This window comes from Asticcacaulis sp., assembly GCF_047605585.1.
In the GTDB taxonomy this organism is placed as follows: Bacteria; Pseudomonadota; Alphaproteobacteria; order Caulobacterales; family Caulobacteraceae; genus Asticcacaulis.
Genome location: NZ_JASGFK010000001.1, coordinates 627,478 through 856,056 on the forward strand (window position 1 = coordinate 627,478; position 228,579 = coordinate 856,056).

The following is a 228,579-nucleotide window of genomic DNA, read 5'->3' on the forward strand; positions in this document are numbered from 1 at the left end:
CACCACATATTTGAAGGTCGTCAGTTGCTCGACGCCCACCGGGCCACGGGCATGGAGGCGGTCGGTCGAGATGCCGATTTCCGCGCCGAAACCGAACTCGCCGCCATCGGCATACTGTGTCGAGGCGTTCCAGATGACGATGGCGGAATCGACCTCATTGAGGAAGATTTCGGCCGCCTGCGCGTCCTCGGTAATGATCGCCTCGGTATGACCGGAGCCGTAAGCTTTGATATGGGCGATGGCCTCGGCCTCGTCCTTCACCACCCTGACGGACAGGATGGGCAGCAGGTATTCGGTGCGCCAGTCGTCCTCGCTGGCGGGCATCATCGGCCAGATCGCCTGCGCCCGGTCATCGCCGCGCAGCTCGCAGCCCTGGCCTTCCAGCGCCTCGGCGATTTCCGGCAGCAGCTTTTCGGCCACGGCCTCATCTATCAGCAGGGTTTCGGTAGCGCCGCAGACCGAGACACGGCGCATCTTGGCGTTCAGCGTCACTTCCAGCGCCTTCTTCGGGTCGGCGGCGGCGTGGATATAGGTGTGGTTCAGGCCTTCGAGATGGGCCAGAACCGGTGCGCGCGCCTCGGCCTGGACCCGCGCCACCAATGACTTGCCGCCGCGCGGGATGATCAGGTTGATCGCCTTGTCGAGCCCGCCAAGAATGAGCCCCACGGCATCGCGATCCGAGGTCGGCACCAGTTGCACGCAAGTGTCCGGCAGGCCGGCGGCGCGCAGCCCATCCTCAAAGGCGGCATAGATGGCCAGGGCTGAATTGAGGGCTTCCGAGCCGGTGCGCAGGATAGCGGCATTCGAGGAGCGAATGCACAGGGCAGCGGCATCGGCCGTCACGTTCGGACGGCTCTCATAGATGATGGCAATGACGCCGATCGGCGTCGAAACGCGGGCGATATCGAGACCGTTCGGGCGAGTCCAGCGCGACAGCTCACGGCCAACCGGATCGGGCAGGTCCGCCACCTCTTCCAGCCCCCTGGCCATCGCTTCGACGCGCGCCGGATTGAGGATCAGGCGCTCGATCATGGCGTCGGTCAGCCCCTTGTCGCGAGCGAATTGCTGGTCCTGCTGGTTCGCGGCCAGGATCTGCGCTTCGCGCGCCCGGATCGATTTCGCGGCTTCAAGGATAGCTGTCGTGCGCGCCTCCGGTCCCGCCAGACGCAGAGCTTCCGCCCCGAGTCTGGCCTTGGCGGCCATATCGGTCATCAGGTCGGTCAGCGAGAGGCGGCTCTGGTCGTCCATCAGAAGGTTCCTTGTATTCAAGGGCTATATAGCGCAAACGCTGCGAATTACGACCGTTTCATGAGATATTATGTTGGTGGACGGTCTTGAGTGCTGCCTTAATCCAGCCGGTCGACAGCCGTCTGCGAATAGGCCATCAGCTGCGCCACCAGATGCGGCAGATCGAATGTTTTGGTGACCTCGAAGACCGCCAGGGGACCGTAAGACTCACGACGGGCGCAGAAGGTTTCGACCACAAAATATTCCGGGCGCACCATGTAGTCATCGAACAGAATGGTCGTGCCCGGTTCCGCACAGATCAGACTGTAAAGGAAACAGGCCACGCGGAAGCGTCCGTCGATCAATACCGTATCCGGCGCGACGGCCAGTTCCGCCGCACGCCGCCACGGCCGACTGATATAGTCATGATAACGGGCATGGCCGCTGATATCGATGGGGTTGCCCCAGGCGCCGACCGGCCCGACGTCGCAGAACTCAAGATGTAAACGCGTATCCATGCCGGAAGCGCCGAAATCCTTAAGGGCATCACGCACCTTCTCCACCCAGGCCGGGTCGGATTCGACGGAAATCAGGACATCGGCCTTCGTGTGGCTGGCCACATGGACGGTGCTGCCTCCCGAACCATATTCGAGATATACGCGTGATCGTGCGACAAAGCGTTCAAAAGCCGCCAGGTTTTCCCGTTCCATATGCGGACGCATGTCACCCCCTCCTGCGTTTCAGACGAGCGCCATATCGTCCCGATGGATCACTTCATCCCCCGATGTGTAGCCCAGAATGCTTTCGATGTCATGGCTGCCGCGGCCGCGAATGGCGCGGATGGCCTCGGCGGAATAGGTGACGATCCCGCGCGCCACCTCCTCGCCCGCCGGCGTGACGATGGAGACGCTGTCCCCCTTGTCGAACTGGCCCGTGACCTCGACAATCCCCGAAGGCAACAGGCTCTTGCCATTGCGCAGGGCACGCACCGCCCCGTCATCCAGCATCAGCTTGCCCGCCGGTACGACCGTCCCGGCGATCCAGGCCTTGTAGGCCGCACTGGCCGAGGCCTGCGGCTTGATCACCGTAAGCCGCGCCATGTTGGACAGCGGCCGGATCGTCTGGCCGGAGGTGATGATCGTGGCGCAGCCAGCCGATCCGGCGATGCGGGCGGCGGCGATCTTGGTGGCCATGCCGCCGGTGCCGACGCCCGCCTGCGCATTGGCCCCGCCGGCCATGGCCTCGATCGAGGCATCGAGCTTTTCGACCAGCGGAATGTGTTCGGCGGCGGCATTGCGACGCGGATCGTCCGTGTACAAACCATCTATATCCGACAGCAGGACCAGCGCCTCGGAACGCACCAGCTGCGCGGCCCGCGCCGCCAGACGGTCATTGTCGCCGTAACGGATTTCCTCGGTCACCACCGTGTCGTTTTCGTTGACGATCGGCACGCACCCCAGGTCGAACAGCGTGTCTATGGTGGCGCGGGCATTCAGCCAGCGGCGGCGTTTTTCAGTATCCTCTCGCGTCAGCAGGACCTGCGCGGTTTTCAGCCCGAAGGTCTGGAAGGCCTCTTCCCAGGCGCTCATCAGGCGCGGCTGCCCGGCGGCGGCGGCGGCCTGTTTCTCATCGAGCTTCAACTTCTTGCGATTAAGACCAAGATAGCGGCGGCCGAGCGCCCCGGCGCCGGATGAAACAAGCAGGACCGCCTTGCCGTCAGCCATCAGGGCGGCGATATCTTCCGCAAGGCCGCGCATCCAGGCCGCATCGGCCACGCCCGACTGGGCATCGACCACCAGGGCCGAACCGACCTTGATGGTGATGCGCTTCGCCGAAACCAGCACATCGGGCAGCGATTTAATGGCGTCGGAGGACATGAAGGTCTTTATCTCAGGCGTTTTAGATGTTAACTCGCGCGCTTCTTAACGGCAATGCGCGCGTTTGCGCAAGTCCTTACGTCTTTTGGCAAATTCGGTAACAAAATGAACTATATAGGCACTCGCGGATTTAACGCGCCCCGCACCTTCGCCGGCGCCCTGCTCGATGGCCTCGCTCCCGATGGCGGCCTCTATGTGCCGGAGACCTATCCAGCCGCCAATTTCGATCTCGCCACCGCCTCAGCCGGCGATTATGGCACACTCACCGAAAAGCTGTTGACCCTGTTCGGCGTCGACGTGCTGGGCACAGAGGCCGTGCAAAAGGCCGCCGCCCGCACCAGGGCCGCCTTCCTCAACGAGGCCGGCCAGACGCCGCTGGTCCAGGTCGAGGACAATCTGTGGATTCTCGAACTGTGGCATGGCCCGACGCTCGCCTTCAAGGACATGGCGATGCAGATGATCGCCCCCCTGACCGATGCCGCCCTGGCTCAAACCGGCGAGAAGCTGACCCTGGTCACTGCCACTTCGGGCGATACGGGGGCCGCCGCCGTGCGCGCTTTCGCGGGCTCGGAACATGTCAGGCTGGTGGTATTCCACCCGCTTGGCCGCGTTTCACCGGTACAGCGCCTGCAGATGACGACCGTGCAGGCCGATAACGTCCTCAATATCGGCGTCGAAGGCGATTTCGATGATTGCCAGCGCATGGTCAAGCGCCTGCTGGGCGAAGAAGAGCTGAAACAAAACGGCCTGATCTCGTCGGTCAATTCGATCAACTGGGGCCGTCTGCTGGGTCAGGTGCCCTATTATCTGGCCGCCGCCGCCGCTTCCGGTACAGAAAAGCCGGAATTCGTGGTGCCGACCGGCAATTTTGGCGATGCCTTCGCTGGCTGGGTCGGGCGCAAGATCGGCGGCAATGTCGGTCATATCCATGCCGCCGTGAATCGCAATGACGCCCTGGCGCAAGCCATCAACACCGGCCACTATGTCCGCCACCAGGCGGTCGAGACGGCTTCGGTCTCGATGGATGTGCAGGCGCCATCGAACTTCGAGCGGCTGGTGTTCGAAGCGTCGAACCGCTCGGCCGAAGGCACCAAGGGCGTGTTCGACAATTTCAGCGCCACCGGCAATGTCCATCTCTCAGGCGACCTGCAGGACGCCCTGCGCGCCCAGGTCACTGCGTCCACGATCAGCGAAGAAGAGACCGCGCAGACTATCAGATACGCCCACGAAAAATGGGGTAAGGTCATCTGCCCGCACACCGCTGTGGCGGTCGCCGCTGCACTCAAAAGAAATGACGGCCAGCCGATCATCGCGCTCTCAACCGCCCACGCCGCCAAGTTCCCGGACTTCGTGACGAAGGCGCTCGGCTTTGCGCCCGAAGTGCCGGAGGCCATTCAAAAGCTGCACGGCCAGACGGAAACCATCACGGCGATCCGCAATGACGAATTCGCGGCGCTGGAAGCGGTAAAGGCCTTCGCGCATAATTGATTGCGCTGCTGATATAATCGCTGCAAACTCTTGCCCCAGTCCCTTGCTAAGCGGACTCTTTCGTAACAGGGGCTTACCCGGGGGTTATACATGCGCACAACCTACCTTCTCACGACGGCCTTGGCTACGGCCCTGGGCCTCGTGCTGACCTCAGCCGCCTTTGCCCAGATGGGCGGCGGCATGGGCGGTGGCATGGGTGGTGGTGGTGGCATGGGCGGTGGTGGCGCTCCTCCCGGTGGCGGTAGCGGCGGATCGCCGACTGAAGAAAAGCCGGTGGATACCCGCCCGGCAGCCGCCATCGTGCCTGTTTCGATGCGTTTGAAAGGCATGGTCAATCTGGCCAGCGCCGCCAAGGCTCTGAGTAATGGCAAGGTAACCTCCGACCAAAACGATGTGTCGGGCATTTACCTGACACGCGGTTCTCAGATCACTATCGACAAGGTCGACATCTCGACGACCGGAGCCGCTGCACTGGTTTCAGACAGCCATGACTACGGCATCAACTCCGCCCTGCTGATCGACACGGGCACCCATGTGCAGATGACCGGCGGCCATATCACCAGCACCGGGCAGGGTGCCAATGGCGCCTATGTCAACAGCGACGGTTCATCCCTCAGCCTGGTCGATACCGTGCTGTCGACCTTCGGCACCGGCGCCTATGGGGTTGAAGTGCGTGCAGGGGCCGAGTTGAACGCGCGCAATGTGACGGTAAGCACGACCTCAGACCATGCCGCCGCCCTGTCGGCGGCTGCCCAGGCCCGTCCCGTACGGATCGAAGGCAGCAGCTTCACCACACAGGGGCCCCTCTCTCCAGCTATTTTCATGGCCACCGATCTGGAAGCTACGGGCATTACCGCTTCGGCTATCCGCTCCGATGGTTTGGCCGTGACCGGCATACATCGCATCTCCTTTACCGGCAGCACGCTTTCGGGCGGTAATTACGGGGTCATGCTCTACGAAGCCCCCGTTGTCGCCATGTCCCAGGCCCCCGGCGCCATGGGCGGTCCCCAAGGCGGACCTCCGGGCGGACGTGGCGGCCCTCCGGGCGGTTCTCCGGGCGGTTCTCCGGGCGGGGGCGCGCCTGACGGAGATGATCCGGACAAGCCCAAGGGCGCCGGCATGCGCCCGATTACCGACATGATGGGCCCATCGCCGGGCGGTCCGCCAGGAGGTCCAGGCGGCGCAGGTTTCTCCTGGACGGGTGGCAAGCTGTCCGGCCGCAAGGCGGTCTTCTACGTCACCAATATCCGCACCCGTATCCAGCTGGATTCGGTCGATATCAGCAGCGGCACAGGCGTGATCGCCAAGGCGGCGGCGGACCAGTGGGGCGATCTCGGCCGCAATGGCGGCGACGTCACGATCGACGCCCATCGCCAGACCCTGACCGGCGATTTCGTCACCGACGCCATCAGCCATATCGCCGTGAATTTGAGCGAAGGCTCGCACCTGACCGGCAAGGCGACGCGCAATACCGACGTCATGCTCGACCCGACCAGCACCTGGACCCTGACGGACGATTCCAGTGTCGGCAAGCTGATGGCTGATCCGTCACAAATCAACAGCCAGGGCCATACACTGAGCTACGACAAATTCCGCAACCCGTCGCTGAAAGAGCAGACCATCCCCCTGCCCGGCGGCGGCCAGCTGGTCCCGAGCGGCCTGTAACAAAAAATGCCCGCGAGCGCACTCGCGGGCATTCTCTTTCAGCCCTTCACGCAGACCACCTGCTTCAGGGTATGGACGATCTCGACGTGGTCGGCCTGGGCCTTCATCACCGCGTCGATATCCTTGTAGGCGGCCGGGGTTTCGTCAATCACCTCGGAGTCCTTCCGGCATTCCACGCCGGCCGTGGCCAGGGCGTGGTCTTCCAAAGTGAACCGCCGCTTTGCTTCCGCCCGCGACATGGCCCGTCCCGCGCCGTGCGAACACGAACACAGGGCCTCGGCCGCCGCCTGGCCATCGATCCCCCGCACGATGAACGATTTGGCGCCCATCGAGCCGGGGATGATGCCAAGCGTCTCCGGCGTGATCCGCACGGCGCCCTTCCGGGTCACCAGCACCTCCGAACCGAAATGCCGTTCATGCGCCACGTAGTTGTGGTGGCAGTTCACGGCCTCGCAGTCGCAGGTGAACCGCTTGGGCACCGATACAGACAGGGCTTCTAACGCCGCCGTCATCATCAGTTCCCGGTTGGCCCGCGCGAACCGCTGCGCCCACGACACCGCGCCCATATAATCGCCGAACAGGTCTGACCCTTCCGGCAGATAGGCCAGGTCTTCGTCGGGCAGGTTGATGTACCACCGCTTCATCTCGTGCTTGGCCCGTTCGATGAAGTATGAACCGATCCGGTTGCCGATCCCCCGCGAACCGGAGTGCAGCATGATCCAGACGGCATCGTTTTCATCGAGACAGACCTCGACAAAGTGGTTGCCCGTGCCGAGCGTACCCAGGTGATTGGCTGCCCGTGATGCCGATTGCGAAATCTTCGGGTGCTTGTCGACAATCTTCTGCAATTCGCCGGCAAGCCCCTTGAAGACGTCGGTCTGCGCCTCTGGCAATTCGCCCCAGGCGCCCCGGTCGTTGCGACCGCCATTATCGGTCCGGCCATGCGGAATCCGCTGCTCGATTGCGGTCCGCAGACCCGACAGATTGTCAGGCAGGTCGGCCGCCTTCAGCGTAGTCCGGATAGCCATCATGCCGCAGCCCAGGTCAACACCCACGGCCGCCGGAATGATGGCCCCCTTGGTCGGGATTACCGAACCGATGGTCGCACCCATGCCCCAGTGAACGTCCGGCATGATGGCAACGTGCTTGTGAATGAACGGCATGGCCGCGATGTTATCGAGCTGCTTGCGCGCGGCGTCTTCCACCGCCACGCCATCGATCCATGCCTTGATAAGCCCACCCCGGGCCCCTTCGAATACTTGCATATCTCACCTCCAGCCTCACCGGCCAGATTGCCGGTGAGGCTAATTCTTGTCTATTAAATCATCTATTTCGAACGGCTTTTCGCCGGTCAGTTCGTACAGTTTGAGCCAGGCCCGGACGGCCGCGGCCACCGGTCCGGGAACCGGCAGGCCAGCGAACCAGCGAGACACCGAAGAGCGGTCAACTCCCAAGGCCTCGGAGAGACGTGACTGCCAGCCACGCTCACCGAACAAAAGAATTGCCGATTGCCTCAGTGTCTCCGGGTCCATCGCCTACGCCTCGCTTTCGCGGATATAGGTCAGGACCGCTTCCGAGAAGCCGTCGATGTGGGTCCATTTGCCGTAGCCGACGCCATTGCGGGCGGAAGCGACGTTGATCATGTAGGCCTTTTCGGCCACAGGATCGGGAACCTTGTCGTGCGACTGCTCGTCGGTGATGACGATGAGACGATCGCATTTGATCGTATTCATCTTCGTCACCGCCTGACCGAGGTAAGTCCCGCCGTGAGGCTGGGACTTCACGACCGCATCGACACCGGCCATGCCGCGACGGGCGGGGACTTCCCTGACCTCTTGCGAGAAGGTGAAGACCCGCACATCGCCGGGGATGATCGCGGCCAGGGTTGCGGCCGCGTCCATCCGCGTCAGGTCGGATTTCGCCGAGAGACGCGCATCCATCGAGCCCGAGACGTCGACCAGCACAAGCGTGCGGCCGCTGAACACAGGCCCTTCCAGGATGGTTTCGCTCAGCGCCTGGTCGAGATGAGGCTCGAACCGGGGCGCTGCGCGCGCGGCCGCCACATAGCGGAAGGGCAGGACACGATCGGCGCCCCGGCGCGCGAGGATCGCCTCACGCACGAGGTCTTCATCGACGCCGGCCTGATCCATGTTGCGCAGGTTACGCAACAGGGCCAGGTAACCGAGCTTGCGTTCGGTCAGAAGGCGTTCGAACGTCTCGCGCTTGTCCGCTCCACCCGAAAGCGCCACTTCCCACGTATCGGGTGCGGACAGGGTGCCCTCGACAAGATGCTTCCAGTCGTCGGCCTGCGCCGCGTCCTTCGGCTTGGCGTGGCAGAGGAACAGCACGTCGCGCAGACGCACCGGTCCCGTTCGGTCGTACTTGGCCAGGGCATAGGCGTCGAACTTGACGAAAGCGCGGGCGAGGCCCAGCTTCATCTGCTTCGACAAGGGCTTGCGGCCATTGCGGAAATAGATCGCCACCAGCTCCGACAGTTCGTCGGCACGCTGAATGACGCGTTCGATGGTTGCGGAAACCAAAGGCCCGCCGGTCTTCGCCAGGGCGCAGATCAGCATCAGCGGCGCATGGCGCAGCTTGAACTTTTCACGCGCCTCGATAGCCAGGGCTGCCACCGTTTCGGGTGCAACATCGGCCGCCAGGGCAGCAATGCGGTCGGCGATCGACTGACCGTCCTCGTAAAATTCGTTTTCCCACAACAGGCACGACAGGACGGAACGGCGCAGCGCCTGTTCCGCCGAGATCGCTACGGCGGGAGCCCCTTGATGTGTCATCACAGGGCGCTTTGAAAAAATGTTCAGTCGCATGACTGGCACCTTCTTGTGTGATGTTGAACGCAAGTCAGCCGTCATCGCACACCCTGTGCGGAAGGCCTTGCATCGGGATACTGGGGTTGGGGCGACAAAGGTCGCGGTGTCAGTAGGTGGCTGGAGGGGCTAAAACGCTGCCCGACTGCGACCGGTGAAAAATCAAGGGAACCTGCGACGGCGTCAGCGCCTGAACCGAAATTCAGGCAACCGGGATTCGAACCCGAGGGCCGTTAAGCCCCTCAACCAGACGAGGAAAACGCCGTCTATCGCCACTTGATCCTGTCGCCGGATGGTTCCCTGTGCGGGCCTGCCCGGCGGCAATTCGGTTACTACAGCAACTTGTTGCGTAATGCAACAAACTTTTGCAATTTATTTTCCGCTCTCCGGGAATGGATGGCCCGGAATTGGCCCGTAAATAACGGTCGGGCCACCGTTCAAAGCGATGTATCCGAAGCCTGTCGCCACGAAGAACAGAAAACAGAATCCGGGGGAAGAAACGATATCGCGTGGACGTACCTGAAACGAAGTAAGCGATATCTGCGCCACCGGCAGACCTTTGGGGAACAAGCGACAACGAACGGTGCTCTACCAGACTGAGCTACGCGAAACCTATGTCTCACGGCCGGATTCGAACCGGCGACATCCTCGTTAACAGCGATGAAATCGTTGTCTACGCCACCAAAGCATCGTTGCAAAAGCAACGACAAGAGCCGAATACCGAATGTCGTTGCATGACGCAACAGGCACATTCAAAAAATGGAATTAAAGCCACATAAAGTGATAAATTAACCACAGCCATAGGCCGCATCTAGAAGTAGGTATGCCCGGTCTTGATGCCGCGATGGTAATCGAGCCGGCGGTAGAAGGCTTCGGGGTCTTTTGGCTTTACCACCCATGACGGGTCGTGGTTCAGCAGATCGTAAAGTCGCGTCAGGGTAAAACGCACCGCCGAACCGCGGGCGAACAGCGGCAGGGCATTGATCTCGGCTTCCGAAAGCGGGCGCGTTTCGTGGTAGGCCTTGATGAAGGTCGAGATCATCTGCGGCTGCGGCTGGCCGCCCGGCGTGAAGCCCCAGGCATTGAGCGATACCGCCAGATCGTAGGCATAAAAATCCGTGCAAGCGTAATAGTAGTCGATCACGCCGGTGACGATGCCGTCGTCATTCATCAGCACATTGTCGGTAAAATAGTCAGCATGGATCGCGCCCTTTGGCAGAACATTTTTTTGCCCTACCGCTTCGCTGCTTGAGGGCTGAGGCCACTGCGCCTGCAAAAAAGCCAGCTCCTCACGGAAATCGGCCAGCATCTCCTGTGCCCGCGGAGACGTAGCGGCGCGCGGTTCACAGCGGTCTATCAGGCCTGCCCAGTGGGCAATGCCCATGGTGTTTTCACGGACCTGCGGGAAATCACCGCCCATCAGATGCAGTTTCGCCAGATATTCGCCGGCCGAGGCGGCATGGCGAGTATCGGGATTGCGCGGCCAGCGGCCGGGCAGCCATTTGATCAAAGCGCACGGCTTGCCATTGATCCGCCCGAGCGATTGCCCGTCGCGCTTCAGGGCCGGTCCCGGCGCCGGATAGCCCTTGCGGTCTAGATAGAGCGTATAGTCCATGAACCACGGCAGGGAGTCCTCCGGCGTGGCGGCCTCGAAGAGCGTCAGGGCATAGAGGCCCGAGGTCGTTTCCACCTTGAAATTGGTGTTGGAAACCCCCTCCTCGATGCCTTCGAGATGGATCAGCTCGCCTATATCATAGGCGCTGAGATAGGCGCGGGCATCCTCCAGAGATACGGGGGTAAAAACGGCCATTCGCGCCCTGTCCTGATCCTCAAAACCTTGTGCCCAGCTGTTTGGCACTGGCGGCATATAGACATAAAGCCGTGATCGCCAAAAGCTTTTCCTTGTCGCCCTTGACCAGAATGTCTAAATCGCCGGCTTAGAATCCATCGCTTGGGTCGCAAGGCTGCATCTGGTAGCAAGCCGCATCCCGTAAAAGGACTCCATCCATGGCCAAGACCGTAAATTCCGTCGTCGATCTGATCGGCAACACGCCCCTGATCCGCCTCAAGGCCGCCTCTGAGGCGACCGGCTGCGACATCTACGGCAAGGCCGAGTTCCTCAATCCCGGCCAGTCGATCAAGGACCGCGCCGCCCTGTGGATCATCCGCGCCGCCGAAGCCGACGGCACGCTGAAGCCCGGCGGCACCATTGTCGAAGGCACGGCGGGCAATACCGGCATCGGCCTGGCCCTCGTCGCCAACGCCCTGGGTTACAAGACCAAGATCGTTATCCCGCGCACCCAGGCGCAGGAAAAGAAGGACGCCATCCGCGCTTTCGGCGCCGAACTGATCGAGGTCGACGCCCTGCCCTACGCCAATCCCGGCAACTATGTCCGCTATTCCGGTACGCTGGCGCAGGAACTGCGTGATGCCGGCGAAAGCGTCATCTGGGCCAACCAGTTCGATAACGTCGCCAACCGCCGCGCCCATATCGAAGGCACCGGCCCGGAAGTCTGGGACCAGACCGGCGGCAAGCTTGATGCCTTTATCTGCGCTGTCGGTTCCGGCGGTACGCTGGGTGGCATGAGCCTCTATCTGAAGGGACAGAATCCGGACATCCAGATCGGCCTGGCCGATCCGTTCGGCGCCGCCCTGCATAGTTATTACACCACCGGCGAGCTGAAATCCGAAGGCACCTCGATCTCCGAAGGCATCGGCCAGGGCCGCATTACCGCCAACCTGGAAGGCATTAAGGTTGACCGTTCCTATCAGGTGTCGGACGCCGAATGGCTGCCCGTGCTTTATGACCTGATCGAGAACGAAGGCCTGTGCCTCGGCACCTCTTCGGCGCTCAATATTGTTGGCGCCATGAAGATGGCGAAGGATCTGGGACCGGGCAAGACCATCGTCACCGTGCTGTGCGACTATGGCAACCGCTACGCCTCGAAGATCTTCAATCCGCCCTTCCTACGCGAAAAGGGCTTGCCCGTCCCGCCATGGATGGCGGCGGACTAGTGGCCTCGCCTTTAGATATCCATGGCCGCGAAAACCGGCGGTTCGGACTGCGGCTTCGGACCGCCTTCAACACGTTTGGCCTCGGCGCGCAACCAGTCCATGAAGCGCAGTTGCGCCGGGCTGGGTTCGCGGGTCTGCGGCCAGACCAGATAGTAACCGTATTCCAGCGGCTTATCCTTTTCATCGAACAGCACCATCAGACGCCCGGCCTGCAGGTCCGCCTCGGCAATCGTGCGCTTGGCCAGGGCCACGCCACGGCCGGCGACAGCCCCTTCGATGACCATGCTCGACTGGTTGAAACGCGGGCCGCGCGTGGCATCGACGCCCTCGACGCCGTGCGCCTTCAGCCACATGGCCCAGTCCGGGCAGGACGGATCGGTCTCGGCGCCGACATCGTGCAACAGGACGTGGTGGCTCAGATCGGCGGGCTTCCTGATCGGCGCAGCCTCGAACAGCAGGGGCGAGCACACCGGCACCACGGCCTCGGCCAGCAGGTGCTCGACATTCAGCCCGCTGTAGTGCCCGTTGCCATAGCGGACGGCCAGGTCGATATCCGTGACGGCGAAATCGACGGGCGCCATATCGGCGCTAACCCAGACATCGATATCTTCGTTAGCGGCGCTAAAGTCATAAAGGCGCGGCATCAGCCACTTGGCGGCGAAGCTGGGCGCGGCGGAAACCGTTACGCGGCCCTTCTGATTCCCCTGCTTCATCAGACGCGTGGCCTCGAACATCTTCTCGAAGGCTTCTTTCAGAATCTGCGCCGAGGCCTTGCCGGCATCGCTGAGCACGACGCGACGGCCATCGCGCACAAACAGTTCGACCCCGACATGTTCTTCCAGCAGCCGGATCTGTTGCGACACCGCACCGGGTGTCACGAACAGCTCTTCCGCGGCCTGCTTGAAACTCTCATGGCGGGCGGCGGCTTCAAACACTCGAAGCGCCGACAGCGGCGGCAGACGATCACGCGACATTCTACAAACCCCGACTTGGCTATATAGCCTCAGTTGCCCTTAACCGGACGCTTCTTTATAGCGTCTTTCAGTTTAAAAAAACTATTCCTGAAACGATCTGGAGAAAAAAATGACCGAAGCCAACCCGCTTCATCACATTGATGCGCTGGAAGCCGGCGGAACCTGGACCACGGACGTAGTCGTGATCGGCGCCGGGCCTGTCGGCCTGTTCAGCGTTTTCGAACTCGGTCTGCTCGATATCAAGTGCCACCTGATCGACATTCTCGACAAGGTCGGCGGCCAGTGCGCCGAACTCTATCCGGAAAAGCCGATCTATGACATTCCGGCGTGGCCGATCATTTCCGGCGATGACCTGACCAAGCGCCTGCTGGAACAGATCCATCCCTTCGGCGCCAAGTATCACCTCGGCGAAATGGCCGTGGGCGTGCGCAAGGTCGAGGAAGGCGAACACGAAGGCCTTTGGGAAGTGACTACCGACCAGAAGACCGTGGTTTACGCCAAGGCGATCGCGATTGCCGCCGGCGGCGGTTCGTTCCAGCCCAAGAAGCCGCCGATCCCCGGCATTGATGGTTTTGAAAATCTGGGCGCCGGCAAGGGTGTCCACTACGCCGTGCGCAAGATGGAAGCCTTCCGCGACAAGGAGATCGTCATTTCCGGCGGTGGCGATTCCGCGCTCGACTGGGTGTTGAATCTGCAGCCCATCGCCAAGCGCGTCACCCTGATCCACCGCCGCGACGACTTCCGCGCCGCGCCGCACTCGGTCGCCAAGATGCGCGAACTGGTGGCCGCCGGCGAAATGGACCTGGTGATCGCCCAGGCCACGGCACTCAAGGGCGAGACCGGCCACTTCCTGGAATCGGTCGCCATCGAGGACGCGGACGGCGTGGAATCGCACATCACGGCCGACGCTTTCCTGCCCTTCTTCGGCCTGACCATGAAGCTGGGCCCCGTGGCCGAATTCGGCCTGAACCTGCACGAGAATCTGATCCCGGTCGATACGGAGAAGTTCGAGACCTCGACCAAGGGCATATTCGCCATCGGCGACATCAACTACTATCCGGGCAAGCTGAAGCTGATCCTTTCGGGCTTCCACGAGGCGGCCCTGATGGCGCAGCAGGCTTTCCGCTATGTCTATCCGGACAAGAAGTTGCGCTTCCAGTACACGACCTCGTCGTCGGAACTGCAGAAGAAGATGGGCGTGAAATAATTGAGGCAGGCCCGAGTGGTCGGTCCTCAAATTTCCTAAAAACAATAAAGGCCTCGCCCTTTGGGGTGAGGCCTTTATTGCGTCAGGAGAGATCGCGTCAGATCAGGGCGCGCAAGCCACTCCAGCCCACATAGCAGGCGACCAGCAGTATAAGCGCTCCGGACAGATAGGGCGCCTGATTGGCCAGTCGACCGAATCCCTTGAAGCGCTTGGAGATATGGCGCACGCTGAGCGCCGCCAGCACGCCAGACGCCACCATGGTCAGAGCCAGCCCGATGCTGAAGCACAGCACAAGCGTGGCCCCCAGGGCGATCCGCTTCAGTTGCAGGCAGAGCAGCAGGACCGTAATCGATGCCGGACAAGGGATCAGTCCGCCCGTAAGGCCGAACAGGACGATCTGCGGCGTGGTGACCGTCTGGCCGGCAAAACGGCGCTCGATTTCCTCGGCATGTTCACGCTCATGCGCATCGGCATAGGGCTCGCTGCCGGCAAAACCCTCAGCCACCCCTGCTGGCTGATGGTGACCGTGGTCGTGGTTATGGGAATGGTCGTGGTCGTGATCATGATGGTGGTGGTGATCATGATCGTGATGATGCTGGTGTCCGTGATCGTGACCATGGTCATGAGGGTAGTGATCATGGCCGTGCTGTCCCTGCCAGGTGCGCCAGATCATCCAGAGCCCGACACCGATCATGATGATGGCCGACGCCACTTGCAGCCACGGTTCGGTCGCTTCCGCGTTCCAGCTTTGCCCCACCCACAGGCCGCCCAGGGCGATCAGCCAGACGATCAGGGTATGGGACAGCGTGGCCGAAAGCCCCAGCAGGACCGCCTGCCACACCGTGCCACGGATCGCCACGATGAAGGCCGCCATCATGGTCTTGGAATGGCCGGGTTCCAGCCCGTGCAGAGCGCCCAGCAGGATGGCGGAGGGAATGAACAGCCAGGCGCTGGCCGCGCCCTGTTGCAGCAGGTCGGTGAATTCGGTCATGAGTGGCTACTTTATATAGGTATGAATAACGTCGATGAGTGCCTGCCGGGCCTCCGGCTTCAGCACGTCCGGCCGGTCGTCCTCGGTCATGTGATACTGGATATGATGGGCGACGACCTCTCCCATCAGCCCGGAGACCGCGCCGCGCACCCCGGCAATCAGGTGCATGATTTTTTCGCTATCAGCCTCGGCCTCGACACTGCGCTCCAGCGCCTCAACCTGCCCACGGATGCGGCGCACCCGGGCCAACAGCTTGTCCTTGTCACGTTTCGTATGCATAGAATGCAGATAACATACCCCCCTACCCTATATCAAGGGGTAGAAATCATAGAAACCGCTTCGTTTATGCCGCGCAGCCGGTGGCCTTACTAACAACAGCGAATGCCGCGTCAGGTACTAATAAACTGCAATTTTATGAGAATGCGGACAGTACGGTGGTGGAGCTAAGCGGATTCGAACCGCTGGCCTCCTCATTGCGAACGAGGCGCTCTACCAACTGAGCTATAGCCCCGTGCCGTCCGGAGGTGTCTTATTAAGGCAAGTTCGCCGCCTGTCAAGCGGGCATTAACTTGTAACCGATAGGGAATGTCCTATATTCACAGACGTGATCATGTCAGGGGTTCTATATGCCAGTTGGTATTGCAGGTTTTCTTTACTTCGTCGTTGATGGCCTGTTCGGCATTATCATTCTGGCCCTTGTGCTTTCAGCGATCCTGAGCTGGCTGGTCGCCTTTAATATTATCAATACTCGCAATCGCGGCGTCTATATGATCCTCGATGTGCTGGATCGGATTACCACGCCGATTCTGGCACCTTTCCGCGCCTTTATCCCCCCAATGGGCGGGCTGGATATCAGCTTTATTGTCGCCTTCCTTGTCATCCAAGGCATCAAAATCTACCTGCTGCCGCCGGCCTTCATGACCCTGCAGCAGCTCATTGGTTAAGCTTTTCGTCCGCTTGACGCCGAAAGCCTCCGTCGAGCGCATCGACGGCTGGGACAAGGACGACAAGGGCCGGCGCTTCCTGAAAATCCGTGTCCGCGCCGCCCCCATCGAAGGGCGGGCCAACGAAGCCCTGGTCGCTTTTCTCGCCAAGAGCCTGAAACTGCCGAAATCACGGCTGTCGCTCGTGGCTGGCGATACGGCGCGCCTCAAGCAGGTCGAGATAGAGGGGCTGGATGAGGCCGGGCTGGCAGAGCTTATCCCATAAAAAAGACCCCGGAAGCGAACTTCACGGGGTCAGTTTCTACCTTTGCGAGGTATCTGAATTACGCGGCCACGGCAGCGGCAGCGCGAATCTGGTCATTGATGGCGGCCGAGACCTGGCTGCCCGAAGCGGTGCCGCCGAGATCCTTGGTCAGCACGCCCTTTTCAACGATGGTATCAATAGCCGCGTCGAGTGCGTCAGCTTCTGTCAGCAGGTTGAGCGAGAAGCGCAGCAGCATGGCGACCGACTTCAGGGTGCCGATCGGGTTGGCGAGGTCCTTGCCGGCGATATCCGGCGCCGAACCGTGGATCGGCTCGTAGAGGCCCTTGCCCGACGTGCCCAGCGAAGCCGAGCCCAGCAGGCCGATCGAGCCCGGCAGGACCGAGGCGAGGTCGGAGAGAATGTCGCCGAACATGTTCTCGGTCACCACCACGTCGAACGAGGTCGGGCGGGTGACGAGGTGCATGGCCATCGAGTCGACCAGGTTATGCTCCAGCTCGACGTCGGAATATTCGGCCTTGTGCAGCTTCATGACGGTTTCGCGCCACAGGCGGCTGGTCTCGATGACATTGGCCTTGTCGACGCTGGTCACCTTGTTGCGGCGCTTGCGGGCGGCTTCAAAGGCGACGCGGGCGACGCGTTCGACTTCTTCCACCGTGTAGACGCATTCGTCCGTGGCCGAGGTTTCGGTGCGGGTCTGCTTGCCGAAATAGAGGCCGCCCGTCAGTTCACGGACGATCAGCATATCGGCGCCTTCGACCACTTCGCGTTTCAGCGGCGAGCGGTGCACCTGCGAGGCCTTGACCTCCATCGGGCGGAGATTGGCGAACAGACCCATCGACTTGCGCACGGCCAGCAGGCCCTGCTCCGGGCGCATCTTGCCGAGGTCCCACTTCGGGCCGCCAACGGCGCCGAGCAAGACAGCATCGGCCGCCAGACAGGCCTTGTCGGTCTCTTCCGGATACGGATTGTTGTCGGTATCGATGGCGATGCCGCCGATACGCTTTTCATCGAAATTGAAGGTGTGGCCATAGACTTCGCCGATGACCTTCAGGGCCGATACGCCGGCGGCGGCGACTTCGGGACCGATGCCGTCACCCGGCAGGACTACGATATTGAAGGTACCCATCAGGCTGCGGCCTTTCCGTGCGATTGTTCGTAAGCTTCGATTTGCGGCAGGCGCTTTTGCAGCCAGCCCATGGCGTCCACGCCTTCCAGCAGGCACTGGCGGGCGAATTCCTCGACCTGGAAGGTGAAGACGGTGCCGTCTTCCAGGGTCAGGGCGCAGGATTCGAGATCGACCGTGACGCGCTGCTGCGGGTTCTTGAGCAGTTTGTCATAGGTCGGCTGATCGACCACGACCGGCAGCAGGCCGTTCTTGAGCGAGTTCGACTTGAAGATGTCGGCGATCTCGGTCGAGATGACGGCCTTGAAGCCGTAATCCATCAGCGCCCAGGGCGCGTGTTCGCGCGACGAGCCGCAGCCGAGGTTGTTGCCGGCCACCAGCACGCGGTGCTCGGTCGGGTCGATGGTGTTGAGGATGAAATCCTTGTTCGAGCCATCGGCATTGTAGCGCCAGTCATTGAAGGCCACCTTGCCGAGACCGGCCTTGGTGGTAGTCGTCAGGAAGCGGGCGGGAATGATCTGATCGGTATCGATATTGGCTTCCGGCAGAACGACGATGCGCGACGAGAAGCTGTTTACGGGTTCCTGGTTGGACATTATGCAGACTCCAGAGCCATGAATTGACGGGGATCGGCCACATGGCCGGCGATGGCGGAGGCGGCAGCGGTGGCCGGCGAGGCCAGCACGGTGCGCGAACCGGGGCCCTGACGGCCTTCGAAGTTACGGTTCGAGGTCGAGACGGCCAGCTGGCCCGGCAGGACGAAGTCACCGTTCATGGCGATGCACATCGAGCAGCCCGGCAGACGCCATTCGGCGCCGGCCTCGGTGAAGATCTTGTCCAAGCCTTCCTTTTCGGCCTCGACGCGAACCCATTCCGAACCCGGCACGACGAGGGCGCGCACGCCTTCGGCGACCTTGCGGCCCTTGAAGATTTCAGCCGCGGCGCGCAGGTCGGCCATGCGGCCGTTGGTGCAGGAGCCGATAAAGACGACATCGACCTTGGCGACATCACGGCTTTCACCGCCATGCAGGCCCATATATTTCAGAGCGCGTTCTTCATCTTCCGTGTGCGCGACCGGCACGCCCTTGACGATCGGGGCGCCCTGATCCGGGCTGGTGCCCCAGGTGGCCATCGGCTCGATGGCGGAGCCGTCGATGCGGATTTCCTTGTCGAAGGTGGCGCCGTCGTCGGACTTCAGCTTGAGCCACTCAGCGGCGGCGGCATCGTAGGCCTCGCCTTGCGGCACATACTGGCGGCCACGCAGCCACTCAACCGTCTTCTGGTCGGGGGCGATCATGCCGCAACGGGCGCCGGCTTCGATGGAGAGGTTGCAGACCGTCATGCGGCCTTCCATGTCCAGCGCCTCGATGACCGGGCCGGCATATTCCAGCGCGTAGCCAGTGCCGCCCGAAAAGCCGAGCGTGGCGATGACGGTCAGGGCGACGTCCTTGCCGGTGACGCCCGGCTGGAGCTTGCCGTCGATGGTGATGCGCATGGTCTTGGGCTTGCGCTGGGCCAGGCACTGGGTGGCCAGAACGTGGCCGACTTCCGAGGTGCCGATGCCGAAGGCGATACAGCCGAAGGCGCCGTGGGTCGAGGTGTGTGAGTCGCCGCAGACCACCGTGTAGCCCGGCTGGGTCAGGCCCATTTCTGGCCCAATGACGTGGACGACGCCGCGGTTTTCGGCGTCATAGCCAAAGAGACGCACGCCGTTCTTGGCGGCATTCTGTTCAAGCGTGTGAACCTGGATTTCCGCCTGCTTGGTGACGTAGGGGCGATTGCCCTGGGCGTCGGGGCGCAGGGTGGGAATCGAGTGGTCCAGGGTGGCGAAGGTGCGGTCCGGACGACGGACCTTCAGGCCGCGCGCTTCCAGTTCGGAAAACGCCTGCGGGCTTGTAACTTCGTGGACCAGGTGCAGGTCGATATAGAGCACGGCGGGGCTGTTGGCGCCCTCCGGCTCGACGACGTGCGCGTCCCATACTTTTTCAAACAGCGATTTAGCCATGGCTCTTATTCTCTTGCGGGTATGCCCCGAAAGACCGCAATCAGCCTTTCGGGGACTTAAGGTTTTACTCGGCCGGGACGGGCGCCTGGATCGGGTCCAGCCAGCCGAAGCGGTCTTCCGTGGTGCCGTTGAACAGGCCGTGGAAGAGCTGCATCAGCCGCTTTGTGACCTTGCCCGGACCGGCGGCACGGGTGGGGATATCGTCGACAGAGCGGATCGGGGTAATTTCCGCCGCCGTGCCGCACATGAAGATTTCGTCGGCCAGATACATCATCTCGCGCGGCAGGGCCTGTTCGATGACTTCGATGCCATCGGCCTTGGCCAGCTTGATGATCGAATCGCGCGTGATGCCGCCCAGGATGGAGGCCGCGACCGGCGGGGTGTGGATCTTGCCGTTCATGATCAGGAACAGGTTTTCACCCGCACCTTCCGACAGACGGCCATCGGTGCCCAAACCAATACCCTCAGCATAACCACGGCCGCGGGCTTCCTTGCCGATCAGGTAGGACGACAGGTAGTTGCCGCCCATCTTGGCTGCGGTCGGGATGGTGTTCGGCGCGGCGCGCTGCCACGACGAGATGCAGACATCCACGCCCTTTTGCAGGCCTTCTTCACCGAGATAGGCGCCCCACGGGAAGGCGGCGACGGCGAAATCGACCTTGATATTGTCGCCCTTCGGCGTGACGCCGAGGCCGTTTTCACCGAGGAAGGCGACCGGACGCCAGTAGGCGCTTTTCAGGCCGTTGGCGGTGAGCGTGTCCTTACAGGCGGCAATCATCTGATCGAGCGTGTAGGGAATCTTGATGCCATAGATGCGGGCGGAATCTTCCAGGCGGACCAGGTGGTCGCGCAGGCGAAAACCGACCGAGCCGTTCGGCGTGTCGTAGGCACGGATGCCTTCAAAGACGGAGGTGCCATAGTGCAGGGCGTGGGTCAGAACGTGGACCTTGGCGTCTTCCCAGGCAACCATTTGACCGTTCAGCCAGATTTTGTCAGCGAGTTTTGTCATGTTCAGCAATCTTGATATGTTCGTATTGGGGAGTTCTGTACGCCTTTTCACAGGCGCCAAAAAGATGGATTTTGCTTAAAACAACCCAAATACTTGGCCGGGGCCGCGACCACGGCCCCGATACCTCATCCCCTTGTGTCCTGCTGTCGCCTGAGTGTTCATGCGCTGACCTTGCTCTTCGCTGCCGGCGCCGAAGCCCCCCGCGGATCACTGGCCAGACGCTTGATGCCGTAGAGGCGATCGATCTGCAGGCCCAGAATATCCGTGTTGCGGGACGGATCACGCGGACGCACTGTCAGAGACAGGCCGCGCTTGTCCTCGCCGAGATCGTAGAGTTCAGCCCCATCGATGTTGAACCCACGCCGCTCGACGAGGCCCAGAATTCGCAGGAGGCTGCCTTCCAGGCGATCCAGCTCAATATGAATCAAGTGGCTCATCCCAACGCTCCTCCATCATTTCCGCATTCGAGGCGCCGGGGGGAACCAGGGGCCAGACGTTTTCGCGCGGATCAATTAACACATGTAACAGGGTCGGACCCTCGGCGGCCAGCAGCTTGTCCAGCGCACCTTCGACCTCATGGCGATGGGTGATGCGGAACGCCGACAGGCCAAAGGCGCGGGCGACCTCGACGAAGTCGGGATTGTCCGACAGGTCGATTTCACTGTAGTTTTCCTGATAGAACAGTTCCTGCCACTGGCGCACCAGGCCGAGCGAGGAATTGTCCAGAAGAACGATCTTCAGGGGGATATTGTAGCGATTGAGCGTCGCCATCTCCTGAATGTTCATCATGAAGCTGCCATCGCCGGAAATGGTGACGACGTGGTGATCGGGCTGGGCCAGCTTGGCGCCGACACCGGCCGGCAGGCCATAGCCCATGGCGCCGGAACCACCGGAGGTCAGGTGGCCGCGGTTGTGGGCGAACTCGCAGTGCTGCGCCACCCACATCTGGTGCTGACCAACGTCACAGGCGGCGATGAACTTGTCACCGGCCTTTTCCGACAGCGATTTCAGCAGGCCCGGCGCATAGATGCCCTTGCCCGGCGCATTGTACTTGAAGCGGTATTCCCACTTGTCGGCCTTGCACTTCTCGACCCACTTCTGAATCCCCTGAACCTTGGGGTTCAGGCTCTCGATGGTGGTCTTGAGGTTGCCGACAATGGCGACGTCCGCCTTGCGCAGCTTGTTGATCTCGGCCGGATCGATATCGGCGTGAATGATCTTGGCGTTCGGCGCGAAGGCGTTCAGCTTGCCGGTGGCGCGGTCATCGAAGCGCGCGCCCAGCACGATCAGCAGGTCCGAATCCTGGACGGCGATATTGGCGGCGCGGGTGCCGTGCATACCCAGCATACCGAGGAACAGATCGTCGGTGGTCGGGATCGTGCCCAGGCCTTTCAGCGTCGAAACCGCCGGGATGCCTGTGCGGGCGACCAGGGCGCGCAGCTCGGCCGAGGCGTGGGCCATTTCAACCCCGCCGCCGATATAGAACAGCGGGTGCTTGGCTTGCTCGATCAGCTTATCGGCGGCCTTGATGGCAGCGGCGTCCGGCTCCGGCGCGGTCCATTCCGGGAAGGTGGCGGCGCCGGAAACGGCGACAAAGCTGGAGGCAACGTCCTTGGGGATATCAACCAGGACCGGGCCCGGACGGCCTTCGGCGGCGATGGCGAAAGCTTCGGACAGGATGGCCGGGATATCGGCGGCGTTGCGGACCAGCCAGGAGTGTTTGACGATCGGCAGGGTCAGGCCAAGGATATCAACTTCCTGGAAGCCGTCCGTGCCCATCAGGTGGGTGGCGACCTGGCCGGTGATGCAGACCAGCGGGACGCTGTCCATATAGGCATTGGCGATGCCGGTGATCAGGTTGGTGGCGCCGGGACCGGAGGTGGCCATGCAGACGCCGGTCTTGCCGGTGGCGCGCGCATAGGCGTCAGCGGCAAACGCCGCGCCCTGCTCATGGCGCACCAGGATATGCTGCAGGCCGGAACCGGCCAGGGCATCATAGATGGGCATGATGGCGCCGCCCGGATAACCGAACACGGTCTCGACCCCCAGCGCCTTCAGCGTGGAGATGACCAGTTGTGCGCCTGTCGGTTGGTTGCTCATCGTATCAAACTCGAAAATCAGAAGGAGGTGGCGGCGGACCCGCCTAGGTCCGCCGCCGTAACTGGATTGAACCCGTCCAATCCAGGCAGGTAGTTGTCAGCGCTTACGCGTCGACATTGGCCTTGTTTTGCAGCCAGCTCATGCGGCCGCGCAGATCCTTGCCGACCTTTTCGATCGGGTGGTTCAGGTCGGTGTTCATCAGCGAGTTGTAACGCGGACGGCCGGCCTGGTTTTCCAGAATCCATTCACGGGCGAAGGTGGCGTCCTGAATGTCCTTCAGAACTTCACGCATGCGCTCGCGGGTTTCGCTGTTGATGATGCGCGGGCCGGAGACCAGGTCGCCGTACTTGCAGGTTTCCGAAACGAAGGAGTGCATCTTGGCGAAGCCGCCTTCATACAGCAGGTCGACGATCAGCTTCAGCTCGTGCAGCACTTCGAAATAAGCGATTTCCGGACGGTAGCCGGCCTCAACCAGGGTCTCGAAGCCCATCAGGACCAGCTCGGTGGTGCCGCCGCACAGAACGGCCTGTTCGCCGAACAGGTCGGTTTCGGTTTCTTCGCGGAAGGTCGTCTCGATGACGCCGCCGACGGTGCCGCCGATGCCGCGGGCATAACCCAGAGCCTTGCGGGCGGCATTGCCGGTCACGTCGCGGTCAACGGCGAACAGCGACGGCACGCCGCGGCCCCGCTGATATTCGCGACGAACGAGATCGCCCGGGCCCTTCGGGGCGACGAGGATGACGTCAAGGTCCGGACGGGCGACGACGCGGCCGTAGAGGACCGAGAAGCCGTGGGCGAACAGCAGGGCGGCGCCTTGCGGCGCATGCTTTTCGATGATGTTCGAATAGATCTCGGCGTGGCTCATGTCCGGCGTCAGGATGGCGATGATGGTCGCGTCCTTGACGGCGTCGGCGATCTCGGCGGTTTGCAGACCGTCATGGGTGGCCTTTTCGTAGCCGGAACCGCCCTTGCGGACACCGACGATGACGTCAGCGCCGGAATCGCGGAGGTTCTGGGCATGGGCGCGGCCCTGGCTGCCGTAACCGATGATGGCGATGCGCTCACCCTTCAGGCTGTCAGGCGAAACGTCGTCATTCGTATAGATCTTCACAGTAGTCTCCAAGGTATGGGTATTGAGGTTTAAAAGGAACCATCGCGGGTGACCGAAGTCACCATGCGGGCATATTTTTCCAGGGCGCCGGCGCCGAAGGTCTTTTGACCGGGCTTTTGCATCCTGGCGGCACGACGCATATCGATATCGGCGAGGATATCGATGCGGCGCGCCGCAATGTCGATGTGGATGATGTCGTCGTCATTGACATAGGCGATGGGGCCGCGCGCCGAGGCGGACGGCGCGACCTGGCCGATGATCGCACCCGAGCCGGCGCCGATATGACCGTCCGTGATGATGGTGACGCGCTCGATGCCCGCGCCTTCCAGAGCGGCATCGATATCGCCGAGATCGTCAGCGCGGTAGGCCATGTCACCTTCGTGGCGGATGATAACGATATCGCAATCGCGGATACGGCCGGCATGGACCGCCGCCAGGGCATCGCCGGCGGATTCGAAGACGCGGGCGCGGCCATCGTAAGCTTCGCTCGTGAACCCCTCAAGACGGATAACGCAGCCGGCAGGCGCCAACGAACCATGGAGAATGGCGAAGTCCTGCGAAGCGCGTACTACAGCGGCCGAACCCTTGAACGGGGTGGCTGTCTGCGTATTGATCTGGCTCTGCATGGTCACGATAAAATCTCTTCCGGTTCAGATAGTGAGATGTGCGAAAAAATCCCGCTCGGTTGGGGAGCGGGAGGATGTATCCTCTTTAGTGCGGGTGTTTAAACCTGCGCTACCACTCCGAAAGCATGGGGCGTACTACGCCCCCAATAAGCAGCGATACGAGGTCGAATACAATGACGGCCATGACGAACGAGGTCGCCAGAGCGCGAAGCTCTTGCGTCTTGTTCTTTGCAATGGCGATGGCCGAAGCCTTGGTCATAACTCAACTCCGCGCTACCCCGGATGGGTGCGTTATCCACATATAGCCAGAACTCTTTTCAAATTGCAAAGGAAAATTTGGAAAAATTTTTCGGCAATTCAAGTTATTACGGCGATGCAGCAAAACTATTTTTCTTAATTTGGCAAATTTCGGGTAAATATTTTCACAAATAATCGCCAAATCCCGAAAAACCGCAGTTCTGCGCGACAAAAAACGCAACAATCTCCCTCTGATGCACGCCGCGCCATTCCCCAGCGTCACCTGCCATATTGCCAATGGCCTGCCACGGCCTATCATACGCGCATAATAAAGGGGGAAATACCATGAAGATATTCGCGACCGCTGCGCTTACCCTGTGCCTCGCCCTGCCCGCCTGGGCGGAAGAACCGCGCACGCCTGGCGACTATCCTTTAAGCGCCGATTCTCAAATACAGACCGTGGCGCATGGTAAGCTGGTCGGGCCGCTGGAATTTCATTCGCAGATCTTCGCCAGCACGGTGCGGCGCTACTGGATCTATGTGCCGGCGGGTTATAATGCCGCCACACCACCGAATTTGCTTGTGTTCCAGGATGGCCAGCGCGCGCTCAATCCGGGCGGGCCATTGCGCATCAATACCGTGCTGGACAACTTGATCGCCAGGGGCGATATCCCGCCGACGCTGGGCGTCTTTGTCACGCCCGGCAATGTGAGCGAGCACTATCCCGATAATCTCGGCATGAACAATCCCGATCATCGCGCCGAGGAGTATGATGCGGTCAGCGATGACTACGGGAGGATGGTGATCGAGGAGCTGCTGCCGGAGGTGGCGAAGAGCTATGCGTTTACGAACGATCCGAAGAAGCGCGTGATCGGCGGTACGTCCTCAGGAGCGATTGCCGCCTTTACCGTCAGCTGGAACCATCCGGAGGCCTTTGGCAATGTCATCAGCATGATCGGCAGCTACACCTCGATCGGCATGCACCCGGCGACGGCGACCACGCCCTTTGTGCCCGGCGGTGACACCTATCCCGGCCTGATCCGCAAGTCGAAGATCCGGCCCTTGCGCATTTTCATGCAGGATGGTTCGAACGATCTCGATAACGAGCATGGCAACTGGTTCCTGGCCAACCAGCAGATGGTGAAATCGCTGGAATGGGCCAATGCCAATGCCGACACCTGGCACCTCGGCCCGGCGCGCTATGACCTGAAATACGTCTGGGGCGATGGCGGCCATTCCGACCAGCAAGGCGGCGCGTTACTGCCGGATATCCTGCGCTGGATCTGGCGGGATCAAGAAAGACACCCCACCACCACGCCCTAAGAAGGGCGCGCCCCCCTCCCCAGCAAGCTGGGGAGGTGCAGATTTCTTATACCTCCCCGACTTGTTCGGAGAGGGGGACCGCACAAACGCGAAGCGTGAGATGTGGTGGTGGGGTGTCTTACTTTCCTGCCCCAGATACAAAATCATTGCCTAAAATCGCATCAGGACTATATAGAGCCCATCCCGCAAAGCCTTGTTTCTCCTATATTTGCTTACACAGGTAACTATTATGCCCGCTTTACGTTCCCGCACCACCACCTTCGGCCGCAACATGGCGGGCGCGCGGGCGCTCTGGCGGGCCACCGGCATGAAGAACGAGGACTTCTCCAAGCCGATCATCGCGGTCGTCAATTCCTTCACCCAGTTCGTGCCCGGTCACGTCCACCTGAAGGATCTGGGCCAACTGGTGGCGCGCGAGATCGAGAAGGCCGGCGGCGTCGCCAAGGAATTCAACACCATCGCGGTCGATGACGGCATCGCCATGGGCCACGGCGGCATGCTCTATTCGCTGCCCTCGCGCGACATCATCGCCGACAGCGTGGAATACATGGTCAACGCCCACTGCGCCGACGCCATGGTCTGTATCTCGAACTGCGACAAGATCACGCCGGGCATGCTGAATGCCGCCCTGCGCATCAATATCCCCGTCATCTTCGTCTCCGGCGGCCCGATGGAAGCCGGCAAGGTGGTCTGGCCGGATGAGACCGGCAAGGCCAAGACCCACGCGCTCGACCTGGTCGACGCCATGATGCAGGCCGGCGACGACCGCATTTCCGATGCACAGGTCCAGGCCGTCGAAGAAGCCGCCTGCCCGACCTGCGGCTCGTGCTCGGGCATGTTCACCGCCAATTCGATGAACTGCCTGACCGAAGCGCTCGGCCTCTCCCTGCCCGGCAACGGCACGACCCTGGCCACCCACTCTGACCGCGAGCGCCTGTTCTGCGAAGCCGGCCGCACCATCGTCGATCTGTGCGACCGCTGGTACGGTCAGGACGACGCCTCGGTTCTGCCGCGCTCCATCGCCACCAAGGAAGCCTTCGAGAACGCCATGACGCTCGACGTCGCCATGGGCGGCTCGACCAATACGGTGCTGCACATCCTCGCCGCCGCTCAGGAAGCCGGCGTCGATTTCACCATGCAGGACATCGACCGGATTTCGCGCAAGACGCCGTGCATCTGCAAGGTGGCGCCGGCCTCTTCGGAGGTGCATATCGAGGATGTTCACCGCGCCGGCGGCATTGTCGGCATCCTCGGTGAACTGCACCGCGGCGGCCTGATCCATGGCGAACAGCCGACCGTCCACAGCCCGTCCATGGCCGCGGCCCTGGCCCACTGGGATATCAAATCCTCCAACGATTCTTCGGTGGCCGAATTCTTCAAGGCGGCGCCGGGCGGCGTGCGCACGACGCAGGCCTTCTCGCAATCGAAGCGCTGGGACGAGCTGGACAGCAATCGCCAGACCGGCGTGATCCGCTCGGTCGAGAACGCCTTTACCAAGGATGGCGGACTGGCTGTGCTTTACGGCAATATCGCCGAAAAGGGCTGCATCGTGAAAACCGCCGGGGTCGATGAATCGATCTGGAAGTTCACCGGCAAGGCGCGCGTGTTCGAAAGCCAGGACTCGGCGACGACCGCCATCCTCGGCAACCAGATCGTCGAGGGCGACGTGGTGGTCATCCGTTACGAAGGCCCCAAGGGCGGTCCGGGTATGCAGGAAATGCTGTACCCGACCACCTATCTGAAGTCGAAGGGCCTGGGCAAGGCCTGCGCCCTGCTGACCGATGGCCGCTTCTCCGGCGGCACCTCGGGCCTCTCTATCGGCCACGCCTCGCCGGAAGCGGCAGCCGGCGGCCTGATCGCCCTGGTGGAGGACGGCGACCTGATCGAGATTGATATCCCCAACCGCACCATCCATCTCGCCATCTCTGACCGCGAGATCGCCGAACGCCGCGCCGCCGAGGACCATCGTGGCACCGAGGCCTACACGCCGAAGAACCGCGAGCGCTATGTCTCCAAGGCGCTGCAAGCCTATGCCGCCCTGGTCACCTCCGCCGATACCGGCGCGGTGCGCGATCTGGGTCAGCTGAAGAAATAGGCCTACGGGCGATCCGGGCGCACGGAAACAGTGGTGCGCCCGAAGGCCGAAACCGGATAGGTCACGGACTCCGACCACGGCAGGACCGATGGTGAGTCTATGCCTTGCCCAATCCCTTGCCCAATCCCTTGATTGTCGTCAGGATCAGGGCGTGCGGTCAGGTCGACAGCGGCCGTATCCAGTATGCGCGCCGTTTCCACCCGGCGCGGCGTGACCCAGCGGCGCACCTGCTTCGCCAGCAAGTGGCCCAGCGGCAGGCCGATGACAAAGGCCACGAAAAGCAGGGCGAATCCTTGCAGAAACAAGCTAACCATGCGGCCTCCGCCGTCTCGGTCGCAGCCAGTGCTCCATGAAGCCGCAGATGACGCCCAACAGAAGCGCTGCCACCATGGGGCCGGCCATTTCGGTGACAAGGTAGATCATGGCGCCTCCGCGAAGGCGAGACCGCCAGGGGGCGCCGGGTCGCTTTCATAGGGAGCGGCCTCATAGACCGGCTCATGGCTGCGGCGCATTTCCATCTGCCGGGCCAGGCTGTCGACCGACCCTTCATCGACCGAAATATGCGTCACCGGCCCCCAGAGTCCGGCGTCTCCGGCCGGGCGCTTCATGCCACCGGTCAGCCGTTCGGCGATCTGTTGCGCCTCAGCCATGCGCGGCGCGAGCAGGGAGGCGTTATCGGTGTCGATGGTATCGATGGCATTGCGGGCATATCGCAGGGTCAGGGTCTGGCCGTCAAAATGACCTTCTATGCCAGCAAGGCCGCGATCGGTCAGGGCCAGGGACAGTTCCGACTGCAGACGATCTTCGATATGACGATCGGCGCGCGGCAGGGTCAGGGCGGCCAGAAACAGCAACCCGACGACGCCTGCAATATGGATCACGCCTTTCTGCATGACCGCACAATCCCCCAAAACTGGCCCTCAGGCGTTAATGGTTAATGTTTAATAACGAAAATCACAACAATTTCAGACGGAAAGCGCAATGAAAGGCCAAAACTGTTACACTTTTGCCGCGCTGCGAAGCAAATAAGTAACGCGACAGGGGAAAAATATGCTGTACTCTGCTCCCGCCAGAGGAGGGGATCAAATGGACAGACGGTTTTTACTGACGGGCGTGGTGAGCCTGGGCGCACTGGGCTTTTCACCGGCCGCACTGGCGAAACTGTCCGACCAGCAGGCTCAGGCCGGCCTGCGCGAAGCCCTGAAACAGAGCGCGGAAGCCTCGGTGACGCACCTCTCCCAGACCAACGCCTACTGGGGCGATCCGCAAATCCGCATTCCCCTGCCGCCTTCCCTGGCCAAAACGCAAAAGCTGCTCAAGCCGCTGGGCCAGTCCGGACTGCTCGATGACCTGCACCTGCGCATGAACCGGGCAGCGGAAAACGCCGCCCCCATGGCAAGAGGCCTGTTCATCAATGCCATCCAGACCCTGACCATTACCGACGCGGTCGGCATCATCCGGGGCGGTAATACCGCCGGCACACTCTATCTGCAAAAGAAGACCACCCCTGCCCTAACCTCCGCCTTTACCCCGCCGATGGAAAGCGCCATGCAGGCCAGCGGCGCCGTCGATTATTTCGACCGGGCGGTCAAGCGCAGCAATCTCAAAAACTATTTCCAGACCGACGCCAAGACCTATCTCGGCCAGTGGGCCACCGGCCTGGCCTTGCAAGGGCTGTTCATCTTCGTCGGACGCGAGGAAACCGCCATCCGCCGTGATCCGGCGAAGCGGACGGCACAGATACTGAAAACGGTCTTCGGCTGACTTTTAGACTCGCGGGGCTGGTCAGGCCACCAGAACCTCGACGTCGCCCTTCACCTTTTCGGAGGCTTCGGTCACGCTGGCGAAGGTGTGATTGATGCGGCCCAGGCTGTCATTGATCTGGCCTATGGCCGAGACGGCCGTCTGCATGTTGCCGCTGATCTCATTGGTCACGGCATCCTGCTGCTCCATGGCGCTGGCCACGGAAGCGACGTTTTCTAGGACAGTATCCATGGAACCCGAGATCAGGTCGAGCGCCTCGACCACCTCTCCGGTCACCGACTGGATATTGGTGATTTCCGCCGCGATAGTCTTGGTTGAATTGGCCGCCTGGTTGGCCAGATTCTTCACTTCCGAGGCGACGACGGCAAAACCCTTGCCCGCCTCGCCGGCGCGGGCGGATTCGATGGTGGCGTTCAGCGCCAGCAGGTTGATCTGCCCGGCGATATCCTGGATCAGGGTAACGATATTGGTCATGGCCGCCGCCGATTTGTTCAGACCGGTGGCGGAGACCGTGGCGCCCTCGGCGTGCTTGAACACGTTCTCGACATTGACGCGGGCGCTGCCCATGTTCTGCGCAATCTCGCGCACGCTCTGGCTCAGCTCTTCAGAGGCGGCGGCGACCGAATTGATGATCGCCCCCGTATCCGAAGACGCGGAAGTGGCGCTGGAGGTCATCTGCGTCGCTTCGACCATGCGCTGCATGACATCGCCCAGGTCGGTATTGATCGTCTGGCTCAGGTTTTCATTACGTATGCGGCGGCGCACGGCCTCGGTGGTATCGGTCGCGAACTTGACCACCTTCACCACAGCGCCGGTATCGTCGAAGATCGGATTGTAATTGGCCTGGATGTAGACTTCGCGCCCGCCCTTGCCGAGGCGCTTGTACTCCGCCACCTGAAATTTGCCCGCGCGCAGATCGTCCCAGAAGCGGCGGTAGGCGTCGGAGGCCGCATAGGCCGGTTCGCAGAACTGGCTGTGCGGTCTGCCGACGATTTCATCGAGACGATAACCGAGTACATCGAGGAAATTCTGGTTAGCAGTGATCACCTTGCCTTCCGGCGTGAATTCGATCACGGCCTGGGCGCGTGAAATGGCCTCGATCTTGCCCTTCTGGTCGACTTCGCTCATCTTGGCTTCGGTAATATCGGAGGCGAACTTGACGACCTTGGTCACCTTTCCGGAACCATCGCGGATGGGGTTATAGGTGGCCTGCAGCCAGACAATCCGACCGCCTTTGCCGAAGCGCTTGAAGACATTGGACTTGAATTCCCCATTGGCCAGGCTCTGCCAGAACTGGCGATAGGCATCACTGGAAACATAGGCCGGATCGCAGAAGAGGCTGTGATGCTTCCCGGCGATTTCGGACAGGCTGTAACCAACGGCATTGAGGAAATTACTGTTGGCTGTCAGAATTTCGCCCCTGGGAGTAAACTCGATCACCGCCTGTGAGGCGTTGAGCGCCGCTATTATGCCTCTTGTATCGCCGGATACCTGCTTGCCGAATAACATAGGATAAGCCTCAAAAGAGATCCTGAGATCCCTGCCACGTTGTTGTTCTTGTGTTTACATAACGCAGTTAGGCCTGAATCGAGGTTAACAGTGAATTACGATGAGAATGGCTCGCGTTATTTTGGATAAATATATTTTCCGAATTCAATTTAAAAGAGAGGATTGCCAATTTTCGCAACTTAGAATGGGGCCAATATATCGCATATATATACGTATATACGACCCAATATCAGGCCGTTTTTTCTTCCCGTTCTGATATATACGGCAGCACATCCGCTTCGGCCATAGGACGGGCAAAGTAATACCCCTGTACGGTTCTGCAGCCGATCTCGCGCAGGATCGTCAGTTGCGCCTCGGTTTCCACGCCTTCGACAATGCACTCCAGTCCCATATCGGCGCACAAAGCCGTCAGAGACTTGACGATCTTCAGGCTGACCGGATTGGTTTCGATATCGGTCACGAAACTGCGGTCGACCTTGATCTTGTCGAGTGGCAGACGGTGGACGTGGCTGAGGCTTGAGAAACCGGTCCCGAAATCATCCAGTGAGATGCGCACGCCCAGGGCCTTGAAGGTCTGAACGGCCATCTGCGCCTTCTGGAAGTCCTGCGCCACCGAGGTTTCGGTGATCTCGAAGATGATCCGCCTGGGATCGACGCGGCTGCGATTGATCTGGGCGATGATCTGCACCACGTTTTCGGAATCCGAAAGATCCTGGGCCGACAGGTTGAAGGATATCCGGACCTCGGCCGGCCATTGCGCGGCGGCTTCCAGGGCCTTTTTCAGCAAGGCGCGCGTGACGCCGCGGATCAGGCCGGCACGTTCTGCCACGGGGATGAAGCGATCGGGGCTGACCATGCCCAGGCTCGGGCTTTCCCAGCGCGCCAGGGCCTCGAAAGCCGTCGCCCGCCCGCTGCTCATATCGACGATCGGCTGGAAGACCATGGAGAGTTCAGCGTCAAGATCGGCATTCTGCAGGGCCTGCTCGATGACGCTATGGCTGCGGATCTGCGCTTCGTGTTCGCTGGAGAAGATGACCATCTGGCCACGCTGGTGGCGCTTGGCGTGATAGAGGGCATAGTCGGCGCGTTCGAACAGAGCTTCCGGATCGGTGGCCGATTGCGGATAGCCGGCCACGCCGATGGATGAACCCAGCAGGGCCTGCGAGCCGCCCACGATATAGGGCATACGGATGGTGTCGCTGATCGCCGTGCCCAGCCAGCGCAGTTCGTCGCGTGTCGGGTTGCCGGGAACGATGAAACCGAATTCGTCACCCCCCAATCGCGCCAGGATGATATCCTCACCGCACGCCGCCTTGAAACGCTGGGCGGCTTCGGTAAGCACGCGATCGCCGGTGGAATGGCCATAGGTATCATTGACCGGTTTGAAGCCGTCCAGGTCGACAATGCCGACGGCAAAGGCGCCACCATGCGTCTTGGCGCGCGTATACTGACGGCTCAGTTCGGCAAAGAACCAGCGGCGGTTAGCCAAGCCGGTCAGACTGTCGAGATTGGCGATACGAAAGTTTTCATCGCTCAGGTGACGCGTTTCGCTGCGCGATTCCACCAGCCGCGAGAAATCGCGCGAATAGGTCATCAGGACAATGATCATGGCGATGGAAACAAAGACCAGGTTGAGCGCCATCGCCTTCAGGCTGGTCTGCGGCTGCATCAGGAAAAAGATGATAAAAGGTATATTGACGATCAGCGTGACGATGATCGCGGCTGAGCGCAGGTGCATCAGGCAGAAGATGCAGCCGATGACTGTCAGGGCCATATAGAAGGCGACATGGCCATGAGCATAGGCATCGCCGTAGCCGTAAAGCAACAGCCCCCAGGCCGTGAAGGCAGCGGCAATGACACCGGCCAGCCGGTTGGTCTGACGCAATTGCCTGAGTACCATATCATCGGTCGGCTGCCGGCGCGAACGGTTTAGCCATTTGACGAGGCGCAGGGCGCACATGAGGCAAAGCAGGGTCGGCAGGGCCAGGGTCAGCAGCGCGGGCGCCAGCCGGGCATAGCTGATCGCCACAGCGACCGTATTGGTGGTAAGGAGAAGGTAAAGCAGGGGAATCTGCTTGGCGAAGGCATCATACTGGGCGCGGGAAAGTTCCGCATTTCCGGTCTGTACCCGGAAAATATCTGTCATACGCCTGACAACCGACAAATCGACCACTGACATCCTGCATTGTGCTGCAAGCGCTGTTTCACGCGCCCCACCGCTTGCTGCGGCAAGAACATCATAGCTGGCTTATGTATATAATCGGTTAGTGGCGCAGCCTATGCCGCCAGATTATCCATTTCGGCCTTCACACGCCCGGATTCCTCGGCGACCGTGGCGAAGGTCATGCTGATATTTTCAAGGCTTTCGTTGATTTCACCGACTGCCGTGACCGCTGCCTGCATGTTGGCGGTGATTTCACAGGTCGCGGCCGTCTGCTGTTCGAGCGTACCGGCCACCGAAGTGACATTGCCCAGAACTTCATTCATCGAATTGGAAATCAGACCCAGCGCACCGACCACTTCGCCGGTTACGGCCTGCATGTTTGCGATCTCGGCCGCAATGGTCTGGGTCGAGCGCGCCGCTTGATTGGCCAAGGACTTGACCTCCGAGGCGACAACCGCAAACCCCTTTCCGGCCTCGCCGGCACGGGCGGATTCAATGGTGGCGTTCAGCGCCAGCAGATTGATCTGGCCGGCAATATCCTGAATCAGGGTCACCACATTGGTCATCGAGGTGGCGGACTTGTTGAGCGATTCCGCCGAACTATTGGCCACCTCGGTGTGCTTGAACACGCCTTCGACGCTGCCGCGCGCATGGCCCATGCTGTTGGAAATATCGCGCACGCTTTGCGCCAGTTCCTCGGAGGCCGCGGCCACGCTGTGGATCATGGCGCCGGTTTCGGTCGAGGCGCTGGCAGCAATGCCGGCCTTTTCATGCGCCTCGGAAATACTGTCGACCACCTGCCCCAGTTCACCATTCAGTTCGGCGCCGCGCAGACGGCGGCGCACCATGTCGGTGATATCGGTCGCGAACTTTACCACCTTCACCACCGTGCCGGTATCATCGAAGATCGGATTATAGGTGGCCTGGATAAAGACCTCACGCCCGCCCTTGCCGATGCGGCGATATTCTGCTGCCTGGTATTCGCCGCGCCCCAGCTTCTCCCAGAACTGACGATAGGCCGGCGATTGTGCATATTCCGCATCGCAGAACATGGCATGGTGCTTGCCGGCGATGTCGCTCAGTTCATAACCGACCGTCGACAGGAAATTCGAATTGGCGGTCAGGATTGTGCCGCTGGGGCTAAATTCGATCACTGCCTGAGCGCGGTCAATGGCGTCGATCTTGCCGTTGACATCGATCTCATGGGCCTTGGCGGCGGTAATGTCGCTGGCGAACTTCACGACCTTAACGACCTTGCCGTTCTGGTCACGGATCGGATTATAGGTGGCCTGCAGCCAGATCACGCGGCCGCCCTTGCCGAAACGCTTGAAGACATTGGAGGCGAAGTGCCCCTGCCCCAGATCGCGCCAGAACTGCCGGTAGTCTTCGCTTTCGGCATAGACCGGATCACAGAATATCCGGTGATGCTGACCAACAATCTCGCTCAGGCTGTATCCGACGGTATTCAGAAAATTGCCGTTGGCGGCCAGGATTTCACCCGCAGGCGTAAATTCAATCACAGCTTGAGACGCGTTCAGGGCGTCTATGATCGCCTTGGTATCCGTCTGGTCGGTTTTCCTGAAAAACATCATACGCCTCACACCCCTGATACGGTTACCATTCCGGAATTCAGTGAGGGCAGTTTATTGCGCTTTGCGGTTAACGGAGAGTTTATGCGCCTACCTTTTCTCTCACAGTCAAGTTTTCGCAAATCGTATACAGATAAGTATATGCAGAAATTACTAAAGTTATTGAACGAATATAAAATTTAGCAGGTAGAATATTATCTCATGAATGTGGTTTTAATTTTCGAGAAAAAGGAAAAATCGCAGATAAATTAGTCCTGTACATAAATTTTCGGCTTGGGGTGAGCCCGCTTGAGCCAAAATTTATAACATCGTTACCCAAAACCACACAACAACCACCGGGTGCATACTGCGCAAGGCAGAATATTCTCGTATTGAGGCCTCATGCCTTGCGCGCAAAAGTTGATTATTTTATTCCCCGAACCGGCGCCAGCGCATTGCAGAGATCGACCGCACCGGCCGGTTTAACGAAAAAAGCGCCCGATCGATTGGCCCGCGCCTTCACCCAGGCGGCAAAGGTCGGGCTGTCGCTATCCAGAACCTGGAAGGAGGGGCGCGCCTCCGCCGGCAGGTCCGCAGCCATTTTCACCGAGACAATCTTTATGCGCTGTGTGTCGTCCTTATAGAAGCCCAGTTCTTCTGTGCCGCGCGGACGGTCGGTCAGGAATTCCATGCCATTGATGACGCGACCGACCACAGCCAGGTTACGGTCGAGATGACGAGGCGCATGACCGATCACTGTATAGAGCTGGGTGCCGGACCCCGTATCCGGCGCCACGTCGCGCGCCACGCCGATCATGCCATAACAATGGACCAGCCAGTCAGACTTGCCGTCACTGGCCACCGGCCAGGATTTGACGTGCCCTACCGCCTCAGCATAGGCATCGCGATACGGCAGGGCCTTGAAATCGGCCGGCGGGGCGAATTCATATTCGGCCGGCGGCGTCGGGTTGATCCCCTTCGCCTCGGTCTTGTCTTCATCAGCCCGTCCCCATTGCACCACATAAGCATCCTGTACGCGCAGGATCGAGGCGCCGTCGAAATAGCCGGAGCGCACCAGCTGGCGGATATTAGCGACGTGGGCCGGTGCGAAATCAGGCGCCAGCTGATATTCGACCACACTGCCGTCAGCGAGGGTCATGACGACCAGGTCTTCCGCGGGAATAGTCATCCAGGCGCTCGCCGGGGCGGCATCGAGCACTTCCTGAGGCGAAGGCTGAGTGGCGCTACCCTGCTGGGTAATGGGCGCGGCGCCCATTAGGAACAGGGCGGCGGAACCGGTCAGCAGCAGGCGTGTGAACATGGGTGTCTCCAGTAGATATCCGTCAGACGGCGAACTGACTTCATCGCATCCCGACAGCGTGCGACGGCACGCCACCGCTGATGCGGCGAGCCTGCGCGGCCTCTGAGCGCCTGAATGAGACTACCCGCCGGGCACGATCCTGCAAGTAAAATAAAATCTTAACCATGTCCCTTCACCGCGTTTTCGCACCTGCTCAGTAAGATGGCTCCATAAACCGATGGAGTCCTCCCTTTGCTGCCCCAAATGTCCCGTGCCCATAAGATGACCTGGCTTGTGCGCTCCGCCCTGGCGGTGCTGACCGTGACGATTGCCATCTTGGTTTTCGGCCCCTTTGGCGGTCTGGAGCAGAAGGTCGGTTTTACCGACAAGGAAGCGCATGTTCTGGCCTTTTATGCGCTGACAACCTTAAGCCTTCTGGCCCTGCCGAAAATCCGCAAATGGGATGTAGCCCTGATCTGCCTGGCCATTGGCGGTCTGATCGAGGTCGTGCAGGCCATGGTGGGCCGTGACGGCAATATCCCCGACTGGCTGGCGGATGCGTTTGGCATATCCCTGGTCATGGCGCCCCTGGTCATGCAGTCCATGCGCCGCTCCATGCAGGGCAATCGCCCGGCCCGCCGCCGTACTGATCGCGCCGGCGCCCATGCAGACGCCCTCACCCAGAAGTCCTGACATTTACGCCTCGCTAATAGCGGTCCGTCCAAGCCGGGTGACGAAATTTATTTCGGGTGTATTATGGTAGCGCACAGGAGGCTTCCCCATGGCACAACTGAATGCGTCGGCCCGTCAAGGTTCGGCTGGCGGACATCCCCCCTTCACCCCCTCTCTCTATATGCCCGAAGTGAAAAGCGACGCCCCAGGCATCTGGGACTGGTCACCGCAGCAAGAGGCCATTCTGGAAGCAGCGGCCGAGCGCAATGCGCCGCTGCAGGCCAAACGCCCGCTGGGCGGCTCGGAAGGCATACCGGACACACAACCCGATACGGACGATCTGCTGAACACGGCCCTGGCCGTCATTACCGGCATCGGCCTGGTGGTGATTATTTCCAGCCTGGTGCGCCGGATCACCGAGCGCTGACTTAAGCCCAGCCCTTAGTTCCAGTCCTTAGTTAGAATACTTAGGTCGGGTTTTGGGCCAGGGTCATGGCGACATTATAGAGAAAGTCGCTGTTCTCATGCATGCGCTTGTCGGCCAGGCGGAGGGCCTCGGCGATGCGTTCCGGCGGCGCCGGGTGGCGCTCATCCTTAAGCCAGCGTTCCACCGAGCTTTCCGAAACGCCGGTCGCTTCGGAAATCTGCCGCGCCAGCGATCCGCGCGGATCGGTCCGCCAGGCCAGATCGGCGATGCGGGCGAATTCCAGCGGGGTCAGCAGCGCCTTGCGCGTGGTCCGGGCGGGTGGTTTCGGGGATGTCGGCTCGGTCATGATACTCTGTACAGTGTCGGGAAAACGCATCCTTAAGGACTTTAACGCCCTTTAGGAAGACCGTTTATAACAGAATTTGATCAGAAATAGGTAGCCCGTGTTTCCGCATGCACCACTTTCGGCGGCGACAGGAAGAAGGGACCCGCCAGGGCACGCCATTGCTGGAAGTTGTCGCTCTCGCGGAAGGTGACCATATGGTGATCGACCGTCTCCCACAGGACCCGCAGATTATAGAGCCCAGGCGTCTCTATCACCGCTTCCAGTGCCATACCGTGGCAGCCTTCGGCGCTTTTGAAAAAAGGCGCCGCGCTGGCGACAGCGGCTTCGAAGTCCGCGGCCTTGGCGGGATCAATGGTCAGGGTGGCGATTTCGGTGATCATGAGGATTCCAGCGGCATTATTCAGGTGCAGCGTTTCTATGTCATGGCACGAGGGCGATCTCAAGCCGCCTTATCACAGCCTTACATCCCTCGCCTTTGATCGCCAGCGTCACTTTATTCGGCAGGGCCTAGACTGATCCCAAATCAGGAGGACATCATGGCCGTATCAGACATCAGGACAGAGTCACGCCACAGCCGTGACGGCACCCACCCCGCCGATGTGGCGCGCGGTAATGGCCAGAGCGATCCCTTTCCGCCGGAAGGCACTGACGAAAAGATCCTTTCCGATGTGAAAACCGGCGAAGACGCCATCAGTGAAGCGGATGGACTGAAGGCTACCAAAGCCGCCCTGCAATATGAGGCGGTGCACGACAGCCATCCGGCCTCAACGCTCGATATCCTCAGCACTTTCGTAACAAGCTTCCTGACCGGTTTCTTCCGCCGCACGCCCACGCGCACATGCCTGCGCGCCGACAGGACACTGCGCAATAATCTCGATGAAAGCCAGATCGATTCCATGATCGATGACAGCTTCCCCGCCAGCGATCCGCCCAGCAGCTACTGATGCCTGAACGCAAAACGGCCCCGCTGGGGGCCGTTTTTGTGCAGGATATTGCGCAATAAAAAACCAGAGAGGTGAACGAGTTGACATGTGTCAAGCACTTCGTCTCTCTGGCTTTTTTATTGTCATTGAGCTACCTCTTTGACAAATTTAGTATCTCAAAATCGTCGTAAGGAAAAAAGCAGAAGCCTGCGCCTTTCGATAAAAAAATCATAAAGGGACGCCCTGCGTCATTTCTTACAGCGGCTCTTTTCTTCCACGGCGCATTTTGATGGTGGCGCGGCCTAAGTTCGGATCACAGAATTAAGGTGACCGCCATGGATTATATTGACGCTCCTACCACCTACGCACCTGCCACGGAACCGGTGAAGGATACGCTGAGAATGAAGGCCGAACGCCTGCTCATCAATTACCGCAACCTGCCCAAGACCAGCCTAGCCCTGGCTGGATTGGCCAGTGTGGGTGTGCTGGCCATTATCGGCGGACTGTGGATAGGTAAGAACCGTCTGTTTCCACACCATGAGGCGGCTGAAATCGACGGCTAGACGAATTAGGACCGCGCAATCGAGGCTTCGGGTCCCGTACTGCTGATAATGTGCTGCGGCCCAATGATCTGGCTCATGACCTTGATGGCCGCCTCGTGCGCATCGGGGTTCTTGCCGCTGGCGCACAGATCTTCCAGCACCCACGGGCGGATGTTCAACTCGAACATATCAGCCACGCTCTTCAGCACGCCGGCTTCAGTGGCGATGCCGGCGATAAAAACCTCGCGCACACCCCAGGTTTTCAGTCTCACCAGCAGGGGCTCGGTGACGCAGCTGTAGATCGGCCGGCTGATCATCACGGCTTCCTCACGCGGCTGCAAGGCCAGTTCCGTTTCCGGGCTGCTGGGCGCCATGCCGTTATAGGCCAGCAGCTTGCGGAAGGGCGAAGGATCGGGATTATAGAATTTGGTGAAAATGACGTGGTCGAACTCGTACTGGAGATTTTCCAGCGGCGCGACCACATGCTGCGAATGCGGCGTGACGAATCCCTTCTGGACATCGATCACAATCAGCACCTGCGGCAATTCTTCCGACATCTTCCCTCCATAAGCGGAACCTATACTGCTGCCTTATAAGGATTCGATGTCAGAGTGGTTCAGTATTTTTAGTCTACTGTGATATTTTTACGGATTTTTCGGCGGTTTGTGACGGTTGCGGCAAACGTTTGCGGTTGACCAGGTTAAGCAAGGCCACTGTAGCGCGAGCATCGGCCAGGGCCCGGTGATGCGTCACCAGTTCGATATCGTATTCCCGGCACAGATTCGCCAGACCATAGGAGGCGTGTCCAGGATAATGGCGGCGCATGGCCGAAACGGTACATAATCTGGGATGACGGAAACGACGCTCCAGCCGGCGGAATTCGCTGGCGATGAAGCCGTGATCGAAGGCCGCATTGTGCGCAACAAAAATGGCGCCATCTATGAAGGCAGCAAAATCGTCGGCAATCTCCGCGAAGGTCGGTGCCTCGTGCACCATCTCATTGCTGATGCCAGTTAGCTGCGTGATGAAGTGCGGTATGCGCTTTTCCGGATTGATCAGGGATGACCATTCGCCGATGACTTCACCATGCTGCACCTTGACCGCGCCGATTTCAGTGACACGATCATTAGGCGGGCGGCCGCCAGTGGTCTCGACATCGACCACGACATAAACCTGATCTGGATCAATGCGATAGCTTACACGGCAGATGTCGGCGACAAAACCGATGCTGCGCAGCAAATTCAATCGCGCCAGCTGATGACGGCGCACGCAATCGCCCTCGCCCTTGACCTCGACAAAGCGCACCTCATCGCCACGGATCAGCACCAGATCGGGGAAGCCGTCGCGCAGGGCGTAAAAATCCTCGGTCATTTTTTGCAGCAAATCGGCGGTCGCCTGTGCAGGCGCCGTATCGATAAAGGCCAGGACCAGAGTTTCCAAACCATCGAACCAGTAAAACAGACCATTGGTTTCGCCGCGATGCGCCTCAATTATGCTGCGCAGCAATTCCACGCCCTCGCCGCACCGGACCCTCTCCAGTTTTGCGGCAATCGGGCCGGCAAAACGCGTGTAAAAGGTTTTGTCCTTCAGGCTTTGCGGCCGGTGATCGAATTCGGAGCCGAAACCAGCAGCACCGCCGAACAGTTCGTCCCAGAACAGCAGACCGAACAGCACCGGCCATAGCCCGTTCTCCGTATGCCAGGCCGTCCAGCCCTGCCGGGCATAGGCCTGCATGGCGGCATATTCGGCATCGCCGCGATAGAGCTCATCGACCTCTATCGTCTCGGCCGAGCGCAACAGATTAGTATAGAGCCCGATGCGCTGCTGGCCGAACTTGCGAGCATAGAAGTCGCTGGCGAAGATATATTCCTCGTCATGAGCCGGGCTTTGCAACATGGATTCCAGCCGTGCTTTCGCCTCTTCCGCCGCCCCCAGGCCATAAAGCAGACGCACGGTGCGCTCGTGGCTTTCAAAAGCCTCCGACCGAGCATATATGGCCAGAGCCCGCTCTATATCCTTCTGCTTTTCCAGGGCCTGCCCCACCTTGTGCAGCAAGCTGTCGCGCAGACCAAGCGCCGGTTCGGCCTGCGGCAGGGGCCAGTCATCGACCGTATCGGCCAGTGCAGCGGCGGCTGCGCCATCCTTCAGACTTCGCAGATGAAGCGTGTAGAAATAGCCGGCGCGCGCCTCTTCCAACGACTCGAACCGCGCCTCGTAGGTGTCACGCGCCCGAACCGACACCACGCCCAGATCGCGCAGGGCGAAACTGGTCATGTTATCGCTAAGCTTGCCGAAATAGAGATAGAGCAGAAAGCCCAGCGTCTCCTTGTGTTCCGGCACAAAATGATCGGAGCGCAGGAAACCAGAGGAAAAGCGGGCATAGGGCAAATGCCGGTGCAGGAAATCGACCAGTTTCGGCTTCGACCAGGCGCTTTTCACCTCAAGCTGGTAATCGCGCGCCAGATCGATCAGGTCCGGCTTCGCCCGGTCTTCCAGACAGGCCCGGTAATCGCGTTCATCGATCTCGCGGATAAAGCCATGGGCACGCAACTGATCGAGCCCGCCCCACAGATCGCCGATTTCCTGATAGGCCAGGTCGCGCGGCGAAAACACCGCCTTCTTGCGATTGCTCATGCGGATATAGAGGCACTGCGCCCACTCATCTAGCGCTTCGAACCGCGTGATAAAGGCCTGTTCTTCCGCCCCCAGAAGGCCACCATATACCGAGGTGATAAAGCAGATCATTTCCCTGAAATGATCGCGGTAATAGAGCGGCGGCAGGGTGATAAAGGGGCGGGCCATACATATTGTTCTATATATGTTCCAGACGCCAATCTCAAGCTAGAGCCGGTAATTCACGTGCAATGTGATCATGCGGCCGGTGTCGTAGCTGATGGTGCCGTCATTGCTATGCTGCACCGGGATATCGGCATCGAGCGCATTATCGACCCTGAAGCCCAGGCTGACCTGTGTGGTCAGCGGGTAATCGATGGCCAGGTTGAGCTTGTCATAGGCCTTCAGCGGCAGAGCATTGAGGTCGTCCTCGAAGCTTTGCCCCTCGAACAGCCAGTCGATCCGCCAGCCGACTTTCGCGGCATGGCCCTGGGCACCGACAGAGCCGGCATATTCGGGCGCCTGCGCCGGCCGCTTGCCGTTGACCGTATCATCCGCTTCGGCCACGCGGGCATGGGTGGCAGTCAGGGCGGCATTCAGTTTGAGCGCATCACTGATCCGGTAATGGCCCTGTGCTTCCAGACCGTAGGCACGGATCTGCCCGACATTCTGGCGCTGGCGATAGGTGCCGCCTTCCGGAATATAGCCGGCCACAGGGAAGGTGGCCGGTCCGATGCCGAGCGTCACATTGGTGATCGGGTCATTGACCACATTGGCGAAGACATCCGCATCCAGTTGCAGGCGCCCGGTCGTGCGCCGCCAGCCGATTTCGGCGCCGGTCAGGGTTTCCGGCTTGAGATTGGCATTGGCCTCGGTCACGTCATTGCCGACACGGAACGGCCGGTAGAGTTCATTCAGGCTCGGCGGACGGAAACCGCTGTAAACACTGGAGCGCCACTGCTGCACACCCGCCTGATAGGCCAGGCCCAGACGGCCGGACCCGATCACCTGATGGCGAGAGACCAGGTCGAGGCTGAGCACGGGCTCGCCGGTCGTCAAATCGCGCTCGAAACGGTGCGCGCCAAAGGTCCGCCACTCATCGATGCGCGCAGCGGCGGTCACTGTCCAGCCACCCAGGGTGCGTGTGCCCTGGGTATAGATCCCAGCCAGGCTGTTACCTCCGCCGGATGTGCGGTAGCGCGTGCTTTCGCCCGATACATAGCGATAATATTCCCGCGACTCGCCCTCGCCACGGCGGGCATCCAGGCCGATCTCCCATTCGCTGGCCTCGGTATGATGACGCAGGGCGGCGCTGATCCCGTCACCGCTGGCCGGAGTTTTGACCTGATCATTGGCCAGAGTCGTATCGCTACGGCCGGTCAGAACAGACATGGAGCGGTTGGCGAGGTTCGAGTCCTTGTGCCAGACCTGCAGGCTGTATCCCAGGGCCTCATCCATCGGCTGACGGGTCCAGGCCAGGCTTATCTGGTCACCCTGACTGCGCGCCGTGGCGCCTTTCAGCCCGGTGGCGCGTACGCTGTCATAACCGCCGGCCAGCAGGGAGACTTGCCCACCGCCCACAGTCCATTGGCCATTGATCAGCAGGCTGCGATCGCGCCCGGAGGTCGCCACATCGGCCGCGCCACGCTGATCGCCATGCACTGGCACATCACCTTCCAGGGTCTGATCGGTCAGGTGAACGGCGATGTGGTCCCCCATGGGGAAGCCAGCCTGAAGCCCGCCGCCGCCATGATCATCGATACTGGCGTCGACATAGGGATGCAGGGCCGCCGGCGGGATGAGCGACAGATCGACCACGCCGGTCAAGGCCCCACCGCCATAGGCGCCACCGCCAGCCCCACGCACCACATGGGTGCTGGACAGGCCTTCGATGGGAATACCGGCCCAGATCACCCATCCGCCGAAGGGGTCGTTCTGCGGAATGCCGTCCAACGTCACCAGGGCGCGTCCGGCGCCGGAGGGGGCGATGGCGCGCAGAGACAGGCCCTGCACGGTCGGATTGGCGGTCAGGCTGGAAGAGCGGCGGAACAGCGAGGCCTGCGCCGCCTGTTTCAATATCTGGTCCGGGGCAATGGCCCTGCCGATCTCATCGGCGCTCAGGTCGACGCGACTAAAGACGGCATCGCCGCTGTAGGCGGAAAAGCGCCGGCCATGGACGATAATTTCCTCTGAACCTTCGGCCGGCTTTTCGGCGGTTGTCTCCGCATGGGCGGATACCGCCGCAAGGGCCAACACACCGACCCCAATATATCGAATTGCCACCTGTCTCTCCGCAATGCTGCGGCCCTTATGGCGTCAGCAAAATAAAAAATCCAGCCGGATCAGGCCCGCTGCAGGACCGGCTTGCCGATCAGCTGGCCAAAGGCCTGCGCCGGCATGGCCTTGCCGAAGAGATAGCCCTGCATGGTATGGACACCCGCCGCCTTCAGGTGACTGTGCTGGCTGGTGGTCTCGATACCTTCCGCCGTCACCTGCATGCCAAAGGCGCGGCCGATGCCAGTCACCGCCTGGATAATGGCCAGGGCCTCCAGGGCGGCGCGCGGTTCGCCATCCAGCGCCATGACGAATTCGCGGTCGATCTTGATCTTGTCGAACGGGAAACGGTGCAGCGCGGTCAGGGACGAATAGCCGACGCCGAAATCATCGAGCGCCAGCCTGATGCCCTGGGCACGCAGGTCATTGAACAGCTGACGCACGCGGTCGGGCTCACCCAGGAAAGCCGTTTCGGTGACTTCCAGAACCAGGCGCGTCGGATCGAACCCCGTCTCGTCGAGCAGAGCGCGGACACCGGCCACGAAACCCGGCTTGTCCAGTTCGATCGGCGACACATTGATGGCCACCGGCATATCCCATCCGGCCGTCGTTTCCAGTACGCGCCGGCGCGCGAAGGTGCCCAACCGGGTGATCAGGCCGGAACGCTCGGCCACGGGAATGAAGACCGCCGGCCCTATAGGCGAACGATCACCGCGATGCCAGCGCATCAGGGCCTCGGCGCTGACGACAGTGGCGCCCGTGCGGTCATAGATCGGCTGATATTCCATCTCGAAGGCGCCGGCCTCGATATCGGCCTCGATCTCCTTGATCAGCGCCGCTTCCGGATCATCTTTCGCACGCGTTGGCAGGGGCGTGGACGGGGCTTTTCTCTTTCTGGATTTTGCCGGCACCGGCGCGGGTTCATCAGCGATCATGGCTTTCAGCGCGGCAACCGTGCGCTCGACCCAGGTGGCGGTCATGGCGACCTCATCGGCGGCAATGGCGCGGTGCTCGACACGAATGGCGCGCTCGATGCCGGCGGCGGCACCGGCCACGGTCTTGGCCCCGATATTCAGGCTCATCGATTTCAGCGCATGGGCGGCGCGCGCCAGACGGTCCTCGTCGCCCTCGGCATGGGCAGCCTGCATGCTGGCGGCCGCTTCCGGCGCGTGGCTGTGATAGAGGCCAACGACCCGGCGGACGAAATCACCGCGCCCGGTTTTCAAGCCTTCGACAAGCGGCGCGATCACCGCCTGATCGAACAGATCGCTGTCGCTTTCGGATACCGCCACCGGCGCCGGGGGGGTAATTTCGGCAATGCGAGGCAGGGCACCCGTGCGCATGGTATCGGGCAGGTGCGTATTCAGAACGCCAGCCAGGTCGCGCAGGGTGAAGGGCTTGTGCAGCACGCCATCCATCCCCGCCTCCTGCCACGCCAGTGCGGCCTGGCCTACGACATGGGCCGTCAGGGCGACGATCGGCAGGCGTACGTTATCTTCCTGCGCCCGCCATCTGCGCGTGGCCTCGAAGCCATCCATCATCGGCATGGAGCCATCCATCAGCACCAGATCGAAGGACTGCTCACGCAGCTTATCGAGCGCATCGACGCCATTGACCGCCACGCGCGCCGAAATACCGAAGCGCGCCAAGGCCTCCATGGCGACCTCGCGGTTGACCTCGCCGTCATCAACCACCAGCACCCGCGCCTGCGGCCAGGCGGCATCGACGCCTTCCGGATCGGTATCGGTATCGTACAGCACGAAATCGCCGCCATCGCGCAGGCGTTCGATCAGGGTATCGATGTCGCGATGACGCAGGGGGCGCGGCAGCACGCAGGCGGCGCGGCCTTCGCGTACCCACTGCTCGGCCGCCTGATCTTCCGGCCAGGCAAGCAGGACCAGATTTTCGGGGCTGACATCGCCAAGCTGGTCGCGACAGGATTCATCGGCCAGCACAAGACGTGGTTTGTCCGGTCCGAAGCGAATATTGGCGGCCTTCAGTCGCTCGACCAGCACCTCGTTCTCGAACGCACCACGGATAAAAACCTTGACCACGGGCCGCACCAGATCATGGATGACCGGCGGCGCGCACATGTTTACTTTTCCCTGGGGCGAATAGTCCAGCGCCGGCAGACGCACATGGAACTGCGAGCCCTGGTTTGGTTTTGGCCCCTGTTCGCTGGTGACGGCGATGGCGCCGCCCATGGCTTCGACCAGGCGCTTGGAAATACTCAGCCCCAGGCCGGTGCCGCCGAAGCGCCGTGTCGTCGTCTGGTCTTCCTGGGTGAAGGACGAGAAGATGGCGCCCAGCTTGTCGCGCGCAATACCGATACCAGTATCGCGCACCACCAGCCGCCAGAAACCGGACTTCCGGTCGGGCTCGATCGAAACCAGCACATGGCCCTTTTCGGTGAACTTCAGCGCGTTGGACACCAGGTTGGAAATCACTTGCCCCAGGCGCACCGGGTCGGCCGGCACCAGACGCGGCGCGTCCGGATGGGCTGAGGCCACCAGTTCGATACCCTTTTCACGCGCCTTGGCCTGGAACAGAGCCAAGGCATTATCGACGCACTCCAGGATATCGACCTCACAGATCTCGACCTCCAGCTTGCCGGCTTCGATCTTGGAAAAGTCGAGAATATCGTTGATCACCGCCAGCAGCGACCGGCCGGATTGCGCGATGGTGCGGGCATGGCGCTTGGCGCGCGCCGGCAGGCTCTCGGCCGCCAGCAGTTCGGCCATGACCATGACGCCATTCATCGGCGTGCGGATCTCGTGGCTCATGGTGGCGAGGAATTCCGACTTGGCCGCATTGGCCGACTGCGCCTCGTCGCGCGCCCGGACATAGTCGGCGGTGCGGTCGGCCACCTCCTGCTCGAGACCGAGCAGGTGCGCCTCCAGGCGCTTGTCGCGCAGGGCAATGGCATCGATCATGGTGTTGAAACCAGTGACCAGCGTGCCGACTTCATCGCGGCTTTTTGTCTCGACACGGCGGGAAAAATCGCCCTGCTGCGTAATGGCCTCGATCGCGCCGGTCAGCTCCGTAAGAGGCCGGATCATCGCCGTCTGCAGGCGGCGTACGATCCACAAGGCCACCCCAAGGACAACAGCGGCCAGGACGAAAATACCCGCCAAACCCTGCAGCAGGGTACGGATGAAATCCTCAGAGCGATGGACCACGACCACCTGACCGATCTGATGACCATCGGTCATGACCGGGGCATGGACCTGGATGGTGCGCGTAGTGGCCAGGGCCATGATATTGGGCTTGCGGTTACCAGCATCGATAGTGACGTCGCTTTTCAGGCGCGCGCCGGCGCCCATTTCAGCCAGGGGCGTGCCGTCATGCGCCTCGATACGGGCATAGGTCACGCCCGGCGTCTTCGTCACGGCGCGCAGGGCGGTATAGGCCTGATTGCGATCATGACTGGCGACAGCGTCTTCGGCGCTGGACGCCAGCACATCGGCGGCGGTCTTCATCACCGACCAGCGCGATTCCGCCTGGCGCGTGGTTTCATGCACGACAAACAAACCCGCCACCGGCAAGGTCGAAAACAGCACAGCCCCAACAACAAGCCAGGTTAAACGCCGCGAAATTGAATGCCCAGGTCGGGAGGTGGCATCTCTACTTGTCATCAGATTCGAAACCTGACTTCTATGTGCATAATAATACCGCTACCGTGTGTTATATTTAACGATACATTTACTTCAATACCGTCACAATCCTTCAAAGAGCCAATATAATAAGTAAATCTTAAAATCTCGCTGATAGCTTCGACCGACGGGAAGAGGCGATGGCTCAGCAGACAATCTCCGAAGTATGTAAAGCGTTCTGGCAAGGCAGGCACGGTAATGTCAGCCTGATTGCCGCCCTCGCCGCCGTGCCCGTCGCCCTGGCCATCACGGGCGTTGTTGAAATCACCGATACCGCCAATGCCCGCAACCGCCTGCAGGACGCCGCCGACGCCGGCGCCCTGGCCGGTGCCGGGCAACTGGCCATCGCCACGGTCGGTCAGACCCAGGTGGGGCAGACCGCCGTTACCGTGGCCGACCAGTCCATCAGCCAGAGCGGCAGCGGCGGCCAGACAACGGCGCCGGTCTTTACCGCCGCCGTTGACACCCACGCCGGCACCGTTACCGTCACCGGACAATCGACCCACAAGGCCCTGATCGGTTTCATGGGCTTTGGCGATATGACCCTCTCTGTCACCGCCACCGCTGAAAATGTCCAGCGTGTACCCCTGTGCATTCTACAGACTGACAAAAGCGGGGGGATCAAGGTCCAGGGTTCCGCGCGAATCCGCGCAACCGGCTGCGCCGTCCACGCCAATGCCGATATCAAGGTCGCCAGCGGTGCGCTGATCCAGGCCGAGGCGGCACAGGCGGTCGGCACCGTCTCCGGCCCGGTCGAACCGGCGGGGCGTTCCGGCGCCCTGCCGATAGATGACCCCTTTGCCAACATGGATCTGAGTAGCAAGAAGCTGTGTAATGTCGTGGAAACCAGCCTCCTGCCGATTCAGCTTGGCAGCGGAAACATGAGCCTGGCGCCCGGCCTGCACTGCCTGCCGATCACCGTCATCGGCACCGGTACGCTGTTCCTGCAGCCAGGCGATCACTATTTCCTCGCACCGCTGATCATGACCGACAACTCCACCCTGCGCGGTGACGATGTCTCGCTGATCTTCGGTATCGGCAATGTCTTCAACTTCTCTAAGAACGCCACGGTCCGCCTGACGGCGCGCAAGAGTGGCCCCAATGCCGGCTTCCTGATCGCCACCTCGCGCGACAATGTCGGCACCTTCAGCATCGCCTCCGGCAATGTCAGCCAGCTGCTCGGCACCATCTATATCCCAAGCGCCAACCTGGTGGTCGATACCCCAGGCAATGTGGCCCAGGATTCGGCCTGGAGCGTCATCGTCGCCAAGACCCTGACCCTGAAGCAGAATCCGGTCCTCACCATAAACACCAACTACAGCGGTTCGGGCGTGCCCGTTCCCGAAGGAGTGGGGCCGCTAAAATCGGCACCCAAATTATCGCATTGAGTCATTTTGTCGAATTTGAAGCCGCCCGCGTCCTGGTGGCCGATGACGATCCCATCCTGCGCGAATTCGCCATGGTGCATCTCGCCACGCCCACCGTTGAGGTCGAGGTGGCGGAAGACGGCGTGGCGGCTCTCGAGCGCCTGGCAGGTGGCCATACCGACATTGCCCTGATCGATCTCGACATGCCGCGCATGAACGGTTTCGAACTGATCGAACGTATCCGCTGGGACGAGCGTCTGAAGCACCTGCCCATCGTGGTGGTGACCGGCCGCGAGGACATGATCGCCGTTGACCGCGCCTTCGCTCTGGGCGCCAATTCCTTCGTGGTCAAGCCGCTGAACTGGCGGCTGCTGTCGCACCAGCTGGCCTATGTACTGCGCAATGCCCGCGCCGAGGACGAGGTGCGCCATCAGCTGGAAGCCCTGCAGAAGGTTAACGACCTGAAGGACCAACTCTTGCGCCTGTCGCGCCAGAAAATTACCGGCCCGCTGAATGACATCCTGGCCAGCGCGCAGGATATCGAAGCCTGTTCGGATACGCCGGAAGTCCATGCCGCCCTGCGCCGCATCGCCGAGGCGTCGGTGGCCCTGACCCGCATCCATGCCGATATGGGCGAGGCGGAAAAACTCACACCATCGCATTGATCCCGGATTATGTGGCCGCTAATCTGCAGCCATGCTCAATCCGAAATCGCCACTGGCCGACCTGCTGAACGCGCCCATGCGTCCGGGCGTGGTCGAATGGATCGGGCTCAGGCCACAGCGTCGCGCGCCGGTATCCGTGGTTGGGAGCTTCACGCTCGATGTGCAGGCCGGGGTGATCGGCGATCATTATAACAATCCGCAGCGCGGCACACGCCACGTCACCCTGATCGGCCGCGAGGACCTTCAGGCCATTGCCAGCTACCTCGACCAGGACGTGTCGCCCGAACAGCTGCGTCGCAATATCGTTGTGCGCGGCATTAACCTGCTGGCCCTCAAGGACAAGCGATTCCGCCTCGGCGAGGCTGTTCTTGAAATGACCGGCGAATGCCACCCGTGCTCACGCATGGAAGAAACCTTTGGCGCCGGCGGCTATAATGCCGTGCGCAGCCATGGCGGTATCACTGCACGGGTGCTGGAAGGCGGCACCGTGAAATTGGGTGATGCCCTCATCGCTTTGACCTTGACGTAAAGCCGTTACGCCCGCAATCATCCCGGCCAGACAGGGGAATACTATGAGCGTCAGCAGGAAGACCGGTTTTTGGGGCATTGCCCTCTATGGCGCGTCGATGAATTTCAGCATTCGCTGGCTGGCCACGGGCGCGGCCACCGGACCGGTCGCCCTGCCAATCTGGATCGCTGCCGCCATCCTCTTCCTCATCCCGCTGGTCAGCGCCACGCTCGAGCTTTCGGCGCGCTATCCCGAGGAAGGCGCCATCTATGCCTGGGTGCGCGAGACGCAGGGCCCCTTTGCCGGCTTCATGACCGGCTGGCTCTACTGGGCCTGCAACCTGCCCTATTTCGCCAGCCTGCTGTTCTTCATCGTCAACCTGCTCGCCCGCGCCTTTACCGGCATTCCCGGCTGCGAAGGCATAGGCGCCCTGATGGCCCAGCCCTTCGGCGCCTTCATAGCCGCCTCGCTCATCCTGTTCGGCGTGACGGCCATGCACGGGCTCGGCTTCGGCGTCGGCAAGTGGCTGCCCATCGCCTCGGCCGCCGTATCGGTGGCCCTGCTATTCTTCATCCTGTGGGCTAGCTTCTATCTCAGCGATCTCTATGGCCCGGCCACCCATTTCGTCACCGCCAACTATGCACCGCCCCTCAATGCCGATGGCGCCATTCTCTGGGCCACCATCGTCTTCGCCTTCGGCGGCATCGAGGGCGTGGCCCTGATGCGCAACGATGTGAAGGGCGGCGTGAAAACCATCGTCTCGGCCCTGATCCTGATCGGCCTCCTGCAGACGCTCGGCTATGCTGGCGGCACCGCCGCCATGCTGGCCATCGTACCTCAGGACGTGGCTTCGCGGCTGGGCGGCCTGCCCGATGCGCTGAACGTGGCGCTGAACCGTCTGCACGTCCAGGCCTGGGAGCCCTTCGTGCTGATCGCCGCCGCCCTGACCTTCCTTGGCGGCATGAGCGCCTGGTTCGGCGCGGCCGCCCGCCTGCCCTTCGCCATCGGGGTCGACCGCATGCTGCCAAAGGCGCTCGGCTATACCAATCCGGTAACCGGCGCGCCCACCGTCGCCATTCTCATCCAGGCCTCGCTGGTCATCGCCCTCATGGGCCTGAGCACCTTCGGCTCCACGCTTTCCGGCGCCTATGATTTCGTGGTCAGCATGGGCGTGCTGACCTTCGTCATCCCCTATCTGTGGATGTTCATCGCCTACTGGAAATCGCAGAGCCAATCCGAGCGAAAGCTCGACTGGCGGACACCCGGTGGTAAGGTGGGCGCGAAGATACTCGCCGGCCTGGGTTTCGTCGTCGCCTTCAGCGCCATCCTCGGCAGCATGGTGCCGGCGCCGACCGAAGCCGATCCGATGGGTGTTTTCCTCAAGCTGATCATCGCCTCGGCGGTCCTGATCGCCATCGGCGCCCTGATCTACGGCGTTAACCGACTGCGCACGAAAGGACAGACCTGATGGATACCAGCGACGCGCCCGCCAAGGCTTCCGCCCCAGTCACAGCACCGGCCATATGGTATGTCGATCCGCAGTACTGGCCGGCCGAGCGGCAATCGATCTTTGCCAATAACTGGCAGTTCCTGACCCACGAAAGCGCCGTGCCCAATCCGCGTGACTGGCGGGCCGATACCCTGGCCGGCTTTCCGGTCGTCATCGTGCGCGGTGATGACGGGGGGCTTCGCGCCTTCCACAATGTCTGCCGCCACCGCGCCGGACCTTTGACCCGTGAAGACTCCGGCACCTGTGATGGCTATCTGACCTGTCAGTATCATGGCTGGCGCTATATGCTGGATGGCCGCCTGCGCGCCGCCCGCGATTTCGGCGCGGCCTCGGATTTCGACCCGCGCGACTACGGCCTCTTTCCCATAAACCTGCAAATCTGGCGCGGACTGGTCTTTGCCGGTATCGGCGATAACCTGCCAGATCTCCCGGCCCAGATGGCGCCGCTCGATGACCGCCTGAAAGACGCCGACTGGTCGAACCTGAAGGTGGGTTTGCGCCGTACCCATCTGCTGGACTGCAACTGGAAGACCTATGTCGAAAACTATCTCGAAGGCTATCATGTGCCGGCCATGCACCCTTCGCTCGATGCCGAGATCATCTCGGAACAGTACAGGGTGACGGTGGATGGCCATGTGGTGCTGCACGACGCCCCGCCGAAATCGCCGGAGGCGGTCTATGACGGCCTGTGGGGCTGGGTGTGGCCCAATATCGGCATCAATGTCTATAATCGCGGCCTGATGATCGAGCGCATGTCGCCCGTGGGGCACAAACAGACCCAGCTCGATTACCTCTACCTGACTCCCGATGGCGAAGCCGTGCCGGACGCCACCATCGCCATGTCCGACCAGGTCACCGCCGAGGACAAGTGGATCGCCGAAAGGGTGCAGCAAAATCTCGATGCCGGCGTTTACGATACCGGCCGGCTGTCACCGAAACACGAAACCGCCGTCGCTGCTTTTCAGAAATGGGTGGCCGACAGCCTGAAGTAATCAGCTCTTCGCTTTAGCTATTTCCCCGAGCAACCCTTCCAGGGTTTCGAGATAGATCGGCTTGACCAGGTGATGGTCGAAACCAGCCTCGGCGGTCAGGCGGCGATGCTCGGCCTCACCCCAGCCGGTCTGGGCAATGAAGACGGCGTTCTTCAGTTCCGGCCGCGATTTCAGCTCGCGGCACAGGTCGTAGCCGCTCATGACCGGCAGGCCGATATCGATCATGAAGACATCGGGTTTGTAATCCGCATAGGCGGCGATAGCCTCGGGCCCGTTCGCCGCAAGCTTGTAGTCATAGCCTATCATCTCGATCAGCCAGCCCGTGGTCTGGGCCAGGGCCTCATTGTCTTCCACGATCATGACACGCATGGGTTCCGTCCTGATACCTGTTCCGTCAGCCATGTTGATGTTCTCCGGCTTTTGCGGCGGTGCGCCTGACATCTGCCAACAATTGTGTCAGCAAATCAAGGCTCACCGGCTTGGTGACATGATGATCGAAACCAGCCGCAAACGCCTTCTGGCGGTCGCTTTCCTGGCCCCATCCGGTCTGGGCGATCACGGTTTTGTTTTTCATTTCGGGCATCTGCCTCAGCTGACGGCAGACCTCGTAGCCATCCATGCCCGGCATGCCAATATCGAGCAGCACCACGTCGGGCTTCAGCTCATGAGCGATTTCCAGCGCCGTGGCCCCCTCATGCGCCACCGTGGCCCGGTGGCCCATCAGGTCAAGCATCCAGCGGCTGGTCTGGGCGGAATCGACATTGTCATCGACGATCAGCACGTTCATCGGCTCGGCCGTTTTCTTCGCATTCTGCAAAGGGGCGCCGATGGGCTCGCCCTGCGCATCGACCAACGGCAGGCTGATGGTGAAGGTGCTGCCCTGGCCGGGCCCGTCGCTTCTGGCGCTGCTGGCGCCGCCGTGCATCTCCACCAGCTTGCTGACCAGGGCCAGGCCGATCCCCAAACCGCCTTGCGAACGATCCAGATGCTGTTCGGCCTGTGTGAACAGGTCGAAGACGCGCGGCAGCATATCGGGCTCAATGCCCAGGCCATTGTCCGTCACCGCGATTTCGGCCTGCTCGCCCTCACGACGCAGGGTCAGGCGGATATCGCCGCCGGATGGGGTATATTTGGCGGCATTGTTGAGCAGGTTAGCCACGACCTGGGCCAGACGCGTCAGATCGCCATCCACCCAGAGCAGGTCTTCCGGCAGGTCGAGCGTGAGGCGGTGGTCATTGGCATCGATCAGGGGGCGCGAAGCTTCCAGTGCCGCATGGATGGCCTCCTGCAGGTTCATGCGCGTCTTGCGCAGGTCTATGCGACCGCGCGAGACGCGCGAGACATCGAGCAGATCATCGATCAGCCGCACCATATGGGTCAGCTGGCGATCCATCATGCCGCGTACCTCCTCGGCGCGCGGGCCATCGGGCGCCATGCGCAGGATCTGCAGACCATTGCGGATCGGCGCCAGCGGATTGCGCAGTTCGTGGGCCAGAGTGGCCAGGAACTCGTCCTTGCGAACATCGGCCTCCTTCAGCGCCTGAGCACGATCACGGCTTTCCTTCAGCAGGCGCAGGTTTTCCTCGGCGAAGGCCTTCAGATTATCGCGCTGGGCCGAGAGCTGCCGACGCTGAAGATAGAGTTCGGCGAAGATCGATACCTTCGAGCGCAGGATATCCGCCTCGATCGGCTTTTCGAGGAAATCGACGGCGCCGGCCTCATAGCCGCGGAACCGGCGTGTGCGATCGGTAACCCCCGCCGTCAGGAAGATGATCGGAATGCGCCGCGTGCGCTCCGAGCCGCGCATGGTCTCGGCCAGCTCGAAGCCATCCATTTCCGGCATCTGCACATCGAGCAGGGCCAGGGCGACCTCTTCCTTGAGCAGAATTTCCAGCGCCTCGGTGCCTGAGCGCGCCCTGAGGAACTGCAAACCGTCACGGCGCAGCACGGCTTCCAGCGATAGCAGGTTTTCCGGCAGGTCGTCGACGATCAGGATGGGAACGGGGCGCGACGGATTCATGCGGTCACCACTTCCCGCAGACGCTCGGCGATCTGCTCCAGGGTCAGGCTTTCGGCCTGGGGGCACAGGCTCAGCGCCGCCTCGGGCATGGCGCTGGCATAGGCCAGATCCGGCCGTTGGACGAGGGCCAGGCCGCCGGCGGTCATCACCGCCTTCAGGCCGGCGGCGCCATCGGGATTGGCGCCGGTCAGGATGACACCGATCAGGCCGGGACCATAGACATCGGCTGCCGTCTCGAACAGCACATCGACCGATGGTCGCGAGAACAGCACCGGCTCTTCCGATGACAGTGACAGGCGGTGATCGGGTTCTACCAGCAGATGATAATCGGGGGGGGCGAAATAGACATGGCCGGGCAGGATGTCTTCCTTGTCCTCCGCCTCCCGCACGATGAGGGCGCATTTTTCATCGAACAGCTCGGCCACCACGCTTTCGCGATCCGGCGGCAGGTGAATGACGATCATGATCGGCAGGGGATAGTTTGCCGGCAGGGCGGGCAGGATGGCCGACAGAGCCTTGAGCCCGCCCGCCGACACGCCGATAACCACGGCCTGCGGCCCCAGCGGCAGCTCGGCTTCCTGTACTGACGCATGAATCTGGGTGACGATACTCATGTCACATCCCGTTTCTGGTAGATGCGCTCGTTCGACGCAAAATCGGTGAAGGCGTCGACGCTGGAAGAGAAACGCAGGGTCTCCTTCGAGCCCAGCCCCAGGAAGCCCTTACGCGCCAGGGAACCCTTGAACAGGCTGATGGCGCGGTCCTGCAGCTCGCGGTCGAAATAGATCAGCACATTGCGGCAGGAGACCAGCTGGGTTTCGGCGAAGACGGCATCGGTCGCCAGGCTGTGATCGGAAAAGACGACATTCTTGCGCAGGGATTTATCGAACGAGGCAGCGCCATAGGCTGCCGTATAGTAGTCCGACAGCGAGCTTCGCCCGCCCGACAGGCGATGGTTTTCCGTGAACAGCTTGATGCGTTCCAGGCTGTAGACACCGGCTTCGGCCTTTTTCAGCGCATCGTGGTTGATGTCCGTGGCATAGAACAGTGTGCGGTCGAGCAGGCCCTCCTCTCGGAAGAGAATGGCGAAGGAATAGAGTTCCTCACCCGTGCTGCACCCGGCGATCCAGACCTTCAGCGACGGATAGGTCTTGAGGTGCGGCACCACCTTTTCGCGAATGGTCTTGAAATAAAGCGGATCGCGAAACAGCTCGGAGACCTGAACGGTCAGGTAAGGCAGCATGGCCATCATCATGCCGGCATCATGCAGGATCATATCCTGCAGGGCGGAAAAGGTCTGGCATTTGAAATGATCGCGCGCCTGGATCAGGCGGCGCTTGATCGAGGCCATGGCATAGCCGCGGAAGTCATAGTGATACTTCCGGAAAATCGCTTCCAGCAACAGCCGGATCTCGATGTCCTCCGTCTTCTGCGGCCCTGCTATGGTCAAGTCTGTTACCTCGGCATCCATACCCGCACCAGTGAGATCAGCTTTTCAACGTCCAGCGGCTTGGCCATGTAGTCATTGGCCCCGGCATCGAGACAGCGTTCCTGATCGTCCTTCATCGCCTTGGCCGTCAGCATGATCACCGGCAGCTTCGACCAGTCCTTGCGCTTGCGGATTTCCCGCGTCGCGGTCAGGCCATCCATCTCCGGCATCATGACATCCATCAGCACCAGGTCAACGGCGCTGTCGCTACCCTTTTCGCCATTGGTCTTTTCCAGCATGTCGAGCGCCTCGCGGCCATTGCGCGCGATGGAGACGATGGCCCCCAGCGGCTCGAAGATATTGGTGACGGCATAGACATTGCGCACATCGTCCTCGACCACCAGGATGCGGCGGCCTTCCAGCATGGCGTCGCGGCTCTTGGCCTTCTTCAGCAGGCTCTGCTGTTCCGGCGACAGCTCGGAGACGACCTGGTGCAGGAACAGGGTCACCTCGTCGAGCAAGCGTTCCGGCGACTTGGCACCCTTGATGATGATGGAGGACGAATAGCGCCGCAGCTTCTGTTCGTCATCGTAGGAGAGATCGCGGCCGGTATAGACGATGACTGGCGGGAAGGCGTAGGCGTCTTCGTGGCTCAGGGTTTCGAGCAGCGAATAGCCGGTGGCGTCGGGCAGGGTCAGGTCCAGCACCATGCAGTCGAAGGTCTGGCTCTTGAGCAGGTCCAGGCATTCCGCCGCCGTGCCGACCGCCACGGTCTCAGTATCGTTGGATTTCAGCAGGCGCGAGACGCTGTCGCGCTGCACCTCATCGTCCTCGACGATCAGGACGCGGCGCATCTGCTGGCTGAGGCGGTCTTCCAGCGACTTGAAGGCGTCGATCAGCTCATCGCGCTTGACCGGCTTCAGCATGTAGCCCACAGCGCCGAGCGACAGGGCGGTATGCTGGTAATCGCTGCCGGAAACGACGTGAACAGGGATATGGCGCGTGCGGGTATCGCGCTTCAGGCGGTCGAGCACCGACAGGCCGGAATGGTCCGGCAGGCCGATATCGAGCACCACGGCCGAGGGCGTATATTGCTGCACCATTTCCAGCGCCTCTTCGGCGGAGGTGGCGACCAGGCACTGGAACTCCTGGCCCTGGGCCAGTTCGTAGAGGATGCCGGCGAAGGAGACATCGTCCTCGACCACCAGTATGGTGCGGCGGTTGCCCTCGATGCGGTCACGGTCGTCCTGCACCCGGCCGGGGCGCAGGGCCTTGCGGGCCGGCTGCGTCTTCGCGGCAGGCGTTTCCTCTTCCGGATGGTGGGGCTCCGACGACAGGATCGGCGTGATCATGCCCGAGGTCACCAGACCCGGATCATAGGTGAGCGGCAGCACCAGCGAGAAAGTGGAGCCCTTGCCCAGCGTGCTCTTCAGTCCGATCGTGCCACCCAGCAGGCGGGTCAGTTCGCGCGAGATCGACAGGCCGAGGCCGGTACCGCCATATTTACGGCTGATCGTGCCATCGGCCTGGCGGAAGGCCTCGAAGATGGCGCTCTGCTGATCGCCAGAAATGCCGATACCGGTATCGGTGACGGCCAGGCTGATCTGGCCATCCTTCGTTTTGGACAGGGCCAGTTCGACGGTTCCGCTCTCGGTGAACTTGAAGGCATTGGAGAGCAGGTTTTTCAGAATCTGCTCCAGACGCTGGCGATCCGTGTCGATGACTTCCGGCAGCCCCTTGTCGATTTTGGTACGGAAAGTCAGGCCTTTCTGTGCCGCGATCGGCTCAAAGACGCGCTGCATGTCGCGGATCAGCCGCGTCAGGGACAGGCTTTCCGGCCGGATTTCCATCTGGCCCGCCTCGATCTTGCTGAGATCGAGAATGTCATTGATCAGGGCCAGCAGGTCATTGCCGGAAGACTGGATGGTCTGGGCGAACTTGACCTGTTCGTCGGTCAGGTTGCCTTCGGGATTGTCGCTCAAAAGCTTGGCCAGGATAAGCGAGGAATTGAGCGGCGTACGCAGTTCATGCGACATGTTGGCCAGGAAGTCGGACTTGTAGCGGCTGGCCTGCTCCAGTTCATGCGCCTTGCCCGCGATCTCTTCCGCGGAATGCGCCAGATCGTCCTTCTGGCGTTCCAGAGCCGCGGCTTGTTCCTCCAGCTGCGAATTGGTCTGTTCGAGTTCGGCCTGTTGCTGCTCAAGACGGAAGTGCGACTCCTTCAGCGCGCGGCCCTGCTCTTCCAGTTCCTCGTTATTGACGCGCAGCTCTTCCGCCTGGCTTTGCAATTCCTCTGACTGACGCTGGGTTTCTTCGAGCAGATTCTGCAAATTGGCGCGATAATTGGCCGACTGCACCGCCACGCTGATGGTTTCGGAAACCCGCTCCATCAAGTCGCTCGTCAGGTCGGAGATGGATTCGACGAAGCCCAGTTCGATGACCGCATCGACGCGACGCTCCGCCTTCGCCGGCGCAACCATCAGATGGCGCGGCCGCCACTGGCCCAGGGCGGCCCCCACCGACAGGTGATTATTCGGATCTTCCGCCGGCAGGTCACGCAACAATATAGCCTTGCCCTCGCTGCTCGCCTGACCGAGCAGGCCATCCTTGGCACCGAAGGTGGCCGGCACGGCATTCTGTTCCGGCACGCCGACCGTGGCGACACGCCGGTAAGTGCCGTCGATCAGGGCATAGAAGGCGCCGGCAGGGGCATGGGCATAGTCTGCCAGGAAGCCGAGGATGCTTTGTCCAAGCTGGTCGATTCTCTGCTCGCCCATCATGGCGTTGGAAAGGCCGACCTGCCCGGCCTGCAGCCATTCCTCGCGGCGACGGGCCGCCGAAGCACGGCTGATCATCACCGTTATACCGACCGACAGCAAAAGCCCGATCAGGGCGGTGATGGCGACACTGGCTACGGCCGTATCGTAGGCCGCATTCATCTCGTCGATACGCTGCTGGCGAAGCTTGGTTTCCGTGGTCTGCATGGCCGCGACCTGGGCGCGGATGGCGTCCATGTCCTCGCGGCCGGTATCGTCCATGACCTCGGCGAGAGCGGCCTCGAAGCCTTTGTTGCGACGCAGCTGGATAGTTTCATTCAATTCGTGCAGCTTGGCGGCGATATGCGATTTCAAGGGATCGATACGGCGCTGCTGTTCGGGATTGTCCTTGGTCAGGTCTTCGACCGTCAGCACGCGCTCCTCAATCTTGCCCAACGCATCATTGTAGGGCGTCAGATAGGTTTCGCGGCCGGTCAGCACAAAGCCGCGCTGCCCGGTTTCGGCGTCCTTCATCGAGGACAGAATCTGTGTCAGTCCCAGCAAGACTTCGTGGGTATGCGCCACCTGATCACTGTCGCGGTTCAGGGTCTGAATATTGATATAGGAAACGATGCCGCTGATGATGAAAAAGACCGCGACCAGCGACAGCCCGAGCGAGACGCTCAGATCCATGCGTAACTGTTTGCCCAGTCGTCCGGAATTGCCTCTGTTCATGCCCGTTCCGTGCCCCGCTTTATCAATGCCCCAGTGACCTTGCGACCATAATACATTTACGCATGGCCGAATTGCAGCCGGAATCCCTTCCGTCTGCCCAATCGAAAAACCCTATAGGTGCGACGCGTAAGCATCCAATAAGGAGCCGGACCCGCCTTATAAAGATTCCATAAGGATAATTAGATTTCAGAGGCTTACAGGGGAAATACCCCCCTTGCCAAGCCCCACCTTCACGCTAGACTGATTACAATGACACCAAAGCTCGTTCTTCTGGCCGGCGGCAAGGGATCCCGCATGGGCGGCAACAAGCCTTTCGCGCCCTGGGGCCGTTCGACCCTGATCGAAACCCTGATCGCGCGCCTGAAGCCGCAGGTCCGCGCCCTGGTCATCAATGCCGGCGCGAAGGACGCACCGCTTGTTCTGCCGCTGTCCTGCCTCAGCCTGCCCCTGATCTTCGATGACCCGGCCTTTGCCGGCATGGGACCACTGGCGGGCGTGCTCAGTGCGCTGGACATGGCGTGCGAAGCCGGCGACATCCAGGTCATTACCGTGCCATGCGATATGCCGAACGTGCCGGAAGACATGGTGGCGCAATTACTGGCGTCACCGCCCGCAGATATCGTCCATTTCAAGGGGGAGCGCGACTATCCGCTGTGCGCCCTGTGGCAGGTATCGGTGACCCCTGCCCTGCGCGTGGCCCTGCAGCAGGCAGACGGCGGGCTCGGCGTGATGCGCTTTCTCTCCACCCAGGCTGTGCGCACCATCGCGGTGAGCGATGACGCCGCCTTCGCCAATATCAACCAGCTGCCCCTACCCCCCGGTCAGGGACATGGTCCGAGCCGGTGAATGCGGCCGTACCGGCAGGGCCAGGCCGGCATTGCCGATAAAGAAGTCGTGCGCCTTCGGCTTCAGCGCCAGGGCCTGTTCGAGCGCCCGGCACAGGCCTTCATCGCCCGGCGCATTGCGTAAGGCGCTACGCAGATCGACATGATCGTCCTGCCCCAGGCACATGTAGAGCTGCCCGGTACAGGTGATGCGCACGCGATTGCAGGTGTCGCAGAAATTATCGCTGAGCGGCGTGATCAGTCCCAGTCTCGTTCCGTTTTGGCCGCCTGTTTCGGCCACGCGGTAATAACGCGCCGGACCGCCCGTAGCATCCGGCACACCCTCGACGTGCCAGAAGCTGCGCAGGTCCGCCAAAACATCCTTCAACGATACGAACTGCGCCTCGCGGCCGGAAATCTCATCCCCCAGCGGCATGGTCTCGATCAGGGAAACATCCATGCCACGGGCATTTGCAAAGGCAATGATCTCGGGCAGTTCGGCGCGATTGTCCTGCGCCAGCGCCACGACATTGAGCTTGATGCGGATGCCGGCGTCTTGCGCTGCTTCTATGCCCGCCAATACCTTGCCAAGATCGCCACCACGGGTAATGTGACGGTAGACCTCCGGTTTCAGGCTGTCGCACGACACATTGATGCGGCGGATACCGGCCTGCGCCAGGGCCGGCGCCGCGCCTGCCAGCAGAGTGCCGTTGGTCGTCAGGGTCAGCTCCTTCAGCCGCCCCTGGTGGACCTGTTCGCCGAGCCGGGCGATGAAACCGAGTATGCCCTTACGCACCAGGGGCTCACCGCCGGTGAGGCGCAGCCGCTCGACGCCGCTGTCGATCAGGAACAGGCTGAGCCGCTCCAGTTCGTCAAAACTGAGCAGGTCCTTGCGCGGCAGGAAGGTCTGGTGCTCGCTCATGCAGTAGGTGCAGCGCAGGTCGCAGCGATCCGTTACCGACAGCCGCACATAGCTGAGGCGGCGGCCAAATCCATCGATCAGTTGGAGACGCGGGGACATGCGTCCAGTCTAATCCCGCACCCGCGAGATAACAAGGATTTTACAAGGCTAAACTCAACTGCTCGGTGCCCGTCGTTTCGCGCTCCCCCAGCGATGACAGGGTCACGCCCAGAAGCCGTATGCCCTTGGCCACCGGAAAAACGCCTTCCAGCAGGGTGCGCACATGATCCGCCAGTTCGCTCCGGTTCATGACCGGCGCCAGGCCCGACCGGCTGCGGGTAATGAGGCGAAAATCCGAAAACTTGACCTTGAGCGTGACTGTCCGCCCCTTGATCTCATTGCTGTCGACATAGCGCCACACCTTGTCGATCAGCGGCTCCAGAAAGGCCCAGGCCGTATCGAAATCGCTGGTATCAGTAAAGAAAGTATTCTCGGCGCCGATCGACTTGCGCTCGCGGTCGGGCCGGACCTGGCGATGGTCGATGCCACGTGAAATGCCGTAATAATAGCGCCCCGACACACCGAAATGCTGCTCCAGGAAATCGAGCGTCTGGTTGCGGATATCCTGGCCGGTATAGAGCCCTAATCGGTTCATCTTCGCCGCCGTGGCCGGGCCGATGCCGTGGAATTTCTTGACCGGCAGCGAAGCGGCAAACACCGGCCCCATGGCCGGCTTGATGACGAACAGGCCATTGGGCTTGTTCTGGTCGGAGGCCAGCTTGGCGAGAAACTTGTTATAGGAAACCCCCGCCGAGGCCGTCAGTTGCGTCGCCTCCCATATGCGGGCGCGGATCTCCTCGGCGATCTGCGTGGCCGAGGCCATGCCCTTCCGGTTTTCGGTGACATCGAGATAGGCCTCATCGAGCGACAGGGGCTCGACCAGCGGCGTATAGTCCTCGAAGATGTCCCTGATCTGGCGCGACACCGACTTATAGACATCGAAGCGATGGCGCACAAAGATCAGGTCCGGACATTTTCGCTTCGCGGTGACTGACGGCATGGCCGAGTGAACGCCATATTTGCGCGCCTCGTAACTGGCCGCCGCCACGACCCCGCGTTCGGAACTGCCGCCTACCGCCACGGGCTTGCCGCGCAATTCGGGATGATCGCGCTGCTCCACCGACGCAAAAAAGGCATCCATATCGATATGGATGATCTTTCTCTGCCGTTCCTGTGGAAGTTCGCCGTCCATGGTTATTGACTCATGCCACATTGGGAACATAAAGTGAACATGTAAAATACTGCCAGAAACAGGTTGCGCGCTTACAGCATAGTTTGGCACCACATCGGGCGAGATTTGTCAGGAGGAAAACATGACCATCTATGTCGGCATCGGCGGCTGGACCTATGAGGACTGGCGCGGCCCCTTCTATCCCGAAGGTCTGGCGCAGAAACGCGAGCTGGAATATGCCGCGTCCAAACTGACCTCCATCGAGATCAACGGCACCTATTACGGCGCGCAGAAACCCGCCTCTTTCCAGAAATGGCGCGCCGAGACGCCGGACAATTTCGTCTTTTCGGTCAAGGGCACGCGCTACGCCACAAACCGCAAGAACCTGGCGGAATCGAAGGACTCGGTCGAGCGTTTCCTCAGCAGCGGCATCACCGAACTGAAGGAAAAGCTGGGGCCGATCAACTGGCAGTTCATGGCCACGAAAAAATTCGATCCGGCCGACATGGAAAACTTCTTCAAACTGCTGCCGCCGGAACAGGATGGCATCCGCCTGCGTCATGCCGTCGAGGTGCGCCATCCGACCTTCCAGTGCGCTGAATTTGTCGACCTGGCGCGGCACTACGGCGTGGCCATCATCACCGGCGCCGACAGCGACTTTCCGGTGATCCCCGACCTGACGGCCGATTTCGCCTATGTCCGCGTCATGGGTACGAGCGACCAACACGCCAAGGGCTACAGCGAACAGGCGCTCGATGAATGGGCCTATCGCGCCCGCACCCTCGCCGAAGGCCAGGTGCCCGGCGATCTGGCGACCTACGGGGGCAAACAGGCGCCCAAGCCGCATGATGTCTTCCTGTATGTGATCAGCGGGCACAAGGTGCTGAATCCCGCCGCCGCCATGGCCCTGATCGAAAGACTGAAATAGATGACCAAAACCATATGGGGCGTGCTGAGCACGGCAAAGATCGGCACGGGCAAGGTCATTCCGGCCTTGATGCGGAGCGACCTGATCCGCGTGAAGGGCCTGGCCTCGCGCCAGCTCGACGCCGCGAAAGACACGGTGGAAAAACTCGGCCTGGAAACCGCCTACGGGTCATATGAAGACCTGCTGGCCGATCCGGAAATCGAGGTCATCTATAATCCCCTGCCCAACCATCTGCATGTGCCAATGACGCTGGCCGCGGCCAAAGCCGGCAAGCATGTGCTGTGCGAAAAGCCGATGGCGCTCAATGCCGCCGAGATCGACCAGCTGGCGGAGGTCAGTCACAAGGTTCACATCATGGAAGCCTTCATGGTGCGGCATTCCCTGCAATGGCTGGAAGCGCGCCGGCTGATCCGCGAAGGCGCCATCGGCGCGCCGAAGATCATCCAGTCCTGGTTCAGCTACAACAACACCGATCCGCACAATATCCGCAACAAGGTCGAATGGGGCGGCGGCGGCCTGATGGATATCGGCTGCTATCCCATCGTGGCCGGGCGCTTCTTCTTTGACGCCGATCCGGTGCGCGTCATGGCCCTGGTCAGCCGCGATGCGACCTTCGGCACCGATACCATCACCTCCGGTCTGCTCGACTTCGGTGAGGGCCGCCAGCTGACCTTCGCCGTTTCGACCGCGCTTACCCCCGGCCAGGGCGTCATGATCATGGGCGAGGCCGCACGCCTCTCCCTTTCTATCCCGTTCAACCAACCGCCCGACGCACCGCAGTTGATCACGATCGACGACGGCAGGAGCTTCAATGGCGCCACGGCGGTCACCCACACCCTGCCGCCATCGAACCAGTATACTCTGATGGGCGAGGCCTTCACGCGCGCCGTGCGAGGCGAAGCTTCTTTACCCTACGGCATTGCCGATGCCCGCCTGAACATGCGGATCATCGACGCCCTGTTCCGTTCAGAAACCTCCGGGCAATGGGAGCGCGTCGGCACGTAAGCGGCTCAAAACCTTATCGTTTCTTTATGCCGGATATTTCACCACTGTTTCACTGAACGAACGGCATGACAAACCTATACAATTTACTCGCGCAATAGATGTTATTTATTTCAATTGCTGACATACAGACGCCCCTGACGGATGCTAAGTCGCAATTCCCGACGATTTTGGAAACAACGGCACAGACGGCATGTGGTATAAAAACAAACGGTTCCTGACCATAGCGGGCATTGTGGTCGCGCTTCTTGTGGTTCTAGCCATCTGGCTGGTATTCTTCAATAAACCTAAGCCGCCAGAGCTGGTCACCCAGGCCGCCGCCATCGGCAATGTCGAAAAGACCGTCCTGGCCACCGGCACGCTGGTGCCCTTCAAACAGGTCAGCGTCGGTGCCCAGGTTTCCGGTCAGTTGACCAAGCTGGCGGTCGCGCTTGGCGATACCGTCCATACTGGCGACCTGATCGCCGAGATCGATTCCAAGACCCAGACCAACAGCCTGCAGACCGCCGAAGCGGAGGTGGCCAATATCCAGGCCCAGCGCGCCTCGGCCCAGGCCACGCTGGCCGAGGCCAATAGCAATTTCGCCCGCCAGCAGACCCTCTACAAGGCCGACGCCGGTTCGAAGGCCGATTATGACACGGCCGTCGCTACCCTGAAAAGCGCCCAGGGCAGCCTGGCCGCCCTTGATGCACAGATCAAGTCGGCCCAGGTCTCGGTCAATACCGCCAATGTCAATCTGGGCTATACCCGTATCGTCGCCCCCATCGACGGCACGGTCATCGCCATCGTCACCAAGGAAGGCCAGACGGTCAACGCCAACCAGTCGGCCCCGACCATCGTCGGTCTCGGCCAGCTCGACAAGATGACCATCAAGGCGGAAGTCTCCGAAGCCGATGTCGCCAATATCAAGCCCGGCATGGAGGTCTATTTCACCACGCTCGGCGATCCGGACAAGAAGTACTACGCCACCCTGCGCTCGATCGAGCCGGCGCCCACCACCTTCGATCCGGACACCACCACGTCGAGTTCGGCCGCCGCCATCTATTACTACGCCCTGTTCGATATCGATAATCCGGACGGAATCCTGCGCACCAACATGACCGCCCAAGTCTATATCATCCTGCAGAGCGCGAAAAACGTGCTGACCATCCCTTCGGCCGCGCTCGGTCATCAGGATAAGGACGGCAATTACATCGTCATGGTGGCCAACCCGAAGGAAAAGAGCAGGCCGCCAGAGCCGCGCAAGGTCAAGATCGGCGTCAATGACGGCACCAATGTGCAGGTCCTGAGCGGCATCAAGTCGGGCGAACAGGTCGTCGTGGCCCAGGCGACTGCGGGCGATAGCGCATCATCCGCCTCCGCCGGTGGCCGGCGCGGCATGGGTGGTCCTGGCGGCCCTCCGGGCGGCCTGTAAGGGGCGGAATATGAGCACCCCTCCGGTTCTGCAAATCTCAAAGCTGCGGCGTGAATTTCCCGCGGGCGAAGGCACCATCACGGTGCTGCACGATCTCGACCTGACCATCCAGCCGGGCGAAATGCTGGCGATCGTCGGCCAGTCGGGCTCGGGCAAGTCGACCCTGATGAATATTCTCGGCTGCCTCGATCGCCCGACCTCCGGCGTCTATACGGTCGGTGGCCGCGCCACGGCCGATCTCGGCCCCAATGAACTGGCCGAGCTGCGCCGCGAACACTTCGGCTTCATCTTCCAGCGCTACCACCTGCTCGGCGATCTGACCGCGCTCGGCAATGTCGAGGTGCCGGCCATCTATGCCGGGGTCGCGCCCGAAGCCCGCAGGACCCGCGCCACCGAGCTGCTCGGCCGGCTGGGCCTCAGCGAACGCACCGGCCATCGCCCGGGCCAGCTTTCCGGTGGTCAGCAGCAACGCGTCTCCATCGCCCGCGCTCTGATGAACGGCGGCGAGATCGTGCTGGCGGACGAACCGACCGGCGCGCTCGATACGGCCTCCGGCGAAGAGGTCATGCGCATCCTCAAGGGGCTGCACAAGGAAGGCCATACGGTCATCATCGTCACCCATGACATGGAGGTGGCCGAGCACTGCGAACGCGTTATCGAGATTCGTGACGGCCGCATCATCAATGATCGCAAGGGCGAGGGCCGTGGCGAGGTCGAGGACAAGGGCCTGCCGCCGCGCGCCGCCGCGTCGCAGGGCGGTTTCCAGGCCCTGATGGACAGCTTCGTCGAAGCCTTCCGCATGGCGCTCCTCGCCATGAACGCCCACCGCATGCGCACCTTCCTGACCATGCTCGGCATCATTATCGGCATCGCCTCGGTGGTCTGCGTCGTGGCCCTGGGCGAAGGCTCACGGCAGAAGGTGCTGAAGCAGATCGCCTCGATCGGCACCAATACACTCGACATCATGCCGGGCACCGGTTTTGGCGATATGCGCTCAAATGCGGTACGCACCCTGACCGTGGCCGATGCCGATGCGCTGGAGAAGCAGAGTTACGCGGACAGCGTCACCCCCTCGGTATCGACCTCCGTAACGATCCGTCACAGCAATACCGCGGCCTCCTCCACGGTCAATGGCGTGGGCGAGCAGTATTTCCGCGCCAAGGGCCTCTCGCTCGATAACGGCCGCCTGTTCGAAGCCGATGAAGTGACGAAACTGGCCCAGGTAGCGGTCATCGACCAGAACGCCCTGACCACCTTCTTCAACGGCAATGCGCAGGAAGCCATGGGCCAGGTGCTGCTGCTCGGCGACGTGCCGGTGCGCGTGATTGGCGTGCTGAAGAAAAGCACCGGCTTTGGCCCAAACAGCAGCAGCGTGAACGTCTATATGCCCTATACGGCCGTCAATGCGCGCATGCTGGGCACGACCACGCTGAAAAGCATCACAGTACGCATCAAGGATACAACCGAAAGCGCCACGGCGGAGACCGCAGTGACCACCCTGCTGACCAAGCGGCACGGCACCAAGGACTTCTTCATCATCAATACCGACCAGATCCGCCAGACCATCACGGCGACAACCACGACCCTGACCATTCTGATCTCGGTCATTGCCATTATCTCGCTGATCGTCGGCGGCATCGGCGTGATGAACATCATGCTCGTGTCCGTCACCGAACGGACGAGCGAGATCGGCGTCCGCATGGCCGTTGGCGCACGCACGCGTGATATTATGCAACAGTTCCTGATCGAGGCCGTACTGGTCTGCCTGCTCGGCGGCATACTGGGCATCGCCGCGGCGCTCGGTTTCGGCGTCATCTTCAAGATGTTCTCGACCGATTTCACCCTGATCTATTCGCTGAGTTCGATCATCGCCGCCTTCCTGTGCTCCACCCTGATCGGTGTCGTCTTCGGCTACCTCCCGGCGCGCAATGCCGCCCGCCTCGACCCTGTCACCGCGCTTGCGAGAGACTGATGAGACATTTCAAAAAAACCGGAATATTGATGAGCGTGGCATTGGCGACCCTGCTAACTGCCTGCGCGTCTACACCCTACGAAACGCCCCAGGTGCCGATGTCAGCGCAATTCACCCACGCCGGTGAAGAGAGTGATGCCGCCAGCCAGAGCGCTGACTGGTGGACGGCCTTCAACGACCCTGCTCTGAATGCTCTGATCTCCGACGTTCTGGCGCGCAATAACGACCTGGCCGCCGCCGCGCTCAAGGTGCAGCAGGCCAAATTACAGGCTGGCCTGACGAAGCTCGACCAGTTCCCCTCGGCTTCCGGCTCGCTGGGCGTCAGCAGCTCTGACAGTACCAGCTATTCGTCCAGTCTCAGCGTCTCTTATGAGGCCGATCTCTATGGCAAGCTGGCGGCCGCCACCCGTTCCGCCAACTGGGAGGCCCAGGCTACCGAGGAAGACCGTCAAGCCTCGCGGCTTTCGCTCATCGGCACAGCCTGTGAACTCTACTGGCGCATCGGCTACACGCACCAGCAGATCACCTCCGGCCAGCAGGACCTGGATTATGCCCTGAAGGTGCAGAATCTGGTCAATATCCAGCATGACGCCGGCGCCGCCTCAGGCGTCGAGGTGGCCGAGGCCGACCAGACGGTCAATTCGCAGCGCGCCAGCCTGGCCGACCTGCAGCAGCAGTTGGTCGAATACCGCGCTTCGCTCACCGTTCTGCTCGGCGGCACGCCCCTGCCGGAAACCAGTGAACCACAGGCCCTGCCCGACATCGCCCTTCCGGACGTACGCGCCGGCCTCCCCTCCGAGTTGCTCAGCCGTCGGCCCGACCTGCGTGCCGCCGAACTGCGCCTGCGCGAAAACCTGGCCGATGTCGATATCGCCAAGAAGGCCTTCTATCCGGGCCTGACCCTGACCGCTTCCGGCGGTTCGTCCTCTTCCGAACTCAGCAACCTGTTCAAGAACCCGACAGGTGCGCTGGCGGCTTCGCTCAGCCTGCCCTTCCTCGATTTCCCGCGCCTCAGCCGCGATGTGAAGATTTCGCGCAAGACCTATGAGATCGCCGTTCTGGACTTCAAGACGACCCTGCTGAACGCCCTGGCCGATACCGATAACGCCCTGTCCAACCGCACGCAGCTGGCGGCGCAGGGCGAGGCGCAGAAGGCCAGTCTCGACGCGGCGCGCAAGGCGGAAGATCTCTACGCCATCCGTTACCGCACCGGTTCCGTGGCCCTGCGGACCTGGCTCGATGCGCAATCCTCGCGCCGGTCGACCCAGCTGACCTATGACAATATCCGCCTGTCGCAACTGATCAATCAGTCGACTCTTTACCAGGCGCTCGGCGGCGGCACCGACGCTGAACAATAAAAAAGCCGCCGGCCGCATGGGCCGGCGGCTTTATCATCCTTATGCCTGGATAAAGGCCAGCAGGTCGGCATTGATGACATCGGCGTGCGTGGTGCACATGCCGTGCGGCAGGCCGGGATAGGTCTTCAGCGTGCCATTCTTCACCAATTTGGCCGACAGCAGGGCCGAGTCGGCGATCGGCACAATCTGGTCGTCCTCGCCGTGCAGGATCAGGACCGGCATATCCAGCGCCTTCAGATCGTCGGTAAAATCGGTTTCCGAGAAGGCCTTGATGCAGTCGTAGTGCGCCTTGGCGCCGCCCATCATGCCCTGACGCCACCAGTTATTGATCACGCCCTGCGACACCTGCGCGCCGGGACGGTTGAAGCCATAGAACGGACCCGACGGCACATCGAGGAAGAACTGGGCGCGGTTGGCGGCCAGGGCGGCGCGGAAGCCATCGAACACCTCAATCGGCAGGCCGCCGGGGTTCTTGTCCGACTTCACCATGATCGGCGGCACGGCGCCGACCAGCACGGCCTTGGCGACCCGGCCCTTTTCGGCGCGGGCGGCATAGTGCGCCACCTCGCCGCCGCCCGTCGAGTGACCGATATGGACGACGTTCTTCAGGTCGAGCGCCTTGGCCAGCGCGATGACATCGGCGGCATAGGTGTCCATCTCGTTGCCGGTGTCGGTCTGGCTGGAGCGGCCGTGACCGCGGCGGTCATGGGCGATGACGCGAAAGCCCTTGCCCAGGAAGAACAGCATCTGGTTGTCCCAGTCATCGGCGGACAACGGCCAGCCGTGGTGGAAGACGATGGGCTGCGCGTCCTTCGGGCCCCAGTCCTTGTAGAAGATCTGAACGTCGTCAGGGGTAGTGATGTAGTTGCTGCCGCTCATGTGAAAAGCTCCTTTGGCGGGGTGATGGGAAAGGTGTTTGAGGGGTTTGGCGACGGCCGGCACGGCCACGGCAATACCCAGTGCGGCGCTGCCCAGCAGCAGGTCGCGGCGGTTCGTGTCAGAGGGTGTCTGCATGAAACAGCTCCAGAGGCCGGTGACGCGCGGACGCGCCTCCGTGAAAGTGCGGAAGGATGGGAAAGCGGGAACAGGTACGCTGACTGCAATAGCCCTGTGGCTGCCGTCTGGCTGCGGCGCGCGGACGGCCGGAAATCAAGTCCGGCCCACTCTATGCCGATCTGTCTAGGCGGGGAAGCCGATAAAGATATTGGACGATCTTGACCTGTTATTGCAGCGCGCCGCCGGAAAGGAACTGCCCAGGCGTGATACCCAGCCTCTGGCGAAACTGACGGCTGAAATGGCTCTGGTCGGCAAAGCCGCACATCACCGCCACCTCGGCCAGACGGATACCGGCGCGCATATATAGCCGGGCGCGATACAGCCGGTATCCCAGCAGGTAGTCATGCGGTGTTACGCCGACTTCGCCGCGGAACTGCCTCAGCAGGACATAAGGATTGATCTGCACCAGTTCGGCCAGTTCCGGCAGGCAGATCTTGCGGTCGAAGTGCGTGCGCAAATAGTCGATGACCATGCGGTTGCGCCGGCTGCAGGTCCGTCGCGGCAAGCGCATCCCGGCACCGGATGAGGCCGTGGCGATACCGGCAACCAGCTGAAACAGGGCCGTGCTGCTTGCCAGCTCGCAGCCTTCAGCCTCGAACAGGCTGTGGGTGTCGAAAAGCTGCGCCGCCAGATCGGGACGGTCAAGCATCGGCCTGTGAAAATCGAAGGGCGGCAGGCAGTCTTCGCCGGCTTGCCGCAGGGCCTGCAGGCGCGTCGGCGACAGGTGAATTTCGCGGCAGATGGCGCCGCCGGCCGCGATATGGTCGAGACGGGCCGAATAGACCTGGCCGGCATCGCGCAGGATCACGCACCCGGGCGTTTCATCGTAGGTGCGGCCGTTCTGTCCGGTACGCCAGACGGAATCCGTGAAGGCCAGCAGTATGATTTCATCGTGAAACACCTTGCTGAGTTCCAAAGCCTTGCCCGGCACCAGATCGAAGCGCAGGAAACCGCAGCCCTGCGCCTCCCATCCGGAAACCCTGTGATCGTTCGCCAACCGTTTCATCGCTGCAATAAAGACAGTGGCCAGTAGGCGCGTCAAGCATCCATATTGCGCCGCAATATATTCATTGTGCACAATGTGCCGCAAAACCATACCCGGCTTTTTTTGCGCGCATCGCCGGCGAATTCCAGCTAAGCTGAGCCATGTCTTTTGCCGATATCGCCCTTCATATCAACCCTGCAGCCCGTGTGAAATTTCGCCCATATGGCGAAGAAGGCCATGCACTGCTGGTAATCGACGATGTGTTGCTCAATCCCGATGATCTGGTCGAAGCCGCCGTACAAACACCCTTTTCAGCCCCGGAAGCCACCTTCTATCCTGGCCTGAACGCGCCCCTGCCAGCCACCTATCTGCAGACTCTGCTGCCGATCCTGCGTCCCAGCCTGATGCGCGCTTTCGGCATCGGCGAGGGCCGGCTGGCCTCGCGTGCCTTCTTCGCTCTTTCGACCTTTTCGCCCGCTGAAATGGTGCCGCTGCAAAAGATTCCGCATTATGATCAGCCCGATCCACGTTGCCTGGCCATGGTGCATTATCTCGGCCGCAACCAGGGCGGCGGCACCGGTTTCTTCCGCCACACCCCCACCGGTTTCGAATCGATCGACCGCAGCCGTCGCGAGGGCTACATGGCGCAGGTGGCCGCCGAACTGGAGGCATTGGGCGACCGCCTGACCGGCTATACCGGTGCCGATACGCCCAATTACGAATTGCTGGAACGTGTGGAGCCGCAATTCAACCGTCTGGTGATTTATCAGAGCCATGTCCTGCATTGTGCTCTGTTCGATGGCGCCCGCCTGACCGACGATCCGCGCACCGGCCGGCTGACGGCCAACAGCTTCTTCACACCTGTCCCGACACCGTAAATCCGGCGAGTCACGCAAGTGTGACAGGTCACTTATTGCGCCGCACCCTGAACCATACTGAATCTTTACAGCCGAAGGGAGAGTGTCAGTCCACTGACGCAGGGTAATATCGGCCTTGCGGTCGTCATCAGATTACCGCCCGACAAAAGGTTCTTTCAGACAGTCTCTCTGTAACTTTTCGGCTGGGCGCGACATCAGCTTCGCAGGAGCGCCATATGTTGCAGGCCAATAGCTTTGAAATTGCTCAGGATGTAGAAGCCGGAGCCGAAGGCCTGCCAGAAAGCGTACATGAAAACGTAACCGGAAACCTGGCGAAGGGTTTGAAGAAAAACCCCGACGCCATCGAGATTACCCGCGCCGCCATCATCGGCAATTTCCCGCCGCGTCAGTGCGGCCTGGCCACCTTTACCCGCGACATGTATGCCTGCCTGGCGCGAGCCCTGCCCGATGCTGAGTGGGACGTCATCGCCATGAACGATCCGGGGGCGGCCTATGATTATCCGCTCGAAGTCACCCAACAGATTCCGCAGGACGATGTGACCGCCTATCGCCGGCTGGCCGATACGCTGAATGCCGACGGAACCCAGGTCCTGTTCGTCCAGCACGAGTTCGGCATCTATGGCGGCCCCTCCGGCGCCCATCTGATCGCCTGCCTGGAACGTCTCCATTTCCCGATCGTCACCACCCTGCACACCATACTGGAAACGCCGAACGATGAGCAGCGGCGCGTCATGCAGGCCCTGATCCGGCTGTCGTCCACCCTCATTACCATGGCGCAAAAAGGCGCGGATATTCTCCAGCGCGTCTATGGCGTCAAGCCGGAACAGATCAGCATCGTGCCCCACGGCGCCCCGTCGCGTCCCTTGCGCAATACGGCCGACTTCAAGTCGCATCTGCATCTGAGCGGCAAGAAGACCCTGACCACTTTCGGCCTGCTGTCGCCGAACAAGGGCATCGAGACCGTCATCGCCGCCCTGCCGGAAATCCGCCAGACCTGCCCGGACGTCGTTTATCTCGTCATCGGCGCCACCCATCCGCACCTGGTCCGGCACGAGGGCGAGAAATACCGCGAAAGCCTGAAGACCATGGCGCGCGATCTGGGCGTCGAGGACAATGTCCGTTTCATCAACCGCTTCGTCAACGACAACGACCTGATAGATATTCTTCAGGCCACCGATGTCTATGTCACGCCCTACCTGACCGAAACCCAGATCACTTCGGGCACCCTGTCCTATGCCTTGGCGCTGGGCCGCCCTACCGTCTCCACCCCCTATTGGCACGCCGCCGAAGCCCTGGCCGATGGGGTCGGCATCCTGTGCGATTTCCATGATACCCAGGCTTTCGCCGAAGCCATTTCCGGCCTGCTGGCCTCGGATAAGGTCCGGGCGGATATGTCAATGCGCGCCTATATGGCGGCGCAGCCTTCGCGCTGGTCGTCGGTGGCCCAGGCCTATGTTGACCGGGCGATCCATGATCTGGCCAACCCGGAAAGCGACAAGGCTGCCATTTTTGCACTCCCCGCCGCCCCTGCCTGGACCGCTATCGAACGCATGACGGACGACTGCGGCATCTTCCAGCACGGCAAGTATCGCATGCCTGACCGCCAGCATGGCTATTGCGCCGACGACAATGCCCGCGCCCTGTCGCTGGTGGCCAAGCAGTCGTGCCTGGGGCCATTGACCGACGCGCAGACTCAACTGGCCTATCGCTATGCGTCCTTCATGAACCATGCCTGGAACAATGAAGACCGCTTCCGCAACTTCATGTCCTACAGCCGCCAGTGGCTGGATGAGGGCGGTTCCGATGATTGCTGCGCCCGATCCTACGAGGCCCTGGTCGATGTAGCGCGCTCTAACTTGCCGGCGGACCTGCGCCAGTGGGCCTGCGATCTCGGCGCGACGGCCCTGCAAAAGAGCGGCACCTGGACCAGCCTGCGCGCCCGCGCCGTCATGGTGAAATCCCTGGTGCGCACCTTCGGCGTCTTTGGCGACGGTCAGGAAATCCAGGTCATGATCCGCTATATCAGCCGGCATCTGCACCAGAGCCTGAAGCAGCACGCCAAACCGGGCCACAACTGGTTCGAGCCGGGCCTGGCCTATGACAATGCCCGCATCAGCGAAGGCCTCATTATCGGCGGCGCCTTCCTCGGCGAGGCGGAGATGGTGGCGGATGGCCTGGCGGCGCAATCCTGGCTCATGAAGAAGCAGACCCGGCAGGGCGTCTTCGTGCCCATTCCCAATTCCCGCTTCTCGGACGATGGCCCCGATCATCCGCTGTACGACCAGCAGCCGCTGGAAGTGTTAGCAACCATAGATGCCTGCCTGAGCGCCCAGAAACTGACCGGAGACAGCCAGTGGCGGGAAGAAGCCCTGCGCACCTTTGCCTGGTTCCATGGGGAGAATACCGCCGGCTTGTCACTGATCGATGGCGAAGGCGGCTGTTTCGACGGCCTCAATCCCGGCGGCCTCAATCTCAATCAGGGGGCGGAATCGATCCTGTCCTATCCCCTGAGCTGGATCGCTCTGAAAGGGGCGCTTTAATCCGGTCCGAACAGACGGACCTCGAACAGGCGGATCGCGAAAGCGGTCCGCTCATTGTGTTGAAAATCTACCCATCTGAGGGGGAAGATAATGATGACTGAAATGCTGTTAAGCCCCACCACCCTCCACGCCAATCCGGAACGGGTGGTCATCCTGCCCTTCACCATCTCCATCAGTCCGCGGGACAGCGCCATGGGGGCGCAATCGCGCGTCAGCCGTATCTGCGACGCGATCACCGCCCTGACCGCCGAACAGGTCAAGACCGAACTGGAAACGGTCAATCGCGATTTCACCGGCCGGCACTGGCAGACCCGCGGCATCTTCCTCGAACGCTTCCGTCAGATCCAGGCGCTGAATGGCGGCATGGAAAACCTCGACGAGGATCACAAGGCGCTGATCGGCGCCTATTTCTGCCATGAATACAGCTATTCCGCCGCCGCCGTGATGAACCCCAGCGTGGTGGTGCACCCCGATCAGACCGGCGCCGGCGAAGGTATCAATTTCGTGATGTCGACCCGCACGGTCGGCGAAGGCCATATCTCGACCGTCTCCTTCCGCGAAGGCACTTTCTTCCCCGACGGCACCATGGATCTGAAGCCGGAAACGGATTTCGCCGTCGCCGCCAAGCCGCAGGGCAATAATACCCCGCTGGACGGCGCGGTGACCGTGCATGGCCATCAGGCCTGCCCGATTTCGGAAACCGTTCTGTTCCCGGTCACGCGCTCCCAGACCAACGGCCTGGAAGACCTGCGCATGCTGACCTTCCATGATGAAAACGGCAGCTCGACCATCATGGGCACCTATACGGCCTATAATGGCCGCGAAACGGCGTGCGAATGTTTCGAGACCAGCGATTTCCGCTCGTTCCGCCTGACGCCCCTGCGCGGCGCGGCCTCGGCGCACAAGGGGCTGGGCTTCTTCCCGCGCAAGCTGAATGGCCGCTGGGCGGCGATCGGCCGGCTGGATCACGAGAGCATCTTCTATCTGGAGAGCGACGACAAATACACCTGGAACTATGGCGACAAGCTCCTGGGGCCTGAAGCGCCGTGGGAACTGATCCAGATGGGCAATTGCGGCTCGCCGATCGAACTGGACGAAGGCTGGCTGGTTCTGACCCACGGCGTGGGCGCTGTCCGCCGCTATTCCCTGGGCGCTGCCCTGCTCGATAAGGATGACCCGCGCAAGGTACTGGCCCGTTCGAAGGAACCCCTGCTGTCGCCTTCGGAGGATAACCGCGAGGGCTATGTGCCCAATGTCATCTATACCTGCGGTGCGCTGCGTGTGGGGGACTGGATCTTCATGCCCTATGGCGTAGCCGATTCCTCGATCCACTTCGCCTCGATCAAGATCAGGGACCTGCTGGCCCATCTCGGCTATGAAGCCGCCATTGCCCACAAGGACGCGGCCGAGTAAAAGAAAATCCACATATAAAGAAAACCCCCGGATCTTCAGGTCCGGGGGTTTTTCGCGTCCATAATGCGGGATATTTACGATCCCATATGGTGCTTTTCCTTCTGGGTGCCGGGGACCGTCGTCTTCGGCATCTTGCCGTTTTCGATACGGCCTTCATTGCGCAACTGACGGCCCTTGTCGGCCATGCGGGCGTCATGCAGGGCCTCACCCAGTTCTTCCTCGGTAGCGCCGGCGGTCTCCTTGATGCTGGCTTTTACAGTCATGACTCTCTCCTTTATTAAACAAATTTGCCGGCAGCACCGTTTTGGCGTCAGCCGATCGCTGTTTAATCTAGGGATTTTTCTGTAAAATTGACGCACCTTATCAAGGTGTTAAGGATAAGTATGGGGTAAGTCGCTTTGCATTTCAAAGTTCGCTTATCATTTCTTTATTTATGGCTCCTGGCCTACGCATGGCTTCCTTAAAGTCGGGCCGATAGTCTCTGATCATCACGTTCACGTCCGCTTCTCTCAAGCCCTTCTCCGCCCCCCCAGCCCCTGGGTTTCAGATAAGCCTGACGTGAACGTGACCCCCATTTTCCTCCCCCAAAATATCCGTAAAGCCGGTTGCCCGGCTCTATCCGCAGGAGTGTACCATGCTGTCTTCCGCCACCAAGGCCGCCGCCAATGTGACCAAGGGCCTGGCCGAAAACGATATCCGCAATGCCGCGCACGAAGCCTCCACTACAGCGCGCGATGCCGCCTATGACCTGAAGGCCCGCGGCTCCGAAGTCCTGCACGATGTCAGCGACTATGCCAATGAAGCCGGCCAGAAGGTACGCGGCTTCTTCGACCGCACCCTCGATGGCGGCAAGACGGCCTCGCACAAGATCGAGACCGAGATCAAGACCAATCCGGTCCGTTCATCCGCCATCGCGCTGGGCGCCGGTTTCATTCTCGGCGCGCTTCTGACCCGCCGCTAGACTTATAAACTGATCAAAACGGCCGGGAGTTCGCTCCCGGCCGTTTTTCCATCTGCCCCACCATAGGAGAGACGGCCCGTCATGTTCTGGGTGACCCGCATTTTCGAGCTTCTCTCCGCCACGAAGAAGCTGAATGACGCCAAGCCCCATGTCATGACCGCCGTGGGCAGTCTTACAGTGGTCATGCTTCTGACCGTATTCGGCGCCCTGCTGGCCGCCCTCATGCTCAGCGCCCTGCTGTGCCTCATCTATCTCCAGATCGTCTCTGCCGGTGGCACGGTATTGATCTCCGCCCTAATTACCGCCGCCCTCACCTCGGCCATACTGCTGGCCGCCGGGCTCTGGGCCACCGCCGCCTTCCGGCGCACTCAGGTCGCGGTCGAGCGCGCCTTTCACAGCCAGGCGCCGATTGTCGCCCCTGTCGTTAACAAGGTCAGCGATGTGGCCGGGGCCTTTATTTCCGGCCTGCGCACCTCGCGCAGCAACACCCATGGGCCAGATAAGGGCCGGAAAAAGCGTCAGGCCTGATTTTTACATACTTATTTCGCATAATGGCCTTTATCTCATCTTTATAATATTCTGCGCCCCGCTTATTGCTCCATTACGGAGGCTGGGATAGCGTGGGCGTTCAAGCCGTTTTCGGTCGGCCGTTTTCGGTTGCGTGGGAAAGCGTCCCGGCAGTCTCCTGAGAGCGCCGTCTCTTCGGGGGCGATGGTATGGTGTAGCGCCGCAGGGGGCTGGCAGTCACGATGAGAATGCCGTGGGGACTAAACGTCAAGCATCTGTACCTGGCCTTCTTCAGCATTCTGTCCATTGCGCTGTGCGCCTTCAGCCTCGTGATCTACGACCAGTATCAGAAGTCGCAAAACCTGAATGATTACATGCGCTACGAGTACGAAAACATCCGCCGGACAAAGAACATACTGATGGACATCATCGATATGGAAACCGGCGTTCGCGGCTATGTGCTCACCGGCGACAAGACCTACCTGCACCCTTATGAAGTGGCCAACGACCGCCTGCCGGACGAGATCATGGCTTTGCGGCAGGCCACCTATTACGAATCCAACGCCTTTGCCGAAAGCAACGGCCTGCTCGACCGTGTCGACAGCTTGCAGAAGCTGCTGGAATCGCAGATCAACTACATGCGCGCCCATGGCCGCGGCCAGGTCAGTCTGAACGCCCTGAATATCCAGCGCACGCAGATGCAGGAGGTCGAGAACATCATCGAGGCCAGCATCGCCCATCGTCTGGCAAGCGTGAAGGCCCGACGCGACCTGGTGGAACCGCGCAAGACCAACTTCTTCTATATCCTCGTAATCGGCACCATTTCGGGGGTCGGCGTGTTCCTGATCGGCACGGTGCTCATTATCCGGCTGGAAAGCGACAAGGAGACGATGGAGGCGCAGAACGAAAACGCCGACATGCGCTTCCGAACGGTGATGAACGGCACGAACGACGGCGTCTTCGAGTTGAACTTCGTCAACGAAACCATCTATATGTCGAAAGAATTCAAGGCCATGCTGGGCTATGGCGAAGATGAGTTGAACGACGACATGCACACCCTGAGCGCCATGATCCATCCGGACGATTTCGACGCCTATATGACGGTGCGCCACGACTACATCATCAAGAAAACGCCGCTCTACAACAACATCTTCCGCTTGCGCCACAAGGATGGCACCTGGCGCTGGATCATGGCGCGCGGCGTCGGCGCCTGGGACAAGTTCGGCCAGATCCGCACCATGATCGGCACCCATACCGACATCACCGAGCAGAAAAACCGCGAGGAAGAACTGCGCCAGCTCAATAACGACATGGAAGCCTTCACCTATATCACCTCGCATGACATGCGCTCGCCGCTGGTCAATCTGAAAGGCTTCTCGCACGAACTGGCCCTGGCGGTTCAGGAGGTCGACGACCTGCTGGAACCGGAGCGCGAAAAGTTTTCAGACGGTGTCTGGGCGCGACTAGAGCACATATTGCGCCGCGATGTACCCGAAGCCCTGGGCTTCATCGGTAACGCGGTAGATCGCATGGATACCCTGACCACCGCCATTCTCGACCTGTCACGGATCGGCAAGTTCGTCTATCGTGATGAACTCGTCGATGCCCAGGCCGTTTTCGACAAGTGCCTCGGCGCACAGAGCTACGAGATCAGCAACAAGAAGGTCGAGGTCACGACCAAGGCCTTGCCCAAACTGGTCACTGACCCGATCGCCCTCGAACAGGTCTTCTCCAACCTGCTCGACAATGCTGTGAAATACCTGAAACCCGGCGAGGCAGGCCGCATTGAAATGTCGTGCCAGGAAACCAGCCGCGATTACATCTTCACCATCCGCGACAATGGCCGGGGCATCGATCCGGAAGATTCCGACCGCGTCTTCAATATCTTCCGCCGCGCCCGCAATACGGGTGACGTGCGCGGCCTGGGCCTGGGCATGGCCTTCGTCAAGGCGACCCTGCGCAAGCTGAATGGCGCCATCTGGTTCGAATCGCAGCTCAATATCGGCACCGCCTTCCATGTCCGCCTGCCGAAGCGCGCCCCCATCACCGCCTCCAACGATAGCCACGCAAAAGGGGAGGACGCGGCATGATAGCGCCCCATAGCCAGCCCTTTTCCGTGGCCCTGATCGAGGACGATGAGGGCCATGCCAGCCTGATCAATCGCAACCTGCAGCGCGCCGGCGTGCTCAATCCGATTACACGCCTGCGCGATGGCGCCGAGGCCCTGGCCTATTTCTTCGGCGACCGACCGCCTGATCAGCCGCTCGACCGCACCGTGGTGGTGCTGGACCTGAACCTGCCGGATATCGATGGCTTCGAGATTCTCGGCCGGCTCAAGACCGACGAACGCACGCGGCGCATTCCGGTGATCGTGCTGACCACCACCGACAATCCGCGCGACATCGACCGCTGCTATGCCCTGGGCTGCAATGCCTTCATGACCAAGCCCGTGGGCTATAATGACTTTTCCGAGGCCATACAGAAGCTTGGCCTTATGTTGACCATAGTTCGCGTCCCTCATACCCGTCCCTGACCTCATGACTGACCTCATGCCCCATACGCCCGTCAGCCCCACTGAGCCCACCCACCCCGCCATGCAGAACATCCTGTATGTCGAGGATGACGCCGCCCTGGCGCGGCTGCTGCAAAGGCGCATGGAACGCATCGGCCTGAAAGTCGAGACGGTGATCACCGCCGAGGCGGCCCTGGAGCTGCTGCACCAGCGCGATTTCGACCTGCTGCTGATCGATTACAACCTGCCGGGCATGAACGGCCTGCAGATGCTCGACCGCCTGACCGATCTCGCCATTGTGCCGCCTGCCGTCATCCTGACGGCCGGCGGCGATGAACGCATCGCCCTGGAGGCCCTGGAAAAAGGCGCCGCCGACTATGCGGTCAAGGATGTCAACCAGACCTATCTCGATCTCCTGCCGGCCATCATGGTGGCGGCCTTCACCAAGGAGCGCCTGCTGCGCGAAAATGCGCAACAAAGCGTCGAGCTGATGCTGGCCAAGGAAAAGGCCGAGGCCGCCAACCAGGCCAAGAGCCGCTTTCTGGCCACCATGAGCCACGAGATCCGCACGCCGATGAACGTAGTCACCGGCCTGGCCACGGTCCTCTCTCATACCAAACTCGACGATCACCAGCAGAAGATCGTCGAAACCCTGCGCACCAATGCCGACCTTCTGCTCAAGCTGATCAACGACCTGCTCGATATCAGCCGCATCGAGGACGACCATATCGAACTGGAGGCCATTCCCTTCCAGGTATCGGCCATCCTGCAGGATATCCGTGTCATGTTCGGTCAGGATATCGAGCGCAAAGGCCTGTCTTTACGCATCGATGACGAAACCGCCGGCCAGTGGCTGACAGGCGACCGTTCCCGGCTGCAACAGGTATTGATGAACCTGGTCAGCAATGCGCTCAAGTTCACCGACAGCGGCGAGATCGTTATCGAGGCACACCTGCGGCCACGCGACGGCGGCAAGGGCGGCTTGACATTGCGGGTGCATGACAGCGGTATCGGCATCCCGGCCGACAAGCTGCCACTGATCTTCGAGAAATTCACCCAGGCCGACGAAAGCATTACCCGGCGCTTCGGCGGTTCCGGCCTCGGCCTGTCCATCGCCCGCTCGCTGGTACAGCTGATGGGCGGCGATATCGTGGTCGAAAGCGATCCTGGCGCCGGCTCCAGCTTCACGGTCACGCTTGATCTCCCGTGCGCCGCCGCGCCGGCAAAGCCGGTCGAGACACCCCCGGATTACCGCGCCCCTGCCGTGACCGAAGGCAAGCCGGCGGTTCTGGTGGTCGAGGACTACGAACCCAATATCATGGTGCTGAGCCTGATGCTGGATGAGCTGGGCTATGACACGGTTTCCGCCACCTCGGGCCGCGAGGCGCTCGACCTGCTGGAAAGCCATCCGCCCTTCCACGCTATTCTGATGGACGTACAGATGCACGGCATGGATGGACTGGATACCACACGCGCCATCCGCGAGGGTGAAAAGACCGGCGGACCGCGCCACACCATCATCGGCGTCACCGCCCACGCCCTGGCCGGTGACCGCGAACGCTGCCTGGCCGCGGGCATGGACGACTATATTTCCAAGCCCGTCCTGCCGGATATTCTGGCGCAGAAGCTGCGGGCCGTTTCAGTTCGTCAACCCGCCTAGAGCCGATCCGGGCCCCTTACCGCTCTCTTATCCGCAATGCGAAGCTTAGGCACTGAGCCCTTGCAGCCTTTGCGATTAGTCTGATCTCCAACCCTTCCGAGGAGGAGACGGTCATGCCCGATACCCTGCAACCGACCCAAACCCGCGACACCGATATTCGCAACAGCCCGACCAGCCAGGACGTAACGGAGGCCTCAGCCTCGCCCAGAGCCGCGCCTGCCGGCAGCCATGCGCTCAGTTCACAAAACCTGTCAGCCCTCTTTGACCACGACCATATCGAGTCCGTACAAAAGATGGCACATGACCTGAAGCGCCTGCTGACCGGTTGCGACGCCGCGCGCCTCAAGACCGACGTCAAGCTTCAGGTCGCCCACCTAAATGAGTGGACCGATACCTATCTCAGGGGACTGGATGCCGCGCAAAAAATCAGCGAAGCCGGTTATGACACCCTGATCGAGGCCCAGAAGGAACTGGGCCTGTCGCTCGACGATTTCCTGCGCTTCGAAGGCGAAGGCGGCAATCTGGCGCCCTCGCCGGAGCAGGAACGCCGCGTCGAGGAAATGTCGAAGGCCCTGCGCCGCATCAGCGCCCTGATACCGGCGGTGGAGGAGACCTTCGCCAGTTCCGAGGCCGGCCCCAACGATCCGGAAAACCCCGAGGTCGAGCCCGGCGCGCCGGATACGACCCCGCCTGATAATGCCCCGGAATACGATCCGCCGGCACCCGACGGCAACCCGGAGCTGCCGTCGGAAATTCCGCCGGTAATGGACCCCAAGATGTGATCCGCAAAGGAGACCGTGATGAACGCACAGATCATTCCCTTCCCCGCCCCCAAACCGGCGCCTGTCCGTCAGGTCAGCATCGAAGGCGAATATTTTGAGGACGAGATTCCCGAATTGTTCGATGCCGACATCGAATTCGGCGAACTGGGGCTCTATATCCGGATCGCCGACAACTGCAATGACCAGGATTAGGGTTCGGCCATGACAGAATATACAACGACGCGTGGCCCCGGTTTCGGCCAGTTTGTTCTTGTTGTGATACTGCTGCTCATCGTGATCGTAGGCGGCGTATGGTACTACAACAAGACCCATGTTGTTACCGCGGGTGACAAGGTCGGCGCGGCAGTCGACGCTATTCCATCCGTCGTCAGCAAGGCAGCGGACGAGGCTACCGACAAGGACAATCTCGACAAGGTGGGCGACGCCATCAAGGATACCGGCCAGGCGGCCTCATCCGCCCTGTCGAAAACCGGACACGCCGCTTCCACGGCCGTCTCGGAAACCTCGGCCGATGTCAAGGCAGCCAGTGACAAGCAGAAGCAACAGAACGAGGCCCACTGATGAAAGGCATATTGCTATGGCTTTTCGGGGTGCCCATTCCCGTCATCATCCTGCTTTACCTGCTCGGCGTCATGCGCTGACCTGAAATTGAAGCCACGGCTTTCCCCCTGACCGTCGCTTCCAAGCCTGAGGGAGCAAGGCCCGCCCTTGCTCCCTCTCTTTCATTTTGCGAACCCTTAAGTCTGTTTGCGCAACTCGCACGATGTTGGTAAGACAGGTCATGACGCCCGAAGACATATCCACCCGGTCACACGATGAAATCCGCGAGTACCTGCACCGGCAGATGCTGTCGTCGGTCTCGCATGATCTGAAGACTCCGCTGGCCACCATCATCGGCTCGCTGGAGGTCATGACCCTGCTCTATGACAAGCTGAGCGAGGAAAAGCGCCGCTCGCTGATCAGCTCGGCCCTGACCGAGGCGTTCCGGCTCGATCATTTCATCACCAATATTCTGGATATGGCCAAGTTCGAGGCCGACGCCGTGCGCCCGCGCTTCGAAAGCGCGCGCCTGAGCCAGATGATCAATGACAGCCTGGCGCGCCTGGGGCCGCTCAAGACCAAGGGCGAGATCAGCATAACGGCCATAGGCGATGCCGACGACCTGATCACCGACCCCATGCTGGGCAGCCGCGCCATCGGCCTGGTACTGCACAATGCCTTCAAGTTCGGCGGCCGCAAGACCGGCAAGTCACCGGAAACCCCGCCGGCGATCGAGGTCGAGTACGGCCTTAAGGGCAGGGAAGCCTTCGTGCGCATCCGCGATCATGGTGACGGCATTCCGCCAGAAAAACAGGCCGCCGTGTTCGACAAATATACCCGCCTGCAAAAGACCGACCAGCAGAACGCCTCGACCGGCCTGGGCCTGACCATCAGCCAGTACATCATGCGCCTGCTCGATGGCCGCATCGAACTGCACAATCATCCCGAAGGCGGCGCCATCTTCACCCTGTGGTTCGCCAACAGGAAGGCCTGATCTCCCTTCAGACTCAACAAAAAAGCCGGCCCTTTCGGGACCGGCTTTTTTGTTAGATGGCACGCTCAGGTCATAGCGGTGGATTGGCGCTGCGTCCCGTGATCATGCGATAAACCAGGCTGGCAATGAACAGGACGACAAAGATCACGGCGATGAACTTGGCGATTTCCGCGAATGTGCCGGCGAGGCCGGTAAAGCCGAAAAAGGCCGCGAGCACGGCCAGAATAAAGAAGGTGACAATCCAGTTGAGCATAGCGTTCTCCTATAACAACCCCGCCTGAGCGGCGTCCTGAAAACCACGGTATGCGCTGGCCCATAAATATACAAAGACAACCCACGATTATAAGATAAGGAAGAAATAAAGGCCTAAACCTTGCGCAAAGCGGATAGAAAAAGCCCCGCCAGAGATGTCTGCCGGGGCTTTTTCAAAGGTCATGACCGGAGAGATCAGTTCACCAGGTCCATGCGATAGCCGATACCGGATTCCGACACGATCGACTTGCCGAGGCCCGGGCGGGTCTCCAGCTTGTCACGCACCTGGCCGATATAAACGCGCAGATACTGGGTATCTTCCAAATGGGCCGGCCCCCACACTTCCTTCAGGATCTGCTTGTGGGTCAACATACGGCCGCGGTTGACCAGGAAGAAGCGCAGCAGGTCGTATTCCTTCGGCGTGAAGCCGATACGCTCGTCATCGATAAAGACCTCGTGGCGCACCAGATCCATGCGGATAGGCCCGTGGACGATCTCGGGATCGCCGACCTCCTTGACCGCCGACTTGCGCAGATTGGCATTGATGCGCGCCAGCAGCACCTCGGCCGAAAACGGCTTGGTGACATAGTCATCGGCGCCGGTATTGAGCGCCGGGGCCGCATCGGCATCTTCCGACCGGGCGGTCAGGACGACGATCGGCACGTTCGACCATTCGCGAATCTTGGTAATAACTTCCTTGCCGTCGATATCGGGCAGGCCCAGATCGAGCAGGATGAGATCGGGACGAACCGAGGCGCTCATGCGCAGGGCCTGTTTGCCTGAATCGCACTCGCACACCTTGAAATCCGCCGCATCGAGAAAGATGCTCAGCATCTTGCGGATTTCTTCCTCATCATCAACGATCAGAATGGTGTTTTTCTTTTCGAGCATGGGTACTCCGTGATCCTCTTATAAAGACGCCGCCGGACCCCTGAAGACAGGGGATCACTAACCTTTCGAGCGCAATCCGATAAAGTGGCCACCACTTTTCGGGTAAATTGCGCGATCAAACAAGAAACAGAACTACGGTCAGAAAAATAAAAATTAAATGTGTGAGTGGCTTACGGAACTAAGGCCGCCCTATCAATCGCCTGGGCGAGCCTGACATCACTTTCCGTCAATCCGCCGGCATCATGCGTCGTCAGGCGAATGGACACGGTATTATAGACATTGGACCATTCGGGATGGTGATCCATCCGGTCGGCCTCGCCCGCCACGCGCGTCATGAAGGCGAAGGCCTGCTTGAAATCGGTAAATCTGAAATCGCGGGAGATCGCCTTCCCCTCATCCTCACGCGTCCAGAGCGGCAGGTCGGCGGCCAGGGCGTCGCGTTGGTCTTGGGTCAGCAGCGGTCTCATGGCGGGCAATCTGCGACCTGCGGCCCGTTTTTACAAGTCACAAACACCTGATCATTTCCGGTATCGTTGCATCTTGTTACCGGTGTCATAAACCGATAGCCTGCCGCCAAAGATACAGGTGAGGATCAGCCGTGAAATCCGTTTTCATCCCCCTTCTGGTGGCCTGCCTGCTAGCGGCCACGCCGGGCCTGACCGCGCCGGCGAAACCGGCCGATAACGCCACTTACAGCGAACTAGTGCCACCGTTCGTGCTGGTCAATGCTGACCGACGCGATCATGTCAGCCTCTCCGGCCCGTGGCATTACAGCGTCGATCCGTACAAGGATGGCATGGCCGATTTTCACGGCAAGCCCTATGACGTCACCAAGGGCCGCGGCTCGGATGTCAATGTCGAGCAGGCGATGAAAGACGACCCGGACGTCTTCTACGAATACGACCTGGCGCGGGCCCCGGTAGGCACCGTCCCCTCCGCCTGGATCGGCTACAGCCCGGAACTACGCTATTACAACGGCCTGATGTGGTACCAGAAAAGCTTCGATGCCCCGGCGAAAACCGGTGAGCGCCAGTTTATCCGCTTCGCCGCCGCCGACTACAAGACCATGGTCTATCTCAATGGCCATCGGTTGGGCGAACACGAGGGCGGCTTCACCCCCTTCTCCTTCGAGGTCACCGGCCTGCTGCGCCCGACCGGCAACAACCTCGTCGTCGCCGTCGATTCCGAACGCACGCCGGAATCCATTCCCACACAGGTCACCGACTGGGAAACCTATGGCGGCATCATCCGCGACGTGACCCTGGTGACGACGCCGAAGACCTTTATCGATGACGACTTTATCCGTCTGACCACGGACGGCCATATCCGGGCTGATATCGCTCTGGAAGGCGACAGCAAGGCCGGTCAGGCGGTCGAGGTCAGCATTCCCGCCCTGAAACTGACCCTGAAAGGCACCACCGACAGCGAAGGCCGCCTATCGCTGGACACCCGCGCCCCCAAGACCCTCAAGCGCTGGTCGCCCGATGCACCGACCCTCTACGATGTCACCGTCACGGCCGGCGCCGACACCCTGACCGACCGCATCGGCTTCCGCACGATAGAGGTCAAAGGCACGCAGCTGATCCTCAACGGCAAGCCGATCTTCCTGCGCGGCATTTCCCTGCACGAGGAAGAGTTCGGCCCCAACCCGTCGCGCCGCATCACGCCGGAAGCCTCGCGCGCCCTGCTGACCGAGATCAAGGACGGCCTGCATGGCAACTATGTCCGCCTGTCGCACTACCCGCATTCGGAGATCACCACCCGGATGGCCGACGAGATGGGCCTTCTGGTCTGGAGCGAAATTCCCGTCTACTGGGCCGTCAAGTTCGACAATCCCGATACGCTGAAAACCGCCCAGCGCATGATGGCCGAAAACATCCTGCGCGACCGCAACCGCGCCTCGATCATTCTGTGGAGCGTGGCCAACGAAACCCCGATCTCCGATGCCCGCAACCAGTTCCTCACCACCCTGGCGCATGAAGCCAAGGCGCTGGATGGCTCCCGCCTGGTCTCGGCGGCGCTGCTGACCCAGACCAAACGGGTGGACGGCCATATCGACATCACCATCGATGACCCGCTGATCCCCGAACTCGATGTCATGGCGGTCAATACCTATAATGGCTGGTACGGCTCGGACAAGATCGCCGATGTGCCCGGCACGGTCTGGCATTCATCGTTCAACAAGCCGCTGATCCTGTCGGAGTTCGGTGCGGAAACCATGGCAGGCGTCCATGACCCGGTGCGCGAAGGCCGCTTCAGCGAGGAATATCAGGCGACCTACTACAAGGACACCCTGGCCATGGCGGATAAAATCCCCTTCCTGGTCGGCATGTCGCCATGGATACTGAAAGACTTCCGCTCACCACGCCGCCAGAACATCTGGCAGCAGGGCTGGAACCGCAAGGGCGTGGAATCGGAGAACGGCCAGCGCAAGATGGCGTTTTTCGTGCTCAGCGATTACTACCAGAAGAAGGCCGATAAGTAGGATTATCTTCCTCCTCCCCTGCGATAGCGGGGGAGGAGAAAAGACTATCCCTTCAGATTCTTTATGCTGGTGGCGATACTCGCCCACGGATCGGCCGGATTGTCGTGCTCGACGAAGCCGTATTTAATGTCCAACTCGTTGGCCTTCGCCAGTACGGCGGCATAGTCGATCACACCCTCGCCGACCGGCGCCATCGCTCCATCCGCCAGCTTGTCCTTCAGGTGCAGCATACGGATACGATCGCCATGTTCGCTCAGGACATGCAGCGGATCATGGCCGGCGAAACTGGCCCAGTAACAATCCAGTTCGAAACCGACCAGCGCCGGATCGGTATTTTCCAGCAGCAGATGAAAGGGCAATTCACCTTCCGCCGTTTTGGTGAACTCGAAATCGTGATTGTGATAGGCGAATTTCAGGCCGTGCGACCTGGCCTTGGCGGCCCAGCCATTCATCTTCTCTGCCAGTAACTTCCAGTCCTTGCGCGCTTCCGGCGGCAGCCAGGCAAGCACGGCATAGTCGGCGCCGAGCGCCGCGACCTCATCGAGCGCCGCCTCGGTGCGGGTTTGCCAGTCCGCCAGCCCCACATGCATGGAAGGCGCGGCCAGACCGATCTCCGCCAGTTTCGCCTTAAGGGCCGCCGGGGCTAAGCCGCCGAAGGACGTAGCTTCCACATAATCATAGCCCAGCGCCCTGACCTTTTGCAGCGTGGCCACGGGATCGGCGGCAAAGGCCTCGCGCACGGTATAAAGCTGAAGGCCGATCTTTTGGTAAGGCTGTCTGATCATGGCGGCACCGACGGGAAAAGGCGTCAGTGAAAGGGCGGCCAACGAAAGGCCGGATAGCCCCGTCAGCAGATGACGACGGTGGATGGACATGTGTTCGCTCCCGTTTTGCTACAGAGACCACGGGGGCGGTGCGCTGTCAAACCGCCAAAAGCGCCTTGTGATAGTCGCCGGTGCCGCGCGTGTAGACGCGGTCGCCGGACAGCACTTCCGCCAGACCATAATCCGGCTGGCCTTTCAGGCGCTCATAGATCGGGCCGAAATCAGTATTGGCCATGTCGAACAGGGTATCGATCGACGGCATGACGAAATAGGTCTCCTGAAACTCGTCGATGCGGTAGTGCGTGCGCATCACGCGCTCCAGCTCGAAGCCGATGCGGTTGGGGGACGGGCTTTCCAGCGCGAACCGCGTCTCGGTAAAGGAAGACAATATGCCGCCGCCAAAGATGCGCGGACCGCCCGTTTCCGCGATCAGGCCGAATTCGACCGTATACCAGTAAAGCCTGGCGATGCGGTCCAGCTCGCCCAGGCGCATGGCTTTCAGACCGCCCTCGCCATAGGCTTGCATGAAGTCGGCCATCACCGGATTGACCATCATCGGCACGTGACCGAAGATATCGTGAAAGACATCCGGCTCCTGCAGGTAATCGAGCTGGTGGCTTTTGCGGATAAACTGCCCGGCCGGAAAGCGGCGATTGGCCATGTGGGTGAAGAAGACATCGTTCGGCACCATGCCCGGCACCGCCACCACCCGCCAGCCGGTGCGCTTTTCGAGCGCATCCGACAGCCGCTCGAAATCAGGAATGGCGTCGGCGGTGATCGGCAGGTCGGCGAGGCCATCAAGATAGTGCTGCGAGGCCCTGCCGGGGATCAGCTTCATCTGGCGCTCATAGAGCGTCTTCCAGGTGGCGTGCTCTTCCGGCGTGTAGGCCTTCCAGTTCTGGTCGATGGTCCAGTCGGCGCGCTCAGGCACGTAGCCACCCACGATCCCGTGTTTTTCATCCCGCACTGGCGCCTCCTCCGGCTTTCAGAAAAGTGTAGCGCCAAACTGGTTTCCAATGAAATGATTTTTTCGTGAGCCGGAAAACGACAGCGCCCCTGTCCGGAAACAGGGGCGCCAACGGAGGCGATCCAGGGATATTGGATTTTATTTAACGCACTTTTGGGAAAGTGCTTTAGCCTGCCGTATCGGAAATCAGCTTCTTCATGGCATCGAGATAGCCGATATAGGCGGTGCGGCCAGTCTCGGTCAGGCTCACCGTGGTCTGCGGCTTCTTGCCAACAAAGGCCTTGTCGATCCGCACATAGCCTGCTTCTTCCAGCTTGCGCAATTGCACCGACAGATTGCCGTCTGTCGCCTGCAGCCGGTTTTTCAGCAGGGGAAAATCTGCCGATCCGGCCGTCGACAGATAGGCCATGACGCCCAGCCGCAGGCGGCCGTGAATGACGTCATCGAGCGAGTCGATGTTGAAATCGTCGGCCATTACGCCCGTGCCCCCCGCATCAGCACAAGGCCAGGCACCGCCGCGAACAGGACCAGTGCCGCCGCATAGGCCAGCAACTGCGCCGGACTGCCCGCCATGAAGGCCATGACCGGCGCACCGATGAAGCAGCCGATGCTGACGGCCTTCAGCCAGCCCCGGCCAGACATCATGGCGCTAACCCACCAGCCCATGCCGTACAGCACGAGAATGACCGGCGCGATCATATAGGTGATGGCCTGCACCTCTTGGACCTGTCGGGCCACCAGGAATACGCTGACAATGAGCACGCCAATGCCCATGCCGACCGCCGACCAGGCGGAATCATACGCCCTGGCCCCAACACCGCGGGCGCCCTGTCTGCGGCATGCGAAAAAAATGGCCAGAACCGCGAAAATCACGCTGGCCCCGATCCAGATCGTGACCTGGACCGCCGTGGTCTGCGGCAGGAGATTGATGGCGACACCATATTCCGCCACTGAGGCGGCAGCATAGAGTAGTCCGGCCCAGAACAGGGTGGCGCCATTACGCATTGGGGCGCGCGTGCCGTCCTCGGCCAGCGACTTCATATAATCGATATCACTTTGCAAACTCGACATTGACCATCTCCGTGAAAGGTATGATTTCGTTATATGTGAAGTACTTTATTTTGTAAAGTTCTTTTTCAATAACCAAACATGACTCTTTTGTAATCTTACCCAAACTTGTCAAGCGCATGAAAGCCGCTAGTTTCATCCGCAATCTTCAGCATCAAAAAAGTGGGGCGCCCCGATGCAAACTTCCCTGAAAACCCTATGTGTAACGACGGCGCTGGTTGCGCTGTCCCTGTCCCCCTTTACCCTGCACGCACAAACCATGACCACAGTCGCCAAGGCCGTCGCCGACAATCCCAACATTGCCACCAAGGATACGCCCGATCCGCGTGCCTTCCTCGATGAGATCGATGGCGCGGAAGCCATGAAATGGGTGCTGGCGCATAACCAGACCACACTCGACAAGCTGTCGAAAGACCCGCGTTTCGCGCAAAACCAGTCCGAGGCCCTGGCCATCCTGCAGGCGACCGACCGCATCGCCTATCCGACCTTCGCCCACAAGGGCCTGGTACAGAACTTCTGGCAGGACAGCGAGCATACCCACGGCATCTGGCGTCAGACGAGCTGGGACAGCTACAAGACCGCCACCCCGCAATGGGACACCATCATCGATGTCGATGCGCTCTCCAAGGCCGAAGGCAAGAACTGGGTCTATGAAGGCGCCAACTGCCTGGCTCCGGACTATACCCGCTGCCTGATCGAACTGTCCGACGGCGGCAAGGACGCCACCATCGTGCGTGAGTTCGATATCAATACCAAGACCTTCATCACGGGCGGTTTCGAACTGCCGGAAGGCAAGCAGAGCATCACCTGGCGTGACGCCGACACGGTCTACATCACCCGCGAATGGACGCCGGGCGATGTCACCGAGTCGAGCTACGCCTATATCACCAAGGTGCTGAAGCGCGGCCAATCGCTTGATCAGGCGGTCGAGATCTATCGCGGCACGAAAAAGGATGTCAGCGCCGGCCGCACGGTCCTGCGCGATGTCGATGGCGCCTATGTGATGGACTACGCCTATCGCGGTATCGACTTCTTCCATAGCCAGCAGCTCTTCTATGTCGGCGATAAAGCGGTCGAACTCCCCCTGCCGCAGTCATCGAGCTTCGCCGGCTATATGAAGGGGCAAGCCATCTATACGCTGAAGGAAGACTGGACCTCGGCGAAGGGCACCGCCTTCAAGACCGGCGCCGTTCTGGTGTTCGACCTGAAGGCGGCTCTGTCCGATCCGTCGAAGCTGGAACCCACCCTGCTGTTCCAGCCGGACGCCCACCAGTCGGTTGAAGGCATCAGCCAGACGAAAGATCGCCTGATGCTGTCCCTGCTGTCGAACGTCACCGGCGAAATCTGGAGCTATGACTACAGCGGCGGCAAGTGGTCAGCGAAAAAGCTCGACCTGCCGGCCAACTCATCGCTAGACATCATTTCGACCGATGACCAGACCGACCGGGTCCTGGTCAGCGTTTCGTCCTTCCTGATCCCGGCCACCCTGCTCAATGCCGATGCGGCCTCCGGCACGGTCGAGCAGATAAAGTCCTCGCCGGCGCGCTTCAATGCCGATGGCTTGCAGGTGCAGCAGTTCTGGGCCACCTCGAAAGACGGCACGAAAGTGCCCTACTTCCTCGTGGCGCGGAAAGACATCAAGCTCGATGGTACGACACCGACCATCCTCTATGCCTATGGCGGCTTCGAGGTGTCGATGACGCCGTCGTATTCCGGCACCATCGGCAAGCTGTGGCTCGAAAAGGGCGGCGCCTACGCGCTGGCCAATATTCGTGGCGGCGGCGAGTTCGGCCCGGCCTGGCATGAAGCCGGCCTCAAGACCAAGCGCCAGAATATCTATAACGACTTCCAGGCCGTGGCCGAGGACCTGATCGCCAAAAACGTTACCACCCCGCGCCGTCTCGGCATCATGGGCGGTTCCAATGGCGGCCTCCTGATGGGCGTCCAGCTCACCCAGCGCCCGGACCTGTGGAACGCCGTCGATGTGCAGGTGCCGCTGCTCGACATGGTCAACTATACGAAGATGTCGGCCGGCGCCTCGTGGCAGGGCGAATATGGCGATCCGAACGATCCAGTCGAAGGCGCCTTCCTGCGCGGCATTTCGCCCTATCACAATGTCAAGGCCGGTGTCGCCTATCCGGAACCGCTGTTCGAAACCTCGACCAAGGACGATCGCGTTGGCCCGGTTCACGCCCGCAAGATGGCCGCCCTGTTCGAGGAAATGGGCCTGCCCTTCTACTATTATGAAAATACCGAAGGCGGCCACGCGGCGGCGTCAAACCTGCCGGAACGCGCCCGCCGCTATGCCATCGACTATACCTACTTCATGCAGAAGCTGATGGATAAGTAACCCTTCTCCTCCCTGCACAGTGGGGAGGAGAAATTTACGCTCTCTGGCGCAGCGGGTCTTTCTTGATATTGTTGAACAGGCTGGCTTCGAAATCGACCAGCATGTCGGCAAACTCGATATCCTGCAGCGGCTTGGCGCCCTTGCGATTCAGGCGCGCCATGCGGTACTTCCAGAACGACGAGATGTGGTTGAGAATACCGATCTTGTGACCCAGCTCAAGAAAGAGTTCCGAGCCGAACAGCAGGAACTGGCGGAAGGGCTCCGGATCGCGGCGCACGGCCAGGGCATGATAGACCTGATCGTAGTGATCGAGCGTATCGCGCGCATCGCTGATAATCTCGACCACCGCCTTGGCGATGCGCGGTCGCGCCTTCTTCAGATAGGTGCGCAGGGATTCGTCGTATGAGCCGGAGGTGCGGTAGCCACCAAGGCCGCCCAGCACATCGCGCAGGCCGCTTTGCAGCTCGGCATGACACCATTTGTAATAGAGGAAGCCGCGCCAGCACATGATGCCTTCCTGGAATTCCTCGTCCGACATGCGCAGGGTCATCTGCAACGGCGCCAGGGTCTGGCTGAGATTGTCCGACAGGATCTTGTTACCCAACTTCGTGGCGCCCTTGCTGTTCTTGCCCTGGCCCAGGGCCACATTAACGAGGTTCTCGATCTCGCGTGCCGTGAAGGCGGTCATGGCCTTCAGGTCATGGGCTGAAATCTGGAAATAGACGCCCGAGGGATGACTGCCCGCCTTGTCGAGATGCTCGCGCAGCAGGAAGGGATCGAGCGACGGCAGGTCGTCAATGGTGCGCAACAGTTTGGCGTCATGGTTCTTGCCCAGGTCCTCGATGCCGAGATAGCTGCGCATCAGGGTTTCATACTGAGCCTGGCGCACGAAGAACGACCGGCCGCCCAGGCGCAGGTCATACGGATCGTAAGGCAGGATGATCTTGGTGACGGTGCGACGACCGTTCGGGAACAGGTCGCGCTCGTCAAGCCGCAGGGTGTGCTTCAGGATCAGGGCGCGATTGAGGGCCGAATGCTCGAACATCGGCTTGGCCTTGTAGTCCTCGTTATCCTTGTAGGCGGTATAGATTCGGGCAAGGTTCAGCACCCGGCACGACGACCACGTCCGGTTCAGGTTGGCGAGATTGCGGATTTCACGCGTCGAGGTGAAGTCGCTTTCCGCCGCCACCCGCGACAGGTTGTCGGTAAAGGCCAGGCTGGTGCCGATCATCCGAAGGCGCGCTCCTCTTCCGGATCGATCGTGACGACCGACAGCGAGTCCTCGAAATCGAGCAGTATATCGGCATATTCGACCGGCGACAGACGCTGGCTGGTCATCGAATGGCCCATGCGATAGCCCCAGAAGGAGGCGATGTGGCTAAGGATGCCGATGCTTTCGCCCAGCTCGAAGAAGAGGCCCGGCCCCTCCATCAGGAAGCGGCGGAACGGTGCGGGGTCCTGCCCCTGAACCAGGGCATTATAGGCGTCGTCATAGATATTGAGCGTGCGGCCGACCGCGGCGGTGGCATTGATGATGCGGCGCGCCAGGCGCGGACGCACCTCTTTCAGGTAATCGCGCGTGCCGTCATCCCAGGCGCCAAGCGGCTGGTAGGTCGACAGGCCGTCCAGCACCTTGCGCATCTCTTCCTGCAGCTCGATATGGCGCCACTTGAAATAGAGGAAACCGCGCCATGAGAAGATACCGTCCGAGAACTCCTCGTCCGACATGCGCAGGGTCGATTTCAGTGGCCACAGCTCCTTGTCCAGCTCATCGGACAGGATCTTGCCAGCCAGCTTGATGGCCGCGCCGCCACTCATCTGGTTGGAGAAGGCCGTCCGCACCAGGCGCTCGATTTCCTCATTGGCGAAACCGATCATGCGCTGGATATCGTAGGGCGAAATCTTCAGATAGCAGGCCCCTGGCCGGAAACCGTGGCGCGCCAGATGCTCGCGCACCAGAAAGGGATCGAGCGACGGCAGGTGGTCGAGCAGGCGCAGCACCTGCACATCGAGATTGGCGTTGATATCGTCGTTGAAGTAGGCGCGACAGAAGGCATCGAAGCCGATCTGGTTGATCAGGATCGAGCGGCCGCCCAGCTTCAGGTCCGTGGCGTCGAAGGGTAGGATGATCTTGGTGGCCGTGCGACGCGGACGGCTGAACAGCTCGCGCTCATTAGGACGCAGGGTATGCTTGACCAGGATCGCCTTGTTCATCTGCGAATCGCGGAAAAATGGCTTGAGCTGGTACTCTTTGTCGCGCGACGAGCTCATGAAGATGGCAGCGAGATTGAGCACGCGACTGGTCGAGGCCGTCTCGCCGAGATTGGCCAGGCTGCGCACGTCGCGGTTCGACAGGGTATTGACCGCGCTGCGGCCGTCGAGGGAGGCAAGGGCGTTCATATGGCATACCTGCGGCTGGTGCGGCGCTTGGTGACGAGCGCATTGAGATGACGGACGATGTTCAGCGCCTCATCCGGGTCGGCATAGGGTACTTCGTTGAGACGGATCAGGGCATCGAGATGCACCGTCACCACCTCCGGCTCGGCCAGGCTGCCGAACAGGCTCATATACTGATTTAGCGACTGGCTGGCCTGTTCGACCAGGCTCAGGCGGAATTCGTGCGCGTCGGTCTGCGTCTGCATAAGGCGCAGGACCACCTCATTGACCGCCACTATATCCACCTCGCCGCCCATGAAACCGCGCAACGCGCCGAGATCGGCATTGAGCGGCGATTGCGCATCCCTGTCCTCTGCCCGACGCTGCGGGCCGGTATGCGGCACACGCCGCCGCCGGCGGTCCGGCCCGGTGAAGCTTTCATGCGCCACGAAGCGGCGCTTGCGAACCAGGGCTGAGGCAATGGCGCGCAACAAGGCGGAGGTGGAAAACGGCTTGATGACGAATTCATTGACGCCGGCATTGCGTGCCGAGGTGACATCATATTCGCGCTGGCGCGCAGTGAGCATGACCACGGGAATGGCCGGATTGGGGAAGCGTGGATCGGGCGTCAGGGCTGATTGGCGGATCAGGGTGACCAGCTCCAGGCCTGACATCCCCGGCAGCCCCCAATCCATCAGCAGCAAATCCGGCGCCTGGGCCTGGAGGTGCTCGATCGCTTCCTCGGCATCACGTGCAAAGCTGAGATTGGTGAATCCGGCCGCGCGCAGCAGCTCCATCACCAGCCGACGCGAGGCGTCATTGTCCTCGACGATCAGCAGGCTGATCGCCGCGCAATCGACCTTTCGCAACAGGCGCTGGGTCTGTGAATGCTGCATGTTCATGGGTTGTGAGATATGTCCGTAGCCCGCCATCAGTTCACAGAATACCGCAAACCCCTTAATCTGAGGTTTCCTAAATCATTGAAATTATGGTTACTTTTTTGTTTATGATAAATAAACCGGGTCTTAACGCTGATCGTCTATGCTGACGGCATGATCCGCAGACAGTTCCTCCTACGCGCCGCGCTTGCGATAACCGGCAGCCTCATGGCTTCACCCGCCCTGGCCTCCGAGCCGAAGAAGAAGGGCGGCGGCGAGGGCTATACCCAGTTCAAGACGATCAATGTCTTTACTGCCGCCAGCCGCCGCAGGCATGGCACGATGAGCGTCGACATGGGGCTTTACAGCGACGATCCGAAGCTGGTGGATCAGATCAAGATCTTCCAGCCCCGCCTGCAGGATGCCTATCTATCGCGCCTGCAGGCCTATGCCGGCACGCTCAACTCGACCTCGGTGGTCGATACCGACTTTATCGCCATGCAACTGCAGAGCGCCACGGATTCCATCCTCGGCCGCAAGGGCGCCAAGGTGCTGCTCGGCACCATATTGTTGAACTGATCATTCGCGCTGCCTCGCGGTTGTTTGCATTTGCGCCCGGATGCGAAACCCGCCATAGTTTTGCGGTATTCGGCTGAGAATATACCGCATCTACTGAGGAGTAAGCGCAAATGACCACGCCCTCGCCCTTCGAGAACGGCCTGCGCCTGATGGCCGACCAACAGCAGCGCGCCGCGCGCAGCCTGATCAACCTGATCGAAATGATCAGCACTACCTCGCACCGCTATGCCGAAGATACCGCCGCCTTCACCCAGGAAGCCATTGGCCTCATGAACGAAGCGTCGACGAAGCACGACGCCGCCAGTATGGCCGACTTGCAGAAGCGCTGGGCCGCCACCTGTCTGAAATACGGCCAGGACCAGACCAAGGCCACCATGACCTTTGTCGAACAATGCGGCAAGCAGGCGCTCAATGTCGCCTCGCATGCACAAACCCCCTCCCCCAAACCTCAAGAAAAATCCAAGGAATAGCCTCATGTCCACAGCCTCCCTTGCCGGCAAAACAGCGCTCATCACAGGTTCCACCAGCGGTATCGGGCTGGCGATAGCGAAGGGGCTGGCAGCGCAGGGGGCGAAGATCATGCTCAACGGTTTCGGTGATGCCGCCGAGATCGAAAAGGTGCGCGCCGACCTGGCTGCCGAGCACGGCGTCGAGGTGCGGTTCAATGGTGCCGACCTGACCAAGGCCGACCAGATCGAGGCGCTCTACAAGGAAATAGACGCCACGCTCGGCGGGGTCGATATCCTGGTTAATAATGCCGGCATCCAGTTCGTGTCGCCGATCGAGGACTTCCCGCCGGAAAAATGGGACGCCATCATCGGCCTCAACCTGACCTCCAGCTTCCACACCACACGCCTGGCCTTCCCCGGCATGAAGGCGAAAAAGTGGGGTCGCATCGTCAATATCGCTTCCGCCCATGCGCTGGTGGCCTCGCCGTTCAAGTCGGCCTATGTCGCCGCCAAGCACGGCCTGCTCGGCTTCACCAAGACCATCGCGCTCGAAGGCGCCACCTTCGGTATCACCGCCAATGCCATCTGCCCCGGCTATGTCCACACCCCGCTGGTCGACAAGCAGATCCCGGACACCATGAAGGCGCGCAACATGACGCGTGAACAGGTGATCAAGGACGTCATTCTGGCCGCCCAGCCGACCGGCGAATTTGTGACCGTGGAAGACATCACCGCCCTGGCCGTCTTCCTGTGCTCCGACGCCGGCAAGGCGATCAATGGCGCCCCCCTCAGCATCGATGGCGGCTGGGTGGCGCAATAAAAGAGACAGTCGCAGAGAGCACAGCCCCTTCGCCCGATCCTCAAGGCGTTTTGAGGCCCTGACCAGACTTATGAGATTTTTATGGAATTCGCCCTGCCGCCACAGCGCTTCCATATTCTGCGTTCGCCATAGTCCTTCACGTCTTGGTGAGAAGGAATCACAAACATGCGCAATACGTTCAAAATCATCGCCGCCGCCGCTGTTGCCGCCGGCTGCCTGACGGTCGCTGCCTGCTCGAAGCCGGCCGACACGACCACCACCACCGAAACCTCGACCGAGGTCACCTCGCCGGCCGTTGACGCCATGGCGCCGATGTCGGAAGCCCCGGCTTCGGACGCCGCCGTCTCCACGACGACCACGACGACGACTACCTCGTCGATGTAATCCACTTTTCCAGTCGGTTCCCTGGGCCTGGAAAAGTCAAAAAAAGCCTCTCGCATCACATGATGCGAGAGGCTTTTTTATTGGGGATTCGGCCGGGGCTACTCGACTTCCGCGACCACCTTGGCCAATGTCTCGCGGGCGGCATCGGCGGCGCGCTGACGTTCCCACATCGAATGATAGATACCGTTCAGCTTCATCAGGTCGGAATGTTTGCCGCGCTCGGCCACCACGCCATCCTTGAGCACCAGAATCTCGTCGGCGCCGACCACGGTGGACAGGCGGTGGGCAATGACCAGAGTGGTGCGGTTCTTCGAGACATCGTCAAGCGAGGCCTGGATTTCGCGCTCGGTATGGGTATCGAGCGCCGAAGTCGCCTCATCGAGGATCAGGATCGGCGGCGCCTTCAGCAGAGTACGGGCAATGGCCACGCGCTGCTTTTCACCGCCCGAAAGCTTCAGGCCGCGCTCACCGACCTCGGTATCGTAACCCTTGGGCAGGGTGGCGATAAAGTCGGCGATCTGGGCAGCCTCAGCGGCATCCTCGATTTCCGCGCGCGAGGCGCCATAGCGGCCATAGCCGATATTGTACCCCACCGTGTCGTTGAACAGCACCGTATCCTGCGGCACCATGCCGATGGCGCGACGCAAAGAGGCCTGGCTGATCTCGCGAATATCCTGGCCGTCGATCTCGATCGAACCGCCCTTCACATCGTAGAAGCGGAACAGCAGGCGCGACAGGGTCGACTTGCCGGCGCCCGAAGGGCCGACCACGGCGACCGTCTTGCCGGCCGGAATTTCGAATGACACACCTTTCAGGATGGCGCGGTCGGGATCGTAGGAGAACACCACATCCTTGAAGGCCACCTTGCCGTCGCTGACCACGAGATCAAGCGCATCGGCCTTGTCGGTGACTTCCTGCGGCTCATCCAGCAGCTTGAACATGGCTTCCATGTCGATCAGGCCGGTCGAAATTTCGCGATAGAGCGTGCCGATAAAGTTCAGCGGAATGGAAAGCTGCATCATGTAGGCATTGACCATGACCAGGTGCCCCAGGGTCTTGGTGCCGTGCATGACTTCCAGCACCGACATCACCATCACCGCCAGCATGCCGATGCCGAAGATCACTGTCTGGCCGATATTGAGCCAGGCCAGCGAGGTATAGGTCTTGATCGCCGCCTTTTCGTACTGCGCCGTGGCGCGGTCATAGCGGGCGGACTCGTGGTCCTCATTGCCGAAATACTTGACCGTCTCGAAGTTCAGCAGGGAATCGACCGCCTTCGACATCGAATCCGAGTCGGCCTCATTCATGTCTTTGCGGATCGAGATGCGCCAGTTCGAGGCCACGATCGAGAACCAGACATAGACAACGACCGTGACCGCCACGACGGCGACATAGATCAGATCGAACTGGAAGGCGATGATCGCTGCGGTCAGCACAAATTCGACAATGGTGGGGATACCGACCATCATGGTCAGGCGGATAATGGTTTCGATCCCCGCCTTACCGCGCTCGATAACGCGTGACAGGCCGCCGGTGCGGCGCTGGAGGTGGAAGCGCAGGGAGAGATTATGCAGGTGGACGAAGGCGCGATTGGCCAGGCCGCGCACGGCGTGCTGGCCCACCGCCGCGAACATGGCATCGCGGATATTGTTGAACACGTTGAACAGGATGCGTACCAGGCCATAGGCCGCCACCATGACCAGCGGCATGCCAATGATCAGGGTCCACCAGTCGGGATGGGCCAGTTGCGGCGCATGGACGGTCAGGGCGTTGGTCGCCCATTTGAAGGTCAGCGGCGTAAAGGCTGTCAGCACCTTGCCGACCAGCATGGCCAGCAGCGCCCACATCACCTGAATCTTCAGGTCGGCGCGATCGGACGGCCAGAGATAGGGCTTGAGAAAGGCGATCGTCTCCGATGCCTTGGCTTTTGGCTTCGGCATCGGGGTATTTTGCAAACTGGGAGAACTCATCAGGCGGTCGCTTTCGACTGGCTCGGACTATATGGGGAGGTTTTATCGGCCCTATATAGGCCGCGCCTTCCCTTTCGCCAATTGAGTCGCCAGATTTATTTTATGCGGGATCGCAGCCATCTATGCCGCAGGCATCGCCTTCAACAACCGGGTTTTTGAGGGCTTCCGCCTCGGCGGCCCTGAGCGTCTGCAGGAAGGCGGCCACCGGCTGGGCGCCCGAAACGGCATATTTGCCATCGACCACCACGAAGGGCACGCCGCGGACACCATAGGCCTGTGCCTGGCGCTGGTCGAGCGCGATGGACATGTCGATATCGGAGGAGCTGAAAGCCGCGTCGATATCCGCCGCTGACAGACCGATGTTACTGCCGATGTCATGCAACACGGCGCGGTCAAAGATATTGCGGCCATCGGTGAAATAGGCACGATAAAGCTGATCGACCGCCTCGGCCTGCTTGCCATGCCCCTGCGCCAAGGCGATCAGGCGGTGGGCATCGGTGGTATCGCCGGCCAGGGTGCCATCGAGATGAAATTCCAGCCCGGCCTGCGCGGCGCGCGCCGTGACCTGCGCCTGGTTGGCGGTCACCTGCTGCGGCGCCATGCCGTATTTCTGCTGCAACATCCGGTCGGTCGGGATCACCGCTTGACCGGGCGACAGACGAAAGGCCCGGTGCGTGATATCGGCCGCGCCGCCCCACTCCTTAAGCGCGGTTTCCAGCTCCGCCTTGCCGATATAGCAGAACGGACAGATGACATCGGACCAGATTTCGATTTTCACAGCGGGGCTCCTGAATAGGTTCCACTGTATGTAATCCGGTTACAGTTCGATGCAAGGGAAGTGAGGCAAGAAACCCCACCACCACATCTCAACCTTCGGCTTTATGCGGTCCCTCTCCTCACCAAGGTGGTGGGGTATCTTCTTTAAGCCGGCTCGTCGCGCATCTTGTCCCACCAGGTGAACTTCATCACCACCGAACACAGCACCACGAGCCCCAGGGCCAGCCAGAACCGTTCCATTTCGCGGATGATCAGGAAGATGGCCGAGGCGGTAATCGCCGTCTGCCACACCACGCCCGTCAGCGAGTTGAACATGTCGCGCCAGAAGTCACGATTGGGTTGGGCCTCTGGTTCATCAGCGCGCAGGGCGTCCAGAACCGGCCGCCAGAAACCCCACGGCCGGGTCTTTTTGTAGAACAGCTTGAGCGCGGTCATATCGGTCGGTTTGGTCACGTAAGACCCAAGTACCGCCGCCGCCAGACAGGCCAGCAGCAGCCACGGAAACGCCGCCAGCGCATTGATCGCCTGACCGGTGACCGGGTCTTTCCACACCGCCATCCACATGGCCACGGCCACGCCCAGCGCCATGGAGGCCGCATAGCCCGTGCCGTTCAGCCGCCACCAGTACCACTTGATGACGTTGGCGACCGTGTATCCGCCATAGAGCCCCGTGGTGATCCAGGCGACAATGCCGTCGATCGAGGTCAGTTGCCAGCCGATCAGCGCGCCGAGCACGGCGAAGGTCAGGGAGGTGGCGTAGCTCAACTGCACCAGACGCTTTTGTGGCGCATCGGGGCGGATATATTTGCGATAGATATCATTGACCACATAGGCCGGCGCCGCATTGAGCGAGGCCGAATAGGTGGCCATGAAGGCCGACAGCATCCCCGCCAGAGCCAGCCCCATCAGGCCCGGCGGCATATAGTTGCGGATCACCCACGGCAGGATAGAATCGATGTCGCCGCTGAAAGCGTGACCGGAAGCCGCAGCCGCTGCCTGCATTTCCGTCCATTTCGGACCGATGAAACACAGGGCCAGAACCGCCATGCCGGCGATCATCAGATAGCGCGGGAACAGCAGCACCACATTGACGAAGCCGGATATCTTGGCGGCTTCGGTGGGCGACTTGGCGGACAGCAGACGCTGCATGTCATAGTTCGGCGCCGGCCCAGACATGGCCTTGAGCACGCCCTGGAAGGTCATCAGAATGAAGAAGATGCCAAAGGCCGAATAGCCTTCCTTGGAAATCACCGAGACCGCTGTATCCGCCACCACCTTCTGGTCGGGCGCCACGGTACGCGCCATGCCGGCCCAGTCCAGATTCAGCTGCCAGCCGAAGCCGATATCGCCCCAGCCTTTTGGCACCAGGGCATGGATCATCTCCGGCGTCACCAGCGACATGGCGATCCAGGCGATGGCGATGCACACTACCAGTTTGATAAAGAACTGGAGGATCTCGGTCATCACCACTGAATACATGCCGCCCTTCACCGAATAGACTGTGGTCAGGGCCACGACGATCAGGCCGTAGATCTTGTCGTTGATCATCGGGTCGGCGGAGAACTTGTAGGGGATAAACTCCGCCGCCAGTTTGCCGATACCGAGGAAGCCGAAGGCCAGCATCCCCACCACCATGATCAGGGCGTAGACGACATTGATCAGGTGAGAGGCGCGCGCGCCGACATCTTCGCCGAAACGGAAGCTGATCCATTCGGCGCCGGTCAGCTTGCCGGAGCGCCGCAGCCAGATAGCGAGGAAGGCCATCAGAAAGACCTGATTGAACACCGGCCACAGCCACGGAATGAACACCGATTTCAGCCCGTAGACGACCAGCAGGCCGACCATCCACATGGTGCCGGCGACATCGAACATGCCTGAGGCATTGGAAAGCCCCAGCACCCACCACGGCAGTTTATTCCCCGCAAGAAAATAGCTCTGGATACTGCCGGAAGACAGTTTCGCCACCCAGAAGCCGAGGCCTACGGTCAGCAAAAGATAGCCGGCGATAATGGCGAGGTCGATTGGCTGTAAGTTCATTCGCTGCCCCAGTCCCCTTGATATTATCGAAGCCGGCGATGGAGTTCAATCATCGCCCGCCCGTTATGATACGGGCACTTCCACTGGCCCGCCTTATAGATTTTTGCCCGCCGCGCCGAGGTCGCATACCAGGTCCATTCGGTCTTGCTGCCTACGCCATACTGCGCCCGGGTATAGTCCCAGATCGTTTCGGCAGCTGCCCGCCAGCCGTCCTCGCCGGTCATCTGCCAGGCATTGACAAAGCCGACCAAGGCCTCGGCCTGCTCCCACCATTCGCCATCCGGATCGAGATGGCCATCGAAGCCCTTTTCATAAGCCAGGGCGCCGGCCGCGTTCATGCCTTCGCGCCGCGCCGTTTCCGCCAGGGCCAGCACCACCGGCCGCGCCCGCGCCAGCAAGGCCTTATCACCCAAAGCTTCAGCGGCCTCCCAGATGAGCCAGCTGGCCTCGATATCATGGCCGTAGGAAACCGAGCGCGTCAGGTCGCGCCACGCCATATCGAAGAACAGCCGCAGATGGCCGTCCGGCCCGGCAAAGCGATCGAGGAATACGGTCAGGATACGGCGCAGGGCCGCTTCCGTCTCGTCCGTCGGCGCCACCATATGCAGACGGCCATAGGCCTCCAGAACATGCAGGTGGGTGTTCATCGTCTTGGGCGCATCGAGGTCCTTGTCGGACAGGCGCTGATCGGCCGGCGGAGTCCAGTTGCGATCCAGCGCCTCGATATAGCCGCCGTGTGCCACGTCCCAGTATCTGGCTTCGATCAGGGCCTGCAGGTCGCACGCGAAGGCGAGTGCGGCCGCATCGCCGGTGGCGTGATGATATTCGGCAAAGGCATAGACCGCGAAGGCCTGGGCATAGGCCTGCTTGCGTGTGTCTTCGGGCCGGCCATCCGCCGTCAGTAACCAATAGAGGCCGCCCTGCTCAGAATCATAAAAATGGGCGTGAATATAGTCTGCCGCGCGTTGTGCCAGCCCGGCCGCGCGCACATCGCCCGACCAGCCGGCCATGGCGCTGAAAAACCACAGCAGGCGGGTATTGAGGATAATGCTTTTCGACGCCGCCGGCACCGGCCGGTCATCGCCATCGACCTCGCCGTAAAAGCCACCGCGATCATCGACCAGATGGCGCGCCCACCAGTCGAGCAGACGCAGGCCTTCCGCGCGGGCTTCTTCACGCAGGCTCATTTGGCCGCCAAATAGGCTTCATTGCGCTCTATCAGGTCGATGCGCTGCTGCACGCAGGCCGCCGAGGTCAGCGGATCGGCGGGCGTATGTTTGCAGTAATCGATGAGCTGCGCCACGGTCGAGGTCGCCACATGCAGGCGCGTATCCGACGAGGCGTAATAGATGAACACCTGGCCATCCGCATCGGCGATCCAGCCGTTCGAGAAGGTGACATTCGACACATCGCCGACCCGCTCCTCGCCCTGCGGCGCGATGAAATGCCCGCCTGGCGCATGGATGATCCGCCACGGTTCTTTGAGCGCTGTCATGAACATGTAGAGGGTATAGCGCAAGCCCGCCGCCGTATTGCGCACACCATGGGCCAGATGCAGCCAGCCTTCCGGCGTTTTGATCGGCGCCGGTCCCTGGCCGTTCTTGATTTCCTTGATGGTGTGATAGGCCTTGTTATCGACGATAACTTCCTTGTCGATCACCGCCCTGGTGATCTCATCGCATAGGCCCCAGCCGATACCACCGCCGGAACCGACCGAGATAAAGCCATCCTGCGGGCGGGTATAGAAGGCGTATTTGCCGTTAACAAACTCTGGATGCAGCACCACATTGCGCTGCTGTCCGGAGTGGGTAATCAGGTCCGGCAGGCGCTCCCAGGCAACCAGATCTTTCGTGCGGGCAATGCCGCATTGCGCTGTCGCCGCCGACAGGTCATCTGGCAAGCTCAGATCCTTGCGTTCGGTGCAGAAGAGGCCATAGATCCAGCCGTCTTCATGCTGCGTCAAACGCATATCATAGACATTGGTGTCAGGGTCTTCTGTCTGCGGCAGCACCACGGGCTTCGGCCAGAAACGGAATCCATCGACGCCGTTGGTGCTTTCAGCGATGGCGAAGAACGACTTGCGGTCATCGCCCTCAACACGGACGACGACCACATATTTACCCTGCCACTTCATTGCCCCGGCATTGAAGGTGGCATTGATGCCCATCCGCTCCATCATGAAGGGGTTGGTCTGCGGGTTGAAATCGTAGCGCCATTTCAGCGGCACATGGGCGGCGGTGATGACCGGATACTGCCAGCGCTGATACACTCCATTGGAACGGGGTTGCGGGGCATTGGCCTCCGCAAGCAGGGCCTCATGTTCGGCGCGCAGGTCCGCCAGCCGCTGTTGCGCATTCATGCTGATACTCTCCCAATGTCCGTGTGGTCCGGATTGGCGCAATAACTAAAATTGATTTATTAAATACGCAAGGTCTTATTTTGGTATCTGCTTAATCCACCGACCAGGCGAGAATCTGACTAATCTGGGTCAGGCCGCAATCCGACTCCTCACGCCAGCCATCGATGACCTTCTGCAGCTCAGCCAGCGCCTTTTTCGACGTCGGCTCGCCCTCGATCACACCCCAGTGGTTCAGGGCCCTGATCACGGTCGGGGTCAGGATCAGGGCATCGAGGCCCATGCGCCGCATCATGCGCTGCCCCGTGACACCGCCGAGACGCGAGCCGCGCGCCTTCAGTTCCAGGCACAGTTCGAAATAGCGTTCCGGCGGCCATGAGGCAAACCAGGCGCTGGCCGAGCCATGAGTCTTGCCGATATCGGAAATGAAGCGGGCATTATCCCCCACCGATCTGATCTTCTGGGCATTGGCGACCAGACCCGGTGTCTTCAGCAGGTGGTCGAGATCGTCATCCGACATGAAGACCCAGCGGGTGATATCGAAACCCTGGAAGGCCGTTTCGAACTGCGGCCAGCGCTTGTCAATCAGATCCCAGTTGAACCCGGCTTCGAAAATGCAACGCGCCATCTGCGACAACCAGCGGTCATCCGGAATGGCAACCAACGTCTTTTCGGGCAAGGGATTCAGCAATAATGGCGTCAGTTCGCCCTTGCGCTCCGCGGCTCGTTTTTCGATCCCGGCAAATGCGATCACCTGCCCCTCCTGATAATTTATTTCGTAACCGGCCTTGCAAAAAGTTACAATATAACATATCTGCAGGTCACGGCGTTTCCGCCGGCCTACGGTACCACTGACCATGCCCGACCTGAAGAAAAAATGGCTCGATATTGCCTCGCTGGCGCTTTCCGCCCTGTGCGTGGTGCATTGCCTGGCCCTGCCCTTCCTGGTCGTGCTGTTGCCGGCCCTGACGCCCTTTACCGGCAGCTGGGTCCACGCCGCCCTGGTGCTGACGGCCGCGCCGATCAGTCTGTGGGCCATCCGTGCCTCGCATGTCTGGCGCAAGTGGCAGATTTCCCTGCCTATCGTTGCAGGCCTGATCCTGCTGGCGGCCGCGGCCTTTATCCCCGCGCTTAACGACATCGAGGTGGCGATGAGCGTCATCGGCGCCCTGCTGATCGCCGCCGGCCACACCTGCAACTACCTCTATCATCGCCCCGCTCACGTCCATGACCGCACCTGCGGCCATGCCGAGGGATTTACCGGGGAATAACGCCCTGCGGCAAATCGGCCCTTGACGGATAGGCCTCACGGTTTAAGGGAACGGGATCGTTCGATTTGTTACGAAAAGTTCCCCTATGATCCGTCACATCGTTATGTTTTCCAGCCCGAATGAAGCGGATCGCGAAGCCATCTATCGCGGCCTCTCCGTCCTGACTCAGATCGAACACGCTGCCGTGCTGGAAATCGCCTTCAACGAAAAGATCGACCAGATTGCCAACGATATCGACGTGGTGGTCTATGGTGAATTCGCCACGATCGAAGACTTCCGCGCCTATAAGGCCCACCCGCTTTACGAAGAATCCATCCGTCGGGTGCGACACCTGCGCGATGTCCGCATGGCCGCCGACTACACCGTCTCCAATGCCACGCGTGAGCTGGTTGGGGGTTAGGGTCTTTACCCCGCTCCCCAAGGCCCGCTATAGTCACACCTGACTGGGGAGATTTTATGGCCGAATTCTACGATCTGCATGGCGAGCGTCCGCTGCTTGCACCGCAAAAGCCCTTTCTGGGCGACGACAAAAGCCTGATCCGCGCCACCTTTGTCCTGGGTGCCCTTCTGCTGGCATGGAAATTCTATGTCGCCCTGATCAGCCATGTCATCTGGGAAGAAGGCCATTTCGTCGTTTCCGGCGCCTATTTCGATCTCGGCTATCCCGATATTCCGGCCGGCTTCCCCTGGTTGGCGCGGCTGGTGATATCGATCTTCGGCTGGCACGTCCTGCCTCTGCGCATCGTATCATTAGCCATAGCCACCGCGATGCCTTTCGCCATCTATTTCATGGCCACCCCTCTGGTCAGCCATCGCAATGCCTTGTGGGCGGCGATGATCGCCCTGCTCCTGCCCCCTTTGACGCTCAATGGCACAGTCTTCTATCCCGAAGGCGCGCTGCAGGTGCTGATGGCCCTGATGCTGGGCTGTCTGATCCGGGCGATTCAGCAGGATAAGGTGAAATGGTGGGTACTGACCGGCGCCTGCGCGGCGTTAGGCCTGCTGGTCCATTTCCGTTTCCTGGCGCCTGGCCTGGCCGTCGTCGTCTTCATGCTGGCCAATGCCCAGGGCCGCAGGCTCTGGACAAAACCCGGCGTCTGGATCACCGCCGGTGTCGCCTTGCTCGGCCTCCTGCCCTCGCTGATATACAACGCGCTCAATGACTGGCCCGCCATCCAGTTCCATGTGCTGAACCGCCCGCAGTTCAAACCCGATCCCGGACGCGTCTTCAGCTATCTTGAAACCCAGTTCGCCATGGGAACGCCGGTCTTCTTCACGGCCATGGTGGTGGCGGCGAAAAACGGCCTGACCCGCGATCGCGACAAACCCGAAAGCCTGCTGGCCTGGCAGTTTGTCGTCATCCTCGTCTTCTACGGCGTGCAGACCATCTTCAACAAGAAGATCATGCCGCACTGGCCCTTCATGGCCTTTATTCCGCTGCTGCCCTTCGTACCGGATCTGCTGGAAAACTTCATGAGCCGGGCCACGACCCTGGGCCGGCGTTACCTGCGCATGGCGATCATCGCCACATCGCCGCTGATCGCGCTGGGCATAGGCATTACCGGCACCGCCTATCAGTGGGCCTTCGTCCACTCGGCGGAGCTGCCCTATACCGTACGCGAACACAATATCCTCAAGAACGAAAACTGGTCATTGTTGGAGCCTGATATCGCCGCCGCCGATGCCCGCGCCAAAGAACGCTTCGGTCCGGATATCGCCTGGGCCGCCAACAGCCATATGAGCGCTGTCCACATGGAATTCCCCGGCGCCAATGACAGTCACCGCCGCTTCTACACGCTCGACGATCCGAACGATGAGCTGACGCGCTTCGTGGTGGCGCGCCACAAGTGGGGTCTGGACATGTCCGCTCTGCTGCAAAAGCAGGCTGGCAAAGGCGTGATGCTGGCCATGCTGGAGCCGTCCTACATCTATCACGAGGCCGACAAGACGGCGATGTACACGAAGCTCTGCCAGAACTTCGAGGAGATCGAGCCGTTCCGCGCGGTTGCCCTGCCGCCCTACAAGATGGCCGTCGATTTCTATACGGCACGGGTCAGGGTGCATCCGCTGACGGATATTTCCGGCGCGCCCTGCGCCTTCTTCCCGCAGGCCTACATCGCCCATCCGGAGCGCGGCGCCTTCCTCAGCTCCAACGATACCGGCAATTATCACGGTGCGGCCGCCGATCCGAAAGGGGTCACGGCAGTGGATGTGCTGATCGATGGCGAGGTGGTGACGCGCGCCCGTTACGGTCTCGATCCGAAGGAATTCCGCGTGCCGGACCTGCTGAAATACGATCCCAACTGGCCGAAGCTGCAATATGACTTCAAGTTCCCGGAAGGCTCGCTGAAGTCGGGTGAGCACAGGCTGAGCATTCGCGTCACGCGCACGGATGGCACGACCTTCGACAGCGATGCGCGGACATTGTACGTGCATTGACGAATGGGGTTTGGGGGGGGAGAAGCGAAGGTTTGCCGCATGGCAAACCTTATGAAATCGAGACCAAATGTCTCGATTTCCGCGACGAACGCCCAGAGCCATGCGGCGGGCGGCCCAAGTCTTCTCTCGTTCAATAGAAAAACCCGGCCTTTAAGGGCCGGGTTTTTCTATTGAACAGGACAAGATTTGTGGGGTTTAGCGATGCAAGAGCCCCCCACGCCCCATAAATCATCAGCCGAAGCGGCCACCGATATAGTCACCGGTCTTGTCGACCTTCGGCTTGACAAACAGCTCTTCGGTCGGGCCAAACTCGACCATCTTCCCGAGGAACATGAAACCCGTATAGTTCGACAGACGCGCGGCCTGCTGCAGGTTGTGCGTCACGATGACGATGGTGTAGTCGCTCTTCAGCTCTTCCAGCGTGTCTTCCAGCTTGGCGGTCGAGATCGGGTCGAGCGCCGAGGCCGGTTCGTCGAGCAGCAGGATTTCCGGATTGACCGCGATGCCGCGCGCCACGCAGAGGCGCTGCTGCTGACCGCCGGAAAGACCCAGGCCGGACTTGTTGAGCTTGTCCTTCACTTCGTCCCACAGGGCCGCCTTACGCAGCGAGCTTTCCACCAGCTCATCCAGTTCCGACTTGGACTTCGAGCTGTGCAGACGCACGCCGAAAGCGACGTTGTCGTAGATCGACATCGGGAACGGTGTCGGCTTCTGGAAAACCATGCCGATACGTGCGCGCAGGGCCGTCACGTCGACATTCGAGCCGATGATGTTGTCGCCCTCGAACAGGATCTCGCCCTCGGCGCGCTGTCCCGGATAGAGGTCATAGATGCGGTTGATCGTGCGCAGCAGGGTCGACTTGCCGCAACCCGACGGACCGATCAGGGCCGTGATGGCGTTCTTCTTCACCGGCAGGTCGACGCCGAACAGCGACTGGTGCTGGCCATAGAAGAAGTTCAGCTTCTTGACCTCAAGCACGAGGCTGCCTTCGGGCGGCGGTACGATGACGCTTTTGAAGTCCGGGGAGGTCGTATCGGTTGTCATGACTGTTCTCAGTTGATGAGCAATAAGGGATTAGTGGCCGGCATTCTTGTCACGGGCGAGCCAGCGACCGAGGATATTGACACCCAGCACCGCGATGGCAACCAGGAGCGCGCCGGCCCAGGCCAGCTTGTTGAGGTCTTCGTAAGGCGTCAGCGCGAAGTTGAACATGGTGACCGGCAGGCTGGCCATGGGCTGGCTCAGGTCGCCGTTGTAGAACTGGTTGCCAAGCGCGGTGAACAGCAGCGGCGCGGTTTCACCGGAGATACGGGCGAAGCCCAGCAGGCCGCCGGTCAGGAGACCCGAACCCGCCGCCTTCCAGATGATGGAGCGGATGGTGGTGAACTGCGAGGCGCCGAGTGCCATACCGGCTTCGCGCAGGGCATTGGGCTGCAGGTTCAGGATGTCTTCCGTGGTGCGCGTCACGATCGGCGTGGCGAGGATGGCCAGGGCGATGGCGCCCGCCCAGCCGGAGAAGTGCCCCAGCGACAGGGGATTGCTCTTGAAAACCAGCAATTCGTAGACGAACAGGCCGATCAGGATGGAGGGCGCCGACAACAGCACGTCATTCAGGAAGCGGACGATGTGGCCATAGGTCGTGTCGCCACCAATTTCCGCCAGCCAGGTGCCGGCCAGGATACCGACCACGACGGCGATGATCATGCCGACACCACACATCAGGATGGAGCCGACAATGGCGTTGCGCAAGCCGCCTTCCGAGCCGGCGGCCGGCGTATCCATGGTGAAGATCTTCAGGCTCATCCCGCCGATGCCCTGTGTGAACAGCGACCACAGGATCAGGGCCAGGGCACCGAGGGCGATGGCCGTGCCGATCAGGCACAGACCGATGAAAACGTAGTTGGCGATTTTACGACGAAGCGCGCGGTCCATACGTGTCTCTCCTAGTAACGCTGAGTGGACAGGAGCCAGCGCGCAATCGCCAGCACGGTGAAGGTAATCAGGAAAAGGATCAGGCCCAGCGCCACCAGAGCTGAGGTATGCAGGTCGGAGGTGGCTTCGGCAAACTCATTGGCGATGGTCGAGGCGATGGTCGAGGACGAGTCGAACAGCGATTTCGGGAAGCGGTGCGAATTGCCGATGATGAAGGTAACCGCCATGGTCTCACCCAGCGCGCGGCCCAGACCCAGCATGATCACGCCGATCATACCCTGCTTGACGTAGGGAATGATAACCGAGGTGGTGACTTCAAACGGCGTGGCGCCGACGCCAAAGGCCGCTTCGCGCACCTGGGCCGGAATGGAGCGGAACAGTTCGCGGAACACCGAGGCCATGTAGGGCAGCACCATGATCGCCAGTATGATGGCGGCGGTGAAAAGGTTGGCGCCGTTGGGAATGCCGGCGAACAGCTTGGCCATCCAGGAGGTCGGGTCCTGCGAGGTCGCGATCATCAGCGGCATCTGGACGGTCTTGGCGAACCAGGGGGCGAAAACGAACAGGCCCCACATGCCGTAGACGATGGAGGGGATACCGGCCAGCAGCTCGACCGCGGTCGACAGGGGCTGAGCGAGATAGCGCGGACAGAACTGGGTGAGGAAGACCGCGACGCCAATCGCGATAGGCAGGGCGAACAGCAGGGCCAGGAAGGACGAGACGATCGTACCGACGATCGGCGCGGTGGCGCTGTAGACATCGGTGACCGGATTCCACGGCGTATCGATGCAGAAATGGCCGCCGTGACCGGCCGGGCAGTCCTTGAACTTCAGAAAGAATTCCAGGCCAAACTTCGAAAGCGCCGGCCAGCCGCCATAAACCAGGGAGGCGATCAGTCCGCCCAGAACCACCAGCAGCAGGGTGGCGGCGCCGAACGAGACCCAGCGAAAGATGGGATCGGTCGGATCGAAGCGTGGCGACTTGGTTTCAGCAGACATAATCTGGTCCTGGGTTCATCTTCGTGGTGCAGCTATAGGAGCTGCGAGAGTTAGACACAAGAGAAGGCGAGGTGCGACCTTTTGGGCAACCTCGCCTTCCTTGTCAGTCAGGCAGTCCTGGCCTTACTTGTTCGGCGAGTTGTAGACCGCAGCGCCGTTCGACTTGATGTTGTCAGCCCATTGCTTGCGGACCATGTTCTTCACCGTGGCCGGCAGCGGCACGTAGAAGAGGTCGTTGGCGTTGAAGTCGCCAGCCTTGTAGCCGTAATCGAAGAACTTCAGAACTTCGGCGGCCTTGGCGGCGTTGGCTTGATCCTTGTACATCAGGATGAAGGTGGCGCCGGTGATCGGCCAGGCATTGGCGCCCGGCTGGTTCAGGACCAGCAGGTAGTTGCCGGGGGCGTGAGCCCAGTCGGCGCCAGCGGTCGCGGCCTTGAAGTTGGCGGCGGTCGGCATCGGCCAGGTGGCGTCCTTCGAAGCGACCAGGGCATAGGCAATGCCGGTCTTCATGACGTAGGCGTATTCAACGTAACCGATCGAACCGCTGGTCTGGCGAACGAGGGCGGCAACGCCGTCGTTACCCTTACCACCCACGCCCGTCGGCCATTCAACGGCGTCGGAAGCGCCTACGGCTTGCTTCCAGTCAGCCGAAGCGATGCCGAGGTAAGAGGTGAACAGGAAGGTGGTGCCGGAACCGTCCGAACGGTGAACGACGGTGATCGGGGTGGCAGGCAGGTTCAGGCCGGCGTTCCACTTGGTGATGGCCGGATCATTCCACATGGTGATCTTGCCCTGGAAGATGTCGGCCAGAACGGCGCCCGGCAGCTTCAGCTTACCGGTCGGAACGCCCGGGATGTTGATGGCCGGAACCACGCCGCCGATGACGGTCGGGAACTGGTAGAGGCCGGCGGCGGCCAGTTCATCCGGGGTCAGCGGCTTGTCGGAGGCGCCGAAATCAACGGTCTTCGCCTTGATTTGCTTGATGCCGCCGCCGGAACCGATGGCTTGGTAGTTCAGCGCAACACCGGTGGTGCGCTTGTAGCCTTCAGCCCACTTGGCGTAGAGCGGGGCCGGGAAGGTGGCGCCGGCGCCCGAGATGGAATCGGCGGCCATCGCGGCGGTGCCGACCGAAGCGGTCATCACGGCAGCAGCCAGGGCCACTTTCAGAAACTTGAACATGCGTATCTCCTTGGGAAGGGATGTGTGCGGGCTGTTCAGATGCTCTATCGTCTTTTTACGACAGTTTTGTTACAGCCAGCGGAATTTAAAAAGACAAGTGTCACAGAAACAGGCTGCCGCATCGCAACAGCCTGTTCCGTAAGGCTTCTTAGTAGCGCAGTTGCGACCAGATACCGATCTCGTCGGAGACCGTCTTGTGACCGCCGCCGGTGCTGTTTTCGTCGTGCTTCAGAGCCAGCGAGAAGTCGACACCCTTGAAGGCGGTGTAGGAAACGCCGAGGTTGTAGTACTCATCCTTCTTGTCGGTCGCGAGGGTTTCCGACGGATTGACCTGTTCGACACGGCCGAAGACGGTGTAGGCCGGGTTCAGGCGATAGGAGGCGAAGAGCGAGGTGCCGTTGGCTTTGTCGGAGTCGGCGGACAGGACCTGGGTGTAGTCGTTGGCGTTGAAGTATTCAACGCCCACCTTCAGGCGGTCGCCGGTGAAGGCCGCGACGGCATCAAGACGCTCGGCGTCATGATAAGTCGTGGTGCCATAGGTTTCCTTGCCGAGCTTGCCGGTATAGCCGCCCAGACCGAAGTTCCACTGACCGAACTTGGCCGACACGCGGCCTTCAACGTCCATGCCCTTCGAACGGGTCGGGTTCTTGTAGCCACCGCCGTTAACGGCCGACACGGCGTAGGAGAAGTTCGGGCCCAGCTTGCCGAGCGCGTGGATGCCCCAGTCGGCCGAGTTGCCGTAGGACTTGCGGTCGATCATGGTCTTTTCAACGTAGCGGTAGCCATAGAGATCCTCAACATAGGGGATCCACGGCATGTCGGCCGAACCGACGCGGACGATCAGGGCCGGGTTGAAGGTGCCTTGCAGGTAGGCCTTCTTCACGAAGACTTCGACGTTGCTGGTGCCGGAGTTATAGCCCATGTCGGTCGTGAGGTTCATGGCCCAGATGTCGGTGAACTTGTGATCGACGCCGATGTAGAAGCGCGTCACGTCGAAGCCCGTGCCGTTCGAAGTGCCGGTCTGGGTGCCATCCGTCTTGGTCGTCAGGTTGGTGAAGTCGGCATAGATACGGCCGGAAACGGAGGTGTTGTCGGTCCAGCTCTGGGCCGAGGCGCCGGAGGCAGCGGCGACCATCGCGAGAGCGGCGGCGGCAGCGCCGATGACGAGGGATTTTTTCATGATGAAATTACCTTGTGCGTGTGCTTGTAATTTTCTGGTCCCCGAACAGCCAGGGCCACGCACGGCGCATTAGGCGCGCTTCATGACAGTCGCGTGTAGGTGATTTGACACTTATGTGACGCCCATCTTTATGGGCTATTTACAAATCAGATGGCCGGCCGGTGCGTTATAAAGGTCACAGTTTTCGCCTCCTGGGCGATGACATTTCCTCATGTAACCGGATGGACGATTTCAGCGTATAAGTGAGAAAGCTGCCACGGAGTGTCACATGCTACGCCGTCATTTTCTCTGCCTTACCGGAATGGGCCTGTTCGCCGCCGCCTGCTCGCGCAGCGAGGCCGAGACCGTTACGCCCCTTACCCTCAGCGACGCCGAGTGGAAAAAGCGTCTGCCGCCCGCCTCGTATGAAGTGCTGCGCCATGAGGCCACGGAGCGCGCCTTCACCAGCCCCCTGCTCAATGAACACCGCAAAGGCACCTTTGTTTGCCTGGGCTGCGATCTGCCGCTGTTCAGTTCCGACACCAAGTACGATTCGATGACAGGCTGGCCAAGCTTCTTCAGCGCCCTGCCCGGCCATCTGCAAACCAAGAGCGATTTCAAGATCGGCATTCCGCGTACCGAATATCACTGCGCGCGCTGCGGCGGTCATCAGGGGCACCTGTTCGATGACGGTCCGCGCCCGACCGGCAAGCGCTATTGCAACAATGGCGTGGCCCTGAAGTTCATTCCCGCTTGATTGGCCCGCTTGATTGGCCCGTTTGATTGGCCAGTGTAGGAGATAAACATGTTGAGACGATTGTTTGTGACGAGCCTGCTGGCCTTCAGTTTTGCCGGCAACGCTATGGCGGCCGCACCACAGGTGGCGGTTTTTGGCGGCGGATGTTTCTGGAGCACGCAGAAGGCCTTCGACCATGTGAAGGGCGTCACCAATACGCGCGCCGGCTTCATGGGCGGATCGGTGAAAAATCCCACCTATGAGGACGTCATCAGCCACACGACCGGCCATGTCGAAGCGGTGGAAGTGACCTACGACCCGGACCAGGTCAGCTATCAGCAACTGCTCGACACCTACTGGCACTCAACAGATCCGACGACCAGGGCCCGCGTCATCTGCGATGGCGGTGACAATTACCGCACGGCCATCTTCACCTTCTCGGAGGCGCAATATGCCGCGGCGGTCAATTCAAAGATCGCCGTCGGCAAGCAATTGAACAAGCCGATCTATACGCTGGTGGTCAAATCGACCCAGACCGGCCTGCCCTTCTATCCGGCCGAAGACTATCATCAGCATTACTGGCAGACACATAAGGCGCATTACGATGCCTATGTCGTCGGCTGCGGCCGCCCCGGCGCCCTGAAAAGACTGTGGGGCGACCAGGCGCCGAACTACCAGGACTAGGCCGACTTTAGCACCACCTTGCCGCTGGCCAGCCCATCCGCCGTGGCGGTGACTGTAATCCCGCCTGCGCCCGTAACCTGCACGATAGCGCAGCATAGGCCATTGAACGCCTGGCGCTGCGATGCCTTATCGGCTTCATGGCTGTTCGGATTGCCATTGCCGACGCCGATGACCGCGCCGGGACCGGAGACGACGAATTGGATCAGATTATTCACCTTCGGAACCGGACGGCCCTTGGCGTCGAACACCTCGGCCTTGATGACCGTGCAGTCCATGCCGTCATTGGCAAGTGTTGTGCGGTCGGTGGTCAGGATAATCTTCGCCGGCGCGCCTGCCGTTTCGCGCCTGTCCTTCAGGATGACCTTGCCGGCCTTATAGGCGAAGGCTTCGATCTTTCCGGGCTGGTACGGCACGGTCCATTCGACGTGGAAATCCTTTGTGACAGTTTTGCGACCCGCCGATTTGCCGTTGACGAACAGTTCGACCTCGTCGGCATTCGAATGTGCCCAGACGGAAATGTCCTTGCCTTCCTTGCTTCCATCTTCTTTGGCCCAATTCCAGTGCGGAAAGAGATGCAGCAACGGTTCCGGCCGCCACCAGGCGCGGTAATAATAGTAGTTGTCCTTCGGGAAGCCGCAGGTATCGAGCGCGCCGAACTGTGACGAAATCGACGGCCATTCGCTATAGGGCGTCGGCTCGCCGCGATAATCGAAACCAGTCCAGATAAAGCCGCCGGCGATATAGGGCTTGGCGTCGAAATGCGGCCACCAGCCCTCAGCGGTGCTCGCCCACCACGGCGCGGTCGTGTCATAGGCCGGCACGATATGGGCGGCGTCATCCTTGATATATTCACCACGCGTCGAGACCGTCGAGGCCGTCTCGGTGCCGATGATCGGCTTGTTGGGGAACTTGTCGTGGAAGCCGTCGATCAGTTGGTCACGATAGTTGAAGCCGATGACATCGATCACCTCGGTGATGCCTTCGCCATAACCATTATCCATGGCGGCGGTAATCAGGCGTGTCGGGTCCAGGTCATTGCACAGACGCTTCATGGTGCGGGCGATATGGGCGCCGCGCGCGGTGCCCTGCTGCGGCTCCTCATTGCCGATCGACCACAGGATGACCGAGGGGTGATTGCGGTCGCGGCGGATCAGGGTTTCCAGCTGCGCCAGCCCTTCCGGCGACGAAGTCATCATGCGGGTTTCGTCGATGACCAGAATGCCCATCTCGTCGCACAGATCGAGCAGCTCCGGCGTCGGCGGATTGTGCGAAGCGCGATAGGCGTTGCAGCCCATGTCTTTCAGCTGTTGCAGGCGCCAGCGTTGCAGGGCGTCCGGTATGGCCGCGCCGACCCCGGCATGATCCTGGTGATTGCAGGTGCCCTTCAGCTTGACGGACTTGCCGTTGAGGAAGAAGCCGGTTTGCGCATCGAACTTGATATCGCGGAAACCGAAGCGGGTGATGACCTGATCAATATGCTCGCTGCCTTGCCATATCGATGCATCTGCAAAGTAAAGCGCCGGTGTATCAATTGCCCATAGCTTAGGGGCTTTGATCGTGTGTGTTTGACTAATCACCTGCTCGCTGAAAGGCGGAAGCACCAAGTCGCTGAAAGCCAACACTGGCGTATCGATGGGAGTGAAATAGATGTTACTGTTCAAAGTAACTGTTTTTGTTTCGCCACTGTCATTACGCACCGTGGTCGTCACCTCGACCGTACCATCCGCCTTGGCGCGCACGCAGACGCCATATTGCGGAATATGCACCGGATCGGTCTTAACCAGCCAGACATGGCGATAGATGCCGGCGCCTTCGTAAAACCAGCCCTCGCCCAGGGACGCATCGACGCGCACCAGCACCGTATTGGGCGTATCATCCGTATTGAGGAAATCGTTCAGTTCGACGCGGAAGGGCGTATAGCCGCTGTCATTGCGCTTCACGATATAACCGTTGATCACCACCATGGCGTCGCGGAATACGCCGTCGAATTCCAGCGAGATACGCTTGCCTTTATCGGCGGCATCGAGCGTGAATGTCTTGCGGTACCAGCCGACGCTGGTTTCCGGATAATCGCGTCCGAGCGGTTTGTAACCGTGATTGGCGGCCGGGTCCCAGACCGCGCCGTGATCGTCCGGCTTGAGTGGCGTTTTCGGCGCCTTGTGCACGAAGGGCAGTTCCACCGCCCAATCGTGCGGCAGGGTGACCGGCCGCCACTGCGAGTCATCGTAGTCCGCCTTGGCCACCGGCGTGGCGTCTATGCCCTGTTTGGCATAGGTGCGCAGATCACCGCCATAGCCGAAATCCTTTTCCACATCGTAGAGGTGCCCGAAGGCGAAGCGCCAGCCGGTATCAAAGCGGGTGCGACGTTGGTCTTGCGCCGCCGTCTGGACCTGCGCCTGCGATGTCCCGGCCTGAACGGCGACGAATGTAGCGGCGGTTCCGGCCAGCAGATGGCGGCGATTCAGATCAAGCATGGCGGTTTCCTCGTGATTTGCAGATACAATGATGGCCAGCACCTGATGAGGTCAAGGGCTGGCCATGGAATAGATTTTAAGAAAGCAAGAGACCCCACCACCGCATCTCAGCTGCGCCCATTCTTCATGGGCGTGGTGGTGGGGAATCTTCCCTAGTACTTCACCGTGAAGTCCAGCAGGTAACGCTTGCCATAGAGGTCATAGCGGCCCAGGCGGTCCTTCTCGTTGTCGTTATAGGTACGCAACGGCGTATCCAGCAGGTTGTTGGCCTGGAAGCGGACCTGGACGATCGGGTTGATCTGGTAGCTGATCGAGAAGTCCATGGTCGTTTCCGGACGCACGCGGATCAGCTGTGAATCGTCCCAGCCATAGATGGCCGTATAGGTATCGTGGTACTTGGTGCCCAGGCGGGCATCGATGCCATGATCGGAATACCAGAAGTCCAGCGTGGCGGTATTCTTGGCCAGGCCGTTCAGCGGCAGGTCGTTGGACATTTCCGTCAGATCGGAATCGACATAGGCGTAGTTGGAATAGACGCCGAAATGATCGAGCCCGACAAAGCCGAATGAGGACTGGTAGGTCAGTTCCACGCCGTCGATACGGCCGCCCTTGTCCGAATTCACCGGCGAGGTCAGGGTATAGACATTGCCGTTGATCGTTTCCTGGCGCGACGAATAGCCGACAAAGTTCTCGACCTGCTTGTGATAGACGCTGACGGCGAACAGGGCGTCCTTGTTAAAGTAGTTCTCGTAAGAGATATCGAGCTGGTTGGCCTCGAACGGCTTCAGGTACGGATTACCCGACGAACCGGTATAGGGCGCGCTGGAGGAAATCTGGCGCGTAATGATCATGTCGTTGAGCGGCGGGCGCGAAATGACCTTGGCGGCCGAAAGCTTCAGGTACTGACCATTGCCGAAATCGAGACGCGCCGTGGCCGAGGGCAGGACCTTGGTATAGCTGGTGCCGCCGCTGACCGGTGTCGTGACCATTTCCTGCACCCAGTTGCCGCTGCCCGCCGGACTTTCGATCCAGTTGCCGGCCACGGTCGAGGTGCCGTCCGAGGTGGCGTCGACATCGACGACGCGCACACCGATATTGCCGTCCACCGGAATGCCGCCGATCGTGGTGGCGTAGGTGCCTTCGAGATAGGCTTCGGAGACCTTTTCCTTGACCCGGTCGGTAATCGGCGTGGTCTTCGGATCGATATCGAACGAAGTGCCGTAAAGATGGGTCGCCAGCGCGCCGAAATTGCCGGTCAGGATGGTCGGGATATTGAAGTTCTTGAAGCTGTAGGACGTCAGCAGATAGTCAGGCACGGTGCTGACGATCGGCGAGACCGTGCCATCGAGCGAGCCCAGCGCCTTGGTGCGGTCGGATGCCCGCGCGCCGAACAGGATGCTCTTGAAAAGACCGCTGTCGAGGTGACGCTCGAAATCGAGATGCACCGCGCTCAGTTCGTCGGTGACGGCGCCAAGCGAGGTCTGGCCATTGGCGACGCTCTGGGTGTTGTCTTCCGGCGACGAGGAGACCGTGATCACCGGCTTGTCGCGGAAATCATAGGTCATCAGGCTGGGCCAGTACTGGAATTCGGTGGCGGCCCACAGGTTATAGCGCTGCGCCTTGGAATAGGAGGCATCGGCCGAAACCGTCCAGTGTTCGCTCGTCCACTTGCCGTTCAGCCCCTGCACGATCAGGGTCTTGTCCTCGGTATAGCGGGCCACGACGGATTTATCTCCGGCCCAGGCCACCGAGGCCGCCACCACATCGCCATTGCTGTTGATGACCGGATCGCTGCCCGAAGCCGTCGCGCCATCGACATAGTTGCTCAGGTTTCCGCCATCCCAGTTGCCCCAGGCGCCATCGCCATACCAGGCCTGGTCCTGCAGCTCATTGATCTTGATGTCGGAATAGAGCAGGTCATAGCTGAGCTGGAAATTATCGCTCGGCTTGAACTGCAGGCCGAGCGAAGCCCCGAAGCGCGATTCCTTCAGGCGCTTCGCCTCGGCCTGAGCCCCCCAGGGCGTGTTATATTTGGTCGTATCGCCGGCCAATACCGCGCCATTGTCAGCGCCGGAATTGTAACCCCAGCCCTGCACGGATTCATAGCCGTTCTTCTGGACCTGCGAGGTCAGGCCGAAGACGGCGGCAAACTGGTCAGAGAAGCGATGGACCAGCGAGGCCGAGGCGCGATAGCCCAGGCCGTCATAGTTCGGGAAGGCCGAGCCGCCATCATAATAGACCGGTCCGGCGCGCAGCACGAAGGATGGCCCCTTGTAGTCGAGTGGACGGATGGTCTGCAGGTCGACCGTGCCGGAGATACCGCCGGAGATCAGCTTTGCTTCCGAGGACTTGTAAACCGAGGCGCCGGACACGACTTCCGACGGATAGACTTCCCAGCGCACATTGCGGTCCGGTTCCGAGGAGGCGACTTCGCGGCCATTGACCGTGCCCAGCACCATCCGGGCGCCCAAGCCCCGGATCGAGGCCTGGCTGTCATTGCCGCGGTCGCGGGTAGCGGTGACGCCCGGCAGGCGGTTCAGGGTTTCGGCGATGGTGACGTCCGGCAGGGCGCCGATGTCCTTCGAGGAAATGGCTTCGACAATGCCTGTATTGCGGCGCTTGACATCCAGCGCATCGCGCAGGGACTTGCGCACGCCGACTACGACGACTTCCTGTGGATCGGCGGGAGCCTCGGCAGCGGCATCGCTGGCCATGGCCTCGGCGGTGGCGGCGCGCACCACCACGGCGGAGGCGCCGTCATTTGTCTTCACGGTGAGGCCGGTATTGGCGATGAGCTGCGCCAGCGCCGCGTCATTGCTCAGGCTGCCGGAAACGGCATTGGTGCGCACCCCCTGCAGATCGTCGGCCGTAGCCAGGACCTGCAGCCCCGATTGTTTGACAAAGGCCGGTATGGCGCTGGCGGCGTCCTGCGCCGGAATATTGAAGGTTTTGGTCTGTGCGGCTGCCGGCTGCGCCACCATGACCACGGCAGCCACGGAGCCCATGAGCGCCGCGCGGAAGGCGGCATTATTCCAATATGACATTGTCTGTTCCCTGACGTCTTGTGTTTACATCTTGTTGTCGAGGCGTGTTTTTCCACGCCTTCTGAAACCAAGATGTCCGGCTTGCTTTTTTCCGCCGAATTGTACGACTTTTTTACAAGGATGTATCAGATGTGCCAATTATGATACGGTCGCCCGTGTCGCTCACCGGCACATTGAGGGCGGCCTGCACCGCGCGGGCAAAGGTTTCCGGCTGATCGACATGGAAGCCGCCCACCAGCTTCTGCGCATTGAGGGACGGATCGGCGATGACGATCTGACGGCTGTTATAGCGGTTGAATTCGGCCACCGCCTCGTCCAGGGTTTCGGAATTGAGCACGATCTCGCGCTCGCGCCAGGCCAGCTTGCGCTCGACCTCCTCGGGGCGGTAGGTCACATCCACCGCCTCCGGCTTCACTGGCACAAAGGCCTCATGACCGGCCGTGAGCGTCACCCGCTTGTCCTTGTCGTTGACATTCCACGCCTCGACCGTGCCCTCGGTCACCAGCACATCGGCGCCACCGGCCCGCCGGCGGACGCTAAAGGCCGTGCCGACCGCGCGCACGCGAATATCACCGGCCGAGACGACGAACGGCACCTCAGGGTTCTTGGCCACCTCGAACCAGGCCTCGCCCTTCACCAGCGCCACATGGCGGATCTGCGGCGTCATGTCGACATCGATCTGACTGTCGGTATTGACCGAAGCGATCGAGCGATCCTTGAGCGGCACGCTGCGCAATTCACCGACACCGGTGGCAACACTTAAACGATGCGAGAGCACGTAGCCGACCGCCACGGCCCCGGTCAGGGAAGCCGCTACCGCCCCGCCCATGACATAGCGGCGGCTGACGGACGTGCGGTGCCGCTTCAGTTTTTCTTCCAGCGCCCGCCGGGCCAGCAGGGTATCGCCGTGCGTCATGACCTGCGCGCGATCGAGCATCGTCCAGGCCGCCTCGGCACGCAGGAAGGCGCCCTGATGGCGCGGGTCCGCGTCATACCAGGCCTCAAAAGCCCGGCGCGTTCCTTCACTCGTATCACCCTCCAGACGGGCAACCCAGGCGCCCGCCTCCTCATCAATCCGCAACATGAACCCTCTTGTACCCGGCACCGGATTTTAACGCGGCCACCATGCCCGATCCGCCTTCCGCCATGTGACGCAGGATCAGATTCAGCCCTTTGGCCGTTTCCTTCTCGACTATATTTTCGCTGATACGCAAGGCCTTCGCCGTCTCCGCCTGGGAGAGACCATGCACCTTGCGCAGCTCGAAAACCCGGCGGCAACGTTCAGGCAGAGCCTCGATCAGGCCAAGCACCTGAGTCAGCTCGGCGCGCGACGAGGCAGCGCTTTCCGGGCTCGGCCCCAGATCGGCGACGCCCAGTTCATCGAGATTCTGCACGGTCATGATCGACACCACCTTGCTGCGCCGGACCTGCTCCAGCAGGACATTGCGCGCACAGCGAAAGAGATAGGCGCGCGGGTCCTCGATGTGGTCGAAACGCTCCAGCCGCAGCAGCCGGCAATAGACGTCCTGGACAATATCATCGCGTTCATGCGCCTTCACACCCAGTCGCAACAGCCAATGACGCAGATCCGCTTCATGCGGTAATATCTGCGATCCCACAAAGGCCAGAAGCGACTTGCGCGCTTCCCCGGATGGCCTGTTAGATACGATGCTTTCCATCGAGATTTCCGCCGCTCCCCGTGTGTTTTATCCGCCCTTGAAAGGCTTTTGCGGATTTATAACACAATAACGACGGTCTTCCAGATAATTGTACTACAATATTACGGCTGTGGCCTTCCTAACACAACCGGCCCGCCAGAGGTCGGCACGGTGACGTCAAATGCTTCGGCATCGCCCAGGGCGGTTTCGGTGTCCGCTGTGCCGATCAGCACATGGCTGCCCGGCCGCAGCCAGGCGGTATAGCTGAAACGCCCTTCCACCTTCTGCATGGCCACCGGGACGCCACCAGTGAAATCACCACCGAGATACTGCGCGGCCTGCCCCTGATCCGGCACCGTGAAGGTAACCGCCACCGGCCAGACATAAGTGGCTTTTGGCCATTCCAGCGCCGGCAGGGCCTTGCCCTTATAGTCGAAGAAGGCGGCGTTTTCCCAGTCCGAGCCCTGCGCCCAGCGTGTGCGGCATTTGGTCGAGACCCAGGCCGGTTCCCAGTAGACCACCCCGATCCCACCGGCATCGAGCGTCGCCTGCATCAGGTCGTGCATGTAGTTGGCCTGCCCGGCTATGGAGACCGGATAGGCTTTCAGGGCATATTCCGAACCGAGCAGATTGCGGGCGCTGTCGTTATAATCATCGGTGAAGGCATAGCCGGTTTCGACCACCACCACGTCCTTGCCGAACTTATAATGCACCCGACGAATGGTTTCGGCGAGGCCGGTCATATCCTCCTTCGACCAGCGGCTGTAATAGCTCATGCCGATGATGTCATAGCCGGTGACACCCGCCGCCGTAGCCGCATCGAACCACGGCTCGACATTTTCCGGCTGGGCGATATGCAGCATAATTTCCGATTTTATGGAACTATCGACTGAGGCGTCATGCACGGCGCGAATGCCGGCATTGAACAGTTTCGCATTGCGCGCCCAATGGATCGGCACATGCTCTTCCGGCTGGGTGCGCAGGATCTCGCCATTGGTCTCGTTGCCGACCTGCACCATTTCCGGCATCAGGTTTTTCGCCTTGAGCGTATTCAATGTATCGAGCGTATATTGATAGAGCGCTTTCGCCTGATCGTCCTCGGAAAGACCGGCCCACGCAGCGGGCACGAGTTGCTTGCCGCCATCGGCCCAGTCATCGGAATAGTGGAAATCGAGCAGCACCTTCTGCCCCTGCGCCTTCGCGGCGGCGATGGTCGTCTCGACATCGGCCAGGTTCGAATAGGGCGTCCATTTGGCATCGACCCAGATACGGACGCGGATGAGATTATGGCCCGACTGCGCGAAGATTTTATAGGCATCGGTCTCGCCCTTGTAGTCGTATCTGGCGCCACAGGCCTTCATCTCGTTGACATAGGACAGATCGGCGCCGAACCAGTAGTCACGGGCGTCAGCGGTCGTGGCGGTCAACAGAATAACGGGAAGCAGGGGGAGGAGTTTGTGCATTTTCATAACAACCCAGATGCACCAGACCGGATTTTCCGCCGGATTGTAAGATTAACCCCAGCTTTCGATTACGCCCCGGCGCTTGCCGACGACCAGAGCCTTCGGCTCGTCGATCTGCGGTTTCGGCTTGCCGAACAGATAACCCTGACCGAAGCCGATACCCATGTCCTGGCACAAGGTCGCCATGGCCTCATCCTCGATCATCTCGGCCACGACGGCGGTATTCAGCTCACGGCACAGATGACTTACCGAACGCACCAGGGCGCGCTGGCGCGGATTGTCGCGCGCGTCCTTGATGAACGGCCCGTCGATCTTGACGAAATCGACATCGAAATGGCGCAGATAGGTATAGGTGGCCGCCCCCGCGCCGAAATCGTCAAGGCACACCCGGTAACCCGTGCGCCGCAGCCAGCGCAGGAAGGTGGCGGCCGCCTCGATATCCTCGATGGCGTTGGATTCGGTCAGTTCGAACATCAGCCGTTGGCCGACACCGCTGGCGGCGCTGAGCAACTGGCGCAGATGCTCGCGAAACAGATCGCCCTGGATCGACAGGCCCGACAGATTGATGGCGATGGTGACGTCATTGCGCTTGGTCAGGGTCTCCAGCGCCTTTTTCGCCACGGCCAGATCGAAATCCTGCACGAGTCCGAGTTGTTCGGACAGGCGGATGGTATCGAAGGGCGCGCGGCCATCGGCAAAGCGCAGCAGGGCCTCGTAATGATGCGTCGTGCGGTCATCGAGACGCACCACCGGCTGATAGAACAGGGTATATTTCTGGCTATCGATCAGGGCGCGGATATTATCGAAATGCTGCACCGTCTCCGCCATGGCGGTTTTCAGCCCCTGCGCCAGCGAACTGATCGGGCTGCGCTCCGGCTTGCAGAAATCGGTAAGGACATATTGCAGGGCCTTGGCGATACTGTCCTGGTCGAGATTGCCGGTGGAAAGTTCGAGATTGAGCACGGAGGGCGCCAAACTGTCTTCCGGCAACCCAACTGCCACGGCCGCTGCGCGGATGTCACGGGACAGGGCTTCCGGCGACGCCCCTTCGCCCTTGGGAGAGGGAATATAGCTGAAGGCCTCTTCCGAAAGCTGCGCCGCCGCGCTGCCCCCCACGGCCTGGGCACGCAGGACGGAGCTGATCTCGCCCATCAGCAGTTCGGACTGTGCGACCGGCAGCTGGCGCATGGCCTGGGAAAGCCCTGCCACGCGCACCAGCTTCATGTCCTTCGGCGCCGTCTCGCCCTTCACGCCTATCTTTTTCTTGGCGAAACCGAGATAATCCTCAAGATCGAGGAGGCCAGATTGCCCGTCGGCCGCGGTCTGGGCCACAACGCCGTCCGACAGAACTGTCAGGCTGATAAAGGTACTGCCCTCGCCGGTGCCAAGATAACAGGCGCCCATATTGACCAGCAGCGGCGGGCCTTCCGCCTGCAGCAGGTTCAGGCCGCAGGGCTCGATACGGCCGATCGTCTTCGCTCGGTTCAGCAGGTGGCGCGCAAAGGCGCGATCAGCGGGAATGAAGATATCGCAGACCTCGCGCCCGATCACGCCTTCTGCCAGGCCGCTCAGCAGGGCCTGGGTAGCGCCGATGGTCTTGATAATACGAAAATCGCCATCAACCTCGATCAGCAGGTCGGCCGCCGCCAGGGAAAAAGCAATATAGCGGTCGCGTTGCGCCTTGAGATCGTCGGTCATTCTGCCCCCGGTCGTCCGTCCACAGACGGTCTGTTCCGGCACAGACTACAAACTAAGTCTTAAAATACAACTTACCCGCAAGATTAACGGGGTTATTGCGCGTCCAGTTTCATATCCGCCAGCAGGGCGCGCAGATATTCACGGTTGATGCGATCCTCATCCACCGGCGCCGGACGGGCGGGCCGGGGCGGGGCATAGGCGGGCCGCGACTCGCGCGGCGAAGGCGCCGCATCGAATATCTGTCGTGTAAGGGTCTGAGGTATCGGTGTGGCTTTCGGGTCCGGCCGGGCTGCCAGGCATTCGACGGGAATCTCGAACCACACGGTCGTGCCCTCGCCCGGTTTCGAACTCATGCCGATATGGCCGCCCAGCATCTCGACAATGGTCTGGGCGATGGAAAGCCCCAGCCCTCGCCCTGTGCGGCCACCCGCGAACATGGCCCTGGCGCGTTCCGCGTCCATGCCGGTACCGGTATCGCGCACGCTGACATGCAGCTGGCTCTCCGATTGCCGGGTGACCTGGTTTTCCGTTGTGAGCCGGCGCGCCGTGACGCTGATCACGCCGTCGCGCGTGGCCTTGCAGGCATTGGACAGCAGGTTTTGCAGCACCTGTTGCACACGGTCCGCGTCAATATGCGCTACCTGGTCGAAATCACTGATATGAACACCAAGACGCGTACCGCGCGCCTCGGCCTGGGGCACGAAAGCCGCAACGGTCTCGCGAATGACCGCCGCCACATCGACCACGCCGTCCTCACTATCGCTTTCGACCGCTTCGGCGGCCACGGTATCGGCCACCGCCGTCTGCAAGGCCTCGGCCGAGGCCAGCAGGTGACGGGCATAATCGGCGGTCTCAGCCGCGGACACCGGCCGGGTTTCGATCAGGCGCACATAGGCCAGGATGTCGTTCAGCGGCGCGCGCAGGTCATCTGTGATGTGAGACAGGAAATCGTCCGACGCTGACGTCTTCGCCCGGCTGATATCGCAGACCACAGCGCACAGCCGCGCCGGCGCGCCCTCGGCGTCATATTCGACACCGCCCTGGGTGCGGATCAGACAGGTCACCTGATCGGCGGGGCGGACAATGCGGACCTCGAAGTCGAAATCCCCCTCCGCATTCACCGCCCGCTGAAAATGTTCGATGATGCCCGGGCGGTCTTCCGGGCGGTAGATGTCGAGCTGGGTGGCGACCTGCGGCCTGAACTGCGCCGGATCGCGCCCCATCAGGGCATAGAGCCCCGACGACCAGGTGACCGTGCGCGTCGCCAGGTCGATGGTCCAGTATCCCATGCCAGTCATGTCCGCGGCGCGGTCGATACGGGCCTGCTGCGCCTGCAGTTCCGCAAGGATGCGACGGCGCGCGCCGTCCTCTTTCGCCAGCGCGACCAGCGTCGAGACCTGGCCGGCAAACTGGCCGAACAGGGCCAGCTTGGTATCGGGAATCTCGCTGGCCGCCACTGTATCGGCCATGGCCAGGACGCCCAGCACCTCGCCTTCATGAACCAGCGGCATGTCGGCATAGAATCGCATGTGCGGGGCGCGCAGAACGGCGCTTTCCAGGAAATAGCGACCATCGCAGGTAGTGTCGTCGATCAGCAGCCCTTCCCCGGCCACCAGCGGCCGTTCCGTGAAGGCGATGCCGTCCAGCACCTCGATATCCGAAATGCCGAAGGCGGAAACCGGGGTCACGCCACTGTCGTCACGCAGGCTGAGAAAGGCCATCGGCACATCGAACAGGGCCGCCGTCAGCCGGCAGACCGAGGCGCAGATTTCAGCGAAATCCGCACCCTGCTCCCCGCGATTCGCGCTCACACGATCGGCATTGAAAGCAATTGATTCCTCAGGCGTTTTCAGCATTTACAAACCCCTTTGCTAACAAACGTTAACCAAAAAGGTTTACACTTTGGTAAATATTACGCCTCGGCCTTGACGCCGTAATAGGCCATGAAGACATCGACTGCGAGATCGACCTGACGGGTCAGATATTCCTCGGTTGGCTGGGCGGCCAGGTTCATGATGCGCTTGAAATGGCAATCGGCGAAGATCAGGCTTTTCAACACAACGGCCGCTTCGTGAACATTGGGCGCGTTAATCTGCCCCTTATCATGGGCCGCCTGAAGCAGGCTGGTCAGATTGGAACCACCCTGACTCTGGATGACATTATGAAACATCTCGGCGAGTTGCGGATTGCGATAGCTTTCCTCGACGATCAGCTGAAAGGTACGGATCGCCTCGTCCGACATGATCGCCGTCAGTAATTCGCGTCCCATGACCGTCAGGGTCGTGCGCAGGTCGTCCGTGCCGGTATGGGCGAGAAAGAGATCCCCGATCTGTCCGCACTGCTCGCGGATGATGGCCTCGAACAGATCTTCCTTGCTGTTGAAATAGGCATAGAGCGTCGCCTTCGAGCCGCCCAGGCGGCTGGAAATCATCGACATACTGGCGCCGGCATAGCCGACTTCATAGAATACGCTGCGCGCAACGTGAACAATACGCTCACGGCGCTGATCTCTGAAAGTTGGAGCGTCTCTCAAGGTTTTTGTTGGCATTTCCATAAAAATTGTACCATACTGTACAGTTAGTGCTTGACTTGATCGACATGTTAGCGCAAATAAACTGAACTGTACAGTACGGTTCACTTTTTTGTGTTTCAGGACCTCCTCCCGATGCCCTCCCCCCAAAGAACTCACATGCCTAATTCCACGCGCGCTTTCCTGACCAAAGCGGCCAGCCTGAGCGCCCTCACGGTCGCCGCCGCCCTGCTGGCCAACTGCGCCTCCGTGCCCGCCTCTCAGACCATCGCCCCGCGCGATCTGCCCGCCGCCACCCAGAGCCTGACCTCTGAGACGGATGGCCAATGGCCGACGCAGGACTGGTGGAAAGGTTTCAACGACCCGCAGCTCAACGCTCTGATCGACGAAGCCTTCGCCAATTCGCCCGACATCCAGACCGCCGATGCCCGCCTGCTCAAGGCCGTGGCCTATAGCGACCAGATCGCCGAGTCGCTCAAGCCCAGCCTGTCGGCCAATGCGTCCCTGAGCTACAGCCAGTCCAGCCTCAATATGGGCTATCCGGCCGCCTTCCGTGATTTCCTGCCCAAGGGATATCACCCCCTGACCCGCGCCACCATCGGCGCCAACTATGATCTGGGTCTGTGGGGCAAGGCAAAGGCCGCGCGCAAGGGCGCCTTCGCCCAGGGCAAGGCCGCCGAGGTGCAGAGTGTCGCCGCCCGCCAGGATATCGCCGTCTCCGTCGCCCGTGCCTATGTCGAACTCGACCGTCTCTACCAGCAACGTGACGATGTCGCCGCCGTCAAGGCCAACAGCGACACCCGCCTGCAACTGATGCAGGCCCGCGCCACCCATAATCTGGAACCGAAGTCATCGGTGCTGACCAACCAGGACGACCAGGCCCGCCTCGCCGCCCAGCTGGTCAGTGTTGAAGCCGGCATCAAGATGCAGAAGAACCTGATCGCTGCCCTGGTGGGCGCCGGTCCGGATCGCGGCCTGACCATCGAGCGTCCGCACCTGGCCCCGGCCGAATTCACCACCCTGCCGGCCGATGCCAGCCTCAACCTGCTGGGCCGCCGTCCGGATGTCGAGGCCGCCCGCCTGATGGTGGAAGCCCAGGGCCAGAACGTGAAATACACCAAGGCCGACTTCTATCCCGACGTGAAATTCAGCGCTGACTGGGGTATCCAGGCGCTTGATTTCGACGGACTGACCCGCCACGACTCGGTGATCGGCGATATCGGCCCGGCCATCAGCCTGCCGCTGTTCGCCCAAGGCCGTCTCAAGGCCCAGTATCGTGGCGCCGAAGCCGACTATAACGACGCGGTCGCCACCTACAACAAGACGCTCGTCACCTCGCTCCAGCAGGTCTCGAACGCCGCCATCAGCACCAGATCCACGGCCGACCAGATCACCGAGGCCAAGGCCCGTGTCGATGCCGCCCAGCAGACCTACGACCTCGTCAACCTGCGCTATCAGCGCAACCTGTCGAGCAAGCTGGAAGTCATCGACGCTCAGGTCAAGCTGACCTCGGCCGAACTCGATCTATCCGACCTGAACGCCCAGGCCTACAATAACCGCATCAGCCTGATCGCCGCTCTCGGCGGTGGCTTCCAATCGAATTAAGCACACGAAGTTTAGCAAAATGACCGATCAATCCTCCCCTGATACGTCTCCCGCCGCCGCCAAGCCTGCCAACTCCAAGGCCCGCGGCCCGCTCTTTCTCATCTTCGGCGGCGTGGTTGTCCTCGCCGGCCTCGGCTTCGGCGCCTACACCCTGATCGAAGGCGGCAAGTCGGTTGAAACCGACAACGCCTATGTCGACGCCTCCACCGCCTCGATCACACCGCTGATTTCGGCGCCGGTGAAGGTGGCCGATATCTACGAGACCAAGACAGTCAAGGCCGGCGACGTGCTCGTGGTGCTCGATGACACCGACGCGAAACTGGCCCTGGCCGCCGCACAGGCCCAGCTCGACCAGGTCACCCGCCAGGTCGGCACCTATTACGAAAACGACGCTACCCTGAAGGCCCAGGCCGATGCCAGCGCCGCCGCGGTCAACAACGCCCAGGCCGTTTATGATAACGCCCTGAAGTCGTACACCGACCGCAAGGCTCTGTCCGGCACCGGCGCCGTTTCCGGCGAAGACCTGCAAAACGCTAAGGCCGCGCTCGATCAGGCCCAGGCCGGTCTCGCCACCGCCAAGGCTCAGGCCCAGGCCGCCATCGGCCAGCGCAGTTCGAACGCCGCCATCATCTCAGGCGTCGCCGTCGGCGAAAACCCGCAGGTGGTCGCGGCCCGCGTCAAGGTGGAACAGGCCCAGCTCGACCTCGACCGCACCATTATCCGTTCGCCGATCGACGGCGTCGTGTCACGCAACACGGTCGAGGTGGGCCAGCGCGTCCAGGTCGGCCAGTCTCTGATGAGCATCGTGCCGATCCAGAGCGCCTACGTGAACGCCAATTTCAAGGAAGTTCAACTGAAGAAGGTCAAGGTTGGCCAGCCGGTCGAACTGACCGCCGACGTCTATGGCGGCAGCGTCAAGTACCACGGCAAGGTCTCCGGCCTCTCCGGCGGCACCGGCTCCTCCATGGCCATCATCCCGGCCCAGAACGCCACCGGCAACTGGATCAAGGTGGTCCAGCGCGTCCCGGTCCGCATCGCGCTCAACCCGACCGAGCTGAAGGCCCACCCCTTGCGCGTCGGGATGAGCATGAAGGCCAAGATCAGCGTCAAGGACTAAAAGGCTCAGGAAACGCCTGACTTTTATATCTGCGTAACCGGTCCCTGCAGGGACCGGACTGACACACTGTACCCTTTCGCAAGGATTGGACCATGTCCAGCACCGCCGCTACCGACTCGACCTACAAAGAACCCGTCCCCCTTACCGGGCTTACGCTCTGGCTGTGCGGCATCCTGCTGGCCATGGCCAATTTCGCCGCCATCCTCGATGTCTCCATCGCCAACGTCTCCGTGCCCAATATCGCCGGGGCGCTCGGTGTCTCGACCTCACAGGGCACCTGGGTCATCACCTCCTACGCGGTGGCCGAGGCCATCGCCGTACCGCTGACCGGCTGGCTGGCCTCGCGCTTCGGCACGGTCCGTGTTTTTTCGACCTCGCTTATCGGCTTCGGCATCGCCTCACTGCTGTGCGGCCTGTCACCTTCGCTGGAACTGCTGGTCATGGCGCGCATCATGCAGGGCTTCTGCGGCGGGCCGCTGATGCCGCTGTCGCAAACCCTGCTGTTGACCATCTTCCCCAAGAAGATGCAGCCGGCCGCCATGGGCATCTGGGCCATCACGACCCTGGTCGCACCCGTTGCCGGCCCGATGCTCGGCGGCACCCTGTGCGACAATTTCGGCTGGGGTTCGATCTTCCTTGTCAACGTCCCTGTCGCCATCGGCGCCGGCTTCCTTGTCTGGCGCGTTTTGGCCAGCCAGGAGACCCGCACGACCAAGGCGCGCGTCGATACGGTAGGCCTGGGCCTGCTGATCCTGTGGGTCGGCGCGCTGCAGCTGATGCTCGATCTCGGCAAGGAAAACGAGTGGTTCGCCTCACCTTTCATCATCACCCTGGCCATCATCGCCGTGCTCGGGTTCATTTCCTTCCTGATCTGGGAACTCACCGATTCCAATCCGATCGTCGACCTGCGTGTCTTCCGCCACAGGGGCTTCTCCATCGGCATGGTCTGTATGGCACTGATGATCGGCTCCTTCTTCGCCATCAATGTTATCGGGCCACTATGGCTACAGAACAATCTCGGCTGGACCGCTTCCTGGGCCGGTAACGCCACCGGCATGGTGGGGGTGCTCGCTATCTTCGCCGCCCCGATCGCCGCGCAACTGGCCGTCCGCGTCGATCCGCGCCGCCTTATCTTCCTAGGCGTCGGCTGGCTGGCCATCATCACCTTCATCCGTGGCCTGTCCACCATGGAGATGAGCTTCGGCCAGATTGCCTTCCTGATCTTCCTGACCGGTGTCGGCATGCCCTTCTTCTTCATGCCCCTGCTCCAGATCACCATGGGCTCGGTCAAGCCGGCGGAAACCGCCAATGCCGCCGGTCTGCAAAACTTCATCCGCACCATGGCTGGCGCCATCGCCACCTCGTTCGTCACCACCATCTGGGAAAACAATGCCACCTCGAATCGCTCCCAGATCGTCAGCGGGCTGGATGGCGCCCAATCGATCCAGCTGCTGCAACAACATGGGGTACCCGAAAGCGCCGCGACGGGCCTGCTGGACCAGCTGGTAAGCGGTCAGGCCCTGATGCTCTCGACCAACGAGATCTTCATGGGCGCCGCCTGCCTGTTCCTGATCTGCGCCCTGCTCGTCTGGACCGTGCCACGTCCCAAGGGCGCGGTGGATATGAGCAACGTCCACTAGGTCTCCTCGGGCTGCCCCTGCCAAATGCCAGAGCATTTGGAGGTTTTAAAACAGATTTCACGGCCGGCATCCCTCACCCCCCAACCGGCCCTGAAACGGCGGAGCGGTCCCCTAAACCGCTCCGCCTCTTTTTTACGCAAAGTGGGCAATCGCCTACCGGAAAGGGTTAAATCCCTTATCGTTCCCTTATTAAATGACCTTTTTTCTGTCGCGTTTTGCCGTTTATAGAAAATGTACCGGCTGGCTGAGGGGCCAATTACAACCGACAGGTTTTTCATGACACACTATAAATCCATTGCGCTCCTGGCGGCCCTGCCTCTTATGATCGCCGTTTCGGGCTGCGCCAGCCATAAATATGTCGACGACAAGATCACGGTCGTGAACGGCCGCCTCGACCAGCATGACGCTCACCTCACCCAGCTCGACCAGACCACCCAGGAAGCGCTCGACCGCGCCACGGCTGCCGGCAAGCTGGCCGAAGGCAAGTTCGTCTATTCGGTCGTCCTGAGCGACGACTCGGCGAAATTCGACATCGACAAGGCCGTCCTCTCCGAAGACACCAAGGGCAAGCTGACCCAGCTCGCCGATCAGCTCAAGAACGACAACAAGAACGTCTATCTCGAAATCCAGGGCTATACCGACGCCACGGGTACGGACGACATCAACTATCGCCTCGGCCAGGCCCGCGCCGACAGCGTCCGCCGCTACCTGAACCAGCAGGGCGTGGCACTGAACCGCATGTCGTCGATCTCCTACGGCTCGGAACAGCCGGTGGCGCCGAACAACACCCGCGAAGGCCGCGCTGCCAACCGCCGCGTCGTCGTGGTGGTCCTGTCGTAGATACCTACTGATCGAAGGCCGTGAGGATCGGGCACGGCCCGGTCAGATGCGTCTCGCAGTCACGCGCGAGGCGGCGCAGGGATTTCCGCGCCGCCTCCAATCCGGCAATCTGCGCATCCAGCGCCGCAATCCGCTCCCTGGCCAGAAGACGCGCCCGCGCCCGATCTTCACCGGCGTCGAGCGCCAGCAATTCACCGATCTGCTCCAGTGTAAATCCCGCGCTCTGCGCTGAACGGATAAAGCGCAGACGGCGAATATCCGCTTCCTCATAATGCCTTGTGCCGCCGGCGCGATCGGGAATACCGAGCAGGCCGCGCCGCTGATAATAGCGCACCGTCTCCACGCCTACGCCGCCCGCCTGGGCCAGACCCGAAATCGTCGTGTATTTCATCGCTTGACTCCGTACCATGGTACGGAATGTATAAGCACCGCAGTCTGAAAACACAAACGAGATTGCCCGCCATGTCCGCACCTGACAAAACCGCCACGCTCTACCGAATGGTGATGGAAAAGCACACCTGCCCCTACGGCCTGAAGGCGAAGGACCTGTTGCAGCGCCGGGGCTACAGGGTCGATGACCACTGGCTGAAAACGCGTGACGAGACCGACGCCTTCAAGGCCGAACACACTGTCAAAACCACGCCGCAGATATTCATCGATAACGAACGGATCGGTGGCTATGACGATCTGCGGCGCTGGTTTGGCCAGACCGTCCGAGATCCCAAGACACCCACCTATCAGCCGGTGATTGCCGTCTTCGCCGTTACGGCCCTGTTGGCGCTGGCGGTCAGTTACGCGGCTCTCGGCACCCCCTTTACGCTGCGTGCCGCCGAATGGTTCATCAGTTTCAGCATGGTGGTGCTGGCCATACTGAAACTGCAAAATGTCGAGACCTTCTCGACCATGTTCCTGAATTATGACCTGCTGGCCAAACGCTGGGTGCGTTACGGCTATATCTATCCGTTCGCCGAAGCCGGCGCCGGCCTTTTAATGGCCGCGCACGCCCTCAACTGGCTGTCCATTCCGCTGGCGCTCTTCATCGGCCTTATCGGCGCCGTGTCCGTTTTCAAGGCCGTCTATATCGACAAACGCGAACTGAAATGCGCCTGCGTCGGCGGCGACAGTCATGTACCGCTGGGCTTCGTCTCCCTGACGGAAAACCTGATGATGGTCGCCATGGCCATCTGGATGCTGATCATGAATTAGGCCGAAGTCTGGGCGCCCCCATCATGAACCAGGCGCGCAGGATCAGCCCATCCTCGACCTCATAGATACCGACCACATCGACCTGCCCCACACCTTCGGGGAAGTTGCGCGTCACCAGTTCGGTATCGATCACCCGGTTGCCCATGACAGTGCGGCTGAGCAGGCGGGCCTGCAGGTCACGTTCCTGAAACCGCACCACATGGCGCTCGCGAATCTCGGTGTGGCCACTGGCCAGCGGAATATCCGGATGAGCAAAGACCTCCGCATCCTCGGCCCAGCACGACATAAAGGTCTCGATGTCTTTGGCATTATAGGCATCGAGCTGCTTGCGGACGATGGCTTCGGCTTCGAGGCTCACCGGTTTTCCTCAACCAGTCGCGCCGTGGCGGTTTCCAGCTTTTCCTTCATCTGCACCATCAACTCAGCCCGCTTCAGGCCGGCCGGCAGCGGCGGCAGGAATTCGAACACCACCGTACCCGGTGTGCGGTCGATACCGTGACCGGGCCAGAACTGGCCGCTGTTGGTGGCCAGCAGGTGGCACGGCACTTCCAGATCGCGATAGAGCGCCGCCACGCCCGGCTTGTAATCGGGATCGTCACCGATATCCGAACGCGTACCCTCGGGAAAGATAAGGATCTGGCGGCCTTCGCTCAGACGCGCCCGGCAGGCGGTCACCATGGCCTTCAGCGCCTTAGCGGCATCTTCGCGGCGGATGGCGACCATCTTGGTTTTCAGTGCGTACCACCCCAGGAAGGGCAGGTAGATCAGCGACCGCTTGAGCACATAGGCCGGCTGTTTCAGCACGACGAAAGGCGCGATGGTGTCGAGCATGCTCAGATGCTTGCCGGCGATCAAGGCTGCCCCATCCGGCCGGTGCTCCAGCCCGCGAAACTCGACCTTCACGCCCACGATCCAGCGGGCGCCGAAAAGAACGGCTCTGGCCCACCAGCGGATCACCGCCATGGCAACGGGCACCGCAAACAGAAGAAGTGGCGAGCACAGGATGCCGAAAAGAGCCATCGAACCATAGAGCCACAGCATAAAAAGCAGTGACCGCACGCGGGTAATCAGAAATGTCACGAAGCCGAACTCACGGATAAATCATCTTCACTGCCAGCTTTCGGCGCGGGCGTATTACCCTTGTCGCCGAACTTGCGCGAAATACTGAGGATCGCATCGCGCCCCATGATGGCGAGGTACTTGCAGTATTCGACCACGATAATGCGCTGGCCCTTGCGTGATTTCCACCAGTCGCGCGCATCGAGTTCCGGCGTCGCGACCGGATAGGGCACCAGGGTGGCGCCCGGCATGTCAGCCTTCAGCTCCAACAGCGAACGCGGCATGTGATAATCGGAGGTCACCACAATCAGGGTGTAGAAGTCATGGCCACGCGCCCAGTCGGCGATCTCGTGGGCATTGCCGACCGTGTTTTCGGCCTGATAACCGAGATCGACGCAGCAATCGAACAGACGCTTGGAGCCCTCGGTCACGCTGCGCAGTTCGGAGCGCTTGACTTCGCGGTTAACACCGGAAATGAACAGGCGCGCGCCCTTGCGGCGTTCGAGCAGTTGCATGCCTTCCTTCAGCCGCAGGTCGGATGCGCCGGTCAGCACGACAATGGCGTCTGCCGTCTCAGAGGGCTCGGTGGCGGGGGTCGAATCGATTACCCGGTCGGCGAAGGCGAACAGGCCGGCCGTCCACAGCAGGATAATCACCAGAAGGGCGATCAGGGTGCGCATATGCTTGAAAATGACAGCCTCCCCCTTTCAAACTCGCCAGGCGGGTCTGGCTTCCCCGCGATCAATCATGCTTCGCCAGCAGGCGCAAGGTCACCATACGCGCGGTCATGGCGCCAATCAACGCCACCAGGAACGGGCACGGTATTAATATTAACAGGTCCGACCACGAAAAGGGAAGGGCTATGGCAAAGCTTTGTGAGGAACCTGTGACTTTTATGAGCGCCATAGCGGCCGCGGCGATACCCGCGCCGAGCAGGCCCGATTCGAAGGTCATGCGGGCAAAGCGCCACTGGAACCGCTCGGCGATGAACAGGTCACTGGCGCCGCAGAGGGACAGCACATCGACGATATCGGCCCGCGCGGTCAGGTTGGCGCGCGTGGCGAAGCCGACCACGGCCCCGGTCGCCGAAAAGATAATGAAGAAAATACTGAGCGAAATCAGCCTGATGGTCAGGGCACTCTGCTCCACATCCTTCAGCCAGGTCGAGTGATCGTCGATACTGGCATCGATATCGGCGGCCAGAAGCGCATTGCTCAATGACTGCGCGCTGGCCGGATGCTCCGGATCGAGCGTTACCTCGACGAGATTGGGGATCGGCAGGTCATCGATAACGACATCGCCGAGCCAGGGCTTGATCAGGGCCTTGGCCTTTTCCGGCTCCAAGGCCGTCACCTGCCCTACCCCCTTGACCCCGGCCAGCACCTCCGCCGCCTTGGCCGCGGCCACCGAACCGCTTTCCAGTCCGGTCGGACGCACCTGGACGGTCACCTCGCCACGCAGGTCGCGTGACCAGCCGTGCGCGGCGCGGTCCGAGGCCATGACCACCATGGCCGCCATGCAGGCCAGGAAGCACAGGACGCCGATGACATAGTGCAAGGCCACCTCGCGCTGGTCCTGCTGCGGCAGCAGACGGCCGGCTTTTAGCGTTCCCAGTCTGGCGACAATCGGGCCGATCATGCGGTGCCTTTCGTCAGGTCGCGCTTGAATATCTGGCCATGGCGCAGCTCCAGCACCGGCATGCCCGAGGCCTTGACCAGCCCCTCATCGTGGGTGGCGATCAGCACCGTGGCCCCCAGCCGGTTCAGCTCGATAAACAGGCGCATGATACGCAGGCCCATGGCATAGTCGATATTGCCGGTCGGCTCATCGGCCAGGATCAGGGTCGGACGCGTCACCACGGCGCGGGCAATGGCCAGGCGTTGTTTCTCCCCGCCGGAAAGCACGTTCGGCATGGCTTCGAGGCGGTTTTTCAGCCCCACCCAGTTCAGCAGTTCGCTGACATCCTCCTGGTATTCGCGGAAATGGGCGCCATGCACAAACAGGGGCAGGGCTGCATTGTCAAAGACGTTGAGATGCTCCAGCAGTCGGAAATCCTGGAAGATGATGCCTAAGCGCCGGCGCATGCCGGCGATCTGCAAGCGATCGTGCGGCCGCACGGTCTCGCCGAACAGCTCGATCGTGCCCATGGTCGGTTTCTGCGCCAGATAGATCATCTTGAGCAGCGAGGTCTTGCCGGAACCGGAAGGGCCGGTCAGGAAATGAAACGAGCCCGCTGGCAGCTCGAAATTGAGATGCTTAAGGATCAGATCGTCTTCGTTAATGCCCTGCGAAAGCGCCCGGGGCATGCCCAGGTCATAGCCCAGCGACACATCGTGAAAGGCCACGACGGCATCGCTCTCCGCTTCGGGCGGACGGTCATCTGGGGTGGCGGACGCAATGGGCATATAACGGACGAGAGAGCGCTGGCTTGATCAGTTGTTAAGACTTTTGAGGACATAAGGTTAAGAACCCGTATGTGGTTAACGGGTATGTACTGATTCGGTGCCTACGATTTAACTGAACATGATCCTGAGCTGTCCCAATTGCGCGACGAAATACACGCTCAACGACTCCCAGCTCGGTGAGCGTGGGCGCACCGTTCGCTGCGCGGCCTGCAAGACCACCTGGCACGCCGAGCGCCCGGAAAAGCCGGCCGAAAAGCCCATCGATCTGTCATTCAGCGACGTCAAGAAGACCGAGAAGGAAACGGTCGAGGATCTGCACAAGGTCAAGGCCAAGAAACTGCCGCTGAAATACCGCGCCATCCTTGAAGACAAGAAGCGTATGAAGGCCCTCGCCGCGCAGGGCCTCGTCTGGAGCGGCATGGCCGGCGCCTTCGCCGTGGTACTGGCGCTCGGCTTTTTCCTGCGCGTCGACATCGTCCGCGCCTTTCCACGCGTGGCCGGCGCCTATGCCATGGTCGGCCTGCCGGTCAACTGGAGCCACATGGAGCTGAGCAACCAGACGGCGGCCTCGGGCTTCAAGAATGGCCGCTTCATCGTCACCATCCAGACCCAGGTGAAGAACCTCAGCGACAAGCCGGTGCCGGTGCCGCCGGTGCGCGTGCGCCTGTTCGACGCCAGCCAACAGGAATTCACCTCCGTCCTCAAGACCCCGAACGGCCTCGTCGTACCGCCGAAGGCCACCCGCACCCTGACCTTCGATGTCGATGACCCGAAGAACCTGACCAGCTCGCTAGACCTCAAATTCGACCTGGTAGCCATGAAGGACCTGAAGAATGTCGGCGCGCGCTTGCGCACCGGTTCAGGCGCCGAGCATGACGCCGGTGAACACGAGGCCCAGGCCGAACCTTCACATGAAGAGGCAGCTCACGGACCTGCTGAACCCGAAGCTGCGCCAGCCCATGCCGAAGCGACTCCCGAGGCCCCCTCAGAGACGACTTCCGGCCATACGGAACCCGCTACCGAATCCCACGGCGCCGCCCACTAGTATCAAGAGTATTTCCGCATGACCGATGCCCTGCCTGCCGTTTTGCTGCGCGAAGAAGAGGTTCAGGGCCGGGTCACCGCCCTCGCCAATCTGCTGATCGACTACGTCCAGCCGGACTGCGTCGGGATCTGCCTCCTGACTGGCGGCCTCTGGTTCGCCGCGGATCTGACACGCGCGCTCAACCGCGCCGGCCGGGATATCGCTTTCGACGCCCTTTGGCTATCCTCCTATGCCGATGGCCGCGACAGCGGCGCCATGCTGATCCGCGCGCCGCTGCAGCGCTCGGTCGCCGGCCGGCAGGTGCTGATCATGGACGATGTGCTCGATACCGGCGCCTCACTAAAGATCGCCTGCGAAATCGCCCTGGAAGCCGGCGCCACTCAGGTGCTAACCGCTGTCTTTGCCCGCAAGCCCGATCCGCTGAAGGACGGCCAGGTGCGTGAAATGGAAGCCGACTTCACCGCCTGGGAAGCACCGGCGCGCTATCTGGTCGGTTACGGACTGGATGACGGTGGCAAGTACCGGGCCCTGCCCTATATCGGGGCGATGGATTAGATATTTACCTGAGGCTCAGGCTGGCAAAGGTCTGCACAGGATTGCTCAGCGGCATGAATGCGCTGGCCACCTGCGTAACCGGCACGGGCCCCAGGATCAGGAAGCCCAGTATCGCCGCCGATAACGCCACATAACGCAGGGCGAACGGGTCAGAGGCCGCAATGCCTGCTTTGGCCTTGCCGACCTTCAGAACAGGTTGCTGTTTTTCATGACGCATGGCCAGCAGGCGTTCCGGCTTCAGGCCGTTATCCAGTGCCAGGCGCGTATTGACCTCGGTAAAGCTCGGCATGCGGAAACGCAGCACCATGCGCACCGCCGCCACGGCGCTTATGATCAACCCGACCGTCAGCACAGCGATATGAGCGACCTTTGGCAACAGGGCGAACAGGCCCCATTGCCCCGCCACCGCTATAAGCAGGGCCAGCAGCACGAAGGGAAACAGCGAGGGCAAAACCAGGCGCTCCCAGATCATCGTCGCTTTAGTGAAGAAAAGCCCGCGATTGAGCGGTGCGAACGGTGATTTGTTGCTTGGCTGCATAGGCCCCCCTATTCTGAAACTAAGCTGACTTGACCTTCGGCGCCGGCGACAACCAGCCCGGCAGGGGCTCGCGCGCCATCATTTCCTCATAGCTCGGTCGAGGACGCACGATAGACCAATCGCCGTCACGCACCAACACCTCCGGCGCGAGTGGCCGCGAATTATATTCGCTTCCCATTACCGCGCCATAGGCTCCGGCGCTCATGAAGGAGACGAGATCGCCCGCCTGCATCACCGGCATTTCACGACCGCGCGTGAAGGTATCGCCCGTCTCGCAGATCGGCCCCACGACATCATAGGTGGCCGTCTCGTTGCCGGGACGCGCCACCGGGCGGATATCGTGGAAGGCATCGTAAAGCGCCGGACGGATCAGGTCATTCATCGCCGCATCGATCACCAGGAACTGCTGGCCGGAATCGGCGCGCTCATGCACATGCACCACCTTGGAGATCAGCACACCGGCATTGGCGGCGATCAGACGGCCCGGTTCGAAGGTATAGCGCACCCCGAGATTGCCGGCGGCCAGCGCCGCCATCTCGGCATAGTCGGCCACGCTGGCCGGTTCTTTCTGGTTGAAATAGGGCACGCCCAGCCCGCCGCCAAGGTCGAGGCGTTCGACCGCCAGGCCTTCGGCGCGCAGCTGTTCCACCCAGCCGCGCATCTTGGTGAAGGCTTCCTGCAGCGGCTTGAGATCGAGGATCTGGCTGCCGATATGGCAGGCAATGCCCATGGGGGCCAGGTTCGGATGACCGGCCGCACCGGCATAGAGGCTTAAAGCCTCCGCCGCCGAGATGCCGAACTTGTCCTTGGCCCCGCCGGTGGTGATCTTTTCATGCCCGCCGGCGCCGACCCCCGGATTGATGCGGATGACGAAGGGCGCCACCATGTCCAGTTCCGCTGCCACGCGCGCCAGACGCTCCAGTTCGGGACGCGACTCGACATTGAGCTGATAGATGCCAGCCTTCAGGGCAAACGCCATTTCCGCATCGGTCTTGCCGACGCCGGAAAAGACGATACGGTCGGCGGGAATACCAGCCTTCAGGGCCTTGCGAATCTCACCTTCGGACACCGTATCGGCGCCACAGCCCTGTGCCGCCAGCGTGGCCAGCACGCCGAGATTGGAATTGGCCTTGGTGGCATAGGCGATCAGCGGCGCCTCGCCCTTCGGGCTCAGCAGTTCCGGCTTGGACGACAGGGCATCGGCAAAGACGTTATAATGCCGTTCCAGTGTCGCCGAGGAATAGACATAGAGCGGTGTGCCGACGGCTTCCGCCAGTTCCCGCAAGGCAACCCGTTCGCAGTAAAGCTCGCCGTCCTGGTATTCGAAATGATTCATCTAATTCTTAATGAGAAGGCGGATTGTTGAAGCCGTTATTGCTGCCGTTGCCTTCCAGGGGCGCGTCCTGGATGGACTTGTTGACCGTGTAGGGGTTTTCAACGCTGTTCTGGCCATCGGCATCCGGCAGGGCCTTTTCGCTGGCGCGCGAGGTCGAGGAGTCGGTCGTGGTCGTCACGCCGCCATCCGAATTCTGCGAGGTTGACCACTGCGCCTTCGCCTTCTTGTTCATCATCGGCGGCGCACGATCCAGATCGCCCAGCTTGCCACAGGCCGAAAGCAGGGAGGCGCCAAGCAGAGCGGTGCCCAGGGCTGCGATGGTCAAAAGGCGGGCTTTAGAGGCGGTCATCATGAACGGAGTTCCTTCCAGCGCTGGATTTGAATGCGGACCTGATCGGGCGCCGTGCCACCGTAGCTTTGACGGCTGGCGCAGCTGGCCTCAGGCGTTAAGACCTTATACACATCATCGGTAATCCTGGCTTCCAGATTTTGCAGATCGGCCAGGCTTAGTTGCGCCAAATCCACACCCTTCGTCTCGGCCAGCTTGACCGCGGCGCCGGTAATATGGTGCGCGTCACGGAACGGGATGCCCAGGTTGCGCACCAGCCAGTCGGCCAGGTCGGTGGCGGTCGAGAAGCCCGCGCCGGCGGCGGCGGCCATCTTCGCGATATTGGCTTCGAGATCAAGCACCATGCCAGTCATGGCGCGCAAGGCGAGATCGAGGGCATCGAAGGCCTCGAAAACCGGCGGCTTGTCTTCCTGCATATCCTTGGAATAGGCCAATGGCAGGCCCTTCATCACCGTGGTCAGCGCGATCAGCGCGCCATTGATGCGGCCGGTCTTGGCGCGCACCAGTTCGGCGGCATCGGGATTGCGCTTTTGCGGCATGATCGAGGAGCCCGTCGAGAAGGAGTCCGAAAGCCGGATGAAACCGAAGTAAGGTGTCGTCCATATGACGATTTCTTCAGCCAGACGCGACAAATGACCCGCGCAGATTGCAGCGTGGCTTAAGGATTCCAAAGCGAAATCGCGATCCGACACGCCATCGAGCGAATTGCCGGTCGGGCGGTCGAAACCCAGCGCCTGCGCCGTCATGTGGCGGTCGATCGGGAAGGGCGAACCGGCCAGCGCCGCCGAACCTAACGGATTCTCGTTCATGCGGGCGCGAGCATCGACAAAGCGCGAACGGTCCCTGCCGAACATCTCGACATAGGCCATCAGGTGATGGCCGAAGGTGACCGGCTGCGCCGGCTGGAGGTGGGTGAAGCCCGGCATCAGAGCGTCGGCATAGTCTTCCGCCCGCTTGAGCAGGGCGCCTTGCAGATCATAAAGCTGCTGGATGGTGAGATCGACCTGATCGCGCACCCACAGGCGGAAATCGGTCGCCACCTGGTCGTTGCGCGAGCGGGCGGTATGCAGGCGGCCGGCCGTGGCGCCGATCAGTTCGCGCAGGCGCGCCTCGACATTCATGTGAATGTCCTCGAACTCGGCGCGGAAGGGGAAGGTGCCGGCTTCGATCTCGGCCGTTATGGTTTCCAGCCCGTTCAGGATGATTTGGGAGTCTTCCGAACTTATGATACCTTGTTTCGCCAGCATGGCGCAGTGAGCCTTGGACCCCGCAAGGTCTTGCTGCCAAAGGCGTTTATCGACATCGATGGAGACATTGATGGCTTGCATAATCTCATCGGGTCGGGCAGTAAAACGACCGCCCCACATCTTTTGCCCTTCTTGAGGGGCCTGCGCGTTCGGGGCATTTTGGGCGGATGGATCGGTCATGACGGAACCCAGGTTAAATGAGGACAAGGACAGGCCCTCAACGGAATCTGATATTCAGGGCCAACCTGTGGCCCCGGCGGTCATGCCTATAGCGGAGGACGCTGCGGAACCCAAGGCCGGAGATACGTCAAAGTCACGAAAAATGAAGCGCCCGCCAATTGCGGTGATCGCCGTGGTGGCCATCGTCCTGGTCGCGCTCGCGGGTTTCATTGGCTGGCGCCTGCTGGCGACCACCGGAAAACCCGATCTGCCGCCGGAAGTGGCGGCCAATAATGCCCCGGCCGCCGCTCCGGCCAAGGGACCGCTGGCTGTCTACGCCAAGGGAGCTCTGGCCAAGCTGGTGACGTCCGAAACGCCCGTCACCATCGAGGACATTTCCTTTATCGACCGCGACCAGAAACCGGTGAAGCTGAGCGATTTCAAGGGCCAGGTGGTGGTGCTGAACGTCTGGGCGACATGGTGCGCGCCGTGCCGCTTCGAGATGCCGACCCTGGCCAAACTGCAGGAACACTATGCCGGCAAAGGCGTGAAGGTGCTGCCGCTCAGCGTCGATACCGAGGACAAATTCGCCGATGTGAAGTCCTTCATGGATGTCCAGCAGCCGCTGGAGGTCTATGCCGACCAGAATTTCCAGGCACCATCGAAATACAAGATTTCCGGCATGCCGGGCACCCTGATCATCGACAAGCAGGGCCGCCAGGTCGCCCGCCTCGATGGTGAGGCCAAGTGGGATACGCCGGAGGTCCAGGCCCTGCTGGACAAGCTGCTGGCTGAGTGATCAGCGCTGCCGCCTATTTCATGATCGGCATCCAGCGCGCGTAGGTCAGGCAACGCCAGCCCCATTCGAACGGGCCATAGCGGAACCACGCCATCCACAGGGTGCTGAAAACAAGCTGGCCGATCCAGATGGCCGCGACGATCGGCACCAGCGCGGCATGGTTCATTTCGCCAAACCACGCCGGCCCCCGGCCACCGTAGAACAGACCGGTCATGATCAGGGACTGCGTCAGGTAGTTGGTGAAGGCCATGCGTCCGGCGCAGGCCAGGGGATGGAGCAGCACAGCGCCCATAGACGTCCGTCCGACCAGCACCAGCCCACTGACATAGCCGAGCGCCACGGGCAGGCATAGCAGATCATTGGCCAGGGCATAGGGGCCGAAAATCTGAGGATAGGGAAAGCCGGCAGCCATGGTTATCCGTGCCTGCCAGCCGATCAGGAAAAGGCTCACCGCGCCGGCCGCTATCAGTCCCAGATAGGTGCGCGTACGGGCTTCACCACGCAGCAGGCCGGTCTTGAAAAGCCCCAGCCCGACCATCATCAGGCCAAGCGTCGTTGGCAGATAGCCCAGCACCTCCTGCACGATGGTCTCCGCCCAGACGGCGGCATTTTGCGCCATCGAAACCAGGAAGGGGCCACGCATGCGGCTGATCAGGGCGGCCAGATCACCGTGATCCGCCTGGACCGGTTCACCACTCAGGGCGGTCATTATATTGGGCGCCAGCAGAAAGACCGTGCCCATCACGAATAGGCCCAGCCCCCACAGCAGAAGCTTGCGCGCCGGGGTCTCCTGCCAGCGCCAAAAGACGAAGCCGGTCAGGGCGTAGGACAGGAGTATGTCGCCATGCCAGATCAACGCGCCATGGATGAGGCCGAAGACGACCAGCCAGGCCAGCCGGCGGAACAACGGTGTCCGGTAGGCCGGATCGGCCGGATTGCGGTCGCGCCCGACCAGCCAGACGCTTATCCCGAACAACAAGGTGAAGCAGGTGATGAACTTTTCCTTGAAGAAGGTCTCGATCACCCACCAGACGGCCAGGTCGTCATGGCTCAGGGGCAGGGACGACAGGTTCGGCTGGCTGTAGACCGCGAAGGGCTGCGCAAAGGCGATGGCATTGACCAGCAATATGCCCAATATGCTCAGGCCCCGCACATGGTCCAGCGTGCGGATGCGCGCGGTCATCCGGCGGCCGGATCGGGCTGCGGGTTGCGTTTCAGGGCGACGGCCTGCAACAGGATGGCCGAAGGCACGGCCAGGCAGAGATGGGTCAGGATCATCATCACGCTGAGCAGCGAGAAGGATTTCATCAGATTGGCGTCCAGCGGCATCCGGTCGAAGAAGGACAGCTTGATCAGGGCCACCACGCTGCCGAGCAGGGTCAGGAACAGGGCGTACATCAGGGCGCCCAGGGCGGCATGCAGACGCGAGGGCGGCGGACTGAGCTTCCAGGCTATCAGGGTGCAGACCATCCAGAAGACGGCCAGAGACACCTGGCGCTGGGTTTCGCCCGCGGCATCGGCATCGCCCCACAGGGCGCGGGCCACGAACCAGCACAGGGCGTGCAGGCACAGGGCCGCGATGGCTGAAATGAACATCCAGCGGATTTCCGGCTGGCGATAGCTGAGCCCCGGCCTGGACATAACTAGCGAGTCGGGACCGGCTTTTCGCCGCGATAATCGTAGAAGCCGCGCCCGGCCTTGCGGCCGTACCAGCCGGCCTCGACATATTTGATCAGCAGCGGGCACGGCCGGTATTTGCTATCCGACAGGCCGTCATAAAGCACGTTCATGATGGCGAGAACGGTATCGAGACCGATGAAATCGGCCAGTTCGAGCGGCCCCATAGGATGGTTGGTGCCCAGCTTCATGCCGGTGTCGATGGCCTCGACCGTGCCGACGCCTTCATAGAGGGTGTAGATCGCCTCGTTGATCATCGGGATCAGGATGCGATTGACGATAAAGGCCGGGAAATCCTCCGATACGGTCGTCGTCTTGCCGAGCGAATGGGCAAAGGCCAGGCCGGTCTCGAAGGTGTCGGCCTCGGTGGCGATGCCGCGGATGATTTCGACCAGTTTCATCACCGGCACCGGGTTCATGAAGTGCAGGCCGATGAACTTGCCGGGCCGATCTGTGGCGGCGGCAAGACGGGTGATCGAGATCGACGAGGTGTTGGAGGCCAGCAGGGCTTCCGGCTTCAGGTGCTCGCACACCGATTTGAAGATGGCGTTCTTGACCTCTTCCTTTTCGGTGGCGGCCTCGATCACCAGATCGCAATCCTTGAGTTCCGAAATGGCGGCCGCCGGGATCAGCTTCGAGAGCGCATCCGTGGCCTGCTCAGCCGTGATGGCTTCCTTCTCGACCAGGCGGTTCAGGCCTTTCTCGATCCGGGCCAGCGCGGCCTTCACGGCATCGGCGGAGGCATCGAACAGCAGGACATCGTAACCTGACTGCGCGCAGACCTGGGCGATCCCCGCCCCCATCTGGCCTGCACCGATAATACCTACAGTCCTGATCGTGGTCATGCGGTTCGCCCTACGTAAATTCGACTCTGGTTATGGAAATAGAATGCGCCCCGTTGCAAGGCAATAAGGAAAAGAGACGCACCATGAACTTGTGCCTCCCCGGCGGGCCGGAGAGGCACAAAAATCGACTTAATCAGAAGGCTTCTCTTAACCCAAAGCCTTCATCAGATCCGGAACGGCGGTCTTGTAATCCGCCACCAGGCCGTAATCGGCCACCGAGAAGATCGGCGCCTCGGGGTCCTTGTTGATGGCGACGATGACCTTGGAGTCCTTCATGCCGGCGAGGTGCTGGATGGCGCCTGAAATGCCGACGGCGATGTAAAGCTCCGGCGCCACCACCTTGCCGGTCTGACCGACCTGGTAATCGTTCGGCGCATAGCCGGCATCGACCGCCGCGCGCGAGGCGCCAACGGCAGCGCCCAGCTTGTCAGCCAGGGGATCGATCACGGCATCGAACTCTTCTTTCGAGCCGAGGGCGCGACCGCCGGAAACGATAATCTTGGCAGCGCCCAGTTCCGGACGATCCGAAGTCACCTTCTCTTCCGAGATAAAGCGCGTGCCAGCCTTGGCGGCCGGAGCGGCGATGGTTTCAACCGCAGCCGAACCGCCTTCACCCGCTGCCTTGAAGGCGGTGGTGCGGACGGTCAGAACCTTTTTCGCTTCCGAGGTCTGGACGGTTTCCAGCGCGTTACCGGCATAGATCGGGCGCACGAAGGTGGAGCCATCGACCACTTCGATCACGTCCGACAGCAGCGACACATCGAGCGAAGCGGCGATGCGCGGGGCGAAATTCTTGCCCGAAGCCGAGGCCGGAATGGCGACCGCATCATAGTTGGCGGCCAGGCCGGTGATCAGACCGGCGACGTCTTCGGCGATATCCTGCTTCAGGTCGGCGGATTCGGCGACCAATACCTTGCGGACGCCGGCAATCTTCGACGCGGCATCGGCCACGGCCTTGATGCCTTCGCCATAGACCAGCACGTCGACATCGCCCGACAGGGCAAGCGCGGCGGTGACGGTCTTGTGGGTGGTGTCGCGCAGATGGGCGCCATCATGATCGGCAATAACGAGAGCGGCCATTTACAGAACTCCTGCGGACTTGAGGTTGGCGACCAGTTCGGCGGCATCGGCCACCTTCTTGCCGGCGGAACGCTTGGCCGGTTCGGTGACCTTCAGCACCTTGAGGCGCGGGGTGACATCGACGCCGTAATCGGCAACCGTCTTGGTTTCCAGCGGCTTCTTCTTGGCCTTCATGATGTTGGGCAAAGACGCATAGCGCGGCTCATTGAGGCGCAGATCGGTGGTGATGACCGCCGGCAGCTTGACGCCGAGCGTCTGCAGGCCGCCATCGACTTCGCGCGTGACTTGCGCTTCGCCGTTCTCGACCACGACCTTGGAGGCGAAGGTCGCCTGGGGCCAGTCGAGCAGTGTGGAAAGCATCTGGCCGGTGGCGTTGTTGTCGCCATCGATCGCCTGCTTGCCCATGATGATCAGGTCGGGCTTTTCAGCCTCGGCCACAGCCTTCAGCAGCTTGGCGACGGCCAGCGGCTCGACGTCCTGGTCGGTCTGGATCAGGATGCCGCGGTCGGCGCCGATGGTCAGGGCGGTAATGATGGTGTCTTTCGCTTGCGCAGGGCCGATGGAGACGGCAACGACCTCGGTGGCCACGCCCTTTTCCTTCAGGCGGGTGGCTTCCTCGACAGCGATTTCATCGAACGGGTTCATCGACATCTTGACGTTCGCCAGATCGACGCCCGACTGGTCGGACTTGACCCGGACCTTGACGTTGTAATCCAGCACCCGCTTGACGGGGACCAAAATCTTCATGGCTTATAACCTTTTCAGTTCGTTTCCTGATGCCCTTATGGGGCGTGTTCGGCTGGGGGTTCACATGACGACCAATGCCCGCAAAGTCAATTGCTGTTTGGTATTTTTGCGGGTGTTTTCAATGAATGAAGTGGTGCTTTTCCATTGCCCTCAGGCCCTTATTGGCGCATAAAGACATATACGCATCTTTACGCGAACGTCAAGTTACAGCTTCGGACAGACCTGCCCATGCCCAGCCAGATCGGCAAACTGAAATATATTTTCATCATCCTGCTGGCCGTGTGCAGCACCGCCATCGTCGGCTATGGCTGGCTTTACGACATACCGCGCAAGAAGTGCGAGGCCGCTGGCGCTTGGTTTTCATGGAAGGATCGCGGCTGCTATGCGCCGATTGCCCTGTCGACCATCACGGGTCGCAAGAACGGGGAGGCTGCCAAGGTCGATTTCCATGACGACGCGCGCAAGGCCAGCAATGAGCGGGCGGTCAATTCGCAATAATCAGCCCGGTCTTCATAACCGGCCCAGTCTTCAGGGCGTTTCGATATCGCACTGCAGGACCGGCGCCTTGGCCTGAGGCAGCTCGATACGGGCACGGTAATAGCCGCAGGATATCTGGTCATCCTTGGCGCCGACCGGGGTGACGCTGTAGCCATTGACCAGCACCATGACATCGCCGGTGATGTCAGTGACACCCTTTGAGTTCATGCGGCCCAGCATGTGCGCCTGATAGGCCGGAGGCGAAACGACGATTTTTTCCTGCCCGAGGTCAATCTGCTGCAGGCTGTTGGCCTTGGGGCGCGCTGCATCGGTTGGATAGCCGTAATAGCTGGTATCGATCACCAGATTGTCGCCCAGGGCCTTCATCTTTGCCGCCGCGCGATCGGTCAGCACGGCGCTGACAGTGAATGCGCGTGCCGGATCGGGGGCGAAGGACTGACCGTCCTTGCCGCCATCGGCCTTGTACTTGCTACAGGCGGTCAGGAAGAGACAGCAAAGCGCGAGGGCTGCGACGGCTTTCGACATGATATTCCTATTTCGAAGGCACCCACAGGACGTCGGCGCGGCCCTGATCGTTAGCATGGCGGGCCAGCACGAACAACAGATCGGACAGCCGGTTCAGGTATTTCAGCGCCTCCGGATTGACCGCCTCACCTGCAATGCCGGACAGCGTCACCACATCGCGTTCGGCGCGGCGGGCCAGGGTGCGCGCGAGGTGCAGATGCGCGCTCAGGGCGGTGCCGGCCGGCAGGATGAAGGAGGTCAGGGCTGCGATCGGAGCGTTATAGGCATCGAGCGCTTCTTCCAGGGCCGTGACTTGATGCGCCTTTATGCGCAGAGGCGCCCACGCAACATCGTCCGAAGGCGTGGCCAGGTCGGCGCCGAGGTCGAACAGTTCGTTTTGCAGGCGCGCCAGCAGGCCATCCAGCGCCGGATCGTCTGCGCTATTTAGCCGCACCAGCCCCAAAGCCGCATTGGTTTCATCGACGCTGCCGATGGCAACCAGTCGCGGGGCATCCTTTGGCCGGCGCGAACCATCGGCCAGCCCGGTGGTGCCATCATCGCCGGTGCGAGTATAGATCTTGTTGAGCTTGACCATCAGCCGCCCCGATGCATGGCCCAGGCGAGAATGACGAGCAAAAGAATCGCCACGGCCTGCATGGCCACGCGCAGCTGCATCAGCTTGTTGGACCATCTTTCGCGAAAATAGCCGCCGCGCACGAGGCTGAAAATCCCGATGCCCAGCACGACCAGCACGCCGAACATGGCTATCAGGGCCAGATAGAAGAGTATTTTGGTCATGACATTCAATCGCCCTTTTATGGCCAGAAGTCGAGATTTTTATATGTAACAGCGACGGACTTTTTTAATTCGCCCGTTGAACCATTGTCCCCGTGCATCGCAGAAGCCCTGACACGGAAATAACATCGTCTCCATTGTATTGACGGGACACGCATACTAAGTAGGGCGCAACCTGCCCGCCCTTCCTCGCAGGTAAACTTAATTTTGTGTATGAAGTAGCCGCGTTATGTACGACCCCAGCCATAGTTCCGAACCTGTGCCCGAATCTTTTAAGAGTGACACCGCTATCACCAAGGACCTGACCCCACCGCTCGGTACGCGTGCCCGTTCCAAGGAACGCAATCGCCTGAAGATACTGGATTCTGCCGCCACGCTTTTCCGCGAACGCGGTTTTGAAGCGGCCACCTTGCGCGATATCGCCCGCGCTGCCGGTCTTTCCACCGGCGCGCTGTTCGCCAACTTCAACGACAAGAACGAGATTTTCCTGACCGTCCTGCTGGCCGAGAACGACAAGGTCGTCCGCGCCATGCGCGACTCTCACGATGAAAATCTCGATCTTGCTACCCGCCTGCACACACAGATGATGCAAGGCTACGAATCCATGAGCCATAATGCCCGGATCGTGCTGTCGGCCTTCGTCATGAAGTGGAGCCACGGCCAGCTGCCCGGCATGGCGCCGGTCAATGAGGTCGGCCAGATGAGCGATCTGATCCACGTCATCCTGCTGGATACGCTGAAAGGTGCGCTGGCGAAAAACGAGATTTCGTCGGGCGTAGATATCGAAAGCGCGACAGACCTGCTGGAAGATCTGTGCTTCGCTAACCTGCGCCGCGCCTATCAGGCCAGCGACGACAGCGGCGTCTTTGACATGGACAAGATGTCGAAGAGCCTGAGCGCCCAGATCAAGCTGGTGGTTCTGGGGCTAAAAGCCGCCTGATCCGACAGGAAAGCCTACAAAAAAACCCCTTCAATCGGTCGATTGAAGGGGTTTTTTGTTTAGCTTGTCCACTTCAGTGTGGCGGGCTTGACCGGATTGACAAAGGGCCGCTTTTCGGCGCGTGCCTGCATCCATTCCCGTTTCAGCTGCTGATACCACTTGGCCTGGGTATCGGCATCGTCGATCCAGATGAGGGCCGGATCGTATTTCAGTCCCTCGTTCTGCAGATTGACCATATCGCCGTCCTGCTTGAGGAAGGCCTTGGCGCCATAGCGGAACAGGGGCGCGATGAAACGGAACAGGCCGTGATCCGACCAGAATATCTGGGTGATACGGGTTTTGTTGTCATCGATCGGCGTCAGGCAGGTCAGGCCCAGCACCTGCTGGCTGCCGATCTCGATATGCTCGTAGCGGATACCCGGCAGGCGGAAGGTGATCTCGGTAGCCGGTGCGCCCCCCAGAATCTTGTAGGCGCGGCTGTTGGAAGACGGCGCGTGGCGAACCATCGAGAAGCCGTATTCGCGCGGCTCGAACTGCTTGATTTTCGAGAGCTGTTTCTTGGCCGAACGCCACCACCATTGCTGATGCACATAGGGGCCATGCGCCGGGTCCATCAGGCCAACGACGGCATGATCGATATGGCTGTCGAAATCCATGGTCTCGACAATGAGGGGCTTACCGCCAACGACACCTGGCAGGACCGGCGGCTCGTGATCGGGCTCAGCCGGGCGGCGCGAATCGGCGGTGATATAGATCCAGATAATGCCCTGCTGCTCGCGGATTTCATAGGAACGGACCTTGATCTTTTCCACGTCCATCGGTTGATCGGCAGTCAGAGACGGGATGGTCTTGCAGGTGCCTTGGGTATCGAAGGTCCAGCCGTGGTAGCAGCACTGGACGACGCAGCCACCGCCCTTACCGTCACGGATCATTTCACCGGCGGAAAGCGGAGCGGCGCGGTGCGGACAGATATCGCGCATGGCATAGGCGCGGCCATCGAGATCGCGCGCCAGCAGGACCGGCTCGCCCAGAATGACATAGCGCTGCAGCTTGCCGGGCACCAGATCGCCTGAAAGCGCGGCAAACCACCAGCAATCCTTCAGGAAACCCTGTCCGAAGACGATTTTCGTATTGGCGGCAGGCGCGGATTGATCAGGCATGGGGAAACTTCGGCTGTGACGACATCAGCAATATAGATAGCTTAGCGCGTTCCGGCAAATAATGCGACATTTCCGCGCTGCAGCATTTTGCCTACCGCGTCGCCGCAAATCTGCCCAGCGCCTCGATCACCGCCTCATTTTCCTCGTCCTTGCCGATGGTGATGCGCAGGCACTGCGGTAGACCGTAGTTGGCGACATGACGGATGATGATTCCCTGCGTCATCAGGAATTCATTGGCCCGCGCCGCCTCTTCCGCATCACGGAAATAGATCAGGATGAAATTGCCGATGGTCTTGCGGATATCATAGCCCAGGCCGGCGATCGCCTGGCGCAGGCGCGGGTGCCAGTTCAGCACCTGTTGGCGCGAGGCCTCGATATGCACCGCGTCCTGCAAGGCGGCCACCGCGGCAAACTGCGCCGGCAGATTGGCATTGAAGGGCAGGCGAACACGGTCGATGGCGGCGATGACATCGACCGGGCAGTAGCCGAAGCCGATGCGCAGGCCGGCCAGACCGTGAATTTTCGAGAAGGTGCGCGTGACGATCACATTGTCGCTGTCGCGCGCCAGCGGAAAGGCGGTTTCCCAGGTCGGTTCATCTACGAACTCGGCATAGGCCTCATCGACCACCAGCAGGATAGATGGATCGAGGCGCGTCCGCAGGTCGGCGATTTCTTCCGGCGTGTTCCAGGTGCCGGTCGGATTGGCCGGATTGGAGAGGTAGACGATCTTTGTCTTGGCATCGACCAGTTCCAGCAGCTTTTCGATGCTGACGCGCTGATCGGGTTCTTCCGCCAGCCTGACCTCGGCCTGGCAGGCAAGCGCCGAAATGCGATAGGCCAGGAAGCCGTGTTCGCCGGTGACGATATTGTCGCCGGCTTCGAGATAGACCTGGTTCAGCAGGGCGAAAACCTCGTCAGAGCCATTGCCGAAAACGAGGCGCTCCGGCTCCAGATCGTGATATTCGGCGACGGCGGCGCGCAGGGGTGCAGCATGGCCATCCGGGTAACGGAAGAGCTTTTCCTTTGCCTTTTCATAGGCCTCGATGGCACGCACCGAGCAACCCAGGGCATTTTCATTGGAGGACAGCTTGATCGGCTCGGCCACGCCCTCGATCTTCGACTTGCCGCCGACATAGGGGGCGATATCCAGTATGCCCGTCTTCGGGGCCGGAGATTTGGTCATAACGTGCTCATTCATCGCAATAGTCCTGCGCCTGTGTATTTGGGCGCTTCATGAGGGGGATTAACCACGAAAAACACGAAAAGCACGAACGTCTTTGTGTGGCTGCCTTGCGCGCAGTGCCTTTAATATAGTCCACTCAAAAACCTGAGTGCCCTACGGGCATCCGGTCCTGACGCGTCTGTTCGTGCTTTTCGTGTTTTTCGTGGTGAAATCCGAGATTAGATCCGGGGGGCCGCGCCGATAATGCCCGTCAGGCTGCCAAGCGTCTGGGTCGCCAGCCGCTCGTCATGTTCCTGCACATAGCCGATGAGGCCAAATAGCTTAAGCCCTTGCGCGGTGCAAAGCCATTCTGCGGCAAAACCGCGCTGGCCCAGGGTTTCGATGATGTGGTTTTCGTGCTCGGCCGAGTCAGACACCCAGAAGGTCATGTCGTCGCCGGTTGGCTCAGGCGGGATGGCCGCCAGCGCCACGGCGTGCGGCCGACCGCGCGACAACTCCGGCAGGGCGGCGATGATGCGCACCTTCGGTTCGGCCAGCAGGCGCGCCCACCAGGCGCCGCCGCGCGGATCGAGCGACAGGACCGAGATATGGCGGACATCGCGCGCTGCCTGGATGGCCGCGGTCGCGTCATTCACATAGCCGAATGACGGCGCGAAGCCGAAGCGTTCCCGCGCCCACACCAGCACCTCCTTGGAGTGTTCGGCGGTGCTCAGATTCAAATGAAGGCCCCCATTACTGGAGGCCCCCTGGATGCGCAGGTTTTCGGAAATCAGCTCACGCCAGATGCGCACGACCACACCATCGGAAGCCGCCTGGCGCGGCATGGCCAGCAGCTTGCGGATCAGCATGGCCTCGCGGTCCGGACGCAGCAGGGAGACCTGGCTGTTCGCCGGTTCTTCCTTGGCCTTGGCCTCACCAATGGCCTTGCCCAGCGCCGCGCGGGCATCGACAAGGCGCAGCAATTCGGCATCGAGCGCATCGATCTGTGTGCGTAGGTCGGCGAGTGTACTCAAGTTTACGGTTCCGTCAGCGTAAGGAAGGCCGACATTAGGCCGCAGATGCCGCCATCACAAGTCTTGTTTGAGTGAAGGTCAGTATAATTTCCGCTTAGGGCAGTATAGGTGCATCTGAAACTTTCAGCGGCCCAATCCAGGCGCTGCCATCGTGGAATTCGATGGTGAACTTCTGCGTGCCCTGGGTCGCCAGGGTCAGGTTGAGCAGTGGCCGGGCGATGGTCATGTTCTCACGTGAGATAATATGCAGGGCGCCCAGCACATCGATCGGGTTGAAGGTGCCGGATATTTCAATACCCAGCTTGCCCTTGATATGAGAGGTCTCATCCAGCACCAAGGCATCGCTGGTGGTGAACAGGCTGAGATCGCCAGCCGTCAGTTTGGCCTTGTAACCGGTCACCTGCCCACCGATACGCCGCCAGGTATCGAGACTGCCGGTGAAATCCTCGCCCTTGAAGCCCGACATGTGGCTGATCGTGCTTTCGACCTGCAGGCTGAGCGGCTTGCCAGGTGACAGATCGCCGACAATGCTCTGCGGATCGCCATAGGCGTCGGTCAGGCGGATCATCATGTCGGCGCTGTCGGCGACATTGGCCGTGGGCCGCAGATAGGCCTCGAAGTTCTCCGCTTTCGAAAAAGCAAAGGGGTGCAGGGTATCGGAGGCGGTCAGGCTGAGGCCCGTGCCCTGCAGCGCCACGTGGTAGATCGGCTTGTTGAGATCGGAAACGCTGGCCTTCAGGCTGCGGCCGCTGACCACCACCTTGCCGAGATCGATGACGCCCTCGCCGCCGCCCTGATGCACCCGGCCACGATAGAGGGTCAGGCCCTGCGGCGCCGTCATAACCCACTTGGTCAGGGCATAGGCATTCGCTTCCGCCTCAATGGCGGGGGCAGAGAAGCCCTTGCCTGAAGGCGCGATGATATTGACGTTGTGGAAATCGAGGAACATCCGGTAGGGATAGCCCTCGACCTTGATCGGATCGAAACTGGCCTGATACCCCGCCTGGATCAGGCTTTTCTGCGTCGCGATCACCCGCGCCTGCACCTGATTGGCCGTATAGACCCAGTAGGCGCTCCAGCCGGCGAACAGCAGGGCCAGCAACAAAACGGGACCGAACAGACCCCAGCGGCTGGCCTTTTTCTGCGGTTTGGTCGGCAAGGTCAGATCGTCAGTCACAGTGAGGTCCTCAGATGACTTCGCCTGCCCCATTTATGGGGAAGGTGGCATCCCGCCTCGGCGAGATGACGGAAGGGGCCATTCCACCGGCTTCAGCCCCGCCCACCATCGCAAGCGATGGTCCCCCCTCCCCATAAATGGGGAGGGCGAAGAGATTAATATCAGGCGTTAACCAAACGCACAGCCGGCAGAAAAGTCAATCTATACCGGGTAGAGAAACATCTCGATGGCGGCAATCGCCTCGGCCAGGGTGCAGCGCTGCACCAGGACGCCTTCCGGCAGGCCGGAGAACAGGCGCGTCGGGGCGGCGGAATCGAGCATGACGAACACGCCCCGGTCATCCTTTCGCCGGATCAGGCGGCCGAAGGCCTGGGCCAGTTTGGCGCGCGTCAGGGCGTCGTCATAGATCCGGGCACCGAAATGCTGCCGGCGCGCCCGATGAAGCGTATCGGGCCGCGGCCAGGGAATGCGGTCGAAGGCAATCAGGCGCAGGGCCTGGCCGGGCACATCGACCCCGTCGCGAATGGCATCCGTGCCCAGCAGGCACGAATGATGCTCGGCGCGAAAGACGCTGATCAGGTCGGAGACATCGAGCGGATCGACATGCTGGGCATAGAGCGACAGCCCCTGCTCGCTCAGCGGCTTGTTGATCTGGTCATAGACAGCACGCAGGCGGCGGATAGCGGTGAAAAGCCCCAGCGCCCCGCCCTTTGCCGCCACGAACAGCGCCTGCATGGCCGCGCCGACCGAACGGGCGTCATCGCGGCTGACATCGGTAATGACGAACAGGCGGGCCTGGGCCGCATAATCGAACGGCGAAGCGACGCGGATCGCCTTGGCGCCCATGACGAGATGATTGGCGCCGGTCCGCTGACGGGCCAGGGCGAAGATATCCTTGTTTTCACCTTCTGCCACCTGAGTGGCATCGCTAAGCGTGGCCGAGGCCACCAGCACGCCATGCGCCGGTTTCAACACATATTCCGCCAACGGCAGGGACGGATCGACATAGTGACGGTTCAGGCAGACATCGACGATCCGGCCGCGGATGACCTCGGTCGAAAACCAGTCCACGGTCTGGGCGCTCTCAGGAGTCAGTTCATCATCGAGCGTCAGTTGCTGCAGCAGGGCGCGCCAAGCCGGCAGCAGCATCCGCGCGCGGCGCTCCAGCCCACGCAGGGCGCCTTCAATGCGGATACGGTCTGCCGGCTCGATATCTTCCTTGCCACTGCTCAGGCGGTCTTCCAATGCACGCACCAGGGCCAGCAGCGGCGCCTCGATGGCCGCCAAAGCCCGCGCCGCCGTCTTGGCCGCCAGAGCCACGCCCTCGATGCAGGGATGCGCCTCGCATTCGCCACCCTGCTCGCCATCGGCGGAGAAGCGCGACCGCAGTCGCGCCTCGCCCTGACGGATATCGATCTGTTTGTAGACCTCGACCAGCAAGGCCTCGATCGGCCCGACCGGATCGAGGCCGCCGCCATCCTGGGTGCGCACGGTAATGCGCTGCGAAAAACCTTCCGCCGGCAGGACGGCTGCGGCACGCACCAGATCCTGCATGGCCGCCTTCGACGCGTCGTCACCGGAAAGCAAGTCGCCCAGCCGCGCCTCAAGCCCCCGCCCCCGGCGCGACCGGCCTTCATTGCCGCGTATCCACCGCCGCAGCTCGAAGGCCTCAAGCCCCGAAAGCCGCGTGGCGAAGGCCGAGTCCGCCGCCTCGAAGACATGGTGGCCTTCGTCGAAGATCAGACGCGACAAAGCGGGGACGGCCACCTCATCCTGCATGTCCTCGCCGTTCATTTCCGCTTGCATCTCGGCACGCGCCGTATCGCGCAGGTCGTACGCCGCCTGCGCCATGACGAGGGCGTGGTTGGCGATGACCAGCGAAGCAGACTTAGCCTTGCGCACCGACTTTTCGATGAAGCAGACGCGATAATGCGGACAGGCGGCATAGGTGCATTCGCCGCGGCGATCGACCAGGGCCTGCGGCGCAAGGGTCTGGAAGACATGGGCGGGCGAGGTCGGCGGCAGGAGCGACGGCAGCCAGGTCGGAAAGTCGCCGCTCATGATGTCGCCATCGCGGCTGTAGAGCACCCAGCGCGCCATCAGCACGGACATGATGATTTCCGGCTGGCTGTGGGCGCCGTTCAGCCGTTCCTGGAAATTGAGCAGACAGAGATAATTTTCCCGTCCCTTGCGCACCACCACCTGTTCGGCGCGCTCGTGCGGGTTGTCGAACAGGGCGCGGGTATCGTTATAGATCTGCTTCTGCAGCGCCTTGGTGAAGGTCGAAACCCATACCTGCCCCTGTGCCTTGCGCGCCCATGCGTGAGCAGGCGCCAGATAGCCGAGCGTCTTGCCAACCCCGGTGCCCGCCTCGGCCAGCAACATATTCGGCTGGTCCTTGACGAACTTCGGCGCGAAGATATCGCGTGCCTTCTGGGCGAATTCACGCTGCTCCGGCCGGCGCTCGTCCAGTCCGGCGCGGGCCAGGTTAGCATCGAGCGCAATGCTGACCTCGTCCTCGGTGAGGGAAACGGCGCGCGCCGCACCTTCAGGCGGCTGGTCTTCCCATTCCTCCAGCAGGGTCCAGACATCGAGCGCCGGCGGCATGACATAATCCGGCGGGATGGCGGTCTGGTCGAGCACGGCCTGCAGCAGCGCTGCCCACGGCCAGCCCTGCTTTTCCATAAGCCGCACGCCCGATTGCGCCACGAGGCGAAAGCCGAGCGAGGCATTTTTCAGTTCGTCACACAGGCTGGTAACAATATCGAACAGGACGTGGGCCTGGGCTTCCGGCGTCTGCGGTTCGGGATAACCGCAGGCCAAGGCCAGCCCCGCCACCGAAGGCGCACAAAACTGAGCCGGACGAACAAAGGCGAACAGTTCCAGCACATCGTAATGACGCGCCTCGCGATGCTGGCGATTACCGAACAGGCGGATGCGGACCATGGCCGCATTGGCGACGATCAGGGCCTCGCGGCCCCACAGTTCGCGCAGTTCATTAACCGGAAGATCACGTGGCTCGTCACCGGCGACGAAGGCGCGCACCAGTGAATATCCCAGCGCGCTTTTGGGCGCATGGTCTCGCCACCAGGGCGTGGTCGTTGCGGTCAGGGCTACATCGTCACTCACACGCAAAGCTTAACGTGCGCCGAGAGGTATGAAAAGGAACAAACTGTGAAAATTACCCTGCCGACTCAGAACCGGACTGCGCCACCTGACCGCCATCGCTGATCGGGGTGAAGCGGGCTACGGCGTCATCAGCGCGGGCGCGCTGCTCATCGCTCAGCTGCGAACCGAGATCGGTGGCATAGGCCTTGGCGCCATCGGCACCGTTATTGGCGGCAATCTTCATCCACTTGTAGGCCTCGCTCGGATTAAGCGGCACGCCATTGCCGCTCTGATACAGCAGAGCCAGGTTATACTGACCGTCGACCACGCCGCGCTCAGCGGCCTTGCGGAACCAAAGGGCCGCCGTCGGACGGTCCTGGGTGCCACCATCGCCATTGTAGAACATATAGCCGTACTGGTTCATGGCCGCCGGCACACCGCCTTCGGCCGCCCGGCGAATCCAGGCCCGCGCCTCGGTCTTGTCGACCGGCACCAGATTGCCTTCGCCGGCATAGAGGGTGCCCAGAGTGAACTGAGCCTGGGCATAGCCCTGGTTGGCCACCACCTTCATCGCCTCGACAGCCTTCGGATCATGCGCCTGCACGGCCTGCAGGGCCAGGTCATAGCGCGTCTTCAGCGCCTGCTGTTCATCCGCTGAGGGCGGGCTGACAGTCAGGGCCGAGGCGGCAATGGCCGGCTGGGCTTTCTGTTCGTTGGCCAGCCGGTTGGTGACTACCCAGCCGGTGGCACCGATCGCAACCACACCAACCGCAACCGAAGACGCCTTGAGCGCGTTCAGCAGGGTGCTGCCGCTCTTGGCCTTCTTCGCGGGTTCCGGCTTCACGCCTTTAGCGCGCGACGGACCTGCCTTCAGCAGGCCCAATCCCAGACCACCCGACTTGCGCTCGTCCTTGCCCTCGATGCTGGCGCGCACGGCGGCGCGCGCCGCCGCCAGGGCATCGCGGGTGGATACTGACACCGGCGCCTCTTCCGGCTCACCGAAATCGGCCTCGTCCTCATCGTCAAAGGGATGGCGCACCTTCGGCGCCTCTTGAACCTGCGCCTGGACCGGAGAATGTACCATGGGCGCCTGCGGAATGCTTTCCATGGCGACCACCGGACGCGACGCACTCTTCGGCGCGGTCTTGCGCGACACCTCGATATCGGCGAACGGATCGCTGTCGTCGTCATCCTCATCCGGTGACAGAATCGGACTGGCCGGCCGCGCAGGCGCCGCCTGCGAAAGCGGCGCGCTCATTTCCAGATCGTCTTCCAGATCTTCCGACTCGAAGGGATCGAAATCGGGCTTGAAGGCGCCGGTCTCCTTTTCGGCCAGGCCCAGCAGGTGACCGGTCAGGTCCATCGGCTTTTCAGCTTCTTTCGCGACCGGGCCCGGAGCCGGAACGGGTGGATCGAAATCGTCCGCCTCGTCATTTACGTCCTCTTCTTCGTCAAGCACGGGCGTGCTGGTCGCGAAGGGGTGCGCGGCAAAGGGATTGGACAGTCCGCCATCGAGATCGTCGTCATGCACGGTTGGACGAGCCGCGGTTTCGGCGAGCAGGCTCTCGGTCTGCACCTTGGCCAGGCGGGAATCGATCTGGGCGCGCGTCTCCTCCAGCAGCTTCGCCGTGCGCGCCTCGCTGGCGCGGATGCGGTCAGACAGGTCGCTGCGCTGGCGCTCGAACTGCTCACCAACCGCGCCAAGGACTTCCGCCGTGCGGCGTTCGCTGTCTGCTATCTTGCCGCTCAGGCGCTCGGAGATACGGGCGATCTCGCCACCGAGACGTTCCAAGGCCTGGGCATGACCGCCTTCGAGACGGTTGAAGCGGCCATCGACCGCATCGGCGACACGCTGCACATCGCGGCCCATGCGCGTCAGGCCGTCATGGTTTGCCGTCTCGACGCCAGCCACACGGCGGTTGAGGTTCTCGGCGATACGCAGGACGTCCTGTCCCATGCGATCGATAGCGTCAGCGGAGCGCTTTTCCGATTGCTCGATGCGTTCGCCCACCACCTTGACGGCCAGCTCGATGGTTTCCTGCTTGCCGGTCTGCAGAGCGCTGAACAGGTCCTGACGCGAATCCTCCACCCGACGCGACAGATCGGCGGCCAGGCCGGACAACGACTTCACCGTCTCGGCGTCGGTGACATCGCCACCGGCCTCGACCTGCGCCAGACGACCTTCCAGCGACTTGAAGGCCTGCTCCAGAGTGCGGATAGCGCCGGTGGTCTGGGCCTCCGCGGCATCCAGGCGATGGGCCAGCTGCGAAACAACCTTGTCGATCAGAGCTTGCGCGGCGCGGTCCGGATCGCGCATTTCCACATGGGCCACGCGATGCGACAAGCCCACCAGATCTTCGCGCACACCGGTCAGGCTGTCGCGGGCGCGGGCCTCGCCCTCATAAAGTTGGTTAGCCAGTTTGCCGAGCGCGCCCTCCACGGCGCGAACGGTTTCGCCCACCTGAGGCGATTTCAGATCCTGCTCAAAACGGGCCATGCGCTCGCGATCCTCGCGCACATGGCCGGACAGGCCTTCCAGACGCTCGGCCTGGGCATCGATCAGACGTTCAGCCTGTTCGAGGCGGTCGGCGAACAGGCCGCGATCCGCCTCGGCGCGAGCCAGCCGCTCGAACGACGACTGCACGTCCTGGGACTGGGCCTCGATACGGTCCTGCACATCGGCGTGCGCAGCTTCGGATCGCTCCAGGCGATTGAGCACGGTTTCGACGGCATGGGAGACACCGCGCACCGCTGTAGCCGACCGCGCCTCGGAATTTTCCATCCGGGCGCCCAGCGATTCCAGCGCACGGGCAACACGGCTCAGATCGCTGGAGGCTGCGGCATAACGCGACTCTTCAGCGGTGTAGCCATCGTCATATTCCGGGCGATCGGAGAAGATCGACTGGCGGCGCAAATCACGCGAACTCATTTCACGCGCACTGAGGGGCTGGGCGGCCGACGAATAGGGTGCGGCCGGTTTGCGAGGCTTTTGGGCCATGCGGCCTCCCGTATGGTACTCGGTTTCAGCTGCGCGGTGTCGGCGCGGCGCTACATAGTCGTCTTCGTCTTCATCGATTTCGGCGGGCTCGGCATGGATGCGCGCCTTCTCACGGCTGATCAGCGCACTGACGTCTTCGCCTTCGAGAATCATCTGGTTGAGCCATTCGCCAAGGGTCAAGCCGGAGCGGCGCGCCAGGTCCTTGGCGACTTCGCGCGCCCTGGCGTCAATACCCTTCACACTCCACGGTGCGTTCGCGCTCATGCGATTCCCCTAGCTTCGTCAATCGACGAGGGTAAACAACATTATGTGGGGTGTAAACACCTCGTTAACCACTATATATGGCGCAAACGTTAATCTTCTGTGGAAATTTATAACGCCGAATTCGCGGTACGGGAGAATTTTCAGACTTCGCCAATGGCGCGAGAAATCGTCAAGCGACTTGCCTGTGCGTTCATTCCACGACATATGCAGCGGATGGAACTGAGTTTAACCCTTACCCTGATTCTCGCGATTGTCTTCGGTCTTTTTACCGCCCTGTTCGGTTTTCTGGGCGCGCGGCCGATGGACCCCAACAAGGGCCCGCGCATGGTGCCGTGGCGGTTCTTGATGCTGCTGACCTTCACAGCGGCCCTGCTGCTGGTCGTGCATCTGCTCAACCTGATGGGCATCCAGACCAAACCGCCGGAACGGTATTGATCCGAATTACGCCCCGGCGAAGCACCAGGCCAGGATGGCTTTTTGCGCGTGGATGCGGTTCTCGGCCTCGTCCCAGATCACAGATTGCGGACCGTCGATGACGTCTTCCGTCACCTCCTCGCCACGGTGGGCAGGCAGGCAATGCAGGAAGAGCGCGTTATCCTTGGCCAGCTTCATCAGCTCGGCATTGACCTGGTAATTTTGGAAGGCTTCGAGACGCTCGTCGTGATCGAGATCGCCCATGCTGACCCAGGTATCGGCCAGCACGACATCGGCGCCGCGCACGGCCTCTTCCGGATCTTGCGTCACCATCACGCGGGCGCGCGATTCCGAGGCGAAGACCATGGCGTCCTGCGACGGCTTGTAAGCAGCCGGACAGGCGATATTCAGCGTGAAACCGAAGCGCGCGGCCGCATGGATCAGGCTGTTGCAGACATTGTTGCCGTCGCTGATCCAGGCCAGGGTCTTGCCCTCGATGGCGCCGCGATGTTCCTCGATGGTCTGGATATCGGCGAGGATCTGGCAGGGGTGCGAAGCATTGGTCAGGCCGTTGATCACCGGTATGGTCGAGGCAGCGGCCAGGCGCAGCACATCGTCATGCTCATTAGCGCGGATCATGATAGCATCGACCATGCGCGACAGCACCTTGGCGGTGTCTTCGATCGGCTCGCCGCGGCCGAGTTGCATGTCATTGGCCGTGGAAATGATCGCTTGGCCACCGAGCTGGCGAATAGCGGCATCGAACGAAAAGCGCGTACGCGTCGAATTCTTCTGGAAGATCATGGCCAGCACGCGGTCCTTTGCCGGGGCATCGGCATCGGGGCGGCCCTTGGGCCAGCCCTGGCGCAGGCGCTTGCGGGCGTGCGCGTCATCGACAATGGCGCGCAGTTCTTCGCTGGTCAGGTTGCAGATATCGAGAAAGTGACGGGTCATGGAAGACTCCCCCTTGTGGGTCATCCCATGACCCCATTTTGAACTTTATGCGGTTTGCTTCGCGGCGGCCTGGGCTTTTTCGCGGATCGCGATAAAGGTCTTTTCCAGACGCTCCAGCGCCTCACGGGCATCGGCCTCGGTCAGGTTCAGCGCCGGCAACATGCGGACGCAGTTGTCACCGCCGCCGGCGATCAGCAGACCATTGTCACGCGCCAGGGTCATGACGTCGCGGTTATTCGGCTTGAGCTTGATACCGATCAGCAAGCCCTTGCCGCGCACCTCATCGATCATGTCGGGATAGGTCTGCTTCAGGCCTTCTAGCTGCTGCTTGATATAGCCCGATACCTTGACGACATTTTCCAGCATTTCCGGCTTCGACAGTTCGCCAAAGGCCGCAAGACCGACCGCCATGGCCATCGGATTGCCGCCGAAGGTCGAGCCATGCGCACCGAAGGTCATGCCGGAAGCCGCCTCACGCGTGGCAAGGCAGGCGCCGATCGGGAAGCCGCCGCCCAGGGCCTTGGCCAGGCACATCACGTCCGGAATGACGCCGGAATATTCATGCGCCCACAGTTTGCCGGTCCGGCCCATGCCGCACTGGATCTCATCGAAGATCAGCAACAGGCCGTTGGCGTCGCACAGATCGCGCAGCAGATGCAGTTCGGCGTCGGTCAGGGCACGGGCACCGCCCTCGCCCTGAACCGGCTCGACAATGATGGCCGCCGCTGTCGGTGCCTCAGCCGCCGCGCGGATAGCGTCATGATCGTCAAGCGAGACATTGACATAGCCGGGCAGGCGCGGACCGAAGCCATCGAGATAGCCTTCGTTGCCAGCCGCATTGATGGCGGCATAGGTGCGGCCGTGGAAAGCGCCCTTGAAGCCGATGATGTCGATACGTTCCGGATGCCCCTTGAAGGCATGGTACTTGCGCGCCAGCTTCAGGGCGGCTTCGACCGCCTCAGCGCCCGAATTGGTGAAGAACACCTGATCCGCGAAAGAGGCTTCGCACAGCTTGCTGGCCAGCTCATGCTGCTGCGGGATGGTGTAGATGTTGGAGACGTGCCAGACCTTCTTCGCCTGCGCCGTCAGCGCGTCGATCAGAATCGGATTGGCGTGACCCAGGCCATTGGTGGCGACGCCCTGCACGAAATCGAGATATTCTCGACCCGATCGGTCATACAGTCGGCTACCTTCGGCATGGTCAACCTCGACAGGCGACCGCGAATAGACGGCAAACAGATGATCTTCGGACTCGGACATGACAACACCCAAAAACGGCAAAAAACCCTGCGAACATTCCGCAGAGGAAAGATGGTTTCTAAGCTGTGGGGGGCCTAGGCGGGCCTTTTGTAGAATAATCGCCGGATTGTCAATAATATTCACAGCCTGAAGTACGGCCCGCCCCTTATGTGACAAAGATTTCACAAGAAACGAACCGCACCGCCTGATTTGCCTACTTCTTCTGCAGTTCCGCCTTGAAGGCCTCCAGACTCAGCGGCCGGCCGAGAAAATTCTGGATCAGCACATTGGCATCTTCCGAACCACCGGGCTCCAGAACCAGCTTGCGATAGCGCAGGGCGGTGTCCTTGTTGCGGATGCCATCGGCCTCGAAGCGAGTAAAGAGGTCGAGCGCAATCGCCTTCGACCAGACATAGGTATAATAGATCGCCGAATAGCCATCGAGGTGGCCGAAGCTGGCATAGGCGTGGGTGCCCGGCACCGGCGGATAGAGCGCATACCGGCTGAGCTGAGCATCGAACTGGGTCGCCAGATCGAAATCCGGCTTGCGATTATAGAAGTTGAGCGAGATCGCCGAATAGGCCAGCTGTGTCTTCCACTGGCCGGGCTCGCCGAAATGGCGGCCGGCATTCATCTTCTGCACCAGGCCTTCGGGGATCGGTTCGCCCTTATCATTCGAGGCAAAACCCTTCAGCGTGTCGTAGTTCCAGGTCCATTCTTCCAGCAGTTGCGACGGCGCTTCGATGAAGTCCCACTGCAGATTGCCCATGGACTGCACGCCATATTCGGTATGGCCGGAATACATGGCATGCAGCAGATGGCCGAATTCATGCAGGAAGGTGGTGACGTCCTCATGATCCATCGGCCCCGAGGCCGGGAAGTTGCAGATCAGGGCGCCGACCGGAATCTGGCGGCCTTCGATGCCGGTGCGGATCGGAAACTGTGCAGCGTGGTTATACTTGCCGTCGCGCGGGCTCAGGTCGAGATAGAAGCGCCCGACCAGCTTGTTGTTGTCATACAGTTCCCAGGCGGTGACCGACGGGTCCCACACCGGTGTGTTCCATGGCCGGATATCGGCATTGAACAGATCGGCCACCAGCTTGAAGATGCCCATGCGGGACTTATTCAGCGTGAAGTATTCCCGCACCTCGGCGGAATCGACATCGTACTTGGCCTTGCGCAGCTTGTTCTCGAAATAGCTACGGTCCCAACGCTGGAGTTCAGTGACCGTCGGGTCGATTGTCTTCGCAAAGGCCAGCATCTCGGCATAGTCGGCCTCGGCGCCCGGTTTGGCGGCGGCATTGACGTCATCGAGGAACTGTGCGGCGCGCTGCGGATTGCCGATCATCTTGTCGGAGGTGATCAGGGTGGCGTAGTCAGGATAGCCCAGAGCTTGCGCCAGTTCGTAGCGCTTCTCAAGCAGGCTTTTGAGCACGGCTTCGTTGGCGGGCCAGCCGCGATTATTGAAGGCCGTGACCACCTTGCGGCGGGTTTCGCGGATATCGGCGAAATCCATGATCGGGAAGACATCGGGATAGGCGAAGGTCAGGTGCACCAGCCCGTCCGCGCCCGGCTTGTGGGCATCGATATAATCCTGCGGCATGCCCTTCAGCTCTTCGGGCTTCAGCGGAATATCGCCGGTGTCGTCGCGGGTATTTTCGGCGAATTTCAGGCCGATCTCGGTGATCTCCTTCTGGAGCTGGGTCACCTTGGCCCGCGTCGCCTCATCCTTGTCGACGCCGGCCAGCCTGTAGTTGGTCAGCATCTTGTTGAGCGAAAAGCGCGTCTTTTCATCCAGATCTTTTGTCGGGATGGCCGCCAGACGGTCATAGATAGGCCGCGACAGTGAGACCCTGGTGCCAAGATCGGACAGTTTCGGAATACAGGCCTGCGCCGCGTCGCGCACCGGCTTGAGCGGGCTGGTTTCCGATACCAGATACATCTCATTGCCGCCATCTGACAGGATCAGCGACAGGGTATCGAAGGCTCTGAAATCACCGCTAATGGTGGCCTTGCCGGTGCGTGCCTCCAGCGCCGTCTCTGCCTTTGCCGTCAGCTCCAGGGTCGCGTCGCAGCGCGCGCTGACCGCTTCCGGCGTCGTCAGGGTAAGCGGCAGGGTCTGGAGATATTGCGTGACCTCATTGTCGAGGGCGGTCGGCGCCGCAAAAGCATGGACGGGAATGGCGGCACCGGCCAGAAGCGTGGCGGCCAGGCTCAAACGAACACTCAGGCGTACAAGCGACATGAAAAGACCCCTTCGGCATGAACAGGGTCAAAGTGTTAACGCGCCGTCGCGCCTTGCGCAATCGCACATTTCACGATTGAAATCTCAGTGCTGTGTCATCCGCACCAGCGACCAGTCATACCCGAGGGCGCGGACGCGGGCTTCGATGGTATTGCGCACCATTTCGTGCGGATGGGCGGTGCGGCTGAGCAGCCACAGATAGCGTCCCGAAGGCTCGCCGACAATCGACCAGGCATAGTCATCGGCGTGATCGAGCACCCAGTAATCGCCAACATAGAAGGGACCGAAGAAGGAGACCTTGAGCCTGGCATTGCCGCTGCCCGGCACGATCTTCGCCCGGCCATGAGCGGTCTTGATGGGTCCCGACAGGCTGCCGCGGTGGCAGGAATTGATGACATCTATATGGCCATCCGGACGGGCGCGGTATTCGGCGGTGACGCCTTCGCAATCCTTTTCGAAACGGTTCTCATAACGACCGATCTCGAACCACAGGCCGGTATACTGATCGAGATCGACCGGTTTCGCCGGCTGCGGCACCGCCTTGTTGCCGACCGGCCCCATGGCGGTCAGCGAAGCGCAGGCAGTGACGGCCAGTGCGGCCCCGCCGAGCACGGCAAGCGGAAAAATCAGGCGAGTAGGCTTCATGGCGAACCTCCGGACAGAACAGCTTCTGTAAAGTCCGGTTTGCGCGATAAATATTCAATGCGCCGCGTGCGCGTTCCGCGTAAGGGACGGCTTGTCCGGCAGGGTGAAGGTGAAGGTGCTGCCCTTGCCCGGCTGCGAGTGGACAGTAATATCCCCGCCGCACAGGCGCACGAACTTGCGGCAGGTCGAAAGACCGATGCCCGTGCCGATATAGTCGTCAAAACTGTGCAGGCGCTGGAAGACCTGGAAGATGCGTTCGTGGAAGACCGGATCGATGCCGATGCCGTTATCAGTCACGTCAAAGCGCCAGCCCTTGTTCTCCCGGTGGGCGGAAACGATGATTTCCGGCGTGCGGCTGCCATCCTGGAATTTCAGCGCATTGCCGATGAGGTTCTGCAGCAGGACGCGCATCAGGGTCGGGCTGGTCTGGATGACCGGTAAATCCCTGGCCGCGATCACCGCCCGCTTCTGCGCCACCACGTCGGCGAAATCCGGCACCAGGGTATCGAAGACCGCCTGGCAATCGACCGTTTCGAGCTTGACCTCCTCACGCCCGATACGGGAGAAATTCAGGATATCGCGGATCATCGTCTGGACACGGATGGCATTGTCGCGGATGTATTCGGCATAGCCCTGGGCAGTCTCGTCCATCTGGCCGGCTACGCCTTCCGCCAGCAGGCTGGCATAGGCGTTCATCATGCGCACCGGCTCCTGCAGGTCGTGCGAACAGACATAGGCGAAGCGTTCCAGTTCTTCATTCGACTGGCGCAGATGGGCATTGAGCTGCAGGATCTGCTGACGCTGGGTGTAGAGGTCGAGATAGACCTTGACCTTGCTTTTCAGGATATCGGAATTGATCGGCTTGAAGATGTAGTCGACCGCGCCGATCTCGGCGGCCTCAGTGGCGAAATGATCTTCCTTGCTGATGGCGGTGACAAAGATGATTGGCACCGCCTGCATGGACGGGCGCGTCTTCATCAGGCGGGCGGTCTCGAAGCCGTCCATGACCGGCATCTGCACATCGAGCAGGACGATGGCGAAGTCTTCCCGCAGCACCAGGTCCAGCGCTTTTTCGCCGGAATCGGCCGTGGTGATGGCCGCGCCCAACGGTTTCAGCAAGGCCTCGGTGGCCAGCAGGTTTTCCCAGCGGTCATCGACAATGAGAATCTTCGGCCGCACGCCGGTCGGCGGCAGGTCCTCGCTGCGAAGCGTATTCATTGCGCTCATAGGTGCCTCTCATCCCTGTGGCGGACGGTAACCTATGCCGTGTTCCCGCTCGGGTGAAATCACAATTTGTTTTTACCCAATCAAACAACTATAAGTTTAATAATCTGTTGTCAGGTGTCAGGCGAACAGGGCGTCGATATCCATCTGGCTGGTTTCCGGGCCTGCCAGCGCCGGTCCGTTCAGAAGCAGGTTGCGGGCGCGCAACTCGGCAGCGGTGAGTTCGGCAACGGCCACTTCCTCGCCAGTGCCGATGGCCGCCGCCAGATCGGCGACACGTGCCTCGATCTGGTTCAGCAGGCGGACGATCTTAGAGACGCGCTGGCCGGTGATGTCCTGAAAGGCGCAGGCCTCGAACATCTTCATGACCTCAGTCATCACCTGATCGCCAATCTGCGGATCGGCGGAATCCAGCGCCATGATGGTTTCAGCCGCCGTCATGATGGTATTGGTGGCGTTTTCCGTATCCTGGGTAATGGCCGCCAGTTCGGCGCCGGCATTGGGAAAGGCGCCATTGGGATTGAGTTCACCGATCTCAGCCCGCGCCTGCGCGATGGAATCGGCAATCGACTGGAAATCCTCGGACCGGCGGGTATCGAGCTTGGTATAGAAGTTATGCAGCAGACCGACCAGGGTTTCGGAATGCTGCATCAGGCCAAGCAGGCGGGACAGGTCGCCGTCGGGATCGGGACGGCGGTTTGGAGAAGACGCGGTCATGGCTGGATTGCCTTACTGAGCGACAGCCACGGCGCTGGCGCGCTCAACCTCTGCCCAATAGGCATCGACATCGCCGCACACCTGCTTCACGTCATCGAAATAGAAGGGCTTGGGCAGGAGAAACTTGACGCGGGCACGACGCGCCTTGTTGAGCGCCGAAGCGCCGGCATCCGGATTATCCATCTGGCCGGCCGTCATGATGGCGATCGGCACCAGCGGCGCCAGCTGGCGATAGGCTTCGAGATCGTCGAGCGTGTTATAGTTCTCGATGAAGACATCGAGCACCAGCAGGTCAAAGCTCTGGGTCTGGAGCTGTTCGAGGGCTGTCGTCATATCGGTCACGCAGACCGACTCATAGCCGGCACGCTGGAACATCTTGCTGATAATGATGGCCTGGGTCCGGCTATCTTCCAGTATCAGTACCTGTCTCGACATGAACTCGCCCTTACACGCTTATTGGATAACCATTAGAGCGGGTAAAGCCTAATATAAGGTTAGATTTTCAACGGCACAGCGAAATTCATCATATGAAAAAAGCGGCCCCTTTCGGGACCGCTTTCATTTATGCTCTTTTGGCTTCCTGAGCCGCCTGGATCGCCAGGATTTCGTTGGGCATGACCTCAACGAAGGCCTTCAGACTGTTGTCCCAGTCATCGAGCAGGGTCTGGGCCCGCGGCGACAGGGTCTTCTCCAGATGGGCCGAGATCAGGTCCTTCAGGCGGGCCACGTTTTCATCGGGTACCGGACGGAGCGTGATGCCTTCCGGATTGATGTACGAAGCCAGCTTGCCATCCGGATCGTAGACATAGGCGACACCGCCGGTCATGCCCGCGCCGAAATTGGCGCCGACCTTGCCGAGGATCACAACCTCACCGCCGGTCATATATTCGCAGCCGTGCGCGCCGACGCCTTCGACCACGGTGGTCGCGCCGGAGTTACGGACCGCGAAACGCTCGCCGACCGTGCCCGCGATATAGAGCTGGCCGGAGGTGGCGCCGTAGAGGATGGTGTTGCCGGCCAGGGCCTGGTTTTCCTGCCAGACCTTGGGGCGAACGACGATAGTGGCGCCGGAAAGCCCTTTGCCGACATAGTCATTGGCTTCACCAATCAGGTTGATCGTCAGGCCCTTGACCGCGAAGGCGCCGAGCGACTGGCCGACCGAACCCAGCAGTTCGAGCTTGAGGTGGCCCTCGTCGAGCGTATTGCCATACTTGCTGACGATATGGGACGAGGTGCGGGTGCCGACAGCGCGCATGGTGTTGCGCACGTCATAGGTCAGCTGCATCTTTTCCTTGCGTTCCAGCATATAGGCGGCGTCGCGCACGATCTGGGCGTCCAGCGTGTCGGCTACTTCGTTGATCTCGTCGGCCGCCGTAATGGTGGCGCCCGGATCGAGGTCGACGCGGACCAGCAGCGGGTTCAGGTCGAGGTCATCCAGATGGATGCCACCGCGCGACACCTGCTTGAGCAGATCGGTGCGGCCGACGGCTTCCTGAAGCGAGCGCAGACCCAGCGAGGCCAGGATTTCGCGCACTTCGCGGGCGACGAAGGTGAACAGGTTGATGACCTTTTCCGGCGTGCCGGTGAACTTGGCGCGCAGGCGTTCGTCCTGGACGCAGACACCGACCGGGCAGGTGTTGGACTGGCACTGGCGAACCATCAGGCAGCCGACGGCGACCAGCGACGCCGTGCCCATGCCGAACTCTTCGGCACCGAGCAGGGCGGCGATGACGATGTCACGGCCGGTCCGCATACCGCCATCGGCGCGCAGACGGATCTGACCACGCAGGTTGTTGAGCGTCAGCACCTGGTGCGCTTCGGAGAGACCGAGTTCGAACGGCAGGCCGGCGAACTTGACCGAGGTCAGCGGCGAGGCGCCGGTGCCGCCGACATTGCCAGCCACCAGGATGGCGTCGGCCTTGGCCTTGGCAACACCTGCGGCGACCGCACCGATGCCCGACTGGGACACCAGCTTGACAGTGACGCGGGCGCGCGGGTTGATCTGCTTCAGGTCGTAGATCAGCTGGGCCAGGTCTTCGATCGAATAGATGTCATGATGCGGCGGCGGCGAGATCAGGCCCACACCCGGCGTCGAGTGACGCATGCGGGCGATGAACTCGGTGACCTTGAAGCCGGGCAACTGGCCGCCCTCGCCGGGCTTGGCGCCCTGGGCCACCTTGATTTCGATTTCGCGGCACTGGTTGAGATATTCCGCGGTAACGCCGAAACGGCCGGAAGCGATCTGCTTGATGGCCGAATTCGGGTTGTCGCCGTTCGGGCGGCGGTGATAGCGCTCGGGGTCTTCCCCGCCCTCACCCGACACCGAACGCGCGCCAATGCGGTTCATGGCGATGTTCAGGGTCTCGTGGGCTTCGGGACTGAGCGCGCCCAGCGACATGCCCGGCGTGACGAAACGCTTGCGGATTTCGTTGACCGATTCCACTTCCTCGATGGCGATGGGGGCGTCCTTGCCTTCCCAGGCCAGCAGGTCGCGCGGGCTGGTGGGGGCGGTCTTGGACATGCCGGCGATCAGGGCCGAGTACTTCTTGAACACCTGATAGTCGTCACGCGTGGTGGCGTCCTGCAGCAGGTGGATCAGCTTCGGCTGATAGTAGTGGGTCTCGCCGGCGGCGCGCATCTTGTAGAAGCCGCCGATCGGGGTGACCGGCTTCTTGGCCCAGGCATTGAGATGCAGCTTGGTAAGCTTCTGCTCGATGCCGGCCAGGCCGATGCCGGAGATACGCGAGGTCACGCCGGGGAAGTATTCCGCCACCAGCGCGCGCGACAGGCCGAGCGCCTCGAACTCATAGCCACCGCGATAGGAGGAGATGATCGAGATGCCCTTCTTGGCCAGGATCTTCATCAGGCCGGCTTCGATGGCCTTCTTGTAGTTCACGAAGGCCTTGTATTCGTTGAAACCTTCATAGCGACCCTGCGCCAGACGCTCCTGCAGCAGTTCCAAGGTCAGATAGGGGTTGATCGCCGTGGCGCCAACGCCGACCAGAACCGCGAAGCTGTGCGGGTCCATGGCTTCCGAAGTGCGAACAACGATGGAGACGAAAGAGCGCAGGCCCTTTTGCACCAGGCGCGAATGGACGGCAGCGGCGGCCAGGATCATCGGCACGCCGAGACGCTCGGCATTCAGCCCCTCATCGCTGAGGACGATCATGCTGGCCTTGTCCTCGCTGACGGCCTTGACGGCCTCGTCACGCAGGCGTTCCAGCGCGGCACCGAGGCCTTGCCCGGCGATCGCATCTTCCGCCGGCACCTCGAAGGTACAGTCGAGCTTGGCGACATGGCCGACATTGTCAAACGTCACCATACGCTCGTACATCAGGGTGCTGAGGAACGGGCTTTCCAGCACGAACACGTCGGTCTGGGCCTCGTCCTCGGCCAGGATGTTGCCAAGGTTCTTGAAGCGCGTCTTCAGCGACATGCCCTGCGCTTCGCGCAAGGGGTCGATGGGCGGGTTGGTGACCTGGGCGAAGTTCTGGCGGAAATAGTGCGCCAGCGGACGCCACTGCTCGGAAAGCACGGCCAACGGCGTATCGTCGCCCATGGAGCCGATGGCTTCCTTGCCGTCCTTGACCATGGCGTCGAGGACCGTATCGAGATCTTCCAGGGTGAAGCCGGCGGCGATCTGGCGGCGATGCAGTTCCTCGCCGAAATAGACACGCGGCTCCGGCCCCGGCATGATCAGGGGCTCCAGGTCGACCATGTTTTCCAGCCAGCCCTTGTAGTCGTGCTTCTGGGCCAGGGCGTCGATGATGGCATCTTCGCCATAGAACTGGCCACCTTCGAGATCGACCGCGATCATGCGGCCCGGCGCGATGTGGATGCGGCGCGACACGCGCTCTTCCGCCACGCCGGTCATGCCGGCTTCGGAGCCGACGATCAGCAGGCCGTCATGGGTTTCGGTGACGCGCAGCGGGCGCAGGCCGTTGCGGTCCTTGCCGGCGATGACCCAGCGGCCATCGGTGGCGCAGATGGCGGCAGGACCGTCCCACGGTTCCATCACGGCGTTGCAGTAGGCATAGAGCGCCTTGTTGGCCTCGGAGACATTGTCGTCCTTGCCAGCGGCTTCCGGGATCAGCAGGGCCTTGGCCATCGGCGCCGAACGGCCGGCGCGGACCAGCAGTTCGAACACGTTGTCGAGCGCGGCAGAATCCGAGCCGCGCGGCTGGATCACCGGCTTCACGTCCGAGGCCTGGTCGCCGAAGGTGGTGGCTGCCATGCGGATCTCGTGCGACTTCATCCAGTTGATGTTGCCGCGCAGGGTGTTGATTTCGCCGTTGTGCGCCAGCATGCGGAAAGGCTGGGCCAGACGCCATTCGGGGAAGGTGTTGGTCGAGAAACGCTGGTGGAAGATGGCCACCGACGAGGTGAAGTCCGGGTCCTTCAGGTCGAGATAGAAGTCATCGACCGACTCGGCGCGGAACATGCCCTTGTAGATCAGGGTCTTGGCCGAGAAGGAACAGAGGTAGAAATCGCCGAGATTGGATTCGTCGACGCGCTTTTCGATGCGGCGGCGGCAGAGGAACATGGCGCGTTCCAGGGCTTCGCCTTCCAGGCCTTCCGGGGCCGCCATCATGATCTGCTCGATTTCCGGGCGCGTGGCTGAGGCGCGCTCGCCCAGCTGCGTCACGTCCACCGGCGGCTGGCGCCAGCCATAAAGATAGAAGCCGGAGCGCAGGATTTCGGATTCGACGATGGTCCGGGCGGTTTCCTGGGCGCCGAGATCGGTGCGCGGCAGGAAGACCTGGCCGACGAGGATCGGGCCGGAGCGCGGCTTGTGACCGATGTTCTCGACCTGTTTGCGGAAGAAGGCTTGCGGCACATTGATCATGATGCCCGCGCCATCGCCCGACTTGCCGTCGGCATCGACCGCGCCACGGTGGAACAGGGCCTTCAGCGCCTTGACGGCCAGCTCGACCACTTCGCGCTTTTGCGAGCCATCGATGGAACAGACGACGCCGACGCCGCAGGCGGAAATTTCGGAGGCCGGATCATAGGCATGGCCATCGATCAGGCGCTGACGTTGATCCTGGTAGTGCTTAAAGGAATCGAATTTGGTCATGATTATTCCGCGGCTCCCAGCTGGAGCTCTTCGTTGGCGTTGGCCGGGACAAGGAGTTCGGTTTGCAGATAGTGGTGGATGTCGGCAGCGGCGTCTTGCCCCTCGCGGACAGCCCACACGACGAGCGAGGCGCCGCGGACGATATCGCCCGCCGCGAAGACGCCCTTGACCGTGGTCTGGAATTCACCGGCCATGGTCTTGATGGTGCCCCAGCGTGTCACTTCGAGCTTGGGCTCGTTGAACATCACCGGCATGTTTTCCGGTTCGAAGCCGAGGGCCTCGATGATCAGGTCGGCCGGCAGGTCGTTTTCGGCGCCGTGGATATCCTCGATGCCCTGACGGCCTTGCGCGTCCGGCGTGGTCAGACGCATGCGCTGGATCTTCAGGCCCGAAACGCTGTCGGCATCGCCGAGCACAGCCTTGGGGGCCGAGAGCCACTCAAAACGCACGCCTTCTTCCTCGGCATTGGCGACTTCGCGATCCGAACCCGGCATGTTGGCGCGGTCACGGCGATAGACGCAGGTGACCGACTTCGCGCCTTGGCGGGTGGCGGTACGGACGCAGTCCATGGCGGTATCGCCGCCGCCGATGACGACGACGTTCTTGCCCTTGGCGTTCAGACGGCCATTGGTGAAGTCCTCGATGTCATCGCCGAAGCTGACCTTGTTCGAGGTGATCAGGTAATCGAGCGCGGCGACCACGCCCTTGGAGCCACAGCCCGGCACCGACAGGCGGCGGGTCTTGTAAACGCCGGTGGCGACCAAGATGGCATCGTGCTTTTCGCGCAGTTCGTCAAAGCTGACATCATTGCCGATGTCGCAGTTCATAACGTACTCGACGCCCGACTGGGCCAGGCGGTCGGTGCGGCGGGCCACGACGTGCTTTTCCAGCTTGAACGACGGGATGCCGTAGACCAGCAGGCCGCCAGCGCGGTCATAACGGTCATAGATGGTGACCTTGTAACCCAGGGTGCGCAGGCGGTCGGCGGCGGCGATGCCGGCCGGACCGGCACCGATGATGCCGATCGATTGTGCGCGCTCGACTTCCGGGGTGATCGGTTCGATCCAGCCGTTCTCAAAGGCCATGTCGCCGAGATAACGTTCAACACTGCCGATGGTGACGTTCTGCCAGCCGGATTGCTCCAGCACGCAGGAGCCTTCGCACAGACGGTCCTGCGGGCAGATGCGGCCGCAAATTTCCGGCAGGGTCGAGGTGGCCGACGACAGCTCCCAGGCTTCCTGCGGGCGGCCTTCAGCGGTCAGGCGCAGCCAGTCGGGGATGTTGTTCGACAGCGGGCAGCCGTGCTGGCAGAAGGGCACGCCGCATTGCGCGCAACGCGACGCCTGGTGCGATGCCTGTGTCGGCTTGAAGTCAGCATAGATTTCATTGAAGTTCTCGATGCGTGTCTTCGCATCGGCCTTCGCCGGAGTCTTCTTGACCTCAATCACGAAACGGTTCGTATCCATACGACTACCCTTCTCTACACTGCAGCCGTTGCCGGCCCATACTCTTTATAAAGCCTGCTAAAAGCGCAAAAGCCCAATAAAGAAAAGTTCAAATCCCTATCGCGACTTGTCTTCGGCGGCTTTTTTACCACAGATGACATATTTACCGCGATGGTATCATTCGATACCAGTAGCTCAAGCGCCGCATGGCTTCCCTCGCCCAAAAAACGTTTCTTGGCTCGGGCGGCCACTTGGCCTTGCCGAAGGGTAAGCCCTTCGGAACTCTTTTGCACATCGATACCATGACATGCAAACCCCCTCGGCTGATCCCGTGGCCGCCCCGTGTGGGGTGGGCCTTGAGGTCAATCGCGAGGGGGAAATCTCAGTCCAGCTTTTCAGCCTTTTGATTTTATCCGTGCAGGGTCTCCCCGTGCTGCGATTGATCGAGGCCCTCGATCTCCTGTTCCTCTGTCACACGCAGGCCTGTTGTGTATTTGCAGACCATGAGGATGAGGAATGTGACTACCGCGCTCCAGCCGATGACCACCACAAGGCCAATGAACTGTTTGAGCACTGTGGCGTGCGCCGCCGCATCGCCTGTATTAATTGTTTTATCCACGAAGATGGCTGTCAGCAGAGCGCCGACAAACCCGCCGATGCCATGCACGCCGAAGGCATCCAGGCTATCATCGTAGCGGAACAGGTTCTTGACATAGGTCGTGCCGAAATAGCAGGCCACGCCGGTGATCAGGCCGATGGCCATGGCGCCGGTCGGATTGACGAAACCGGCGGCCGGGGTGATGCCGACGAGACCGGCCACCAGGCCCGACACCATGCCGAGCAGGGTCGGCTGCTTGCGCTCGATCCATTCAGGCAACACCCAGCCGACCGCACCGGTCATGGCGGCAACGATGGTGTTAAGCATGGCAACGCTGGCCAGCGAGTCCGCCGCCCATTCCGAACCGGCATTGAAGCCGATCCAGCCGACCAGCAGCATCGAAGCGCCGATCATGGTGTAACCGAGATTATGCGGTGCCATGTTGTCGCGGCCGAAGCCCTTGCGCTTGCCGAGCACCAGACAGGCAACCAGGCCGGCGATACCGGAATTGACGTGGACGACGGCGCCGCCGGCGAAATCGAGCACGCCCATCTGGCCGAGGAAGCCGCCGCCCCAGACCCAGTGCGCCACCGGCGCATAGACCAGTACGCTCCACAGGGCGATGAACAGGATAAAAGCGGAAAACTTCATGCGCTCGGCGATCGAACCTGCGATCAGGGCTGGGGTGATGATCGCGAAGGTCATCTGGTAGGCAATCCAGAGATATTCCGGCAGGTGCGGCGCGGCGCTGTAAGCCGTGTCCGGCTTGACGCCATTCAGCAGGGCGACATCGAATCCGCCGATGATCTTGTTCAGGAAGCTGCCGGTGTCACCGCCGCCAACGCCGAAGGTCAGGCTGTAGCCGATGAAGATCCAGATCACCGAGGCGATGACCGAGGTGGCAACCGATTGCGCCAGGGTCGACAACAGGTTCTTCTTGCGGACCATACCGCCATAGAAGAGCGCCAGGCCCGGCAGGGTCATGAACAGGACGAGACAGGTCGCGACCAGCATCCAGCCGGCATCGCCCGCGCTCAGATCGAGCGCAGCCTGATGCGCCAGCAGAACGGGCTTCGCCGCTTCCGCCGTCGTCGCTGCAACACTGGCCTGTATCATCGCCATAGTCCGTTCAGTCCCCTAAAAACCTACACCCAAGCGGCACATCGCTGTCCGACCACGGACAAAGTCCGCGGGTTTGCACACGCGAGATGGAGGGCATTTTTTGTCCATAGCGGAAGATTGCCGCGATTAAAAGACAAATTTTTCCCGCCCGCCCGCAAAATTTGAGAAATTTTACGACCGCACGACAAAATACCGCATCCGGCCGTCATATTGACCGCCGATGCAGGCAATCTGTCACTCACCCTTTAAAAGAGAGAACAGCCGCGACGATTTCATCCTGTGTCGCCTCATCCAGGTAAGGGCTGAAAGGCAAGCTGATCACGGTCTTCGACTTGGCTTCCGAGACCGCCAGGTCGCCGGTGCCGGAGGTGAACATGGAATAGCCCGGCTGCTGGTGCAGCGGGATCGGATAATAGACCGCCGACGGCACGCCCTTTTCGCGCAGGTGAGCTTGCAGGGCGTCGCGGTTCTCATGCTCGATGGTATATTGCGCCCAGGTCGAGACATAACCTTCCTTGACGAAGGGGACCGAGATCACCTTGCCGCCGAGCAGTTCGTTGTAGCGCTTCGCCACCTTCTGACGCAGCTCAATCTCCTCGCCGAAGATGGCCAGCTTCTCAACCAGCACCGCCGCCTGGATGGTATCGAGGCGCGAATTCATGCCGATACGCACATTCAGGTACTTGGCTTCGTGGGTATAGTTCATCGTCGCCGCGTCGGTCGGCGTGGCGCCGCCATGGACGCGGAACGAGATCAGGCGCTCCAGCAGGTCGTCATCATTGGTCACCACCGCGCCGCCATCGCCATAGCAGCCCAGCGGTTTGGCCGGATAGAAACTGGTGGCGGTCGCCACGGCCCATTCCAGCGGCTGCTTGCCATCGATGGTGCAGCCGAAGCCTTGCGCGGAGTCGCTGATCAGATGGATGCCGTATTTTTGGGCGATGACCGACAGGGCCGGATAATCGGCCGGCTGGCCGAACAGATCGACCGCGATAATGGCGGCCGGCTTCAGACGGCCCTCCTTGATCACGGCTTCGATGGCGGCTTCGACCTTCACCGGATCGATATTGTAAGTGTCCGGCTGGATATCGACAAACACCGGCTCGGCGCCAGTCATCGGCACCACCTCGGCAGTCGCCACGAAAGTGAAGGCCGGTACGAACACCGCGTCGCCCTTGCCAACGCCAAGCCCCAGCAGGATCAGCTCGATGGCGTCAGTACCGTTGGCGCAGGAAAGTGTGTGCTTCGATTTTGCGAAGGCCGACATATTGGCCTCGAACGCCTTGACCTCCGGGCCCATGATATAGGCGCCGTGCTTGATCACCTTGAGGACGGCGTCCTCGATCTTCGCGCCGATACGTTCGCGCTGGATGCCGAGGTCAATAAACGGAATAGCCATGGGAAACACGCCTTTATCTGTCGCGCCAAAATCCGGCGTCACATGCGCTTTATCAGCATATGAAGGCAATGCATCTCAAAAGGCGTTTCCCAAAATTTCACTAAAAAGATTTCAGTAAAAATTTTCGGCAAAACAGCCGTTAACAAAAACGTATACGATTTTGCTTGAAGCTGTCACATAGCGGCGATATAGAGGCCACGCATCAAGAGCGGATACCCTCCGCGCCAACCTGCCTTTCCGGGCAAGGTGGCGGCCGCCTGACCGGCGGCGATGCGGCCGATGACCGGCAACGAAACGGGACAGACCTGCCTTCCCTTTCGAGACTCCTGATCCTTAAGGGACCAGACCTTGAACGCGCGTACCCTCTTTACCGAGCCCGATGACCTGATGGCCGCCGAACTGGCGGGACACCTGCACCACATCATTACTCTGACCGCGCTCGAGCCTTTCGATATCGCGGGCCGCATCGACCGGGCAATCTGCGGGTATAAGCAATCGCGCTTCGCCGATACATTCCAGTACCGCTTCCGCCTGACAGGCTTGACGCCGGGTGAGGCGCGTCGCATGACGGACCGCCTGGCCGCCCTGCCCGAGATCGCGGGAATCCAGATCGAACACATGATCAGCCGCTTATGAGAATTATTTCGAAATCGCGGGCTCGCGCCGATGACAAATGCATATTGTCTGACTATATAAAAGCGCACAACATTCACTTGTGAGCGCTAACATGACGGCCTATAGAGCCGTTCCAGTGCTTGCTTATAATGCCACACATCCCAGGAGAGCTTCGGCCATGACCACTAAAGGCAATCTGATCAACGGCGAATGGGTCGTCATCGACAAGACCTTCAACGACATCAACCCTTCGGACACCAACGACATCATCGGCACCTATTCGACCGCCGGTGAAGCCGAGGTTTCGGCGGCCATCGCCGCCGCCCGCGAAGCCTTCAAAACCTGGCAGTTCTCGACCCCACAGCAGCGCTTCGACGTGCTCGACAACGCCGGCACAGAGATCCTGGCCCGCAAGGCCGAACTCGGTGCGCTCCTGTCGCGCGAAGAAGGCAAGACCCTGCCGGAAGGTATCGGCGAAGTCACCCGCGCCGGTCACATCTTCAAGTATTTCGCCGGCGAAGCCCTGCGCGCCCATGGTGAAGTGCTCGATTCCGTCCGCCCGGGCGTCAAGGTGGAAATCACCCGTGAACCGGTCGGCGTCATCGGCCTGATCTGCCCGTGGAACTTCCCGATCGCCATCCCGGCCTGGAAGATGGCTCCCGCCATCGCCTTCGGCAACACGGTCGTCTGCAAGCCGGCCGAACTGACCCCGGCCTGCGCCTGGGAACTGGCCGACATCCTCACCCGCGCCGGCCTGCCCAAGGGCGTGCTGAACGTCGTCTTCGCCCGCGGCTCGGTCGCCGGCCCGCTGCTGATCGACGGCTGCGACGCCATCTCCTTCACCGGCTCGGTCCCGACCGGCACCCGCGTCCGTGACGCCGCCGTCGCCAAGGGCAAGCGCATCCAGGCCGAAATGGGCGGCAAGAACCCGGTCGTCGTGCTCGACGATGCCGACCTGAACATCGCCGTCAATTCGGTGCTGAACTCGTCCTTCTTCTCCTCCGGTCACCGCTGCACGGCCTCGTCGCGTATCATCGTCACCGAAGGCATCGCCGACAAGTTCGTGGAAGAACTGGCCAAGGCTGCCAAGGCCATCAAGGTCGGCGACTCGCGCGCCGATGGCGTCCAGATGGGCCCGATCGCCAGCCAGGAACAACTCCAGATCGCCCGTGACGCGGTCGCCAAGGCCAAGGCCGAAGGCGGCGTGATCCTTTCGGGCGGCGAAGACCTGACCTTCGGCACCCCCGGTTACTATTACGCCCCGACCCTGATCGACAAGACCACCCCGGACATGGCGATCAACAAGGAAGAAGTCTTCGGTCCGGTCGCCTCGGTCATCCGCGTCAAGGACCTGGAAGAAGCCATCAAGGTTGCCAACGACACCGAGTTCGGCCTGTCGGCCGGCATCTGCACCTCGTCGCTGAAGTCGGCCGAGACCTTCAAGCGCCGTTCGGAAGCCGGCATGGTGATGGTCAACCTGCCGACCGCCGGCGTCGACTATCACGTGCCGTTCGGTGGCCGTAAGGGCTCGTCCTATGGCCCGCGCGAACAGGGCGCCTATGCGAAAGAATTCTATACCATCGTGAAGACGGCTTACCAGTTCGCCGGCTAAATCGTCCGAATACGGATAAATGAAAAGCGGTCCTGAAAGGGACCGCTTTTTTATTGGCCTATGCGACTTCCATCATACCTTCGCGCAATTTCAATACTTCCGCCAGCGGTTTCGGGCGGCTGTAATAATAGCCCTGCATATACTGGCAGCCGGCCAGTTTCAGCAGGCGGACATGATCTTCCGTCTCCACACCTTCGGCCGTAACCGAAATATTCAGCGCCTGGGCGATGGCAACCGTGCCCGCCACGAGGGCGGCGGCCTGCGGATCGCGGTCGACGGTTCCAGCCATTGACTTGTCGATCTTGATCTTGTCGAACGCATAACGGCGCAGATAGCCGATGCTGGAATAGCCGGTACCAAAGTCATCGAGCGCCATGGAAACGCCCAGCGCCTTGAGATTGGCGATGGCGGCAATGGCACGTGCCGGATTTTCGATCAGATAGCCTTCGGTGACCTCCAGTTCCAGCCGATCGGTCGGGAAGCCGGTTTCTTCCAGCGTCCTCGCTACCTTGGCCTCAAGTTCCGGATCGCGGAACTGCGCTGGCGACAGGTTGACGCTCAGGCGCAATCCCGATACGGCGCCCAGATCCAGACAGGCTTTCCTGAGCACGAACTGGCCCAACGGATGGATCAGGCCACTCGATTCCGCCACATCGATGAACTGGTCCGGGAACATCGGTCCTTCCGGGCGGCGCGGCCAGCGTACCAACGCCTCAACACTGCACATGGCACCGGTGCGGGCATCGATGATCGGCTGGTAGACAACATCAAACTCGTCATTATCCAGCCCCTTGCGGATGCCAGCCTCTATATTGGCCTTGCGCAGGCGCTCGGCATCGAGTTCGGCATCGTAAAGGGTGATGCGGTTTTTGCCGGCGTTTTTAGATTCGTACATCGCCATGTCGGCGCGACGGAAAAGTTCCTGGCTGCGCACCTGCTTGATATCGGCCGAGGCGATGCCAATGCTGGCGCCAACCTGCAGACTGCGTTCCCCGATACGCACCGGTTTGGCCAGAAAATCGAGAATGGCTTTGGCGAAATCGAGACAAGGCTTCATGGCCTCAGGGCCGGTCAACACCATGGCGAATTCGTCGCCGCCCATGCGCGCCAGCATGGCGCCCGGTGGCAATATGCCCTTCAGCATGGCCGCCACGATCATGATCAGCTTATCGCCCGTGGCATGGCCATAGATGTCGTTGACCTCCTTGAAGCCATCGAGATCGAGGTAGACGACGGTCTTGTAGACCGGCCCGCGGCCGGATTTCGACTTCTGCACCAGTTCGAACAGGGCACGTCGATTGGGCAGGCCGCTCAGGCCATCCGTCATGGCAAAGGAGCGTGCGAGCTTCTCGCTCTTCGACAGACGGTAGAGACCGAAGGCGCTGGCGGCCGTGAAGAGTAAGATAATCAGGGCCGTGGCCAGGGCCACCTTGCGGATCCCCCAGGCGGCGGCGCGGGCCGCTTCCATGCCGGGCTTGCGCGACTTCCAGGTCAATTGTCCGATCGGCCCTGCCGGACTGCGGAGCGCCTTGGCGGGAACGATATCTGCTCCCGAAGGCGCCAGACGCAGATCGGCCAGACCGAAGGTAGCGCCGATCGGCTTCAGCATGGCGGGCGTCAGGTGGCGCGTCATCACCAGATAGCGCCGCGCCTCACCCAGGCTGTCAATACCGGAATCCGACCGGCGGATCAGGCTAAGGCCGACAATGGCCGGCCCCTTCCAGGTTTCGGAGAGCCCCACGGCCACGCGTTCGCCCGAGGAAATCTGCGCCGGATCGGCCTTGATCAGCGCGTTAAAGCCGGCGCCGAAGCGGGCGATACTGCCGCCCGGATAGGGCTTGCCGTCGATATAGCCCCACAGGATACGATAATCCGAATCCAGCAGGAATATGCCGTCATAGGCATTCTGATCTTTGGCCTTGTTACCCCAGGTCGAATAGAGCCACCTGGGCTCGATGCCCCGGCGGTAAACTTCTTCCTGAGCCCCATTCCACACTGCATTATCGGTCAGGGTGGCGGAGAGATTGTCTATAGCGGTAGTAATGGCGGCCTGCGCGGTCTCTTCCGCGCGGCGCGAATCCAGTTCGTTGGTCTTTTCGGCGACCATGCCTAGCGACGAATGCAGCAGGATCAGGATAGCCAGCAACAGGCCGAAACCCGCCGCGAACACGAGCCCGAACAGGGTTCGGGCTTTCAGATTCATCACTCCGTGCAATAGCTTCTGCATTTGCGCCCCACTGTGAGAGGACGCAACCTACGGTAAAATCGTGAATTTCTTCCTTACGCGGACGGTAAGTGCAGAACTTCGCCTTCCGGCGCGCCACGGTGCAGGCGGTCCGGAAGGGGCTGGTTTTCGGGCACAAACTCCATCGCCACCGAATTCAGGCAGTAGCGCAGGCCGGTCGGGCGCGGCCCATCCTCGAAAACATGCCCCAGATGGGAATCGCAACGGGCACAGCGGATTTCGATGCGCGTCATGCCGTGCGAGCGATCGACGATATTGCGGATATGATCCTTGTCTATGCCCTGGTAGAAGCTCGGCCAGCCGGAGCCGGAATGGAACTTGGCGCGGCTATCGAACAGCGGCAGGTCACAGAGATTGCAGATATAGGTGCCTTCTGCCTCATATTCATCGAACTTGCCGCAGAAGGGCGGCTCGGTACCGGCATTGAGCAGGATGCGGCGGGCTTCCGGATCGAGACGCGCGGCCAGCTCATGCTTTTGCGCATCCGTCGGCGGGGTGAGATCGAAGCCAAGAGCTGATTTGGTCATGTGGTATCTCCTTCACCCTTTATATACGGTTTCTTCGCCCCACCAGTTACGATTATCGTTAAATTTCCGGCGAAATTCCGCCCAGTTCACCGCCGACTGCTCGAAAATATGCAGGTCGTGGCGAATGTCACCCTTTCGGGCATGATCCTTCAGAACGCCGACGTGGGTATAGCCGTTGAACTGCTGCAGGCGCACCGTGCGGCTGTTCCAGTCGACAATATGATTGACCAGCTTGTGCAGGCCCATGGTGAAAAAGGCATGGTTCAAGGTGCCGACGAAATTGTAGATGGTCAGCTCCTTAGGTGCCTCAGGATCGCCAATATAGACGCCGATTTCGCCGATCTGCGAGTGCCGGTCGGTCACGGTGATCGAGGCATAACCGACATCACGACCCTCGATGCGGATGATGGCGTGCTGATAGTCGTCACGCGCGTTGCAACGCTCGATCCAGGCGGTCTGGCGCACGATATCATAGGGCACATCGGTCAGCATATATTGCGTGATATGCGGCGCCGTGCGCCAGTCCAGCAACATGCGGGCATCGTCAGCCACAACCGGACGATAGGACAGGAAATCATACATGCCGCATGGCCTCCAGTATGCGCTCAGGCCCCAGACCATCCACCACCGCATGGGCCCGGCGGGCGATTTCGGCCCGGTGGTCAGGATCATTCATCAGCGCTTTCACCCGCGCCCCCAGATCTCCCGGCAGGCCATGGCGCGCATCGATGACCGGAAACGGGCAGGCCTTCAGCGCCGCGGCCTGATTGTCATAGACCACCAGAACGAGGGCCGGCAAGCCCATCGCAGCCACCTCCCCCACGCTGCCGCCAGCTGCCGTGATCACCAGATCACTGCCTGCCAACACATCGGCCACACGTGCGGGCGAAGAGAAAACCTCAATAGACGTGTTTGTTCGCGATAGCGCCATCAGGCTTTCGCCATGTCGGTTGGCCGGCCCGGCAATGATCCGGATGCTCGTATCCGACAGAGCAATATGCACGGCTTCAGCGCATCTACCGCTCAGTTGCATCGGATCGCTGCCGCCAAACATGAGGGTAATCGCGCCGCTTCGGGGGCTTACAGGCGGCTCAGAAAACTCCCTGCGGATCAGGGCATAGTCTGCACCCAACAGGAGCTTGGCTCTGGTCTTGCGTTCATAGTCAATCGTCCGCGCCGCCTGGGCCGGATTGACGATCAGGTCGCAATCGAAATGCGCCAGCGCATTGAGATCATCGATCACCGCCACACGTACGGCGTTTTTCTGGAGCGTGATATAGTCTTCAGTGGCGGCGTAGCTATCGATCAGCAGCCAGTCCTGGCGCGTAAAGCATAAAGCGCTCATCGCCATGAAGTCGGCGGCGCCTCCTAAAGGCCCATCGACGGCAATGCCTCTGGCGCCGATCTGCGTCAGCCGCGTACTCACCGCTTCATCTAGGGCATTGAGCAGGAAGGTCACCTCGATACCTTGCGCCCACGCCTCTTCAGCGATGGCGAAACAGCGCATGAAATGGCCCATGCCGATCTGGGTCGAGGCTTCCGTCCGGATAAACAGGCGCATGCTTATCCCCTGAAAAAGACCTTGAGTTCAGCAATAACCTCACGAGGTGCTTCCATATGCGGCAGATGGCCAACGCCTGGCAGAAGCCGGATACAGCTATGCAGGGGAAGGCTGCCCTCGTGCGGCGGCGGCACAATAACATCATGGTCGCCGCGCATGACAAGTATCGGGCAGCGCAACTGCGTCAGTTCTCCCCCATTGAAGGTGGCATTGGATTGAAAAGACGGCATGGCGCCGCCTTCATTCACATTCAGCAGATATCTCAGGGCGTCGAGGCGTTGCGGATTCGCCACCGTATCCATCATGCCGGCGCCCAGAACCCGAACTAGGTCTTCACGACCGGGAGCCGCCAGCCGACGGGCAAAAGCTTCAGCGCGCTCAAGAGACGGGCTTTGCAGCCATTGGTTTAACGCCCCGTGGTCAGCGACACCCCCCAATCCCGCAGGCGCGATCAGAGCCAGTCTACTGACGCGCTCAGGCCTCAGCAAGGCGTAACCGAGGGCGATCTTCGCCCCCATCGAATGCGCGACAAATCCCGCTTCGCGCACATCCAGCAGGTCCAGTGCCTCGTCCAGCCATTCGGTCATGGCTTCCAGACTGGCATCGCCGACATCCAGGGTCGAGCGTCCGTGCCCGGGCAAATCCAGCGCCACCAGACGGAACTCCGTCACCAGGGGCACGAGACACATATGCCAGGCGAGAAGATCAGCACCGAAACCATGAATGAACACGAGACACGGCCCGTCCGGATTGCCCATTTCAAGATAGCTGAGCGACCCGCGCGAATGGCCTTCCCGCAACGCCAGCGACATCCGGCGCGACGGTCTTGAGAGAGAGGCCGCCACCGTTTCGCTCACGCCAGGAACCCGCCATCTACATTGAGCACCGTACCGGTCACCCAGCGGCCGGTATCGGCAATCAGATAGGCAATAGCGGCGGCGACATCATCCGGCCGCCCCAGGCCGAGCGGTTGCAGGCTGATGACGTGTTCAAACTTTTCCGGAGAAACGATATTGCGGAAATTATCCGCCATCGGCGTGTCGACCATAGCCGGCGCCACGGCATTGACGCGCACGCCATCGCGCACCAGCTCGTGGCTCAGCCCCTTGACCGCCGAAACCAGCCCCCCCTTGGTAGCGGCATAGACGACATTGCCCGGCGCCGCCCGTAACGCCGCCGAAGATGAACAGAAGACCAGCGAGGCCGGCGTTCCGCGGCAGGCTTTCAGGCGGTAGGCCTGCGCCAGCATCAGGGAGGCGCCGAGATTCTGCGTCAAGGCATTCTCGACGAAATCGGCCGTGATCGCCTGAATCGGACGTGTCGCCTGCACGGCGGCGCAATGAGCGATGCCATTGAGCGGACCGATTTCCGCGCACAGCGCCTTCAGCCACGGCACGATCTGATCGATCTGGGCCAAGTCGAACAGGCGGCCGATATGCCCCTCCCCTGCCAGTTCAGCCATGACCACGTTCAGGCGCTCTTCATTCCGGCCTGAGGCCACCACGCGCGCGCCCAGCCTTGACAGATAAATGGCCGTGGCTCGACCAATACCGCTGGTGGCGCCGGTGACCAGGACAGTCCGACCTTCAAGGGACATCGGGTTGAAAGCAACAGTCATTACAGAACTCCATCCATGCGCTTCGCATAGGCCTTCTGGAAATGCGCGATACGGCCTTCCAGCTCACACAACACCGGCGGACGGTCAGGCGGCGCATCTCGCGTTCCCAGTTGGGCGATGGCGCAGATATCGCGGTCCTCGTTGCGCACCTGTTCGGAGAAGGTTTTCAAGCTGTCGATCACCATGCCACGCGCCGCGCGGCCGTTGTTCTTCGCCAGCCAGGAATTAGAATGGATACGCAGGTTTTGCGGCCCCGTTGGCTCGAAGGTCTGGAAGGTCAGGAAAGACCCGGCCGAAAAGGTGACAACGATATTGGGGAAGATAAGGAAGTTGCCATACTGCGGGTAGCGCTCGGAAGGCTCCAGCTTGATGCTTTTCGACACCTGACCCCACCATTTCAACGACCGTTCCTTCAGATTGCCGACATAGCGGCTGTGCTCGGCGTCGGTCTGAATTTGCAGATCAATGCTCAGGATAACTCCGAAGCTGTCGGCATGAACCAGCGGCACGTGATAGCCTTCGGCGGCATTATCCATACCCAGCTTCCAGTTGGCCGCCCAGTCATGGCTTTCCTGCTCGAAATGGTCCGGACAGACCTCACTGACATGTTTCAGGTCGTCATAGAAGCTGCCGAGAAATTCACGCAGGGAGGGGCCTGGCGATTTCATCCGCACAAAGACGAAGTGACCAACCACTTCCAGAGCGTAGGATTCGAGAGACAGTTTGATCTTGTCCGCCTCGTCAAAACCGAAGCTCTGCTTGTTGAGCGGAATACCGATTGGCTTGCCGGCGCCATCATAGGTCCAGCCGTGGTAAGGGCATTGCAGCACGCGGTTGCCCTTGCCGCACTGAATTTTCGAAAAACGATGCGAACAGACATTACGGAAAGCCTTCAGTTCGCCGCCGAAATTCTGTACCACGATGGAATGCGGACCGAACTGCGCCGTGATAAAGTCCTTGTCGTTCTGCAGATCGTACATATAGCCGACGCACAGCCAGGACGGCTTGAAGACATGCTCGATTTCAGCGGCGAACACGTCCTCGCGCCAATAATGATCCGCCGGTATCTGGCCAAGTCGTTCCTGATACATCAGGCCATTTCCACGACCTGCGGGGCCACCATCGGACCAACCGTCAGCTTCATGGCGCCCCATGACCAGCCAACCCCGAAGCCAACGAAGGCCAGCTCGCGCGGCTGATCAAACGCCTCCGATAGTTTCGCGGCGATGGTCAGGGGAATAGACGCCGAGGAGGTATTGCCGAAGGTCTCCATGGCAATCGGCACCTTCTCTTCCGGCAAGCCGGACTTCTTGCGCAGATGGTTCAGCATGAAAACATTGGCCTGATGGAACACCACATAGTCCACATCCTCGACCGTGGCATTCGAAGTGGCGAAAATGGCCTTCACCAGGGCCGGCACGTTTTTCAGCGTGAAATTAAAAACCTCTGTGCCATTGAGATGCAGACGTGAACGGCGGAACAGATCCGCGACCACTTCAGGGGCGTGTGGTTCGGCAGGCGGCAACAAGGGCGTTTTGAGAGCGCCGGCTTCAATGATGATATGCTCGACGCCGGAACCATCCGTACCGAATACACCGAACATTTCCGGTGCGTCGGGATCGGTTTCCAGAAGTGTCGCCGTACCCGCGTCTCCAAACAGCGGAATCACGCTGCGGTCACCCGGCACCATGCGCGCCGAGCTGATGTCGCCGCACAATACCAGGGCGCGCGCCGGACGATCCGCCACAGCAATGCTGTTCAAAAGGCTGGCCGCCGTCCACAGGCCGTAAGGATAGCCCGAACACCCCAGATTGATATCGAAGGCGAGGCACGACCCCAGGCCCAGACGTGCCTGCAGAGCGCAGGCCGTGGCAGGAATAACATAATCAGCGCTCTGCGTGACAAAGATCAACACATCGATGGTATCACGCGCCCACCCCAGCTCATCCAGCAGCCCATCGGCGGCCTTCTGGCAAAGGTCGGAGGTCAGCATGTCCGGACGGGCAATATGGCGCGAGCGCACACCGATCGAGCCGATCAGCCGTTCGCGTTCCGCTTCATCGGGGATAATGTTTTCCGCTGCCAGGTCGCGCGTCTCCGCCGGCACGCAGGCGCGAATGCCACGAACACGGATACCCTTCATTGTCGCTTCGGTCATAACCGGCACCTTGAATTACAACAGGCCTTATAGGTGATTCGCACGAGACGAACCAAGCCTGAGCCTGCGCCTGCACCCTTTAAGGGATTATTGACGGAATCGGCCTTTATTAACCTTCATATTTCAGGAGTTCCCATGGATAAGCCCGCCTTCTTTGCCGCCGTTGCCGAAATTCTCGAAGCCGATTCCTCAGGCCTGACCGGCGAGGAACAGATCGGTGAAGTCGGCAACTGGGATAGCCTTTCCGTCATTTCCTTCGTTGCCATGGTAGACAGCGATCTGGACCAGGTTGTCGATGCCGAAAAATTGAAGGGCGCCAAGACGCTCAACGACCTGGCGGCCCTGGTCGGCCTTTGATGGCCACCTTCGCGGAGCGCCTGCAAACGCGCGTGCCCAACTGGCAGCGCTTCTTCGAGCGCGCCCGCGAAGACGCCCGCAACCCGGCCTATGACCTGCTGCCCGTGCTGGGTCTGGACCAGCGCAACGCCTTCTCGAAAACGCTGGCGGCTTTTTCCCCCAAAACGCCGGGTTTCAAGCTGAATGCCCGCCAGGCCGATCTGCACGATCAGTTGGGCCGGGATGGCTTGACCTCTCTGCAAGCCCCCCTGCCCGCCGATGTGCTTGCCGATATGTTGGCCTGGTTCAAATCGATCCCGGTCCACGACCCCTATCGCGCCCATCTAGGCACCTTTGTCTGGGACAGGCCGCCGACTGAAGAGACCAATATCGGTTACTACAGCTGGGAAGAGGTTCTGCGCGCCCCGCATATGATCGCGCTGATGAACAATCCCGATATACTGGCCGTGGCCGAGGCCTATCTCGGCTGTAAGCCGGTGATCGACAATATCGGTGCCGCATGGGGTTATCCCGGCCGTGACACCGCCAAGGGCGTGCAGCGGTTCCATCGCGACTACGACTGTTCGCGCTGTTTCAAAGCCTTCTATTATCTGACCGATATCGACACCACTTCAGGGCCGCACAAATACGTCAAGGGCTCGCATCAGGACCGCCGGCTGGAAAGCGGTAAGGCCCAGACCGACGACGCGATTATCGAGGCCTTCGGGGCCGAGGCGATCGAGACCATTACCGCGCCGGCCGGATCCTGGTTCCTGGAGGACGTTTACGGCTTCCATAAGGGGCAGTTGCCGGTCGACCGGCCGCGCCTGCTGCTGGCCATCGAATACAATCTCTACCCCTCGCCACTCTCGCCCAAGGCGCCGCTGATGGCGCGCGAACCGCTATACGACCCCTATATCAACAAGCTCTTTTTGAAATGAAACGCGTCGCCATCATCCCGGCGCGCGGCGGCTCAAAACGCATTCCGCGCAAGAACATCAAGCCGTTCTTCGGTCAGCCGATGATCAGCTATTCCATCCGCGCCGCGCAAAACTGCGGCCTGTTCGACAGCGTCGTCGTCTCGACCGACGATGAAGAGATCGCCGATGTGGCGAGATCCTTCGGCGCCGACATCCCCTTCATGCGACCGGCGGACCTGGCCAATGATCATGCCGGCACCGGCGCGGTGGTCATTCACGCCCTCGAATGGTTCCGGAAAAATGGAATTGATTATGAAGCCGCTTGCTGCATCTACGCCACCGCGCCCCTGATCGACCCAGAGCGGCTGAAGGAAGGCTGGGAGAAGCTGCAGGGCAAGCGCTTTGCTTTCTCCGTCACCTCATTTCCCTTTCCGATCCAGCGCGCCCTGCGCCAGACAGCGGACGGCAGCGTCGATATGTTCTGGCCGGAAAACCTGACCAGGCGCTCGCAAGATCTGGAGCCTGCCTATCATGACGCCGCACAGTTCTACTGGGGCTGGACCGATGCCTGGCTGAATGGCGAGATCGCCTTTTCGCCGATCTCCGCGCCGGTGATCCTGCCGCGCACCCATGTGGTGGATATCGATACGCCGGAAGACTGGGAGGTCGCCGAGGTCACCTACCGGATATTGAAGGGTTAGTATTCGGTATCCCCGCCGCCCCGGGCAAATCCCGGCAGGCGCAGATTGTAACGGATGGCGCAGGCGCGCAAAACCACCCCGGCGAAGAAGGCGACCATGGCCGCCAGCCAGAAATCCGCCCCCATCAGCTTGAGCCCCGCAAAGACGGCCGAACTCAAGAGGGCCGCCGTGACATAGATTTCCCGACTCATCAGCAGGTTGGGCTCGCCCGCCAGCACATCGCGGATCACCCCACCGAAACACGAGGTCAGCACGCCCATGATGATGGCTGAAAAGGGATGAACGCCGAGACTCAAAGCTTTCGCCGTGCCGACCACGGCATAGGCCGCCAGACCCAGGGCATCGAGCCACAGCAGTGCCCGGAAACGCCAGCCGCGCCGGGCGAAGATCCATACCGCGACCGCGACCACGAGGCTCATCATGACATAGCCCGGTCGCTGCACCCAGAAGACCGGCGCGCCGATCAACAGGTCGCGCAGGGTGCCGCCGCCAACGCCGGTAATGGCGGCGAAGAAGCCGAAGGTGACGATATCCTGACGGCTGCGCGCCGCGGCCAGCGCGCCGGAAGCGGCAAACACGGCAACGGCCGCATAATCCAGCCAGTAAAGAGCCAGGGATATCTGGGAGGTCAGGGATGCAGGCGAGGTCAGGGAATCCATGGCCCTGCCCTTAGCATATCCGGCTCAAGTCTTACCAGTGGCGGTCGAAATAGGGCCGATCGTGGAAATGACGATAGCCGTAGCCATAGCCGGGCGTGCTGTCGAAGAAGACGGTGACATAGCCGCGCGGCGGCCGCGGCGGGGCATAATAGCCATCGTCATAGGCATAGTAGGCGTTCTGGTAGCATTCGACACTGCCCTGACCGACGGCATTGCCGATCACGCCCCCCACCAGCGCACCGCCGACGGTATTGCTGCCGCGATCCCAGCGGTTGGACAGGCTGTTGCCAACCATGCCGCCCAGAACGGCGCCGACAATCGTGCCGGTCGTGCGGGCATTGGCCTGGCGCTGGTAGCAGTAACCGGCCGGTTCACGGCCTTCCGGCGGACGGCCACTATCGCGCGCCTGATCGGCGCGGTCGCGCTCATAGGCTTCGCGCAATTCGACCTGGCTGTAGGGGCGCAAGGTGGGCGCCGTCGTGCTTTCCACCTGACTCGTTGCTTGAGTCGTTGCTTGAGTCGTTTCCTGGGCCAGAACCGGTTGGGCCAGCATCACGGCGGCACCGGCGATCAGGCAGGTCTTTGTGATCAGGGATTTCATTACGCATTACTCCGCTTTGTGGGTTTATCCTTACCATAAAATTATGTCCGGCGCATGGCCAGGGCCTTGACCCTGCCACGATAGGGGTTCAAGCCTGCCGCCACAGTTGGAGTGCCTTCCCATGTCAGATATGAAACCCGTCATTGCCCTTCACTCCGCCTATCGCGACGATATTGGCGACCTGGTCACGCGGCGTCCGGTGCCTTCGCGGCAACTGAACAATATCGGCGCCTTCCTGTTCCTAAATCATCACGGCCCGCAGACCTATGCGCCGAATAATCGCGGCCTGCCCTTCGGCCCGCATCCGCATCGCGGCTTCGAGACCGTCACCTTCATTCTGGAATGCGATCTGGCCCACCGCGACACCGGCGGCCATGAAAGCATCATCCATGCCGGCGGCGTGCAGTGGATGACCGCGGGCAGCGGACTGGTGCACGAGGAGGTCTCGCCCGAAGCCTTCAAGCGCTCAGGCGGACCGATGGAGATTTTGCAGCTGTGGGTCAATCTGCCGGCGCGGCTGAAAATGACCGCCCCGCGCTACACCGGCGTGCAGAAGCCCGAAATCCCCGCCAGCGAAGCCGAAGGCGTGACGCTCAACCTGATCTCCGGCCACTGGCGCGGACTGGATGGCCCGATTGAGTCGCTGACCGGTGTTTTCATGACGACGCTTGAGCTGAAAGCCGGTGGCCGGATCAATTTTGACGGTCTCGAAGGCCGCGATGTGTTTCTATACGTTGTGCGCGGCGATCTGGCGGTTAATGGCGCCGATGTACCGCACTGGAACCTGGTGCAGTTCGGCGAGGGCGATCTGATCGATATCGAGGCGGTCAAGGACAGCGTGGTGCTGTTCGGCCATGCCGCACCGATCAATGAGCCGATCGTATCACACGGGCCATTCGTGATGAATACCGTGCAGGAAATCCACCAGGCCTATGCTGATTACCAGGCGGGTAAATTTGGATGATTGGAATTTACATCAAACTTCTAAATATATAGTTTAGAGTATTTTTGCTATTTTTAGATATGTACTTAGCTGTAAAATCTATTTCTGGAAATAAATATTTTTCATTTATAGCCATCCTATCCAGCTGAGAAATTATTTTTGCTTTATTATCAGAATTTATTTTTATTTTACTTAAATGAATATTTTTTTCATTAGATATTGGAATTTCTTTCTTTAATCCAAAAATAAAAAAGCCGCCAGACTGAGCAATAATACGTCTATTATTTTGTTTTGGCTTCACAAGAACAATATCATCTAAATCTTGAGGCAAAATTTCTGGCAAAAAATTTGCCTTTTCTTGATTTATAAAATGCAATAATCTTTTTATAGGATTTTCTTTATTAAAACTCTCCTTATCTGTAGATAGATTTATTTCATCTTTTAAATCCCAATTTAACCTGGCTAAATTTGACAAACAACTAACTTTATCACTGTCAAAATATTTTATACTGTTATTAAATACACTTGCAACAACAACCTCCCCATCCCGCTCAACCATTTTTCTCTTTCCATTTAGCATCTTTATACTTTTTTTATTTGGCAAGCATGCAAAATACAAAGCAACTAATGGATTGTAAGTAATATCAAGCAATCTAGTAGGCAGTGAATAATGCTGCATACGAGCCAATAATTCTAACGTGGTTAAATCACTCGCAAATTCACTTGGATGCGATGCAATAAGCTCTCTAAGCATTAAATGTTCATTTTCTATATACTCTTCTTTTCTAAATATAGACGGCTGCATTATATACGAATGATCATTATGCCCCCTATAAACGAGTGTATAGTCAGTCTTCGCCGTCAACTGCGTGACGATCTCAATATATCCGCTTAGACTAGAAACAATACTCATTTTTCGTTTCCTTAATATTACTATTCCTTACTGTCTAAGCTATTATCATCTCGTCGCTCAGCGGTTCACCCCGCGCGATATCGCGGCTGGCAGTCTTGCCGACGACATCCCATAGACGCGAGGGCGGCAGGCCGAGCCCCGGACGGATCGAGCGGATATTGTCATGGGTCAGCACTTCGCCGGCCTTGATAGCCTTCACCACATAGAGCGAACGGCGGAAGGTTTTTGAGCCCTGCTCCGTGCCCAGGGTTTCGTAATGGATGCGGCCCAGCGCTTTCCAGGCGTCCTTGCAGTCACGCACCAGGGCCGTGAATTCCGCCGGTTCCAGCGAGAAGCCGGAATCCGGGCCGCCATCCGCCCGCGCCAAGGTAAAGTGCTTCTCGATCACGCAGCCGCCCAGCGCTACCGAGGCCACCGAAGCCGCCGTGCCGAAGGTATGATCCGACAAACCCGACACGCACCCGAACTTGGCTCCCAGGTCCGGTACGGTGCGGACATTGGCATCGGCGATATTGGCCGGATATTCCGACACGCAATGCAGCAGGACGATCTCGCCCGAACCGAACTTGCGCGCCGTCTGCACGGCCGCGTCGATCTCACCGGCATTGGCCATGCCGGTGGACATGATCATCGGCTTGCCCTGCTGCGCCACATAGGCGACCAGCGGCAGATCAACCAGCTCGAACGAAGCGATCTTGTAGGCCGGCGCTCCCAGGCTTTCCAGCAGGTCGACCGCCGTATTATCGAACGGCGAGGAAAACAGGGTCACGCCGCGCTGTTTCGCGCGTTCGAACAGGGCCGGATGCCAGTCCCAAGGTGTATGCGCCTCGTTATAAAGATCATAGAGCGAATAACCGTCCCACAGCCCGCCATGCAGCTGGAATTCCGGCCGGTCGGATTTCATGGTGATGGTGTCGGCGGTATAGGTCTGCAGCTTAATGGCATCGCAGCCGGTCTCGGCGGCGGCATCGATCATCGTCAGCGCCCGATCGAGCGAGCCGTTATGATTGCCCGACAGTTCGCAGATGATATAGGGCGAATGATCAGCGCCGATTTTGCGACCGGCAATCGTGACTTCGAGGGTCATAACACTTCACTCAAGGCTTGAATGACCCGCGAGGGGTCGTCATCCGCCATATCAGCATAGAGCGGTAAAGAGAGTGTGTTCTGGTAGAAGCGGTCGGCGCCGGGCAGTTCGCGCTGCGCAAGGGCCCGGGTCTGCCACCACGGCTGGCGATGCACCGGCGCATAGTGAACCTGCGTGCCGATGCCGCGCTCCCGCAATCCAGCCATCACCTTGGCCCGCGTAGTGCCGAGCGCGGTAAAATCGATATTCACGGCGAACAGATGGAAGACGGTATCGTATGCCGATGAGGTCCAGCCGACCGGAATATTCGCCGCCGCCAGCGCCTTCCGATAGGCCGCCACCAGCGTTTTGCGCCGCGCCGCGAAATCCGGCAGGCGCTTCAGTTGCGACAGGCCGAGCGCGCAATTGATATCCGGCAGCCGATAGTTATAGCCCAGGCACTGCTGCTCGTAGACCCATGGCCCCGTATCACCTTCGCCATCGTAACGCAGGCCGACAAAGTGCGTCGGATCGCGCTCGATGCCGTGCGAGCGCAGCTTGCGCAGCTGATGCGCCAGCACCGGGTCATTGGTGGTGATCGCCCCGCCCTCGCCGGTCGTCAGGGTCTTGACCGGATGGAAGGAAAAGCAGGTCATGGTCGAGGCCTGACACGACCCGACCGGTCCTTGCGGCCCCACGGTGCCGATGGCATGGCACGCATCCTCGATCACGAAGGATCCGTGCTCCTCGCATACGTTATGGATATGCGACAGATCGACTGGCCGGCCGGCATAATGCACCGGAATGGCCCCACCCAGCCGGAAGCCGTGATAATCGCGCTCAAGCGTCTTCAGCGCCTCATCGAAACTATCGTCGGTGATCAGGCCGGTGACAGGGTCCACATCGGCGAAGATCACCGGTGCCCCGCAATAGGCCACGCAATTGGCGGAAGCCGCAAAAGTAATGGCGGGCACGATGACGGCGCAGCGCGGCGACAGTTCCTCGCTCATCACCGCCAGATGCAGGGCCGCCGTGCCGTTTGAAACCACAACCGCCTCTTTCGCGCCCACCATCTCGGCCAGCGCTGTCTCGAAGCGCTCGACCATTGGGCCGGTGGTCAGGAAGTCGGAACGCAGGGTCTCGACCACGGCCTCGATATCGGCCTCGCTGATCGATTGACGGCCATAGGGGAGAAAGGTCATCTCATCACCTTTTCTGAAACGCTCACCCCAGATAGGCCTTCATCATACCCTTGATGCCATCCGCGTCCAGACGTTCTTCATTGTTATCGGACGCATAGGAAAAGCCCTCCGGCACCTTTTTGATACCGCGTACCTTGGCAAAGCTCTTGCGGGTATATTCGGCGAATTCCGGTTCGATCACGTAGCGGTCGTCCAGCTCATAGGTCGAGCGGGCGTCATCGGCCGAGATCATCATTTCGTGCAGTTTCTCGCCGGGGCGAATGCCGATAACGGTCTGTTTCGCCTGAGGTGACATGGCCGTGGCCAGATCGGTGACCAGGGTCGCCGGAATCTTCGGCACGAAGATTTCGCCCCCTTGCGTCAGTTCCATGCAGGACAGCACGAAAGCCACACCCTGGTCGAGCGAGATCCAGAAACGGGTCATGCGCGGATCGGTGATCGGCAATTCGGCCGCGCCCTTTTCCAGCAGACGTTTGAAGAACGGCACCACCGAGCCCCGCGAACCGACGACATTGCCATAGCGCACCACACAGAAGCGCGTACCGATATCGCCGGACATGTTATTGGCCGCCACGAAGATCTTGTCCGAGGCCAGCTTGGTGGCGCCATAGAGATTGATCGGCGAACAGGCCTTGTCGGTGGAAAGCGCCACCACCTGCTTGACGCGCGTGGCAAAGGCGGCGGCCACGACGTTTTCCGCGCCAGTGATATTGGTGGCGATACATTCCGACGGGTTATATTCCGCCGCCGGCACCTGCTTCAGGGCGGCGGCATGGATGACGATATCGACGTCGCGGAAAGCCATGATCAGGCGCTCGCGATCACGCACATCGCCCAGAAAGAAACGCAGCCTGGAAAGTTGCTGCTTATTAAAGCGCTCCTCCAGCTCGTTCTTCATCTCGTATTGCTTGAGCTCATCGCGCGACAGGATGATCACCTTGCGTGGATCGTAACGCTCCAGCAAGGTCTGAACCATGCGGCGGCCGAACGAGCCCGTGCCGCCGGTGATCAGGACGACCTTGTTCTTGACCGGATCGGTCTGGGGCGAAAAATCACGATGGAGACACTCGGTCATGCGGCCCTGCGCTGCGTAAACCGGACCTTGTACGTCCGTGCCCGGCATGTTGCCCTGCCCCGGTTAAAGGGTCGTTAACCATGATTGTTAATGGTCACTTCCAAGGATTTCTGGCAGCCTGGCCTCAGGCCGGTTTCTGCCGCCGCATCAGATCGCGCAAGGCCTGCGGGATCAGCCACCACGGCTCGATGAAATAGCGCTCGAACAGGCGCCGGGGCTCATGGAAAAAACGCACCAGCCATTCGATGCCCAGTTGCCCGGTCCATCGCGGCGGGGTGTACATGACACCCGCCTCGTAATCGAAGGCCGCCCCCACCGGCAGGATGACGCAAGGCGGCAGGTGGTCGAGATTGTTGAGTATCCAGGTTTCCTGACGCGGCATACCCATGCCGACCAGCAGGACGTCTGGCTTTTTTTCGCGCAGACCGGCCAGCAAAAGCGCATTGGCCGGGCCGTTGATATCGAAGAAGCCAGTGTGCAGGTCGAGATGCACCTGCGGATAGCGTGACAGGATAGCCGCCTTCGAAGCCGCATTGTGCGCCGTTTCGCCGCCGACATGATAGACGCGCCAGCCTTTTGCCTGCGCCAGCGCCCAGAAATCCTCACGAAAATCGAGATAGGTGCAGCGATGCGCGCGTGAAACCCGGTGGCCCATCAGCCTGGCCCAGGCGATCATCGGCGTGGAGTCGATCTCGATCAGGTCCGCCCTGGCATAGAAAGCACGCATATCAGCCCGTCGCTGGAACAGGTACAGGCTGTGCAGATTGTGATTGGCCACGATGGCGCGTTCCTTCGCAGCCACTTTGCGGTCAACGAAATCCATCACATCGGCCGGGGTGATCACATCAACCTCGGCCCCCAATAAATGCAGGCGGCACGGTTTATCCATGCCGCCTGTTCTACAGGTTTAACCTTGATATTCCCCAAAAGGAAAAGGTTAATTATTCCACCGGACGCAGGGTGATTTCCACACGGCGGTTCTTGGCGCGGCCCTCGGGCGTGGCATTGGTGGCAATCGGTTGCGTATCGCCGGCGCCGGCCACATAGATGCGCTCGGCCTTTACCTTCTGGCCTACCAGATAACCGGCCACGGCATTGGCGCGGCGCTCTGAAAGCTCCTGGTTGCTGGCGGCATTACCGGAACTGTCGGCATGGCCCACCACGTCAATATAGGTCGAGGGATACTGGTTGAGGATGACCCCGACATCGTTCAGCACCGGCATGAAGCTGGAAGAGAGATCGGCACTGCCCGAGGCGAAGGTGACATCGCCGGGCATGTTCAGGACGATGTTGTCGCCCGAACGGGTGATATAGACGCCACGACCTTCCAGCTTGGCGCGCAGGTCCTTGTTCTGGCGGTCCATATAGGCGCCCACGCCGGCGCCTGCCAGGGCACCGATGCCCGCGCCGATGACGGCATTCTTGCGGCGATCGTTCTTGTTGGACAGGGCGCCGAGCACAGCACCCGCGCCGGCACCGATCAGGGCGCCCGACTTGGTATTGCTGCTGGTCTTGACGCCGTTGCTGGTGTCGACCGTCTCACAGCCGGCCATTAAAAAGGCAACGCCGGTCAGGGCTAAAATGGCATTACGGGTGGCATTCTTGCCGGAAATATTCAAATTAAGCATAGGATTAAAACTCCTCAGATGATTTACGGAACCCGTTATGGTTCCGCATAGGAAACCGATCTCGGGTCGCTACCTTTGACCATGGCATAGCCGGGGTAAGAACAGGGATCGGAAAACGCCACAAACTCGTTAGAAACCCATAAGGCGATAGCCGGGTTCATGAACAAGCACTACAAACCTTCGCCTGAACACAGGATGAAGACGGCCGTGAGGGCCTGTTAACCGGCGCACTTTCCGAGAAGTATGCCGCACTTTTTGGATTAAAAAGTGCTGTAAAACTAAGAATGAGAGCGCCGACCTGATGCAAGCAGATCGAAAGACGCTCTAAACTAAACGGCCTTGCAGCGCCAGACGGTTTTGGTTTCCGCCGGCATGGTCAGGTAAGAGAGGGAAAGCGTGCGGATGCGGGCGAGATTGTCGCCCAGCGCCGCCAGGGCGCCGGCATCGGCATTGGCCGAGCAGCGCAGCGAGCCCAGCGCGTTTTTCTGAGCCACAAAGGTCTGGTATTGCGCTGGATCGAGCCGGTAGTCATAGCGCGTGAAGAGGCTGCCATCGGCCGATAGCTCCATGCGCGCCGCCACCGGATTATCAGTGCCGGTCGTGAAGCGCAGCAGTTCGCCATTGGCCTGACGTTCATAGGGCGTACGGCCGTTGACGCAGGCATGGACGAGATCGAAATCGAATTCGATATGACCGGCATCGGCCAGCGGATTGGCGGACATCGCCTTGTCGACATCGCACGACATGTGCTGGATGGCGGCCGCGGCCACGGGCGCCGCCACCTTCGGCTTGCTGAGACGGCTGTCGATCTCGCGTTCCTTGATCAGGAAGCCGACCACAGCCACGACGATGACCAGGGCCAGAGCGATCCAGCCCCAGGGAATCGGATGCTTGATGCCGGGCAGCTTGACGCGATCGTGCGGCACCCACTCGGCCTTCGGCTTCTCGACCTTTGGCGGCTTCACCTTTTCAGGCTTGGCCGGTACCTCGTCAAAAGCGGTCGGGGCCAGCGGCTCCTTGCTGTGGATCTCGTTGCGGTGGCGGATTTCACGGCGGATAATCAGGCCGATCAGGATCAGGACCAGTACGGACAGCACGATCATGGCGCCCAGTTGCCAGATCTCCATGGCGGCGCGATCGGCCTCGGCCTTCTTCTGCTCGGCCAGGCGCTGGACCTGGGCTTCGGCGGCAGCGGCCAGGACGCGCGACAGGGCGTCGTCCTTGACGATCTCGTCCTCGCTCTTGGCGTAACACGGCGTGCTGACCACGGTCGGGGTCACGCCAGCCGAACTCAGGAAGGTATTGAGCGCCGATACATGGGTGGCGACATACTGCCCGGCCGAGACATCGAGATTGCCGGCATTGGAGACCGATGACGGTGCCGTCCAGGTATTGACGCCCACCACCTGACCGCATTCATTGAGCAGCGGCCCACCGGAATTGCCATGATTGATCGGCGCCGTATGGAACAGGGTATCGACGCGGCTGCCATCCGGATTGGTGGAGGCGAACAGGGCGATCGAGCCCTGCGTCACATAGGCGTCGGCCGGCTCCAGCAAAGCGGTGCCGGAGCGGTTCAGCAGGTGATCCGTGACATCGGGATAGCCCATGGTCACGACGCGTTCGTTCTTGTAGGGCGTCAGGTAGAGCTTGAGCGGCGGCACCTTCAGGCTGGGCGCGGCCAGCAGGGCCAGGTCGCCTTCCACCCACTTCTTCATCAGCTGTACCGGCTGGTAACCGGCGCCGGAATCCTTGTGCGGCACGATATAGATATCGGCGCTGGAGGCTTCGGGCGGTACCTCGACCACATGATAGTTGGTGACAATATAGCCGGGCGCGACCACGAAGCCGGATCCCATGCCGACCGTATCGAGCGGCACGCCGCCATAGCCGCGATAGACGACAAGCACGCGCACCACCGACTGTTCGGAGGTTTTCAGGGCCTTGGTGGAATTGACGGGCTGCAGGTCGCTGTCGACGAGATCGGAAAGGGACTGGTTGGCAGAAGAACTCTCCTGGGCCGCGGTCTGGTGCGGCAGGACGCACAGGACAGTGGCAACCGCCGCCAGCAGCGCCGCCGTGCCCATCACCCATTTCCGCATATGGCGCCCCGCGCCCGTACCCGCAAACACTGAACCTTGCCTTATAGCCGAATCAAAACACCGCGGTCTCTTGCGAGTCGCGGCCAGACAAGCGGTTCATAACCGAGTTTGTTACAAAAATCACCCCTGCTCCATAGGTTATTCCGGGTTGTGGGATTTAGGAAACGGCCCATGGAGATATCTCAAGAAACAAATTGCCTGAAAAGGCAGGCCCGGATTAAGAAGAAACTTCGTTTTCTTCCCCGCAGAGTGCCTGTCATGCCCGATTCTTCCCAGCCGGCGGTTTCCGCCATTCCGCCCGTACCGATGGCGCTGTATGAAGCGGATTTTCCGGCTTTTTCGCAAAAGCTGGGCGCGGCCTTCGAGCGTTACGGCTTCGCCGTCCTGGGCGGCCACGGCCTCGATCCGGCCCTGCTTGACCGCGCGCTTTCGGCCACCAAGGCCTTCTTCGCTCTGCCGGACGCGGTCAAGCGCCAATACAAAACCGGCATCGGCGGCGCGCGCGGCTATACGCCTTTCGGCATCGAGACCGCCAAGGGCGCCACGCACCACGACCTCAAGGAATTCTGGCATATCGGCCGCGAACTTCCCGCCGGTCATCCGTACACGGAATATATGCCGGCGAACGTCTGGCCAGAAGAGATCGCCGACTTCCACGCCAGCACCTATGCGCTCTATGAAGCGCTCGATGCTCTGGGCAAGAAGGTGCTGCGCGCCATCGCCGTCTATCTGAAACTTGATGCGGATTTCTTCGAGGCGCCGGTAAAAGAAGGCAACAGCGTCCTGCGTCTGCTGCATTATCCGCCGGTGACGACACCGGGTGAGTCCGTTCGCGCCGGCGCGCATGGCGATATCAATGTCATCACCCTGCTGCTGGGCGCCGAGGAGCCGGGCCTGCAACTGCTCGACCGCGACGGTCAGTGGCTGCCGATCACCCCACCGGCCGATTGCATCGTCTGCAATATCGGCGACATGCTGTCCCGCCTGACCAATGGCGTTCTGCCGTCCACCCAGCACCGAGTGATCAATCCGGCGGAAGCGCGCAAGGACTTCGCGCGCTATTCAACGCCCTTCTTCCTGCATTTCGAGCCGCCCTACCTGATCGAAACCCTGCCGAACTGCATCACCGCCGAACATCCCGACCTGGGTGCGGAGCCAATCACGGCGCAGGATTTCCTGATGCAGCGCCTGCGCGAGATCAAGCTGGCATAACTTACGGGGTTTGGGGCCTGCGGCCCCATAAGCCTAAGCGACCTCTCCGGCAAACTGCTCCATATAGGCCTGCATCTGATGTGAGCTGTTACGCACCTCGCCCGCGGCGGCTTCCACCGCCTGCGCTGTGCGACCCGCATCCTGCGCGGTGGCGCTGACATGCCCGAGGTCCTCACGGATCAGGCGCGCACCTTCCACAGATTCGGCGACATTGGCCTCGATATCCGACATCACGCCGTGCTGCTGCGAAACGGCCGCGGCCACCGATTTGGTTGCTCCCTGCACTTGCACAATCGTCGTGCGGATCGCCTCAACCGTACCGGCCGAATGTTCCGCCGCCGCCTGCACCTCGAAAATCTGATCGCGGATATCATGGCTGGCGCGGGTAACGCGTGTGGACAGATTCTTGACCTCCGTGGCCACCACAGCGAAACCGCGTCCCGCCTCGCCCGCCCGTGCCGATTCAATCGTCGCATTCAGCGCCAGCAGATTAATCTGTGCGGCGATGTCCGTGATCAGGCTGACGATCTGGCCGACCTTGTCCGACTTGTCCGTCAGTTGCAGCAATGCTTGGCTGGCCGCCTCGGCCTGCTGCGCTGCCTCAACCGCCAGATCCTGCGAAACCGCGCTCTGGCTGGAAATTTCGGCGATTGATCTGGCCAGTTCATGCGTCGAGCGCGCGATGGATTCGGACCGCACCGCGGCTTCATTGGACACATCCGCCACGCGCCCGGCCTTCAGATGCGTATCCTTCGATATATCCCCCACCTTGCGGGCGCTGATCGACAGGCCCTCCGCCGTTCCGGTCACATTGGCCAGGACGCCCTCGATATTTTGCCGGAAATCCCCGATCCGCGCATGCAGGGCCTGCCGCTGCCGGGCTTCAAGCGTCGCCGCCTGTGTTTCAGCGGCCAGCCGGTCGGCCTGGAGCCGGCCAACCTCCTCGGCGCGCAGGGCGGCTTCCTGCGCGGTCAGCAGCGCCGCCGTCCGCAGACGATAGACCACCATGCCCGCCACCACCGCCACCACGGAAGCGATCAGCAAGCCGAGCAACACAGATATCCGCAGCCGGACCAGATGGTTCAGATAGGCGGTAACGCGAATATCGACCCCGACCGTACCGACAAACCGGTCTCCGTCCCAGATCGGCGCATAGGCCGAAAGAAAGGTGCCCCAATTATCGGTATAGGTCTTGTCCTCAACCTGCGCCTTGTGGGTCCGGAAAACGGTTTTCAAGGTTTCAGACGCATCCGGATAGGTTTGCAGCACATCGGTCGGTATCTCCTTCTCGCCGGGTTTGGGGATGGAGGAATCGACAATGAAGATCAGTTGGCCGTCACGTTCGACATTCGTATAGATATAGGCCAGGTCCGGATTGGCTTTCAGCAGGGCAAAGTAAGGTTTGCGAACGGTCTCATAGTCCTCATTGCCCTTGTCTTCGCGGCGTTTGATCGCATCATGCGCCCGGACATCAGTGAGATGGGCGGCGCTTTCCGCAATGGCCAGCAGGTTGCTCTGGACTTCGCGCTTCAGGCTGTAGCTGGCGCTGAAATAAACGAACAATCCGACCAGAGCACCGACGGCGAAAATACTGGCGCCGAGCAGGACGGCATCGCGCAGAGCAAGTGACCAGTTGCGCACAAATTCCCCCACAAAGAATACTGTTTTCCCAGCTGAGCTATGCGGGGAGAACGGTGAACTAATGGTTAAAAATTACCGCTTCGCCTTCTTTATCCACGATGAGGTGACGGGATATAACGTATGGGGTCTCGCCCCCACAAACCTTGCCTTGTTTCAAAGAAAAACCCGACCCCTGAGGGCCGGGTTTTTTCTTTGGAAAGAGAGAAGACTTGGGGCCGCAGGCCCCAAACCCCGTAAGTTATATCTCGCCATCCCAGCCGCACTGCTGACCGGCATTCTGTTCTTCCAGCCAGGCATTGAGCGGGGCAAAGTAGTCCATGATCGCCGTGGCATCCATCTCGCGCTGACCGGTGAAGGTTTCCAGAGCATCCGGCCAGGGCCTGGATTGCCCCATCTCCAGCATGGCATTCAGTTTTTCACCAACAGCCCGCTCGCCATAGATCGAACAGCGCGACAACGGACCCTTCCAGCCGGCTTCCTCACAGGCCGAACGCTGGAACTGGAACTGCAGGATATCGGCCAGGAAATAACGCGTATAGGGCACGCTGGCCGCCACATGATACTTCGCGCCCGGATCGAAGGCCGATTCCGGACGCGGCCCCGGCGCCTGGATGCCCTGATACTTGCGCACCAGTTCCCACCAGCGCTGATTATACTGCGCCTCGGTGATCTGACCGGAGAAAACCTCCCAGCGCCAGCGGTCGATTTCCAGACCGAACGGCAGGAAGGCCACCTTTTGCAGGGCCATCTTGAGCAGGTAGGGAATATCCTCGGATTCCCCCGGCACCTTGTCCAGAATGCCGATCTGCTTGAGATAGGTCGGCGTCACCGAACTCAGGCCGATGAAATCGCCGATCGCCTCGTGGAAGCCGTCATTGGCGCCGTTCTTGAACAGGAACGGCTGATCCATATAGGCGCGCTGGTAGAAATTATGTCCCAGCTCATGGTGGACCGTGTAGAAGTCCGTGCCATTGACCTGAAGGCAGGTCTTGATGCGAACATCCTCATTATTATCGATATCCCAGGCCGAGGCGTGACACACCACTTCACGATCCTTTGGCCGGGTGATCTGCGAACGCTCCCAGAAGGTCGACGGCAGGGATTTGAAGCCCAGCGAGGTATAGAAGCTCTCGCCGGTATGGACCATTTTCACCGGGTCGTACTTCTTCTTCACAAGCAGCTTGTCGAGACTGTAGCTCGACTTGATGCCTTTCGGCGCGACAACATCATAGATGTTAGACCAGTCCTGCGCCCACATATTGCCCAACAGGTCGGCGCGGATCGGGCCGGTCTTCGGCTGGACGGCATCGCCGTATTTCTCATTGAGCTTGCGCCGCGTATAGCAGTGCAGATTCTTGTAGAAGGGCGCCACCTGGGTCCACAGCTTGTCGGTCTCGGCAGCGAAGGCATCCGGATCCATGTCATAGCCGGAGCGCCACAGGGCGCCGGTATCCTTGAAGCCCAGCCCCTGCGCCCCCTTGTTCGAAAGCGCGGCCAGCTTGGCGTAGTCGTCCTTCATCGGCGCGGCGATACTCATCCAGCCTTCCCACATGGCGCGGGTGGTGGCCGGATCGCGAGTCTTGGCCATCACGTCCGAAGCGTCGTCGAGATTGTAGGTCTTGCCCTTCCAGGTAAACTTGCCGGTCGAATAGGTGGCGCCCAGCTTGGCGGCCACGGCCGAAAGCTCTTCCGCCGCGCCCGGTTCGGCTGCCGCCGGCAGGGTCTGGGAAATGCGCAGCAGGTCGAGCTTGCGGCGCGTCACCGGATCGGCATCGACATCGTTATACTGCGCCGATTCCATGGCGTACTTGACCGTGGCCTCGTTCAGCGCGGCATCGGCGCGAGTTTGCAGCCATTCCGTATCGTAATTGATGAAGGTGGCGCCCATCCACTGCACGTGCTGGTCATATTCGCTGAGATCGGCCAGCTTGGCCTCGGCGTCAGTGATAAAGGCCGTGGCCTCTTCCGGTGTCGGCTTGGCGGGAACCGGTGTGGCCGGCGGCGCGGGCTCGACCGGCACGGTATAGGCACCTGGCCCTGTACCGCCACCCAGCACCACAGAGGGCGCGGAAGGCGCGGTCGTGGTAGCGCACCCGGTAAGCAAGGCCACACAGGCCGCAGATGTCAGCAGATACTTCATGACCAGTCCTCCCAATGGTTAACAAATCGCAGGGAAGGCCATTTGGTTGCAGGCGTCAAGGCATTAAGGCGGCGTTATACTGCTGTATACCTCCCAAGCCTTTATCATCCTCCCAGAATTAATCGAATTGCATTCTTGGCTTGAGCAACCAACTCAAAGATATAACTCCCCAGGAAGAGAAGAGTCGCCCCCATCAGACCAATCAAAGTGGCATTGATTTTGCTTTTGACGGCTCCGTAGTACTCGAAACGCAAAATATACAGGCGATGCAACCATCTCATCGCCCAGCTTCCATTCTCTACCAGATATTTAGCTGCTCGGTACATCATATTACCGCGCATTATCATAGGTAAAACCATTGCAACCAAACACAGTCCGCTCGCTCTTACACAAAGATCGACGGCCTGATTAGTCGTGTCATGGCCGGTTATTGACCAAAACACAACACCGACGCCCAAAATGGTTGCGCCAAAAAATATGCGTAAAAGAAAATACACACGATCGTATAGTTGCGAAGCCTGGATGTCCCTACCTTTACGCGCGCCTCCCGTGACCAGCCCAGCGATACCGATAAGAGTATAAATTCCCCCAATGACCGCAGGCAGCAGTCGTAAAATCAGGTCTGCATCAGCCATATATTCCCCCTCATTATACCGGAGACGCTTTATTCTTGAATAGTAAGAATATAAAATCCCCTTCTGCTATTTTTTATTCCGCCGCACAGGCATCCAGTCCCTGGCTGACAACCGTGCGCGCATTGGCGGCGATACGGCCGGAGCGCTTGCTGCCCTTGCCCGCCTTACGCTTGATCGGATTGGGCAGGATGGCCGCCAGTTGCGCCGCCTCGGCCTTTGAGAGCGTCGCCGCGCTATGGCCGAACCAGTATTGCGAGGCAGCCTCGGCGCCATAGATGCCCGGCCCCATCTCGATCGAATTGAGATAGACCTCCATGATCCGGTCCTTCGACCACATGTGCTCGATCAGGAAGGTGTAATAGACCTCGAACCCCTTGCGGACCCAGGAGCGATCCGGCCACAGGAAGACATTCTTGGCGGTCTGCTGCGAAATGGTCGAGGCGCCGCGCTTCTTCTTATGCGTGGCATTATAACGCTCGGCCTTCTCGATGGCCTGCATGTCGAAACCATCGTGCGTACAGAACTTGGCGTCTTCCGAGGCGATGACGGCGCGCTTCAGGTTGTCGCTGATCTGATATCCCGGCACCCAGCGATGATCGAGGCCATTGCCCTGGGTCAGCTTCTCGATCATCAGGAAGGTCACCGGCACCGGTACGAAGCGGTGAATGGCGACGGACAGGATCGAAAAGGCGAAGAAGCCGACAATACAGGCGCCCACGAAACGCAACGGGCGGAACTTACGCTTTACAGTTACTGGCATCGGTTTGGGAGTCGTGGTCTCGGTCGGGTACAGGTCTTTTTCCGGCGCGGGTGAAGGCGGCGGCGCAGCGTCATAGATGGTTTCTTCACTCAGGCCCGGAACCGTCTCTTCCGGCTCATCGTCACGCTCACTCATTTAAGGCAGCCCCCACAGCCACATACGCCGAACCGATATCGCGTTATGAGACGGCGAAAAGGATTAGCTATCGAGAAACGCAGGCAGCGTACTCAAGTACGTGAGCAACGTATCGCAGATAGATGATGCTTTGCAGCCTCTCAGAACGTGATATCACGCCTCGAAGATATAGACCACGCCATCTTCATCGCCAAACAGAATGCGATTGGCCTCGCCGGAGATGGCCAGCGCCGTGATCGGCGAACCTTTCTCGCCCTTGATCCATTCCACATGGGTCGATTGCAGTTCGGCCAGCCAGACGCGGCCATCCTCGGTGCCGGCGCTGAGAATGGTCTCCTCGGCTGCCCCCGCCACCACGGAGACCATGCTGCCTTCCAGCGGATTGATCTCGGAAGCTTCCTCGCCCATCGGACCATTGGGACGCAGGAACGGCCAGACTACCGCGCCATTGGCCCCGGAAGTGGCCAGCAGCTTGCCCTTGGCGAAGAAGTCCATCGACTTGATCTTGGCGGGGTAGCCGCCCATGCGCATGTCTTTCGAATCCTTCAGGCGCCAGCCGTGCAGGGCGTTTTCCTGCATGGCGGTGATGACGAACTCCCCCGAAGGCGCCATGGCGACCTTGGTATGCGAACCGGCCCAGAACAGCTTGGTCGGCTTCTGTTTTTCATCAATGCGGGCAAACCACACGACCACGCCATTATAGGTGGCGCAATAGAGCTTGCGCGCCTTGGGATCGAAGACGAGATCCGAGACCGAATGCTCATGCGTAAAGACCTTGGTCTCCTTCTTGAGCAGATCGAGCACATGCACCTTTTTGGCCGTAGCATAGGCGATGACCTGGCCTTCAGGCGCTACGGCGATGACATCGACCCAGGCGCCCTTATGCGCCGCCAGCTCGATAGGCCCGGCATCCTTGGTGGTCCAGACCACGCGTCCATCGTCACCGCCGGTGATCACGCCGAGGCCGGTCGGGTGGATGACGGCGGTCAGGATTCCGGCATTGGGGTGCGCCTCGAAGGTCTTGTCGGCATCGGGGAAGACGATAACGCCATCGCCCAGCGCCACAATGGGCTCATCGAGTGCATCGAACAGAGCGGCCACAACAAAGGCATCGAAGGATTTTTGGTAAGCAAAGGTCATGGAGGCGCTTATAGGGAGTGAAAGGACGATTGAAAAGTGGTCTAGCGTTTCAGGGCCTTGAGCCCGAGATCGGCAATGAGGTTGCCGGTGATCAGGGCGGCGATGAAGGGCAGTATGGCCAGCGGGTCGATGCCCAGCCAGACCAGGGCCGGTCCCGGACAGATGCCGGCAATGCCCCAGCCGATACCGAACAGCGCCGCGCCGCCGATCAGGCGTATATCAATGAGGCGCGATGGCGGCTCGACCGGCGTGCCGTCGAGCGCCTGGCCCCGGCGGTTCACCCACTGGAAGATCGGCAGAGCCACCAGAACCGCACCGCCCATGACGAGGCCCAGCCCTGGCCGCCACGCGCCGGAAATATCGAGAAAGCCTTTGACATTGGCCGTATCGATCATGCCGGAAACGACCAGCCCCATGCCGAACAGGAGGCCAAAACCCAAGGGTGTCAGATAACGCCTCATGACGGCACGCCCCCCATCAGGTGGCGCACGATAAAGACCGTGATGATGGCCGTCGCCATGAAGATCAATACGGCTGTCAGTGATCGCAATGACAAGCGCGCCAGTCCGCAGACCCCATGTCCGCTCGTACAGCCATTGCCCAGACGCGTGCCGATCCCGACCAGCAGGCCCGCAAGGATCGTCAGCGCAAGCGGACTGCCGATACCGGGCGGCGTTACCCCCAACAGCCGCGCGCCCAGCCCGGCCAGAACGAGGCCGAGGATGAACAGGCCGCGCCAACCGCCCCTGGGGCCACTCAGGGCATTGCCAAAAATGCCGCTGATGCCGGCGATGCGGCCAGAGACCAGATAAAGCCCACCTGCCGCCGTTCCGATAAGGACGCCACCCGTCAGGGATAGCAGAAGGCTTTGTGTCATCTGTTATGCTGCGATGGTGGCTTCGAAACCGGCCTTGAGGGCTGCCGTATCGAGGTGACGACCGATAAATACGGCACGCGAGATGCGTGGTTCATCGGCCTGCCATTCGCGCTGCAGGTCGCCTTCCAGGATCATATGCACCGCCTGGAAGACCAGGCGCTTGTTCTCGCCCTTGACGTTCAGAATGCCCTTGGCGCGCAGAATATCCTGGCCCTTTTCCGCCAGCAGGCGATCGAGCCACTGGGTAAAGCGCATGCCATCGATCGGCTTGTCGGTGCTGAGCGACAGGCTCTTGATCTCTTCGTCGTGGATCGGATTGATGGTGTGGCTGCAATGCTCGTCATGGACGTGACCCGCCTCGCCATGCGCCGGATTATGATGGTGATGGCCGTGGTCATGATGATGGTCATGATGATGGTCATGGCCGCAGTGTTCGTCATGCACATGGCCGGGTTCGCCGTGCGCCGGATTATGATTATGATCATGATCGTGGTGGTGATCATGATGAGGGGGGTCATCGTGGCCGACCTCTTCCAGCTTGGTCAGGTCGAAGCGGTGCTGGTTCAGCAAGGTGGCGATATCGACGAAGGAACGCTGGGCGCGCACAATGCTGGCCAACGGGTTCAGCCCTTTCAGACGGCCCTCGATCTCGTCCAGCTTCGCGTCATCGACCAGGTCGGTCTTGTTGAGGATGATCTGGTCGGCAAAGGCGATCTGTTCCTTGACCACGCGGTCGGTATTCAGCGCGTCCTCGAAGTGCTTGGCATCCACGAGCGCCGTCACCGAGTCGAGATAGGTCTTCGCCTTGATGTCCTCATCGACAAAAAAGGTCTGCGCCACCGGGCCGGGATCGGCCAGGCCCGTCGTCTCGACGATGATGGCGTCGAACCGGCCTTTGCGCTTCATCAGCTGCGACAGGATGCGGATCAGGTCCCCGCGCACCGTGCAGCAGACGCAGCCATTGTTCATTTCGAACACTTCTTCATCCGCGCCGACGATCAGGTCGTTATCGATGCCGATTTCGCCGAACTCGTTGACGATGACGGCGTACTTCTGGCCGTGGTTCTCGGAGAGGATACGGTTGAGCAGGGTCGTCTTGCCCGCGCCCAGATAGCCGGTCAGGACGGTGACGGGGGTCTTTTGCGATTGGTGCGCGGTATCGGCCATGAGGTGTTACTTTATAAAGGAAATGGGTCTGGCGCTTAGTTAAGCCTTCGCGCCACGAAATCAAGCGGAAGTGAAAAACACAGCAAAAGATTCGGTGTCGGATGACCGGTCAATGCAGTAAACACTTAGCTTGAGGGGAAAAACCATGGTCTTAGCTGCGAGTACACCGCCTGCCGTACATGCGCCTGCGGAAGCTTGCGCGGACTACACACCCGTCAATCTGCATGTTTTAAGAACCACTATCGCCACGTCACCCGATTGCCGCTGGGCAGTGGTGGTGGTCGGCAGCGAAGATATCGAAGCCGGCCAAAACAACCCGACACCATTCAAACTACCCAAGCTGACAGAAGAAACCGAAAACGCATTCGTTATAGAGCGCGCTACAGGCAAGATCACTTATCGCTTCGAAATGGTACGCAGCGCCAGCCTGCACTGGTTGAAAGACAATCGCCACCTGATCATCAACTATTTCGAGGGCAGCGGAACGGATATCCCCCTTCTTTTCGTTCTGAAACCATCCCAAACACATAACCCTGTCAAACTGTCAGAACTTGTATGGCCCTCGGTCCTGAAAAGAGCCGGCATTCCATACACACCTACCAATGCATCAAGCCATTGGGTGTACCATTACTATGTCAACTTCATCGAAGATAAGGACGAGCGGCTTCTGATCTCGGCACAGCCCTGGTACACGCAGAAAGGTGATGAAGGCCCTGGCATCGTTAAATGTTACATTTACAGTATCAGCAAGGCGACATTGCGCTATCGCTTCGTTCGGGAAGACAATATAGATAATTGCCCTCGCAACCCGGATGAGAAATGGAATTAGCGGCGCGAACCGCGAACAAACCCGTTGACTCACCGAGATATCCTTGTATAAGTCGCCGCCTCTCGCCCGGAGCCTTTGGTTCCTGGGGCGTTTTTCCATTCTCCCGCGCAGGACTTTTCGCTTATAAAGCCCGGCGCCACGGCATAAGGTTCCTGACCATGTACGCGGTCATCAAAACAGGCGGTAAGCAATACCGTGTTTCGGCTGGCGATCTGATCGTTGTCGAGAAGCTCGAAGGCGAAGCCGGCGCGGCTGTCAAGTTCAACGAAGTGCTGATGCTCGGCGATGCGGCTGGTGCCGTTGTCGGCGCGCCGCTCGTTGATGGCGCCGTGGTCGAAGCCACCCTGATCGAAACCCGCAAGGGCGAGAAGGTTCGCATCTTCAAGAAGATCCGTCGTCAGGGCTATCGCCGCACCCGCGGTCATCGCCAGCTGCAGTCGGTCCTGCGCGTCACCTCGATCCTCGGCGCCGGCAAGTCTGCCAAGTGGGAAGGCACCGTCTCGCTGACCACGAAGGCCGAACTGGACGCTCGCGCCCGTAACCTGGCGCCGCGCAACCTGGCCGCCGCCATCGAAACGCCGGAAGTCGTCGCTGAAGAAGCTGCTCCGGCGCCGAAGAAGAAGGCTCCGGCCAAGAAGAAGGCCGCTGAAGCGACCTCCGAAGAAGCGTAATCACAGAACCTAAGGAGCACCTCCCATGGCACACAAAAAATCCGGTGGTTCGTCCCGCAACGGCCGCGACTCACAGTCCAAGCGCCTCGGCGTCAAGAAGTTCGGTGGCGAACTCGTTCTCGCCGGCAACATCCTCGTCCGTCAGCGCGGCACCAAGTTCTTCGCTGGTGACAATGTCGGCCTCGGCCGCGACCACACCCTCTTCGCCACGGCGAACGGCAATGTGAAGTTCACCACCAAGCGCGATGACCGTTGTTACGTGTCGATCGTTCCGACAGCCGCCGCTGCCGAATAAGTACGACCTGAAGATTTCCGGATCGTGCTTAAGATTTTAAGCCGATCCGGACCGAATATCAGAGCGGGAGTCCGGATAAAACCTGGCTCCCGTTTTCGTTTTTGGTTTTAACATAAACCAATCGTGATCCCGCTCTTTAAGACCTGTGGTGGAACCGACACAGTTCGACCCTAAATAGACCTCAAGGTGGTGCGAAGACAGCCGCCGGGGTCAGAGGAGTGAGAGACATGATCGCGCGCAACGAAACCCACCGGGCCGCCATCGGCCCACAAAAGCCTGATCAGATCAGCGTCGAAACGACGCGCCTGAGTCTGACGGCGCTGAAACCCAACGACATCGACGCCTTCATGGCCGTCTTCGCCGACCGGAATTCGGCACGGATGACGCACGCCATCCCGCATCCGCTGGATCGTAACGAGGCCGAGCGCCTGCTGGCCGATATGGCGGCCACGCCTTTCACACATTGGGCTATCCGCCTGGATGACGAACAGCTGATCGGCGTGATCAGCCTGACCAAATCGGCCTGCGGCACGGCTGGCGGCATCCATTCGTTCGGCCCGAACCTGAGCGTCTTCATCGCCCCGCAATGGCAGGGCCAGGGCTATGCCATCGAGGCGACCGACGGCCTGCTGCGCTGGGTCAAGAAGCGTAAACTGCACCGCATCATCCATGCGGCGCACTTCGCCGATAATGAGCCCTCGGCCAGCGCCCTGATCAAGGCCGATTTCCTCTATACCGGCCGCCGCACGATGGAAACCTCTCTGGCCCGCGAAGGCGCCCATCTGGCGCTCCATATGATCCGCATACTGTAGTCAAACCGGCAAATCCGGGAGCCCCGGCACGCCATTATTCGTGGCGTCGCCGGGGTTTCTTGCTTTTTCGACCGTTTTGCGTCAAAGAACCGCGATGAAATTCCTCGATCAGTGCAAAATCTTTATCCGTTCCGGCAACGGCGGCGCGGGCGCCGTTTCGTTTCGGCGCGAAAAATTCATCCCCAATGGCGGCCCCGATGGCGGCGATGGCGGCAAGGGCGGCGACGTGTGGATCGAGGCCAAGGATGGCCTCAACACCCTGATCGACTACCGCTACCAGCAGCATTTCAAGGCGAAGACCGGCACTCACGGCATGGGCCGCCAGATGCACGGCGCCAATGCCGAGGATATCGTGCTGTACGTGCCCGTCGGCACCGAGGTCTTCGAGGAAGACCACGAAACCCTGATCGTCGATCTCGATCAGGCCGGCAAGCGCCACCTGCTGGCCCTGGGCGGCAATGGCGGCTGGGGCAATACGCGTTTCAAGGGCCCGATCAACCAGGCACCGAAATTTGCCATGCCCGGCCAGGATGGCGAGGAAAAGTGGATCTGGCTGCGCCTGAAGTTGATCGCCGATGCCGGCCTGGTGGGCCTGCCCAATGCGGGCAAGTCGACCTTCCTGGCAGCATCGAGCGCCGCCAAGCCGAAGATCGCCGACTACCCCTTCACCACGCTCGTGCCCAATCTCGGCGTGATCGACTTAGGGCCTGAGCAGCGCTTTGTGCTGGCCGATATTCCCGGCCTGATCGAGGGGGCCTCCGAAGGCGCCGGCCTCGGCACGCGCTTCCTCGGTCACGTCGAACGCACCAAGGTCCTGATCCACCTGATCGACGGCACGCAGGAAGATCCGGTCAAGGCCTACAAGATTATCCGCAAGGAACTGAACGCCTACGATGAGATTCTGGGCTCGAAGACCGAACTGGTCGCCATCAACAAGGTGGATTCGCTCGATGCCGATGCCCGCAAGAAGCTGGTAACGAAGATCAAGAAAGCGTCCGGCCAGACGCCCTGGCTCATCTCCGGCGTTACCGGCGAAGGTGTGCGCGAACTGCTGTTCGCCGCGCTGGAAACCATTCAGGGCGAGGCTGTCAGCAAGGACGAACCGGCACCGGAAGTCTCCGTCCCCTATAATCCGTGGGACAACGCATAGGCATGTGGTTCGCAGGCCTGGCCCCGATGCGGCCCGCTGTTTCCGCGGGTGGATTGCGCAGCGGCTTCCATCTGGAGCCGGGCATGACGGTTGGCCTGTTCGGTGGCTCTTTCAATCCGGCGCATGAGGGCCACCGCCATGTCGCCGATACGGCGCGCCGGCAGCTGGGGCTCGATCGCATCCTCTGGCTGGTTTCGCCGCAGAACCCGCTGAAATCGAAAGCCGATACCGCCCCCTTAACCGAGCGCATGGCCGGGCTCCAGCCCTTTATCGGCCATGGCGATGTCATTTCCGATTTCGAGACCCGCATTCACGCCACCTATACCCTCGATACCCTGCGCGCCCTGAAGGCCCGTTATCCTGGCGTGAAATTCGTCTGGATCATGGGCGGCGACAGCCTGGCCGGCTTCCACAAGTGGCGCGGCTGGGTCCAGCTCATGCACATGGTGCCGATCGCCGTCGTTTCGCGACCTGGCGCCCTGATGAAGGCTCGCTTCTCGCCCGCCGCCCAGCGTTTCGCCCGCTATCGCATCGATGAACGCGCCGCCCGCATCGTGCCCTATCTGAAGGTGCCCGCCTGGACCTATATCAAAGGTCCGTTACATGGCCATTCCTCGACCGCCTTGCGTTTGAAAATTAAAGCCAAATCCTGAAACCAGTAAATTTCCATCAATGGGTGACCTGAAGCGCATTTTGTGCTATTAGGGCTCTATCGTGGATCATAAAGGAACCCTAGCCCTGTCTCGTCAACCTGCGCAAACCGCGCCCGAAACCCCTCAGTCTGAGGCTCCCGCGTCCGCTGACGCCCACGAAGATCATAGTACCGATACCCTGCAACCGCTGGAAACCCTGATCGTCAACAAGCTGGATGACGACAAGGCGCAGGACATTGTCTGCATCGACCTGCGAGGCAAGTCCTCGGTCGCCGACACCCTGATCATCGCTTCCGGCCGATCCCACCGCCATGTCGGCGCGCTGGCTGACCACGTCGTGCGCGCGCTGAAGGAAGCCGGCCACGGCAAGGCCAAGATCGAAGGCCTGCCGGCCTGTGACTGGGTGCTGATCGATGTCGGCGATGTCGTCGTCCATATCTTCCGCCCGGAAGTTCGCAGCTTCTACAATATCGAGAAGATCTGGTCGCTCTCGGCCGAGGGCACTGGCCACACGGTTTCCGTCTAAGTGAAACTTACACTCTGCGCCGTCGGTAAGCTCGGCGCGACCGTTGAAAACAATCTCGTCAAAGATTACCTGAACCGCGCCAATTCAACCGGGCGCGGTTTAGGCATTTCGCCGGTCGACCTGCTGGAAGTCGAAGCTAAAAAAGGCGCCAAGGCCGCCACCTCCGCCCTGCTGAAAGCGCAAGAGATGGAAGCGATAAAAGCCGGATTAGGGGAAGGCGGCATATTGATCACCTGCGACGAGCACGGCGAACAATTGACCTCGCGCCAGATCGCCCAGCGCCTCAATACCTATAAGGATCGCGGCGAGCGCCGAGTGACCTTCCTGATCGGCGGGGCGGATGGCCTCGATCCGGCCCTGCTGAAGTCATCGGCCTTTTCCCTGGCCTTCGGACCGCAGACCTGGCCGCACGCCCTGGTGCGCGTCATGCTGGCCGAACAGATGTACCGCGCCACCACCATACTGGCCGGCCTGCCCTATCACCGCGATTAAATTCTCAACTTATTTCGCACCGCACTACTGACTTTTTGCGCTGCAACAATTATGCTCGGATTACAGGTATCCGTTTAGCGTCAGGTGCGATCATGAGTGAGAATGCGTTATTGCAAGGCCGGTATCGCGCCTTCCTGTTCGATATGGATGGCACGGTTCTCAACTCCATCGCCTCCGCCGAACTTGTCTGGGGCGCCTGGGCGAAACGCCAGGGACTGGACGTGGAATCCTTCCTGCCCACCATCCATGGCGCCCGGTCGGTCGATACCATCGCCGCGCTCAAACTGCCCGACATAGATCCGGCGGCCGAGGCCCTCAGCATTACCTTGGCCGAGATCGAGACCGCAGACGGGATCGTTGAAATTTCCGGCGCCATCCGCTTCCTCAAGGCCCTGCCGGCCCATGGCTGGGCAATTGTCACCTCGGCGCCGCGCGCGCTCGCCGAAGCCCGCATCAAGGCGGCCTGCCTGCCGCAACCGCCCTTGCTGATCACCGCGGAAGACGTCACTGCCGGCAAGCCCGATCCGCAGGGCTACCTGTTGGCGGCGCAAAAGTTGGGGGTCGATATCGCCGACTGCCTGGTCTTCGAAGATGCTCCGGTCGGCATTGCCGCCGGACATGCCGCCGGCGCGCAGGTCGTGGTCATTACCGAAACCCACAGCCATCCGCTCGTATCGCCGCACATCCATATTGCCGCCTATAACCGGCTGACGCCGCATCTCGACGCCGAAGGCTATATCCGCCTGAGCGCCTGAATACCTGGGCGCCCGAATACCTGAGCGGTTCGTTAAGCCCGTTTATTGAGAATTAAGCCGAACCACCTTATCTCAATGGCATGCTCGCCTCATCGCGTCATCTGCTGCTGACCGGCCTGGCCGTGCTGGCCCTGGCCGGCGCGGTGCAAAGCGATGCCCAGCAACGGACGCGCGACCTCAGCGAAGCCGACCGCGCCACGCTCGACACCCTCTCCGCCCAGCGTCGCGCCGAGGAGCGCAAGAGCGATACCCAGCGCCGTTCCGCCCGCCAGATCGCCCAGGAAATCGAGTCCCTGCGCGACCAGATCGTCGAGATTTCGCGCAAGCAAGGCACCGGCGAAACGCGTTCGGCCATCTATCGCGCCAAGCTGGAAACCCTGAACCAGCAGGAAAACGACATTGCCCGCCGGCTAATCGCCGAACGCGACAAGCAGACGCGCCTGCTCAGCGCCCTGCAGATTTATTCGCGCAATCCGCCGCCGGCGCTGTTCGTCACGCCGCGCAAGGCCAATGACGCCGTTCTGGCCGCCATCATCATGCGCGCCATCACGCCGGAACTGCAAAAACGCACGCAAAGCCTGGTGCAGCAGAACAGCCAGCTGGTCAATCTGCGCCGCCAGGCGGCCCTGCAGAACGAGGCCATCTTCATCTCCGAGAGTGAAGTTTCGGAGCAGCGCAGCCAGATAGAGCGCCTGATCCGCGAAAAGGGCGCGCTCGAAGACCAGCTGATGGGGCAGGCCGACCAGATGGACGCCCGCGCCGCCGAGCTGAAAGCGCAGGAAAACCGCATCACCGGCAACCTGCCGCTGAAATTCTTTGGCTCTCCGGCCGTTGAGGATGCCCGCCTCGGCGCACCCGTGGTCGGCGACGTCACCCGCACTTTCGGCCAGGCCGATGGTACAGGCCCCTCCAATCGCGGCACCTCCTATGCCGCCCTGCCCGGTGCCCAGGTGACGGCCCCGGCGGAAGGCGAGGTCGAATATGCCGGTCCGCTGGAATCCTACGGCCAGGTGGTGATCCTGAGCATCGGCAATAATTATCGCGTCGTCGTCACCGGGCTTGGCCGGGTCTATGTCGAACAGGGCCAGACGGTCGCCCGCCATGAACCCCTGGGCCGGATGCCGAACCTCTCCGACAAGAAGACCACGCTCTACATGGAACTTCGCCGCGGCGAAGACCCGGTCAATCCCGCTACAACCCTGCAGATTTCGAGCAAATAGTACTCAAGCCATGCCCTTAAACAGCGAAGCGGCAGGGCTACATTCATGAGCGGTAGCACAACTAAATGCTTCCGCCCCGTTTACGCCATCATCGCGCTCTTATATGCTAAGCCTATAGCGTGTCTTTCGAGGACCTAATGAAGAACATTTATCTTGCCGGCGCCGCCGCTGTCGCCCTCAGTATCGGGGCCGTGGCCTATGCCAGCCAGCCGGCATTTTCCCCGCGTTCGGATACCTACAAGCAACTGGAACTGTTCGGCAATGTGCTGGCCATCGTCCAGCAGGACTATGTCGTGCCGGTCGATTCCAAGAAGCTGATCAATGCCGCCCTGGAAGGCATGCTGGCCTCGCTCGATCCGCACTCGAACTATCTGTCGGACGACGACTATACCGACCTGAAGGAAAAGACGCGTGGCTCCTACGGCGGCATCGGCCTGGAAGTGACCGGCGAGGATGGCGCGGTCAAGGTTGTCACCCCGATGGACGACACCCCCGCCCAGAAGGCCGGCATCGAATCGGGCGACTACATCACCGCCATCGATGGCACCTCGATTCTGGGCCTGCCGCTCAATGACGCCATCGCCAAGATGAAGGGCGATCCCGACACCAAGCTGACCGTCACCATCGTCCGCACCGGCAAGACAGAACCGTTCGATCTCTCCCTGACGCGTGAGATCATCACGGTCAAGTCGGTGAAGACCCGCATGGAAGGCGATTACGGCTATATGCGCATTGCCTCCTTCTCGGAGACGACAGCCAACGACGCCAAGACGCAACTGGCCGACCTGATCGCCAAGAATCCGAACATGAAGGGCCTGGTGCTCGACCTGCGCAATAATCCCGGCGGCCTGCTCGAACAGTCGGTTGGTGTGGCTGACCTGTTCCTCGATGGCGGCGAGATCGTCAGCCAGCGCGGCCGTGATCCGAAGGACATCATCCGTTATCAGGCCAAGAAAGGCGACATGCTGAACGGCAAACCGATCGTGGTCCTGACCAATCCGGGCACGGCTTCGGCGGCGGAAATTGTCTCGGGCGCTCTGCAAGACCAGAAGCGCGCCACCATTGTCGGCCTGACCACCTTCGGCAAGGGCTCGGTGCAAAGCGTCATCGACCTGGGCGATAACCGCGCCGTCAAGCTGACCACTGCTCGCTACTATACTCCTTCGGGCCGTTCGATCCAGAAGACCGGTATCGAACCCGATCTCGAAGTGGCCATGAGCAAGGACCAGGCGAAATATATCGCCACCTCGGCCATGCAATATACCGAAGCTGCTTACGGCAATGCGCTGGATGCCGATGAAGGCAAGGTCCGCCGCTCAGCCCATGCCGTTCAGGAAGTGCCGCCCGATGATTTCGACACCAAGACAGGCGATTTCGAACTGACCCGCGCCCTGGACGTGCTGAAGTACAATGGCGACGTCAAACTGGCCGCCGCCCATCCGCGCGGCGCCAAACTGGCCGACAGCGACCTGATCGACAAGCCCGGCGCGAAAATCGAGGCCAAAATGAAAGCCACGACGCCCGCAGGCGCTGTAGCGGGCGGCAGTACGTCATCGGCCGCCTCAAGTACAGCGGCCAGTTCCGCCACTTCGGCTGAAAAGAAGTAAGACAGGGCCTCTCCTCAACGGGAGAGGCCTTTTTCTTTGCGGAACCGGATTGATTCAGCATTCGTTAGTCTTTGTTAACCCTGTTCCGGCACTATCGGGCCCTGAGTTTCTCCAGTCGGCCTGATCATGTTCGCCAAACCCAAGCCCTCGTCAGACCTGCCCGGACGCCCGCGTTTCGATCCGCCGCGCGGCGCGCGTCCGGCCCTGCGCGACCTGCCGAAGGTCTGGGGCGGCCGCGTTCTCGATTTTTTCCGCAGGCCCTATGTGGCACCGGCCTCGGCGCTCGGCCTTCTGGCTCTGGCGGCCGTTGTCTTCCTGAATGTGGCAGGCGATCCCGATGCCGGTGCGCCTTCGGTGCGTATCAATCTCGCCAAGGACAAGGCGCCGCCCCCCGCCAGCCATGCGACCGCCCAGAACACCACGCCGCAGGCCTTCACCCTGGATGGCCTCGGCATGTTCGGTGACGCCAGCGCCGATACTTTCAACGACCCCAATGCCGCCGCCCCGGTCCAGGGCACAGCCGTCATTACCTTGCCGGGCGATGACGGCACAGGCGCCATGCCCGCACCGAAATTCACCGCTTCGCCGCTCACGCCAGCGCCGATTGCCGGCCTGGTGCAGTCCACTGACAGCGGCGCGCTACCCATGATCGGCGCCAACGGTCAAACTCCGGCCTCAGCCTATGCCCGCCCCTTCAAGAGTGATGGCCGCCCGACAGTATCTCTGGTCGTCGGAGGGCTTGGCCTGAACCCGGCCACCACCAAACAGGCCATCGAGCAGCTGCCGCCGCAGGTCACCCTTTCCTTCGTTCCCTATGTGTCTGGCCTGCAGGGCTGGATCGACCAGGCGCGCGCCGCCGGCCATGAGGTGATGATCGAGGTACCGATGCAGCCGACCAACTTCCCCGACAACGATCCCGGCCCGCAGACCCTAATGGCCAATGCCCGTCCGGATGACTTGATCGGCCACCTGAACTGGGTACTGTCGCGCGCCACAGGCTATTTCGCCGTCTCCAACTATCAGGGCGGCGCCTTCTTCAAGGACAAGGCAGGCACCGGGGTCTTCCTGCAGAACCTGAAATCACGTGGCGTCGCCTTTGTCGATGACGGCCAGGCGCGCGGCCTGAGCGGCGCCTGGGGTCGCGCCTCGGCCGACCGCATTGTCGATAATCAGCTCAACAGCGCGGCGATTATGGCGCAGCTGGCCGGGCTGGAAACCACTGCCCGCAACCGCGGCACGGCACTCGGCACCGGCTTCGCCTATCCGGTCACCCTGGCCGCGGCGCTCAAATGGACTCAAGGCCTGGACGCAAAGGGCATACAGCTTGCCCCCGTCTCGGCGATGGCGCATCAATGACTGTGAATAAGGGCCCGGAAGGGTATCGCCCCAATGTCGGGCTTGTTGTTTTCAATGCCGAGGGCAAGGTGTGGATCGGTCATCGCTACGGGGTGGGCGGCGATCATGCCTGGCAGTTTCCGCAAGGCGGTGTGGACGAAGGCGAAGAGCTTGAAGCGGCTGCCTTGCGCGAACTCTATGAGGAAACCGGCATCCGTTCGGTCGAGCTGATCGGCCGCACGAAAGACTGGATCGTTTATGATTTTCCGCCCGAAGTGTTGGCCAACAAGCGCATTGGCAAGAATTTCAAGGGCCAGAAGCAGATCTGGTTCGCCTATCGCTTTAACGGCCCGGAGTCCGAAATCGACCTGACCACGCACGGCGAACAGGAGTTTTCGCGCTGGGAATGGTGCGATCTCGATGCGGTGATCGATCGCGTCGTCCACTTCAAGCGCGACAGCTATCGCCAGGTCATCGCCGAACTGCGCACACTGATATAGCGCTCACGCATCTGTGTTGATCGCGGTCGCACTTCCTGCCTGATTCTGACGCAGAACGGAGGGATAATGCCACATCGGATAACAGGTGAGGCTCCCATGGCAGATATTCCCTATATCGACGGTTTCGTCATCCCAGTCCACAAGGACAGGAAGGACGACTATCTGAAGACGGCGAAGATGGCCGCTGAAATCTGGCGCGAACACGGTGCGCTGGAGATCATCGAATGCTGGGGCGACGATATTCCCGAGGGCAAACACACCTCCTTCCCCATGGCTGTAAAGGCCGAGCCAGACGAGGTGGTGGTGTTCTCCTGGGTGCGCTGGCCATCCCGGGCCGCGCGCGACGCCGGCAATGAAAAGGTCATGGCCGATCCGCGCATGCAGATGACCCCGGAGCAGATGCCCTTCGATGGCAAGCGCCTGATCTTCGGCGGCTTTACCCTGCTCAATGCCGGCTGATAAAAAAAGCCCGCCGAGACAACTCGGCGGGCTTCTTATCTCTCACCACTCAACTGATTTCCAAAGCAAAGCTTTGGCAAGGCCGACTGGCCGCCGCGCCTGATGGCGCGTAAGCCCCGCGGCGCCTGAGCGAAAACTAGTGGACGTTTTCGCCGTATTCATTGGCGTGTTCGGCCAGGATGGTCATGCCGTCCTCGTTGACGTCGGCAAAGCCGCCGCGCACCTGGAAGACGCGCTTCGACGTACCGTCGAGGATGGTGACATCCCCTTCGGCCAGCGTGGTCATGAAGGGCGCGTGGTGCGCCAGAACGCCGAATTCACCTTCGACACCCGGCGCCACGACCTGATCGACCTCGCCCGCGAACAGCTCGCGTTCGGGCGTCACCAGAGAAACATGCAGCTTATCGCTCATGATTACTTACCTTCGCCGGCCAGCTTTTCAGCCTTGGCGATGGCTTCCTCGATGGTGCCGACCATGTAGAAGGCGGCTTCCGGCAGATGATCGTAGTCACCGTTGCAGATGCCCTTGAAGCCCTTGATGGTGTCTTCGATCGACATCAGCACGCCCGGCGTACCGGTGAAGATTTCGGCGACGTGGAAGGGCTGCGACATGAAGCGCTGGATCTTGCGGGCGCGGGCGACGGTCGCCTTGTCTTCTTCCGACAGTTCGTCCATGCCCAGGATGGCGATGATGTCCTTCAGCGCCTTGTACTGCTGCAGGATTTCCTGAACGCGCGTGGCGGTTTCGTAGTGTTCCTGGCCAACGACGCGCGGATCAAGGATACGCGAGGTCGAGTCGAGCGGATCGACGGCCGGATAGATGCCCTGTTCGGCGATCGAGCGCGACAGAACGGTCGTGGCGTCGAGGTGGGCGAACGAGGCGGCAGGCGCCGGGTCGGTCAGGTCGTCGGCGGGGACGTACACGGCCTGGACCGAGGTGATCGAACCCTTGTTGGTCGAGGTGATGCGTTCCTGCAGACGGCCCATTTCGGTGGCCAGGGTCGGCTGATAACCAACGGCCGACGGAATACGGCCCAGCAGGGCGGACACTTCGGAACCGGCCTGGGTGAAGCGGAAGATGTTGTCGACGAAGAACAGAACGTCCTTGCCTTCGACGTCGCGGAAGTACTCAGCCTGGGCTAGGCCGGTCAGGGCGACGCGGGCGCGGGCGCCGGGAGGCTCGTTCATCTGGCCGTAGACCAGGGTACAGCGCGAGGTACCGCCACCGCCGTGCTCGTTCACCTTCGACTCGATCATTTCGTGATAGAGGTCGTTGCCTTCGCGGGTACGTTCACCGACACCGGCGAACACCGAGTAACCGCCGTAGGCCTTGGCGATGTTGTTGATCAATTCCTGGATTGTAACGGTCTTGCCGACGCCGGCGCCGCCGAACAGGCCGATTTTACCGCCCTTGGCGTACGGGCAGATCAGGTCGATGACCTTGATGCCGGTGACGAGCAGTTCAGCCGCCGTCGCCTGGTCGGCGAAGGCCGGGGCGTCAGCGTGGATCGGGTTGAAGAACTTGGTCTCGATCGGACCGGCTTCGTCGATCGGCTCGCCGATGACGTTCATGATGCGGCCGAGCGTGGCCGGACCGACCGGCACGGTGATCGGCGAACCCAGGTCGGTGACGTCCTGGCCACGAACCAGGCCTTCTGTGGCGTCCATGGCGATGGTGCGGACGGTGTTTTCACCGAGATGCTGGGCGACTTCCAGAACCAGACGCGCGCCGGTGGCGGTGTTGGTGGTTTCCAGAGCGTTCAGGATGGCGGGCATACCGCCTTCGAAGGAGACGTCGACGACGGCGCCGATGATCTGGCTGATCTTGCCTTTGGCGGCGGTGATCTTTTGTTGAGCGGACATGGGTCTGTTCCTACAGGGCTTCGGCGCCGGCGATGATCTCGATCAGTTCGGTCGTGATCTGTGCCTGGCGTTTACGGTTATATTTCAGGTTCATGGCTTTGATCATTTCGCCGGCATTGCGCGTGGCATTATCCATGGCGCTCATCTGCGAAGCGTAGAAGCCGGCATTGTTTTCCAGCAGGCTGGAAAGGATCTGCACCGACAGGTTACGCGGCAGGAGCGTTTCGAGAAGTTCCTCTTCGGACGGCTCATACTCATAAACCGCGCCATGGGTATCTTCCATGGCGGAGAGATCGACATCGGCCGGGATCAGACGCTTGGACGACGGCACCTGGGCGATGACCGACTGGAAGCGCGAATAGAAGAGGGTCACGACATCGGCGCGGCCTTCGGAAAATTCGCGGCCGATCAGGTCGGCGATCGGCGCCACCACATCGATCGTCAGCACCTTGGAGCCCGACAGATCGAAGCTTTCGACGATCTGGTCGCCGAACTGACGCTTCAGCTGGTCACGGCCCTTACGGCCGATCGTGATGATCCGCACCTTGTTACCGGCGGCGGTTTGCTGGGCGATGAATTCGCGGGCGGCGCGGACGATGTTCGAGTTGAACCCGCCGGCCAGGCCGCGGTCAGCGGTGGCGACGACGACCAGTTGATTGGTCGTGGCGCCATTGCCGACCAGCATCTGCGGCGCGGAATCGCCGGTAATGCCCTTGGCCAGGTTGGCGATGACAGCCGCCATGCGCTTTGCGTAGGGACGGGCATTTTCAGCCGAGTCCTGCGCGCGCTTGAGCTTGGCCGCCGCCACCATCTGCATCGCCTTCGTGATCTTCTGCGTCGCCTTGACGCTTCCGATCTGCGTGCGCATGTCCTTTAAGCTTGCCATTTGTTCTGACTAACTCTCTGGATCTTAAGCGAAGTTGGAGGTGAAGTCGGCGATGACCGTCTTCAGTTGCTCTTCGAGTTCCGGCGACAGGGCCTTTTTGTCGCGGATCGCGTTCAGCAGGTCACCCTGGCGGGTGCGCAGCAGCGACAGCAGGTCCTTTTCGTAACGGCCGACGTCAGCGACGGCGACGTTATCGAGGTAACCACGCGTACCGGCGTAGATCACGGCAACCTGCTCTTCGACCTTCAGCGGCGAATATTGCGGCTGCTTCAGCAGTTCCGTCAGACGGGCGCCACGGGCCAGCAGGCGCTGGGTCGCGGCGTCGAGGTCCGAACCGAACTTGGCGAAGGCGGCCATTTCGCGATACTGGGCCAGGTCGCCCTTGATGGCGCCGGCGACTTGCTTCATCGCCTTGATCTGGGCCGACGAACCAACGCGCGACACCGACAGACCGACGTTAACGGCCGGACGGATGCCCTGATAGAACAGGTCGGTTTCGAGGAAGATCTGGCCGTCGGTGATCGAGATCACGTTGGTCGGGATGTAGGCCGAAACGTCGTTGGCCTGCGTTTCGATGACCGGCAGAGCGGTCATGGAACCGGCGCCGTTCTCTTCGTTGAGCTTGGCGGCGCGTTCGAGCAGGCGGGAGTGCAGGTAGAAGACGTCGCCCGGATAGGCTTCGCGGCCGGGCGGACGGCGCAGCAGCAGGGACATCTGGCGATAGGCGACGGCCTGCTTCGACAGATCGTCATAGATGATCAGCGAGTGCATGCCGTTATCGCGGAAGTATTCGCCCATGGCGCAGCCGGCGAACGGGGCCAGGTATTGCAGCGGGGCCGGTTCCGAAGCCGAGGCGACGACGACGGTCGTGTATTCCAGGGCGCCGTTTTCTTCCAGGGCCTTGACGATCTGGGCGACGGTCGAGCGCTTCTGGCCGATGGCGACGTAGATGCAGTACAGCTTGGCCGACTCGTCCGAACCGGCGTTGACGGCCTTCTGGTTCAGGATGGCGTCGATGGCGACGGCGGTCTTGCCGGTCTGACGGTCACCGATGATCAGTTCGCGCTGGCCACGGCCGACGGGGATCAGGGTGTCGATGGCCTTGATGCCGGTCTGCACAGGTTCATGCACCGACTTGCGCGGGATGATACCGGGCGCCTTCAGGTCGGTACGGCGGCGTTCCGTGGCAACGATCGGGCCCTTGCCATCGATCGGCTCACCCAGCGGGTTGACGACGCGACCGAGCAGGCCCTTGCCGACCGGCACGTCGACGATTTCGCCGAGGCGGCGGACTTCGTCGCCCTCTTTGATGTCGCGGTCTTCACCGAAGATAACGACACCGACATTGTCCTTTTCCAGGTTCAGGGCCATGCCCTTCACGCCGGCACCGGGGAACAGAACCATTTCACCGGCCTGAACCTTGTCGAGGCCGTAGACGCGGGCGATACCGTCGCCGACGCTGAGTACGGAACCAACGTCCGAAACATCGGCTTCTTCACCGAAACCTGCGATTTGAGCTTTGAGGATGGCCGAGATTTCGGCTGCACGAATGTCCATGGGTATTACGCTCTCTTAAGGGCGAATTTGAGGGAATCAAGTTTGGTCTTGAGCGAAGCGTCGAAGAGACGCGAACCTACGCGGACCTTGAGCCCGCCCAGGAGAGCCGGATCAACACGGGTGTTGATTTCGGCGGATTGACCCAGCGTCTTGGCCAGGGTCGTTTTGAGGTTTTCCAGCTGACCCTCCGAGAGGGCGATAGCCGAGGTCACTTCGGCGCTGACAATGCCCTTCTTGGCATCGTACAGCTTGTTGAAGGCCGTGATGAAGGGGAACAGGTGGTCCAGGCGGCCATTGGCGGCCAGAACGCCGAGGGTCTTGGTGGTCAGGGCATTGAGCTTCAGCCCCGCGCCCTTCTTGTCCTGAGCCACGGCCAGCAGGCCATCCAGCTTCACGCTCGACTTGTAGACCTGCGACGCCACGAAGGTGCGCAGTTCCGGACTGGAGAGCAGCAGGGCCTTCAGAGCGGCCACATCGCCATGCACCTTGTCGAGGACCTTGGTATCCTCGGCGAGGTCAAAGGCGGCCTTGGCATAGCGCTCGCCGGCTTCCGTTTCTCGGTATTGATCGTTTCCAATAGATTCAGGCACGCCGTCTTCCTAGAGTGTGTCCAACAGATATTTTGCACGCAAAGCCAGAGAAAAAACACGGCTTCGGATAATGGGCACAAGCCTGCGGGCGCTGAAACATAGCGCCTCTGCTGGCTCAAGCCGCGGGCTCCTTAGCATAGGGTTTTTGCCATCGCAACCGAACAGGCCTAGATTCTTGAGCTTAAGTCCACT

General features: G+C 60.9%; 214 protein-coding genes, 1 tRNA gene and 1 riboswitch (1 of these 216 only partly in view). Of the genes, 79 read left to right on the forward strand and 136 right to left on the reverse strand.

Annotated features, from left to right (window positions below):
- The 3 genes from QM647_RS02965 to proB form a co-directional block, all read right to left on the reverse strand.
- On the reverse strand, positions 1-1,248 hold the 5' portion of the coding sequence (locus tag QM647_RS02965) for a glutamate-5-semialdehyde dehydrogenase (RefSeq protein ID WP_414993981.1). 27 nt of this gene lie to the left of the window's left edge; only the first 1,248 of its 1,275 coding nucleotides appear in the window; its start codon is at positions 1,246-1,248; the stop codon falls past the left edge of the window.
- A gap of 98 nt (positions 1,249-1,346) precedes the next feature.
- The gene (locus QM647_RS02970) at positions 1,347-1,949 is read right to left on the reverse strand and encodes a hypothetical protein (RefSeq protein WP_414993982.1); all 603 of its coding nucleotides are present in this window, start codon (positions 1,947-1,949) and stop codon (positions 1,347-1,349) included.
- Between the two features lie 18 nt (positions 1,950-1,967).
- The gene (proB, locus tag QM647_RS02975; protein WP_414993983.1) at positions 1,968-3,104 is read right to left on the reverse strand and encodes a glutamate 5-kinase; all 1,137 of its coding nucleotides are present in this window, start codon (positions 3,102-3,104) and stop codon (positions 1,968-1,970) included.
- Positions 3,105-3,209: 105 nt separating this feature from the next.
- Here proB and thrC point away from each other — a divergent pair, with 105 nt between their 5' ends.
- Positions 3,210-4,592, forward strand: a complete 1,383-nt coding sequence (gene thrC, locus QM647_RS02980; protein ID WP_414993984.1) for a threonine synthase — start codon at positions 3,210-3,212, stop codon at positions 4,590-4,592.
- Positions 4,593-4,682: 90 nt separating this feature from the next.
- The gene (locus QM647_RS02985) at positions 4,683-6,257 is read left to right on the forward strand and encodes a hypothetical protein (RefSeq protein WP_414993985.1); all 1,575 of its coding nucleotides are present in this window, start codon (positions 4,683-4,685) and stop codon (positions 6,255-6,257) included.
- 38 nt (positions 6,258-6,295) lie between these two features.
- Here QM647_RS02985 and QM647_RS02990 read toward each other — a convergent pair whose 3' ends face one another.
- The 4 genes from QM647_RS02990 to thrB form a co-directional block, all read right to left on the reverse strand.
- Positions 6,296-7,522 (reverse strand): RtcB family protein, encoded by a 1,227-nt coding sequence (locus QM647_RS02990; RefSeq protein ID WP_414993986.1) that lies wholly within the window; start codon positions 7,520-7,522, stop codon positions 6,296-6,298.
- 39 nt (positions 7,523-7,561) lie between these two features.
- Complete coding sequence (locus QM647_RS02995; protein WP_414993987.1) at positions 7,562-7,789, reverse strand: hypothetical protein; 228 nt, start codon at positions 7,787-7,789, stop codon at positions 7,562-7,564.
- A 3-nt stretch (positions 7,790-7,792) separates the two neighbouring features.
- Entirely contained in the window at positions 7,793-9,049 is a 1,257-nt protein-coding gene (locus QM647_RS03000) for a TROVE domain-containing protein (protein WP_414993988.1), read from the reverse strand.
- A gap of 844 nt (positions 9,050-9,893) precedes the next feature.
- Positions 9,894-10,892 carry a homoserine kinase gene (gene thrB, locus QM647_RS03005; RefSeq protein ID WP_414993989.1) on the reverse strand — a complete coding sequence of 333 codons (999 nt, stop codon included), beginning with the start codon at positions 10,890-10,892 and terminating at the stop codon, positions 9,894-9,896.
- A gap of 197 nt (positions 10,893-11,089) precedes the next feature.
- On the opposite strand from thrB, the gene QM647_RS03010 reads away from it, so the two are divergent.
- A complete protein-coding gene (locus tag QM647_RS03010) occupies positions 11,090-12,097 on the forward strand; it encodes a cysteine synthase A (RefSeq protein WP_414993990.1) in 1,008 nt (335 codons plus the stop codon).
- 11 nt (positions 12,098-12,108) lie between these two features.
- Here the strand turns inward: QM647_RS03010 and gcvA are convergent, their stop codons facing one another.
- On the reverse strand, positions 12,109-13,071 hold the full coding sequence (gene gcvA, locus QM647_RS03015) for a transcriptional regulator GcvA (protein WP_414993991.1): 963 nt from the start codon (positions 13,069-13,071) through the stop codon (positions 12,109-12,111).
- A 109-nt stretch (positions 13,072-13,180) separates the two neighbouring features.
- Here gcvA and QM647_RS03020 point away from each other — a divergent pair, with 109 nt between their 5' ends.
- The gene (locus tag QM647_RS03020) at positions 13,181-14,278 is read left to right on the forward strand and encodes an NAD(P)/FAD-dependent oxidoreductase (protein ID WP_414993992.1); all 1,098 of its coding nucleotides are present in this window, start codon (positions 13,181-13,183) and stop codon (positions 14,276-14,278) included.
- A 97-nt stretch (positions 14,279-14,375) separates the two neighbouring features.
- Here the strand turns inward: QM647_RS03020 and QM647_RS03025 are convergent, their stop codons facing one another.
- From QM647_RS03025 to QM647_RS03035, 3 genes are all read right to left on the reverse strand, one after another.
- On the reverse strand, positions 14,376-15,269 hold the full coding sequence (locus QM647_RS03025) for a nickel/cobalt efflux transporter (protein WP_414993993.1): 894 nt from the start codon (positions 15,267-15,269) through the stop codon (positions 14,376-14,378).
- A 6-nt stretch (positions 15,270-15,275) separates the two neighbouring features.
- On the reverse strand, positions 15,276-15,548 hold the full coding sequence (locus QM647_RS03030; RefSeq protein WP_414993994.1) for a metal/formaldehyde-sensitive transcriptional repressor: 273 nt from the start codon (positions 15,546-15,548) through the stop codon (positions 15,276-15,278).
- Positions 15,549-15,704: 156 nt separating this feature from the next.
- Positions 15,705-15,780 (reverse strand) — tRNA-Ala (locus tag QM647_RS03035).
- A 115-nt stretch (positions 15,781-15,895) separates the two neighbouring features.
- Here QM647_RS03035 and QM647_RS03040 point away from each other — a divergent pair.
- Positions 15,896-16,213 (forward strand): YggT family protein, encoded by a 318-nt coding sequence (locus QM647_RS03040; protein ID WP_414993995.1) that lies wholly within the window; start codon positions 15,896-15,898, stop codon positions 16,211-16,213.
- Positions 16,206-16,478, forward strand: a complete 273-nt coding sequence (locus tag QM647_RS03045; protein WP_414993996.1) for a DUF167 domain-containing protein — start codon at positions 16,206-16,208, stop codon at positions 16,476-16,478. The genes QM647_RS03040 and QM647_RS03045 overlap by 8 nt, the downstream gene beginning before the upstream one ends.
- 58 nt (positions 16,479-16,536) lie before the next feature.
- Here QM647_RS03045 and leuB read toward each other — a convergent pair whose 3' ends face one another.
- The 9 genes from leuB to QM647_RS03090 all read right to left on the reverse strand — a co-directional run bounded on the left by leuB (position 16,537) and on the right by QM647_RS03090 (position 24,711).
- Positions 16,537-17,604 (reverse strand): 3-isopropylmalate dehydrogenase, encoded by a 1,068-nt coding sequence (gene leuB / locus QM647_RS03050; protein WP_414993997.1) that lies wholly within the window; start codon positions 17,602-17,604, stop codon positions 16,537-16,539.
- Entirely contained in the window at positions 17,604-18,197 is a 594-nt protein-coding gene (gene leuD / locus QM647_RS03055) for a 3-isopropylmalate dehydratase small subunit (RefSeq protein ID WP_414993998.1), read from the reverse strand. The genes leuB and leuD overlap by 1 nt, the downstream gene beginning before the upstream one ends.
- A complete protein-coding gene (gene leuC, locus QM647_RS03060; RefSeq protein ID WP_414993999.1) occupies positions 18,197-19,606 on the reverse strand; it encodes a 3-isopropylmalate dehydratase large subunit in 1,410 nt (469 codons plus the stop codon). Before leuC ends, leuD begins: the two co-directional genes overlap by 1 nt.
- A gap of 64 nt (positions 19,607-19,670) precedes the next feature.
- Positions 19,671-20,615 carry a branched-chain amino acid transaminase gene (locus QM647_RS03065; RefSeq protein WP_414994000.1) on the reverse strand — a complete coding sequence of 315 codons (945 nt, stop codon included), beginning with the start codon at positions 20,613-20,615 and terminating at the stop codon, positions 19,671-19,673.
- Between the two features lie 158 nt (positions 20,616-20,773).
- A complete protein-coding gene (locus tag QM647_RS03070) occupies positions 20,774-21,052 on the reverse strand; it encodes an ACT domain-containing protein (protein WP_090649656.1) in 279 nt (92 codons plus the stop codon).
- Complete coding sequence (ilvG, locus tag QM647_RS03075) at positions 21,030-22,715, reverse strand: acetolactate synthase 2 catalytic subunit (RefSeq protein WP_414994001.1); 1,686 nt, start codon at positions 22,713-22,715, stop codon at positions 21,030-21,032. Before ilvG ends, QM647_RS03070 begins: the two co-directional genes overlap by 23 nt.
- Positions 22,716-22,818: 103 nt before the next feature.
- A complete protein-coding gene (ilvC, locus tag QM647_RS03080) occupies positions 22,819-23,826 on the reverse strand; it encodes a ketol-acid reductoisomerase (protein WP_414994002.1) in 1,008 nt (335 codons plus the stop codon).
- 29 nt (positions 23,827-23,855) lie between these two features.
- On the reverse strand, positions 23,856-24,452 hold the full coding sequence (locus QM647_RS03085) for a dihydroxy-acid dehydratase (protein ID WP_414994557.1): 597 nt from the start codon (positions 24,450-24,452) through the stop codon (positions 23,856-23,858).
- A gap of 109 nt (positions 24,453-24,561) precedes the next feature.
- A complete protein-coding gene (locus QM647_RS03090; RefSeq protein ID WP_414994003.1) occupies positions 24,562-24,711 on the reverse strand; it encodes a hypothetical protein in 150 nt (49 codons plus the stop codon).
- A gap of 323 nt (positions 24,712-25,034) precedes the next feature.
- On the opposite strand from QM647_RS03090, the gene QM647_RS03095 reads away from it, so the two are divergent.
- Both QM647_RS03095 and ilvD read left to right on the forward strand, forming a co-directional pair.
- A complete protein-coding gene (locus tag QM647_RS03095; RefSeq protein ID WP_414994004.1) occupies positions 25,035-26,012 on the forward strand; it encodes an alpha/beta hydrolase in 978 nt (325 codons plus the stop codon).
- Positions 26,013-26,241: 229 nt separating this feature from the next.
- On the forward strand, positions 26,242-28,107 hold the full coding sequence (ilvD, locus tag QM647_RS03100) for a dihydroxy-acid dehydratase (RefSeq protein ID WP_414994005.1): 1,866 nt from the start codon (positions 26,242-26,244) through the stop codon (positions 28,105-28,107).
- Between the two features lie 2 nt (positions 28,108-28,109).
- On the opposite strand, the gene QM647_RS03105 is transcribed toward ilvD, so the two are convergent.
- Both QM647_RS03105 and QM647_RS03110 read right to left on the reverse strand, forming a co-directional pair.
- Positions 28,110-28,421: a hypothetical protein gene (locus QM647_RS03105; RefSeq protein WP_414994006.1), complete on the reverse strand. Its 312-nt coding sequence runs from the start codon at positions 28,419-28,421 to the stop codon at positions 28,110-28,112.
- 105 nt (positions 28,422-28,526) lie between these two features.
- A complete protein-coding gene (locus QM647_RS03110; protein ID WP_414994007.1) occupies positions 28,527-28,988 on the reverse strand; it encodes a hypothetical protein in 462 nt (153 codons plus the stop codon).
- A gap of 205 nt (positions 28,989-29,193) precedes the next feature.
- Here QM647_RS03110 and QM647_RS03115 point away from each other — a divergent pair, with 205 nt between their 5' ends.
- The gene (locus QM647_RS03115; RefSeq protein ID WP_414994008.1) at positions 29,194-29,871 is read left to right on the forward strand and encodes a DUF4197 domain-containing protein; all 678 of its coding nucleotides are present in this window, start codon (positions 29,194-29,196) and stop codon (positions 29,869-29,871) included.
- Between the two features lie 21 nt (positions 29,872-29,892).
- On the opposite strand, the gene QM647_RS03120 is transcribed toward QM647_RS03115, so the two are convergent.
- The 4 genes from QM647_RS03120 to QM647_RS03135 all read right to left on the reverse strand — a co-directional run bounded on the left by QM647_RS03120 (position 29,893) and on the right by QM647_RS03135 (position 36,433).
- The gene (locus QM647_RS03120; protein WP_414994009.1) at positions 29,893-31,380 is read right to left on the reverse strand and encodes a methyl-accepting chemotaxis protein; all 1,488 of its coding nucleotides are present in this window, start codon (positions 31,378-31,380) and stop codon (positions 29,893-29,895) included.
- A 229-nt stretch (positions 31,381-31,609) separates the two neighbouring features.
- Positions 31,610-33,526 carry a putative bifunctional diguanylate cyclase/phosphodiesterase gene (locus tag QM647_RS03125; protein ID WP_414994010.1) on the reverse strand — a complete coding sequence of 639 codons (1,917 nt, stop codon included), beginning with the start codon at positions 33,524-33,526 and terminating at the stop codon, positions 31,610-31,612.
- Positions 33,527-33,657: 131 nt separating this feature from the next.
- Positions 33,658-35,136 (reverse strand): methyl-accepting chemotaxis protein, encoded by a 1,479-nt coding sequence (locus tag QM647_RS03130; RefSeq protein ID WP_414994011.1) that lies wholly within the window; start codon positions 35,134-35,136, stop codon positions 33,658-33,660.
- Between the two features lie 400 nt (positions 35,137-35,536).
- A complete protein-coding gene (locus QM647_RS03135; RefSeq protein ID WP_414994012.1) occupies positions 35,537-36,433 on the reverse strand; it encodes a peptidylprolyl isomerase in 897 nt (298 codons plus the stop codon).
- Positions 36,434-36,676: 243 nt separating this feature from the next.
- Here QM647_RS03135 and QM647_RS03140 point away from each other — a divergent pair, with 243 nt between their 5' ends.
- Complete coding sequence (locus QM647_RS03140) at positions 36,677-37,105, forward strand: VanZ family protein (protein ID WP_414994013.1); 429 nt, start codon at positions 36,677-36,679, stop codon at positions 37,103-37,105.
- Between the two features lie 88 nt (positions 37,106-37,193).
- Positions 37,194-37,511, forward strand: a complete 318-nt coding sequence (locus QM647_RS03145) for a hypothetical protein (protein WP_414994014.1) — start codon at positions 37,194-37,196, stop codon at positions 37,509-37,511.
- Between the two features lie 40 nt (positions 37,512-37,551).
- Here the strand turns inward: QM647_RS03145 and QM647_RS03150 are convergent, their stop codons facing one another.
- Positions 37,552-37,857 carry a hypothetical protein gene (locus QM647_RS03150; protein ID WP_414994015.1) on the reverse strand — a complete coding sequence of 102 codons (306 nt, stop codon included), beginning with the start codon at positions 37,855-37,857 and terminating at the stop codon, positions 37,552-37,554.
- Positions 37,858-37,937: 80 nt separating this feature from the next.
- Complete coding sequence (locus tag QM647_RS03155) at positions 37,938-38,237, reverse strand: antibiotic biosynthesis monooxygenase family protein (protein WP_414994016.1); 300 nt, start codon at positions 38,235-38,237, stop codon at positions 37,938-37,940.
- A 156-nt stretch (positions 38,238-38,393) separates the two neighbouring features.
- On the opposite strand from QM647_RS03155, the gene QM647_RS03160 reads away from it, so the two are divergent.
- Both QM647_RS03160 and QM647_RS03165 read left to right on the forward strand, forming a co-directional pair.
- Positions 38,394-38,801 carry a hypothetical protein gene (locus QM647_RS03160; RefSeq protein WP_414994017.1) on the forward strand — a complete coding sequence of 136 codons (408 nt, stop codon included), beginning with the start codon at positions 38,394-38,396 and terminating at the stop codon, positions 38,799-38,801.
- 314 nt (positions 38,802-39,115) lie between these two features.
- The gene (locus QM647_RS03165; protein ID WP_414994018.1) at positions 39,116-39,343 is read left to right on the forward strand and encodes a hypothetical protein; all 228 of its coding nucleotides are present in this window, start codon (positions 39,116-39,118) and stop codon (positions 39,341-39,343) included.
- A gap of 5 nt (positions 39,344-39,348) precedes the next feature.
- On the opposite strand, the gene QM647_RS03170 is transcribed toward QM647_RS03165, so the two are convergent.
- The 4 genes from QM647_RS03170 to QM647_RS03185 form a co-directional block, all read right to left on the reverse strand.
- The gene (locus tag QM647_RS03170) at positions 39,349-39,879 is read right to left on the reverse strand and encodes an isochorismatase family cysteine hydrolase (protein WP_414994019.1); all 531 of its coding nucleotides are present in this window, start codon (positions 39,877-39,879) and stop codon (positions 39,349-39,351) included.
- A 73-nt stretch (positions 39,880-39,952) separates the two neighbouring features.
- A complete protein-coding gene (locus QM647_RS03175; RefSeq protein ID WP_414994020.1) occupies positions 39,953-42,124 on the reverse strand; it encodes an exonuclease domain-containing protein in 2,172 nt (723 codons plus the stop codon).
- A 39-nt stretch (positions 42,125-42,163) separates the two neighbouring features.
- Positions 42,164-44,218: a TonB-dependent receptor plug domain-containing protein gene (locus QM647_RS03180; RefSeq protein WP_414994021.1), complete on the reverse strand. Its 2,055-nt coding sequence runs from the start codon at positions 44,216-44,218 to the stop codon at positions 42,164-42,166.
- A 59-nt stretch (positions 44,219-44,277) separates the two neighbouring features.
- Positions 44,278-47,769 (reverse strand): EAL domain-containing protein, encoded by a 3,492-nt coding sequence (locus tag QM647_RS03185; protein ID WP_414994022.1) that lies wholly within the window; start codon positions 47,767-47,769, stop codon positions 44,278-44,280.
- Between the two features lie 233 nt (positions 47,770-48,002).
- Here QM647_RS03185 and QM647_RS03190 point away from each other — a divergent pair, with 233 nt between their 5' ends.
- Genes QM647_RS03190 through QM647_RS03210 form a run of 5 tightly spaced genes read left to right on the forward strand, consistent with a single transcriptional unit; the run spans position 48,003 to position 52,904 of the window.
- Positions 48,003-49,250, forward strand: coding sequence for a pilus assembly protein TadG-related protein (locus QM647_RS03190; protein WP_414994023.1), 1,248 nt, complete (start codon positions 48,003-48,005; stop codon positions 49,248-49,250).
- The gene (locus tag QM647_RS03195; RefSeq protein ID WP_414994024.1) at positions 49,247-49,894 is read left to right on the forward strand and encodes a response regulator; all 648 of its coding nucleotides are present in this window, start codon (positions 49,247-49,249) and stop codon (positions 49,892-49,894) included. Before QM647_RS03190 ends, QM647_RS03195 begins: the two co-directional genes overlap by 4 nt.
- A gap of 31 nt (positions 49,895-49,925) precedes the next feature.
- On the forward strand, positions 49,926-50,423 hold the full coding sequence (locus QM647_RS03200) for an MOSC domain-containing protein (protein WP_414994025.1): 498 nt from the start codon (positions 49,926-49,928) through the stop codon (positions 50,421-50,423).
- Between the two features lie 43 nt (positions 50,424-50,466).
- Complete coding sequence (locus tag QM647_RS03205) at positions 50,467-51,870, forward strand: APC family permease (RefSeq protein WP_414994026.1); 1,404 nt, start codon at positions 50,467-50,469, stop codon at positions 51,868-51,870.
- A complete protein-coding gene (locus QM647_RS03210) occupies positions 51,870-52,904 on the forward strand; it encodes an aromatic ring-hydroxylating oxygenase subunit alpha (protein WP_414994027.1) in 1,035 nt (344 codons plus the stop codon). Before QM647_RS03205 ends, QM647_RS03210 begins: the two co-directional genes overlap by 1 nt.
- Here the strand turns inward: QM647_RS03210 and QM647_RS03215 are convergent, their stop codons facing one another.
- The 5 genes from QM647_RS03215 to QM647_RS03235 are packed head-to-tail and all read right to left on the reverse strand — an operon-like array spanning position 52,905 to position 59,844.
- Positions 52,905-53,273, reverse strand: coding sequence for a response regulator (locus QM647_RS03215; protein WP_414994028.1), 369 nt, complete (start codon positions 53,271-53,273; stop codon positions 52,905-52,907).
- A gap of 25 nt (positions 53,274-53,298) precedes the next feature.
- A complete protein-coding gene (locus QM647_RS03220) occupies positions 53,299-54,924 on the reverse strand; it encodes a response regulator (protein WP_414994029.1) in 1,626 nt (541 codons plus the stop codon).
- Positions 54,921-55,538 (reverse strand): chemotaxis protein CheB, encoded by a 618-nt coding sequence (locus QM647_RS03225; protein WP_414994030.1) that lies wholly within the window; start codon positions 55,536-55,538, stop codon positions 54,921-54,923. Before QM647_RS03225 ends, QM647_RS03220 begins: the two co-directional genes overlap by 4 nt.
- A complete protein-coding gene (locus tag QM647_RS03230) occupies positions 55,535-56,395 on the reverse strand; it encodes a CheR family methyltransferase (protein WP_414994031.1) in 861 nt (286 codons plus the stop codon). The genes QM647_RS03225 and QM647_RS03230 overlap by 4 nt, the downstream gene beginning before the upstream one ends.
- Positions 56,380-59,844: a response regulator gene (locus QM647_RS03235; RefSeq protein WP_414994032.1), complete on the reverse strand. Its 3,465-nt coding sequence runs from the start codon at positions 59,842-59,844 to the stop codon at positions 56,380-56,382. Before QM647_RS03235 ends, QM647_RS03230 begins: the two co-directional genes overlap by 16 nt.
- Before the next feature lie 249 nt (positions 59,845-60,093).
- Between QM647_RS03235 and QM647_RS03240 the strand changes: the two genes are divergently transcribed.
- Entirely contained in the window at positions 60,094-60,690 is a 597-nt protein-coding gene (locus QM647_RS03240; RefSeq protein ID WP_414994033.1) for a molybdenum cofactor guanylyltransferase, read from the forward strand.
- Here QM647_RS03240 and moaA read toward each other — a convergent pair.
- Both moaA and dinB read right to left on the reverse strand, forming a co-directional pair.
- Complete coding sequence (gene moaA, locus QM647_RS03245) at positions 60,655-61,689, reverse strand: GTP 3',8-cyclase MoaA (protein WP_414994034.1); 1,035 nt, start codon at positions 61,687-61,689, stop codon at positions 60,655-60,657. The genes QM647_RS03240 and moaA overlap by 36 nt on opposite strands.
- 40 nt (positions 61,690-61,729) lie before the next feature.
- The gene (dinB, locus tag QM647_RS03250) at positions 61,730-62,821 is read right to left on the reverse strand and encodes a DNA polymerase IV (protein WP_414994035.1); all 1,092 of its coding nucleotides are present in this window, start codon (positions 62,819-62,821) and stop codon (positions 61,730-61,732) included.
- 121 nt (positions 62,822-62,942) lie between these two features.
- Here dinB and QM647_RS03255 point away from each other — a divergent pair, with 121 nt between their 5' ends.
- The 5 genes from QM647_RS03255 to QM647_RS03275 all read left to right on the forward strand — a co-directional run bounded on the left by QM647_RS03255 (position 62,943) and on the right by QM647_RS03275 (position 69,474).
- Complete coding sequence (locus QM647_RS03255; protein ID WP_414994036.1) at positions 62,943-63,728, forward strand: DUF72 domain-containing protein; 786 nt, start codon at positions 62,943-62,945, stop codon at positions 63,726-63,728.
- Positions 63,729-64,733, forward strand: a complete 1,005-nt coding sequence (locus tag QM647_RS03260; protein ID WP_414994037.1) for a Gfo/Idh/MocA family protein — start codon at positions 63,729-63,731, stop codon at positions 64,731-64,733. It abuts the gene before it with no gap.
- 190 nt (positions 64,734-64,923) lie between these two features.
- Positions 64,924-66,144 (forward strand): efflux RND transporter periplasmic adaptor subunit, encoded by a 1,221-nt coding sequence (locus QM647_RS03265; RefSeq protein WP_414994038.1) that lies wholly within the window; start codon positions 64,924-64,926, stop codon positions 66,142-66,144.
- A 10-nt stretch (positions 66,145-66,154) separates the two neighbouring features.
- On the forward strand, positions 66,155-68,116 hold the full coding sequence (locus QM647_RS03270; RefSeq protein ID WP_414994039.1) for a MacB family efflux pump subunit: 1,962 nt from the start codon (positions 66,155-66,157) through the stop codon (positions 68,114-68,116).
- A gap of 29 nt (positions 68,117-68,145) precedes the next feature.
- On the forward strand, positions 68,146-69,474 hold the full coding sequence (locus QM647_RS03275; protein WP_414994040.1) for an efflux transporter outer membrane subunit: 1,329 nt from the start codon (positions 68,146-68,148) through the stop codon (positions 69,472-69,474).
- A 39-nt stretch (positions 69,475-69,513) separates the two neighbouring features.
- Here the strand turns inward: QM647_RS03275 and QM647_RS03280 are convergent, their stop codons facing one another.
- Both QM647_RS03280 and QM647_RS03285 read right to left on the reverse strand, forming a co-directional pair.
- Entirely contained in the window at positions 69,514-70,353 is an 840-nt protein-coding gene (locus tag QM647_RS03280; protein WP_414994558.1) for an alpha/beta fold hydrolase, read from the reverse strand.
- Between the two features lie 343 nt (positions 70,354-70,696).
- Entirely contained in the window at positions 70,697-71,572 is an 876-nt protein-coding gene (locus tag QM647_RS03285; protein WP_414994041.1) for a helix-turn-helix transcriptional regulator, read from the reverse strand.
- A gap of 149 nt (positions 71,573-71,721) precedes the next feature.
- On the opposite strand from QM647_RS03285, the gene QM647_RS03290 reads away from it, so the two are divergent.
- The 3 genes from QM647_RS03290 to QM647_RS03300 all read left to right on the forward strand — a co-directional run bounded on the left by QM647_RS03290 (position 71,722) and on the right by QM647_RS03300 (position 76,346).
- Positions 71,722-72,393 (forward strand): DUF6445 family protein, encoded by a 672-nt coding sequence (locus tag QM647_RS03290; RefSeq protein ID WP_414994042.1) that lies wholly within the window; start codon positions 71,722-71,724, stop codon positions 72,391-72,393.
- A 215-nt stretch (positions 72,394-72,608) separates the two neighbouring features.
- The gene (locus tag QM647_RS03295; RefSeq protein WP_414994043.1) at positions 72,609-74,933 is read left to right on the forward strand and encodes a glycosyltransferase family 4 protein; all 2,325 of its coding nucleotides are present in this window, start codon (positions 72,609-72,611) and stop codon (positions 74,931-74,933) included.
- A gap of 93 nt (positions 74,934-75,026) precedes the next feature.
- The gene (locus tag QM647_RS03300; RefSeq protein ID WP_414994044.1) at positions 75,027-76,346 is read left to right on the forward strand and encodes a glycoside hydrolase family 130 protein; all 1,320 of its coding nucleotides are present in this window, start codon (positions 75,027-75,029) and stop codon (positions 76,344-76,346) included.
- Between the two features lie 74 nt (positions 76,347-76,420).
- Here the strand turns inward: QM647_RS03300 and QM647_RS03305 are convergent, their stop codons facing one another.
- Positions 76,421-76,609 (reverse strand): hypothetical protein, encoded by a 189-nt coding sequence (locus QM647_RS03305; protein WP_414994045.1) that lies wholly within the window; start codon positions 76,607-76,609, stop codon positions 76,421-76,423.
- Positions 76,610-76,980: 371 nt separating this feature from the next.
- On the opposite strand from QM647_RS03305, the gene QM647_RS03310 reads away from it, so the two are divergent.
- From QM647_RS03310 to QM647_RS03350, 9 genes are all read left to right on the forward strand, one after another.
- Complete coding sequence (locus QM647_RS03310; RefSeq protein WP_414994046.1) at positions 76,981-77,307, forward strand: DUF883 family protein; 327 nt, start codon at positions 76,981-76,983, stop codon at positions 77,305-77,307.
- Positions 77,308-77,388: 81 nt separating this feature from the next.
- Positions 77,389-77,835, forward strand: a complete 447-nt coding sequence (locus tag QM647_RS03315; protein WP_414994047.1) for a hypothetical protein — start codon at positions 77,389-77,391, stop codon at positions 77,833-77,835.
- 227 nt (positions 77,836-78,062) lie between these two features.
- Positions 78,063-79,904, forward strand: a complete 1,842-nt coding sequence (locus QM647_RS03320) for a sensor histidine kinase (RefSeq protein WP_414994048.1) — start codon at positions 78,063-78,065, stop codon at positions 79,902-79,904.
- Complete coding sequence (locus QM647_RS03325; protein WP_414994049.1) at positions 79,901-80,347, forward strand: response regulator; 447 nt, start codon at positions 79,901-79,903, stop codon at positions 80,345-80,347. The genes QM647_RS03320 and QM647_RS03325 overlap by 4 nt, the downstream gene beginning before the upstream one ends.
- A gap of 16 nt (positions 80,348-80,363) precedes the next feature.
- On the forward strand, positions 80,364-81,986 hold the full coding sequence (locus tag QM647_RS03330; RefSeq protein WP_414994050.1) for a response regulator: 1,623 nt from the start codon (positions 80,364-80,366) through the stop codon (positions 81,984-81,986).
- 113 nt (positions 81,987-82,099) lie between these two features.
- Entirely contained in the window at positions 82,100-82,768 is a 669-nt protein-coding gene (locus tag QM647_RS03335) for a hypothetical protein (protein WP_414994051.1), read from the forward strand.
- A gap of 18 nt (positions 82,769-82,786) precedes the next feature.
- Positions 82,787-82,960 carry a hypothetical protein gene (locus tag QM647_RS03340; protein ID WP_414994052.1) on the forward strand — a complete coding sequence of 58 codons (174 nt, stop codon included), beginning with the start codon at positions 82,787-82,789 and terminating at the stop codon, positions 82,958-82,960.
- Between the two features lie 9 nt (positions 82,961-82,969).
- Positions 82,970-83,329 (forward strand): hypothetical protein, encoded by a 360-nt coding sequence (locus QM647_RS03345; protein ID WP_414994053.1) that lies wholly within the window; start codon positions 82,970-82,972, stop codon positions 83,327-83,329.
- A gap of 220 nt (positions 83,330-83,549) precedes the next feature.
- Positions 83,550-84,302: a sensor histidine kinase gene (locus tag QM647_RS03350; RefSeq protein WP_414994054.1), complete on the forward strand. Its 753-nt coding sequence runs from the start codon at positions 83,550-83,552 to the stop codon at positions 84,300-84,302.
- Between the two features lie 70 nt (positions 84,303-84,372).
- On the opposite strand, the gene QM647_RS03355 is transcribed toward QM647_RS03350, so the two are convergent.
- The 3 genes from QM647_RS03355 to QM647_RS03365 form a co-directional block, all read right to left on the reverse strand.
- Positions 84,373-84,555, reverse strand: coding sequence for a DUF1328 domain-containing protein (locus tag QM647_RS03355; protein WP_023447788.1), 183 nt, complete (start codon positions 84,553-84,555; stop codon positions 84,373-84,375).
- A gap of 194 nt (positions 84,556-84,749) precedes the next feature.
- The gene (locus tag QM647_RS03360) at positions 84,750-85,445 is read right to left on the reverse strand and encodes a response regulator (protein ID WP_414994055.1); all 696 of its coding nucleotides are present in this window, start codon (positions 85,443-85,445) and stop codon (positions 84,750-84,752) included.
- Between the two features lie 170 nt (positions 85,446-85,615).
- Positions 85,616-85,912, reverse strand: coding sequence for a 4a-hydroxytetrahydrobiopterin dehydratase (locus QM647_RS03365; RefSeq protein ID WP_414994056.1), 297 nt, complete (start codon positions 85,910-85,912; stop codon positions 85,616-85,618).
- Positions 85,913-86,043: 131 nt separating this feature from the next.
- Between QM647_RS03365 and QM647_RS03370 the strand changes: the two genes are divergently transcribed.
- Positions 86,044-87,930: a glycoside hydrolase family 2 protein gene (locus tag QM647_RS03370; protein ID WP_414994057.1), complete on the forward strand. Its 1,887-nt coding sequence runs from the start codon at positions 86,044-86,046 to the stop codon at positions 87,928-87,930.
- 44 nt (positions 87,931-87,974) lie between these two features.
- Here the strand turns inward: QM647_RS03370 and QM647_RS03375 are convergent, their stop codons facing one another.
- From QM647_RS03375 to QM647_RS03390, 4 genes are all read right to left on the reverse strand, one after another.
- Complete coding sequence (locus tag QM647_RS03375) at positions 87,975-88,805, reverse strand: sugar phosphate isomerase/epimerase family protein (protein WP_414994058.1); 831 nt, start codon at positions 88,803-88,805, stop codon at positions 87,975-87,977.
- A gap of 46 nt (positions 88,806-88,851) precedes the next feature.
- Positions 88,852-89,721 carry a phenylalanine 4-monooxygenase gene (gene phhA / locus QM647_RS03380; RefSeq protein WP_414994059.1) on the reverse strand — a complete coding sequence of 290 codons (870 nt, stop codon included), beginning with the start codon at positions 89,719-89,721 and terminating at the stop codon, positions 88,852-88,854.
- Positions 89,722-89,887: 166 nt separating this feature from the next.
- Entirely contained in the window at positions 89,888-90,196 is a 309-nt protein-coding gene (locus QM647_RS03385; protein WP_414994060.1) for a winged helix-turn-helix domain-containing protein, read from the reverse strand.
- Positions 90,196-90,792, reverse strand: coding sequence for a hypothetical protein (locus QM647_RS03390; RefSeq protein ID WP_414994061.1), 597 nt, complete (start codon positions 90,790-90,792; stop codon positions 90,196-90,198). The genes QM647_RS03385 and QM647_RS03390 overlap by 1 nt, the downstream gene beginning before the upstream one ends.
- 256 nt (positions 90,793-91,048) lie before the next feature.
- On the opposite strand from QM647_RS03390, the gene QM647_RS03395 reads away from it, so the two are divergent.
- On the forward strand, positions 91,049-93,139 hold the full coding sequence (locus tag QM647_RS03395) for a prolyl oligopeptidase family serine peptidase (protein WP_414994559.1): 2,091 nt from the start codon (positions 91,049-91,051) through the stop codon (positions 93,137-93,139).
- A gap of 34 nt (positions 93,140-93,173) precedes the next feature.
- On the opposite strand, the gene QM647_RS03400 is transcribed toward QM647_RS03395, so the two are convergent.
- Genes QM647_RS03400 through QM647_RS03410 form a run of 3 tightly spaced genes read right to left on the reverse strand, consistent with a single transcriptional unit; the run spans position 93,174 to position 96,417 of the window.
- Complete coding sequence (locus QM647_RS03400) at positions 93,174-94,370, reverse strand: hypothetical protein (RefSeq protein WP_414994062.1); 1,197 nt, start codon at positions 94,368-94,370, stop codon at positions 93,174-93,176.
- Positions 94,367-95,539: a hypothetical protein gene (locus QM647_RS03405; protein ID WP_414994063.1), complete on the reverse strand. Its 1,173-nt coding sequence runs from the start codon at positions 95,537-95,539 to the stop codon at positions 94,367-94,369. Before QM647_RS03405 ends, QM647_RS03400 begins: the two co-directional genes overlap by 4 nt.
- A complete protein-coding gene (locus QM647_RS03410) occupies positions 95,536-96,417 on the reverse strand; it encodes a response regulator (RefSeq protein ID WP_414994064.1) in 882 nt (293 codons plus the stop codon). Before QM647_RS03410 ends, QM647_RS03405 begins: the two co-directional genes overlap by 4 nt.
- Before the next feature lie 204 nt (positions 96,418-96,621).
- On the opposite strand from QM647_RS03410, the gene QM647_RS03415 reads away from it, so the two are divergent.
- From QM647_RS03415 to QM647_RS03430, 4 genes are all read left to right on the forward strand, one after another.
- Positions 96,622-96,972 (forward strand): Tat pathway signal protein, encoded by a 351-nt coding sequence (locus tag QM647_RS03415; protein WP_414994065.1) that lies wholly within the window; start codon positions 96,622-96,624, stop codon positions 96,970-96,972.
- Positions 96,973-97,082: 110 nt separating this feature from the next.
- Positions 97,083-97,442 (forward strand): phasin, encoded by a 360-nt coding sequence (locus QM647_RS03420; RefSeq protein WP_414994066.1) that lies wholly within the window; start codon positions 97,083-97,085, stop codon positions 97,440-97,442.
- 4 nt (positions 97,443-97,446) lie between these two features.
- A complete protein-coding gene (locus QM647_RS03425) occupies positions 97,447-98,241 on the forward strand; it encodes a 3-hydroxybutyrate dehydrogenase (RefSeq protein ID WP_414994067.1) in 795 nt (264 codons plus the stop codon).
- A 165-nt stretch (positions 98,242-98,406) separates the two neighbouring features.
- Complete coding sequence (locus QM647_RS03430; RefSeq protein ID WP_414994068.1) at positions 98,407-98,625, forward strand: hypothetical protein; 219 nt, start codon at positions 98,407-98,409, stop codon at positions 98,623-98,625.
- Positions 98,626-98,723: 98 nt separating this feature from the next.
- On the opposite strand, the gene QM647_RS03435 is transcribed toward QM647_RS03430, so the two are convergent.
- From QM647_RS03435 to QM647_RS03460, 6 genes are all read right to left on the reverse strand, one after another.
- On the reverse strand, positions 98,724-100,595 hold the full coding sequence (locus QM647_RS03435) for an ABCB family ABC transporter ATP-binding protein/permease (protein ID WP_414994069.1): 1,872 nt from the start codon (positions 100,593-100,595) through the stop codon (positions 98,724-98,726).
- A gap of 100 nt (positions 100,596-100,695) precedes the next feature.
- Positions 100,696-101,373, reverse strand: coding sequence for a DsbA family oxidoreductase (locus QM647_RS03440; RefSeq protein WP_414994070.1), 678 nt, complete (start codon positions 101,371-101,373; stop codon positions 100,696-100,698).
- Positions 101,374-101,516: 143 nt separating this feature from the next.
- On the reverse strand, positions 101,517-103,409 hold the full coding sequence (locus tag QM647_RS03445) for a sodium:solute symporter family protein (protein WP_414994071.1): 1,893 nt from the start codon (positions 103,407-103,409) through the stop codon (positions 101,517-101,519).
- A 23-nt stretch (positions 103,410-103,432) separates the two neighbouring features.
- Positions 103,433-104,596 carry an AGE family epimerase/isomerase gene (locus QM647_RS03450; protein WP_414994072.1) on the reverse strand — a complete coding sequence of 388 codons (1,164 nt, stop codon included), beginning with the start codon at positions 104,594-104,596 and terminating at the stop codon, positions 103,433-103,435.
- Positions 104,593-105,768, reverse strand: a complete 1,176-nt coding sequence (locus QM647_RS03455; RefSeq protein ID WP_414994073.1) for a glycosidase — start codon at positions 105,766-105,768, stop codon at positions 104,593-104,595. The genes QM647_RS03450 and QM647_RS03455 overlap by 4 nt, the downstream gene beginning before the upstream one ends.
- Before the next feature lie 91 nt (positions 105,769-105,859).
- The gene (locus QM647_RS03460) at positions 105,860-106,519 is read right to left on the reverse strand and encodes a DNA-3-methyladenine glycosylase I (RefSeq protein ID WP_414994074.1); all 660 of its coding nucleotides are present in this window, start codon (positions 106,517-106,519) and stop codon (positions 105,860-105,862) included.
- Between the two features lie 103 nt (positions 106,520-106,622).
- On the opposite strand from QM647_RS03460, the gene QM647_RS03465 reads away from it, so the two are divergent.
- The 3 genes from QM647_RS03465 (at position 106,623) to QM647_RS03475 (ending at position 109,475) form a co-directional block, all read left to right on the forward strand.
- A complete protein-coding gene (locus QM647_RS03465; RefSeq protein ID WP_414994075.1) occupies positions 106,623-107,036 on the forward strand; it encodes a MerC domain-containing protein in 414 nt (137 codons plus the stop codon).
- An 85-nt stretch (positions 107,037-107,121) separates the two neighbouring features.
- Positions 107,122-107,436: a Dabb family protein gene (locus QM647_RS03470; RefSeq protein WP_414994076.1), complete on the forward strand. Its 315-nt coding sequence runs from the start codon at positions 107,122-107,124 to the stop codon at positions 107,434-107,436.
- 56 nt (positions 107,437-107,492) lie between these two features.
- Positions 107,493-109,475, forward strand: a complete 1,983-nt coding sequence (locus tag QM647_RS03475) for an ArnT family glycosyltransferase (protein ID WP_414994077.1) — start codon at positions 107,493-107,495, stop codon at positions 109,473-109,475.
- A 231-nt stretch (positions 109,476-109,706) separates the two neighbouring features.
- Here QM647_RS03475 and pstB read toward each other — a convergent pair whose 3' ends face one another.
- The 5 genes from pstB to QM647_RS03500 all read right to left on the reverse strand — a co-directional run bounded on the left by pstB (position 109,707) and on the right by QM647_RS03500 (position 114,764).
- Positions 109,707-110,519, reverse strand: a complete 813-nt coding sequence (gene pstB, locus QM647_RS03480; RefSeq protein ID WP_414994078.1) for a phosphate ABC transporter ATP-binding protein PstB — start codon at positions 110,517-110,519, stop codon at positions 109,707-109,709.
- 30 nt (positions 110,520-110,549) lie between these two features.
- A complete protein-coding gene (gene pstA, locus QM647_RS03485) occupies positions 110,550-111,407 on the reverse strand; it encodes a phosphate ABC transporter permease PstA (RefSeq protein ID WP_414994079.1) in 858 nt (285 codons plus the stop codon).
- A gap of 11 nt (positions 111,408-111,418) precedes the next feature.
- Complete coding sequence (gene pstC, locus QM647_RS03490; protein ID WP_414994080.1) at positions 111,419-112,405, reverse strand: phosphate ABC transporter permease subunit PstC; 987 nt, start codon at positions 112,403-112,405, stop codon at positions 111,419-111,421.
- A gap of 123 nt (positions 112,406-112,528) precedes the next feature.
- Positions 112,529-113,584: a phosphate ABC transporter substrate-binding protein PstS gene (pstS, locus tag QM647_RS03495; RefSeq protein WP_414994081.1), complete on the reverse strand. Its 1,056-nt coding sequence runs from the start codon at positions 113,582-113,584 to the stop codon at positions 112,529-112,531.
- A gap of 148 nt (positions 113,585-113,732) precedes the next feature.
- On the reverse strand, positions 113,733-114,764 hold the full coding sequence (locus QM647_RS03500) for a hypothetical protein (RefSeq protein ID WP_414994082.1): 1,032 nt from the start codon (positions 114,762-114,764) through the stop codon (positions 113,733-113,735).
- 268 nt (positions 114,765-115,032) lie between these two features.
- On the opposite strand from QM647_RS03500, the gene msrB (QM647_RS03505) reads away from it, so the two are divergent.
- Together msrB (QM647_RS03505) and msrA are read left to right on the forward strand one after the other, a co-directional pair.
- Positions 115,033-115,500, forward strand: a complete 468-nt coding sequence (msrB, locus tag QM647_RS03505) for a peptide-methionine (R)-S-oxide reductase MsrB (protein ID WP_414994083.1) — start codon at positions 115,033-115,035, stop codon at positions 115,498-115,500.
- Between the two features lie 48 nt (positions 115,501-115,548).
- Positions 115,549-116,163, forward strand: a complete 615-nt coding sequence (msrA, locus tag QM647_RS03510) for a peptide-methionine (S)-S-oxide reductase MsrA (RefSeq protein ID WP_414994084.1) — start codon at positions 115,549-115,551, stop codon at positions 116,161-116,163.
- On the opposite strand, the gene galA is transcribed toward msrA, so the two are convergent.
- The 8 genes from galA to QM647_RS03550 form a co-directional block, all read right to left on the reverse strand.
- Positions 116,160-118,637 carry a beta-galactosidase GalA gene (gene galA, locus QM647_RS03515; RefSeq protein WP_414994085.1) on the reverse strand — a complete coding sequence of 826 codons (2,478 nt, stop codon included), beginning with the start codon at positions 118,635-118,637 and terminating at the stop codon, positions 116,160-116,162. The two genes, msrA and galA, sit on opposite strands and share 4 nt — an antisense overlap.
- 152 nt (positions 118,638-118,789) lie before the next feature.
- Positions 118,790-121,681: a TonB-dependent receptor gene (locus QM647_RS03520; RefSeq protein ID WP_414994086.1), complete on the reverse strand. Its 2,892-nt coding sequence runs from the start codon at positions 121,679-121,681 to the stop codon at positions 118,790-118,792.
- Positions 121,682-121,793: 112 nt separating this feature from the next.
- A complete protein-coding gene (locus QM647_RS03525) occupies positions 121,794-122,765 on the reverse strand; it encodes a FecR family protein (protein WP_414994087.1) in 972 nt (323 codons plus the stop codon).
- Positions 122,752-123,360 carry an RNA polymerase sigma factor gene (locus tag QM647_RS03530; protein ID WP_414994088.1) on the reverse strand — a complete coding sequence of 203 codons (609 nt, stop codon included), beginning with the start codon at positions 123,358-123,360 and terminating at the stop codon, positions 122,752-122,754. The genes QM647_RS03525 and QM647_RS03530 overlap by 14 nt, the downstream gene beginning before the upstream one ends.
- A 101-nt stretch (positions 123,361-123,461) precedes the next feature.
- A complete protein-coding gene (locus QM647_RS03535; protein ID WP_414994089.1) occupies positions 123,462-124,802 on the reverse strand; it encodes an arabinogalactan endo-beta-1,4-galactanase in 1,341 nt (446 codons plus the stop codon).
- Between the two features lie 51 nt (positions 124,803-124,853).
- The gene (locus QM647_RS03540) at positions 124,854-126,500 is read right to left on the reverse strand and encodes an EAL domain-containing protein (RefSeq protein ID WP_414994090.1); all 1,647 of its coding nucleotides are present in this window, start codon (positions 126,498-126,500) and stop codon (positions 124,854-124,856) included.
- A gap of 92 nt (positions 126,501-126,592) precedes the next feature.
- A complete protein-coding gene (locus QM647_RS03545) occupies positions 126,593-128,356 on the reverse strand; it encodes an ATP-binding protein (RefSeq protein WP_414994091.1) in 1,764 nt (587 codons plus the stop codon).
- A 56-nt stretch (positions 128,357-128,412) separates the two neighbouring features.
- Positions 128,413-129,054 carry a TetR/AcrR family transcriptional regulator gene (locus tag QM647_RS03550; RefSeq protein WP_414994092.1) on the reverse strand — a complete coding sequence of 214 codons (642 nt, stop codon included), beginning with the start codon at positions 129,052-129,054 and terminating at the stop codon, positions 128,413-128,415.
- 135 nt (positions 129,055-129,189) lie between these two features.
- On the opposite strand from QM647_RS03550, the gene QM647_RS03555 reads away from it, so the two are divergent.
- The 4 genes from QM647_RS03555 to QM647_RS03570 all read left to right on the forward strand — a co-directional run bounded on the left by QM647_RS03555 (position 129,190) and on the right by QM647_RS03570 (position 134,232).
- Positions 129,190-130,635: an efflux transporter outer membrane subunit gene (locus tag QM647_RS03555; protein ID WP_414994093.1), complete on the forward strand. Its 1,446-nt coding sequence runs from the start codon at positions 129,190-129,192 to the stop codon at positions 130,633-130,635.
- 19 nt (positions 130,636-130,654) lie between these two features.
- Positions 130,655-131,752, forward strand: a complete 1,098-nt coding sequence (locus QM647_RS03560) for an HlyD family efflux transporter periplasmic adaptor subunit (RefSeq protein WP_414994094.1) — start codon at positions 130,655-130,657, stop codon at positions 131,750-131,752.
- Positions 131,753-131,844: 92 nt separating this feature from the next.
- Positions 131,845-133,392: a DHA2 family efflux MFS transporter permease subunit gene (locus QM647_RS03565; RefSeq protein WP_414994095.1), complete on the forward strand. Its 1,548-nt coding sequence runs from the start codon at positions 131,845-131,847 to the stop codon at positions 133,390-133,392.
- 276 nt (positions 133,393-133,668) lie between these two features.
- The gene (locus tag QM647_RS03570; RefSeq protein WP_414994096.1) at positions 133,669-134,232 is read left to right on the forward strand and encodes an OmpA family protein; all 564 of its coding nucleotides are present in this window, start codon (positions 133,669-133,671) and stop codon (positions 134,230-134,232) included.
- 4 nt (positions 134,233-134,236) lie between these two features.
- Here the strand turns inward: QM647_RS03570 and QM647_RS03575 are convergent, their stop codons facing one another.
- Positions 134,237-134,623 carry a MerR family transcriptional regulator gene (locus tag QM647_RS03575; protein WP_414994097.1) on the reverse strand — a complete coding sequence of 129 codons (387 nt, stop codon included), beginning with the start codon at positions 134,621-134,623 and terminating at the stop codon, positions 134,237-134,239.
- A gap of 71 nt (positions 134,624-134,694) precedes the next feature.
- Between QM647_RS03575 and QM647_RS03580 the strand changes: the two genes are divergently transcribed.
- Positions 134,695-135,438: a MauE/DoxX family redox-associated membrane protein gene (locus tag QM647_RS03580; RefSeq protein WP_414994098.1), complete on the forward strand. Its 744-nt coding sequence runs from the start codon at positions 134,695-134,697 to the stop codon at positions 135,436-135,438.
- On the opposite strand, the gene QM647_RS03585 is transcribed toward QM647_RS03580, so the two are convergent.
- The 5 genes from QM647_RS03585 to QM647_RS03605 form a co-directional block, all read right to left on the reverse strand.
- Positions 135,428-135,796: a nuclear transport factor 2 family protein gene (locus tag QM647_RS03585; protein WP_414994099.1), complete on the reverse strand. Its 369-nt coding sequence runs from the start codon at positions 135,794-135,796 to the stop codon at positions 135,428-135,430. The two genes, QM647_RS03580 and QM647_RS03585, sit on opposite strands and share 11 nt — an antisense overlap.
- Positions 135,793-136,506: a lysophospholipid acyltransferase family protein gene (locus tag QM647_RS03590; RefSeq protein WP_414994560.1), complete on the reverse strand. Its 714-nt coding sequence runs from the start codon at positions 136,504-136,506 to the stop codon at positions 135,793-135,795. The genes QM647_RS03585 and QM647_RS03590 overlap by 4 nt, the downstream gene beginning before the upstream one ends.
- Positions 136,507-136,514: 8 nt before the next feature.
- Complete coding sequence (locus QM647_RS03595; protein ID WP_414994100.1) at positions 136,515-137,177, reverse strand: YdcF family protein; 663 nt, start codon at positions 137,175-137,177, stop codon at positions 136,515-136,517.
- Between the two features lie 61 nt (positions 137,178-137,238).
- On the reverse strand, positions 137,239-138,135 hold the full coding sequence (locus QM647_RS03600) for a cell division protein FtsX (protein WP_414994101.1): 897 nt from the start codon (positions 138,133-138,135) through the stop codon (positions 137,239-137,241).
- On the reverse strand, positions 138,132-138,902 hold the full coding sequence (locus tag QM647_RS03605) for a cell division ATP-binding protein FtsE (protein WP_414994102.1): 771 nt from the start codon (positions 138,900-138,902) through the stop codon (positions 138,132-138,134). Before QM647_RS03605 ends, QM647_RS03600 begins: the two co-directional genes overlap by 4 nt.
- Positions 138,903-139,020: 118 nt before the next feature.
- On the opposite strand from QM647_RS03605, the gene QM647_RS03610 reads away from it, so the two are divergent.
- Positions 139,021-139,947 carry a zinc-ribbon domain-containing protein gene (locus QM647_RS03610; RefSeq protein WP_414994103.1) on the forward strand — a complete coding sequence of 309 codons (927 nt, stop codon included), beginning with the start codon at positions 139,021-139,023 and terminating at the stop codon, positions 139,945-139,947.
- An 18-nt stretch (positions 139,948-139,965) separates the two neighbouring features.
- A complete protein-coding gene (locus QM647_RS03615; RefSeq protein ID WP_414994104.1) occupies positions 139,966-140,502 on the forward strand; it encodes a phosphoribosyltransferase in 537 nt (178 codons plus the stop codon).
- Positions 140,503-140,506: 4 nt separating this feature from the next.
- Here the strand turns inward: QM647_RS03615 and QM647_RS03620 are convergent, their stop codons facing one another.
- The 4 genes from QM647_RS03620 to argH are packed head-to-tail and all read right to left on the reverse strand — an operon-like array spanning position 140,507 to position 144,152.
- On the reverse strand, positions 140,507-141,040 hold the full coding sequence (locus QM647_RS03620) for a DUF4175 family protein (RefSeq protein ID WP_414994105.1): 534 nt from the start codon (positions 141,038-141,040) through the stop codon (positions 140,507-140,509).
- Between the two features lie 19 nt (positions 141,041-141,059).
- Positions 141,060-142,376 carry a diaminopimelate decarboxylase gene (gene lysA / locus QM647_RS03625; protein WP_414994106.1) on the reverse strand — a complete coding sequence of 439 codons (1,317 nt, stop codon included), beginning with the start codon at positions 142,374-142,376 and terminating at the stop codon, positions 141,060-141,062.
- Positions 142,377-142,383: 7 nt separating this feature from the next.
- On the reverse strand, positions 142,384-142,728 hold the full coding sequence (locus tag QM647_RS03630; protein ID WP_414994107.1) for a hypothetical protein: 345 nt from the start codon (positions 142,726-142,728) through the stop codon (positions 142,384-142,386).
- The gene (gene argH / locus QM647_RS03635; RefSeq protein WP_414994108.1) at positions 142,725-144,152 is read right to left on the reverse strand and encodes an argininosuccinate lyase; all 1,428 of its coding nucleotides are present in this window, start codon (positions 144,150-144,152) and stop codon (positions 142,725-142,727) included. Before argH ends, QM647_RS03630 begins: the two co-directional genes overlap by 4 nt.
- A gap of 142 nt (positions 144,153-144,294) precedes the next feature.
- Here argH and QM647_RS03640 point away from each other — a divergent pair, with 142 nt between their 5' ends.
- A complete protein-coding gene (locus QM647_RS03640) occupies positions 144,295-144,930 on the forward strand; it encodes a TlpA family protein disulfide reductase (RefSeq protein WP_414994109.1) in 636 nt (211 codons plus the stop codon).
- 13 nt (positions 144,931-144,943) lie between these two features.
- Here QM647_RS03640 and QM647_RS03645 read toward each other — a convergent pair whose 3' ends face one another.
- The 5 genes from QM647_RS03645 to QM647_RS03665 all read right to left on the reverse strand — a co-directional run bounded on the left by QM647_RS03645 (position 144,944) and on the right by QM647_RS03665 (position 149,279).
- On the reverse strand, positions 144,944-146,113 hold the full coding sequence (locus QM647_RS03645; protein ID WP_414994110.1) for a DUF418 domain-containing protein: 1,170 nt from the start codon (positions 146,111-146,113) through the stop codon (positions 144,944-144,946).
- Positions 146,110-146,571 (reverse strand): hypothetical protein, encoded by a 462-nt coding sequence (locus QM647_RS03650; RefSeq protein WP_414994111.1) that lies wholly within the window; start codon positions 146,569-146,571, stop codon positions 146,110-146,112. Before QM647_RS03650 ends, QM647_RS03645 begins: the two co-directional genes overlap by 4 nt.
- Positions 146,572-146,573: 2 nt before the next feature.
- Positions 146,574-147,452 carry a 3-hydroxybutyryl-CoA dehydrogenase gene (locus QM647_RS03655; protein WP_414994112.1) on the reverse strand — a complete coding sequence of 293 codons (879 nt, stop codon included), beginning with the start codon at positions 147,450-147,452 and terminating at the stop codon, positions 146,574-146,576.
- A gap of 147 nt (positions 147,453-147,599) precedes the next feature.
- Positions 147,600-148,532 carry an electron transfer flavoprotein subunit alpha/FixB family protein gene (locus tag QM647_RS03660; RefSeq protein WP_414994113.1) on the reverse strand — a complete coding sequence of 311 codons (933 nt, stop codon included), beginning with the start codon at positions 148,530-148,532 and terminating at the stop codon, positions 147,600-147,602.
- Complete coding sequence (locus tag QM647_RS03665) at positions 148,533-149,279, reverse strand: electron transfer flavoprotein subunit beta/FixA family protein (RefSeq protein ID WP_414994114.1); 747 nt, start codon at positions 149,277-149,279, stop codon at positions 148,533-148,535.
- Positions 149,280-149,507: 228 nt separating this feature from the next.
- Between QM647_RS03665 and QM647_RS03670 the strand changes: the two genes are divergently transcribed.
- Positions 149,508-149,777, forward strand: a complete 270-nt coding sequence (locus QM647_RS03670) for a hypothetical protein (RefSeq protein WP_414994115.1) — start codon at positions 149,508-149,510, stop codon at positions 149,775-149,777.
- Positions 149,778-149,807: 30 nt separating this feature from the next.
- Here QM647_RS03670 and QM647_RS03675 read toward each other — a convergent pair whose 3' ends face one another.
- Genes QM647_RS03675 through QM647_RS03685 form a run of 3 tightly spaced genes read right to left on the reverse strand, consistent with a single transcriptional unit; the run spans position 149,808 to position 151,079 of the window.
- Complete coding sequence (locus QM647_RS03675; protein ID WP_414994116.1) at positions 149,808-150,302, reverse strand: hypothetical protein; 495 nt, start codon at positions 150,300-150,302, stop codon at positions 149,808-149,810.
- Positions 150,303-150,309: 7 nt separating this feature from the next.
- On the reverse strand, positions 150,310-150,876 hold the full coding sequence (locus tag QM647_RS03680; protein ID WP_414994117.1) for a cob(I)yrinic acid a,c-diamide adenosyltransferase: 567 nt from the start codon (positions 150,874-150,876) through the stop codon (positions 150,310-150,312).
- Positions 150,876-151,079 carry a twin transmembrane helix small protein gene (locus QM647_RS03685; protein WP_414994118.1) on the reverse strand — a complete coding sequence of 68 codons (204 nt, stop codon included), beginning with the start codon at positions 151,077-151,079 and terminating at the stop codon, positions 150,876-150,878. The genes QM647_RS03680 and QM647_RS03685 overlap by 1 nt, the downstream gene beginning before the upstream one ends.
- Before the next feature lie 256 nt (positions 151,080-151,335).
- On the opposite strand from QM647_RS03685, the gene QM647_RS03690 reads away from it, so the two are divergent.
- On the forward strand, positions 151,336-152,016 hold the full coding sequence (locus tag QM647_RS03690) for a TetR/AcrR family transcriptional regulator (protein ID WP_414994119.1): 681 nt from the start codon (positions 151,336-151,338) through the stop codon (positions 152,014-152,016).
- 59 nt (positions 152,017-152,075) lie between these two features.
- Here QM647_RS03690 and QM647_RS03695 read toward each other — a convergent pair whose 3' ends face one another.
- From QM647_RS03695 to QM647_RS03720, 6 genes are all read right to left on the reverse strand, one after another.
- Positions 152,076-153,176: a Rieske 2Fe-2S domain-containing protein gene (locus QM647_RS03695; protein WP_414994120.1), complete on the reverse strand. Its 1,101-nt coding sequence runs from the start codon at positions 153,174-153,176 to the stop codon at positions 152,076-152,078.
- A 91-nt stretch (positions 153,177-153,267) separates the two neighbouring features.
- Positions 153,268-154,359, reverse strand: coding sequence for a histidinol-phosphate transaminase (gene hisC / locus QM647_RS03700; protein ID WP_414994121.1), 1,092 nt, complete (start codon positions 154,357-154,359; stop codon positions 153,268-153,270).
- Between the two features lie 218 nt (positions 154,360-154,577).
- Complete coding sequence (locus QM647_RS03705; RefSeq protein WP_414994122.1) at positions 154,578-155,372, reverse strand: chorismate mutase; 795 nt, start codon at positions 155,370-155,372, stop codon at positions 154,578-154,580.
- 94 nt (positions 155,373-155,466) lie between these two features.
- Positions 155,467-156,549: a DUF2125 domain-containing protein gene (locus QM647_RS03710; protein WP_414994123.1), complete on the reverse strand. Its 1,083-nt coding sequence runs from the start codon at positions 156,547-156,549 to the stop codon at positions 155,467-155,469.
- Between the two features lie 201 nt (positions 156,550-156,750).
- Positions 156,751-159,678, reverse strand: a complete 2,928-nt coding sequence (locus QM647_RS03715) for an ATP-dependent DNA helicase (protein ID WP_414994124.1) — start codon at positions 159,676-159,678, stop codon at positions 156,751-156,753.
- 52 nt (positions 159,679-159,730) lie between these two features.
- Positions 159,731-162,919, reverse strand: coding sequence for a hypothetical protein (locus tag QM647_RS03720; RefSeq protein WP_414994125.1), 3,189 nt, complete (start codon positions 162,917-162,919; stop codon positions 159,731-159,733).
- 213 nt (positions 162,920-163,132) lie between these two features.
- Here QM647_RS03720 and QM647_RS03725 point away from each other — a divergent pair, with 213 nt between their 5' ends.
- Positions 163,133-163,354: a hypothetical protein gene (locus QM647_RS03725; protein ID WP_414994126.1), complete on the forward strand. Its 222-nt coding sequence runs from the start codon at positions 163,133-163,135 to the stop codon at positions 163,352-163,354.
- A gap of 6 nt (positions 163,355-163,360) precedes the next feature.
- Here QM647_RS03725 and argF read toward each other — a convergent pair whose 3' ends face one another.
- The 11 genes from argF to QM647_RS03780 all read right to left on the reverse strand — a co-directional run bounded on the left by argF (position 163,361) and on the right by QM647_RS03780 (position 179,998).
- Complete coding sequence (argF, locus tag QM647_RS03730) at positions 163,361-164,287, reverse strand: ornithine carbamoyltransferase (protein WP_414994127.1); 927 nt, start codon at positions 164,285-164,287, stop codon at positions 163,361-163,363.
- A gap of 45 nt (positions 164,288-164,332) precedes the next feature.
- The gene (locus QM647_RS03735; protein ID WP_414994128.1) at positions 164,333-165,547 is read right to left on the reverse strand and encodes an aspartate aminotransferase family protein; all 1,215 of its coding nucleotides are present in this window, start codon (positions 165,545-165,547) and stop codon (positions 164,333-164,335) included.
- Positions 165,548-165,740: 193 nt separating this feature from the next.
- Positions 165,741-167,771 carry a M3 family metallopeptidase gene (locus QM647_RS03740; RefSeq protein WP_414994129.1) on the reverse strand — a complete coding sequence of 677 codons (2,031 nt, stop codon included), beginning with the start codon at positions 167,769-167,771 and terminating at the stop codon, positions 165,741-165,743.
- An 84-nt stretch (positions 167,772-167,855) separates the two neighbouring features.
- The gene (locus QM647_RS03745) at positions 167,856-168,416 is read right to left on the reverse strand and encodes a lipocalin family protein (protein ID WP_414994130.1); all 561 of its coding nucleotides are present in this window, start codon (positions 168,414-168,416) and stop codon (positions 167,856-167,858) included.
- 54 nt (positions 168,417-168,470) lie between these two features.
- Complete coding sequence (locus QM647_RS03750) at positions 168,471-169,643, reverse strand: sensor histidine kinase (protein WP_414994131.1); 1,173 nt, start codon at positions 169,641-169,643, stop codon at positions 168,471-168,473.
- Positions 169,644-169,760: 117 nt separating this feature from the next.
- Complete coding sequence (locus tag QM647_RS03755; RefSeq protein ID WP_414994132.1) at positions 169,761-170,357, reverse strand: protein phosphatase CheZ; 597 nt, start codon at positions 170,355-170,357, stop codon at positions 169,761-169,763.
- A gap of 12 nt (positions 170,358-170,369) precedes the next feature.
- The gene (locus QM647_RS03760) at positions 170,370-170,792 is read right to left on the reverse strand and encodes a response regulator (RefSeq protein WP_414994133.1); all 423 of its coding nucleotides are present in this window, start codon (positions 170,790-170,792) and stop codon (positions 170,370-170,372) included.
- Positions 170,793-170,919: 127 nt separating this feature from the next.
- Positions 170,920-175,434, reverse strand: coding sequence for a glutamate synthase large subunit (gltB, locus tag QM647_RS03765; RefSeq protein WP_414994134.1), 4,515 nt, complete (start codon positions 175,432-175,434; stop codon positions 170,920-170,922).
- Between the two features lie 2 nt (positions 175,435-175,436).
- Positions 175,437-176,900, reverse strand: coding sequence for an NAD(P)-dependent oxidoreductase (locus QM647_RS03770; RefSeq protein ID WP_414994135.1), 1,464 nt, complete (start codon positions 176,898-176,900; stop codon positions 175,437-175,439).
- A gap of 388 nt (positions 176,901-177,288) precedes the next feature.
- Positions 177,289-178,599, reverse strand: a complete 1,311-nt coding sequence (locus QM647_RS03775; RefSeq protein ID WP_414994136.1) for an ammonium transporter — start codon at positions 178,597-178,599, stop codon at positions 177,289-177,291.
- A 238-nt stretch (positions 178,600-178,837) separates the two neighbouring features.
- Positions 178,838-179,998, reverse strand: a complete 1,161-nt coding sequence (locus QM647_RS03780) for a DegT/DnrJ/EryC1/StrS family aminotransferase (protein ID WP_414994137.1) — start codon at positions 179,996-179,998, stop codon at positions 178,838-178,840.
- Positions 179,999-180,192: 194 nt separating this feature from the next.
- Positions 180,193-180,302: riboswitch (SAM-I-IV-variant riboswitch) on the forward strand.
- Positions 180,303-180,346: 44 nt separating this feature from the next.
- Here QM647_RS03780 and QM647_RS03785 point away from each other — a divergent pair.
- A complete protein-coding gene (locus QM647_RS03785; RefSeq protein WP_414994138.1) occupies positions 180,347-180,634 on the forward strand; it encodes a hypothetical protein in 288 nt (95 codons plus the stop codon).
- 157 nt (positions 180,635-180,791) lie between these two features.
- A complete protein-coding gene (locus QM647_RS03790; RefSeq protein ID WP_414994139.1) occupies positions 180,792-182,225 on the forward strand; it encodes an aldehyde dehydrogenase family protein in 1,434 nt (477 codons plus the stop codon).
- A 58-nt stretch (positions 182,226-182,283) separates the two neighbouring features.
- Here the strand turns inward: QM647_RS03790 and QM647_RS03795 are convergent, their stop codons facing one another.
- The 8 genes from QM647_RS03795 to QM647_RS03830 all read right to left on the reverse strand — a co-directional run bounded on the left by QM647_RS03795 (position 182,284) and on the right by QM647_RS03830 (position 190,334).
- Positions 182,284-184,428: a putative bifunctional diguanylate cyclase/phosphodiesterase gene (locus QM647_RS03795; RefSeq protein WP_414994140.1), complete on the reverse strand. Its 2,145-nt coding sequence runs from the start codon at positions 184,426-184,428 to the stop codon at positions 182,284-182,286.
- A 77-nt stretch (positions 184,429-184,505) separates the two neighbouring features.
- On the reverse strand, positions 184,506-184,997 hold the full coding sequence (gene msrB, locus QM647_RS03800; RefSeq protein WP_414994141.1) for a peptide-methionine (R)-S-oxide reductase MsrB: 492 nt from the start codon (positions 184,995-184,997) through the stop codon (positions 184,506-184,508).
- Positions 184,998-185,009: 12 nt separating this feature from the next.
- Complete coding sequence (locus QM647_RS03805) at positions 185,010-185,579, reverse strand: GNAT family N-acetyltransferase (RefSeq protein ID WP_414994142.1); 570 nt, start codon at positions 185,577-185,579, stop codon at positions 185,010-185,012.
- Complete coding sequence (pseG, locus tag QM647_RS03810; protein WP_414994143.1) at positions 185,572-186,558, reverse strand: UDP-2,4-diacetamido-2,4,6-trideoxy-beta-L-altropyranose hydrolase; 987 nt, start codon at positions 186,556-186,558, stop codon at positions 185,572-185,574. Before pseG ends, QM647_RS03805 begins: the two co-directional genes overlap by 8 nt.
- Positions 186,559-186,560: 2 nt before the next feature.
- The gene (locus tag QM647_RS03815) at positions 186,561-187,415 is read right to left on the reverse strand and encodes an alpha/beta fold hydrolase (protein ID WP_414994144.1); all 855 of its coding nucleotides are present in this window, start codon (positions 187,413-187,415) and stop codon (positions 186,561-186,563) included.
- Positions 187,412-188,176, reverse strand: coding sequence for an SDR family NAD(P)-dependent oxidoreductase (locus QM647_RS03820; protein ID WP_414994145.1), 765 nt, complete (start codon positions 188,174-188,176; stop codon positions 187,412-187,414). Before QM647_RS03820 ends, QM647_RS03815 begins: the two co-directional genes overlap by 4 nt.
- Positions 188,176-189,267: an aromatic ring-hydroxylating oxygenase subunit alpha gene (locus QM647_RS03825; protein WP_414994146.1), complete on the reverse strand. Its 1,092-nt coding sequence runs from the start codon at positions 189,265-189,267 to the stop codon at positions 188,176-188,178. Before QM647_RS03825 ends, QM647_RS03820 begins: the two co-directional genes overlap by 1 nt.
- Positions 189,267-190,334: a ketoacyl-ACP synthase III gene (locus QM647_RS03830; protein ID WP_414994147.1), complete on the reverse strand. Its 1,068-nt coding sequence runs from the start codon at positions 190,332-190,334 to the stop codon at positions 189,267-189,269. Before QM647_RS03830 ends, QM647_RS03825 begins: the two co-directional genes overlap by 1 nt.
- 135 nt (positions 190,335-190,469) lie before the next feature.
- Here QM647_RS03830 and QM647_RS03835 point away from each other — a divergent pair, with 135 nt between their 5' ends.
- The 3 genes from QM647_RS03835 to pseF are packed head-to-tail and all read left to right on the forward strand — an operon-like array spanning position 190,470 to position 192,291.
- Positions 190,470-190,691: a phosphopantetheine-binding protein gene (locus tag QM647_RS03835; protein ID WP_414994148.1), complete on the forward strand. Its 222-nt coding sequence runs from the start codon at positions 190,470-190,472 to the stop codon at positions 190,689-190,691.
- A complete protein-coding gene (locus QM647_RS03840) occupies positions 190,691-191,611 on the forward strand; it encodes a phytanoyl-CoA dioxygenase (RefSeq protein ID WP_414994149.1) in 921 nt (306 codons plus the stop codon). The genes QM647_RS03835 and QM647_RS03840 overlap by 1 nt, the downstream gene beginning before the upstream one ends.
- Positions 191,608-192,291 carry a pseudaminic acid cytidylyltransferase gene (gene pseF / locus QM647_RS03845; protein ID WP_414994150.1) on the forward strand — a complete coding sequence of 228 codons (684 nt, stop codon included), beginning with the start codon at positions 191,608-191,610 and terminating at the stop codon, positions 192,289-192,291. Before QM647_RS03840 ends, pseF begins: the two co-directional genes overlap by 4 nt.
- Here the strand turns inward: pseF and QM647_RS03850 are convergent.
- Together QM647_RS03850 and QM647_RS03855 are read right to left on the reverse strand one after the other, a co-directional pair.
- On the reverse strand, positions 192,288-192,950 hold the full coding sequence (locus QM647_RS03850; RefSeq protein WP_414994151.1) for a trimeric intracellular cation channel family protein: 663 nt from the start codon (positions 192,948-192,950) through the stop codon (positions 192,288-192,290). The two genes, pseF and QM647_RS03850, sit on opposite strands and share 4 nt — an antisense overlap.
- Positions 192,951-192,981: 31 nt before the next feature.
- Positions 192,982-193,551, reverse strand: coding sequence for a glycine zipper 2TM domain-containing protein (locus QM647_RS03855; protein ID WP_414994152.1), 570 nt, complete (start codon positions 193,549-193,551; stop codon positions 192,982-192,984).
- Between the two features lie 121 nt (positions 193,552-193,672).
- On the opposite strand from QM647_RS03855, the gene QM647_RS03860 reads away from it, so the two are divergent.
- Positions 193,673-194,515: a pirin family protein gene (locus QM647_RS03860; RefSeq protein WP_414994153.1), complete on the forward strand. Its 843-nt coding sequence runs from the start codon at positions 193,673-193,675 to the stop codon at positions 194,513-194,515.
- A gap of 7 nt (positions 194,516-194,522) precedes the next feature.
- Here the strand turns inward: QM647_RS03860 and QM647_RS03865 are convergent, their stop codons facing one another.
- The 7 genes from QM647_RS03865 to QM647_RS03895 form a co-directional block, all read right to left on the reverse strand.
- Positions 194,523-195,407: an FRG domain-containing protein gene (locus QM647_RS03865; protein WP_414994154.1), complete on the reverse strand. Its 885-nt coding sequence runs from the start codon at positions 195,405-195,407 to the stop codon at positions 194,523-194,525.
- Positions 195,408-195,441: 34 nt separating this feature from the next.
- Entirely contained in the window at positions 195,442-196,494 is a 1,053-nt protein-coding gene (pseI, locus tag QM647_RS03870) for a pseudaminic acid synthase (protein ID WP_414994155.1), read from the reverse strand.
- The gene (gene pseC / locus QM647_RS03875; RefSeq protein ID WP_414994156.1) at positions 196,491-197,675 is read right to left on the reverse strand and encodes a UDP-4-amino-4,6-dideoxy-N-acetyl-beta-L-altrosamine transaminase; all 1,185 of its coding nucleotides are present in this window, start codon (positions 197,673-197,675) and stop codon (positions 196,491-196,493) included. The genes pseI and pseC overlap by 4 nt, the downstream gene beginning before the upstream one ends.
- A gap of 22 nt (positions 197,676-197,697) precedes the next feature.
- On the reverse strand, positions 197,698-198,750 hold the full coding sequence (pseB, locus tag QM647_RS03880) for a UDP-N-acetylglucosamine 4,6-dehydratase (inverting) (protein ID WP_414994157.1): 1,053 nt from the start codon (positions 198,748-198,750) through the stop codon (positions 197,698-197,700).
- Between the two features lie 124 nt (positions 198,751-198,874).
- Complete coding sequence (locus QM647_RS03885; protein WP_414994158.1) at positions 198,875-199,639, reverse strand: WecB/TagA/CpsF family glycosyltransferase; 765 nt, start codon at positions 199,637-199,639, stop codon at positions 198,875-198,877.
- 52 nt (positions 199,640-199,691) lie between these two features.
- A complete protein-coding gene (locus QM647_RS03890; RefSeq protein WP_414994159.1) occupies positions 199,692-200,378 on the reverse strand; it encodes an OmpA family protein in 687 nt (228 codons plus the stop codon).
- Positions 200,379-200,707: 329 nt separating this feature from the next.
- A complete protein-coding gene (locus tag QM647_RS03895) occupies positions 200,708-202,480 on the reverse strand; it encodes a S1C family serine protease (RefSeq protein WP_414994160.1) in 1,773 nt (590 codons plus the stop codon).
- Between the two features lie 258 nt (positions 202,481-202,738).
- On the opposite strand from QM647_RS03895, the gene QM647_RS03900 reads away from it, so the two are divergent.
- Positions 202,739-203,692: an isopenicillin N synthase family dioxygenase gene (locus QM647_RS03900; RefSeq protein WP_414994161.1), complete on the forward strand. Its 954-nt coding sequence runs from the start codon at positions 202,739-202,741 to the stop codon at positions 203,690-203,692.
- 33 nt (positions 203,693-203,725) lie between these two features.
- On the opposite strand, the gene QM647_RS03905 is transcribed toward QM647_RS03900, so the two are convergent.
- From QM647_RS03905 to QM647_RS03940, 8 genes are all read right to left on the reverse strand, one after another.
- Positions 203,726-205,333, reverse strand: coding sequence for a methyl-accepting chemotaxis protein (locus QM647_RS03905; protein WP_414994162.1), 1,608 nt, complete (start codon positions 205,331-205,333; stop codon positions 203,726-203,728).
- A gap of 238 nt (positions 205,334-205,571) precedes the next feature.
- Positions 205,572-207,473, reverse strand: a complete 1,902-nt coding sequence (locus QM647_RS03910; RefSeq protein ID WP_414994163.1) for a M2 family metallopeptidase — start codon at positions 207,471-207,473, stop codon at positions 205,572-205,574.
- A 104-nt stretch (positions 207,474-207,577) separates the two neighbouring features.
- Positions 207,578-208,108, reverse strand: a complete 531-nt coding sequence (locus QM647_RS03915) for a hypothetical protein (protein WP_414994164.1) — start codon at positions 208,106-208,108, stop codon at positions 207,578-207,580.
- Between the two features lie 73 nt (positions 208,109-208,181).
- Positions 208,182-208,868: a monofunctional biosynthetic peptidoglycan transglycosylase gene (gene mtgA, locus QM647_RS03920; RefSeq protein ID WP_414994561.1), complete on the reverse strand. Its 687-nt coding sequence runs from the start codon at positions 208,866-208,868 to the stop codon at positions 208,182-208,184.
- Positions 208,869-209,156: 288 nt separating this feature from the next.
- Positions 209,157-210,143 (reverse strand): WD40 repeat domain-containing protein, encoded by a 987-nt coding sequence (locus QM647_RS03925; protein WP_414994165.1) that lies wholly within the window; start codon positions 210,141-210,143, stop codon positions 209,157-209,159.
- A gap of 41 nt (positions 210,144-210,184) precedes the next feature.
- Positions 210,185-210,604 (reverse strand): DUF6691 family protein, encoded by a 420-nt coding sequence (locus QM647_RS03930; protein WP_414994166.1) that lies wholly within the window; start codon positions 210,602-210,604, stop codon positions 210,185-210,187.
- A complete protein-coding gene (locus QM647_RS03935; RefSeq protein ID WP_414994167.1) occupies positions 210,601-211,020 on the reverse strand; it encodes a YeeE/YedE family protein in 420 nt (139 codons plus the stop codon). The genes QM647_RS03930 and QM647_RS03935 overlap by 4 nt, the downstream gene beginning before the upstream one ends.
- Before the next feature lie 3 nt (positions 211,021-211,023).
- On the reverse strand, positions 211,024-212,187 hold the full coding sequence (locus tag QM647_RS03940) for a CobW family GTP-binding protein (RefSeq protein ID WP_414994168.1): 1,164 nt from the start codon (positions 212,185-212,187) through the stop codon (positions 211,024-211,026).
- Positions 212,188-212,332: 145 nt separating this feature from the next.
- Between QM647_RS03940 and QM647_RS03945 the strand changes: the two genes are divergently transcribed.
- From QM647_RS03945 to QM647_RS04010, 14 genes are all read left to right on the forward strand, one after another.
- Positions 212,333-213,016, forward strand: coding sequence for a hypothetical protein (locus tag QM647_RS03945; protein WP_414994169.1), 684 nt, complete (start codon positions 212,333-212,335; stop codon positions 213,014-213,016).
- 158 nt (positions 213,017-213,174) lie between these two features.
- A complete protein-coding gene (rplU, locus tag QM647_RS03950; protein ID WP_414994170.1) occupies positions 213,175-213,687 on the forward strand; it encodes a 50S ribosomal protein L21 in 513 nt (170 codons plus the stop codon).
- 25 nt (positions 213,688-213,712) lie between these two features.
- Positions 213,713-213,982: a 50S ribosomal protein L27 gene (gene rpmA, locus QM647_RS03955; protein WP_414994171.1), complete on the forward strand. Its 270-nt coding sequence runs from the start codon at positions 213,713-213,715 to the stop codon at positions 213,980-213,982.
- Positions 213,983-214,209: 227 nt separating this feature from the next.
- Positions 214,210-214,794, forward strand: coding sequence for a GNAT family N-acetyltransferase (locus QM647_RS03960; RefSeq protein WP_414994172.1), 585 nt, complete (start codon positions 214,210-214,212; stop codon positions 214,792-214,794).
- Positions 214,795-214,888: 94 nt separating this feature from the next.
- Complete coding sequence (obgE, locus tag QM647_RS03965; RefSeq protein ID WP_414994173.1) at positions 214,889-215,944, forward strand: GTPase ObgE; 1,056 nt, start codon at positions 214,889-214,891, stop codon at positions 215,942-215,944.
- A gap of 2 nt (positions 215,945-215,946) precedes the next feature.
- Entirely contained in the window at positions 215,947-216,597 is a 651-nt protein-coding gene (locus QM647_RS03970; RefSeq protein ID WP_414994174.1) for a nicotinate-nucleotide adenylyltransferase, read from the forward strand.
- Positions 216,598-216,658: 61 nt separating this feature from the next.
- Positions 216,659-217,123 carry a ribosome silencing factor gene (gene rsfS / locus QM647_RS03975; protein ID WP_414994175.1) on the forward strand — a complete coding sequence of 155 codons (465 nt, stop codon included), beginning with the start codon at positions 216,659-216,661 and terminating at the stop codon, positions 217,121-217,123.
- On the forward strand, positions 217,124-217,615 hold the full coding sequence (gene rlmH / locus QM647_RS03980) for a 23S rRNA (pseudouridine(1915)-N(3))-methyltransferase RlmH (protein ID WP_414994176.1): 492 nt from the start codon (positions 217,124-217,126) through the stop codon (positions 217,613-217,615).
- A 92-nt stretch (positions 217,616-217,707) separates the two neighbouring features.
- A complete protein-coding gene (locus QM647_RS03985; protein WP_414994177.1) occupies positions 217,708-218,370 on the forward strand; it encodes an HAD-IA family hydrolase in 663 nt (220 codons plus the stop codon).
- 80 nt (positions 218,371-218,450) lie between these two features.
- The gene (locus tag QM647_RS03990; RefSeq protein WP_414994178.1) at positions 218,451-219,590 is read left to right on the forward strand and encodes a murein hydrolase activator EnvC family protein; all 1,140 of its coding nucleotides are present in this window, start codon (positions 218,451-218,453) and stop codon (positions 219,588-219,590) included.
- A 137-nt stretch (positions 219,591-219,727) separates the two neighbouring features.
- Positions 219,728-221,197, forward strand: a complete 1,470-nt coding sequence (locus tag QM647_RS03995) for a S41 family peptidase (RefSeq protein WP_414994179.1) — start codon at positions 219,728-219,730, stop codon at positions 221,195-221,197.
- A 126-nt stretch (positions 221,198-221,323) separates the two neighbouring features.
- On the forward strand, positions 221,324-222,553 hold the full coding sequence (locus tag QM647_RS04000) for a divergent polysaccharide deacetylase family protein (RefSeq protein WP_414994180.1): 1,230 nt from the start codon (positions 221,324-221,326) through the stop codon (positions 222,551-222,553).
- Entirely contained in the window at positions 222,550-223,032 is a 483-nt protein-coding gene (locus QM647_RS04005; protein ID WP_414994181.1) for an RNA pyrophosphohydrolase, read from the forward strand. Before QM647_RS04000 ends, QM647_RS04005 begins: the two co-directional genes overlap by 4 nt.
- Before the next feature lie 105 nt (positions 223,033-223,137).
- A complete protein-coding gene (locus QM647_RS04010; RefSeq protein WP_414994562.1) occupies positions 223,138-223,491 on the forward strand; it encodes a DUF1428 domain-containing protein in 354 nt (117 codons plus the stop codon).
- Positions 223,492-223,627: 136 nt separating this feature from the next.
- Here QM647_RS04010 and QM647_RS04015 read toward each other — a convergent pair whose 3' ends face one another.
- The 5 genes from QM647_RS04015 to atpH are packed head-to-tail and all read right to left on the reverse strand — an operon-like array spanning position 223,628 to position 228,387.
- On the reverse strand, positions 223,628-223,903 hold the full coding sequence (locus tag QM647_RS04015) for an ATP synthase F1 subunit epsilon (RefSeq protein ID WP_414994182.1): 276 nt from the start codon (positions 223,901-223,903) through the stop codon (positions 223,628-223,630).
- Between the two features lie 2 nt (positions 223,904-223,905).
- Positions 223,906-225,354, reverse strand: a complete 1,449-nt coding sequence (gene atpD, locus QM647_RS04020; RefSeq protein WP_414994183.1) for a F0F1 ATP synthase subunit beta — start codon at positions 225,352-225,354, stop codon at positions 223,906-223,908.
- Positions 225,355-225,364: 10 nt separating this feature from the next.
- Positions 225,365-226,240 carry a F0F1 ATP synthase subunit gamma gene (locus tag QM647_RS04025; RefSeq protein WP_414994184.1) on the reverse strand — a complete coding sequence of 292 codons (876 nt, stop codon included), beginning with the start codon at positions 226,238-226,240 and terminating at the stop codon, positions 225,365-225,367.
- A 24-nt stretch (positions 226,241-226,264) separates the two neighbouring features.
- Positions 226,265-227,797 carry a F0F1 ATP synthase subunit alpha gene (gene atpA, locus QM647_RS04030; RefSeq protein WP_414994185.1) on the reverse strand — a complete coding sequence of 511 codons (1,533 nt, stop codon included), beginning with the start codon at positions 227,795-227,797 and terminating at the stop codon, positions 226,265-226,267.
- 5 nt (positions 227,798-227,802) lie between these two features.
- Positions 227,803-228,387 carry an ATP synthase F1 subunit delta gene (atpH, locus tag QM647_RS04035; protein WP_414994186.1) on the reverse strand — a complete coding sequence of 195 codons (585 nt, stop codon included), beginning with the start codon at positions 228,385-228,387 and terminating at the stop codon, positions 227,803-227,805.
- Positions 228,388-228,579 lie beyond the last annotated feature (192 nt).

Coding starts and splice junctions, on each gene's coding strand:
- obgE (WP_414994173.1), top strand. CDS start 214,889: ATGAAATTCCTCGATCAGTGCAAAATCTTTATCCGTTCCGGCAACGGC.
- QM647_RS03175 (WP_414994020.1), bottom strand. CDS start 42,124: ATGGCCCGCCCCTTTATCACCCTGCCGCCGCTCTATTACCGCGATCAT.
- QM647_RS03010 (WP_414993990.1), top strand. CDS start 11,090: ATGGCCAAGACCGTAAATTCCGTCGTCGATCTGATCGGCAACACGCCC.
- QM647_RS03630 (WP_414994107.1), bottom strand. CDS start 142,728: ATGATGACCGCCTCTAAAGCCCGCCTTTTGACCATCGCAGCCCTGGGC.
- QM647_RS03305 (WP_414994045.1), bottom strand. CDS start 76,609: ATGACTGTAAAAGCCAGCATCAAGGAGACCGCCGGCGCTACCGAGGAA.
- msrB (WP_414994141.1), bottom strand. CDS start 184,997: ATGACCAAATCAGCTCTTGGCTTCGATCTCACCCCGCCGACGGATGCG.
- QM647_RS03425 (WP_414994067.1), top strand. CDS start 97,447: ATGTCCACAGCCTCCCTTGCCGGCAAAACAGCGCTCATCACAGGTTCC.
- QM647_RS03610 (WP_414994103.1), top strand. CDS start 139,021: ATGATCCTGAGCTGTCCCAATTGCGCGACGAAATACACGCTCAACGAC.
- QM647_RS03065 (WP_414994000.1), bottom strand. CDS start 20,615: ATGACAAAACTCGCTGACAAAATCTGGCTGAACGGTCAAATGGTTGCC.
- atpD (WP_414994183.1), bottom strand. CDS start 225,354: ATGTCCGCTCAACAAAAGATCACCGCCGCCAAAGGCAAGATCAGCCAG.
- dinB (WP_414994035.1), bottom strand. CDS start 62,821: ATGGACGGCGAACTTCCACAGGAACGGCAGAGAAAGATCATCCATATC.
- QM647_RS03310 (WP_414994046.1), top strand. CDS start 76,981: ATGCTGTCTTCCGCCACCAAGGCCGCCGCCAATGTGACCAAGGGCCTG.
- QM647_RS03160 (WP_414994017.1), top strand. CDS start 38,394: ATGGCCGTATCAGACATCAGGACAGAGTCACGCCACAGCCGTGACGGC.
- QM647_RS03545 (WP_414994091.1), bottom strand. CDS start 128,356: ATGCTGAAAACGCCTGAGGAATCAATTGCTTTCAATGCCGATCGTGTG.
- QM647_RS03895 (WP_414994160.1), bottom strand. CDS start 202,480: ATGCGGAAATGGGTGATGGGCACGGCGGCGCTGCTGGCGGCGGTTGCC.
- QM647_RS03925 (WP_414994165.1), bottom strand. CDS start 210,143: ATGACCTTTGCTTACCAAAAATCCTTCGATGCCTTTGTTGTGGCCGCT.
- QM647_RS03550 (WP_414994092.1), bottom strand. CDS start 129,054: ATGGAAATGCCAACAAAAACCTTGAGAGACGCTCCAACTTTCAGAGAT.
- QM647_RS03170 (WP_414994019.1), bottom strand. CDS start 39,879: ATGTCGGAAGAATTGCCGCAGGTGCTGATTGTGATCGATGTCCAGAAG.
- QM647_RS03600 (WP_414994101.1), bottom strand. CDS start 138,135: ATGATCGGCCCGATTGTCGCCAGACTGGGAACGCTAAAAGCCGGCCGT.
- QM647_RS03155 (WP_414994016.1), bottom strand. CDS start 38,237: ATGATCACCGAAATCGCCACCCTGACCATTGATCCCGCCAAGGCCGCG.
- leuB (WP_414993997.1), bottom strand. CDS start 17,604: ATGGGTACCTTCAATATCGTAGTCCTGCCGGGTGACGGCATCGGTCCC.
- QM647_RS03435 (WP_414994069.1), bottom strand. CDS start 100,595: ATGAGTTCTCCCAGTTTGCAAAATACCCCGATGCCGAAGCCAAAAGCC.
- QM647_RS03605 (WP_414994102.1), bottom strand. CDS start 138,902: ATGCCCATTGCGTCCGCCACCCCAGATGACCGTCCGCCCGAAGCGGAG.
- QM647_RS03465 (WP_414994075.1), top strand. CDS start 106,623: ATGCCCGACCTGAAGAAAAAATGGCTCGATATTGCCTCGCTGGCGCTT.
- QM647_RS03470 (WP_414994076.1), top strand. CDS start 107,122: ATGATCCGTCACATCGTTATGTTTTCCAGCCCGAATGAAGCGGATCGC.
- QM647_RS03395 (WP_414994559.1), top strand. CDS start 91,049: ATGACCACAGTCGCCAAGGCCGTCGCCGACAATCCCAACATTGCCACC.
- QM647_RS03995 (WP_414994179.1), top strand. CDS start 219,728: ATGAAGAACATTTATCTTGCCGGCGCCGCCGCTGTCGCCCTCAGTATC.
- QM647_RS03320 (WP_414994048.1), top strand. CDS start 78,063: ATGCCGTGGGGACTAAACGTCAAGCATCTGTACCTGGCCTTCTTCAGC.
- QM647_RS03360 (WP_414994055.1), bottom strand. CDS start 85,445: ATGCTCGAAAAGAAAAACACCATTCTGATCGTTGATGATGAGGAAGAA.
- QM647_RS03675 (WP_414994116.1), bottom strand. CDS start 150,302: ATGTCGAAAGCCGTCGCAGCCCTCGCGCTTTGCTGTCTCTTCCTGACC.
- QM647_RS03445 (WP_414994071.1), bottom strand. CDS start 103,409: ATGAACTTACAGCCAATCGACCTCGCCATTATCGCCGGCTATCTTTTG.
- QM647_RS03755 (WP_414994132.1), bottom strand. CDS start 170,357: ATGACCGCGTCTTCTCCAAACCGCCGTCCCGATCCCGACGGCGACCTG.
- QM647_RS03300 (WP_414994044.1), top strand. CDS start 75,027: ATGACTGAAATGCTGTTAAGCCCCACCACCCTCCACGCCAATCCGGAA.
- pseB (WP_414994157.1), bottom strand. CDS start 198,750: ATGACCGAGTGTCTCCATCGTGATTTTTCGCCCCAGACCGATCCGGTC.
- QM647_RS03535 (WP_414994089.1), bottom strand. CDS start 124,802: ATGCACAAACTCCTCCCCCTGCTTCCCGTTATTCTGTTGACCGCCACG.
- hisC (WP_414994121.1), bottom strand. CDS start 154,359: ATGACCAAATCTCCGGCCCCGAAGACGGGCATACTGGATATCGCCCCC.
- QM647_RS03085 (WP_414994557.1), bottom strand. CDS start 24,452: ATGCAGAGCCAGATCAATACGCAGACAGCCACCCCGTTCAAGGGTTCG.
- pstA (WP_414994079.1), bottom strand. CDS start 111,407: ATGGACCGCGCGCTTCGTCGTAAAATCGCCAACTACGTTTTCATCGGT.
- QM647_RS03090 (WP_414994003.1), bottom strand. CDS start 24,711: ATGACCAAGGCTTCGGCCATCGCCATTGCAAAGAACAAGACGCAAGAG.
- moaA (WP_414994034.1), bottom strand. CDS start 61,689: ATGTCCCCGCGTCTCCAACTGATCGATGGATTTGGCCGCCGCCTCAGC.
- QM647_RS03335 (WP_414994051.1), top strand. CDS start 82,100: ATGCCCGATACCCTGCAACCGACCCAAACCCGCGACACCGATATTCGC.
- ilvG (WP_414994001.1), bottom strand. CDS start 22,715: ATGAGCAACCAACCGACAGGCGCACAACTGGTCATCTCCACGCTGAAG.
- QM647_RS03595 (WP_414994100.1), bottom strand. CDS start 137,177: ATGCGCACCCTGATCGCCCTTCTGGTGATTATCCTGCTGTGGACGGCC.
- QM647_RS03375 (WP_414994058.1), bottom strand. CDS start 88,805: ATGTCCATCCACCGTCGTCATCTGCTGACGGGGCTATCCGGCCTTTCG.
- QM647_RS03570 (WP_414994096.1), top strand. CDS start 133,669: ATGACACACTATAAATCCATTGCGCTCCTGGCGGCCCTGCCTCTTATG.
- QM647_RS03280 (WP_414994558.1), bottom strand. CDS start 70,353: ATGAGCGGCAGCAACTACATCACTACCCCTGACGACGTTCAGATCTTC.
- QM647_RS03670 (WP_414994115.1), top strand. CDS start 149,508: ATGCCCAGCCAGATCGGCAAACTGAAATATATTTTCATCATCCTGCTG.
- QM647_RS03970 (WP_414994174.1), top strand. CDS start 215,947: ATGTGGTTCGCAGGCCTGGCCCCGATGCGGCCCGCTGTTTCCGCGGGT.
- leuC (WP_414993999.1), bottom strand. CDS start 19,606: ATGGCTAAATCGCTGTTTGAAAAAGTATGGGACGCGCACGTCGTCGAG.
- QM647_RS03235 (WP_414994032.1), bottom strand. CDS start 59,844: ATGAACAGAGGCAATTCCGGACGACTGGGCAAACAGTTACGCATGGAT.
- QM647_RS03580 (WP_414994098.1), top strand. CDS start 134,695: ATGTCCGCACCTGACAAAACCGCCACGCTCTACCGAATGGTGATGGAA.
- QM647_RS03240 (WP_414994033.1), top strand. CDS start 60,094: ATGACACCAAAGCTCGTTCTTCTGGCCGGCGGCAAGGGATCCCGCATG.
- QM647_RS03930 (WP_414994166.1), bottom strand. CDS start 210,604: ATGAGGCGTTATCTGACACCCTTGGGTTTTGGCCTCCTGTTCGGCATG.
- pseG (WP_414994143.1), bottom strand. CDS start 186,558: ATGCGCCTGTTTATCCGGACGGAAGCCTCGACCCAGATCGGCATGGGC.
- QM647_RS03140 (WP_414994013.1), top strand. CDS start 36,677: ATGTCCCGTGCCCATAAGATGACCTGGCTTGTGCGCTCCGCCCTGGCG.
- QM647_RS03315 (WP_414994047.1), top strand. CDS start 77,389: ATGTTCTGGGTGACCCGCATTTTCGAGCTTCTCTCCGCCACGAAGAAG.
- QM647_RS03620 (WP_414994105.1), bottom strand. CDS start 141,040: ATGCAGCCAAGCAACAAATCACCGTTCGCACCGCTCAATCGCGGGCTT.
- QM647_RS03220 (WP_414994029.1), bottom strand. CDS start 54,924: ATGAATCCGTCGCGCCCCGTTCCCATCCTGATCGTCGACGACCTGCCG.
- QM647_RS03745 (WP_414994130.1), bottom strand. CDS start 168,416: ATGAAGCCTACTCGCCTGATTTTTCCGCTTGCCGTGCTCGGCGGGGCC.
- lysA (WP_414994106.1), bottom strand. CDS start 142,376: ATGAATCATTTCGAATACCAGGACGGCGAGCTTTACTGCGAACGGGTT.
- QM647_RS03390 (WP_414994061.1), bottom strand. CDS start 90,792: ATGTCGAGTTTGCAAAGTGATATCGATTATATGAAGTCGCTGGCCGAG.
- QM647_RS03405 (WP_414994063.1), bottom strand. CDS start 95,539: ATGAACGCCCTTGCCTCCCTCGACGGCCGCAGCGCGGTCAATACCCTG.
- QM647_RS03945 (WP_414994169.1), top strand. CDS start 212,333: ATGGTCTTAGCTGCGAGTACACCGCCTGCCGTACATGCGCCTGCGGAA.
- QM647_RS03960 (WP_414994172.1), top strand. CDS start 214,210: ATGATCGCGCGCAACGAAACCCACCGGGCCGCCATCGGCCCACAAAAG.
- QM647_RS03680 (WP_414994117.1), bottom strand. CDS start 150,876: ATGGTCAAGCTCAACAAGATCTATACTCGCACCGGCGATGATGGCACC.
- QM647_RS03350 (WP_414994054.1), top strand. CDS start 83,550: ATGACGCCCGAAGACATATCCACCCGGTCACACGATGAAATCCGCGAG.
- QM647_RS03210 (WP_414994027.1), top strand. CDS start 51,870: ATGGATACCAGCGACGCGCCCGCCAAGGCTTCCGCCCCAGTCACAGCA.
- QM647_RS03255 (WP_414994036.1), top strand. CDS start 62,943: ATGACCATCTATGTCGGCATCGGCGGCTGGACCTATGAGGACTGGCGC.
- QM647_RS03615 (WP_414994104.1), top strand. CDS start 139,966: ATGACCGATGCCCTGCCTGCCGTTTTGCTGCGCGAAGAAGAGGTTCAG.
- QM647_RS03000 (WP_414993988.1), bottom strand. CDS start 9,049: ATGACACATCAAGGGGCTCCCGCCGTAGCGATCTCGGCGGAACAGGCG.
- QM647_RS03650 (WP_414994111.1), bottom strand. CDS start 146,571: ATGTCCAGGCCGGGGCTCAGCTATCGCCAGCCGGAAATCCGCTGGATG.
- QM647_RS03820 (WP_414994145.1), bottom strand. CDS start 188,176: ATGACTGTTGCTTTCAACCCGATGTCCCTTGAAGGTCGGACTGTCCTG.
- QM647_RS03645 (WP_414994110.1), bottom strand. CDS start 146,113: ATGACCGCGCGCATCCGCACGCTGGACCATGTGCGGGGCCTGAGCATA.
- mtgA (WP_414994561.1), bottom strand. CDS start 208,868: ATGCCAGTAACTGTAAAGCGTAAGTTCCGCCCGTTGCGTTTCGTGGGC.
- pstC (WP_414994080.1), bottom strand. CDS start 112,405: ATGTCTGCTGAAACCAAGTCGCCACGCTTCGATCCGACCGATCCCATC.
- QM647_RS03030 (WP_414993994.1), bottom strand. CDS start 15,548: ATGCATACGAAACGTGACAAGGACAAGCTGTTGGCCCGGGTGCGCCGC.
- QM647_RS03105 (WP_414994006.1), bottom strand. CDS start 28,421: ATGGTTAGCTTGTTTCTGCAAGGATTCGCCCTGCTTTTCGTGGCCTTT.
- QM647_RS03720 (WP_414994125.1), bottom strand. CDS start 162,919: ATGAGCGCGAACGCACCGTGGAGTGTGAAGGGTATTGACGCCAGGGCG.
- QM647_RS03790 (WP_414994139.1), top strand. CDS start 180,792: ATGACCACTAAAGGCAATCTGATCAACGGCGAATGGGTCGTCATCGAC.
- QM647_RS03330 (WP_414994050.1), top strand. CDS start 80,364: ATGCCCCATACGCCCGTCAGCCCCACTGAGCCCACCCACCCCGCCATG.
- QM647_RS03345 (WP_414994053.1), top strand. CDS start 82,970: ATGACAGAATATACAACGACGCGTGGCCCCGGTTTCGGCCAGTTTGTT.
- QM647_RS03735 (WP_414994128.1), bottom strand. CDS start 165,547: ATGTCCGAGTCCGAAGATCATCTGTTTGCCGTCTATTCGCGGTCGCCT.
- QM647_RS02985 (WP_414993985.1), top strand. CDS start 4,683: ATGCGCACAACCTACCTTCTCACGACGGCCTTGGCTACGGCCCTGGGC.
- QM647_RS03530 (WP_414994088.1), bottom strand. CDS start 123,360: ATGGAAAGCATCGTATCTAACAGGCCATCCGGGGAAGCGCGCAAGTCG.
- proB (WP_414993983.1), bottom strand. CDS start 3,104: ATGTCCTCCGACGCCATTAAATCGCTGCCCGATGTGCTGGTTTCGGCG.
- QM647_RS03780 (WP_414994137.1), bottom strand. CDS start 179,998: ATGGCTATTCCGTTTATTGACCTCGGCATCCAGCGCGAACGTATCGGC.
- argH (WP_414994108.1), bottom strand. CDS start 144,152: ATGACCGATCCATCCGCCCAAAATGCCCCGAACGCGCAGGCCCCTCAA.
- QM647_RS03225 (WP_414994030.1), bottom strand. CDS start 55,538: ATGAGTATCGTCACCCAGATTCATGCGTCAGTACAGGAAGCCGAGCTG.
- QM647_RS03145 (WP_414994014.1), top strand. CDS start 37,194: ATGGCACAACTGAATGCGTCGGCCCGTCAAGGTTCGGCTGGCGGACAT.
- QM647_RS03025 (WP_414993993.1), bottom strand. CDS start 15,269: ATGACCGAATTCACCGACCTGCTGCAACAGGGCGCGGCCAGCGCCTGG.
- QM647_RS03885 (WP_414994158.1), bottom strand. CDS start 199,639: ATGGATAAACCGTGCCGCCTGCATTTATTGGGGGCCGAGGTTGATGTG.
- QM647_RS03795 (WP_414994140.1), bottom strand. CDS start 184,428: ATGAATCTGAAAGCCCGAACCCTGTTCGGGCTCGTGTTCGCGGCGGGT.
- QM647_RS03400 (WP_414994062.1), bottom strand. CDS start 94,370: ATGATCGGCACCAGCCTGGCCTTTACCGACAACCTGTCGCGGGTGGCG.
- QM647_RS03835 (WP_414994148.1), top strand. CDS start 190,470: ATGGATAAGCCCGCCTTCTTTGCCGCCGTTGCCGAAATTCTCGAAGCC.
- QM647_RS03385 (WP_414994060.1), bottom strand. CDS start 90,196: ATGGCCGACGATTTCAACATCGACTCGCTCGATGACGTCATTCACGGC.
- pstS (WP_414994081.1), bottom strand. CDS start 113,584: ATGTTCAAGTTTCTGAAAGTGGCCCTGGCTGCTGCCGTGATGACCGCT.
- QM647_RS03575 (WP_414994097.1), bottom strand. CDS start 134,623: ATGAAATACACGACGATTTCGGGTCTGGCCCAGGCGGGCGGCGTAGGC.
- QM647_RS03420 (WP_414994066.1), top strand. CDS start 97,083: ATGACCACGCCCTCGCCCTTCGAGAACGGCCTGCGCCTGATGGCCGAC.
- QM647_RS03830 (WP_414994147.1), bottom strand. CDS start 190,334: ATGACCGAAGCGACAATGAAGGGTATCCGTGTTCGTGGCATTCGCGCC.
- QM647_RS03540 (WP_414994090.1), bottom strand. CDS start 126,500: ATGACCGACGATCTCAAGGCGCAACGCGACCGCTATATTGCTTTTTCC.
- QM647_RS03130 (WP_414994011.1), bottom strand. CDS start 35,136: ATGATGTTTTTCAGGAAAACCGACCAGACGGATACCAAGGCGATCATA.
- QM647_RS03020 (WP_414993992.1), top strand. CDS start 13,181: ATGACCGAAGCCAACCCGCTTCATCACATTGATGCGCTGGAAGCCGGC.
- ilvD (WP_414994005.1), top strand. CDS start 26,242: ATGCCCGCTTTACGTTCCCGCACCACCACCTTCGGCCGCAACATGGCG.
- QM647_RS03340 (WP_414994052.1), top strand. CDS start 82,787: ATGAACGCACAGATCATTCCCTTCCCCGCCCCCAAACCGGCGCCTGTC.
- QM647_RS03215 (WP_414994028.1), bottom strand. CDS start 53,273: ATGCGTGTCATGATCGTGGAAGACAATGAGGCCCTGGCCCAGACCACG.
- pseI (WP_414994155.1), bottom strand. CDS start 196,494: ATGACCCTCGAAGTCACGATTGCCGGTCGCAAAATCGGCGCTGATCAT.
- QM647_RS03115 (WP_414994008.1), top strand. CDS start 29,194: ATGGACAGACGGTTTTTACTGACGGGCGTGGTGAGCCTGGGCGCACTG.
- QM647_RS03775 (WP_414994136.1), bottom strand. CDS start 178,599: ATGGCGATGATACAGGCCAGTGTTGCAGCGACGACGGCGGAAGCGGCG.
- QM647_RS03840 (WP_414994149.1), top strand. CDS start 190,691: ATGGCCACCTTCGCGGAGCGCCTGCAAACGCGCGTGCCCAACTGGCAG.
- argF (WP_414994127.1), bottom strand. CDS start 164,287: ATGACCCGTCACTTTCTCGATATCTGCAACCTGACCAGCGAAGAACTG.
- QM647_RS03525 (WP_414994087.1), bottom strand. CDS start 122,765: ATGTTGCGGATTGATGAGGAGGCGGGCGCCTGGGTTGCCCGTCTGGAG.
- rpmA (WP_414994171.1), top strand. CDS start 213,713: ATGGCACACAAAAAATCCGGTGGTTCGTCCCGCAACGGCCGCGACTCA.
- rplU (WP_414994170.1), top strand. CDS start 213,175: ATGTACGCGGTCATCAAAACAGGCGGTAAGCAATACCGTGTTTCGGCT.
- QM647_RS03665 (WP_414994114.1), bottom strand. CDS start 149,279: ATGAAGATTTTGGTCCCCGTCAAGCGGGTGCTGGATTACAACGTCAAG.
- atpA (WP_414994185.1), bottom strand. CDS start 227,797: ATGGACATTCGTGCAGCCGAAATCTCGGCCATCCTCAAAGCTCAAATC.
- QM647_RS03850 (WP_414994151.1), bottom strand. CDS start 192,950: ATGGATTCCCTGACCTCGCCTGCATCCCTGACCTCCCAGATATCCCTG.
- QM647_RS03935 (WP_414994167.1), bottom strand. CDS start 211,020: ATGACACAAAGCCTTCTGCTATCCCTGACGGGTGGCGTCCTTATCGGA.
- QM647_RS03430 (WP_414994068.1), top strand. CDS start 98,407: ATGCGCAATACGTTCAAAATCATCGCCGCCGCCGCTGTTGCCGCCGGC.
- QM647_RS03915 (WP_414994164.1), bottom strand. CDS start 208,108: ATGGCTGATGCAGACCTGATTTTACGACTGCTGCCTGCGGTCATTGGG.
- QM647_RS04015 (WP_414994182.1), bottom strand. CDS start 223,903: ATGAGCGATAAGCTGCATGTTTCTCTGGTGACGCCCGAACGCGAGCTG.
- QM647_RS03805 (WP_414994142.1), bottom strand. CDS start 185,579: ATGTATGATTTCCTGTCCTATCGTCCGGTTGTGGCTGACGATGCCCGC.
- QM647_RS03910 (WP_414994163.1), bottom strand. CDS start 207,473: ATGAAGTATCTGCTGACATCTGCGGCCTGTGTGGCCTTGCTTACCGGG.
- msrB (WP_414994083.1), top strand. CDS start 115,033: ATGCTACGCCGTCATTTTCTCTGCCTTACCGGAATGGGCCTGTTCGCC.
- pseC (WP_414994156.1), bottom strand. CDS start 197,675: ATGACCTTTCTCCCCTATGGCCGTCAATCGATCAGCGAGGCCGATATC.
- QM647_RS03520 (WP_414994086.1), bottom strand. CDS start 121,681: ATGTCATATTGGAATAATGCCGCCTTCCGCGCGGCGCTCATGGGCTCC.
- QM647_RS03200 (WP_414994025.1), top strand. CDS start 49,926: ATGCTCAATCCGAAATCGCCACTGGCCGACCTGCTGAACGCGCCCATG.
- QM647_RS03475 (WP_414994077.1), top strand. CDS start 107,493: ATGGCCGAATTCTACGATCTGCATGGCGAGCGTCCGCTGCTTGCACCG.
- pstB (WP_414994078.1), bottom strand. CDS start 110,519: ATGACAACCGATACGACCTCCCCGGACTTCAAAAGCGTCATCGTACCG.
- QM647_RS03985 (WP_414994177.1), top strand. CDS start 217,708: ATGAGTGAGAATGCGTTATTGCAAGGCCGGTATCGCGCCTTCCTGTTC.
- pseF (WP_414994150.1), top strand. CDS start 191,608: ATGAAACGCGTCGCCATCATCCCGGCGCGCGGCGGCTCAAAACGCATT.
- QM647_RS02990 (WP_414993986.1), bottom strand. CDS start 7,522: ATGCAAGTATTCGAAGGGGCCCGGGGTGGGCTTATCAAGGCATGGATC.
- QM647_RS03270 (WP_414994039.1), top strand. CDS start 66,155: ATGAGCACCCCTCCGGTTCTGCAAATCTCAAAGCTGCGGCGTGAATTT.
- QM647_RS03740 (WP_414994129.1), bottom strand. CDS start 167,771: ATGTCGCTTGTACGCCTGAGTGTTCGTTTGAGCCTGGCCGCCACGCTT.
- galA (WP_414994085.1), bottom strand. CDS start 118,637: ATGCTTGATCTGAATCGCCGCCATCTGCTGGCCGGAACCGCCGCTACA.
- QM647_RS03455 (WP_414994073.1), bottom strand. CDS start 105,768: ATGAATGCGCAACAGCGGCTGGCGGACCTGCGCGCCGAACATGAGGCC.
- QM647_RS03990 (WP_414994178.1), top strand. CDS start 218,451: ATGCTCGCCTCATCGCGTCATCTGCTGCTGACCGGCCTGGCCGTGCTG.
- QM647_RS03295 (WP_414994043.1), top strand. CDS start 72,609: ATGTTGCAGGCCAATAGCTTTGAAATTGCTCAGGATGTAGAAGCCGGA.
- QM647_RS03165 (WP_414994018.1), top strand. CDS start 39,116: ATGGATTATATTGACGCTCCTACCACCTACGCACCTGCCACGGAACCG.
- QM647_RS03450 (WP_414994072.1), bottom strand. CDS start 104,596: ATGAGCCTGCGTGAAGAAGCCCGCGCGGAAGGCCTGCGTCTGCTCGAC.
- QM647_RS03660 (WP_414994113.1), bottom strand. CDS start 148,532: ATGGCCGCTCTCGTTATTGCCGATCATGATGGCGCCCATCTGCGCGAC.
- leuD (WP_414993998.1), bottom strand. CDS start 18,197: ATGTCCAACCAGGAACCCGTAAACAGCTTCTCGTCGCGCATCGTCGTT.
- QM647_RS03640 (WP_414994109.1), top strand. CDS start 144,295: ATGAAGCGCCCGCCAATTGCGGTGATCGCCGTGGTGGCCATCGTCCTG.
- QM647_RS03770 (WP_414994135.1), bottom strand. CDS start 176,900: ATGGATACGAACCGTTTCGTGATTGAGGTCAAGAAGACTCCGGCGAAG.
- QM647_RS02970 (WP_414993982.1), bottom strand. CDS start 1,949: ATGCGTCCGCATATGGAACGGGAAAACCTGGCGGCTTTTGAACGCTTT.
- QM647_RS03860 (WP_414994153.1), top strand. CDS start 193,673: ATGTCAGATATGAAACCCGTCATTGCCCTTCACTCCGCCTATCGCGAC.
- QM647_RS03725 (WP_414994126.1), top strand. CDS start 163,133: ATGGAACTGAGTTTAACCCTTACCCTGATTCTCGCGATTGTCTTCGGT.
- QM647_RS03825 (WP_414994146.1), bottom strand. CDS start 189,267: ATGTATCAGGAACGACTTGGCCAGATACCGGCGGATCATTATTGGCGC.
- QM647_RS03655 (WP_414994112.1), bottom strand. CDS start 147,452: ATGACCACGATCAGGACTGTAGGTATTATCGGTGCAGGCCAGATGGGG.
- QM647_RS04000 (WP_414994180.1), top strand. CDS start 221,324: ATGTTCGCCAAACCCAAGCCCTCGTCAGACCTGCCCGGACGCCCGCGT.
- QM647_RS03500 (WP_414994082.1), bottom strand. CDS start 114,764: ATGAAAAAATCCCTCGTCATCGGCGCTGCCGCCGCCGCTCTCGCGATG.
- QM647_RS03900 (WP_414994161.1), top strand. CDS start 202,739: ATGCCCGATTCTTCCCAGCCGGCGGTTTCCGCCATTCCGCCCGTACCG.
- QM647_RS03355 (WP_023447788.1), bottom strand. CDS start 84,555: ATGCTCAACTGGATTGTCACCTTCTTTATTCTGGCCGTGCTCGCGGCC.
- QM647_RS03365 (WP_414994056.1), bottom strand. CDS start 85,912: ATGAGACCGCTGCTGACCCAAGACCAACGCGACGCCCTGGCCGCCGAC.
- QM647_RS03415 (WP_414994065.1), top strand. CDS start 96,622: ATGGCTTCACCCGCCCTGGCCTCCGAGCCGAAGAAGAAGGGCGGCGGC.
- QM647_RS03560 (WP_414994094.1), top strand. CDS start 130,655: ATGACCGATCAATCCTCCCCTGATACGTCTCCCGCCGCCGCCAAGCCT.
- QM647_RS03325 (WP_414994049.1), top strand. CDS start 79,901: ATGATAGCGCCCCATAGCCAGCCCTTTTCCGTGGCCCTGATCGAGGAC.
- QM647_RS03260 (WP_414994037.1), top strand. CDS start 63,729: ATGACCAAAACCATATGGGGCGTGCTGAGCACGGCAAAGATCGGCACG.
- QM647_RS03070 (WP_090649656.1), bottom strand. CDS start 21,052: ATGAGCCACTTGATTCATATTGAGCTGGATCGCCTGGAAGGCAGCCTC.
- QM647_RS03190 (WP_414994023.1), top strand. CDS start 48,003: ATGGCTCAGCAGACAATCTCCGAAGTATGTAAAGCGTTCTGGCAAGGC.
- QM647_RS02995 (WP_414993987.1), bottom strand. CDS start 7,789: ATGGACCCGGAGACACTGAGGCAATCGGCAATTCTTTTGTTCGGTGAG.
- QM647_RS03410 (WP_414994064.1), bottom strand. CDS start 96,417: ATGAACATGCAGCATTCACAGACCCAGCGCCTGTTGCGAAAGGTCGAT.
- QM647_RS03040 (WP_414993995.1), top strand. CDS start 15,896: ATGCCAGTTGGTATTGCAGGTTTTCTTTACTTCGTCGTTGATGGCCTG.
- QM647_RS03695 (WP_414994120.1), bottom strand. CDS start 153,176: ATGCCTGATCAATCCGCGCCTGCCGCCAATACGAAAATCGTCTTCGGA.
- QM647_RS03125 (WP_414994010.1), bottom strand. CDS start 33,526: ATGACAGATATTTTCCGGGTACAGACCGGAAATGCGGAACTTTCCCGC.
- QM647_RS03205 (WP_414994026.1), top strand. CDS start 50,467: ATGAGCGTCAGCAGGAAGACCGGTTTTTGGGGCATTGCCCTCTATGGC.
- QM647_RS03750 (WP_414994131.1), bottom strand. CDS start 169,643: ATGAGCGCAATGAATACGCTTCGCAGCGAGGACCTGCCGCCGACCGGC.
- QM647_RS03265 (WP_414994038.1), top strand. CDS start 64,924: ATGTGGTATAAAAACAAACGGTTCCTGACCATAGCGGGCATTGTGGTC.
- msrA (WP_414994084.1), top strand. CDS start 115,549: ATGTTGAGACGATTGTTTGTGACGAGCCTGCTGGCCTTCAGTTTTGCC.
- QM647_RS03555 (WP_414994093.1), top strand. CDS start 129,190: ATGCCTAATTCCACGCGCGCTTTCCTGACCAAAGCGGCCAGCCTGAGC.
- QM647_RS03135 (WP_414994012.1), bottom strand. CDS start 36,433: ATGTTCACACGCCTGCTGCTGACCGGTTCCGCCGCCCTGTTCCTAATG.
- QM647_RS03275 (WP_414994040.1), top strand. CDS start 68,146: ATGAGCGTGGCATTGGCGACCCTGCTAACTGCCTGCGCGTCTACACCC.
- QM647_RS04005 (WP_414994181.1), top strand. CDS start 222,550: ATGACTGTGAATAAGGGCCCGGAAGGGTATCGCCCCAATGTCGGGCTT.
- QM647_RS03855 (WP_414994152.1), bottom strand. CDS start 193,551: ATGAAATCCCTGATCACAAAGACCTGCCTGATCGCCGGTGCCGCCGTG.
- gltB (WP_414994134.1), bottom strand. CDS start 175,434: ATGACCAAATTCGATTCCTTTAAGCACTACCAGGATCAACGTCAGCGC.
- QM647_RS03760 (WP_414994133.1), bottom strand. CDS start 170,792: ATGTCGAGACAGGTACTGATACTGGAAGATAGCCGGACCCAGGCCATC.
- QM647_RS03940 (WP_414994168.1), bottom strand. CDS start 212,187: ATGGCCGATACCGCGCACCAATCGCAAAAGACCCCCGTCACCGTCCTG.
- QM647_RS03230 (WP_414994031.1), bottom strand. CDS start 56,395: ATGGATGCCGAGGTAACAGACTTGACCATAGCAGGGCCGCAGAAGACG.
- QM647_RS03120 (WP_414994009.1), bottom strand. CDS start 31,380: ATGTTATTCGGCAAGCAGGTATCCGGCGATACAAGAGGCATAATAGCG.
- thrC (WP_414993984.1), top strand. CDS start 3,210: ATGAACTATATAGGCACTCGCGGATTTAACGCGCCCCGCACCTTCGCC.
- gcvA (WP_414993991.1), bottom strand. CDS start 13,071: ATGTCGCGTGATCGTCTGCCGCCGCTGTCGGCGCTTCGAGTGTTTGAA.
- QM647_RS03890 (WP_414994159.1), bottom strand. CDS start 200,378: ATGCTTAATTTGAATATTTCCGGCAAGAATGCCACCCGTAATGCCATT.
- thrB (WP_414993989.1), bottom strand. CDS start 10,892: ATGGCCGTTTTTACCCCCGTATCTCTGGAGGATGCCCGCGCCTATCTC.
- QM647_RS03095 (WP_414994004.1), top strand. CDS start 25,035: ATGAAGATATTCGCGACCGCTGCGCTTACCCTGTGCCTCGCCCTGCCC.
- QM647_RS03865 (WP_414994154.1), bottom strand. CDS start 195,407: ATGAGTATTGTTTCTAGTCTAAGCGGATATATTGAGATCGTCACGCAG.
- QM647_RS03685 (WP_414994118.1), bottom strand. CDS start 151,079: ATGACCAAAATACTCTTCTATCTGGCCCTGATAGCCATGTTCGGCGTG.
- QM647_RS04025 (WP_414994184.1), bottom strand. CDS start 226,240: ATGGCAAGCTTAAAGGACATGCGCACGCAGATCGGAAGCGTCAAGGCG.
- QM647_RS03565 (WP_414994095.1), top strand. CDS start 131,845: ATGTCCAGCACCGCCGCTACCGACTCGACCTACAAAGAACCCGTCCCC.
- QM647_RS03150 (WP_414994015.1), bottom strand. CDS start 37,857: ATGACCGAGCCGACATCCCCGAAACCACCCGCCCGGACCACGCGCAAG.